The following is a 226,181-nucleotide window of genomic DNA, read 5'->3' as shown; positions in this document are numbered from 1 at the left end:
GGCCTGCACGCGGCGGAGAAGATCCGGTGAGCGGCGACCGCACCGGGCCCGAGCCCGGCGCCGCCGAGGCGGTGGGCCGGCGCATCCAGCAGCTGCGCACGGCCCGCGGGCTCACCCAGCGGGAGCTGGCCGCGCCGCGATACACCGGCGCGTACGTCTCGTCCGTCGAGGCCGGCCGGCGGATGCCGTCCACCGACGCGCTGGCCCACTTCGCCGAGCGGCTGGGCACCAGCCGGCAGGAGCTGCTCACCGGCCGGGCGCCGGCCCACGACCTGCGCATCGATCTGGAGCTGGCGCTGGCCGAGGCGGCGGCCGGCCCGGATCCCGCCGCGGCCGAGGCGGCGTACCGGCGCCTGTCCGCGGAGACCGGCCGCGCGGGCGACACCCTGCACGCCGCGCAGTGCCACCTCGGGCTCGGCCGGCTGGCCCTGGAACGCGGCGAGCCCGAGCGGGCCGTCCGGGAGTTCGACGAGGCGGCGCGGCTGTCGGCCGGCGCGCCGGCGCACCTGCGGGTGGGTCCGGTCATCGGGCACGCCGAATGCCGCCGGCACCAGGGCGATCCCCGGTACGGCGCGTACCTGTTGCGGCAGGCGCTGACCGAGCTGACCGAGGCCGGGCTGCCCGACCCCGACGCGCTGCTGGGGCTGCACGCGCACCTGGCCCTGTGCCACCACGACCTCGACGACGACGCGGAGGCGGCCGACGCGGCCGCGGCGGCCCTGGCCCTGGCCGGCCCGCGGGACGCCGCCACGGTCGCCGATCTGCACCTCAAGGTGTGCCGGACCCTGCTGGCCCGCGGCGACACCAGGGCCGCCGAGGTCGCGTTGCTGCAGGCCCGGCAGGCACGCCGGCAGGCCGCGCTGGCGGTGCCGCTGGCCGGCTGCCGGGTCATCCGCGGCCGGGCCCGGCGCACGAGCGGCGACCTCGCCGCCGCGCTGCGCGACCTGGCGGACGCCCACGCCAGCTTCGTCGCCGCCGGCCGGGCCGGCCTGGTGATCGACAGCGCGGTCGAGCTCGCCGAGGTGTACCGGGCGCTCGGTCGCCGGGCGGAGGCCCGCCAGCTGCTGGCCGACCTGGCCCCCGGCGGGCCGGCCGGCGCGCGGGTGCCCGCGGCCGACCGGGTGCTGGCCGCGCTGGCCACGGACGACGGCGACCTGCCCGCCGCCGAACGTCACCTGCGGGACGCGGCCGACGGCTACCGCCGTACCGGTCCACGACGGCACCTCGCCGCCGTCGTCCTGTCGCTCGCCGACAACCTCGAGGCTCAGGGCCGGGCGGCCGAGGCCGTCGCGCTGTTGCAGCAGGGGCTGGCCGATGTGGAGCGGCTCTCCGGGGAGCCCAGCCGGCCGGCCGTCGCGGCCGACTGAGCCGGGCCGGATCAGCAGGGGCCGGCGTCGCTCCAGACCGCCCAGGAACCGGGCGCCCCCGGTTCCGCGCCGGTGGAGTACCACGTCGAGTTCCACAACCGGCCCAGGTGCGCGGCCCGGTCACCGGGCGCGTACGCCTGCGTCGCGCTCCAGGCGCTCACACCCCCGCAGCCGCCCGGCGGAGTCCCGCCGGGAACAGTCACGGTGAACCGGGCGGTCTGCGTGGCGGAGGTGCCGGTGCCGGTGACGGTCAACGCGTACGTACCGGCCGTCGCGGAGGCCGACACCGCCACCGACAGCGTCGCCGAGCCGCCGGAGGTCACCGGCGACGGGCTGACCGTCGCACTGACCCCGGCCGGCGCACCGGACACCGACAGCCGTACGGGCTGCGCGCTGCCCGAGGTCGTCACGGTCGACACCGCGGCGGTGGCCGAGCCGCCCGGCTCGACGGTCGCCGACGACGGCGACACCGACAGCGAGAAGCCGTCCCCGGCGGGCGGCGGGCCGTCGCCGACCGCCTGGCTCCACACGGCGGTGGCCATGGCGTTCACCGCGCGACCGAGCGGCACGTCGGCGATGTTGGCGGTGGTGTCGCAGGCGCTGTGATAGCAGGAGTCGTACGACGCGTTGGCGGTCCCGCCCCACTTCTGCGCCTGCGCGGCCGTCTTGCGGGCGCTGGCGCCCGCGGCCACCCCGCTGCTGGCGATGCCGGCGTTGCGGAAGGACGCGTCGTCGGAGCGGTTGACCCCTTCGACGTTCTCCTCGGTGGGGACCCCGATCGCGTCGTAGTAGCTCTTCAGCGACGCGGCCAGCGGCGTGTTGATGTTGTTGACGAAGTAGCCGGCGTTGCGCGAGGCGATCATGTCGAAGTTCAGGTACCCCGTGATCCGCGCGCGCTCGGCGGCGGAGAGCCGGCCGACGTAGTAGTCGGAGCCGCGCAGGCCCTGCTCCTCGTCGGCCCACCAGGCGAAGCGCACCCGCCGGGTCATGGCCGGGTGCTGCCGCGCGAGGGTCAGCGCGACCTGCAGGACGCCGGCCGAGCCGGAGCCGTTGTCGTTGATGCCCGGTCCGGCCCGGACGCTGTCGAGGTGGGCGCCGAGCATGAGGACCTGGTCGGCGTCGCCGCCGGGCCACTCGGCGATCAGGTTGGGCGACTGGGCCGTGCAGCTCGGGCACGGCTGCCGGGTCACGGTGTAGCCGGCGGTGCGCAGCTTCTGCTCGACGTAGCTCACCGAGGCGGTGTAGCCGCCGGCGCCCGCGTACCGGTTGCCGCCGTTGCCGTTGGCGATCGCCTGCAGCTGCGCGAGGTGCGCCTTCACGTCGGTGACGCTGATCTCGGGAGCGGTGGTCAGGGTGGGGACGGTCGGGGTCGAGGTGGCGGACGCGGAGGTCGCCGCGATGACCGGTACGGCGAGAGCCAGGGTGGCCGCGACCGCGGTGAGGGTCCTGCGGTGTCGCACGGTTTCTCCTAGGGGGTAGGCGGAGCGGGCCCGGGGGCGCCGGGCCCGCTCCGTCGCGCCGGAGGGGGATCAGCAGGGTCCGGCGTCGCTCCAGACCGCCCACGACCCGGGCGCACCGGGCTCGGCACCGGTCGAGTACCAGGTGGAGTTCCACAGGTGACCGTTGTACGAGACCTTGTCACCGGGCAGGTAGCCCCGGCTGGCACTCCACGCCGCCACGCCACCGCAACCCTGCGGCGGCGTTCCGCCGGAGACGGTCAGGGTGTAGGTCGCCGTGTGCGTGCCGCGCGTGCCGCTCCCCGTCACCGTCAGCGGGTAGGTGCCCGCGGCGGCGTTGGAGGAGACCGAGACGGTGAGGGTGGCGGAGCCACCGGAGGTGACCGACGAAGGGCTGACCGAGGCGGTGACGCCGGTCGGTGCGCCGGTCACCGACAGGCTCACCGGCTGGGCGCTGCCGGAGGTGGTGGCCGTGGCGACCGAGGCGGTGCCCGAGCTGCCGGGTGCCACCGTGCCGGACGCCGGTGCCACCGACACCGAGAAGTCGTCGCCCGTGGGCGGCTCATCGGTGGTGACCGTGACCGTGTAGGTCGCGGTGTGGCTGCCGGAGGCGGCCGAGCCGGTCACCGTGACGGCCTTGCTGCCGACGGTCGCGGTCGCGGAGGCCCGCAGGGTCAGCGTGGCCGTCTGGCCGGCCGTGACGGTCGCCGGGCTGAAGGTCGCCGTGACGCCGGCGGGCAGGCCGGACGCGGCCAGCGTGACCTGCTGCGCGTTGCCGCTGCTGACCTGGGTCGCCACCGTGGTGGTCACCGCGGTGCCCTGCTGGAGGGTGCCGGACGACGGGCTGACGGACAGCGAGAAGTCGTTCGACGGGCCCGGGGTGCCGCACGCCGGCTCGCCGGACTGGGTGCCGATGCTGACCGCGCTCCACGCCGCCTTGGTGCTGGCGCACTCCTGCGAGTTGGCGCCGAACAGGTTGACCGCGGCCCGGACGGTGGCGCCGCGGTACCGCGGTGCGCTCCAGCCGGAGGTCTTCATGCTCATCGCGGCCATGAAGATCTGGCCGGCCTTCTGGATGCCGACGCCCGTCACGGTGCTGCCGTCACAGGTCGGGCTGGCCGGGTTGCCGTTGGCCGGCCGGCTGCCCTCGGCGAGCAGGTAGAACCAGTGGTTGGTGGGTCCCGCCGCCGCGTGCACCTCGGTGCTCGGGATGGACGACGAGTAGCAGCTCGGGTCGCCGTTGGTACCGGGGTTGTCCATGTACCGGATCGGGCCGTTGCCGACCAGGTTGATCTTCTCGCCGACGGTGTAGTCCGCCGGGTCGCTGGGGTTGTTGGCGTACGCCTCGGTCAGCGCGCCGAAGATGTCGCCGGTGGCCTCGCCGAGCCCGGCCTCGCTCGCGGTGCCCGCGCCGGTGAACTGGTCGATGGCGTGGCCCATCTCGTGGCCGACCACGTCCATGCTGACCGCCTGGGCGGAGTTGGCCCGGTTGTGGCCGAAGGTGCCCGACCGCCCGTCCCAGTAGGCGTTCACGTCGTTGAGGCCGACGTAGAGCGGGAAGCCGCGGCCGTTGCCGTCGATGCCGCGCCGGCCCAGCCACGACTGGAGCATGTTCCATTCCTGCTGGACGCTGTAGTACGCGTCGACGCAGGCCGTCTGCAGGTCGGTGCCGGTGCCGGTGCCGCCGTTGCGGTAGGTCTGCTTGGTGCTGTTGTTGGCACAGGACAGGCCCGCGCGCTGCGGGTCCTGGAGCAGGCCGCCGTTGGTGTCGATCTGGACGGAGCCGTTGAGGTAGCCGCGGGCGGCCTCGGAGACCACGTCGTCCCGGGTGGACAGCACCTTGCCGGTCAGCGCGTCGACCCACACGTGCAGGCTGCTCGGCGCGCCGTCGCGGGTGCCCAGGAGCTGGCTCTCGTAGGCCAGCCGGGGCCGGGCGGTCAGCGCGTACACCACGAGCTGCGGGTCGGTGGCGGTGGACACGGAGTCGAGTTGGGCCCGGGCGGTGGCGCCGGCTCGGGCCGCGGACAGCCGCGGCTGCAGCGAGGAAAGGTGGACCCGGCCGTGCGCGGCGGCGAGGGTGTCGCGCACGTGGCCGGACGAGTCGACCACGACGGTGGCGTCGCCGCCGACGACCGGCACGCCGCGGTAGGTGCGGTCGTAGGTGATGTACTGCAGGCCCCGCAGGCCGCTGACCGCGCTGCGCCGCAGGAACGCGTCGTTCGGGCCCTTGGCCAGGGCGTCGAAGCCGCTCGTGGCGGCCCGGTCGGCGGCGGCCAGGGCGGTGGGGGTGGGTACGCCGGCCGCGGTGGTCGCCGGGGTCGGCGTCCGCGGTTGCTCGGCGGCGCCGGCGCTCGTGTCGAGGCCCAGCGCTACCGTGGCGGCTCCGGTGGTGATGACCACCAGCGCAGCCAGTACGGATCTGCTTCTCACCGAATCTCCTTACAGGGGTTGGGATCGGGGGGTCAGACGCGCTGCCACAGCGCGGGGACGTTGGGCGGTTCCCAGCCGGTCATCGCGGTGTGCGCCTGCAGGCAGCGGTAGGTCACGCCGGCGTAGGAAACCTGCGCCCCGGCGGCGTAGCCGGTGCCCGCCTGCCAGGTGGTGCCGCCCGGTCCGGGCGGGGCCGTGGTGGTGGCGGTGGGCTGCGGGCCGGGGCCGCCGGAGGTCAGCAGCGTCAGGCCGTACGCGGCCAGGATGGGGTTGACCGGCTGGAAGTACATGACGCCGCCGGAGGTGCAGTTGCCGGAGCCGCCGGAGGTCACGCCCTGCGCCTGGCTGCCGGCCAGCCACGAGCCGCCCGAGTCGCCGGGCTCGGCGCAGGCGTCGGTGCGGGTCAGCCCGGAGACGGTGCCCTCGGCGTAGGTGACCGAGGCGTTCTTCTGCTGGACGGTGCCGCAGTGCCAGCCCGTCGTGGAGCCGGAGCGGCAGACCGCGGCGCCGACGGGGGCCTCGGTGGAGCCGGCCACCGCGACGGTGCCGCCGCTGTAGTTGTTCACCAGGGCGCGCGGCGTGTTGCCCGCGTCCACCCGCACCCAGGCGTAGTCGCGTCCCGGGAAGGTGGAGCCCTGGAAGGTTCCGGCGGGCTGGCTCGTCCGGGCTCCCGCCCGGCCGCAGTGCCCGGCGGTGACGAAGCCGCCGGTGACCGAGAAGCCGACCGAGCAGCGGGTGCCACTGCCGATGTAGTAGGCATTGCCGCCGATCACGTCCTGGTACGGGCGCGGGTCCTCGGTGCTGGCCCGCACCCGGACCGCGGCGGGGTCGGCGCCGGCGCGGGTGGCGAAGGTGCGGGCGGCGGCGAGGCCGTCGGGGCGGGCGAGGACCACGACGGAGTTGGTGACCACGTCGACGTACCAGCCCGCCACCTCGGCCGGGGCCGGCGCCCGGTTGAGGCGCTCGGCCGCGGCGGTCAGTTGCGCCTCGGTGCGCCGTACCCGGACGGGCTCCGCGCCCAGGGCCCGCACCGCCGCCACGGCGGCGTCGTCGTTGACGCCGACCGTGACGGCGGTCCCCCGGGTGGAGACCCACGTGCCCGCGTACCGGGTCCCCAGAGTCCTGCGCAGCACCTGCTCGATCCGGCCGGCCCGCTGGTCGGTGGCCAGGCGTTCGGTGGCCTGCGCCGGGGTGAGGCGCAGGTCGCGCTGCAGCGCGGCGAACATCGCGGGCGCGACGCCGGCCGGCGTGACGTCCGGCCCGGCGCCGGTGGTGCCCGCGTCGGCGGGCACGGTGACAGCGAGGGCCGCGGCCACGGCGGCGCTCAGCAGGGCCGTCAGAACGGCGGCCGGTCGTCGGTGCATGGGGATCTCCTTCGGTGGAGGCGTACCGAAATGAAACCTGGCAGTTAACTGCCGTTATCTGTGATGTGGCGAACCATAGGCGCGCCGGCGACGCTGGTCAATAGCAGATGGTCGATGGCCTGGCGGGCCGGCGGATCACCCGCGGCGCCACAGCGCCGGCACGGCCGGCGGCTCCCAGCCGGCCTGCGCGGTGTGCGCCTGCAGGCAGCGATAGGCCGAGCCGGCGTAGGTGACCTGGGTCCCGGCGGCGTAGGAGACCCCCGGCGCCCAGCTGCCGCCGGGCTGCGGCGGCGGGCTGGCCGGCCCGCTGGTGGGCGGCGTACCGGGCGCCGGCGCGACGTCGAGGACGAAGTCGAACGAGGCCTCCTGGGCCCCGCCGGCCGCGCGGACCGTCATCAGCAGGCGCGGGTCGAACAACGTGTCGGTGTTGTTGCGGGGCTCATTCGGAAAGTACAACTGCGTGGTCAGCACCGGACGGTTCGGCGCCTGCGCCTTGACGTGGATGTGCCGGGTACGCCCGGGATACAGACCGGGCACGATCGTGGTCAGCGTGAAGGCGCCCTGCGCGCCGGTGAACTGGTGTCCCCGCAGCCGGAACCCGGTGTTGTCGTACGCGCCGTCGGCATCGGCCTGCCAGAAGTCCAGCAGCACGTTCGCCAAGGGCTGGCAGGCGAGGCCGAAGACGTAGCCGGTGACCGTGAGGCGGACGCCGGCCAGGCCGGGTTCGAGCAACGACCGGCGCTCGGGCGAGGACGGCTTGAAGTAGGGACCCTCCATCTGCGAGGGCGTGGGGTCGTCGCCGTCGTCGCAGAACGGGGTCGGCGCGAGCGGCGGGCCCGAGGGCGTACCGCCGAACGCCCGGGCGGCCCCGCCCAGCAGCAACGGCGCCGGGACCGCGAGGGCCGCGGCCTTGAGCAGGTTCTTGCGGCTGATGCCGGACGGCTCGGTCCGGGCCTCGGCGGACGGGTCGTGGTTCTCGATCGGGGCGGCCATGTCGGCTCTCCTTCGCTCGGATCGCACCGACGTTACGAACGCCGCCGGGCGCCGACGATGGACTCCGCAACGCAAGCCTGGTGTCTTTCACGCCCCCGGGAATCCCCGGAAAACTTACTGTTGACAAAGTTAACTATTAACCATTCTCATGGATCGCAGTGGATGAGTCGAGCCACGAAAATCCGAAGGAGCACGATGGATCTCACGAAGAGAGCGGCCGCGCTCGGGGCCGCCGTCCTGGTGGCGCCGCTGGCGTCGGTGGTCATGGCGGCCACCCCGGCCAGCGCGCACGGTTGGGTCACGAACCCGCCCAGCCGGCAGGACCAGTGCGCCACCGGCGCGGTCGCCAACTGCGGCGGCGTGCAGTACGAGCCGCAGAGCGTCGAGGCGCCCAAGGGCGCCCGGACCTGCAGCGGCGGCAGCGGGTACACCGCCCTGGACGACGACAGCGCGGGCTGGCGGGTGACCAGCATCGGCAGCACGGCGTCGTTCACGTGGCGCAACACCGCCGCCCATCGCACCCTCAACTGGCAGTACTACGTCGACGGCCAGCTGCACCAGACGATCAGCGGCAACGCGTCGCAGCCGCCGTCCACCGTGTCGCACACCCTGACCAACCTGCCCGCCGGGCGGCACAAAGTCCTCAGCGTGTGGAACATCTACGACACGGCGAACGCCTTCTACGCCTGCATCGACGTGAACGTCGGCGGCGGCGCCACCACCCCGCCGACCACACCCACCACGCCACCGACCCAGCCCACGACGCCACCGCCCGCCGGCGCCTGCGCCGCCGCGTGGAGCGCGTCGGCGGTCTACACCAGCGGCGCCGCCGTGTCACACGGCGGGCACAACTGGAACGCTCGCTGGTGGACGCAGGGCGAGGAACCCGGCGCGGCCGGCCAGTGGGGTGTCTGGCAGGACAAGGGCGTCTGCTGACCGTGCGCCGGCGGATCGGCCTCATCGGCGCCGTGGCGGTCCTCGCCGCAGCCGGTTGTACCGCGGGTCCACCCGCCGGGGGCGGCGCACCGGTGTCGTCCCCGCAACCGGCGACGGCGTCCCCGGCCGCCGCGGCCCACCGGCACCAGCACGATGCCGGCCGGGCCGGGCCGGCCGACCCGGCCCGGTCCGCCGAGCCCGAGGGCGCGCTGGTCGTGCACGCCGACGAACAGGTACGCACGGCGTTCGGCATCCTCGTCGAGAAGTTCGAGGCCGCCTATCCCGGCACCGACGTGCTCGTCGAGTTCGGGCCGAGCGCCCGGCACGCCCAGCACATCGTGGCCGGCGCCGCGGTCGACGTCCTGATCTCCGGCGACGCAGCCGCGACCGCGCGGGTGGTCAGCGCCTCCGGGGGCAGGCCCTCGGTGATCGCCCGCAACCCGCTCGTCATCGCCGTGGCCCGCCGGGACGGGCCGGTGCACAGCGTCGCGGACCTGCGCCGTACCGGTGTCCGGGTCGCGGTCTGCGCCGCACGGACCCGGTGCGGAGACGCGGCCCGCTCCCTGGTGGACGTGCACCCGGCCGTGACCGCGGCGGACGGGCCCGCCGCGGTGGCCGCGGTACGGGCCGGCACGGCCGACGCGGCCCTGGTCCACCGCACCGACATCGTCGCCGCCCGGGCGGACCTGCCCGCCATCGACTTTCCCGCGGCCGTCCAGCACGCCGACCAGTACACCGTCGTACGGCTCGGCCAGGACGACAACCGCACCGCCGCGGACGCCTTCGTGGCCTTCACACACTCGGCGCTGGCCCAGCGTGTGTTGTCCGACGAGGGCTTCTCGCCGGCGGGATAGACCCAGCCGGAACAGATCGGAGTTGACATGAGAATTGGCATGCGTCGCGTCCTGTGGGCGGGCGCCGTGATGGTGGTCGGAGGGGCAGCCACGCTGCTGTCCGTCTCCACCGCCTCAGCGGCAGTGCCCTGTGCGTCGCCGTGGAGTGCGGCCACGGTGTACACGGGCGGGCAGACCGCCTCCTACCAGGGGCACAACTACTCCGCGAAATGGTGGACCCAGGGCGACGTGCCGACGGCCGCCGGGCAGTGGGGCGTCTGGGCCGACAAGGGGGAATGCGACGGCGGCACCGAGCCGTCCACCCCACCGTCCACCCCACCGTCCACCCCGCCGACGACACCCTCGACCCCGCCCGGCACTCCCCCGCCCACCGGCGACAAATGGGTGGTGGGCTACTTCGCCGAATGGGGCGTCTACGGCCGCAACTACCACGTCAAGAACATCGACACGTCCGGGTCGGCGGCCAAGATCTCGCACATCCTGTACGCGTTCGGCAACACCGCCAACGGCCGCTGCTCGATCGGCGACTCCTACGCCGACTACGAGAAGGCCTACACCGCCGACCAGTCCGTCGACGGCGTCGCCGACACCTGGGACCAGCCGCTGCGCGGATCGTTCAACCAGCTCCGCAAGCTGAAGAAGAAGTACCCGCACCTCAAGGTGATCTACTCGATGGGCGGCTGGACCTGGTCCGGCGGCTTCACCCAGGCCGCACAGAACCCCGCGGCGTTCGCCGAGTCCTGCTACAACCTGGTCGAGGACCCGCGCTGGGCCGACGTCTTCGACGGCATCGACATCGACTGGGAGTACCCCAACGCCTGCGGGCTGACCTGTGACACGAGCGGCCCGGACGCCTTCAACAAGGTGATCACCGCGCTGCGGGCCCGATTCGGTCCCAGCAACCTGATCACGGCGGCGATCACCGCGGACGGCAGCACCGGCGGCAAGATCGACGCCACCGACTACGCCACCGCCGCGCAGAAGCTGGACAAGGTCTTCCCGATGACCTACGACTTCTTCGGCGCCTGGGCCGCGCAGGGCCCGACCGCCCCGCACTCGCCGCTGACCTCGTACCCCGGCATCCCGCAGCAGGGCTTCTGGTCCGACGCGGCGATCCAGAAGCTGAAGAGCAAGGGCATCCCCGCCGCGAAGATCCTGCTCGGCATCGGCCTGTACGGCCGCGGCTGGACCGGCGTCACCCAGACCGCACCGGGCGGCACGGCGACCGGCGCGGCGCCGGGCACCTACGAGGCCGGCATCGAGGACTACAAGGTCCTCAAGAACAGCTGCCCCGTCACGGGCACCGTGGCCGGCACCGCCTACGCCAAGTGCGGCAGCAACTGGTGGAGCTACGACACCCCGAGCACCATCGCCGGCAAGATGACCTACGCCAAGCAGCAGGGTCTGGGCGGCGCGTTCTTCTGGGAGTTCTCCGGCGACACCAGCAACGGCGAACTGGTCACCGCCATCAACGGCAACCTGTAACCACCGTGAACGGGGCGGGGAGCCGGGCGTACCGGCTCCCCGCCCGTCCCGGGAGGCATGACATGACATCGGTGGACCATCCCGCACCGGCGGGCCTACCCCGGCACAACCTGGAGGTGCCCGAGCCGGCGACGTTGCCGTTCGCCATCGGCTCGTTCGATCGGATCGGCCCGCTGTCCCGCGCGCCGTTCCCGCACCGCCACACGTTCTACGAGTTCGTGCACGTCACCGGCGGCGCCGGCGCCCACGTGGTCGACCTGGACGAGCGGGAACTGCACCCGCCCCAGGTGTGCGTCATCGCGCCGGGACAGACCCACTACTGGCGACAGTCGGCGCGCCTGGAGGGCCACGTCGTGCTCTTCACCGACGACTTCCTGCTGACCCATCCGGGCGACCGCGACGCGCTGTACCGGCTCGGCGGGGCGCCGGGGCGGCAGCTGACCGCCGAGGAGTCCGGCCGGATCCAGGGCCTGGTCGCCAGCATGGAACGCGAACACCGGCGGCGCGCGCCCGGCTTCCGCGGCGTCCTGCAGGCGTACCTGCACATCCTGATCGTCGAGACGGGCCGGCTGCACCACCAGGCGCCGGCCGGCCGGCGCGCCGAACCGGCCGTCGCCCTGGCCAAGCGGTTCCAGAAGCTGATCGACGACCGGGAACTGCTCGGCTCCAGCGTGCCGGCCTACGCGACCCGGCTCGGGGTGTCCGCCGGCTACCTCAACGACATGGTGCGCCAGGCCCTGGGCGCCTCCCCCGGCCACGTCATCCGGCAGGCCCGCGCGCTGGAGGCCAAGCGGCTGCTGGCCGGCACCACGCTGTCGGTCACCCAGGTGGCCGGCCAGCTCGGCTTCGCCGACGCGGCGTACTTCTGCCGCTTCTTCCGCCGGGAGGTCGGCGACACCCCGGGCGGCTTCCGGCAACGGCTCCGGCGCACCCGCCACGACGGCGACGGCGACGGCTGATCGCGCGACAGTCGTCAGTCCCCGGCCGCGCGGGGTCAGGAGACGATCATCGCGGCGCGCCCCGCCGGAAGACCCGGCGGGCCGCGGCGGCCGCCACCCCGAGCATCACCACGAGCACCACCCACAGCAGTTTCTGGTCCATCGCCGGCTGGATGCCGAGGTTCGCCTGAGCCAGCGCGACCTGGGAGGTGTCCTGTGCGGGCGGCAGGGCGGCCGGCGCCAGCTCGCCGTAGCGCACCAGGCCGGTGCTCTCGAGCATCTGCATGTGCTGCATGACGAAGATGTTCGCGTCGTCGGCCAGCTTCCGGATGACCGGATTACGCGTCCCGGCGCGCACCGCGCCGATGACCGGGAAGATCTTGCCGTGTGCCGCCCGAAGCCGGGCCACGAAGATCTCGTCGAAGCGGGCCCCGCTGTTCTGCTGCATTTCTTGGACCCAGCCCGCCTGGTCGGCGGTGGGGGTGGAGGGAATGGTGGTGCCGAGTTTGTTCGCGGCGTCCACGACCAGCTGGTCCAGTTGCACGTGCTGCTCCGCGATCATCGTGCCGACCTTGCGGACGACCGCCCGGCTGCCGCGCTGGGCGGCCATCTGACCCGCGGGAATCTCCCACAGACCGGCCTGGCGCACGCCGTTGAGCAGGGTCACATCGGCGGCGTTGAGCTGAGTCGGCACGGCGGGAGCCGCGACGGCGGGCGACGGCGCCACGGCCCCCGCGGCGCAAACGGCGACCAGCAAAGAGGCTGCGCGTACGGCCAGCGACGGACGGTTCATCTCCACCTCCACAAGCGCACGCCCGGCGGCTGGACGTACGTTCGGCCAGGGGTACGGGCGCCACCGTGGAATGGTTCACTTGTGCACCTAATTTTGGGACGAGGGTGGCTCTTCCTCGTCCGGCACCGACGCCGACCACTGCCTCCACCACTGCGCATCCGGCACCTCACCGGCGGCCTCGACCAGGGCGTGCAGGACCGAGGCGAACGCCACGGGCCGGGTCAACGCCAGATCGCTGACCAGGGCGGCGATCTCCGTGCGGCGATGGCGCATCACGTCACCCACGAGGTCACGTCCGGCCGCGGTGAGGGTCACCCAGACGGCCCGGCGGTCGTCGGCGCGTTCGCGCCTCGCGACCAGCCCCTTGCGGACCAGGCGGTTGCACATCCGGGTCGCCGTCGACGACGTGACCGCGAGCTCCTGGGCCAGGTCGACGACCCGCTGCGGCCCGCGGGAGACGAGCACGACCAGCGTGCGGTACTGGGCCAGCGTGACATCCTCGCCGACGACGCCCAGGGAGCGCGCCGCCAGGCCGACGAACACGCGGCTGGTGGCCAGCAGCGCCCCGACGACCTCTTCCTCGGCGGCGGACCGGTGCTGGTGCTTCACGACGCCGTCCATCGGCCCACTGTGCCATGACGACGGCGGCGACTGTCACACGACTGTCATGCTTCCGCCCCCTGATGCCCCGCCCATAAAGGTGCACACATGCACGAAATTGGCCACGGGACACGAGGCAGATGACAGAGCTGTGACGTTTACCCGGCCACCGGTTTTGTGACCGGCGCCGCGGGCACGGTGAGACGACTCCCTCACGCGCCTCGAGCGACAGGACGACACAATGCAGCTGGGCATGGTCGGGCTCGGCCGCATGGGCGCCAATCTGGTCCGTCGGCTGATGGCAGCAGGTCGTCAATGCGTCGTGGACGACACCGATGCGCGGGCCGTCGCCGCGCTGGCCGCGGTCGCACGACGCCCGGTCATCGGGAGCCCCGGGGAAGGACAGTGGTGAATCGTCAGCGCTGGAGTGTGCTCGGCGACGCATGGCGCACGCAGCTGTGGCCCGTACCGTCGTTGTGCATCGCGGTCGCGGTCGCGCTCGGGGTGGCGCTGCCCCGCCTCGACGCCCGCCTCGACGACAACCTGCCCGACTCGGTCACGGCCTACCTGTTCAGCGGCGGCCCGGAGGCGGCCCGGACGGTGCTGTCGGCGGTGGCGGGCTCCCTGATCACGGTCACCTCGTTGACCTTCTCCCTCACCGTGGTCACCCTGCAGCTGGCCAGCAGCCAGTTCTCCCCGCGCCTGCTACGGACCTTCAACCGTGATCGCGTGGTCCACGTCAGCCTGGGACTCCTGCTCGCCACCTTCACCTATGCCCTGACGGTTCTGCGTACCGTGCGCGCCTCGCTGTCGGAGCAGACAGCGTTCGTGCCGCAGATCTCGGTCACCGTGGCCTTCTTCCTGGCCCTGGTCAGCGTGCTCACGCTCGTCGTGTTCCTCGCCCACCTGTCCCGGCAGATCCGGGTGGAGTGGATCATGCGCCAGGTCCATGCCGAGACCGACGCGACGATCCGCCGGGTCCTGGACGACGACACCAGGGCCGCGACGACCGCCACCGCGGCGCCTCCCACCGCGCCGGAGCACGCCGAACTGCTCTGCGCCGGCGGATCCGGCTTCCTGAACGCCGTCGACGAGCGGGCGCTGCTCGCGGCGGCCGTGGACAACCAGGCGGTCGTGCTGGTCGACCGGTTGCCCGGGGACTCCCTGGTGGCGGGTACGCCCATCGCCCGGGCCTGGCCCGTGGACGGAAGCAGCGTGCTGCCCGAATCGAGCCGGGCGGCCCTGGCCACCTGCGTCCACCGTGCCGTGCGGACCGGTTTTGAACGCACCGCCGCCCAGGACGTCGCGTTCGGGCTCCGCCAGCTCGTCGACGTCGTGGTCAAGGCGCTGTCCCCCGGCGTCAACGACCCCACCACCGCCGTACACGGCCTGGGCCACGTCGCGGTGCTGATGTGTGAGCTGGCCGGTCGTGACCTCGGCTCGCGTCTGCTGTGTGACGACGACGGTCACGTCCGGCTGATCCTGCGCAGGCCCGGCTTCGCCGAGCTGCTGGAGCTGGCGGTGGCTCAACCACGCCGCTACGGCACCACGGACCCGGTCGTGCTGTCCCGGCTGGCCACCCTGCTCCGCGAGGTCGCCTGGTCGGCCGCCGGCCCGGCGCAGCACGCGGCAGTCGCCGGCCAGCTCGAGCGGCTCGTCGACACCGCCGCCCACCAGGACTTCGACACCGACGACAACGAGCTCCTGCGCGCCGAGTTCCAGCGAGTGCGTCACGCTCTGACCGGGCGGTGGCCGCGGGACGGATCAGCCTCGTGACCTCTCGGGACGGCCGGACTCCCCTCCATCAGCTGGTACGTACGGCAACGGTCGCGGCTCCAGCCGTGAGGCACGTCCGTCCGTGACGATGACGCAACGAATCGGCGCCGCCGCGGTTGAACGGACCCGGACGCGGTAAGTCTGGAAGGGTGCTTTTCGGCGCATCTCGAGGTGGTGGTGACATGGATCGGCTCGCACACCGCGCCGCAATCGGCTCACTTCTGCTGGCGTGCTGCCTGCTGTCCGGTGGATGCAGCCCGTCCGACGGCGATGACCCCGAGCCCCGCCCCACGCAAGCCACCACCATCATGAACACCATCGAGGCGAGCGACGTGGGAGACCGGCTGACCCTCACCGCGGTCGTGGTCCGGGTTCTGACGGCCTCGTCCTTCGTCGTGCACGACGTCGATCTGCCCGACGACGGTCTGCTGGTGCTCGGCGGGAGCTTGACGGCGATGCACCCGCACGACCTGGTGACTGTCGCCGGAACGATCGACCTGTTCGCCTTCGACCGCTTCCGCGAGCGGTTCAGCCTGGGCCCGGCGTCGTCCTATGGCCTCTTCGAGGGTCGAAAGGTGCTGGTCGCGCACGATGTGCGCTCGTGGGCGGCCGCGGAACACGACAAGAAGCCGCTGCCCGCGCTGCCACGGTGACGGGGCTGGTGCGGTGTCACCGCCTCGGGAGGCGGCTTCTCGGACGCGCCGGCACGATCGGGTGCCCGGCCGGGTGACTCGCGAACAATCGCCAGGCCAGCCACAGCGGGCGCCGTGGAGTGCATATCCGCGCCGCCGGCCCACGCATCAGTGGACCGGCTCGCCCTGAACCCGCCCGCGGATCGGGAGCGCCGGCAAGGCGCGCGCCGCGGACATGGCCTGTGGGACGGTGTCGAAGGTGGGTATCGTCGCGGCCAGGCGCATGCTGTGCGAGACCACCTGCCGCATCGCGGACGACGCCACCAGCAGCAGGTCGGTGCCGAACCGGCGGGCCGACTGCCGCGCCCGCAGGACGGCGCCCGTCGCGATGGGGTCGATCGAGGCGGCCCGGGTCAGGTCCACGATCACGACGGCATGCTCCGTCAGAGCCGTGTCCAGCGCCGCCCGGAGATCCCCGACGATCTCGACGTCCAGGTCACCGACGGCCCGGACCAGGCACACCGCCCTGGTCAACTGCCATGACACCCGCCCCGTCGGGTTGGTTCGGCGCTGCCGGCGGCGGCGCCCGTGGCCGGGGCCGCGCGTCTCGCACCCGGGACACCGGTGCGGACCCCGGGCGAAGGCCGGACCGGTCCAGCCGATCTCACCGACGGCGACGTAGACCACGTGCGCGTCATGCAGCCCGCACCCGCTGGCGGCGGCGACGCGTCCACATCCGTCACAGATCAGATGCACGCCCGCGTCTGCCGCCACCGCATCGACTGTCATGTCTGGTCCTCACCACGCCGGCCCGGCCCGGCCCGAGACGTTCTCGGTCTCGGCGTCACGCCCGGCGCGCTTCGCCGAACTCAGGGTCGCGGACCGACATGGAGACGGTTCGGCGGGTCTGTGACGGTTGCGTGACAACACCGCTGCCGTCGTGGCGCGGCGACGACGGCCGCGGCTGTCATTCCGGCCGGCCGGGTCCGGCTCCGCGGACGAGTTCGAGACGCCCGGTTCGGCGTCGGTCAATCCGCGCAGCCGGTCCTGGGCCATGTTCCGCGTGGGGAAGCCGTTCGCCGTCAAGGCGTTGTCCGCCCGGCTGCGATCGCTGCGCCGCCCGGACGACGGTGACCGCTGCGGTCCCCGGTCCGGTCCTCGGTGACCTCACGATCCGTCCGGCGGCCGACGTGACAGCACAGCCCGCCGTCATGACCGTCATTCAACTGTCACGAAGCCGGGGAACTACTGCCGCATGCGCCCGGCAGTCTGTTCGACATAAACGCAATCTCTCGCCTGGAGGCGTGGTGAACGGCAGTGACATCCACACCGTCCGGCGTTCGTCGCTGAGCGACCGACACCGGCCGGATGCGGTCACGGCAGTCCGGGAGGTGTGGCGGTGACCGCGACGAGTCTGCTCTCCGCCGTCCTGATCGGCCTCGTTCTCGGCGCCTCGGCCGGTCGGTTCGTGCCCGCCTGCCGCAGCGTGCCGTTCTGGCTGCCCGTGGCCGTCGGCGTGGGCGCCGCCGTGCTCGGCACCGTCGTCGCCCGCCTCGCCGGCGTGGACGACTCCCGGGTGAGCCCCGTCGAACTGGCGCTCCAGGTGAGTCTCGCCGGCCTCAGCATGATCGTCGTTGCCCTCACCGCGGACCCGCGGCGCCCGAACAGGGGCCACAACGAAACAGGTAACCTCCGATGACCGTCGTACCCCGCACCGCCGGAACCGCGGTCCTGATCTGCGACCGATGCGGCGACCACGACAACACGCCGGCGGCCACCACCGACAGCGACGTGGTCTGGCCGCTGGTCGCCCACGCCGGATGGACGGGTTCGCCCTTCGCGGGCGGACCCCACAACTGCCCCCGGTGCGCCGATGAGGCCACGGAGCCGGTTCCTCCCGTCCGCGAGTCGCCCGCACCGGCCCACGGACCGGCCTACGCCGTCCTGGTTCACCGGGACCTGGACGCCGTGGTCGTCACCCCCCTGGTCGACATCGACGCCGGCTTCGCCGAGACCCTGCAGGACGCCCTCATGACCGCGGCCAGGACGAGCCGGCACATCGTCCTCGACCTGCACGCCGTGCATCTGATCGACTCAGCGGGTCTCGGTCTGCTGGTCCGCGCCCGTCAGGAGGTCAGACACCGGGGCGGATCACTCGGACTCGTCGCGCCGTCCCGGTTCATCCGCACCGTGCTGCACACGATGCGCCTCGACTCCGTCTTTCCCAGTCACCCCGATGAGGCGTCCGCGCTCAGCGCCCTGCGCCTGATCGGCGAGCAGGGGAAAGAGGTTTCGCCGGGAGGCCCCGCCGACCATGACCACGCCGCTTGAGGGGTAACGGTCCCCGCTGACGGTGGCCCCGGGGTTCGGCCTCCGAGCCGACTGGCCGGCAGGACGCCACGGCACGGCCGCTGTCCCCCGAGGAAGGAGCGAGATGCATGGTCGCCTACGCGCGGCGCCATCGGCGGCTGGACCGCCGGTTCGCCCGGCTCATGGGGTACGAGGTCGACGGGAGCGACCGCGACTTCGCCGCCCTCGGCCGGCGTTCCCCCACGGATCCGGTGGGAAATCCGGCGTCGGTGAGCGCGCGTACGGTCCGCGGGGCGGCGTCGTGGTCCGGGTGCACGGCGATCACCCGCTGCGCCACCCCCACCTGACCCGCCGACGACGGCCACCCGGTGGCTGTGCTCCGGAGTCGTCATGATCGTTTGGCTGCCATCGTCCACCATCCCCTGGGTCAGTGCCGGAACCCCGGACACCACGCCGTTCTGCACATCGAGGTCGATCCGGCCGCCCGTCACCGCGGCGTCACAGAAAAGGGCATCGGCCACCGCCGCCAGCAGTCGCTGGTCCCGGCTCAGCGGCCCGGCCGGATCAGCGATGTCCCGGGCTGTTGATCGGGGCTCCGACGGCCGGCTCTCCCGGATTGCGGCGGATATGCCACGCCGTTGTTCCAGTCCGTGTACCACCACAGGTACATGACCGCCTCCTCCCACCGTCACCGTTCGCGTCTCCTACACGCTGCCGGGCCACCATGGCGGAAGCCGCGCGGCGGGATGACAGTCCCCGTGACCGTTGGACCCTCCCGGGGCTGGGCCGCTTCACCGGCCCAGGACGTCACGGAAGTGCGCGGACTCCGTTCCATGATCGTCATAAAGCGGGGAAAGTGTCGAGGTCACGACGGCGCCGCAGGACAGCGGCCACCGAGCGGGAGGAACCTCAGCTGACCTACGTGATCAACACTCGACGACCGCGAGCATGGAGCTGGTCCACCCCGCGGCGCAGGTACGCGGGCAGCTCCGCCGCCACGGACTCACCGAGCCGATGGACGCCTCCGCCGCACGCCAGGAGCAGGCCCGGGAAGGATGAGGGAGGGGGCGTCCGCCATGATGAAGACGTCCGGCCGGAGCCCAGCACCAGATGCCACGACGGCGCTCCCGTCTCGCCGTCCGCCTCCTGACGATCGGCAATGACGGGCACGATTCAGTCCAGCCGGAGCACCACGAACGCCAGCGAGTCCAGCGACCGCACGACGCTGGTGAGGCACGCGAGGTCGACGGGCTTGCTGGCGTACCCCTGCACCGGCAGGCCCTCGCGGCGCAGGATGCGCTCGGCGACGGGCGAGTCGACGAGCAGAACCACCGGCGCCACGGCCGGCGCACTCCCCCCGAGATGGCGCAGCAGATGACGGCCGTCCCGGCCGGGCAGATTGAGGTCCAGCAGGATGACATCGGGCGCCGGGGCATGCGCGTACGGCGGATCCCGGCGCAGGAAAGCCAGGGCCTGCGGCACGGTGTGAACGGTGTGCACCCGGTTCAGGACCTTATGGGTCTCGAGCATCTCGCGGGTGTAGAGCTCCTCGGCGGGGTCGTCCTGGACCAGGAGGAACTCCACAGTGGCGGCCCCCGTCAACGGCTCTCCCCCGAACAGTCAGCGAGCATTCGGCCGACTCTAGGCTCGCTTCCGCACGATGTCCGCACGAGTTCATGACGATCGGATGACGGTAGCGCTCAGTCCCCCGCTTTGTCCTCCCCGCAGCTTCTTCGCGCACCGCGGCGAGCGGTGACCCGGCCGTGTCGTTCACCGAGGGCGCCGCCGCACTGACCCTGCTGGTCGTCCTGCAGTTCGCCGCCACCTGGCTGTCGGTGCGCTGGTCGACGCTGCGCGAGGCCCTGATATCGGTGCCGACGCTGTTGGTGCGCGACGGCGAACTGCTCGTCGACGCGATGCGCCGGCAGCGGGGCACCGACAACGAGATCTACCAGAGCGCCGGCGCAGCGTCTCCACCACGTCGAGGTCGATTTCGCCGTGCAGTTCGACCACCGTCACTGCGGCCTCGGAGATCGTCCGCGATTCGACGAGGCAGTGTTCCAGTCATATCGGCCAGATCGACCAGGATGTCGGACCCCTGGTCGATCTCCGTGCAACTCCACCACGGTGACGGCGGCCAGGGCGAGTCCCCGCGACCGTGTGACAGCTCGGTGACCACTCCGACGACCGGCACCGGCGCGGGTTCGTCGTGAGACCGACACAGAAACGCAGGAGCCTCGACATACCGCCTCGGCAGGCTGTACGCGGTGCCGCGGTTGGGTCCGGCGCCCCTCGTACCCCGCGAGCGGGTGACGGCCTCGGCCGCGGCATCTCGACTCCGGTCAGCGGACAGCCCGGCCGGGGTCCGGCGGTCTGCGCCGAGACCACGAAATCCACGGCGCCCGCGCCGGCGGCATCGACGACCTGGTCTCCCGCCTCGGGTGCCGGAGCGATGCTCAGCGTCACCGCTCCGGCCGGCGAGTCGGCGGCGATCCGCAGCCCGGCGCCGGATGATGACGGTTGGATGGCCGGGTCACGCCGGGGCGATCAGCGCGGTGTAGTCGCTGCCGTACAGCGGACCGCGCGACAACGACCCGTCGGCCCGGGGAACCTCGAGCCGGTCGCCGTCCCGCAACAGGAGCACCGACGCGACATCGGCCCGGGAGGTCAGCGTGCACACGATCTGCGCGTAGGCGAGGGTCTCGTCGCTGCGCGCACTGCCTTCATCCGCCTCGGTGATCTCGACCTGGGCCGTGGCGTCGCCGGCCATGCGGACCTCGAGCGACGAGCCGACCAGGGCGGTTGTCATGGCCCGGTCACGCTCGGGCTGCGTGGGACCCGCCACCAGGTGATCGATGTGCTCCTGGGGCGTCGGTGGCGCGTCGAGCCGGCGCACCGTCTCCACCAGCCGGTTGTCCCGGACCATGCACAGCACTTCGGCGACGCCACCGGCGCGACCTTCGGTGGCGGCGCTCGCCCGGGGCTCGGTCAGCGGCCGGCGCGGCAGTTCCACCGCGTGCGGTTCGCTCTGCGTGGACACCCCGCAGGAGCTCACCAGGATCCCGACGAGCAGCACACCGGCGAGTCGCCTCGGGCTCCTCATGGCAGGCAGCCCGCCAGCTCGATCCGGAAACGCGCGCCGCCGCCGGGCCGGTTGTGCCCGTCCACCGTGCCCTGATGGGCGGCGACATGCTGAGCGACGATGGAGAGTCCGAGGCCGGTGCCATCGGTTCCGCCCCGGGCGTTCGCCGCCCGGCCCCGCACGAACCTGTCGAAGATCACTTTTCGGTCCTCCTCCGTGATGCCGGGACCGCCGTCATCCACCTCCAGGAAGCAGCGTTCGCCGTCGGCCCGCCCGATCCGGATCGTCTCGACGCCACCGCCGTATCGCATCGCGTTGTCGACCAGGTTGCCCAGCGCCTGCTCGATCCGCCGGCCATCCACCTGCCAGACGACCGGGCTGTTCCCGTCGATCCGCAACAGCTCTCCGGTCAGGCCCCGCGCCCGGCACACCCGCGACACCAGCGCGGGCATGTCGGTCGCTTCGCGGACCGCCGGCCGATCGCCGCGGGCCAGTTCGAGCAGGTCCTCCACCAGCGCCTGAAAGCGGGTGACCTCGTCGGTGATCAGCCCGAACGCCGTGGCCGCCTTGGGGTCGAGGCCGTCGCGACGGCGATTGACGACGCTGATCGCCGCCGACAGGGTCTGGAGCGGGGATCGCAGCTCGTGACTGACATCGGCGGCGAACCGCCGGTCACGTTCCATCCTGCGGGTGAGCTGATCCGCCATGTGGTTGAAGGACGCGGAGAGCTGGGCCAGGTCGGGTTCGGTGTCGGGATCGAGCCGGGCCTCCAGATCGCCGTCGGCGATCGTGCGAGCGGCCTCGGCCACCGCGGTCAGCGGCCGCAGCGCGTGCCGGGTGACGTACCACCCCACCGCCGCCCCGCCCCCGGCGACCATGATCGCCACCGCGGTGAGCACGAGGGCGAGCAGCTGCAGGGTCCGATCGAGTTCCCGCAACGACACCACCTCGTAGAAGACCATGGAGGACGACAGCGGCACCGCGACGACGAGGGTCGGTTCGCCGGCCCGGCGGACCCGCTGGGCTCCGGCCGTACCCTGGCGGGCCATCGTCCGCAACGCCGGGGAGACCGCCGCGGTCGCCGCGGGGTCGGCGCTGCGGGAGAACCACCGGCCGTCACGCTCGAGCAGGACGTACCGGTCGGCCCCGGTGTCGAGCGAGCGCAGGACGGTCAGCACGTCGGGATCGTTACCCTGCAGACCGGCGTCCACCACGGCGGCGTCGAAGTACGTCGTCCTGACCGAGGTGCGCTCGCGCTCGCTGAACAAGGTGCGCCGGGTCAGTTCGTAGGACACCAGGGTGACGCAGGCGGACAGCAGCAGAGCGCCGATCGCGAATGCCGCGCTGACCCGGGTACGCAGCCCCAGCCGCCTCATTCCGGCGCCGCTCGGTCACCGTGCACCGCGGCCGCCCGGTGCGGTACGCGCGGAGCCCGGCGAGACTCGCCCGTCAGCCTGATCCTCATATCCGCATGATGCCCGCAAGCAGCGACGGTCGGCATGGTGTGGCCCGGCCCGGACGGCATCGTCACGCAACTGTCACAGGTCCGGCCGGGTAGGGCCCACGGGCGCCTGTCAACGCCGGAAACGGTCCGGACCCACCGCGAGCATGTTGCACACGTCGAAGACCCCGGGCGTGGCCCAGGCCCGCCGGACGGCAGCCTCGCGCGTTTCCGCGGTGTCCGCGCATCCCTCGAGGATGACCACACCGTTCTGCACCGTCACGACCATCTGGCCACTGCCCACCTGAGGGTCCTGGTTGATCTCGTCGGCGACCAGGTGGCTCAGGAAGTTCTCCGCTTCGAGCACCTCGTCGGCGATCCTGTCGCCGGGGCCCTGCCCCCGCGGAAGCCAACCGTCGTTGTCCGGCCAGATCGGCGCCATCGTCAGCTCCTCGCCGTCGGCACGGCCGGTGCGGCACCCGTCTGATCCTCGACGTCGAGCACCCGGTCCACCCGGGCGAGGCCGAGCATCCGACGGACCTGTGCCGATGCGCCGCGCAGCAGTAGCCGGCCGTCCGCACACACCATCGCCCGGTGGGTCTGCAGCAGCATGACGATGGCGGAGGCGTCGATCCGGGGGCTGCCGGACAGGTCGACCACCAGCAAGGGCGGTTCCAGGGCAGCGGCTGCGGCGATCATGTCGCCCCACCGTTCGACGGCGGATCCTTCCAATGGCTCGGTGACCACCACGGTGGTCTGGGGGATGGTGCGCTCCGGCATCCGGACCTCCTTGACGATGTCGTAGCCAGGCTGCCGAGGCGATGTCGCGGAGATCTCCCGTCCGCATGACAGTTGCGTGACAGTCCGTCGGCGCCGCCACCCCGGAGTCGCCGGGAGGGCCGGGACGAGCGATGATGCGACCATGGCCGCTGTACTGGTGATCGAGGATGACGACCGGATCCGACTCTCTCTCGTGATGGCGCTCGAGGACGAGGGCTACACCGTGACGGGCGCGGCCACCGCCGAGGAGGGCCTCGAGGCGCAGCGCAGTCGGCGCGCCGACACCGTCCTGGTCGACCTCATGCTTCCCGGCATCGACGGCTTCGAGTGCATCCGGCAGATCCGCCGGACCGACGACGCGCCGATCGTGGTGATCAGCGCCCGCAACGACACCCACGACATCGTGGCCGCGCTGGAGGCCGGCGCCGACGACTACCTGGTCAAACCCGTCGCGGTGAAGGAGCTGACCGCCCGGCTGCGGGCCTTGCGACGCCGGGCCCGGACCGGCCCCGAGACGTTGCGCCTGTTGCGCTTCGGCGATCTGGAAATCGAACCCGACGCCGGTGAGGTGCGGCTCCGCGACACGCCGGTGCAGCTCACCCGCACGGAGTTCCAACTGCTCTGCGAACTGGCCGAGCACGCCGGCAAGGTGCTGTCCCGCCAACAGCTGCTCCAGCGGGTGTGGCAGTACGACAGCGGCGACGAGCGGCTCGTCGACGTCCACGTCGGCCGGCTCCGGCAGAAGATCGAGGACGACGCCTCCGCACCGCAACACCTGCTGACCGTTCGCGGACTGGGCTACAAGTTGCACCGGTGAAGCCCGCCCGGCGCCGCTACGACGCCGCAGGCAACCGCTCGGCAGCGGCGCCGGGGCACGTGTCGACCACGGTGAACAGGTCATTGAGGCGCGCCGCGCGCAAGGCGGCCCGCACGGCCGGCGGCGGGGCGACAAGGCACAGAGCCGCGCCCAGGGCCGTGGCCCGGTCATGAGCGCGAGCGAGCGCTCCGAGGCCGAACCGGTCGACGGCGCCCACGGCGGACAGATCCACCACCACCATCCGGTGATGGTTGACCGCCCAGGTGAGGGCATCCCGCAGACTCCGCGTCAGCGCGTCGTCGACGTGTCCGCACAGCCGGACCAGCGCCGTATCGCCGTGCTCGGACAACTCGAGCGCGCCCCCGCCGTTGCCGGCCGCCACGTCGATCTGATCCTGGGACATCGGACCTCCCTTGTCGTCCGCCCACCCTCGCGCGCGGGTGTGGCAGCCGCTGCCCGACGCTGTGACACTTGAATGACATCTACGGTGGCCGGCACCGGGCAGCGCGCCCGTTCACGCCGGCGGCTGCGCCGGGCCCGGATCCTGGTCCGAGACGTCCCGCGACAGTTGCTCCACCCGGCGGAGCCGACCGTCCGGACTCAGCTCACCGAACATGTGGATCTCCGTCGCGATCACCTGGCCCCGGCGCATCAGCGCGGTCAACGTGTAACGAGCGGCGACCTTTCCGCCGGCCGCCAGCGCATCGTGCACCTGGACATCGATCCGCGTGGCGTTCCGGCGACCCGCCTTGGCATGGGCGAGCAGCCGCTCCCGGTCGAGGGGAACGCCGTCGTTGCACAACACGAAGTCGTCGGTGTGATAGCGGCCGAACACCGCCGCCGGGTCCTCGTGGCCGAACGTGAGCTCGTGCGGGTACCGCGTCAGGTATCCGATCAGATCATCGCCGGGCGCACCGGAGAACGGGGATCCCACAGCGACTCCTCTCACTTAAGTTAGACACGTACGTCCAAGATAAGGGAGGAGATTACGATGGGCAACCGTGGCCGAACCCGAGCGTCCGCGAAGCCGTAAGCGGCGACTGGACGGCGAGCGCAGCCGCGCCGCCGTCCTGGACGCGGCGATCGCCACCCTCGGCCGACAGGCCGACGCGAGCATCGAGGACATCGCCGCGGCGGCCGGAGTCGTCCGGCAGACCGTCTACGCCCACTACCCGTCGCGCACGGCCCTGCTGACCGCGGTGATCGATCACCTGACGACCGAGACCGCGAGCGCCTTGGACGCGATCGATGTGACCTCGCCCCCTCCGGAGCAGGCCCTACGCCGTTGGCTGGAGGCCAGCTGGGCCGTCGTGGAGCGTTACCCGATCCTGCTGAGCCCGGTCATCGCCACCGCCGCTCCGCCGGCCGACGAGCACGACCGGCACCGACCGGTCACCACGCGACTCGTCGACCTGGTCCGCCGCGGCCGGCGGACCGGTGTGTTCGAGGAGCGCCACTCCGAGGAATGGACGATCAGCGCCGTCATCGCCCTCGGCCACGCCGCCGGACAACAAGTCGCCGCCGGCCGGATGAGCTCGGCGGAGGCCGCGGCGGCGTACCGCGACAGCGTCTTGAGACTCGTGGTGAAGCTGCCGATGGCGGAGGACGACTGAGCGCCGATGCCGTCCGCCGTCAGCGGAGGAGCCCGAGGAATCAGGACGTGTCACGACGGTGGAAGGCAGTGAACCCGGCCATGATGAGCACGGCCGCAACAAGAGACAGCGCGGTCAGGCTGCCGGCCTGGGCCGTACCCACCGGGGGGCTGCCGACATGCGTGGTGGGGGCGAGGTCGAGCACCCACCGGGCGAGGTCGAGGCCGGGGCCGAGGAGGGCGATGAAGGTCGCCGCCGCGTAGGCCGCCCAGGTGAGCGCGAAGGCGCGCGGCCACCGGCCGAACAGGGCGAGCGCGAGGCCCGCGAGCACCAGTTCCGCCGGCAGGTAGGCCAGGCCGGCGGCCATGATGGCGCCGGTCTCGTCCGTGTTCCCGACCGACCAGGCGGTCGTCAGGGCGAGGACCAGCGACGAACCGACGACGATGAGCAGCAGCCCCGCCGCGATGACGGCGCCGTGAGCCGCCAGCCAGCGGTTGCGGGAGAGCGTTCCGGCGAGCCGGGTCGCCAGGCGGCCGTCGGCTTCCTCGGTGCGCAGGGCGCCGATCGCCTGGATGACGTACCCGGCGGCGATGACGGCCAGGTAGAGCTGGGTGGCGGCGACGAAGCCGTCCAGCGGCCGGCCGGCCGCGACGCCCATGGCCCGGCCCAGCGCGGGGTTGCCGGCCATCGCGTCGAGGAACGGGCGGGCCAGCGCGCCCATCATCGCGGTGAGCAGGATTCCGCCCGACAACCAGCCCGCGGTCGCCGGGCCGTGGATCCAGGCCGCGAAGCCGATCGGCCCTCGCCGCACCCGGGTCGCTCCGGCGGGGCCCGCGCCACCGCGCAGCAGGGCACTGCCGAGGTCGCGGCGAGCGGCCAGCCACACGGCCGCACCACCCATGACGAGGCCGGCGACGGCGGGAAGGGCGAGCACCCACCACCGCTGGTCGCCGAACGGTGCGGTCTTCTCGGCCCACCCCAGCGGTGACAGCCAGACCAGCCCCGTCCCGGTCGTGTCGCCGATCCCCCGCAGGACGTACGCCGCGGCGAGCCCGATCAGGCTCCAGGTGTAGACGCCGCGGGCGTGCAGCACGAGTTGAGCCAGCAGAGCCGCGAAACCGGCGAACACGAAGGCCAGCGCGCCCAGCGCCGCGCTGTACAGGATCGCCCCGGACACGGGCACCCCCTCCAGGACCAGGCCGGCGGCGAACAGGACGGCCGTGGCGAGGATCGCCGCGGTCGCCACGGTGAGGGCGGCCAGTGCCGGTTGGTGGCGAGCGATCCGGCCGCCCAGGATCGTCTCGAGCCGGCCGGACTCCTCCTCCCGTCGGGTCGAGCCGGCGATCAGGGTGATGCCCAGCAGCGGGAGCAGGAACGAGGCGAGAAATCCGAACTCGTCCTGGATCACCCCGCCCAGGCTGTCGATGCCTTCGACGGCACCGTTGATCGCCGCCAGCGCGCTGCCGGAGGTGACCGCCTCGGCATAGGTGTGGATCTCGGCCGGCGTGTCGTAGAGGCCGGCGACGGCGGCAGCTGTTCCGATCATGCCGGCGGCGAGGGCGGCCACCCAGACCAGGATCGTCCGGCGCTGGGTACGCCAGACGATCCCGGCCATGGTGTTCAGCCGGGGCCGGCGGGGATCCGCCGTTCCTGCCCCGGCGCTCATCGCGTGGCCTCGGCAAGCGTCTCGCCGGTCTCCCGGGCGTCGAGGGTCTCGCCGTAGGCGTGGAGAAAAAGCGCGTCGAGGCTCGGCGGGGTGACCGTCAACGTGTGGATGCGGGCGGCGTGCAGCCGGCCGATCGCCGCGTCGAGGTGCTCCGCGTCGATGGTGAACCTGGCGTCGACCCGCCCGTCGGCCCGTTCGCAGACGCAGTCGGCCACCCCCGGCGCGCCGGCCAGCCCCTCCGGTTCGGCGATGGTGACGGCATGCACCGAGGTCCGGGTGTGGCGGCGCAACTCGGCGAGACTGCCGGTGGTGACAGCGCGGCCACGGCGGATGATGCTCACCCGGTCGGCGAGCGCTTCGACCTCGCCGAGGATGTGACTGGAGAGCAGCACGGTGACACCGTCTTCCCGGCGTTCGCGTACGCATTGCTGGAAGGCCTGTTCCATCAGCGGGTCGAGTCCGGACGTGGGCTCGTCGAGGATGAGCAGCTCCGCCTCCGCGGCCAGGGCCGCGACGAGGGCGACTTTCTGGCGATTGCCTTTGGAGTAGTCCCGGATGCGCTTGGCCGGGTCGAGATCGAACCGGGCGATCAGGTCGTCCCGGCGCCGCCGGTCGACCCCGCCGTGCGTCGCACCGAGCACGTCGAGGCACTGGCCACCGGTCAGGCCGGGCCACAATGCGACGTCCCCGGCGACGTAGGCCAGGCGGCCGTGCAGCCCGGCGGCCTCCCGCCAGGGGTCGGCGCCGAACAGTTCGACGCGACCGGCGGTGGCCCGGATCAGTCCCAGCAGGATCCGGATGGTGGTGGACTTGCCCGACCCGTTGGGGCCGAGGAAACCATGAACCTCGCCCGGACGCACCGACAGGTCCAAGCCGTCGAGGGCACGGACCTTCCCGAACGTCTTGCGGAGGTCCCGGACGTGGATGACGGGAACGGAACGACTCACGAGGATTCCTGCCCGGGCGTGGCTACGAACGCGCCCTTGGTGTAGACAGCGGTGGCCTCCCCGGCCCACCGGGCGATGCCCTCCGGCGTGAGCGGGTCGACCCCGATAGCGGCAGCGACCTGGTTGCGCAGCAGGACCAGGGCGAGATCGTTGACCAGCAGGAACGCCGCACGAACGGCCGGATCCTCGGCCGGTCGGGCGACGCCGAGCTCGGTCATGGAGTCGAGCAGACGCCGGGTGAGGGCGTACCACCGGCCGAACAACGCCGCGCCCGCCGGATCGTTGACGAGCAGCAGGCGGCGCAGGTAGGCGGGCAGCGGCGAGCCGTGCGGGAAGGCGCGGGCGAACATCTCGGCCACCGATCCGAGGCTGCCCCCGGTCAGCGCCTCGGCCAGCTCGTGTTCGTCCATCGAGAACAGCGCGTCGAACGCCTGCCCGGCGTAGTCGTCCACCGCGGCCCGCAACCCGTCCTTACTGCCGAAGTGATGCACGACGAGCGCGGGCGACACCCCCGCCGCGGCGGCGATCTCCCGCACCGTGACGGCGTCGTGCCCGCGCTCGGCGAACAGGCGCAGCGCGGCGTTCCGGATGTTTGCCTTCGCCGTGAGGTCACCCTCGTCCACCGCTGAACTCATGTTCAATACGCTAAACGCTTGTTCAGTAGTCGTCAAGGTGGTCAGGTCGACAGTGGTCGTCTACGTGGCGTTCCTGATCATGCTGCGGGTCGTCAGCGTGCTCCGGCGGGGCGGGACCATCGCCTCCGCGCTGCTCAGCGACGTGGCCAGGGGCAAGGCGACCGTTCCGAAATCGCCTGACGGAGTGAGTACTCACTCCTCAGAATCCGGCCATGACTACGCCACCAAGCCGGCGCCGGGCGACGTCCCGCTGGCCTGCGTCACCCGAGCCCTCGACCCCACCCCGCATCGCCGGCCGCGGCCCGCGCCGGCCGGCGAGAATCACCAGGTGCTCGGTCAGCCGGCCGCGACGCCTCGCAGGCCGCCACCCGGCACGCCGTCGGCGAGCTGTTCGCGCCCGACGAGCAGCACCTGCGCCTGCCGGTCGAGACACTCGCGGACGCCTTCCTCGGCCTGCTCTTCGGTCGCGAACGAGCTCGCGGCAAGGAACTGCCGAGGGTGCCCACCGAGCAACTCATCGACCTGTTCCTGCACGGCGCGCTGACCACGAAGGTACCGGCCTGAAGCCCGCACCGACGGTTGCCGTGGGGCCCCGGCCGCCCCCCTCGGCGACCGGCCGAAACCCGCTGCCCACGGCCGAACGACCACCCCAGTACGGTTGCCGGAAGTGGGCCGGGACAGTGCGCCCGGTACCGGAAGCTGGAGGAGAGAGAGCGGATGCGTCTGCTGGGTCGAGTGCCGGCGTGGCAGCGTCGCACCGATCGTTTCCGCCACCCGGCGCAGGTCATCGCCAGCAGTTTCGCGCTTGCCGTGGCGACCGGCACGCTGATGCTGTCCCTGCCGGCCGCCACCGCTTCGGGCGAGCGCGCCGACACCGTCGACGCCCTGTTCACCGCCACCTCGGCGGTGTGCGTCACCGGTCTGGTCACCGTCGACACCGGCAGCTACTGGTCCGGATTCGGACAGGCTGTCATCCTGCTGCTCATCCAGGTCGGCGGGCTGGGCATCATGACCCTGGCCACTCTGCTCACGGTGCTGCTGTCACGCCGGCTGGGCCTGCGGGCGCGATTCCTCGCCCAGGCCGAGACCAAGAGCCTGGACCTGACCGACGTCCGCGGCGTCGTGCGCCGCATCGTGCTGTTCAGCCTCGGCTGCGAGGCCGTCGTCGCCGCCGCGCTGACCGCGCGCTTCCTGGTGGGCTATCGCGAGTCGGCCGGCTCAGCCGTCTACCACGGGGTGTTCCACGCCGTCTCGGCGTTCAACAACGCCGGCTTCTCCATCCACGCCGACAGCCTGACCCGCTACGTCGACGATCCGTGGGTGAACCTCCCGGTCGCCGCCGCGGTCATCGTCGGCGGCCTCGGCTTCCCGGTGGTCTTCGAGCTGGCCCGCCACTGGCGCCGGCCCACCCGCTGGTCGGTCATGACCCGCCTCACCGTCGCGCTGACCGTCGCCCTGCTGGTGGCCGGCACGCTGGCGCTCACCGCCGCGGAATGGTCCAACGACCGCACCCTCGGCCCGCTGGACGCACCGGGGAAGCTGCTCGCCGGCTTCTTCGCCTCCGTGATGGCCCGCACCGCGGGATTCAACAGCGTCGACATCGGCGCGCTGCGCCCGGAGAGCCTGCTCGCCACCGACATCCTCATGTTCATCGGCGGAGGCAGCGCCGGCACCGCCGGCGGCATCAAGGTCACAACCTTCGGCGTCCTCGGCTTCGCCCTATGGTCGGAGATGCGCGGCGAAACCCACGTCAACGTCGGCCACCGCCGCATCCCGCCCAGCAACCAGCGTCAAGCCCTCGCCATCGCCCTGCTCGGCATCGGCGCCGTGATGACGGCCACTCTCACCCTGCTGGCCATGACGACCCACACCCTCGACCAGGTGCTGTTCGAAGCCACTTCCGCGTTCGCCACGGTGGGCCTGTCCACCGGCATCACCGCCGACCTGCCGCAGCGCGCGGAACTGCTGCTGATCGTGCTCATGTTCGCCGGGCGCATCGGACCGCTCACCCTGGCCTCCGCACTGGCGCTCCGTGAACGCAACCGCCGCTTCGAACTTCCCGAGGAAAGGACCATCGTTGGCTGACAACCGCACCGAACCCGTCGTCGTCATCGGGCTCGGCCGCTTCGGCAGCGCCCTCGCGCTCGAACTGGTCAGCCGCGGCACCGAGGTCCTCGGCATCGACCACCACCCCAAGACCGTGCAGGCGCTCTCCGGCCGCATCCCGCACGTCATCACCGCCGACTCCACCGACGTCGAAGCGCTGCGCCAGCTCGGCGTGCCCGAGTTCCACCGGGCCGTCGTCGCCATCGGCACCGACATCCAGGCCAGCATCCTGACCACCAGCCTGCTCGCCGAGCTCGGCATCGCCGACATCTGGGCCAAAGCCATCAGTGACCAGCACGGCCACATCCTCGCCCGGGTCGGCGCCCACCACGTCGTCGCCCCCGAACACGACATGGGCGAACGCGTCGCCCACCTGCTCTCCGGACGCATGCTCGACTACGTCGAAGTCGACCAGGACTTCGCCATGATCAAGACCAGGCCGCCCCGCGACATCGTCGGCGTCACCCTGCGCGAAGCGCGCCTGCGCAGCAAGTACGGCGTCACCGTCGTGGCGGTCAAACCCGAGGCGCCGCCACCCGGCACACCGCGTGCCTTCACGCACGCCACCGCCGAGACCACCCTGATGTACGGCGACATCATCCTCGCCGTGGGCACCATCGACGCCCTGGAACGCTTCGCCGCCAGCGAGTAGCGCCGGGCCGGTGTCCGGGAGTTCTTACCGAGTGCTTACGCGGTCGTCCCGGACCCGTCCGGCGCCTCGTGCCCGCCGTACCTGCGAGTGCGACTCCGCACCGGAGCCGCGGCACCCCCAGGCTACGAGGAGTGAAGCGTGCGAACCACACCACGTCCGGCAGGGCGAATGCACACCCGCACGGCACGGATCGCCATGGCCGTGGCAGTCGTCGCGGCGTCCGGGGCTCTGACCGCCACGTTCGTCTCCGGCGGCGGCAAGGGCAGCGCGGACGCGGCCACCGAGCTGAACCAGTACGTCCGCATCCAGAATGTTCGACCCAACGTGAAGAACCCCGTGCCGGGCGCGCAGGCGTCCCGGGGCTCCTTCACCGTGGACTGCGGCACCAACGGCAACGGCAAGTTCAGCCCGGACAACCCCGTCGCGCAGCCGGGCATCAGGAACGGCGCCGAACACGTCCACGACTTCGTCGGCAACCTGGCCATCACCGCGAACTCGTCCAACGCCGATCTGGACGCCTCCGGGACGACGTGCCGGAACGGGGACAAGTCCTCGTACTTCTGGCCGGTCGTGCGCATCGACAAGAGCGTCCGTTCCGGCGCGGAGACCCGGCGCGCCCTCGCCGCCACGACCCCGAGGGTGACCTGCCCCAGCGTGCGGGACCGGCTGCCCGCCGTGCCGGCCCGGGCCAAGGCCGCCGTGGACACCCGGCTCGCCGCCCTCGACCGCGCCTACGACGCGGCCAACCGGCGGATGGCCGAACGGAGCGGCCGCATCGACGCCGGCCACAACGAGTCCGTGCTGACCTCGCTGCGCACCCAACGGGCCAAGCTGATCAAGGGCATCAGCGACAGCATCGCCGGCGCCGGCGGGGGCCGCACCGCGGGCCTGGTCTCGCTGGTGGAGTGCGACACCGACTACGACGGCATGCACGCCGCCATGCGGCACACCGCCGCCGGCGTGAAAGCCGGCCTGGTCGCCAACCCCCAGGTCCAGTGCCCGACCGTACGCGACAAGCTGCCCGGCGTGCCCGCACCGGCCCTCGACGAGGTCAACCGCAACCTCGCCGAGCTCGACCAGCAGGTCTCCCAGGCCGACGAACGCCTGGTCACCACCCGCGGCCAGGGCGGGAAGGACTTCGTCGACAACGCCGTCCTCGGGCCGCTGAAGGCCAAGCGGACCGCCGTCCTGGACCGCATCGGCATCGCCATCTCCCGCCACGCCGCCCGCCCCCAGGGACTCGAGGCGCTCGCCGGCTGCGTCGTGACCGGCCAGGCGCCGGCCCCGAACGGCCCGGGCAACCAGAACGGCGCGACGCCGGCCCCCAGCGCGCCGGCCGCCCTGCCCGATCCGCAGGGCCCGAACCTCGAGCTGCCGAACAACACCGGCGGCATCGTCCGGCCCGCATCCGTGCTGATCGAGTACCGCGGCAACGCCACCAGCCGGGTCGTCCCCATGCCGAAGTTCCTGCGGGCGCTCACCGGTGACGCCAAGCCCACCAGCCGCGGCCCCGCCAACGCCCGCGCCACCTGGACCTGCTCCGGGTTCGCCGACCGCCTGGCCGACCAGTACCCGGTCTGCCCGGCCGGCCGGCAGGTCCAGCGGGTCCAGGACTTCCCCGGCTGCTGGGACGGCAAGAACATCGACAGCACCAACCACCGCGACCACGTCGCCTTCGCCGACCCGGGCACCGGCGCCTGCAAGCCGGGCTTCGTGGCCATCCCGCAGCTGCGCATCACCATCTCCTACGACATCCCCCGCGACGCGCAGATCAAGGGCCAGTACGCCCTGGACTCCTTCCCCGAGGAGGACCACAACCCGTTCTCCGACCACAACGACTTCGTCAACGTCAACTCCGCCCGGCAGATGCAGAAGATCGCCACCTGCATCAACCAGGGCAGGACCTGCCGCTGACCGAAGGTCGCCCCGTTGGCGGCGACGAGGCGAGGCCGTCGACCCCGGTGGGAGTCGACGGTGTCGCCCAGCCGCCGCTCACGGGCCCCGGTCAGGCTGGGCGCTCGTTCCGACGCGACAACACGTGAACCCGCCACGCCACGGCTGCGCCCCACACCGCCGAGACCAGGGCCACCCCCCGTTGCAGCAGCCCATGAACCGGGCCGGTGACCGGTAGGGCCACACCGAGGAGCCCGAGGACGACGAGCAGACCGGTCCACCGGGTCGGAGCCGCCCAGCCGGCCCAGGCCGGCAGCCGCCGGTACGCGCGTGCGGTCAGGAACAGCGCACCGATCAGCAGGAGGAGGCAGACCAGCCCGAACGCCGCGTGCCACTGGCCGTGCCCCGAGGCCGTCGTCTGTGCCGCGGTGCAGCCGTCGGCCGCACGGCAGTCGAGGCGAAAGGCCGCGTCGCTGAGATCTTGAACAGCGGAACCGGCCGCCGACCAGGCGGCCACGATCCCGACCGTCCCGGCCGGGCGGAGCACGGGCCGGAGAGCGAACAGGGCGAAGCCGATCGTCAGCAGTCCGGCTACCGCCTGCGGTACGAGGAACAGCCACGCATGCGGTGCGGTCACCGCGCCCATCTCGCTGATGTCGTCCCGTGTCCACCGGTAGCCGGGGCCCTGCCACAGCCCGGCCGCCAGCCACGCGGCGGTGAAGAGCGCCGCGCCGGCCACACCGGACAGAGCGGCGATGGTGGTCCGCGCGGTCCTCGGCCGGTCAGCGCTCATGGGTCAGTTCTCGTAGCCGGGCCGCGTGCCGGGTGCGGCGGGCCGAGCCCTGCTCGAAGAACGTCACGAGCAACGCCACCTCGTTCGCGCTGTAGGCCGCCGTGTCCGCCGCGGCCTCGCCGGCATAACCGGACAGGGCTACGTCGAGCCTGCGCAGTACCTCCGTGGTCGGCTCGACCAGAATCCGGCGACGGTCCACGGCGCCGCGGGTGCGCTCCACATAGCCGAGGTGTTCCAACCGATCGATGGCCGTCGTTATCGCGGAGGGGGTCAGCCCCGTCGCGCGGGCCAGGTCGCGGGCCGATCGCGGCGCCTCCACCAGGAAGTCCAGGCAGCGAAGATCGGTGCGGTTCACCCCGAGGAAGCCGGCCAGCGCCTGATCGAACTGGTCGACTTCGCGCTGATACCGCCGGATGGCCACGCTCAACCGATCGGACATCATTCGATATTCGCACCGTTAGAATTTCGAATCAATAGGACCCGCCCTGTCTCCGGCGACTCGCAACCGCCCGGGCCTCGGCGGGCGCAGGGTCAGCGGGTGGTCGCGAACTGCGCCCCCGGCCTCCGGTGGCCCTCGCCGTACGCGGCCGTGACCGTCTGCGTCGACCAGCGCAGCGCATCCATCACGGCGCCGGTGAGATCGTTGCCGGGCCGGGTAACGCCCATGAGCGCCATGTCGCCGCGCTCGTAGGCGTCGACGACCCTCAGCATCCGGCCGAGCGGCCCGGTGCCCCGGGTCAGCGCCGCGCACAGGTCCACAGTGAGCGGCAGGTGGCGGACCAGTGAGGAGGTGTCGATGCCGAGCAGCTCCGCGACCGCGGTGATGAGCCCGGCGACGAACGCCGAGTCCGGGTCGGCGTCGAAACGCGGGGCCAGGTTGTGGCACAGCCGGGCCCGGGTCAGCGCGTCGACCAGCTGCGCCTCGGTCGTCTCGGCCACGTCGTCGACGACCATCAGCATCGCCCAGCGCTGGATGTGGCCCAGGCCCAGCAGCACCACGGCCTGCCGGATCGACGACACGCGCTGGATCGTGCCGACGGCGGCGCTGTTGCTGGCCCGCAGGACCCGCATGGTCAGCGCGGGGTCGCTGGAGATGATGTCGACGATCCGGTCGAGGTCGGCGTCGGCGGCGCTGAGCGCGCCGAGCAGCTCCAGCCGGCGCAGCTTGAACGGCGGGATGCAGGCGGCGGTCATCACCTGGGGCCGGCTCAGGACGTAGCCCTGGCGCAGCTCGATGCCGTAGCGGTCGCACAGGGCCAGGTGCTCCAGCGTCTCCAGGCCCTCGGCGACGATCTCGATCGGCGGGAACCCGCGGAAGAACGCGAGCTGCTCCTCGAGGCGCTCCGGGTCGCAGTTCGGCAGGTCCAGCTTCACGTACGAGGCCAGCGGCAGCAGCCGTTCGTGGCCCGACTGCCACACGAAGTCGTCCAGCGCGATGCGGTAGCCGGCGGCGACCAGGTTGGTGACCCCGGCGACCACCGCGTCGTCCACGTCGATGGTCTCGAGGACCTCCAGGACGACGTTCTCGGGGCCGAAGGGCAGGATCAGCTCGCCGGTGAGGAATTCGCGGGTCATGTTGATGAAGCACATCCGGTCGCCGACGACCTCGTCCAGGCCGAACTCGGTGAAGGCGTTGACCATCACGTGGCTGGTCGCGTACGCGTCGCGCCGGTCCGCCTCGACCGCCTGGGCGTTGCCGCGGAACAGCAGCTCGTAGCCCGCGATGTCGCCGCACGTGTCGAAAATGGGTTGCCGCCCGATGTGCACGAGGCTGGCACCCGGCTGAGTGAACTCCGACTGGCTTCCCACGGCGGGACGATCGGCCGCCTTGACCCGCGCTTGAGGATTCCCTGCGTCGGACTTGACGTCCGGCCGGGGTCAGCCGATGGCGAGCGTGGCGTCGGCGTCCGGGCCGGCGCCGAGGGGCCGCCCGGTGAAGGTGGCGATCCGCTCCGGGGCGTCGCGGTCCGTCAGGTCGCCCAGTCCCAGCTGGCCCGCGGCATTGGCGCCCCAGCACCAGACCGCGTCACCGGCGGACGTGGCGCAGGTGTGCCGGCGGCCGGCGGCGACCGAGGTCCAGTCCGCGTCCGCCCCGACCCGGGCCGGGGCGTCGCGGCCGGTGGTGTCGCCCAGGCCCAGCTGGCCCGTCGCGCCGGCGCCCCAGCACCACAACGTGCCGTCCGTCCGCACACCGCAGCTGTGCTGCCCGCCGGCCGTGACGGAACGCCACTCCGCAGCCCCGACCCGGGCCGGGGTGTCGCGGTCCACGGCGTCACCGAGCCCGAGCTGCCCGGCGTCGTTACCGCCCCAGCACCACAGCGACCCGTCGACTCGCGTCGCGCACGTGTGCGCCACCCCACCGGCAACCGAAGCCCAGGTGGACGCGGCGCCCACCCGCACCGGCACGTCCCGGCCGGTCAGGTCACCGAGCCCCAGCTGCCCGGCGTCGTTACCGCCCCAGCACCACAGGGTTCCGTCGGAGCGGACGGCGCAGGTGTGCCGGCTGCCGGCGGCGACCCCGGTCCAGCCGGCGCCGGCCAGCTGCACGGGCCCGGCGTTGCGGGCGGCGGTGTCGCCCAGTCCGAGCTGGCCGTCGCCGTTGACGCCCCAGCACCACAGGGAGCTGTCGGTGCGCGTGGCACAGCCGTACCCGTGGCCCGCGGTGGGCCGGGTCCACCCGGTGGCCGAGCCGATCCGGGCGGGCAGGCCGCCCCAGCCGTAGAGGTCGCCGGAGCGGAAGCCGGGCGCGGCCGCGAACGTCGACGTGGCGCCGGTGGTGGCGGTGAACGCGGCATCGACCCGGCCGAGGCCGAGGAAGGCCGCGAGGGCCGCCACGGTCAGGGCCGTCGCCATCAGCACGCGCCGCACGCCGCTCCTTCCGTCCAGGGTCGTCCTCGGTGACTCGTCGGTCACCACGGGCCGGATGTGAGGGTTCGCCGGTGACGCCGCCGGGCCGGCCGCCGCAGGAGGGCGAAGGCGCCGAGCACGGCGACGCTCTGGCCCACGAACGGCGCCGGGTGGCCGGCGCCCAGCTCCAAGGCCGCCCGGGCGACACCGGGGATCAGGAGCCGGCCGATGCCGCGGACCTCGGTGCGGGCCGTCCGGAAGGTGTCGTCGCTGCCGTTGGCGTCGCCGCGCGTGATCAACAGGCCGTTCTCGTCGACGCCGGCGATGCGGTGGATCCGGGTCTGCCCGGGGTGCACCTGGTCGGGGACGACCACCACCTGCCCGACCGCCGGCTGCCAGCCCCGCGGCGGGGCCGAGGTGACGGCGACGTCGCCGCGGTGCAGGGCCGGGCTCATGGAGCCGCTGGCCACCACCGCGGGCGTCCAGCCCCAGAGCGCCGGCAGGATGCTCCAGACCATGAGCGTGCCCACGCCGGCCAGCGCGGCGGCCGCGGCCAGCCGCAGCACGATCGCGGACAGGCGCACCCCCGCGGCGAACCTGCTGGTCACGATCAGCTCGCCGCTTCCCAGGTGAAGGCGGCCGCGGCCGAGGCGCCCTGCACGCTGTCCGGCGTCGCGGCGTTCACCGTGTACGAGATGTGGTAGGTGGTCGCCTCCGCGGGCCCGCTCGGCGCGAACGAGCCGGCGCCGGACGCGAAGTCGGTGGCGGTGCTGCCGAACGCGGCGAGCGTACCGGTGAACGCCGTTCCCGACGGGGTGAAGCCGGCGCAGCTGCCGGAACCGCCGCCCGTGCCCTCCTCGATCACCAGGTCCACGTAGGGGGCCAGGGCGCCGGAGACGGCGCTGCCGTACATCCGGACCGAGGCCGACAGGCTGCCGCTGTAGGTGACGGTGATGCACTTCTCGCCGGTGGAGCCCGGCCGCAGGTCGGTGGCGGCGAACATCGCCGTACCGCTGTCGTCGTCGCTCAGCGCGACGGTGCCGGCGTCCCAGCTGTTGGCGCTGTTACCGGTCTGCGCGGTGAACGCGGCGTTGGAGGCCTGCCACATGACACCGGAGCTGACCGCGATCCCACCGGCCACGGTGAGACCCGCGACCATCATCTTCATACCGCCGAGCTGCATGAACGTTCCTCTCACCGGCGCCGAGGACTCGGCGTTGCCTTCGCCGGGAGGAATCGGCGGTGTGGCTCAGGGCAGGCTCAAGCCGCCGTCAAGTCGGGGGCAAGGCTGGGGGGCCCGGCCGGGGGAAGAGCTCCAGGACCCAGTAGCCGGTGGAGCCGGCCACCCCGGCGTCGGCCCGGCCGGCGATGCCGCGGCATTCCAGTAGCCGGTCGATGTGCTCCTCGCCCGCTGTGCCGTCGAGGCGGCTGAGGAGCAGCAGCTCCACCTCGTCGTCGCAGAGTTCCCACGCGACGGCCAGGCCCGGCTGGTCGCCCGGTGGCGGGTCGCTCGCCTCCTCGCGGTACCAGACGAACACCGGTTCGGGTCGAGGATGCTGCTCGGCGACGGTGACGAGGGCGGGCACGACCGCGTCGAGCATCCGCGCGGCCAGCTGGTCCGCGCGTTGCTCGAGCGCGCTGCGCGGTACGCGGAGTTCCAGCTGGTCAGCTGCATCACCGGGGCGGACGGTCAAGGTGGGCGCAGGGTCCGGGTCGTCCGTGACGGTGACCGTGATCGCGACAGCGTGCGGCGTCGCCGCCGCGAGGAAGTCGTCCCACCGGGCGAGGCAGTGTCGAGCGGTGCTGACGGCGGAGCGCAGCGTCTGCGACCGCCTCGCCGGCAGGCCGGACATCTGCGGTGTCCAGGTCACCGGATGTGGATGGTCCATGCCTCCGCCTCCCCGTCAGGTGTGGCGACGGTGTGCCGCGCGACGACCGTGCCGAGGGCCTCGATGACGGCCCGGTGCTGCTCGGCGACGGCGGCGGACGGGGGTTCCTTCGCGACGAGCACCATCTGATCCGGCCGGGTGGAGTGGGCGAGGCGCTGCAGTTCGAGCGCGGCCGCGGCGTAGCGGGACGGCCCGGACGGTGGCGGTCGGAACGGATTCTCCAGCTCGGGCCGGCCCCGGTCGGCGGCGGGGCCGACGGCCGCGGGTACGCCGATGCCGTACTGGTCGCCGATCGCGTGCAGTGCGTGCTGGACGGCCTGGAACAGGCGGAGCCCGGTCAGCCCGTCCCCGATCGGCGGGTCGGCGAACCAGGCGGCGGGGAGCCGGAGTCCGCACCGGATCTCCTTCGGTCCCCCGTAATTCTTCTTCCTGACGTACTCCACGCCCACCACCGTGTCGTCGCGCGGCAGCAGTTGCACCTGGACGCAACTGCGGGCCGGGAACCGCTGCCGGAGCCAGGCCGCGCCGGCGAAGCTGCGGTTGACCCTGTCCTCGACGCTGTGGGCGACCACCATGGCCTGTCCGTAGGCCACCCGGCCGACCCCGGCCGGCGTCGTGAGCGAGGCCGACAGAAAGATCCACGAGTTCATGTCGCCGCTCCTGGCTGCCCGCCGTCCGGCGGGCGATCGGTACGGGGTATCGGCCGCGAGGCAAATCTGTCAGGATGATCTCCCTTCGCCGAAGGGCGCAACAATTCGAGTCCTGCCGACGTCTATCTTGCAGGGCCGCGGATGGCGTCGGTCGGCATCCCTCGAATGTGAGAGTCATGATTCAGCGACGTAAGGTGATCATCGGCGCGGTGGGCCTGGCGGTGGCCGGCACGGCCGCCGGATGTTCCTCGTCCGGCAAGGCGGACACCCGCAGCTGGGTCGAGCCCGCGGCCGACATCGAGCCGGCGGTGGCCGCGCCCGTGCGGCTGAGCGTCACGCCGGCGGACGGCGACACCGATGTGCTGCCGGTGAAGCCCATCGTGGTCAGCGCCGCGGACGGCAAGCTCCAGTCGGTCACCGTCACCGCCGGCAAGGCCAAGATCGACGGAGCGCTCCAGGACGACGGCACCTGGCGGTCGACCGGGGATCTCGCGTACGGCAAGAAGTACACGGTGACCGTCACGGCCACCGACAACGCGGGCACGGCGACCACCGAGAAGACCGCGTTCACCACGCTCAAGCCGGAGAACACCGCCCGGGTCACGTTCCAGGCCAACGGCATGCTCGCCCTCAAGGAGGGCCGGACGTACGGCGCCGGGCAGCCGGTGATCGTCGCGTTCAGCCGCGCCGTCAACAAGAAGGCGGCCGAGAAGGCCATCGAGATCACGACCTCGCCCGCGGTGCCGGGCAAGTTCTACTGGAAGGACGACCAGACCGTGCACTGGCGGCCGGCGAAGTACTGGGCCGCCGGCACGACGATCAAGGTGAACGTCACCATGTTCGGCGTCAAGCTGGGCAAGACGACGTACGGGGCGAAGAACGCGTCGACGCACTTCCGGATCGGCCGCCAGCTGATCGCGGTCAGCGACAACCGGACCCACCTGACCAAGGTCTACATCGACGGCAAGCTCGTCCGCACGATGAAGAGCAGCCTGGGCAAGGGCGGCGGCACGACCGGGGCCAACGGCGAGCAGATCAGCTACTGGACCGCCGGCGGGCCGCACGTCGTGCTGGGCAAGAAGCGCAAGCACACGATGAGCTCGGCGAGCTACGGCATCAGCGACCCCAAGGACCCGAACTACTACGTGTCGGAGAACATCGAGTTCTGCACCCGGATCAGCTACTCCGGCGAATACCTGCACGCCGCTCCGTGGAACGGCTCGCTGGGCCGGGCCAACCTGTCGCACGGCTGCATCAACCTGAGCACGGCCGACGCCAAGTGGGTCTACAACAACTTCCTGGTCGGCGACATCGTCGACGTCAAGAACACCCCGCGCGAGCTGCCCATCTGGAACGGCCTGGGCGACTGGACCGTGCCGTTCGACCGGTACGGTCGCTAGCTAGCGCCGCAACGGCCGAGAGGCCCCCGGTAGGCGGGTTCGTCCTCGACGAACCCGCCACCGGAGACCTCCTTCAGCGGCCGGCCACCGCGCGACCGGCCGGGGCGGGCCTCAGCGCTGCAGGGTCAGCAGGCCCGGACGCCACGGCAGGTTGTTGTAGTCGCCGCCGGCGTTGGGGTCCTTGCCCTGGTAGAGCAGTTGCAGGTTGCACGGGTCGACCGTCTTGGTCTGGTCGGGGTTGGTGCGGACCAGGTCACCGTGGCTGATGTCGTTGGTCCAGGTCGCACCGCTGTTGGCCTTGCCCGCGAACGGGTTGCTCTCGCTGGCCGCCTGCGGGGTCCAGGTGCCGCCCAGGCTGCTCGCGGTGAACGAGCGGAAGTACCGGCCGTTCGCGCCGATCGCCTCGACGATCATCAGGTACTGGTTCTGGCCCTGCACCTTGTAGACCTCGACCGCCTCGAACAGGTTGTTGGTCGTGTCGCTCATGATCGTGGTGTAGGACGAGCCGAAGCTGCCCGGGAAGTTCCCGATCGGCATGCTCTGCCGGTAGATCTTGCCGTTGTCACCGGCGAAGAACAGGTACATGTTCTGGTCGTCACCGATGACCGTCTGGTCGATCACGCCGTACGGGGCGTCGGGGAGGGAGGCGGTCGACAGGGTCTGCGCCGCGGACCAGCCGTTGGCGTTGGAGGGGTCGCTGGACGTCTTGTAGCTGAACGAGGTCGGGCCCCACTGGTAGGCCAGCACCCAGATGTTCTTCGGGGCGAAGTAGAACAGCGTCGGCGCCACCGTGCCCTGGCTCATGCCGTTCTGGCTGGCCGCGGCCATGTCCGACCAGTTGGTGAACAGGCCGAAGTTCATCGAGCCGTAGTTGCCGTTGGCCACGTTGGACGCGTAGACCAGGTGCTTGCCGTTGTAGACGACGTTGGTGAAGTCCTTCAACGAGGTCCAGCCGTTCTTCGGGCTGGCCAGCGCGCCGGACGACGACCAGCGGTAGCTCGACGGCAGGGTGCACGTGCCGGTCGGGGGCGGCGTGGTCGGCGGCGTGCTGCCGCCGCCGAGGGAGACGAGCTGGAACTGCTGGTTGGCCTGTCCGTTGCAGTCGTACAGCTGGACCTGCTGACCGTTGCCGGTGCCCCAGACGTCCAGGCACCGTCCGGACTGGACGCCGGTGATGGTGCCGTTGGAGTTGACGTTCCACTGCTGGTTGGTCTGGCCGTTGCAGCTGTAGATCTGGATGGCCGCGGAGTTGCCGGAGCCGGCGGCGTCCAGGCACATCGTGCCGTACACGGTCAGCTGCTTGCTGGAGGTGTACGTCCACTGCTGGTTGGCCTGGCGGTTGCAGTCCCACAGGTTCACCCGGGTGCCGTTGGCCTGTGAGGCGTTCGGCACGTCGATGCACCGGCCCGACTGCGTGCCCCTGATCTCGTTGGCGCCGCCCGCCGGCGGGTTGGGCGTCGAGCTCGAGGGCGGCGGGTCGCTGGGGCCGGGGGTGGCGGCGTTGAGCGCGTTGAGGACCGACGAGTAGGCGGCCTTCTTGTTGCCCGAGCCGTCGAACAGCAGCGGGTTCTCGCTGGAGCGCCACGAGTCGCTGTCACGCACGCCCCACACGGTGATGCCGATGCAGCGCGGGACGTTCATGCACGCCTGGGTCAGGCCGGCGTACTGGCTGGTCGAGGAGTTGGTGACGTCGACCTCGGTCAGCGCCACGTCCACGCCGGCGTTGGTGAAGTTGGTCAGCGTGGTCTGGAAGTTGCCGGGCAGCGAGCTGCCGCCGGTGAAGTGGGTCTGCAGGCCCACGCAGTCGATGGGTACGCCGCGCGCCTTGAAATCCTTGACCATGTTGAGCACGGCCACCGTCTTGGCGTAGGTCGCGTTCTCGATGTTGTAGTCGTTGTAGCAGAGCTTGACCGACGGGTCGGCGGCACGGGCGGTACGGAACGCCACCTCGATCCAGTCGTTGCCGGTGTTCTGCAGGTTGGAGCTGCGCCGGCTGCCGTTCTCGTTGTACGCCTCGTTGACCACGTCCCAGGCGGCCAGCTTGCCCTTGTAGTGGGCCATCACGCCGTTGATGTGATCGATCATCGCCTGGCGCAGGGTGCTGCCGCTGATGCCGCCCCACCAGCTGGGCTGCTGGGCGTGCCAGGCCAGGGTGTGGCCGCGGACCTTCAGGCCGCGCTGGGTGGCCCAGTTGTAGATCTGGTCGCCGGCGCTGAAGTTGAACTGTCCGCGCTGGGGCTCGGTCGCGTCCGGCTTCATCTCGTTCTCGGCCGTGATCATGTTGAACTCGCGCCCGGCGATCGTGCTGTACGTCGAGTCGCCCAGCCGCCCGGCCGCGATCGCGGTGCCGAAGTAGCGGCCCGACTGGGCGGCGGCGGCGCCCAGCGTGGAGGCCGCCGCGTCCGCGGACGGGATGAGGACCGCCGTGCCGGCCGCCGCCAGCAGACCCGTCGCGGCGGCCAGCACCGCCCGGTACCGGATGGATCTCTTCAAGCGATTCATGGACACTCCCTCTTGACCTCGTGCTCGCACGGACGACCCGCGCCGTCCGCGGCACGCGCGCCGGCCGCGCGGCCCGGGTGCGGTGGGCCCAGCCGGGACGCGGCGCGGCTGTTCGACTTGTGGCGTTCCAGTCGCCGAGGTCGGTGGCACTGCGGTGCGGCGCCGACCGCGGATACGTATCCGCAATGTTTCGAAACCTTCCGGCAACTTTCGGCGAACGCTACCCGGAACAACGCGACCGGTCAATGTCTCGTGAACGGCGGAAAGGAGGACCTCAAACCCGCTCCAGCTGGGAACCGACACTGAGCACGCCCGGTAAGCCATCGGCCTCGACCGATGGCTTGTCCCGTTATTCATCGACCGTCATTAAGACGCAAAAAGTGTTATGACAGAAACTCTCGGGGAGTCGCGAAAGTTTCAGGATTCCCGTTCCGCGGGAGCGGGGGTCAGCCGACCGCCGGCGGCCAGCGGTGTCCGCGCCACTGGTCCCAGGTCGCGAACCCGGCCGGCGGGTCGTCGAGGGGCTCGCTGCCGTCGAGCTCGCCCGGGGTCGGCACCTCGATGCTGGCCGCCCACCCGGCCAGCTCCTCGTCGGACATGGGCCACGTCGTGTGCGGCTCCTCGGCCTGGCGCTGATCACGTCGCCGGCGCTGCTCGGCCGGGGTGAGCTCGAAGTAGCGCAACTCCACCGCCGCGCCCACGTCCACCGCGGCCCGGCGGAGGGCGGAACGCTCGTCCCGGCTCCAGAGGCCGTAGTCGATCACGACGTTGGTGCCCAGCTCCAGGGCGCGCAGCCCGATCCGGATGAGCCGTCCCTCGATGACGTCACCGGCCGCCGGCGGATTCTCGGACCCGTACAGAGCCTTCACCCATTCGTCCTTGGTGAGCCGCAACGCCTGGTGCTCGCTCTCGATGCGCCGGGCGGCCGTGGTCTTGCCGGTGCACGGCAGCCCCACCATCAGGAACAGCGTCGGCTGCCTCATCACCACCCGCTTCCTGGCCGACCGGACGTCTCATCATCGCTCTTCGCGCATGGTTTCAGGCGTGACCGAAAGGTGTGGCGGCGCCGCCCGGGCCTTCGAAGACTGGCGTCACCCTATCCACGCACATCCTGGAGACAGTCATGCGACCTTCGATGACCTGGTTCGCCCGGGCGGCGACCGCGCTGCTGACGCTCGTGGCGACGGCCACGGTACTGACGCCGGGCGGCGCGACCGCGGCGGCGCCCGGCGGACGCACCTTCCTCAAGGCGACCACCATCCGCTCCGACGACGGCAAGGTGCTGCCGGCGACCATCTACCGCCTGCCCAACGGCTACACCGAGACCGTGGTCGAACCGGCGGCCTTCCAGAAGGCACTGGCCGCCGCGGCGGAGTCGTCCGACCCCTGTGGATACGTCTGTGACGGCAAGAACCCGGCGACGTATCCGGTGCTCGGCCGGGACGGCCACACCTACCTGTGCGGCAGCGACGCCTTCTCCCCCCGAACTCTGAACGGGGGGTACGCCGTCGTGGAGCTGCGCTACAGCCCGCGGTGCCGTACCGCATGGACCCGGGGCTGCTGCTACACGGTCTTCTCCGGCTTCAGCTACTACTCCAACGGGGTCCAGCGCGACTGGGTGTACGCCGAAGCCCGGAACTCCGGCAAAAGCGTCTACACGGTGATGCTCAACGACGCCTACCTGCAGTACAAGGCGTGCTACGACAGCCAGATCGGCGGTACGCCCGAATGGGCGTGCACCGGCAAGTACTGAGACAGCCGGGGCGCGACCTCGGCGAGGGGGACACCATGAGGACCCACCGGAAGACGTCTCTTGCCGCCGGTGTCCTGGCGGCGATGACCGCGGTCCAGGTCGCGGTCACCGTGCCGGCGACGGCAGCGGCTCCGGACGACCATCACTACGGCGCGGCCATCCCGGCGGAGCGCCGCGCGGCGGCACTCGGCGGCGGCTGGGCGCGGTCCACGGACCGCTCCTGGACCACCGCCGGCGACGAGAACGGCCTGCGCCTGCTCGTCGCCGACGCGGCCGACGGCTACCGCTGGCGGACGGCGGCGACCCTGGCCGAGCCCGGCTTCGACACCGACCGCTGGATCGGCAACGTCTGCGTGACCGGCTCGGGCCGCCGCGCTGTCGTGGTCTACGCGCCGCGCACGTTCACCAACGAGCAGATCCTGTTCGACCGGGGCGGCTTCACCGCTGTCGTGGACCTGACCAGCGGCGCCGTCCACAAGCTGGGGGTCCGGACCAGCCTGGCCTACTTCAACCCGGGCTGCGGGCCGGGCGAGGACGCCGTGCTCACCCAGGCCACCGAGGCGGGCGGCGCCCGGACCCGGTTGCTGCGGGTGGACGCGCGCACCGGCGCCGTGCGTACCCCCGTCGACGTGCCGGGCCAGCTCACCTCGCCGGTGCCGACCCCGGCGGGCATCGTCGCGGCCGACCGCGACGCGGTCGTGCGGGTGGACCCGAAGGGTACGAGGCGGGTGCTGGCGCGCGCCTCGTCCACACCGTTCCGGCTGGCCGCCGACGACGCGGGCGGCGTGGTGTTCATGGAGAAGTCCGGACCGGGCCGGGCCCGCGTCCGGCATGCGGGCGCCACCACCGTGACCGTCGCCGAGGGCGCGCTGTCCGGCCTGGACGTCACGAGTGGACGCGGGGGCCGGGTGTTCGTCACCGGGGCCGGACGCACCGCGCCGATCCGGCGCGGGGTCGCCCTCTCCGACGCGCCGGCCGGAAGCCGGCTCTCCACCGAGGGCGCGCTCGTCGTCGCACCGGCCCGGCGCCGGGGCGGCACCGTGACGATCGCCGCGCGGGCCGCCGCGACGGACACGACGATGTCCTTCTCGGTCGAGGCCGCCACCCCGGCCGTCGCGGGGCCGGCGGCCGCCGATCCGGGCAACCCGGCGGACTTCGACGACCGCTTCTGCTCGGTGCCCCGCAACGACCCCCGCAACCAGGCGATGCAGCCCAAGCCGCGCCAGGTGGAGTGGGCGGTGGACCAGGCGGTGCGCGGCGTGCTCACCGTGCCCCGCCCGGCCAACTGGAAGAGCCTGGCCATGCCCGCGTACACGCCGCAGGGCCTCTTCCCGCCCCTGGCCCTGGACGGCGGCGGCGCCGTGCCCGCGCAGATCATGCTGGCGATCGCCGCGCAGGAGTCCAACCTGTGGCAGGCGGCCCGCTACGCCGTGCCCGGCGTGACCGCCAACCCGCTGATCGGCAACTACTACGGCATCGACATCTACAACGGCACCCAGGACGACGACTGGACGATCCGCTGGGACCACGCCGACTGCGGGTACGGCGTCACGCAGGTCACCGACGGCATGCGGCTGGCCGGGCGCACCAAGCCGGGCGAGACCGCGCTGCCCTACCAGACCCAGCGGGCGGTAGCGCTGGACTTCGCCGCGAACGTGGCGGCCGGCCTGCGGATCCTGCAGGCGAAGTGGAACCAGACCCGCGCCGAGGGCCTGACCATCGGCACCGGCGACCCGGCGAAGATCGAGAGCTGGTTCTACGCGGCGTGGGCCTACAACAGCGGCTTCTATCCGCGGTCGCAGGCCGGCCAGCACAACGGCGCCTGGGGTGTCGGCTGGGCCAACAACCCCGCCAACCCCAACTACCCCGCCAACCGGGGCCCGTTCCTGGAGAAGAAGACCGACGAGGGCTACCGCGACGACTACACGGACGCGATCCACCCGCAGGACTGGCCCTACCCGGAGAAGATCATCGGCTGGGCGGCGCACCCGATCGACGCGCTCGAGGCGCCGGACACCATGGTCTCCGGCTACCGCAAGGCCTGGTGGTCCGACTCGGAGGCCCAGCACAACGCCACCCCGAAGCCGTGGCAGTTCTGCGACCCGAGCAACAACTGCACCTACGGCTCGGCGTACGTGCCGGACGCCCCCGAGGTGATCGGCGAACCGGCCGGGCCCTGCGCGCACCGCAACACCGCCGGGCAGATCGACCTGAAGTGCTGGTACCACGGGCCGGCCACCTGGCAGCCCTGTCCGAACCTCTGCGGCAACGAGGTCCTGCGGTTCGATCCGGGGTACGCCTACCAGGAGGACGGCCTGGCCTACCCGCCGGCCTGCGATCTCAGCGGGATACCCGTCACCGCCCGGGTGATCGACGACGTGCCCGATGGGGTGCCGTCGGTGCGTCCCGACTGCGGGCGGCCGTGGACCGACGCCGGCACGTTCGGCCTGCGGTACAAGCCCGACGCGACCGGCCGGTACCCCGGCAAGATCGACACGCACCAGCTCGGCATGGGGCTCGGCGGCCACTTCTGGATGGCCAACACGCGCAGCGCCGGCACCCTCGGCGGGCGGCTGGACGTGGACGGCACCTGGCGCTTCGATCAGGAGCACCACGGCCGGGGCCGGATCCTGGTGCACCTGCCGCCGCTGGTGAACGGCACCACCCGGGCCTACTACACGGTCAAGACCCGGTGGGGCGACCGGATCAGCGTGCTGAACCAGCGCGGCGCCGGCAACCGCTGGGCCTCGCTGGGCACCTTCGCCTTCGACGGCCGGCCGGAGGTCACGCTGAGCTCGGTCACGCCCGGCGGCGACGGCTCGCAGCGGGTGGCGTTCGACGCGGTGGCGTTCGTGCCGGCCGACGGCTATCAGCCGGTCAAGGTCATGCATTGGAACATCGCCGGGGCCGCGATCAACTGGGGCGAGGAGACGATCGTGGACCGCGTCGTCACCCGGGCCACCGAGCAGCGCGTCGACGTGCTGTCGGTCAACGAGATCTGCCAGCAGCAGTTCGACAAGCTCACCGACAAGCTCCGCGACGCCGGGTGGCAGATGACCGGCCAGTTCCAGACCACCAACCGCTACAACGTGCTCTGCCTGGACCCCAGCGGGCTGGGCGGCAACGAGGGCATCGCCGTCTTCACCCGCGGCTCGGTGATCAGCCAGCAGCGCTACCAGTTCGACGACCAGTACCGGCTGCAACCGGGCTCGACCGGCGTCGGCCGCGGCGTCGCCTGCATCACCACCTACCTGCCGGGCCGGTCCCAGAACCTCAAGGCGTGCACCACGCACCTGGACACCGGGTGGCCGGACGACACCGACCGGCGCGCGATCAAGGAGGTCGCCGAGCTGGGCCGGGTCTTCGGCCCGGAGGCCCAGCAGATGCCGCTCATCCTGGCCGGGGACACCAACATCTCCTCGCCACCGGTGACGCCCGACCTCGGGCCGCTGTATCCGGCGCCGCTGGGCGCCGGGGACTTCAACGAGGCGTTCCAGGAGGAGAACTGCACCAAGGTGCAGCCCTGCCTGATTCAGCAGGGCGGCCCGCCGACCTTCCACAGCGGCCGGAAGCTGGACTACGTCTTCGCCAGCCGGTGGCACCTGACCGTCCCGGTGGGCGGCGCCCGGGTCGACGAGAACGTCGGCACCTGCGACGGCGACCCGTGCTCCGACCACTTCCCCGTGTACGCGGAGATCCACATGCCCGACCTGTGAGACCCGTGGCAGGCCCGCGAGCCCGCCCGGATCGCGCCACCTTTCAGCCGTACCTGAAAGGTGTTGTCCCGGACCGCGCCCGTGCCGGAAGTTGGCCCTCGGCGCCGGCCGAGGGGGCCGGTGTCCACGGCGATGGGGGTGCGTGATGACGGGACAGGCAGGGCGTCCGGGTGGGACCGGGCGGCGGGCCGTGCTCGGCCTGCTGGGCGCCGGGGCGCTGACGGCGGTCATGGGCGGGAGCCCGCCCGCCGCCGCCGGCCCCCGGCTCCCCCGCGCGGAGGCGTCCGGCTCCCCGGTGCGGTACGTGGGCGTGCGGTGGCCGTCCGGGGCCGGATCGGGCCGGATCCGGTTCGCCGACCGGGCGGGCCGGTTCGGCCCGTGGCGGCGGATCCGCGCCGGCTGCGGGGCCGGCCGCGGGGACGGCGGGGGCGGGACCGGGGAGCAGACCGCATTGGTGCCGGTCGGCGGCACGGCGCGTTTCGAGGTGCAGCTGCCGCCGGGCGGGCACGCCGTGACGCTGACGTCGGGCGACGGCCCGCCGGTCGCCGCCGCCGGGGCGGCCACGCTGGCCAGCTGCCGGTATCTGGACCGGGCGGCCTGGGGCGCCGACGAGTCGCTGCGCTTCGACCCGGCGGGCGCCGAACGCTACCCGCAGACCTACTGGCCGGTGCAGACCCTCACCGTGCACCACACGGCCACCGCCAACGACGACCCGGACCCGGCCGCGCGCATGCGGTCGATCTACCGCTACCAGACCCTCGATCGCGGATACGGGGACTTCGGCTACCACTTCCTGGTCGACGAGGCCGGCTCGGTGTACGAGGGCCGGTACTCCGGGGAGGACGGGGTGCCCGGCTTCGACACGCAGCGGCGGATGGTCAACGCCTCGCACGTCGGCGGGTTCAACGCCGGCAACGTGGGGGTCGTCCTGCTCGGCACGTTCGTGGACCGGGCGCCGACGGCGGCGGCCCGGGACACGCTGGTCCGGCTGCTCGCCGCGATCGCCGGGTGGACCGGCCTGGATCCGCTGGCCACCACGAGCTACGTCAACCCGATCAGCGGCGCCACCCGGACCCTGCCGGTGATCCCCGGCCATCGCGACTGGACGGCCACCGAATGCCCGGGCGGTGTCCTGGCCGCCCAGCTCCCGGCGATCCGGCAGCAGGTCGCCGACCTGCTCGCGGCCGGCCCGGCGCCGTCGCTCCAACCGGTCGCCGCCGACCTGTCGGGGCGCCGGTGAGACACCGGACCGGGCGGACGAGCCCGCCGGCTCAGCCTTCGCCGGCGAACAGCGGGGTGCTCAGATAGCGTTCGCCGGTGTCGGGCAGCAGCACCACGACGGTGGCGCCGGCGTGCGCCGGCCGCTGGGCCACCGTCACGGCGGCGTGCAGGGCGGCCCCGCCGGAGACCCCGGCCAGCAACCCTTCGGTACGGGCCAGCCGGCGCGCGGCGGCGCGGGCCTGCGTGACATCGACGGTCAGCACCTCGTCGTACACGCTCGGGTCGAGCACCTCCGGCACGAAGCCGGCGCCGATGCCCTGGATGCCGTGCGGGCCGGCGGCGCCCCCGGAGAGCACCGGCGACTCGGCCGGCTCGACCGCGACGACCCGCAGCGCCGGGTTCTTCTCCCGGAGGACCTGGCCCACGCCGGTGATGGTGCCGCCCGTGCCCACGCCCGCGACGAACACGTCGACGTCGCCGCCGGTGTCGGCCCAGATCTCCCCGGCGGTGCCCCGGCGGTGCGCCTCGGGGTTGGCCGGGTTGTCGAACTGACGGGGCAGGAAGGCGCCCCGCTCGGCGGCGATCTCTTCGGCCCGGCGCACCGCACCGGTCATGCCCGCGGCGGCGGGCGTCAGGACCAGCTCGGCGCCGTACGCGGCGAGCATCGCGCGCCGCTCGACACTCATGCTCTCCGGCATGGTCAGCGTGAGGCGGTAGCCGCGGGCGGCGGCCACCAGGGCCAGGCCGATGCCGGTGTTGCCGCTGGTCGCCTCCACGATGGACGATCCCGGGGCGAGCTGCCCGCTGTCCTCGGCCGCCCGGACCATCGCCAGGGCGATGCGGTCCTTGACGCTGCCGCCCGGGTTCTGCGACTCCAGCTTGGCCAGCAGCCGGACGGGCAGGTCGGCGGCCAGGCGGCGCAGCCGCACCAGGGGCGTGCCGCCGATCAGCTCGGTCACGTTCTCGTAGATCATGTTCGCTCCTTGACGGGGCCGGTCGGCCGGGACGGACGGTGGAGGTCGAAGTCCTCGACGGCCGCGGCGGCGCGCAGCCGGGCGCCCGGGGCGACGTCGGACACGACGAGGCAGTGCGCGCCCACCCGGGCGTCGTCGCCCACCCGGATCGGCCCGAGCAGGGTGGCGCCCACACCGAGGACCACCCGGTCGCCCACCACGGGGTGGCGGCGGCCGGCCGCGCCGCCGGTCCACCAGCCCCGCGCGCCCAGGGTGACCTGGTGGTACATCGTGACGTCGTCACCGATGCGCGCGGTCTGCCCGATGACCACCCCGGCGCCGTGGTCGATGAACAGCCGGCGGCCGATCCGGGCCCCGGGATGGATCTCGATGCCGGTGCCCAGCCGGGTCAGCTGCGACAGGACGCGCGGCAGCAGGGGCAGGCGCCACCGGTACAGCCGGTGCGCGACCCGATGGGCCCACACCGCCCACACCCCGGGATAGAGCAGCACCTCGAGCACGGCGAGGCCGGACAGGGCGGGATCGCGGCGGCACGCCGCGCGCAGGTCGTCGAACACGGGTATTCCTCAGGAGAGTGGTGGCGGCGGGTACGGCGTCAGCGGACGCGACACCACTCGTCGAAGACGCGGCGCACGTGCCGGCCGCTCATCGGCACCGCGAACCGGCGGCCCGCCAGCAGGCGATCGACGCTCGGTTGCTCCATGGGGGCCACCGTAGGGCGGCACAGCGGGCCCGATCAGGGTCCAAGGTCCCGTTCCGGCCGAAGGCGTCGCGGGGGCACCCCACCGACGGGACCTATGCCTCTGTCGGCGGCATCCGGCCCGTCCCCAAGCTCCGCTCAGCCCAGCGCATGGTGACGGGCATCGTGGACCACGCGATGCCGCCCGGGCGGAGCACAGGAGACAAGCGATGGCAGACGAACCGGCGTACCCGGTCCACTCCCCGGCGATCATCCAGGGCGGGATGGGCGTCGGCGTCTCCGGCTGGCGGCTGGCCCGGGCGGTCGCCCGCACCGGTCAGCTCGGGGTGGTCTCCGGCGTCGCCCTCGACGCCGTGCTCGTGCGGCGGCTGCAGACCGGCGACGCCGGCGGGCACGTCCGGCACGCCCTGGCCCGGTTCCCGGTCCCGGCGCTGGCCGAGGAGATCCTGGACCGGTACTTCCGGCCTGACGGGCTGCCCGCCGGTCGGCCGATGCGGCCGGTCCCGAAACTGGCCCTGCGACCTCGGCGCCACGCCCAGCAACTGACCGTCGCCGGCAACTTCGTCGAGGTCTTCCTCGCCCGGCAGGGCCACGACGGCCCGGTCGGGGTCAACTACCTGGAGAAGATCCAGACCGCCACCCCGGCCGCGGTGTACGGGGCCATGCTCGCCGGCGTCGACTACGTCCTGATGGGCGCGGGACTGCCCACGGAGATCCCGCACCTGCTGGACACCCTGGCCGCCCATCAGCCCGCCCGGTTGTCCGTGACCGTGCACGGCGCCCGGCCGGGAGAGGACCACCACGTCACCCTCGATCCGCGTGAGGTGCTGGGCGCGACGCCCGGCCCGCTGCGCCGGCCCCGGCTGCTCGCCATCGTCTCCTCCGCCACCCTGGCCGTCTACCTCGCCCGCGACGCCGTGACCCGCCCGGACGGCTTCATCCTGGAGGCGCCGGCCGCCGGTGGCCACAGCGCCCGGCCCCGCGGCCGGCTCGCCCTCGACGACGACGGCGAGCCGGTGTACGGACCGCGCGACCACATCGACGTGCCGAGGGTCGCCGCCCTCGGCCTGCCGTTCTGGCTGGCCGGGGCCCAGAACAGCCCGGAGTGCCTGGTCGCGGCGCGGGCCGCCGGCGCGGCGGGCATCCAGGTCGGCACGGCGTTCGCGCTGGCCCGCGAGTCCGGCCTCGACGACGGCCTGAAGCGGCAGTTGCTCCGGGAGGCGGCCGAGGAGACGCTGGTGGTGCACAACGACGTCCGGGCGTCCCCGACCGGATTCCCCTTCAAGCTGGCCGCCCTGCCCGGCACCGTCGCCGACGAAGGTGTCTACGCCGACCGGCCACGGCTGTGCGACCTCGGCTACCTGCGCGCCCCGTACCGTCGGGCCGACGGCGCGGTCGGCTTCCGCTGCCCGGCGGAACCGGTCGACGAGTACGTCCGCAAGGGCGGATCGGCCGACGACACCGCCGGCAGCCGGTGCCTGTGCAACGGCCTGATCGCCACCGTCGGCCTCGGCCAACAGCGCGCCGGCGGCTACCGGGAGCCACCGCTGGTGACCCTCGGGCAGGACCTCGCCTTCCTGCCCCACCTCACCCGGCACGGCGACGACTACGCCGCCGCCGACGTCGTCCGGTACCTGCTCACCGCGCCGGGGACCCCCGCCGGATCGTGAGGCCGCCACCGGGCCCCCGCGAAACCCTTCAGCGGCAGGCCGTTGGGCCCGGTCCACGGAGGGCCCACGCCCCTGCCGCGACCACGCCGTGCCACCGTAGCTTCGGTGGCGGTCCTGAGCGCCAGCGCCAAGCCCCGGCTCGCTGGCCGGCAACCCTCCACCGCGGCGGGGTGCCTCCGGGGACGACCTGGCCCCGCCCGCACGGGCGGGGCAAGCGCGGACCGGGGTGCCGGTCCCGGACGATCGTGGAGTCGCCATGCCGCCGTTCGCCGTCCCCGTCGACCTCGCCCCGTCGCCCGTACCGCTGCCGGTGCTGGGAGCCGACATCACCGTGCCGGTGACCGGCAACCGGACCGTGCCGTACGTGAACCTCGATGTCGCGGCGACCGCGCCGTGCGCCGTCGCCGCGGCCGAGGCGGTCAACCAGCTGTTGCCCTCCTACGCCAGCGTCCACCGCGGCGCGGGCCAGCTCTCCGCCCGGTGCACCCGGGCCTACGAGCAGGCCCGGGAGACGATGCGCCGGTTTCTCGGCTGCCGCCCCGGGGACGAGGTCGTCTTCACCCGCAACACCACCGACGCGCTGAACCTGGTCGCGCACGTCCTGCCCGCCGACACCGTGGTCGTGACCTTCGTCGGCGAACACCACGCCAACCTGCTGCCCTGGCCGCGGGTGGTCCGCCTGCCGCTGCCGAGCAGCCCGGACGAGGCGGTCGCGGCGGTCGACCGGGCGCTGCGCCGGCTCGGCCCGGCGCTGGTCACGGTGACCGGAGCCGGCAACGTCACGGGCGAGCTGTGGCCGGTCGCGGACCTCGCCGGGGTCGCCCGCCGGCACGGCGCCCGCGTCGCCGTGGACGCCGCGCAGCTGGCCGCGCACGCGCCGATCAGCCTCGACGCCCTCGACGTCGACTACGTCGCCGTGTCCGGGCACAAGCTGTACGCCCCGTTCGGCGCCGGAGTCCTGGCCGGACGGGCCGACTGGCTCGACGCGGCGCAGCCGTACCTGCGGGGCGGCGGCGCCTCCGCCCACGTGGACTCCGCCGGCGTGGCGTCCTGGGCCACCGGCGCGGCCCGGCACGAGGGCGGCACGCCGAACCTGATCGGCGCGGTCGCCCTCGCCGCCGTCGGCGCCACCCTGACCCCGCCGCGCTGGGAGGCCCTGGCCGGCCGGGAGCAGGCCCTGCTGGCCGAGCTACGCGCCGGACTGGCCGCCGTGCCCGGCGTGCGGGAACTGCGGCTGTTCGCCCCCACGCACCCGCGCGTGGGAATCGTCAGCTTCGTCGTCGACGGGCTCGACTCCGCCCAGGTCGCCCGGCGGCTGGCCGAGGAGCACGGCATCGGCGTCCGGGACGGGCTGTTCTGCGCCCATCCCCTGACCCGCCACCTGCTCGGCACCCACGGCGGCGCGCCGCGGACGGCGGTACGCGCGAGCCTGGGCGCGGGCACCACCGGTGACCACGTGGCCCGGCTGGTGACCGCGGTACGCGCGATCGGCGCGAGGTAGCGGCTGAATGTGAATGACTTTGCAGCGATTGCTACGTTGCGCTCGTGCAGATTCGCTACGTACTCGACAACGCCTACGGCACCGGCGGCACCATCCGCAGCGTGGTCAATCAGGCCAACGCGCTCTGCGCCGAGCACGACGTCGAGATCGCCAGCGTCTACCGCCACACCGACGCCCCCGCCTTCGCCATCGACCCGCGCGTGCGCCTGGTCCCGCTGACCGACCTGCTCGCCGACGGCACCCGGCGCAGCGATCCACCCGGCGCGAAGACCCGGCTCGCCAACAAGACGCGGCGCTTCGGCAACCGCCTGCCCCACCGGCACGACGTCCGCTACCGCCGGTGGGACCCGGTGGTCGACGCCACCGTGATCCGGTACTTCTGGGCCGCCCGGGACGGCGTCCTGATCACCACGCGACCCGGCCTGAACCTGCTGTCGGCCTGGTACGGCCCCCGCCGCCTGGTCCGGGTGGGACAGGACCACATGAACCTCACCACCTACCCGCCGGGGCTGCGGGCGGCGATCGTGCGGGCGTACCCGAAGCTCGACGCCGTCAGCGTGCTGACCGAGCACGACCTCGCGACCTACCGGGAGGCGACGGCGGGCCGGGTCCGCCTGGAGCGCATCCCCAACGGCATCCCGCCGGCCCGGCTGCCCCCGGCCGCCCTGGAGAACAAGGTGCTCGTCGCCGCCGGCCGGCTGACCAAGCAGAAGGGCTTCGACCTGCTCGTCGAGGCGTGGAGCACGGTCGCCGAGCGGCACCCGGACTGGCAGTTGCAGATCTTCGGCTGGGGCGCCCACAAGGACAAGCTCGCCGCCCGGATCGGCGAGCTCGGGCTCGCCGACCAGGTGCGGCTCATGGGCACCACCCGCACGCTGGACGAGCACCTGGCGGGTGCCTCGGCCTACGTGCTCAGCTCCCGCTTCGAGGGCCTGCCGATGGTGCTGCTGGAGGCCCTGACCGTGGGACTGCCCGCGGTGGCCTTCGACTGCCCGACCGGCCCGGCCGAGATCATCGAGGACGGGCGCAACGGGTTGCTGATCCCGCCGGAGGACGTGCCGGCGCTGGCCGACGGCATCTGCCGGATGATCGAGAAGCCGGAGGAGCGCCGGGCCATGGGGCGGGCGGCCCTGGCCAGCAGCGAGCGCTACACGATCGGCACGGTGAAGCTGGCCTGGGAGAAGCTGTTCGCCGAGCTGGCCGACAGGCGCGGAGGGCGCAGCACGAACGGATGACGAGCTTCTGGTAGCAGCTGTTAAGCCTGCTCACGGAGTTCATGACGATGATCAGGACATCCCTGGGCTTCTCGCCGGGCACGGAGCCGCCGCGGCACGGCGGGGAAGAATCCGGGCCCGAACCTCCGGGTAACGGCGGAGAAGGCGGACCGAAGCAACCGGCGCCTCCCACGCCGCCGGGCGACGGCCTCGCTTCCCGCCCCGAGCGGCGGGACGACGCCGCGGAGCGAGAGCTCCGGAAGGCGTTGCGCGGGATCATGGGGGGAGAGCCCGCCCCGCGTGAGTTTCGCGCCGGGGATGGCGAGCGAGCCCTCGACGCCGCCGCTGTCGTGGCACGGGAGGTCCATCGTCAGGACGAGCGGAAGCTCACGCACTGACTCGGTGGTGGATCGGCGCCCTGACCGCCGGCGTCAGGGGCGGGGGCCGAGCAGCCTGCGGGTGGCCTCCGTCGCGCTGTCGACGATGGTCTCCACGTCCCGGCCGTCCTCGACGGTGGCGGCGATCAGCTCTCGCAGCCCGCCGAGCAGGATGGTCGCGGTCTGTTCCGAGGGTGGTCGCACGCCGGCCGCCCGGAGGTGCGGCGTGTCGGTCAGGTCCCGGATGAGATCGACGAACGCCCGCATCGTCTCCCGCTGGAACAGCCGGGCGTGGCCCTGGCCGAGGGCCGGCACGTCCCGGATCCAGCTGAGGCTGATCGGCGGGTCCGCCTGCACCGCGGCGATCCATCCCTCGATCGCCTGGCGGGCCTGGACGTCCCAGGCGGCGGCCCGGTCGACCGAGGCGGAGATCCGGGCGATGGTCCGCTGGCTGCTCTCGTGCAGCAGGGCGACCAGGCAGTCCTGCCGGTCGGCGAAGGTCGCGTAGAAGGTCCGCCGGGAGGTGCGGGCCGCGCGGACGATGTCGGCCACCGTGGTGTCCGCGTAGCCGCGTTCGCGGATGCACGCCGCCATGCCGTCGAGGAGCCGGCGCCGGTAACCGGCGTCCGTCGCGGCCGGCACGTCAGTGGTCGTCACCCCGCACACGGTAATACGCCGCCGGGCCGGGGCCCGGGTCCGCCTCTTGCGCGGCCTGGTACGCGGACGTACCGTGGCCTGGTACGAGCGCGTACCAATGGAGGTGAGCGATGCCCGCGGCGATGTCACCCCCGGCCGTCCTGCCGGACGGCCCCACCAGCCCGCGCCTGGCGCAGGCTCTGCGGTTCGTGATCTCGCGCCGCCGCACCATGGAGCGCCTGCGCGACCGGTACGGCTCGGCGTTCACCGTGGACTCGCTCTCCATGGGCCGGATGGTGATGCTCGCCGACCCGGCCGAGGTGCGGGAGTTGTTCCAGACCCCACCGGAGGACGCGGACACCCCCGACGCCAATCTCGGCGCCGTGCTCGGGCCGGGATCGCTGTTCGCGCTGCGCGGCGACGACCACCGGCGGCAGCGCAGGCTGCTCACCCCGCCCTTCCACGGGCGCCGGCTGCGGGCGTACGAATCGCTCATCGAACGGGAGACCGAGCGCGAGACGGCCTCGTGGCCGCTGGGCCGGCCGTTCCCGGTCATGCCGTCGACCATGCGCATCACGCTCAACGTGATCCTCGGCGCCGTCTTCGGCGCCGAGGGCGCCGAGCTCGACGAGTTGCGCACCCTGCTGCCGTCGATGGTCAAGCTCGGCTCGGTGCTCGCCGTGCTGCCCGCGGTGCGGCACGACCTGGGCGGCTACGGGCCCGGGGCGCGCTTCCGGCGCTACCGGCAACGGTACGACGCCGTCATCGACCGGCTCATCGACCGGGCCACCGGCGACCCCGGCATCGGCGACCGCGACGACGTGCTGGCCATGCTCGTGCAGGCCCGCTACGACGACGGCTCCGCCATGAGCCGCACCGAGATCGCCGACCAGCTGCTGACCCTGCTGGCCGCCGGGCACGAGACGACGGCCACCACGCTGGCCTGGGCCGTCGAGCGGCTCCGCCGCCACCCCGAGCTGCTGCGCCGGCTCGTCGACGAGGCCGACGCCGGCGGCGGGGAGCTGCGGGCGGCGACGCTCATCGAGGTGCAGCGGGTGCGGCCGGTCATCGAGATGACCTCGCGGCAGGTACGCGCCGACGTCCTGCGGATCGGCCGCTGGACACTGCCGCGCTCCACCGTCGTCACCGCGTGCATCGCGCTGCTGCACGACGACGAGACCCTGTTCCCCCAGCCGGCCGTGTTCGATCCGGACCGCTTCGTCGGCGCGCGTGCCGACACGTACGGCTGGATCCCGTTCGGCGGCGGCGTCCGCCGCTGCATCGGCGCCGCCTTCGCCACGCTGGAGATGGATGTCGTCCTGCGCACCCTGCTGCGCGATTTCACCCTCGAACCCACGACCGCCGCGCCGGAACGCTCGCACAGCCGGGGCGTCGCCGTGGCCCCGGCCAAGGGCGGTCTCGCGGTCGTGCACCGCCGAGGCGGCCGCTGAACGGCCCACCTGGGGAAATCCCCGAAGCGGGTCGCCGCCCACCCGGCCGAGCCTGGAGTTCCAGGCAACCGAGGGAGGGACGGTAGGCATGCTCAGCGCACAGAAGGCGGCCCCCGCGCCGCCGACCAACGATCAGCCCTTCGCCCAGCTGAAGATCGGCCGGGGGCTGTACGGCGTGACCAAGGTGCAGTGGCGCGACTGGCCGAGCCGCAGCTGGCTCAGCTGGTTGATCGCCGGCCTGTTCGTCGCGGCCGGCTTCGGCCTGGCCTGTCTGACCGCGAGAACCGGCATCGCCGAGCCCCGCTGGCACGCGGTCCTGCGTTATGTGCTCACCGTGGGGCTTGCGGTCGTCGTGGTCGGGCGGCTCATCATGGAGGGCACGGTGTCGCGGACGCCGCCGGGCCAGGTGCCCAAGTGGGACCGGCGCCTGCTGGACCCCTGGTGGACCCCGATCCACACGGGCACCGGCGTGGTGCTCGGGTGCTGGCTCGTGCCGTTGCTGGTCACCGTCGCGCTCACGACGCTGTGGGAGGTCCTCGAGATCACCGTTCCGGGCTACGGGGACGAGGAGATCAACGGCAACCGCCTGCTCGACATGGGCGTGGCCTGGCTCGGCTGGCTGCTGGCCGCGGCCGTGTCGGCGCTGGCCGCCGGCCAGCCGGTGCCGCTGTGGTGAGCGGAGGAGCGATGCGGAGATGGACGGCGGCCCTGGCCCTCACCGCGACGATCGGCGCCGGCGCCGCCGCGGCCGGCTGCAGCGACAAGCCGGCGAGCTGCCCGGACCCGCCGGCCCCGCCGCCCGTGACGGGCGTCCGGACGGTGCGGGCCGAACGCACCAACGTCAACCTCGAGCTGGGTTACCGGTACATGCGCGCGCTGATCCGCGAGCAGTTCGAGGGAGCACCCGATCCCGCGGCGACCAGCGGCGCGCGCGTGACCAGCGTCAGCCTGACCCAGGAGGGCGACGGCGCCGCCCCGCGCAACCTGGTCACCGTGGGGCTGACCCCGTGGCTCGGGTCGTCGCCGCGGGCCGACCTGCCGCGCCAGTTCCGGCTCGTGCTGGAGATCCGGCCGCATCTGGTGACCGCCGCCGTCCAGCCCGACGAGCAGCTCCGCCGCCAGTGGCTGGGCGGCGCCGACGAGGGGGTGGCGCTCACGTTCGCCTTCGTCCGCCTGCGCGACGTGTCCATGGACCGGGAGGTCGGCTGCCCGACCTCCGGCGCGGCGGACCCGGTCGCCGACCAGGTGCTGCGCGGCGTCTACGACGGCCTGCGGGGCCAGCAGCCCGTGGTCGTGCCGGTGGAGCTGGTCACCGGCCTGGCGACGGCGCTGACCGGCGGGACGGCCGCGGTGACGGGCGTCAACCTGGCCACCGCCGGCGACCTCAAGCTCGGTTTCACGCTGGACTCCGGCAGCCCGGCCGTCTTCTCGCCGGAGACCCTGCTCATCCACCACCCGGCCGACGACTGGGGGTTCGAGCTGGACCGGAGCCTGGTCTCCCGCCTGGTGGCGGCCAAAGCCGGCGCGGTGGTGCGCGGCCAGGACCCCTTCGCCACGATCGACGCGGTCGATGTCGACTTCTCGGCCCAGGGGCTGTTCGTCACGGTCAAGGCCACCCACAAGCAGAACGATCCGTGCCCGGACATCCACGTCACCGCCACCAGCCTGACCAAGGTCTCGGTCCGGCGCGACCCGGCCGGCCCCTCCGTCCTGGTCGGACGGCCGGGTGAGCCGACCCTCACCGACGACAGCAACCTCGCGGCGAAGATCTGCTTCGCGGTCGACAAGGCGCTCTTCGGCCAGGCCACCGCGGTCATCGGGCCGGCCCGGGCCGGCCCGTCGTGCCCGGACACGCTGGGCCCGCCGCTGTCGTTCGACTTCGGCACCGACACCTTCTCCGGCGCCTCGGTCGACACCGACGAGACGTTCTTCATCTCGGGCCGCAGCCGGCACGTCGACGAGGTCCTGGCCGGGGCGACGCCCGCGCAGACCCGCCCGCCGGTGCCCGTCTGCTGACGCCGCCGGCCGGCCGCGGATCCGGGCGGGACGGCGGTCCCGCCCGGAATTCCCGGCCGGACCGGGATCGCGCTCCCTGCCGCCCGGGCCGGCGCCGCGCCGATGCTGCAGGTCGGACGCCGGCACCCGGCCGGCGCCCGAGCCCGAAGGAGCGGCGACATGCTCATCGAGATCGGCATGCTGGCGGTCAGGTCCGCCGCCAGGGCCTACCGGATCTACCGGGGGCTGAGCACCGGCGACCACGCGCCCACCGAGCTGGATCAGATCCTCGGGGCCGCGGGACGCCACGGCCGGGTTCACGAGGTCGCCCAGCAGGACTACTCGCCGCCCGACACCGGCGGCGCGGACGACGGCGACGGCATCCTCGATGCCCTCGGTGACTTCTTCGAGGACCTCTTCGGCTAGCACGACGCCGGTCACCGGCCCGCCCGCGGGCGGGCCGGTGACCGCGCCTCGGCGCAGCATCGTCCCGTGCGCTCAGTTCGGCCCGTTCGGCCCGTCCGGCCCGAACCGGCACGGCGGCGCGGCCCAGGCCCCGATGCACCAACCCCACCGCTGGGTGTACTCGGTGCCGTCGTTGCAGCAGAACTTCAGCACCTGAATGAACCCGTAGCAGGTCGTGCCGGCGAACCAGCACCCGGACCTGGGCGCCGGCATGTCGCTGCGGGCGCGGAACGTGACCATGCGGTCCAGTGCCCGCGCGCGCCGTTCGCAGCCGCCGCAGGGGCGGAAGCCCCACCGGGCGAACACCTTCTCGAGTACCTCGCCGAGGCCGGTCCCGTGCGGCCGGGGCTGTTGCTGGACGGTCATCTCTCCTCCTGGTCGGGCGCATCCGATGTGGTGTTCACGGTGCCGTGCCCGCGACCGGACCGGACCGGGGATTTCCCTGGGACCCCGGTCCCGCCGGGCCGGGCCGGGCCCGTCTGGGGCCTGGATTCCTGGCGTCCGGGACAGCGGACCGGCGAGGCTTCGGACCAGCTTCACCACGGAGGGACGAGCCGATGCACTCACCAACCGGCACCATCCACGGTGCGGAGGACCTCGCACGCGCCCTGGAGGACATGGCGGTCGGGGCGCGCGGACGGTCCGGCTACGCCGCCGCGACCACCGCGCTGGAATGGGCCGCGTCGCTGAGCACGTGCGACACCGAGCGGGCGCGCCGGCTGTGCGCGGCGGCGGGCGACGCGGCGGTCGCCGGCGAGCACGCCCGCGCGCAGGCGCTGCTGACGGCGGCGGACCGGCTGCCCACCGTCCCGCCCCCAGCGGTGCCGGCCGCCGAGACGGCGATCGCCGCCGCCCTCGCCGGTCTCCCCCGCGCCGCCCTGACGCCGGCGGGCCGGACGGACGGGCCAGCCGGCCTGGCCCGCGGGCTCGCCCTGATGCAGATCGGCGACGGACGGGCCGGCGCCGTGCTCATCCGCACCAGCCGGCCGGCGACGCCCCCGTCGAGCCTGCGTGTCCGCATAGCCACCGGCGTCGGCGCCACGCTCATCGGTGAGCACCGGGCGGCGCTGCACACCCTGTCGTCGGCCGCGGAGGACGCCCGGCGTACCGGTGCGATCCGGCTGTTGCCCGCGGCGCTGGGCGGCAGGGCGCACGCCGCCGCGGCCGTGGAGCCGATCGGGCTCGCGCTGTCGGCCGCCCGGGAGGCCACGGCGGTCGCCCGGCTGACCGGCGACGTCTTCTGGCAGCGGCGGGCCGCCGCGATCACCGCGGTGCTGTACGCCCTGCGCGGCGACGCCGAGCCGTCCTACGCGGCGATCGAGCAGGCCGGGGCGCCGGACGACGCGGTGACCCGGTACGCCGTGACGGACGCGCTCCACCTGCTCGAACTGGGGCTCGGCGGCAGCGACCGGGGCCCCCGGCCGCCCGGCCCGGATCCGGCGGACCTGCGGCTCGACGCGGTGGAGGTGCAGCTGCGCAGCGGCCGGCGCCCCTCCGCCCGCGTGCTGGACGCCGTCGAGCGGCTCAGCCGGGACGCCGACTTCCCGCTGCGGGCGGCCCGAGCCTGGCGGATCCGCGGACTGCTGGCCGCCCCGGCGGAGTACCCCTGCTGTTTCGCCGCCGCGCTCACCCTGCACCGGAGGGTCGAGCATCCGTTCCAGACGGGCCGGACGCTGCTCGCGTACGGCGAACGGCTGCGGCGGGCCGGACGCCGCACCGAGGCCCGCCGGTGGCTGCGGGAGGCGCTGGACGGCTTCGAGCGGCTGGGCGCGCGACCGTGGGCCGGACGCGCCGCGGCCGAGCTGGCAGCGGCCGGCGAGGGCCGGCCCCGCCCCCGCGTCGCGGCCGGGGACACGCCGCCGCTGACCGCGCAGGAGCTGCAGGTGGCCCGGGCCGTCGCGACCGGCCTGACCAACCGGGAGGTGGCGCAGACGCTCTTCCTCAGCCACAAGACGATCGAGTTCCACCTGGGCAACATCTTCCGCAAGCTGGGCCTGCGCCGGCGCGCCCAGCTGGTGCAGCTGTTCCTCTGAGATACGGTCGCGTAAAGGACGTGACACGGCCTGGCCCCGGGCGCACGCTGAGGTCGTCGAGGAAACGACCACCGGACCCGAGCGAGAGCACTTTGATGGCTCAGCGTCTCACCGCGGCGACCAGCGTGATGCTCATCCTGCTGCTGGGATGGGTGGCCGGCACGCGGCTGTCCTCGGTGTCGGACGGCACCGTCGTGCAGGTCTCCAATGCGGTCTGGCAGCAGCGGCGGATACCGGTCGGTTTCGAGCTGTGCTCCTGCAACGACCTGCGCGCGGGCGACGAGGTGCTGGCGGTGGCCGGCCCGGACGGCGGTCCCTCCGTGTACTCCGTCGTCCGCGACGGGGTGCGCCGGGACGTCACCGTGCGGCAGGGGACGCTCTCCTGGGCCACGCTCGCCGGCACCCTGTGGAGCCCGCTGCTGACGGTCGTGCTCATGCTCGTGGTCGGCTGGTTCGTCTTCGCGCATCGCCCCGCCGATCCGGCCGCCCGTACCCTGCTGCTCGCCGCCTCGCTGTTCGGCCTGGGCACCACCTCGTGGCTGCTGGGCGACACGGTCCTGCGGCTCGCCACCCGCGGACCGCGGCCCGGCACGGTGCTCGGCGAGGCGGCCCTGGCCCTGGCCTGGGCGGCCGCCGCGCACTTCGCCGTCGTGCTGCCGGGCTCGGCCCTGCGGGTGCGTACCGGGGTGGTCGCCGCCCTGTACGCCCTGCCGTTCGTGCTGCACGGCCTGTACCTGGCGGTCGTGCTGCCGCCGGCCGAGGGGCGGCTGGAGGTGGCGGGCCGGCTCGCGCAGATCTCGCTGGTGCCGAGCGTGGTCATGCCCGTGGTCGCCGCCGGCCTGATGCTGGTCGGCTACCTGATGACCGGCGACCCGGAGGCGCGACGCCGGCTGCGCTGGGTGCTGGTCAGCTTCCTGGTCTCCGCCGTCCTGCTGCTGTCGCTGTGGGCCGTGCCGATGCTGTCCGGCGATCCGGTCCTGCACGTCACCCTCCTGCCGACGGCCATGCTGCCGCCGGTCGTGGCGCTGGCCGCGGCGATCCTGCGCTACCGCCTGTTCGACATCGAGATCATCCTGCGGCGCTCGCTGCTCTACGGCGGCCTCACCGCCTGCGTGCTGGCGATCTACCTGTCCGCCGGGGTGGTCTTCGGGAACCTGGTCGGCGCCGGGCCGGGGCTCGCCGCGGTCCTGGCCACCTGCCTGGTCGCCTTCGCCGTCCAGCCGATCCGGGACCGGCTGCAGACCCGGATCGGCCGGCTGATCTACGGCGAGCGCGACAATCCGTACAGCCTGGTGGCCCGGCTCGGCCGGGTCGACGTCGCGGTGGAGCCGCGGGAGGCGCTGACCGAGGTCGCCCGGGACCTGGCCGGAGCGTTGCGGCTGGCCCACGTGGAGATCGCGCTGAGCACCGGCCCGGGCCGGGCCACCGTCCGGGCGGGCTGGGGCACCCCGGGCGGCCCGACCCGCGTCATCCCCCTGCGCCGGGGCCCGGCGCCGGTGGGCCGCCTGCTGCTGGGCGTCGGCCGGGCCCAGGAACCGTTCGGCCCGGCCGACCGCCGGCTGCTCGACGCGCTGACCCGGCACATCGGGGGCATCGCCGCCGTCGTGCTGCTGAACGCCGACCTGCGCGAGGCGCGCCACGCCCTGGTCCTGGCGCGCGAGGAGGAACGCCGGCGCATCGCCCACGCCCTGCACGGGGGCCTCGAGGCGGCCCTGGCGGCCCAGATCGGCGACCTGGAGCGGGCCCGGGCGGTGATCGCGACGGATCCGGCGCGCGCGGTCGCCCAGCTCGACGCCACGACGGTGAGCACCCGGCAGCTGATCGGCGACATCCGCGCGCTGGTGGCCGGCCTGCGGCCCCCGGCGCTGGACCAGCTGGGCCTGGTCGAGGCCATCCGGGAACGGGTGCAGCGCCTGCGCGAGGGCGCCGGGACGGCGACGCCGGGCTTCGACGTCGTGACCGAGAACAAACTCGGCGCGCTGCCGGCCGCCGTCGAGGTGGCCGCATTCTGGATCACCGTCGAGGCGGCCCGGCACGCCCGGCACGAGCACCCGCCGTCGCGGTCCCGGGCGGTGCTGGCCCGGCGGGGTGACCTGTACGTGGAGGTCAGCAACCGCGACGGATTCCGCGCCGGACCGGGGCTGACCGACGCCACGCACCGAGCCGAGGAACTGGGTGGCACGGCGCACACCACGGCGACCGCGATACGGGCGCGGCTGCCCATCCGCGAGGGAAGGAACGGCGAAAAGTGACTGAACCAATCCGGGTGCTCGTCGCGGACGACCATCCCACCGTCCGCGCCGGCGTCCGGGCGCTGCTGGAGCTGAGCGACGACCGCGTCAAGGTGATCGGCGAGGTCGCCACCAGCGACGACGCCATCCGGGTGGCGGAGGAGGAACAACCGGACGTCGTCATCATGGACCTGCGGATGCCCGGTGTCGGCGGCGTCGAGGCCACCCGTGAGGTGGTGGGGCGCAGCCCGCACATCGCGGTGCTCGTGCTGACCATGGACGAGAGCACCGACGCGGTGTTCGCCGCCATCCGGGCCGGCGCGCGGGGGTACCTGGTGAAGGAGTCCGGCTCCGCCGAGCTGGCCCGCGCCGTGCAGGCGGTGGCCCGGGGCGAGTTCATCACGAGTCCGGCCATCGCGAAGCGGATCTCCGCCTTCTTCGCCGGATCGGACCGGTCCAGCCGCGCGCCGGAGGCCTTTCCGGTGCTGACCGCCCGGGAACGCGAGATCCTCGACCTCATCGCCCAGGGCCGCAACAACGCTTTCCTGGCCCATCACCTGCGGTTGAGTCCGAAGACCGTGCGCAACCACATCTCCAACATCTTCGCCAAGCTGCACGTCGCGGACCGGGCCGAGGCGATCGTCCGGGCGCGGGAGGCGGGACTGGGCGGCGCCACCGGGACCGCCGGAGGCCGGTGGTGAACGCCGGCCGCGGCTTCGCCGACCTGCACAACCATCAGTTCGCTCAGCTGGCCTTCGGTGGCCGGGTGCTGTGGGGCTCCGCGGCCGCCGCCGACTCCGAGCTGGGCTCCTGCCGCCCCGAGCACGGCCCGCACGGCCTGTTCGACCTGCCCGGCAATCTCGCCCAGGTGTTGCTGGGGACCGGATCCGTCGCCGCCCTGCTGGGACACCGGACCGACGGCGCGCCCGACTTCCCGGCCTGGCCGGGCTGGCACGACCTCACCCACCAGGCCGTGCCGCGGTCGGCCCTGAAGCGGGCCGTCGACGGCGGCCTGCGGCTGATGGTCATGCCGGCCGTCAACAACGCGCTGCTGGGACGGCTGACCCGTGGCCACGACTACCACGACATGGCCGCGGTCGACCGGCAGCTACGGGCGGCCCGACAGTTCGAGGCGATGATCGACGCCGAGGCGGGCGGCCCGGGCCGCGGCTGGTACCGCATCGCCGAGACGCCGGCCCAGGCCCGGGAGGCCATCGGCCAGGGCCGGCTGGCCGTGGTCCTCGGCATCGAGGTCGACCACTTCCTGGGCGACACCGTCGGGCCGCGTTCGACGGTCCGGGACCTGGCCGCGCAGCTCGACCGCTACCACGCCCTGGGGGTGCGGCACCTGTTCCCGATCCACCTGCAGGACTGCGCCTACGGCGGGGCGGCCTTCGCCACGAGCCTGCACTGGTCGCGGAACAGCGGCCCGGTGTCGCGGGCGAACCCGCCGCTGTCGCTGCCGGTGTGGCGGATGACCACGGTCGCCCGCACCGCCGACGGCTACGCCTACCGCGGCGGTCACTGCAACGCCGGCGGCCTCACGCCGCTCGGCGTGACCCTCATCCGGCTGCTCATGGAGCGCGGCATGATGATCGACGTCGATCACGCGTCGGCGTCCGCCCGGGCGGACGTGCTGCGCCTGACCGGCGCGGCCGGCTACCCCGTCGTGGCCGGTCACGCCGAGCTGCGGAGCCTCGCGGCCCGCGGCGACCGCAGCGAGTTCCTGCTGACCGACGCGGAAGTCACCGGGATCGGCCGGCACGGCGGCATCGTGGCGCCCAAGCTGCGGCAGCCGGCGGTCGCGGCGCCGGACGATGTCAAGGGCACCGCGGAGGCGTTCCTGTACGCGTACCGCCGGGTGCGGGAGCTGCTGCCGGACGCGGTGATCCCGTTCGGCACCGACCTCAACGGCTTCGCCGGGATGCCGCGGCCCCGGCGCGCCGGCGTGCGGCTCGACTATCCGTTCACCGCGCCGGTGAGCGGCGCCCAGCTGGGCCGCGGCCGGCTCGGCGGCCGCGACTTCGACATCAACACCGACGGTGTCGCGCACGTGGGCATGCTGCCCGACCTGGTCGCGCTGCTGATCCGGCACGGCCTGCCCGAGCCGGAGGCCCGGCCGATGCTGGACTCGGCGCTCGGCTACGTCCGGGCCTGGGAACGGGCCGTCGAGGCCGGATGAGCGCCCGGATCGTCGCCGCTGTGGCCGGGCTGCTGATGCTGCTCACCGGCGCGGTGATCGCCGAGCGGGCGACCGCCCCGTCGGACGGCAGCGTGGTGCAGCTGTCGAACCAGCCGTGGCGGCAGAACGAGATGGTCATCCGGTACGTGCTCGACGACCGCTCGGGCCTGCGCGGCCGCGACGTGGTGACCAGGATGGACGGACGGCCACCGGCCGCGGCGTGGCACTCGGCGCCGGCTCGTCCCGGCGAGGTGCACGTCTACACCGTACGGCGCGGCCAGCGCCTGCTCGACGTACGGGCCGAGCAGCACGGCTTCCCCCTGCGCGCCGCCGTCACCCGCAACCTGGCCACCGTGCTGTTCCTGGTCGCGCTGCTGGCGATGGCCCTGTTCGTCTTCGCCCACCGCCCGGGCGACCCGGCCGCCCAGGTGCTGCTGATCGTCGCGGCCCTCACCGGCTGCGGGACGACCGCCTGGCTGCTCGGCGCCGACCCGGTGGCCCTGGCCACCACGGGGCCCACCCCGCTGCAGGTCCTCGGCGAGGTCGCGCTGGCCATGGTCTGGGGCGCGACCCTGCACTTCGCGCTGATCCTGCCCGGCGCCACGCTGCGCCCGGGCCGGCGGCTGGTCGCGACGGCGTACGCCGCGCCCCTGCTGCTGCACGCCGCCTACCTCACCGTGGCCCTGCCCACCGCGGCCGGCGCCGCCGAGGCGGTGGGCCGCCTCGCCCAGGTGTCGCTCGCCGGGAGCACGCTGCTGCCGGTCGTCGGTGCGGGCCTGACGGTTCTCGCCTACCGGTCCATGCCCCCGGCGTCGCGGCGGCGGACCCGCCGGGTGCTCATCCCGTTCTACGGCGCCGTCGCGGCCTTCGTCGCGGTGTGGACCATCCCCAACGCCCTCGGGCTGCCGGTCCCACCGGAGCGCCTGGTGCCCGTCCTGTTCCTGCCCTGGGCCCTGGCCATCGGCGCGGCCGTCCTGCGGTACCGCTGGTTCGACATCGAGTTGATCGTCCGCCGGTCGCTGCTCTACGGCGGTCTCACCGCCAGCGTCCTGGCCATCTTCCTGACCACGACCTGGGCGCTGAGCTCGCTCGTGGGCCCCCGGCCGGGCCTGGCCGCGCTGGTCGCCAGCGGGGTCGTCGCGCTCACCGCCCAGCCGCTGCGCCGGTTCATCCACCGCCAGGCCGGACGCCTGGTGTACGGCGACCGCGACGATCCCTACGAGGTGCTGGCCCGCCTGGGCACCATCGACGCCGCGGCCGCCCCGCACCGGGTGCTGCAGCAGGTGGTGGAGACGCTCGCGCGGACCCTGCGACTGCGGTACGCCGCCATCCACCTGGGCGAGGTCGAGGCCTCCTCCGGGCACCCGCTCGGCAACGCGACCACCCTCGAGCTGACCCACGGGCCCGAGGTGCTGGGCCGGCTCGTCCTGGAGCGGGAACCGGGCCGCGAGCCCGTCGGCCGCGCCGATCAGCAACTGCTCGACACCCTGATGCGGCAGGTCAGCAGCACCGCCTCGGCAGTGCTGCTGAGCGCCCGGCTGCAGGCGTCCCGGGAACAGCTGGTGCTGGCCCGCGAGGAGGAACGCCGCCGGCTGCACCACCGGCTGCACGACGGCCTCGGGCCGGCGCTGGCCGCCCACGCCATGCAGATGGAGATCGCCCGTGCGCAGGCCCGCGCCGACCCCACGGCCGCCGACGCGACCCTGCGCACGCTCATCAGCCGGCTGCGCGACCTGGGCGCCGAGGCCCGGGCCCTGGTCGACGACCAGCGGCCGACCGCGCTCGACGAGCTCGGCCTGGCCGAAGCCGTCCGGGCCCGCGCCCCGGGCCACCTCGACGTGACGACCACCGTGACCGGGGACCTGGCCGGCCTGCCCCCGGCGGTCGAGGTGGCCGCCTACTGGATCGCCGTGGAAGCCGTGCACAATGCGGCCCGCCACGGCGGCGCGCGGCACTGCCACGTACGCCTGACGCGCGACCGGCGGCTGACCGTCGAGGTCACCGACGACGGCAGCGGGCTGCCGGAGCGGCTCCGGCCCGGCGGCGGGTTCCTGTCCATGCGGGAACGCGCCGAGGAACTCGGCGGGCGGTGGACCGTCGGACGGCGACCCGGCGGCGGCGCCCGCGTGCTGGTCGTGTTGCCGACCGATCCGGGCCCGGACTCCCATCCGCGTCTGGGACCGGGCGCCGGGACCCAGGTCCCTTCCCCCGGCCCGGCGCCCGGGCCACCGTAGAGGCCCGGACGGGGACCGACTGAGGGAGACGACGGTCATGGTCAGATGGGACCGGCGACGGTGGAGCAACTGGGCCGGCGACGTGGTCGTCGAGCGACCGGAACGGCACTACTACCCCACCACCCGGCAGGATCTCCTCGAGATCGTCGGCGCGGCCGAGCGCCGGCAGCCGCCGCCGGAGGTCCGCGCCGGCGGCAGCCACTGGTCGTTCTCCGACATCGCGGTGTGCCGCCACTGGCTCGTCGAAACGCGGGGCCTGCGCGCCACCCTCTACGACGTGATCCCCGCCGCGCTCACCGACCGGGCCCGCCACGACCTGATGGGCCAGGACCCGGCCGGACCGTTGTACAGCTTCTACCACGTCGAGGCCGGCGCCCTGATCCACGAGGTCAACCTGCGCCTCGACCGCCGGCCGTTGCCGGAGGCGGACCGCGCGTGGGCGCGCCTGCCGGTCGACGCGATCGCCGGCCCGTGGCCGGGCGCGGGCCAGCGCTGGGCGCTGCCGACCATGGGCGGCGCCGCCGGTCAGACGCTCGCCGGTGCGATCTCCACCGGCACCCACGGCGGCGACCACGACCTCCCGCCGATGGCCGACATGGTGATGGCCGTCGAGCTCGTCGGGCCGGGCGGGCGGCACTGGTGGATCGAGCGGGACACCGCGATCACCGACCGGGACCGGATCCGCGCGCTGCGGCCCGGCGTCGAGTACCGCGCCTGCACGGAGCTGTTCGACGCGGTGCTGGTGTCCGCCGGGCGGATGGGCATCGTCTACGCGTACGTCCTGCGCGTGGTCGGGCAGTTCGGGTTGGAGCAGGTCACGCGGGCGTCGTCCTGGGAGGACGAGGCGGCCGGCCTGAGGGCGCCGTTCCGGGGCTTCGACCAGCCGCGCCCGGGGCGCGACGTCGCGGAGCGGACCCGGTTCGTGGAGGCCCTCATCGTGCCGTACGCGGACCGGCGTGGCCGCCACACCTGCCACCTGACGAGCCGCTGGACCGTCCCCGTACCGGAGGGCGACCCGGAGCCGAAGGGTCCGGACTTCTTCGGGCTGCTCTGCCGGCACTCCACCATCACCCCGATCGTCCTGGTGCTGATCGCGGTGACCGTGGTCGTCATGGCGGTGTCGTGGTTCGTCCCGGTCGTCGGTCCCGTCCTGGTCGGCCTCGCCGGCCTGATCCTGCTCGGGCTGCTCGGGCTGCTCGTCCTCGCGCGGGTGTCGCTGGGCGCCCTCGTCGCCCGGGCCTGCAACCTGGCCAACCGGCTGGGTCGCTCCGGGCTGGTCCGCCGGGCCGTCGAGGCCGTGCTCGGCCGGGCGCGCCCGTCGGTGACCCGGCGCGACGTCGGGTACGAGCTCATGGATCTCGCCGAGACCGGCGGCGAGTGCTACCGGGCCGACTCCCTGGAGGTGTTCTTCGACGCGAGCACCGACGCGCACGCCGACTTCCTCGAACAGGACGCGTTCCCCGCCTTCGTCCGGTCCGCCCGGGCGGGCCGCACCGTGGCCGGCTACATCTCGCTGCGTTTCACCCGGCGCACCTCGGCGATGCTCGGCATGCAGCAGGGCGACCCGGCCGCCTCGGTGGAGGTCGCGCTGTTGCAGGGCGTCGAGGGCAACGCGGAGATCCTGCACGCGCTGGAGACCGCGGCGCTGCGGCGCGGCGCGACCATCCACTGGGGACAGCGCAACACCACCGACGCCGCCGCGGTCGCCGCCGGCTACCCGCGGCTGCCCAACTGGCGTCAACAGCTCGCCGAGATCATCGGGGCCGGCCACGCCGGCACCTTCGACAACGCATTCTGCGCGGCCCGCCGCCTGGAGCCGTGAGCGGCCAGCGCCCTCCGGCGGGCACAGCGAGCGGCGCGGCCCCCCATCAGCTGCCCCACTACCTGTCGGTCGACGACCAGGGCGACTACCAGAAGATCAGCTTGATCTCGCCGGACAGCATCGTCGGCCTCACCCCGTAGCGGGCGGCCGAGCCGTTCTCAGTTCCGCCCGGCCGGGACGAGCCGGAGAGCGGGCTCGGTCGCGGGACCGCGCCCGCTCTCCGCCGCCGGGCCGCCGGTGGGGTCCGGCGGCGGCGTCAGGCACGGCGGCGTGGGGGTCGGGGTCGCCGGCGGCGGGCCCGGCGGGGCGGGGATCGTGGGGAGCGCGGAACCGGGGTTGCTCGGGGACGGCGTCGGGGCCGGCTGCGGCGTCGGCGTGGCCGGCGGCGGCGGGCCCGAGGTCGGTGGGGGCGGCATCGTCATCGTCGTCGGCGCGCACCGCGGCTCGTTGCACGAGGTCAGGACGTCACCCGGGTCCGCCCGGCAGGAGTCGATGAAGTCGCCGCCGTCGACGATGTCGCCCGGCGCGCCGTCCAGGGCGTCGAGGGTGTCCTCGCCGCCGAGTCCGCGCAGCACGTCGGGGCCGGCGCCGCCGGTCAGGGAGTTGCGCCAGTCGTCCCCGGTCAACGTGTCGGCCGCGGCCCCGCCGAGCACCGCTTCGATCTCGGAGTCCCCGGACCACCGGTCCCGGCCGACCGCGTCCCGCTCACCGGCGGCGCCGTCGTTGGCCTGCGCGTCGAGGCTGACGGTGACCGGAGTGGTCCGGGCGCGGTAGTCGGCGGTGTCGTACCCGCCGCCGCCGGACAGGACGTCGGCGCCGTCGGGGCCCGGTTGGGCCGGGAACTGGTCCTGGCCCAGCCCGCCGTACAGGGTGTCGTCCCCGGCGCCGCCGTCGAGGACGTCGGTGTCGTCCCCGCCGGCCAGGGTGTCGCGGCCCGGGCCGCCGTGCAGCACGTCGGCGCCGAGGCCCCCGATCAGCACGTCGTCGCCGCCGCCCCCGGTCAGCTCGTCAGCGCCGTCGCCGCCGCAGATCACGTCGGCGCCGGGCCCGCCGACCAGGCGGTCGGGACCGGGCGTGCCGCGCATGGTGCACCGGGGCAGCGACGGCGTGGTGTCGTAGCGCAGGTACTGCCAGTGCGACGTTCCGGTCAGGCTCTCCGCCAGCAACGCCGGGGTGCCCCCACCCGACCAGGGCAGGGTCTGGGCGATGACCACGCGACCGTCCACGGACAACCGCACCCGCTCCCGGCGGACGTCGAGTCGGTAGGTGTGGAAGGCGCTCTGGGTGTCCATCGCGTAGGGCACCTGGACGGGATAGGTGAGGCAGACCTGCCCGCGGGCGAAACCCACCGTGACGACCGTGAGGTGGTCGCCGGCCCAGAGCCGGGCCGGCTCGGCGGAGCCGCACTCCTCGGTCACCGACGCGTCGAGGCGCATCCTCGCCTCGACGGTCCAGCCCAGGCTGTTGTCGGCGTTGCCGGACCAGTCACTGGGCGAGCCGTCGAACAGGCCGACGTAGCCGTACGGGCCGAGGGTCAGGACGTTGCCGGCGACGGTGGCGGGCTCGTTGATCCGCCAGGGGCCCGGTGGCAGCTGGGCGAACGTCTGCACCACGGGGGTGCGGGCCTGCGCCGTGCCGGACGGGACGAGCGCGAGGACCGCCACCATCGTTGCCGCCAGCGTTCGGAGGATGCGGAATCGGGTCACTGAGCGCTCCTGACGGCGGGTGGCCACGGTGGACGATCGTCAGATCGATGAAAGTCACTGTAGGGCAGAGCACCGGTCCGTGGTGGCTCCGAGCGCGAGGTGAGCGCGTTCAGGCCGCCTGCGCCCGGGCGGCCGTCCGGCGCAGGACCAGCGCCAGCACCACCTCGGCGAAGCCGACGAGCAGGCTGCAGAGGCCCGTCATGATCACCAGTGTCGCCAGGGACGCGTCGGGCGCCAGCAGCAGGACGACCCCGGCCGCCAGGGAGAGCAGGCCGACGACGATCAGGCCGATGCGGGCCGGGCCGGTGCGCTGCAGCCCGAGGACGATCTCGGTCAGGCCGCTGAGGATCCAGGTCATCGCGAACAGCAGCGCGAGCACGGCGAGGCGGCTCACCAGGTCGCGCAGGCAGACCAGGCCCGCGATCAGGACCACCACGCCGACGATCCCGGACAGGATGTGCCGCGCGATGCTGCCGCTGCCGGGCAGGAAGGCGCCGATGATCCGGGCGATGCCGGCCAGGAGCAGCCAGACCCCGGTGAGGGCGGCCATGATCCGCAGCGAGACGTCCGGCCAGATGAGCACGGCGGCGCCGAAGGCGATCCCGAGGATGCCGGTGGCCAGCACGGTCGCCCAGGGGACCGGAAGCGACCGTAGCTCCTCGGCGGCGCTCGGCCAGCCCTCCGCCGTGCCGTTGCCGGCTTCCATGGCTGTCCCGGTCATCCTGGCCTCCTCGGCGTTCGTCCCTGTGGTCCGGCGCGACCTTCCCGCTGAGCAAACCCGGGCCCGTGGGTGCGGGGCATCATCCGCTGGGAGCGAGACCGCCTCACGGCAGCCACGACTCGATGCGTTGCCCCGGGAACCGCTCCTGCTCGCGGGCCAGCAGCGCCAGGGCGTGCGCGTCGGCGGCGGTGGGCCGGGCGCGGTCCACGGCGCGGGGCCACAGCCGCGCCCCGCGCACCGCGGCGATCTCGGCCGCGACCACCAGCGCGAGGCTCAGCAGGTACAGCAGCGCGAACATGCCCGCGACGGTCGCGAAGGCGCCGTAGACCGGGCCGGCCCGCCGTACCAACCCCGGCAGGATCTCCGCTCCCAGCTCCAGCGTGACCGTCACCGCCACCGCGCCCGGGGCGGCGGCCGGCCAGAGCATCCGCACCGGCGCCGGGCACTGCACCAGCAGGCGGGCCACGAGCAGCAGGACGACGAAGGCGACCGCGAACTCCCCGGCCACCGCCAGCAGCCGGGACAGCCGGGGCAGGCCGGGGTGCGCCGCGGCGGCCACGACCAGGCAGCCGATGACCGCCGCGCCCGCCAGCACGAGGACCAGGGCGGCCAGCACCCGTCCCGGGCGCCACGGGGCCCGCAGCCGGTGCGGGACCGCGGCGAGATGGTTCATCGTACGGGCCGCCGCGCGGACCACCCCGGTTCCGGACAGCACCAGGCCGGCCAGGCCCACGGCGAGGGCCGTGCGCGCGGTGGGCAGGGCGCTCAGCGCGCTCTCGACGGTGGCCTGCAGCGACGGCGGCACCATCGCCGCGACCACCCGCTGCCGCAGCTCCGGATGGTGCGGCAGGGCCCGGGTGACGATCGTCTGGGCCAGCAACAGCATGGGGAAGACGCTGAGGAACCCGTAGTAGGTGATGAGGGCCGCTTCCCGGCCGCCGTCGTCGTCGGCGTACTTGCGGATGACGGCGTACGCGAAACCCAGCGCGGGCCGCCGCCGCTGCAGGCGGTCCAGCCGCTGGATGATCGCCACGGGGTCACGTCGGCCGGGGATGCGCGTCGCCCTCCACCGGGGACTCCTCCCCCGGCGCGGCCCAGCCGGCGCCGGTCCGGGCCCGGTACGCGCCGACCGCCTCGTCCAGGGTCGCGAAGAAGTGCTCCGGACCGATGGCCGGGGTCAGGCCGTAACGGTCGAGCTTGCGCCGCACCGGGTCCTTGAGCTCGGCCCAGACCAGCGCGGTGCCGTGGGCGGCGAGCTGGTCGATCAGCGGTCCGAGCATGTCCCCCGCGGTGGTGTCGACGTCGGTGACGGGTTCCGCCGCGAGCACGATCCAGACCGGCCGCTCCCGGCTGCGGGCCAGGCGGCGGACCTGGTCGCGGAAGACCCGGGCGTTGGCGAAGATCAGCGGGGCGTCGAAGCGGAAGATCACCAGGCCGGGCAGGTGCTCGGCCGCCGGGTACGAGCGCACGTCGTGGTAGCCCGGCAGCCCGGGAGTGCGGCGCAACTCCGTCTGGTACGGCCACCACACCCGGCGGAACACGTTGAGCACCGAGATCCCGACCGCGACCCCGATGCCGGGCAGGACCCCCAGCAGCGCCACGCCGAGGAACGCCGTGAGGCAGACGACGAACTCCAGCCGCCGGTGCCGCCAGAGCCGGGCGGTGCCGGGGAGGTCGGCCAGCGACAGCGACGCGGCGATCACCACCGCGGCGAGGGCCGGCTGGGGCAGGTTCCGCAGCAGGTTGGGGGCCAGCACGAGCATCACCAGGATGACGGCGGCGCCGACCACGCCGGTCAGCTGGCTACGGGCGCCGGACTGCTCGGCCACCGCGGTCCGGGAACCGCTGGTGCTGACCGGGAAGCCCTGGAAGAAAGAGGCCGCGACGTTGGCCGCGCCGACACCGATCATCTCCTGATCGGCGCGGACCTCCTGGCCCGTCCGGGCGGCGAACGACGACGCGGTGGAGATCGTGTCGGTCAGCGACACGACCGTGATGCCGACCGCGCCGCCGAGCAGCAGGACCAGCTGGGACCAGGACGCGTGCGGCATGGTGAGGGGCGGCAGGCCCGCCGGCAGCGGGCCGACCACGTCCACGCCGCGGTCGCCCAGCCCGAGCACCGAGGTCGTGGCGATCGCGGCGCCCACGGCGAGCAGGACGGCCGGCACCTTGGGCAGCCAGCGCTGCAACGCCACGATGATGGCCAGCGTGACCAGGCCGACCACGCAGGCGGCCGGCACGGCGTCGCCGTTGGCCAGCCCCCGCACGAAACCGCTCGCCTCGCCGATCAACCCGTCGGCGTCGACGGAGAACCCGCACAGCTTGGGCAGCTGGCTGACGAAGATGGTGACCGCCAGGCCGTTCATGTAGCCGATCTGGGTCGGCTTGGACAGCAGGTCGGCGATGAACCCGAGTTTCGCGACGCCCGCGACGGCCATGGTCAGGCCGACCAGCAGCCCGAGCATCGAAGCCAGCCCGACGGCCACGGCCGGGTCCCCGCCGGAGCCGATGGTGGCGACCAGCACCGCGGCGATCATCGGCCCGAGCGAGGAGTCGGGTCCGACCACCAGGATCCGGGAGGCGCCGAAGACGGCGTAGCCCAACAGGCCGAACACCGTCGTGTACAGGCCGGTGATGGGGGGCAGGCCGGCGAGTTCGGCGTAGGCCATGCCCTGCGGCACCAGCAGGCTGGACAGCACCAGGCCGGCGACGACGTCCTTGCCCAGCCACCGCCGGCGGTAGGTCGTCACGGCGGCCACCCCGGGCACCCAGCGGCCGACGGCTCCCCGGGCGGTCGCCCGTTCCCTCCGCTCGCTCACCGTCGGCTCCACCGCGGTCCGATGATCTGCCATTCGGCCTCCCAGGACCGCAGCCGGCGACGGTCGAGGCGCCAGATGACGAGCCGCCGCGCCCCGCCCAGGAACGCGAGCATCGCGGTCAGCGCGAACGTTCCGGCCACCGTGGCGTCCAGGACGGCGTTGCGCCGGCGCGGCGGCGAGGCCAGGGCCCCGAGCTCGTCGATCCAGACGGTCACCGTGCTGCCGGCCCGGGCGCCCGCCTCGACCGGGACGGCGCCGGCCCGGACCGTGCCGTCGGGCGCCGTCCAGCGCGCCGCCACCGGCACGTACTCCGGGCCCGGCAGCGCCTCGCTGTCGACGGTCGAGCTGACCCCGGCGGCGTTCTGCTCCAGGACGGCGGACACCGCGCGGCGGTGGCGGGCCTCCCACTCGCTCGCTCGGGCCTCCGCACCGTACGTGGAGCGCGCCGTCCACCAGGCGGCCCCCGGCGCGGCCAGCAGCGCCGTCACGATCACCGCCAGAGTGAGCCACGCCTGGATCCGGTCCGAGCGACGGCGCAACGGAACTCTGCGCCACGGCATCCGGCGGCCGATCCGCCTGAAGCACATGTGGTCCCCCTGTCAGGTGTCGCCGTACGCGCCGGCGACCTCGGCTCCGTGCGCCGACACCGCGTAGCTGACGACGGCGATCATGACGAGCGCGGTGACCGACCACACGGGGTGGACCGCGATGAAGGCGAAATTGACCATGGCCGCCGCGCCCGCCAGGAGCAGCGCGCTGAGCCGCGCCCAGCGGTACCCGCGGACCAGGCCCACGCCCACGACCACGGCCGTGGCCCCGAGCACCAGGTGGAACCCGGCGAGGGCGTCCAGGCTCAGCGGCACCAGCAGATCGGCGCGCCCCCCGGCCAGCACCTCGGGACGGACCAGGGCGACCAGGCCCGTGCCGAGGTGCACGGCGCCGAGCAGCACCAGCATGATCGCGCCGAGCAGCACCCAGCCGACCCAGGCCGTCGCCGTGCTGCGCTCGATGCCGGCGTACGGCTCGCCCCGCCCCGGAACGCTCTCGGTCATGGCCTGCCTCCCGGCCTCAACAGGTGCCCGACATGGCGTCGCCGAGACCGTTGAGGCTGGACCGCAGGGCTCCGAGCGTGATCCGGACCTCGTTCAGGTGGGCCGCGTCGGGATTCTGCTGAGCCGTGGCGACGCTGGTCGAGACCTGGTCGGCCGCGGCCCGCACGCCGGCCACCTCGGGCGCGAACTGCGCCGCGGCGTCGGTCAGCAGGACGGTGACATCGGCCTTGAGCTGCTGCAGATGGGTCTTCAGCGGGGCCAGGCCGTTCTCGGCCACGTTGGCGTTGAGGATCTGGTGCATCGTCGTCTGCACCGCGGCGAGACTGTCGCACACCGGCGGCTGATCGGTGCCGCATCCGCCGAGGCCGAGCGTCACCACCGCCACGGCGGCGATCGGGAAAGAAATCCGTTTCATCGGGCGAGCCTCACTTCCGCAGTCGGGTGGCGCGTCATCTCGCCGGAGTGAACACCGCGGCAAGGGGGATGCCGGCCCACGTACGTCCACGCGGACCGGCATCCCGGGGAGTCCGGCCGTCCACCCTGGACCCTCGCCTGGACCGGGTGGACGCCGGACCGCTCATCAGGGCGCGGAGGTGACCGGCGCGGCCGAGTCGGCCTGCGCGTCGGCGGCCTCACCGTGCAGAGCGGCCTGCAGCTCCGCCTCGGTCTCCTTGGGCAGCGACGACTTGAGTACGGTGCCCCCGAACTGGGCCAGGCCCTCGATGGCCTTGTCCGGAGTGACGTGCTCGACGACCAGGAACAGCGCCGAGGTCCCGGGCTGCACCAGGTCGCGGACCTGCGCCTGGAACTCCTTGTTGATCGCGCCCTTGGTCATCTTGCCCATGAGGGCGCCGAGGCCGGCGCCCACGGCCATGCCCAGGAACGGGATGAAGAAGAGGACGCCGAACAGCAGCCCCCAGAACATTCCCCAGGAGGCGCCGCCGGCCACCGCGTGGTGGTTGGTCGTGACGTGGAACTTGCCCTCACGGTCGCGGCTGATGGCCGCGATCGCGTCGGGCTGGATGATGAGGTCCTTGGCGAGCCTCTGAGCCTCCAACGACGCGGCTGTCGCGGTCGTCTCGTCGGGGTAACCGATGGCGACAAGTGTTGCCATGATCCGAACACATCCCTTCGCTGATCTACCCGGCCGGGTCGCGTCTCCGGCGTCGGACCCCAGTCAGCCACGCCGGTCGGGCCCGGGCCTCATTCCGGGGGAATGAACCGGGGCCCGGGCCGGGCCGGCGCCCGCGGCGGCGGCCGGCCGCCGTCACCCGCGCCGGATGAGGCGGTGGCCCGGCCGCCGGCACCAGGATCGGTACGGGCGGGTCCCGGGGGCACATCGTTCGCCGTGGTCCCGCCCTTCGTCCGGTCGCAGGAGAGGAGTGGCAGCAGATGGCCATCGGTCCGGTCCAATTGATCGTGTTGGGCTTCACCCATCCGGATTTCCACGGCGAGGTGATCGCGGAGCTGGAGAAGCTCCGCAGGAGCGACACCGTTCGCGTCATCGACGCACTCGCTGTCTACAAGGACGCCCGCGGCGAGATCGAGGTGGAGCATCTGAGCAACCTGTCCATCAACGAGGCCGTCGAGCTGGGCAGCAAGGTCGGTGCGCTGATCGGGCTCGGCATCGACGGTGAGGCCGGCATGGAGGCCGGCGCCGCCGCCGGAGCCGAGGCCGCCGTGGCGGGCCGGACGGCGTTCGGCGACGACGACGCCTGGGACATCCTGGCCGACATCCCCGACGACTCCGCCGCGGCGCTCCTGCTCATCGAGCACCACTGGGCCGTGCCGCTGCGCGACGCCATCGCGCGGGCCGGCGGGTTCCGGATCAGCGACGGTTTCATCAGCCCGTTCGACCTGGTGGCCATCGGCCTGGCCACCGCCTCGGAGGCCAAGGAACTGCACGACCTCGAGACCGCGGCGGCCCGGTAGCCGGCCGTCGGATGACCTTCCAGGGAGGTGAGCAGATGTTCGGATCCCGCCGGGTGGCCCGGCGCACGGCACGCCGCACGGCACGGCGCGTGTCGAGGCGCCGCCGCCACTGACCAGCCACCCCAGCGATGCAGCCGGAGCACCGTCGTCCGGCTGCATCGCCGTTCGTGGGGCCCGCGGGCCCCGCGTTCATCCGTTCCGGGTGGCGCGCACCGCGGGCGTGACGCCGCATCGTGACGACATGACCAGCATGGATCCGCAATCCGCGCCCCCGCCCGCCGCAGCGAACCCGGCCGGTGGGCCGGCGGACACGGCCCGGCCGGCGGCGCGGCGAACGCTGCTGCGGTGGGGCGACACGGTGGTGGGCGCCGCCTTCGCCGTCGAGGGCGCCACCACCGATGTGGTCGCCGGCCTGCGCCGGGGCATCGAGCGGCTGGCCGAACGGGGCGCCACGGAACGGACGCACTGGCGGCAGCAGGCCGGGCTGACGGCGCAGGCCGCGGTGTCCACGGTCGCGACCTCGCCGCTGGTCGACCTCGTGGTGGACAGCCAGCTGCAGCGGGTGCTCCGCCCGGTCGTGCTCGCCGTGCTCGACGACGTGCTGTTGCTGCTGGAGAAGGAGCCCGAGCGGATCCAGACGCTCATCCGGGGCCAGCGCGAGAGCATGGTCGACGAGCTGGTCGGGCGCCTGCGCGCCGGGGCCCGGGCCGGCGACACGGCGGTCGACCGGATGAGCTCCCGGGTGTTCGGTCGTACCGTCCGCCCGGAGCCCGGGCCGCCGCTCGAGCTATGACCACCACGGCCGCGCGCGAGTACGCCGGGCCGGTCAGCCGCGCCGTCGCGTACCTGATGGACGCCTTCCTGGTCGCCGCGCTCGGCACCGCCGCCGCCGCGGCCGCCGCCGTCATCACCGCCGTCATGGGCGCGCGCCTGCACGACGCCACCCGCGTGGTCGTCGCGGGCCTTCTCATGCTGCTGCCCGCGCTGCTGGCGACCTACTGCGCCGTGTTCTGGGCGTTGGCCGGCCGGACCCCGGGCATGGCGGTGCTGGGCCTGCGGGTCGTCGCCACGGGTCGCCGCCGGCTCTCCTGGCCCGCGGCGCTGGTGCGGGCCCTCGTCCTGGCCTACTTCCCGATCGGCGCGGTGTGGGCCCTGGTCGACCGCCGCCACCAGGCCGTGCACGACAAGGTGGCGCGCACCGCGGTGGTACGGGTCCCCCCGGCGGCGCGCTGACTCGCGAAGGGCTACCGCGGTGCGGCCCGGCGATCCGGCCAGGCGATGTCGTCGACGGCCAGCCAGGGTTCGCCGGCCACGGTCGCCGGGGTGGCTCTGGTGAACGCCACGACGTCGCGATGCAGGTGGGACTGGTCGGCATAGCCGCCGTCGGCCGCCACCCGGGCCGCGTCCTCGCCGGCGGCCAGGCGATGGGCCGCGTGGTCGAAGCGGACCAGCTTCGCGGCGCGTTTGGGTGGCAGGCCGATCTGTGCGTGGAACCGGGACCACAGCCGTTTGCGGCTCCAGCCGACCTCCGCCGCGAGCACGTCGATCCGGACCCGGCCGCGGCCGGCCAGGATCCGTTTCCAGGCCCAGGCGACCTCGCGATCCACCGGCCACCCGGCCCGGCTCCGACGGGCGAGCATCGCGTCGGTCACCGCGAACCGCTCCTCCCACGAGGAGGCGTCGGCGAGCTGCTCACGGATATGTGACGCCCGCCGGCCCCACAGGTCGTCGAGGGCCACGACGGCGCCGTCCAGGTCGGCCGGGGACACGCCCAGGACCGCGCCGGCGATGACCGGCGACAGGCGTACCTGCACGGCCTGGAAGCTCTCGCCCCGCACCCGGACCGCGCCGGGTCCGAAGCCGAGCCCGGCGACGAGGCTCCCCCGCCGCTGCCGGCCGGCGGCATCGTCCACGATGAGCGGGTCGGCGCCGAAATCCAGAGCCATGGTCACGGCCGGGTGCGGGATCGCCCGGTGGCCGGCCGTGCTCAGGCCACGGTCACGGAACCCCGCCAGGCTGACGCCGGCCACCCGGCTGGGCCGTGCCGGGCGTGCGACATCCCACACAGCCGCGTCGGCGCACTGGTCCACGGCCGGTCGCATCAGCTCATGCTACGCACACCGACACGGCGGAACATTCGTTCAATCCACCGGCGCCCGTGGCCCGCGACAGTGCCCTCATGACCACTCCGCAACGCGCGCGCCGCCGCAGGCGCCGCATCATCGCCGCAACGATCCTTCTCACGGTCGCCGGACTGCTGACGGGAAACGCGGTCATGGTGTCCCGGCAGGACGCCGACGCCACCGGCGACTCGATCCTGCGCCTCGACGGCAGAGACATCCACGTGAGCCAGGACGGCCCCCGCGACGCACCGGCACTGGTGCTGATCCACGGGCTCGGCGCCTCGACCCGCTGGTGGGACCGGGTCGTTCCGCTGTTGGCCGGCTCCTGGCGCGTCATCCGCATCGACCTGCTCGGGCACGGCCGGTCGGCCAAACCCGCCGGCGACGGCTACGCGATCGCGCAGCAGGGACGCCGGATCGGCCGGGCCCTGGACCACCTCGGCGTCGAGCACGCCGTCCTCGTCGGCCATTCCACCGGCGGCTACGTCGCCACCTCCCTCGCCGAGCAACGAGGCGACCTGGTGGCCGCGCTCGCGCTCATCGACACCGGACCCCGCCTGGACGGCTTCGTCTCCGACGGACCCGTCGGTCGGCTCGTCGAGGTCCCGATGGTCGGGCAACTGCTGTGGCGCCTCCGCACCGACGGCATCCTCCGCCGCGGCCTGAGCAGCGCGTTCGCACCGGGATTCCCGATCCCTCAGCAGCTCGTCGACGACACGCGTCGCCTGACCTACCACTCCCTCACGACGGCGTCCCGTGCGTCCGACGACTACCTGCGCCGGCGTCCGATGCCGGACCGGCTCACGGACCTCGGCAAACCGCTGCTCGTGGTCTTCGGCCGGCGGGACCAGCGGTGGCGGTCCTCGTCCGCCGCCCTGTACCGCGAGGTCCCGGGCGCGAGGGTCGAGGTGCTGCCCGACGTCGGACACTCACCCATGGTCGAGGATCCGGCCCGGACCGCCGAGCTTCTCCTCACCTTCGCCAGTTCGTTGCCCAGCGGTCGATAGCGACCCGGGCGGGGCTGCCGAACACTCCGTCAGCCGGGCCGGGGGAAATGCCGTACGGCGCCGGTGCGCCAGCCGGTGGCGTCCTGCACGCGCTCCTCGACGACCACGGCCGTCCGGTCGACCCGGATCGTCGTCCACGACCGGCCGGCGCCGCGGGTCCGCCGGCTGACGGCGGTGCCGGCCACCACCTCGACCGGCCGGTGGGCCGTCCCGTCCAGCCCCATCAGGGCCGACCCGGGCACGTGGGTGTGCCCGGCCAGCACCAGGTCCGCCCGGGTGAGCGCGACCGCCCGCAGCAGCCGGGCGCGTCCGATGATCCGGGCGAGGCCGCCCGCGCGCGGCGGGTGGTGCATCGCCAGCACCCGGACGGCGCCGGCGGGGGCGGATCCGAGCGCCGTGACGACCGCTTCGCTCTGCCGCCGGGACACCCGTCCGCTCTTCCACCGCCACGCCGGCGAGGTGTGCAACCCGATCACGGTCACCCCGGGCAGCCGCAACACCGGATCGAGATCCGCCTGGACCAGACGCCGGTAGCGCCGGTACGGCCCCACCAGCCGGTCGACGCCGACCAGCGGCACGTCGTGGTTGCCGGGCACCACCAGCAGCGGCCCCGGGAGCCGATCGAGCAGCTCGCGGGCCAGGCGGAACTGCCCGGTCCGGGCGCGCATCGTCAGATCGCCCGTGACCACGGTCAGCGCGGGGACCACGGCGGCGACGTCGGCCGCCACGGTGGCCACCGCCGACGGCTCGTGCGCGCCCAGGTGCAGGTCGGACAGGTGTGCGATGACGAGCATGGCGGCCTCCGTCGCAGCTGCAGGACCTTCCGGCATTGTCGTGCCGGCCGGTGGCGCCGACCTCACCTCGGCGGGGTGAGGCACGGTCCGGCCCGGCGGCGCAGGCTCGGCGTCAGCACGGCTCCACCGTGCGCCAGCGCCAGCGGCAGGAACGATCACAGGAGGATCGCTGTGTCGACGTCAAAGCAGCAACCCGCCCCCGCCGGCCGGCTCCGGCACCCCGCCGAGCTGCCGTTCTTCATCTTCATGGTGGTGCTGAACCTGCTCATCATCGGCTTCATCGTGCAGGCCGCCGTGTCGCTGCCGTTGCTGCCGGAACGCCTGCAGGACACCGGCTGGGCCACCGCCGTGCGCAGTGCGCTCATCGGCCTGCTGCTGCTGATCCCCACCCTGATCGTGATCCGCGAGACCCAGCGGGCGTCCATCCGAGGAACCGCTGTCGAACTGTCGCCCCGCCAGTACCCCGAGCTCTTCCAGACGGCGGATGCCTTCGCCCGCCGGCTCGGCCTGCGCCGGCGCCCGCAGATCTACCTCGGCAACGGCAACGGCGCGCTGAACGCTTTCGCGGCGCAGGCCACCGGACACGACTACGTCGTGCTGTCCAACGAACTGTTCGTGAACCTCTACCACGACAACCGGGACGGCCTGCGGTTCATCCTGGGCCACGAGCTCGGTCACATCCGGCTGCACCACGTTTCGCTGTGGTACCAGCTCGCGGTGGCGTACTCGGAGCGGATCCCGCTGCTGGGCCCGGCGCTGTCCCGGCTGCGGGAGTACTCGTGCGACCGCCACGGTGCCCACCTGGCGCCGCTGGGCATGACCGGACTGGTGCTGCTGGCCTCGGGCCGGCACACCGAGCAGGTCGTCGACGTCGACGAGCTGGTCCGGCAGGGCCGCTCGCTGCGGGGCTTCTGGGTCGCCGTCTCGCAGCTGCCGCGGTCCCATCCGTTCACGGTGCGCCGGCTGGAGCGCCTCTACCGCCTCGGGCTGTTCCACGCCCGGCTGCGGGAAGCCGAGACCGAGACGCCCGCCTGAGCCCGGGCCGCGTCCTCACACCCCGCGGTGCACGGGGATGCGGCCGGCCCGGGCCGCCTCCTCCAGGAGGTCGTAATCCCGCTCGTTGCGGTCCGCGTAGTGCTCGGCGAACTCCACCAGCGCCCGGTCGAAGGCGACGCTGTCGCCCAGGTACCCGGCGATCGCGATGCGGTCACCGGTGCGGGCGTGGGCCCGGGCCAGGGTCCAGCCGCACAGCGCGCCGTACACCCGCATCGCCTCGGGGTCCATCGTCTCGACGACCGCCGAGCCCTTCCAGTCGCGCAGCTGCCGCACGTAGAAGTCCCGCGTGCGGCCGTCGATGCCGGTGACGGTCTGCCAGCCCAGGAAGATGTCGCCGGTGGCCTGCATCAGCCGCTGTCCGGTCACGACGCGCTCGCCCTCGCTGCGCCACCCGGTGACGGTCACGTCCGGGACCTGCCCGGCCAGCACCGAGGGCGGCGCCTCCTTGACCTGCAACAGCAGCGGATCGTTCTCGTCGCGCCCGCTGAGCAGGACCACCCAGCACCGGGTCCCGACGCTGCCCACCCCGACGACCTTGCGGGCGAGATCGACGAACCGGAAGGCGGAGAACAGCAGGCGCCGATCGGGGGGGCAGGGTGGCGGCGTAGCCGGCGAGCAGGTCGCGGATCTGCTCCTCCAGCTCCCGCCGGCCGGTGTCCGGCAGGAGATCGTCCACCGGGACCAGCAGCGGCGGATCGGCCAGGATGCGACGGCGCCCGTCGACCAGGCCGGTCATCTTGCGGAACGCCTGCATGCTGTCGTGCGTACGGGCCTTGGCCTGGGCGGCGGCGAAACGCTTGCGGTGGGCCCCGCTGAGCTCGTTGCGCAGCAGCCCGTTGATCTCCTCCAGGTCGGCGTGGGCGTACCAGACCTCGACGTGCCCGCGGCCGGCGAAGCGGAGCATCGCCTGGCGGTACCGGCCCACCGCGGCGAGCACGACCCCGGCGCGCGCCTTGCGGCGGAAGCCGTTCTCGCGTCCGGCGACGACCAGGCTCGCCGCCAGGCGCTTGAGGTCCCACTCCCACGGCCCCGGATAGGTCTCGTCGAAATCGTTGACGTCGAACACCAGCCGGCGCTCCGGCGAGGCGAACACCCCGAAGTTGCTCAGGTGCGCGTCCCCGCAGAGCTGGCTGAGCAGTCCCGACGTCGGCGTGCGGGCGAGATCCCCGGCCATCACCGCGGCGGCGCCCCGGAAGAAGGCGAACGGCGAGACGAGCATCCGCCCGTAGCGGATCGGCACCAGCTCGGGCAGCCGCGTCGCGGACTGGGTCACGAGGACCTCGACCGGGTCCGGCCGCTCGTCGTCTGTGGGCATACTCACGTGCGAGTCCAGGGGCGCCCGCGCCCGCGCCGCAACCCCGGCCGCGGCCCTCGCCGCGGGGGTCGCGCCCGGTTCGCCGAACGCCGTCCTGGTGCTCTCCGCTACCGTCTGACCTGCCATGGAGCATCCTTCCACGCGGCGCACCGGCCGGATCCGGCCCTCCTGCCACCAGACCTCGCCACCGGCGGCGACGCACCATCCGCCGGAGACGATTCCACCGGTGACTAATCCGTTTCGAACGATGTGGACGGCTGCCGGGTCCGGAAGGCTGAAGATCCGGTTCCGCGTTCGACTTTCTTACCGGAGGTCCCGTGCGTGCTGATCTCGCCCTCGTCGCACCCGTCATCAGTCCGAGGCCGGCTGATGATCCCGTGCTCCCGTCGCGGTTCGCGGTTCCGGAGCAGCCGCTCTTCCTGGTGCCACGGCCGCGGCTGCTCGATGCGCTGCCCGATCGCGACGACCGGCCGGTCACGCTGGTCGTGGGCCCGGCCGGCAGCGGCAAGACCCAGCTGGTGGCCTCGTGGGTCCACGGCCTCGCCCCGGGCGTCGCCGTCGCCTGGATCACGCTGGACGACGACGACGACGACGACGACCGATCGAGCGACTTCTGGGCCCAGGTGGTGACGGCCCTGCGCCGGGCGGGGATGGCCCTCCCGGCGGACCCGGGCAGCGTTCCGGGGGCGGCGGACCGCAGGTTCCTGATCCGGCTGGCCGCCGCGCTCGCCCTGCGACCCGAGCCGCTGGTGCTGGTGCTCGACGGCGCCTCGCCGGCCGGCGAGGCGCCCTGGGCCGCGGAGCTGGAATTCGTCCTGCGGCACGCCGGCCCGATGCTGCGGCTGGTCCTGATCGGACGCTGGGACCCGCCGGTGCCGCTGCACCGGCACCGGCTGGCCGGCCGGCTCGCCGAGATCCGCACCGGCGACCTGGCCTTCACCGCCGCGGAGGCCGGGGAACTGCTGGCCCTGCACGGTGTCGAGCTGAGCCGGACCGGGCTGGCCGCGCTGCTGGAGCACACCGAGGGCTGGGCGGCCGGCCTCCGGTTGTTCGCCCTGGCGTTGCAGGGCCAGCCGGACGCCGACCGCCTGCTGGCCACCATGACCGGCCAGGACACCGGCGTCGCGGGGTACCTGACCGACGAGGTGCTGCGGGTGCAACCGCCGGACGTGCAGAACTTCCTGCTGGAGACGAGCGTCCTGGACACGTTCACCCCGGAGCTGGCCGAGGCCGTGACCGGACGGGCGGACGCCCGGCGGCTGCTCGAGCACCTGCAGCGGCGCAACGCCTTCGTCCAGCCCGCCACGGAGCACTCCACGACGTACCGGTTCCACCGGCTCTTCGCCGAACTCCTCCGGGCCCGGCTGCGGTACGAGAACCCGCTGCGGGCGTCCGCCCTGCACAGCCACGCCGCGCGCTGGCTGGCGGCCCGCGGCCGGACGGTCGAGGCGGTCGGCCACGCCGTCCAGGCGCGGGACTGGGCGGCGGCCGCCACCATCGTCGTCGATCACTACGCGGTCGGCCGGCTGGTGATCGAGGGACGACACGGCCGGCTGGGCGCCCTGCTGGCGCACCTCCCGGAGGATTGCGACAGCGCCGAGGCCGCCATCGTGTCGGCGGCCCTGGCGCTGGCCGACGCCGCGGTCGATCGGTGCGCGCTCCAGCTCGCCCGGGCCCAGGACCTGGTCATCCGGCGCGACTGGGAGTACAGCCAGGCGCTGGCGCTGGCCGACTCGATCCTCAACGTGCTGCTCGCGGCCGCGCGGGCCGACCATCAGCAGGTGCTGCAACTGACCCCGGCCACCGAGCAGGCCCTGGCCCGGACCCCGGCCGAGGTGACGGCGGCCCACCAGGAGCTGCGCGCGCTGACCGTGGCGGCCCGCGGGCTCGCGCACAGCCAGGCCGGCGACCTCGACGCGGCCGCGTCCTGCCTCGCGGAGGTCACCGTCGCGCCGGCCGGCGGCTGCGCGAGGTTGGCGATCAGCTCCCGGCAGCACCTCGCGCTCATCGAGGCCCACCGCGGGCGGCTGCGGCAGGCCGAGAAGCTGGCCACCGACGCGACCGGCGAGGCCGACCGGTACGGCCTGACCCCGGCGCACACCCGCCTGGCCCGCGTGGTGCTGGCCTGGGTGGCAGTGGAGCGCGACGACGCCGAGGCCGCGGCGCACCACCTGCGGGCCGCCGAATCGGAACACCTCGGCCCGCCGGACCCGGTCGCCGCGGCCGCCGTGGCGCTCGTCCAGTCGCGCCGGCTGCGGCTGCGCGGCGACTCCCCGGGCGCGCTGCGCGTGCTCGAACGGGCCGGGACGGGGGCCCAGCCCGCCCCGCCGGAGTGGCTCGTCCGCGACCTGTGCGTCTCCCGGGCCCGGCTGCTGATCGGCGCCGGACGGCCCGCCGAGGCGCTGGCGGCCGTGGCCGGCTATGCCCGGCCGTACCCGCCGGACGTCGCCGTGCTGCACGCCGAAGCCCTCGCCGCCGAGGGCGACCCCGAGCGGGCCGCCGAGCTCCTCACGCCGGTGCTGGACACCGCCGGGCTGGACCCGGCGATCGGCGTCGACGCGTGGCTCGCCCGGGCCCGGATCGCCGGCCAGCTCGGCGAGGCGGGCCAGGCCCGCACCGCACTGCAACACGCCCTGCGCGCCGCCTCGGCGCCGGGCCGGCGCCGCGACGTGGCCCAGGTGTGGGCCCGGCTGAGCGGACTCGTCGGCGCCGACTTCGCCGAGCAGACGCGCGCGCTGACCGGCGCCGCGACGGGCGCCGGTCGAGCGCCCGGCGCCGGCGATCTGGTCATCGTGGAAGCGCTGAGTCCCCGCGAGATGGAGGTGTTGCAGGGCATGGCGGCGATGCTGCCGACCGAGGAGATCGCCGCGACGCTCTACGTGTCGGTCAACACGGTCAAGACCCATGTCCGCAGCATCCTCCGCAAGCTTTCCGCGGCCCGGCGCAACGAGGCGGTACGCCGGGCCCGGTCGCTGGGGCTCATCCCCGACGTCACTCACCCGGGATGAGCCCCCGGTCCCGGCCGTGGTCCACGCTGAGAGCCAGCCGGCAGAAGGAGGAACCCGATGGCCCCGTCACCGCCCTCGGCGGACATCGCAGCGGCGTACGAGGAGGCGATGCGGGAACTGATGGCGTTGCGGCGGGAGCGGGCGGCGCTGGACCGCAAACTGCGTTCCGACCGCCGGCTGCGGCCGTGGCAGGTCGAACTGCTCAAGTTGCAGCGCTACCTCGAGGACGAGGGTCTGCGGATGATCGTGCTCTTCGAGGGCCGCGACGCGGCCGGCAAGGGCGGGGCGATCCGCCGGGTCACCCGGTACATGAACGAGAAGCACTACCGGGTCGTCGCGCTCGGCCGGCCCAGCGAGGAGCAGCGCTCGCAGTGGTACTTCCAGCGCTACGTGGCCCAGTTCCCGGCCGGCGGGGAGATCGTGCTGTTCGATCGCAGCTGGTACAACCGGGCGATGGTGGAGCGGGTCTTCGGATTCTGCAGCCGCAAGGAGTACCAGGACTTCCTGCAGGGCGTGCCCGGCTTCGAGAAGGACCTGGTGCGGCAGGGCACGGTGCTGGTGAAGCTGTACTTCAGCGTCACCAAGCAGACCCAGGCCCGCCGCTTCGAACGCCGCCTGACCGACCCGCTGCGCCAGTGGAAACTCAGTGAGATCGACATGCAGGCGCAGAGCCGCTGGGACGACTTCACCGACCGCAAGTACGAGATGCTGCTGCGCACCAGCACCCGGTCGGCCCCGTGGGTGATCATCCGCTCGAACGACAAGCAGCAGGCCCGGCTGAACACCATGAAGGTCATCCTCAACGCGGTCGACTACAAGGAACGCAGCACCGAGCTCGACTTCACCCCTGATCCGCAGATCGTCGTGCCGGGCCAGGAGGAGATCGCCATGATGCAGGCCGAGTTCCGGCGCAACGGCAGGTTCACGGGATGACGCGGACACGGCGAGGAGGCAACGCTCATGCTTGAGGCGTCATACCAGGTCAGGGTGGCCGGGGTGATCCCGGCGGAACTGCTGGCCGAGCTGCAGGACCTGACCGTCAGCGTGGAGCCACCCGAGACGGTGTTGCACGGGTCGCTGCCGGACCAGTCCGCGGTCGTGGGGCTGATCTCCCGCATCCACGGCCTCGGACTCCGCCTCATCGAGGTGCGGCGGCTGCCCAACGACGAGGATCCACCGTCGCCGCCGCACCCGGCGCGCTGAGCCGGGCCGGCCGGTATGCGGCAGCGGGCCCTTCTGCGGCCGGCGCGGCACGGCTACGCCGTCGTCCTGATGCTCATCGTCGCGACGTACGTGCTGGCGCTGCTGCCCGGTGGACGATCACTGCCGACCGTGCTGCTGGTCCTGCAGACCGGCACGGTGTGGCAGGCGTTACGGGTGTCGCACGCCCGTCCGGTAGTGCGGCTCGCCTCCGCCGCCGTGGTCGCGCTGGCCGTGGTGGCGGCAGTGTGCGCCCTGTTCGCCCCGGGCGGGGCGCTCACCGGGCTGACCTTCCTGGCGGCCGCCGGTCTGTACCTGGTCGCGCCGCTGGCCATCGTCCGGGACCTCGGCGGTCGCCGCCGGGTCGACCGGGAGACGATGCTCGGGGCGCTGGCCGCGTACCTGCTCATCGGCATGGCGTTCGGGTTCTCGTACGCCTGCGTCGCGGCCCTGCAGCCCGGCCCGCTGTTCGGTGACGCCGGGGATCCGGCGCTGCCGCAGGCGCTGTTCTTCAGCTTCGTCACCATGACCACGACCGGCTACGGCGACCTGGTGCCCGCGACCAACCCGGCCCAGAGCATCGCGGTGCTGGAGGCCCTGATCGGTCAGCTGTTCCTGGTGACCGCGGTGGCCAAGGTGGTGGAGAACTGGCGGCCGCGCGGCTGGCAGCGCAACCGCGAGGAGTCCCGCGACGCCGACGCGGGAGGCTGAGCATGCTCACGGCTGCGGCCCGGACCGCTCACCGAAGCGCTCCAGCCACCGCACCAGCTGGGCGTGCACGGCGTCGGCGCCGTTCAGCTCGCCGTCGACCGGCCAGGCCCGGGGATGGATCAGCAGCGGACGGTCCTGCCAGCCGCCGAGGCCGCCGTGGCAGCCGATCAGGTCCTCGAACGCGGCGACCTCCTGCGTCACCGGGTCGTAGGCGCTGTTGACGACGATGTCGCCGGTGTGCCGGAGCTGGTCGTGGCGGCGCAGGTCGGCGGCGGCGGCCGGGCCGAAGCCGGCCAGCGGGTCCTCGCCCTCGACCCGGTCGTCGCGCAGCAGCCGGCGGCCAGCCCGGCCCAGCACCACCGGTCCGAGGCGGTCGGAGCGGACCATGACCCAGCCGATGCCCGGATGCGCCACGAGACCGGCCAGCAGCCGCGGGTGGCGCTCCTCGATCTCCTCCATGCCGGCCCGGCCGGGGTGGTCGGCCAGGTAGACCAGTCCGAGGTTGCCGGACGCGGTCACCACGATCGCCGGCCGGGGCGGGACCGGGGCGGGCGCGGGCCGGGCCGGGCCGGGGACCAGCTCGTCCTTGAGCACCCGGACCCGTCCGGCGTGCTCGTCGTCCCGGCCGGCCGCGACGGTCGGGACCACGCCCGAGCTGAGCCCGCGGACCAGTTCCTCCAGGGTGGTGCCGTGGCGCTGGGCGAAGGTCGCGCCCTGGCTCTGGCCGTGGTCGGAGACGATGACGAACCGGTACGGGCGCGGCGCGGCCGACGCCACCGCCTCGAGCGTGGCCAGCACGTCGTCGATCCCCTCGAGGGCGGCCAGCGCCTCCGGACGGGTCGGCCCCGCGTGATGGGCGATCTCGTCGTAGTCGACGAAGTCGCAGTAGACGGCGGGCGCGCCGCGCATGACGTGCTCGGCGATGATCGACAGGTTGAGGTGGCGCAGCAGGGCGTTGGTCAGCCCGCGCAGCAGCACGTAGGAGGCGGTCCGCGCGGTGCGCGGCCGGACCCGCCGGAGCCGCTGCCGGCGGGCCTGCCGGAGTTCCTGGACGATCTCCGCGGCGGTCAGGAACAGCGACCGGGTGAGGCCGAACGGGTCGAGCAGGTACACGGCGAGGTAGCGCGCGGGTCGCCCGGCCGCCCCGCGCTGCCCGATCGTGCTCATGGTCAGCACGCTGGTGGGCGCGTCGCCGGAGAAGACGTTGCTGACGCTGACGCCGCCGTCGGCCAGCAGGCCGCGGCCGTCGGAGAGCCGGGACTCGACCAGGGCGCTGTCGCGGGGACGGTTGGTGACGACCAGCCGGCCCGATTCCTTCTCGTACCACCGGAAGGCCGGCACCTCGGCGCTCGCGCCGTGCAGCAGCCCGGCCTGGCTGGCCGGCGTGGTCGCGGGCAGCCGGGCATGCCATTCCACCAGGGTGTGGCTGCCCGAGCGCAGCCACCTGGTCACGGTCGGCAGGGCGCCGGAGGCCAGCGCCCACCGGGCCAGCGGCGCGGACAGGCCGTCGATCTGCACGAACACCACGCCCGGCACGTCGCTGGTGGTCGCGGCCCGGCGGGCCCGGCGGTTGACCCGCAGCAGATGGCGCACGACCATGGCCGGCTGGCCGGCGGTGACCGCCCAGAGCCCGGCGCTGACCAGGCCGGCGTACACCCAGGAGGCCCAGAAGGCGGTCCAGAAGCCGGTTACCTGCAGGCCCGGGGTCACCGAGAGCGCCAGATAGACGAGCAGGGCCTGGCCCAGCAGCCAGCCGCCGACCACGCCGGCCCAGCCGAGGTGGGTGAGCAGCACGGCGGCCGCCGGACGCACGACCGCGCCGAGCAGGCCCAGCACCACGGCCGCGAGCAGGACGGCCCCGCCGCTGCCGGCCGAGATGCCGGGCACGACGGCGATGGTGACGGCGAGCGCGGCCCAGCAGATCAGCACCACGAGCACGACCGTCGACGCCCGCGAGGTGCGCCGGGGCAGCGCCGCGCCGGCGCTCACGGCGTTCCGCCGGTCGGCCCGCCCGCGCCCGGTCCGCCCCGGGCGGGTGACCGCCGGAGCCGGGCGGCGGCCGCCGGTTCACCGCCGGCCGCACCGGCGGCGGCTCGGCCGGCCGCGCCGAAGCGGGTGGCCAACGGACCCGCGCTGACGCCGTGCGCCACCACGCTGAGCAGCACCGTCAGCACGATGGCGGCGACGGCCGGGCCGGCGCGCTCGCCCAGCTCCTCCACCGCCAGCAGCGCGAAGACCACGGAGGCGAGCCCGCGCGGGCCGAACCAGCCGACGAACGCCACGGTACGACCGCCGAGCCGGGCGCCGATCAGGCCCAGCGCGACCGGGGCCATCCGGACGACGGTCAGACTCAGCACGGCGTACAGCAGCAGGGCGACGTCGACCCGGCCGTACAGCAGGGGCACCGCGAACGCGCCGAACAGCAGCCAGACCAGCAGGGACGCCAGGCCGGCGGTCTCCTCGACGTAGAAGACCTCGCGCGGACCGCCCCGGCCGGCGACGTGGCCGAACGCGATACCACCGGCGAAGGCGGCGACGAAGCCGTTGCCGTGCCCGGCCACGGCCGCCGCGTACGCGAGCAGGGCCAGGGCCAGCACGGCGGGCCCGGCGAAACTGTCGTCCGTCCAGCCGCGCCGGCCGGCGATGCGCAGCAGCCGTCCGCCGACCGCCCCGACGGTCAGGCCGATCAGCGCGCCGCCCGCCAGCTGCAGCACGGCCGTGATCGCGTTCGGGCCGGCGTGTCCGGGGGCCGACGCCGCACCGGCCAGCGCGACCAGCACGACCGGGGTGACGATGCCGTCGTTCAGCCCGCTCTCCACGTTGAGGAGGCGGCGGATCCGGGCCGGCACCGCCGGATGGGTGATCACGACCGCGCCCAGGGCGGCGTCGGTGGGCGCCAGGGCGGCTCCGATGAGCAACGCGTACCACGGCGCCGGGGCGTCCAGCAGCAGCCAGGCGCCGGCGGCGCCGGCCACGACGGTCAGCGGCAGGGCGATGCCGAGCAGCCGGCCGTACACCCCGGCGTCACCGCGCAGCTCGCGCAGCCCGACCCGGGACGCGTCGGAGAACAGCACCCAGGCGAGCGTGGCCTCGGTGAGCACCGTGACCCCGGTGGCGCCCGCGTCGGCGGGAAGGCTGCCGGCCAGCAGGACGCCGATGCCGACGAAGGCCATCGGCGCGGTCAGGTCGGCACGCTCCAGCTTCGCCGAGAACGCCCCCCAGGCGAACACGACGGCCGCTATCAATGCCAGGGCGCCCGAGGTCACGCCCCCATCCCAGCGCGGGAGGGCGGCCGGGGGGATCGTCCGCCGCGAATGACCGCGGCCCGCGGGCCGGCGCGGAGGACGCGTTCACCCGTGCTGGATGAGGCACCGCGGCCCCCGCGGCGACGACGCTCGACCCCGAGCGGTCACCGTGCCGCAGGACGAGGAGGGAACCCATGACGGCGAACTACCAGTCCGCGACTCCCCGGTCGAGACCCACGGTCAACGCGGGCAAGCTGTGGGCGGGCGGCGCGGCGACCGGGGTCGTGGCGGCGCTCATCGCCGTCGTCGGGATCCTCATCGGCCGGGGCCTGTTCGGCGTCGACGTGCTCGCGCCGAAGGGCGCCGGGGTGTGGGGCGACGCCAGCACCGGGTGGTACGCCCTGGGCGCGGCGGTGCTCAGCCTGGTGGCGACGGGGCTGATGCACGTGCTGCTGCTGTTCACCCCGCGCCCCATGCTGTTCTTCGGGTGGGTCATGACGCTGGCGACGGTGACGGCGATGCTGGCCCCGTTCGTCACGGAGCACGACTTCGGCTCGCGGTTCTTCACCGCCGGCCTGAACTTCTTCCTCGGTGTGGCCATCGGGTCGCTGGTCGCGGGGTCCGCCCACGCGGCCATGCGCCCCGCCCCGGTTCCGCCGGCGCCGCGGCCCTATCGCTGAGACCCGCGGGTCCCGGGACGAGCACAGAACGGATTGCGCCATGACTGCCAGCGAACAGGTCTCCGCGCACACGTCCGGGGAGCCGGAGACGCCCCCGCCGCCCGCCGACGGCGCCGATGATCCGGTGCGCCTCGAGGAGCTGGAGCGGCTGCGCGCGGAGGTGTCCGTCCTGCACGCCCGGCTCGACAACCGTGACCGGCGGGCCGCCGCTGTGTGCTCGCTGCGCCGGGTCACGGCCGCCTTCCTCGTCGTCCTCACCGCGTTCGCGCTCGTCGCGAGCGTCGTCGGGGTCTGGGCGGCCACCACCGTGCTCAACACCGACCGGTGGGTCGCGACCGTGGCGCCGTTGCCGCGGGACCCGGCGATCACCGCGGCGGTCGCGGAGTACGCCACGACGCAGGTGTTCGAGGCCGTCGACGTCGAACAGCGGCTGCGGACGGTGCTGCCGGAGCAGGCGGCCTTCATCGCCGGTCCGGTCACCGGCCAGCTGCGGGGCGTGGTCCGCAGCACGGTCTCGAACGTCCTGCGCAGCGAGCGTTTCGCGCGCATCTGGGAGGAGCTCAACCGCCGCGCCCACCAGCGCGCCCTGGCCATCATCAACGGCACCAGCACCGTCGTGACCGGACGGGCGGACCGGGTCGACATCGACCTGCTTCCGTTGATCAACCAGGTGCTCCGCGAGCTGAGCACCGAGCTGCCGACGCTGTTCGGCCGGCAGATCTCGCTGCCGGATCTCAGCAGCGGCGCCATTCCCGACAACCTGCGAGCCCGGGTCCAGGACGCGCTCGGGGTCACGCTGCCGCAGAACTTCGCCCGGTTCACCGTCTACGACTCCGGGCAGCTGTGGGCCGCACAGCAGGCGGTGGCGGCGGCCAAGCGGGACCTCGTCCTGGGAGTGGTCGGCACCGTCGTCCTGCTGGTGCTCGCGCTGGTGGTGTCGCCGCAGCGGCGGCGCACGCTGCTGCAGCTGGGTCTGTGGCTGGTGGTCGCCGCGGTGACCGTCACGGCCCTGCTGCGCGTCGTACGCAACCACCTGCTGCTGGAGGTGCCGGCCGGGGTCTACCGCGACGGCGTGGCGGCCACCCTGACCAGCGTCTTCGGGCTCCTGCGGACCCGGGGGACGCAGCTGCTGGTGATCGGCGCGGTCCTGGCCCTGGCGATGTACTTGATCGGGCCGGGCCGGGGGCCGACGTGGCTGCGCCGGATGCTCGGCTCCGGGCTGCGCACGACGGGCCGCGGGGCCGGTACGGCCGGCCGGACCGTGGTGACACGGGGACCCGGGTGGGTTGCCGATCATCGCGATCCGTTGCGGGTGGGCGGGATCGTGGTGGCCGCCGGGGCCGCGCTGGTGCTGTCGTCGTGGACGTCGCTGCTGGTGATCGCGCTGGGCCTGGCCGCCTACGAGCTCGTGGTCACCGTCGCCGCGCGGTCGGGCGGGGCCCGCCCACGCCCGGCGGTCCCGGAGGCGGACAGTGCCGTGGCCGGCGTGAGCTGACGGGCGGCGTCGTGCAGGTATCGCCCACCGATCCGGCAGCGCGGTCCCGGCGGGCCCGGTCGGCGCACGAGGTACGCGAGGCCACGGCGGCCGGCATCTACGGGATCATCGTGAGCGCGGCCGTCCTGGCCAGCTCGCACGCACCGACGGCGATGACCACCGCCGTCGCCGTGCTCGTCACGCTCGGCGTCTACTGGGCGGGCGAACGCTACGCCCGGATCCTGGCCGAACGCATCCACGAGGGCCATCGTCCCCGGTGGCAGACCGTCCGGACGCAGCTGACCAGCGGCTGGGAGATGATCACCGCTTCCCTGCTGCCCCTGGGTGTGCTGCTCGTAACCCGGCTGCTGGGCACGACTCTGCGCACGGCGGTCCTGGCCGCGCTGGGTTGCAGCACCGTGCTGCTCTGCCTGGCCGGCTGGCGGATCGGCCGGTACGGCCGGCTGTCCGCGCTCGAGAAGGTCCTGTCCTCGGCGATCGCGGGGCTGTTCGGCATCACGATGATCGCGCTGAAGGCGTGGCTGCACTGAGCGGTCCGCCGCGTCACCCATCGGGGATGAGGCGTCCGGCGGGACACCGCACCACAGTGGTGCCACGGAGGATCCGCATGGAGAACCGGCTCAGCATCCGAGGCAACGCCGTCCAGCCCGTCCTGGTGATGTTCCCGCTCGGTCTGCTGGCCGTGGCGGTCCTGCTCGACGTCTTCCGCCTGCTCGGCGGGCCCGGGATCATCGGCACGCTGGCCTACTGCACCGTGATCGCCGGCCTGCTGGGCGGCCTGACGACGGCGCTGACCGTGCACCTCGGCGAGATCACCGGCGGGAACCGGGCCCGGGCGCGGACGGCGGCCCGCCGCTTCCTGCTGGACGGGGCGGTGCTGCTGATCTTCGCCGTGGTGCTGCTGCTGCGCATGCGCACGCCGGAACGCACCGCCGGGCCCGGGCTGCTGGTCGTCGAGGTCCTCGGCCTGGGCCTCGCGGTGATCGCCGGCGTGACCGGCGCCCTACCACGCGGCCCGGGACGCCCGGGACCGGGAGCCGGGACCGTGCGCCTGGCGCAGATCCTCGACGATCCCGCGGACCACCGACGCCACGAAGACCACGAGCCGAAGAGGTGACCCGATGACCGCCAGAATGACCACACCCCGGGAGCGGATCGGGGGCGCCGTCGCCGTGCTCCGCGGCCGCCGGCCCCCGGTCGACTACGGCCTGCTGCTGGTCATGCCCTTCCTCGCCGCGGCGGGCGGGGTCCTCGTCTCCATGCTCATCGAGGACGCGGTCGAGCGGCGCCGGGATCGGGGCCGCGAAGATCGGGGATTCACCCGGGGCGGACGAGGCGCCCGGCCGCCCGCCGGAGCAGTCTGAGACCGCTGGCCCGGTTCTCCGCAGCGGGTGCGGATCGGGTCGTCGGCAGGATCGACGCGACCCAGCGTCCCGGAATCCGCCCGTTCCGCCGGGGGCGCCGGGCCGCCGCCACCGGCGATCCCGGCCCGCGGCGCGGCGGGGCCGGGCCAGCACCGCCGCACCGGCCGTCCCCGGCCGGGCGGCGCCCAGCTCTGACGGATGCCGGCCCACGATCGGGAGCAGACGATGACGACGTTCACGGTGTGGAAGTTCGAGGACCCGGACGGCGCGGACCGCGCGGCGGCCGTCCTGAAGGACGCGGCGGCGGAGCGCTTCGTGAAGATCGACGACCATGCCGTGGTCCGCTGGCCGGCCGACGCCGACCATCCCACGGTCGAGCACGGGCACGACGAGACCAAGCACGGCGCCGGCTGGGGCGCCCTCTGGGGGTTGCTGGTCGGCTCGCTGTTCCTCGTCCCGGTCGTCGGCGGCGTCGCGGGGGCGGCGCTGGGCGCGATCAGCAAGGCGACGGAGGATTCCGGCATCACCAGGGACCAGCTCGAGAGGATCCGCACCGAGGTCACGCCGGGCACCTCGGCGTTGTTCCTGGTGACCGAGCAGGGCGACCTGGACCGGCTCGGCGAGCGGTTCCACGGCCGCAACAGCACCCTGATCGCGACGAACCTCACCGAGGCGGAGCAGGACGTCCTGTACGAGACCTTCGGCGGCCGGTGAGCCGGACCCCGCGTCACATCCCGGCCCGGGAGGCCGAGCGCAGGTTCGCGACCGCGCCGGCCACCCGGGCCGCTCCCGTGCCGAGCAGCACCACACCGCCCAGCGCGACCAGCGCTGCCGGTTCGAGCCTGGCCAGGATCAGGACGGTGACGACGGTCCCGATCAGCGTCGCGCCCCCGACGGGCCGGGCGCCGGCGCCGTCGGCGGGGTCTCCCCCGGTCGGAAAGCTCTCCGGCAGCGAGCGCAGCATCCCTCCGAGGAGGAGTGTCACGCTCAACAGCACGACCGATACGGCGACGTGACGCAGGCACAGGACGCCGGCGACGGCCGTCAGGACGCCGCAGCAGGCGCCGACGATCCGGTACCACTCCGGGTAGCCGGGCACGACCAGCAGGAGAACGGCCCGGATCGTGCCGATCACCACGAGGTCGAGGCCGAACAGCAGACCGGCCACCCGGACCGTGGCCGACGGCCAGACGAAGGCGGCCGCGCCGGCGCCGATGGCCAGGACCCCGGCGGCCAGGCGTGGCCAGGGCCGGCTGGCGGGCGCGTCGTCAGGCACGTGCCCGGCCCGCGGTTCCGCGGATCAGGCGGCCGGCGGCGCTGTCGTCGCGGGTGACCACCTGGCCCAGCACCGCGGTCAGCAACAGGCAGAACGCCATGACGTACAGCCAGCTGATGTAGGTGAACGCCAGGCCGATGGTGCCGTAGCGGTCGTAGCTGGTCTGCAGCGCGCGGGGCAGATAGATCCCGCCGGCCGGGCGCACCACCACCATGACGAGGGCGAAGGCCAGTCCACCGGGGATCAGCCGGCGGGTCGGCACCGCCCGGTTCAGCAACAGGGCCGGCAGCAGCACCGCGACGGCGCAGTCGGCCGCCAGCAGCAGGGCGCCCGACCACAGCCGGGGCCGCGGCAGCTCGGCGGTGAGCGCGCCGGACAACCGCGAACCGACCAGCAGCGCGGCCACCACCAGCACGGCGAGCAGCCACCGCCAGGTGGCCCGCGGACCGCTCGGCAGCCGCGGCACCTCCCACACGCTGCCGTAGGACCGGGCCAGGGCCCGGGCCAGCCCGGTGGACGACAGCAGCACCACGACGATGCCCACCACGCCGAACGTGCTCAGCCCCCCGTCCGCCAGCGCCTCGTCGATCAGGTGCAGCGATGACGCCGGCAACCGGGCCAGCACGGCGAACCGGGCGACCCGATCGGCGCCGAACACCACGCCCACCATGATCAGGATCGGGAACAGCGAGGTGAAGGCCTGGGCGGCGAGCGTCATCGCGCGGTCGAAGATCTGGACGCGGACCAGCCCGGACGCGGTCCCGAGGAGGATCCGCCCGAGCGGGCGGTGCGCTACCCAGGCGACCGGCGGGCGCAACCGTTCGGGCAGGGCCACCAGGAGTCGCGCGGCGGTCTGCGCCTCCGGTCGTCCGGCGTCGGGCGGGACGGCCACCGGATCACCGCGGTTCCGCGGCCGGCGCGCGCCCGGACCGCCGCCGGTCGCCGGCGGGTCCGGCGGCCGGTCCGGCGGCCGAGATGAGCGAGTCGATCCAGCGCGTCCGCGGGTCGATGTCGACCAGCAGGCCCTTGGTCAGCAGGCTCAGCGGGATGGCCAGCAGGGCGCCCAGCGGTCCGAGCACCCAGGTCCAGAACACCAGCGACAGGAACGAGGTCGTGGCGGACAGCCCGACGGCGTCACCGACCACCTTCGGCTGGATCACCGACTGGATGACGAAGTTCACCAGGCAGTACAGCCCGATGACCGTGGTCATCAGCGGTACGCCGCCCTCGAGCAGGCCCAGCAGAGCCGGGGGCACCAGCCCCACCACGAAGCCGATGTTCGGTATGTAGTTCGTGATGAACGACAGCAGCCCCCACAGCAGCGGCAGCGGGATGTCCAGCGCCCACAGCACGAGGGTGTCGATGACCGCCACCACCAGCCCGAAGATGGTCGAGACCAGCAGGTAGCGCCGGGTGCCGCCGGCGAACGAGCGCAGGGCGCCCACCAGCTCCGGACGCTGCGTGGCGGCCCGGTTCAGCCGGGCCGGGAAACTCACCGCGTCCAGGCCCAGGAACAGCAGGACGGCGAGCAGGAACAGGGTGTTGGAGGCGGTGGCCAGCAGGCCGCCGAGGAGTCCCTGGACCAGATCCGTCAGGGTGCCGGACTGGAGGGAGCCGGTGAGGTCGCCGGCCCGCTGCGGGTCGAAGCCGAGGTCGGTGAGCGCGCCCGCCGCGCCGGCCCGCAGGTCGGCGAGCTGGGTCCGGTACTGCGGCAACAGGTCGACGAGCCGGGCGACCGACACCGTGAGAGCGGTGCCGAGGGCGATCAGGACCACGTAGACGGTGACGACGAGGGCGCCGGCGGCCAGCCAGGCCGGCGTGCCGCGGCGGATCAGCCAGGTGCTGAGCGGGCTGGCCGTGACGGTGAGCATCAGCGCCAGCAGCACCGGGGCCAGGATCTCCGCGAAGACCCGCAGCCCCGCCACCGCCACCACCGCGGCGGCCAGCCCGAGCAGGACGATCAGCCCACGGGGCAGGCCGATCGTCTCGGCGCCGGTGACCGGGCGACCCGCGCCGTTGGCGTGCCCCCGCACGCGCGGCGCCGATCGGTCGTACCTGGATGAGACCCGGCCCACCGGTCCTCCCTCGTCCGCACCCGGCGTCTCCGCGAGGTGATCAGGCTTGCGCGGTCTCGCGGCCGTGCACGGCGAGGGCGTAGATCACCAGTACGTCCGTCGCGATGATGATCGTGCTCCAGATCGGGTACGCGGACAGGAACGCGATGTTGACCATGGCGCTGACCACCGCGATCACGATGCCGACGACCCGGGCCCACATCTGCCCGGCCATGACGCCGATGCCGGTCGCGATCGCCACCAGGCCGATCAGCAGATGGGTCCAGCCCCACACCGTGTAGTCCACCTCGAGCACCAGCCCGTTGGGGCTGACCAGGTAGTAGTCGTCCTTGAAGAGCGCGACGAGGCCCTGGATGAGCTGGAAGCCACCGACCATCTCCAGCATGATGCCGCCGAAGAGCACCACGCCGATCCAGCCGGTCGGCCGGGAGCGGCTGGACACCTCGTAGGGTTCGTCCGCGGTGAAGGACGCCGCCCGCTGGGCGCCCGGGGTGCTCTGCTGTGTGTCCGACATGGGTATGCCACCTTTCGTCTGTCAGCTGGGGCGCCGGGGTGCCGGCGCCCGCGGGAGGTCACTGATCGCCGCGGCCAGGTAGGGACCGACCACCTGCAGGCGGTCGTCCGTGGCGGCGGCGACCTCGATCCAGGACCCGTCCCAGACTTTCAGCACCACCCCGATCGGCCGCGGCCCACACCACCGTGGAGCCTCGTGGAGCAGGTGGTGCACGCCGTCCACCGGCAGCTGGGCCCGCAGCGGGATGGTCCGGGCCGGCCCCGGACCGCGGCGGACGACCAGGACGTCGTCGTCCCACAGCGCCCACAACGGCCGGGACCAGCGCCGGCCCAGCGCCGGCCAGATCGCGGAGCGGTGACCCCGGATCCGCAGGCGGCACCGGAACGCGGCGCCGGAGTCCCGGAACCGCTGCCGGCTGCGCCGTGCGGCGATCGCGATGGCCGGCGCCCCGAAGAGGATGCCGAGAGCGAGCAGTGTCCACACGACCGAGCTCCTTCCACTGGGTGCCCGGGTCCTATGCTTCGCGTCGTGGGATCACCGCACGCCATCCGCCACGAGTGAGTCCGCGCCGTGGCCCGGGCCGCCGGGCTCAGAGCAGACCCAGGGAACGGGCGCGGCGTACCGCCTCGTTGCGCCGGGAGGCGCAGAGTTTGCGCAGGATGCTGCGCACGTGGGTCTTGACGGTGTTGATCGACACGTACAGCCGGGCGGCGATCTCCTCGGTCGGCAGCATGGCCGCGATGCCCTGCAGCACCTCCATCTCCCGCCGGCTCAGCGGCTCGACCAGCAGCGGGCCGGTGTCCGGGGTCCGCGGCCGGCCGTCGCCCCGGGCGGCGCCCTGCAGGACCCGGTGCTGCTCGGCGAGGTCGTCGTCGTCGCGCAGCAGCCGGCGCAGTTGCGCCCAGACCTGGTGCACGGAGCGCCGTTGCGCCTCCGGGATGGCATGGCGCAGCGCCTGCCCCAGCGCCGTGCGCGCCTGCTCGACGTCGCCGTCGTGGGCCGCCACCGTGGCCATGACGAGCCAGCTCTCGACCACCACGGGCGACGGCAGGCCCACGGCGGCCAGGACCGGTCGGAGCACCTCGCGAGCGCGCTCGGCATCGCCGACGGCGACCAGCGCCGCGGCCTGCGTCACCCGGACGCCGGGCAGATCCGGCGCGGACAGGGCGTCGATCAGGCCGAGCGCCTCGCCGGGACGGCCCACGGTGATCAACAGCCGGGCGCGGGCCAGCACGATCTCCCGGGTCAGCCAGAACGGCGCCGTCCCGGCGTCGGCGTCCTCCAGGAGTTTCGCGGCCCCCCGCAACTCGCCCCGGGCCTGCAGCCGCCGCGACTTCACCAGCGCCATGGCCGCGGTGGTCAACGGGGCGGTGCCGGGCCCGTGCCGCTGGTCGGCGATGCGCAGGTGATGGCCGGCGCCGTCGACGTCGTACCGTTCCATCGCCACCCAGGCCAGCGCGATGTGAGCGGTCACCGGCCGGCGGCCGGCGGGCACGCCGCATCGCTCCGCGAGGTCGATGGCCTCGTCGGCGAGCCGCTCGGCGTGCCCGAGGCGTCCCCGGTGGGCCTCGATCAGAGACAGATGTTCAAGACACGCCATCCTGGGTATATGGGCATCCGGAGTTTCTTGCGCGATGGCGCGGGTGAAGGTCACGGCTGCCGCGTCGATGGCGCCTCGATGACTTTGTGCGCGGCCCTTGGCCGCCAGCAACAGCACCGACAGCTCCGGATGTCGGCCCAGGTGGTCGGCCGGGACCTGGGCCAGCGCCTCGTCGGCCGCCGAACCGCAGGTCAGTACCTGCTCCTCGGCGCCACGGGCGTCAGCCAGCAGGACCCGCAGCACGAGCTCCGACACCACCACGGCAAGCTCGCCGACGGGTGCGCCCGGGCCCGGGCGGACCCTCAGCAGGTGCCGGGCGCAATCGTCGGCGGCGCCGTCGGCCAACGCGAGCGCGCCGGCCACCAGCGCCGCCTGCGGCGAGTCCCGGACGGCGGGCAGCTGCCGCAGCACCGAGCCCAGCCGGCCGGCACTGCCCTCGATCAGCAGGCGGCCGATCGCGTAATGATCGATGACGACCTCGGCCGCGGTGTCCCAGTCGGCCGCCTTGGCCGCATGGCTGACCGCCTCCACGGTCTGTCCGCGCTCGGCGAACCAGGCGGCCGCCCGGCGGTGCAGAGGACGCAACCGTTCCGGCGCGGCGCAGAGCAGCTGCGCGAACAGCAGCTCGGCGAAGAGCCGGTGGAAGCGGTACACCGCCGAGAACTCGGCGCTCGGCTGCACGAACGCGTTGCGCCGTTCCAGGTCGGCCAGGATCCCCCGGGCGTCGGCCCGGCCGCTGACCGCCTCGGCCAGCTCGGCGGAGAAGGTGTCCAGGATGCTGATGTCCAGCAGGAACGACCGTACGTGGGCGGGTTGCGTGCGCAGCACCTCGTCGAAGAAGTACTCCGCGATGGTCGCCTCGTTGCCGGTGATGGTGTCGACCACGTCATCCGCGTCCTGCCGGCCCTGCAACGCCATCGCGAACAGGCGCAGTCCGGCCGCCCAGCCCTCGGTGTGTTCCAGCAGTGAGGACAGTTTGGGCGCGCTGAGGTGCACGCCGTGCAGGCCGAGGAGCTTGTCGGCCTCCTTGGCGGTGAAGGCCAGGTCGGCGCTGCGGATCTCGAGCAACCGGCCGGCGAGGCGGTACCGGTGGGTCGGCAGGGGCGGATCCCACCGGCCGATCAGCACCAGCCGCAGCAGCGGAGCGGTGTGGCGCAGCACGAACTCCAGCTCGGTGGCCCACCGGGTGCCGGCCAGGTCGCAGACGCCGTCGAGCACGAGCACCGCGGGCCGGTCCAGCCGGGTCAGCTCGGCGGCCAGCCGGACCAGGAAGGACCGGTCCACCGGAGTGGTGACCGAGGACGACGCGAGCGACCGGGAGATCTCCAGGCCGGCGCCGCGCAGCGCCTCGACGACCATGGTCCAGAAGGGACAGGTCTGGTCGCCGTCCTCGAGGGTGATCCAGGCCACCGGGTCGGTCGTCGTCAGCTCGCTGACCCAGGAGGCCACCAGCTGCGTCTTTCCGCTGCCCGGCGGTCCCACGACCATGGTCACCGGGGCATCGCTGCGGCGCAGCCGGTCCACCAGCCGGGGCCGGGTGACCACAAAGGGCGGACGGTCGGGAACGGTGAATCGGGACCTCAGCAACGGATCCGCGGTCGTCGCTCGGTCGGTCTCCGAAATCATGGCGAACGGCACAGCACGCACGGGACCCCCTTCCGTGGGCGCAAATCAGAACCCCAGCTTCTCCGGGCGGGCGAATGAGCACATCCTCCGAATCGGATAATCCGGCCGTCCCCCGCTTCGGGCACCGGAGCCGTCGGACCGCAGCGCAGGGCGCCCGTGGCGTGCGCGAACGCCGGAGTGACACCGGTGACGCCGGCGCCGGCGCGGGGGTCACCCGGTTCATCCGGCATGCATGAGGCAGCCGTCCGTCACGGGCGGCGACACTGCCACCAGACCCCGCACCGACGGAGGCGACATGACCAGTGATGCCCGATACGCCGCTCCGGCCGGAGTGCCGGCGGCGACCGCACCGTCCCGGCCGGCCGAGCGCTGGCTCGCCCGGCTCGCCTTCCTGTTCGCCGCCGCCGCCACCGTCCTGGTGCTGCTCGTGGGCATCCTGGCAGGGGTGCTGCTCCTGGCCGTGGCCGCCATCGGCATGGCGGCCGGGCTGGCCGGGGCCTGGTGGTTCCTGACCCACCGCGGACTGTGGCGCTGGTGCGCCGGAGCCCTCGTGGTGCTGGCCCCGCTGGCGGTGGCGGTCCTGTTCGCCGTCCACCATCAGATCAGGGTGGTCGTGGCCCTGGCGCTGCTGTGGTCCGGCGCCCTCGCGGCGGGCCGGCGCGCACTGGCCGGATCGAGCCCGGCGGCGGGACCGGTGGAGGTCGAAGCGCCCCCGCCGCGCCGCCCCTTCCTGATCATGAACCCCCGGGCCGGTGGCGGCAAGGTGGAACGGTTCGGCCTGGCCGGACGCGCCCGGTCGCTGGGCGCCGAGGTGGTGTTGCTGGGCGGACCGCACGAGACGGACGTGGCCGACCTGGCGCGGCAGGCGGTGCGCGACGGGGCCGATCTCCTCGGCGTCGCCGGCGGGGACGGCACCCAGGCGCGGGTGGCCGCCGTCGCGGCGGAGCTGGGCGTGCCGTTCCTGGTGATCTCCGCGGGCACCCGCAACCACTTCGCGCTGGACCTGGGGCTGGACCGGGAGGACCCGGCGACCTGCCTGGACGCGCTGACCGACGGCGTCGAGATCCGCGTCGACCTGGGGCGGGTGGGCGACCGCACGTTCGTCAACAACGCCTCGTTCGGGGCGTACGCGGCGGTCGTGCAGAGCGCCGCGTACCGCGACGACAAGATCGGCACCGCCCTGGACCTGCTGCCCGACCTGCTCGCCGCGCACCGTGGACCGCGGCTGAGCCTGCGGGCGGCCGACACCGTCCGGACCGCGCCCCAGGCCGTGCTCGTCAGCAACAACCCGTACGGCTCGGACGACATCGCCGGGCTGGGCCGCCGGCCCCGGCTGGACGGTGGCGTGCTGGGCATCCTGGCGATCACCGTGCGGGACGCCGCCGACGCGGCCGGGCTGATACGGGGGCGCCGGTGGGCCCCGGAGTCCCTCTCCGTGCTCACCGCGACCGAGGCCGTGGTGGACGCGGATGTGCCGTCGCTGCCGGTGGGCATCGACGGTGAGGCGGTCACGCTGCCGACGCCGGTACGGTGCACGATCCATCCGGCGGCACTGCGGGTGCGGGTGCCGCGCGACCGGCCCGGGGTGCCACCGGCGCGGCCGGAGCTGGACTGGGCGCGTCTGCGCCGGCTCGCGCTGTCCACGGGCGGCCGCTGATGCCCTGGCCCACGGTGCCGGAGCCGGACGCCGGCGCTGGTGCACCAGGAGCCGCCGATTCGGGGGCGACCCGTACCGGCGGGGATCAGTGTCGGGCCGCCAGGCTCGCCGGCCCGTCGGGGTCCGCCCGCCGACCGTCGGGGACGGACCGTCCATCGTCTCCGGCCGGCTGCGACCACACCCGTTCGAGGCGCACACCGCGCCGATCGAGCGCGTGCAGGAGGTCCTGCAGTTCATCGGCGGACAGCCGCGCGCGAATGGTCGTGAACCGGTTCACCGCCACGCACTGCAGGTCGGCGAAGGCCGTCCGCAGCACCGGTCCGAACAGGCCCTGCACGTGGATCTCGTAGCGAACGTTCATGACATCGGATCTCCAGATCTGGTGAGTTCGGCGTACGTCCGTGCTCCCGATGGTCCGCCCCGCACCGCCGGCGCAGGTCATCCATGACGGGTGGACGAGTAATCCAAGATCAAATATGGGTATTGCCACGGCGGCTCATTCGTGGTGCCCTTCCTGAGCAAACCGCAAGGTCCACAGGAATGTGCTGGTCGCGGAGGCCGAAGCAGTCCGCCCGCCGCGTCGCGCACCACTGCAGCAGGACCCCGCCGCGGCTCGGCGCGGGGTGTCGCATCTGAGCCCGGCACGGCGCCGGGCCTACCGCGCGAAGGGCTGTGGAACGTGTTCGAGGGGGGAACATGGCAATGCAGAACGGTGAGGCGCATCATCAGGAGACGGTCCCGCCAGTCCGAACGGACGCGGCACTGTCCTCACCCAGGCTGTCCCGCCCGCGCGTCGAGCGGTCCCGGCTGTACCGCCCGCGGCTGACCGACCTGCTGGACTCGGGGGTGCGCCGGCTGGTGACCCTGGTCAGCGCGGGTCCGGGCTGGGGCAAGACCACGATGGTGGCGGCGTGGGCCGCGACCCGGCCGCTTCCCGTCGCCTGGCTGACGCTCGACCCGTACGACAACGATCCGCAGATCTTCGCCACGCACGTCCTCGCGGCCCTGCGGTCGACGGCGGCCGCGGCGCCCGGACGGGTGCCCGGCGACATCGACGCCCTGCTCGGCGACCACATCGGCCGGATCCGGGCGCTGGGCCGCGTGATCGGGCGACTCCGGATGCCGGTGGTGCTGGTCCTCGACGACTTCGACGTGATCCACGACCGCGGCCTGGTGCGCGACCTCGGTCAACTGCTCCGCCCGCCCCAGGAGGACCTCCGGCTCGTCCTGATCAGCCGTTCCGAGCCGGCCGTCCCCCTGCACCGGCTGCGTGCGGCCGGCGAGCTGAGCGAGATCCGCACGGCCGATCTCGCCTTCACCGTGGCGGAGGCGACCGAGCTGCTGAGCGGTCAGGGGGTGCTCCTGCCGCCGGACGAGGTCGCCTTGCTGGTGCGGCGGACCGAGGGGTGGGCGGTGGGACTGCAGCTCGCGGCGGCGTTCGTCGCCGGGCCGGGCGGTGGGTCCGTCGCCGACTTCACCGGTGACCTGCGCCCCGTCGACGAGTACCTGTCCGGGGAGGTGCTGGCCCGCCAAACCCCCCAGTTGCGGGACTTCCTGCTGTACACCAGCGTCTGCGAACACCTCTGCGGCGAACTGGCCGACGCGATCACCCTCGGCACCGCGGGGCAGCGCATGCTCGAGGAGCTCGAGCAGGTCAACCAGTTCGTCGTCCGGCTGGACTCCCGGCCGTCCTGGTTCCGCTACCACCACCTCATCCGGGACGTGCTGCAACACCGTCTGACGGTCGAGGCCCCGGAGATGGTCGCCGAGCTCCACCGCCGTGCCGCGGGCTGGTACGCCCGGCACGACCTCGTCGTCGACGCCCTCGGGCACGCGGTCACCGCCAAGGACTGGACGTACGTCGGCCGGCTCCTCGTGGACGCCGCACCGATGATCCTCTCGCGCGACCGCGGGCGCCTGGTGAAGGTCCTCGAACAGATCCCGCCGGCGGAATTCGCCGGCACCGCCGAGCTGGTGCTGTGCGCGGCCGTCCTGCTGTTCAACGCCGGTGACTACGCCGGCATCCGGGAGCGCCTCGGGGAGGCACAGGACATGCTGGCCGGCCGGTCAGCCGACGAGCGCCAGGCGATCGAGGTCTCGATCCGGGCGCTGCGCGGGGCGGTCGACCGGGCCGAGGGTGACATGGCGGCGTTGAACGACGAAACCGTCAGCCAGCTCACCGCGCTCGCCCACGTGCCGCCCGCGCGGCTGCCCGCGACGATGCAGTACCGGGCCATCGCGTTGAACAACCGGGGTGTCGGCCTGCTGTGGACCGGACGGCCCGAGGCCGCCGAGCGGTATCTGTCGATGGGGTCGACGGCGGCGTACACCGCCGGCGTGGACCTGGTCGAGATCAACGCTCTCGGCCACCTCGCCCTGCTGGAGGTGATGTTCGGATCGGTCCGCGAGGCCGAGCGCCTGGTCCGGGTGGCCCAGGAGAAAGCCCTGCGCGGCGGCTGGACGAACTCGCTGCAGGTGGTGGCCACGCACCACGCCGCGGCGCTGGTCGAGCTCGAGCGGTGCCGGCCGGGGCGCGCGGAACGCGCGTTTCAGCACGGTCTGCGCGCTCACCGCAGCGACCCGGAAGCAGCACAGTGGAAGATGTCGCTGGGCCTCGCGGCCCGGCTGGCGATGGACCAGGGCCGGCTGCCCAGCGCACGGGCCTTTCTCCAGGAAGCGGCCGTGCCGCGCTATCCCCGGGCCCGGATGCCGGTGATGGATCGGTGGTTGCTCGCGATCGAGTCCGAGCTGGACCTGCTGTCCGGCCGGCCGGACCTGGTGCGGCAGCGGTACGCCGGCCCGGCCCGGCCGGGCACGCTGACCCTGTCCGAACGCAACCTGCTGGTGCGGGCCGCCCTCGCCGACCGCGACCTCGCCTTCGCCCAGGCCATGCTGGCCGAGCGGGGGTCGCTGATGTCGGAGACCGTGGCGACGGTCGAGGCACGCATCCTGAGCGCGCTGGTGTCCGAGGCGACCGGCAGCGGGCTGCGGTCCGGCGACATGCTGGCCCGGGCGATCACGATGGCCGCGCCCCAGGGCATCCGGCGCCCCTTCCTCATCCTGGCCGGGGGCCGGCTCGGCGCGCTCCTCGCCCGGCAGGGCCTGGTGACCGGGGAGCACGCCGCGTTCATCGCCGATCTGCTGCGGATGGTCGGCGCGACCGGGCCGGCCGAGGCCGCCCCGGTCGGCGTCACGGCGCTCAGCGACCGGGAGACCGAGGTGCTGCGGTACCTGCCGACCATGTTGACGGCCGCGGAGATCGGCGAGGAGCTCGGCGTGTCCGTCAACACGATCAAGGCGCACATGCGGGCGATCTACCGCAAGCTCGGCACGCCGCGGCGGCGGCAAGCCGTGGCCCGGGCGCGCGAGCTCGGACTCATCTAGGCGCCCGGCCCGCGCGCAACGCCTTGGCCTCCGGTCCGTGCACGACCAGCGCGTAGATGGCGATGACGTCGAAGGCCACCACCAGCACGGTCCAGTACGGGTAGGCCGCCACGAACCCCAGGTTCACCAGCGCGTTCAGCCCGGCGGCCAGCACGCCGATGGTCCGGCCCCACCGGTACCCGGTCAGCACCCCGTACGCGCCGGCGACGAGGGCCAGCCCCAGCCCGATCAGGGCGATGCCCCAGGCCGGGTAGCTCACATCGACGGCCAGGCCGGTGGTGGACGCCCCGTAGAAGTCGTCGTCGAGCAGCGCGACCAGGCCTTGGGCGATGGTGATCAGCCCGGCGGAGAGCATGATGATGCTGATGAACAGGACCCAGCCCAACCACGCGGTCGCCCGGGCGGTCAGCGGCGCCGGCGGCGCGAGGTGTGCGGGGGCCCCGTCCCGGCGTTCCTGCTCGGTGCCCGCCGGCGGGTGTCCATCGGTCATCACGTCCTCCTGGGATCGGTGCGGCTGCCGGGTCGCGCCGAGCCTGCTGGATGCGGCGGCCCCCTGCCTCATCCGGCCGGGATGACCGCCGTCCGGATCTCCGGCGTCGGCGGCGCCGGACGCGGCCAATCACCCGTCCGGGATGAGGGTCCGCTCGCCGGCGTCTGGCTGACTGGAGGAACGCCGGCGACCGCGATCCGCGGCGCAAGCGCCGGGCACACCGTGGGGGGACTGCCCGGCGTCATCCAAGCGCGACCGTCCCGTAGTCAGCGGCGCGCTCCCCGGGTCCAGGTGCGTGTGGGCGCACCGTCGACCGGCCGGGTGCCGGCCCGCCGCTGAGCGGGCCGGCACCATCCCCGCCGCCCCGCGCTACGGGAGACACTTGCCGGTCGCCATCTTGGCGCGGTACCAGTACGGTGTCCACGTGTTCTCGCCCGGTGATCGGTGTCCTGCGCGAATCGAGCTCAGCGACTTCCAGCTTCTTTGGCTCAGGCGGCGTCCCTACGCCACCCAATCGGTGCGGCCCGACTACGAGTGTCAGCTGGAGTTTCGCCACAACGGTCCGCACGGCGCCCTCGGCCAGCAGTGCGACGAGATCGAGTGGTGGGTCCGCTGGACGCTGCGGGCGTCGACGGTCGATCAGGTCACGGCGTGTCCCGGGGTCCGCGATCAGCCCGACGATCCCCAGGACGACGAGACCTGCCTGCTGTTCGAGGGTCATCCCGGGCGTCACTCGTTCGATCTGGGTCAGTGGTGAGGGCGCCGGCGGGTCCCGCCGGCCCGGAGCCGGTCGATCGAGCGGGTCAGGGACCGGAAGAGCGGCCGGCCGCAGAGCACGCCGAGGGCGACCGCCACCATTGAGCCCACCGCGCCGACCAGGTCCTCCGCTCCCCGCACGACGTCGCGGCTGAGGTACTCGGTCATCCCGATCAGGCTCAGCGCACCGGGCACGAGCAGCCAGAAGCCCGGCAGGAAGGACACCAGCGCGGGCGGGCCGGACGGCGCCCGCTCCACCGCGTACGCCACGACGGTCAGGACGATCGCACCGACGAACCCGCTGAGGTATCCGCCCAGGACGAGGCCGCCGAGGTACTGGCCGATCCAGCCGGCGTAGAGCACCAGGCACAGCCAGCCCAGCGACCCGGGTGGGCCGGAATGCAGCAGATAGCTGCCGACGCCGACGACCAGCGCGCCGATCCAGGGGGCCCAGCTGCCGAGCGCGGCCGGCGCCGCCTCCCCCGCCGGAGCGGCCACCGGCGGGCTGACCGTCTGCGCCGCGCCGATGATCCCGAAGGCGAGCAGGAGCAGCTGCAGGGTGCCGGTCACCAGCCGGCTGGAACCGGTGATCATCTCGGCGGCGGCGATCTCCACCACCGCCATGGTGAGCATGGCGCCGGGCAGGAAGGTGACCAGCGGGGCCACCATGGCCCGCAGATCAGCGTGGGCCCAGCCGGTGTCCGCCAGCAGGAAGGTGAGCGCGGCGACCGCGAACGCCGCGCCGACCGGCATGATCATCTGTATGCCCGGGAAGCGCGCCCCGGTCAGCTTCAGGGCCCCGACCAGCACGCCGAACACCGCGGCGAGGGCCAGGTCGCCCCAGGTCGGCTGGAGCACCAGGCAGATGCCCACGGTCAGGACGGCATGCCCGAGAACCCGCACGGCGCGCCCGAAACGGGGAGCCATGTCGACCAGGGCCCGTACCTGCCGGCTGCCCCGGTCCGGCGGCAGCAGGCCGCGCTCGGCCGACCGCAACACCTCGAACAGGGCCGCGGTCTGGTCGAGCCGCAAGCCGCCGCGGAGCTGACCGGTCGGCTCCAGCGTCGCCGGCCGGCCCGGTTCGAGCGCCACCACCAGGTAGGTGGGTGTCACGCTGACCCGCGCGTGCGGGGCGCCGTAGGCCGCCGCGACCCGGCGCAGGTGCTCCTCGATCTGGTTGACGGCTTCGCCGGCAGCGGTCAGCGCGCTGCCGAGGAAGAGCAGGAACTGCTGCAGATCCTCGGTCTGCGCGTCCGTCCGGTCCGTCGCCACGGACAGGACGCTAGGCGTCCGCCGGCCCGTTCCGCCTCACCGCGCCGGGATGATCCGTACGCGCCCGAGCTGTCGTCCCGCGCGACCATCCGCGCCGAGTGAGGCCCGCGCGGCAGCCGGTCGCCAAGCTGGAACGCGGGCGTGACCGTGATCCGCGGAGGGGGAAGCCATGTCGAGAACGGGTGACAGCTGATGGCCGGGCTCGGTACGACCCGGGACGAGGACCGCGCCGCCGGGCGGGGCGTCCTGCTCGCGGCCTGCGTCTCGGCGCTGGTGGTCAACGCGAACACCTCCGCGGTGACGATCCTGCTGCCGGCGATCAGTGCGGACCTGGACACCACGGTGAGCCTGCTGCAGTGGGCGGTCACCGGATACATGCTGGTCGGGGCCGCGGTCATCGTGACCGCGGGCGCGATGGGTGACGTCTTCGGCCGCCGGCGTATCTTCGTCGGGGGCCTGATCCTGTTCGCCGCGTCGTGCGTCCTCATCGCCCTGTCCGGCGGCGCCGCCGGGGTGATCGCCGGCCGGATGCTGCAGGGCGCGGCCGGTTCGACCCTGCTCGCCTGCGGCATGAGCCTGCTCTCGGTGGCTTCCTCGGGGGCGGGCCAGCTGCGCGCCATCACCTTGTGGGGGGCGGCCTCCGCGGTCGGTGCGGCCGCCGGCCCGCTCATCGGCGGACTGCTGGCCGACACGGTCGGCTGGCAGGGCCTCTTCTGGATCGACGCCACCATCGCCCTCGCCTGCATCCCGCTCACCCTGCGGACGGTGACGGAATCGCGGGATCCGGACCGGCCCCGCTCGATCGACCTGCGGGGCACCATGCTCATCGCGGTGGCGCTGGTGCCGCTGGTGCTCGCGCTCAGCGAAGGCGCCGACTGGGGCTGGTTCTCCCTGCCGACCATCGGCTGCCTGGCGATCTCGCTGCTCGGCGCGGCCGGGTTCGTGGCCGCCGAGCGCCGGGCCGCCGCGCCCCTGGTCGACCTGAAGCTGTTGCGCAACCGGGTGGTGGTGGGCTCGACGCTGGCCATCCTGCTCGTCGCCGGCGCGATCAACGCCCTGATGTACACCCTCAGCCTGTACTTCCAGGACCCGTCCGGGTTCGGCATGAGCGCGCTGGAGGCGGGCTTCGCCACCCTGCCGGCCGCCGCGGCGATGATCGCCGTCACCCCGCTCATCACCCCGCTGGCGGTGCGGATCGGCACCCGGCAGGCTGTCGCGCTCGGCTTCGGGCTCGCCGCGCTCGGCTGCGCGGCGCTCGGTTTCGTCACCGCCTCCTGGAGCTACGCCGCGTTCGTGCTGCCGCTCGCGGTCACCGCGATCGGTCTGGGCCTGGCCAACGGGCCCGCCTCGGCGGCGTCCACCGCCGCTGTCGCCCCGGCCGAGGTGGGGCAGGCCTCCGGCATCTCCAACATGGCCCGCTACGTCGGCGGATCGCTGGCCGTCGCCGCCGCGGCCACCGTGTCGACCGCGGTGTCGGCGTCCCGTGCCGCCGAGGGCGCCCCGGCCGCCGACGCGCTGGCGGCCGGGCTGTCCCGGTCGTCGCTGCTGCTCGCCGGCACGGCGCTCGCCGGCATCGCGCTGGCCGTGCTGATGGGCCGGCACCGCGGCGAGCCCGACTCCGCTCTCAGCCGTTCCGCCGCCGCGGCGGCGGCCAGTCACACCATTCCGACACAGCCGGCGCGGCACCGCTGAGGCGGGCACCACGCCGGCGAGAGGAGGCCCGTCCGATGACGACCAGCCCGTTCCACCCGAAGGACTACGTACGCCGCATGGAACGTGCGGTCGCCCAGGCGGGCGACGCCGGGCTCACCGGGCTCCTGGTGAGCCCGGGGCCCGATCTGGCGTACTTCACCGGCTATCAGCCGACCGCCATCACCGAGCGGATCACGCTGCTGATCCTGGACGTGGACCGCGATCCGGTCATGCTGGTGCCGAAGCTCGAACGCCCGGACGTCGAACCCGCCCCCGGCGCGACCGGTGTCTCGCTGGTCGACTGGGCCGACGGCGACGACCCGTATGCGGTCGTGGCGAGGTTGCTGGACCCCGCCGGCCGCTACGCGGTGTCCGACTCCGCCTGGGCGATGCACCTGCTCGGACTGCAGGAACGGCTGCCCGACTGCCGCTACAGCGCGATGACCGGCGTGCTGCCGATGCTGCGGGCGGTCAAGGATCCCGACGAGGTGCACCGCCTGGCCGTCGCCGGGGCGGCGGCGGACGCGGCCTACGAGCAGATCGTCGGTGTCCGCTTCGCCGGCCGCACCGAGCGCGAGATCGGCGCCGACCTGGCCGGATTCCTGCGCGAGCAGGGACATTCGCAGGTGGACTTCACCATCGTCGGGTCGGGGCCCAACGGCGCCAAGCCGCACCACGAGATGGGTCAGCGGACGGTCCGGGACGGCGACATGGTGATCCTGGACTTCGGCGGTCTGTGCGAGGGCTACGGATCCGACACCACCCGCACGGTGCACGTCGGCCCGGCGACGGACGAGGAGATCGAGGTCTTCGACCTCGTGCGCCGAGCCCAGCAGGCGGCCTTCGAGGCGGTCCGCCCGGGCGTCGCCTGCCAGGAGATCGACCGGGTGGCGCGCCGGGTCATCGACGACGCGGGCTACGGCCGGTACTTCATCCACCGCACCGGGCACGGCATCGGGCTGACCACGCACGAGCCGCCGTACCTGGTGGAGGGTGAGTGGCGCCCGCTGGTGCCCGGGATGTGCTTCTCGATCGAGCCCGGCGTCTATCTGCCCGGCCGCTTCGGCGTCCGGATCGAGGACATCGTGACGGTGACCGAGGACGGCGGCCGGCGGCTGAACAACACCCGGCACGAGATGCACATCGTCTCGTGAGCGGCCGGGGGCGGCGGCAGCACCGGTGCTGCCGCCGCCCCCGGGGATTCAGCGGGACCCGTACCGTTGCAGGAACAGGGCCTCGGCGAGCGCCATCCCGGCGATCTCATCGGGATGGACGCTCTCGTTCGGCGCGTGCATGCGGCACACCGGATCCTCGACGCCCATCAGGATGATCTCGGCGTGCGGGTAGGTGTCGGCGAAGACGTTGCAGAGCGGGATGGACCCGCCCTGGCCCAGCTCGGTCATCGGCCGGCCGAACGCCTCGCCCATCGCGGCGGCGAGCGCGACATAGGCCGGTCCCCCGGTACGGGCCCGGAACGGATGCCCCACCGCTTCCCGTTCGACCGTCACGTGCACGCCCCACGGCGCCACGGCGTGCAGCTGGCCGGCGAGCGCGTCGTAGGCCTTGCCGGGATCCAGCCCCGGCGGGACGCGCAGGTTGAGCCGGGCCCGGGCGTGCGGCTGGATCGCCGCGGCCGAGCCGACCACCGGCGGGCAGTCGATGCCCAGTACGGTCACCGCCGGACGGGCCCAGATCATGTCCGTCACGGAGCCGTCGCCGAGCAGGTAGACCCCGTCGAGCAGTCCGGCGTCGGCCCGGAACCGATCGGACGGATAGTCCTCGCCGGACCAGATCTGCGTGTTGTCCAGCCCACTGATCGTGGTGTTGCCGGCGCTGTCGCGCAGGGTCGCCAGCATCTGCACGAGAGCGGCCAGCGCATCCGGTGCGGCGCCGCCGAACATGCCGGAGTGCACCTCCGAGGCGAGCGCCTCGACGCCGACCACCACGTTGACCATGCCGCGCAGGCTGACCGTCGCGGCCGGCACGCCGACCGCCGCGTTGCCTGTGTCGCACACCAGGATCGCGTCGGCGCGCAGCAGCTCGGCGTTGCGGCCGACGAAGTCCTCCAGCCCTCCGGTGCCCTGCTCCTCGGAGCCCTCCACGATGAGCTTGAGGTTGACCGGGCACTGGTCGGCCAGCGCCCGCAGCGCCGTCAGATGCATGACGATGTTGCCCTTGCAGTCGGCGGCGCCGCGGCCGTACCACCGGCCGGCCACCTCCGTCAGCGTGAACGGCGGCGTGTGCCAGGCGTCGTCGTCCAGCGGCGGCTGGACGTCGTAGTGCGCGTAGAGCAGGACCGTGGGCGCGGCCGGATCGGCGGCCGGCCGCGCGCCGTAGACCGCCCGGCTTCCGTCGGCGGTCTCCGCCAGGCGCAGGTCGGTGAACCCGACCTGCGCGAACTGGTCCAGCACCCACTGGGCCGCCCGGGCGCACTCCTGCGCCGGGAACTGGCGCGGGTCGGCCACCGAGGGGATCGAGACCAGCTCGGCCAGGTCGGTGCGGGCCCGGGCCATCAGCCCGGCGATGCGGTCACGCAGTTCCATCCGGCTCACCCCTGGGCCACGTCGGCGTATGTGAGGCCGTCGACGACCTCGGTGAAGTTCTCGAGCTCCTCCGGGCAGTACACCTTGATGGCCAGCAACTGGCCCCGCAGCACCTTGTGGTCGGCGATCACCGGCCGGGCGCCGGGACCGCCGGCCCCGTTGGTCAGCGCGCCGTACAGCGCCGCGCGGTTGAGGGCGGAAGCCGGATCGGCGCAGAGCGCTCCCCCGTCGTCGCCCAGCACCTGGACGATCCGGTCCCTGGACGGTGTGCCCAGGCCGTTCGCGGACAGTTCGGCGATGTACTGGTCGGCCTTCTCCTCCGCCCGGGCGTCCGAGCGCGCCGAGCCGAACATCAGCAGGGCCACGCCGGTGAGCAGCAGGAGCGCCACGGCGAGCACGATGTACGTGGTCCGGCGGGTCCGGTCCGTATCGTTGACGGTCGCTCTCATGCCGTCGCCACCTCCTCGTCGGTCGTGGTCTTCCAGGACGGCTTGCGCAGCCGGTAGAACAGGTAGGGCACGAGCAGGCCGAGGCCGAGCGCGCCGCCACCGACGATGAGCAGGTAGACCCAGATGTTGCCGGAGCCGAACTGCGACGGCGGGACGAAGCCGATCAGCAGGGCGGCCAGCGAGGCGGCGAAGCCGACGCCGCACAGCCCGGTCAGCATCGGGGCGCGGTACCCGCGGGGATGGTCGGGCTGCTGCCGGCGGAGCCGGACGGCGGCGATGAACATCAACAGGTACATGATCAGGTACACCTGCGTGGTGATCACCGAGAAGATCCAGTACGCGCTGGAGACGTCCGGGATCAGCGCGTACCCCAGCGCGATCACCGTGGTGATGATGCCCTGGGTGACCAGGATGTTCTGCTGCACGCCGTGCTTGTTGAGCTTCTGCAGGAACGGCGGCAGGTAGCCCTCCTGCCGGGAGATGAGCAACAGTCCCCGCGACGGGCCGGCCAGCCAGGTCAGCATGCCGGCCAGCGAGGCGGTGACCAGCATGATGCCGAGGATCGGGGTGAGCCACTGGATGCCGAACTCGGCGAGCACCGCGTCGAACGCCTGCATGATGCCGGCGGTCAGGGAGAGCTCCTCGGCCGGCACGATCCAGCTGATCGCCAGCGCGGGCGGGATGAAGATGAGCAGCACCAGGCCCATGGCCAGGAACATCGACCGGGGGAACTGCTTGGCCGGGTCCCGCAGTGAGCCGACGTGGACGGCGTTCATCTCCATGCCGGAGTACGACAGGAAGTTGTTGACGATGAGCACCAGGCTGGCCAGGCCGGCCCAGGCGGGCAACAGGTGGTCGGCGGTCATCGGCGCGGCGGACTCGTTGCCCTGCCCCAGGAAGACGAGGCCCAGCGTGACCAGCAGCACGCCGGGGACCAGGGTGCCGATGATCAGGCCGCTGCTGGCCAGCCCGGCGACGCCCTTGGTGCCGCGCGAGGAGACCCACACCCCGGTCCAGTAGCACACCACGATGACGATCGCGGTCCACACGCCGCTGGAGGCCAGGTCGGGGTTGATGACGTAGGCCAGCGTGGCCGCCACGAAACCCAGCAGGCTCGGGTAGTAGAAGACCGTCATGGCGAACTGGCACCAGACGGCGAGGAAGCCCATCGGCTTGGAGATGCCCTCGCTGACCCACCGGTAGACGCCCCCGGACCAGCCCGAGGCCAGCTCGGCCGAGACCAGGGAGGTGGGGAGCAGGAACACCAGGGCGGGGATCAGGTAGAGGAAGACGGCGGCCAGGCCGTACACGGCCATGGTGGGTGACGGCCGCAGGCTGGCCACCGAGCTGGTCGTCATGAGGGCCAGGGCGACCCAGGAGATGTAGGCGGCCTTCGGCGCCCGGGTGGTGCCCGCGCCGGACTCCGCGCCGGGTGGCCGGGCCGATCGGCTGGCGGGGACGTCTTTCGTGCTCACGATGACTCCTCCGATTCGACTGATGCAGCCATGCTGAGGGGCGTCCCCGGCGGCGCGGTTCATCCGCCCGGGGCGAGAACGACGCAACGACAGGCGTCAGTACGGCGCCGGGATGTACCGCAGCGGCATGGCCGGCTTGCGGTACCCGTCCGCCTTCTGCCGCTTGGGCAGGCTCACCTCGCGGTGCGGCAACGGCTCGTACGGGACGTTGGCCAGCAGATGGGTGATGATGTTGAGCCGGCCGCGCTTCTTGTCATCGGTGCGGGCCACGTACCAGGGCGCCCAGGCGGTGTCCGTGGCCCGGAACATCTCGTCGCGGCACCGCGAGTACTCGTGCCACCGGCTGTAGGACTTGAGGTCCAGATCGGACAGCTTCCACACCTTGCGCGGATCGTCGATGCGGCTCTGCAGGCGCCGCGTCTGCTCCTCGGCGCTGACCTCCAGCCAGTACTTGAGCAGGATCACGCCGGAGCCGACGATGGCGCGTTCCACGTCCGGCGCCGCCTGCAGGAACTCGTCCGCCTGGGCCCGGGTGCAGAAGCCCATCACCGGCTCGACCCCGGCGCGGTTGTACCAGCTGCGGTCGAAGATGACCACGTCGCCGGCGCCGGGCAGATGCGGCACGTAGCGCTGCAGGTACATCTGCGAGCGCTCGCGCGGGGTGGGGGCCGGCAGCGCGACCACCCGGAACACCCGCGGGCTGACGCGTTCGGTGATCGCCTTGATGGTGCCGCCCTTGCCGGCGGTGTCCCGGCCCTCGAACACGACACAGATCTTCGCGCCGGTCGCCTTCACCCACTCCTGCAACGCGACCAGTTCGCCGTGCAACCGGCGCAGTTCGCGGCGGTACTCCTTGTTCTTCATCCGCGGGCGCGCCGGATCGCCGTCGCCGGGCGGCGCGTCGGTCCCGGCGGGTCCATCATGGACGGTCCTTTTGTGCTTGGCCATGGCGCTCTCCTCAGCGTTCAGCGCAGTACGGGCGGGGTGGGACCGACAACCGGCGGACGACCGCGTTCCGGGGCGACGGCCCGCAGCGGGTCGGTGACCTTCCCCGGCAGGCGCCGCCGGCGGACCAGCTTCGCCGTCTCGACCGTCACCGGCAGGGCCAGCGCGAGCGCCAGGCAGGCCAGCCACTGCGGGCCGGTCAGCGGCTGGGTCTGCAGGCTCTGCTGCAGGAAGTCGACGCGGGTGGCCAGGATCAGCAGGGCCACGGTGACCAGGCCGATGGCGGCCGCTCGGCCGATCGGCGGCAGCAACCCGGAGGCCGGCTCGCGGCGGTTGGTGACGGCATTGCCGACCGTGCCCAGCCCGAGCACCACGAACGCCATCGTCATGGCGGCGCTGGGCGCGTCGGCCCGCGGCTGGTCCGGACCGGCGACCAGCGGCACCAGCGCGGCGCCGAACAGGACCGCCGCGTAGCCGAGCCAGAACAGCACGGCCCGCCGGTTGGTGATCGGCACCGCCGGGTCGCGCGGTGGCCGGTCCATGACCTGCGGGTCGCCCGGATCCACGGCGATGATGACCACGCCCACGGCGGTGGCGAACAGGAACAGGTAGAGCACCATCGACGGGGTCAGCGCCACGCCCTGGTTGATGTTGAACGCGGTGGCGGCCACGAAGAGCATCACCAGCGCGAGCAGCTGGGTCATCTGGTAGCGCACGTACGCGACGATCTTCTCGTACACGCGCCGGCCGATCCCGACCGCGCGCACCAGCGTCCCGAAGTTGTCGTCGGTGAGGATCATGCGGGCGGCCTGCTTGGTGACCTCGCTGCCGCTGCCCATGGCGACGCCGATGTCCGCCTGTTTCAACGCCGCCGCGTCGTTGACCGCGTCACCGGTCATGGCCACGACCCGGCCGTCCTGCTGCATCACGCGGGCCAGCCGCAGCTTGTCCTGCGGGGACACCCGGCCGAAGACGTGCAGCTCGGGCAGCCGCCGGGTGAGCTCCTGGTCGGACAGTTGCCGCAGCTCGGTTCCGCTGATCGCGCCCGGGCCGAGGCCCAGCATGCCGGCGATCGCCTGCGCCGTCACCGCGTGATCGCCGGTGATGACCCGGACGTCGATCCCGGCCCGCAGGGCGATGCGGACCGCGTCGTGGGCCTCGGGCCGCAGCGGATCGATCATGCCGACCATGCCGACGAAGCTGAGCGTGGTGGTCAGCGACATCGGGTCGCGCTCCAGCGCCGGCAGCTCACCGGGTTCGACGAGCCGGGCCGCGAAGGCGATCACCCGCAGGCCCTGCGCGCCCATCCGCCGGTTGGCCGCCTCGATCGCCTCCCGGACGTCGCCGATCGGCTGTTGCCGCTCGTGCAGCGGCCCGCCGGCGCTGTCGCAGCGGGCCAGCACCACATCCGGCGCGCCCTTGACCAGCTCGATGATCCGCTCCCCGCCGTCGACCGGGTACCGGTGGAACGTGGCCATGAACTTGTAGTCGGAGTCGAACGGCACCTCGGCCAGGCGCGGGTAAGCCCGCCGCGTCTCCCCGGCGTCCACCCCCAGCTTCGCCGCCAGTACGACCAGCGCCGCCTCGGTGGGGTCGCCGACCACGGTCCCGTCGTCCGACACCGTGGCGTCGCTGTCGAGCACCAGGCCCAGCCCGATCCGCGTGAAGTCGGGCACGGGCGTGCCGGCCACCGAGGTGACCGCCCCGACCTTGCGATAGCCCTCGCCGGCCACGGAGAACCAGGAGCCCTCGGTGTAGAGCACCGAGACCATCATCTGGTTCATGGTCAGCGTGCCGGTCTTGTCGGTGTTGATGGCGCTCGTGGCGCCGAGGGTCTCGACATCGGTGAGGTTCTTGACGATGGCGCGCGCCGCGGCGAGGTTCTTGGCGCCGTAGGACAGCAGCCCGGCGACGAACGCCGGCAGGCCGGTCGGAATGGCGGAGATCGCCATCGCGGTGCCCAGCAGCAGCAGCTGGTCCAGGCCCAGGCCGCGCAGCCACCCCACGATGACGATGAACGCGACGGCGGCCCAGGCGACGATCCCGAGCACTTTAGTCAGCGTGTCGAGCTCCCGCTGCAGCGGCGACCGCGTCCGCCGGACCTCGGTGAGCATGGTCGCGATCCGGCCCATCTCGGTCTGCATGCCGGTGGCCGTGACCACCATCGTCGCCGTACCCCGGGTCACCGACGTGTTCTGGAACAGCATGTTGGCGCGGTCGCCCACCGCGACCTCGCCGGCCGGCAGCACGCCGGCGTCCTTGGCCACGGGCGCGCTCTCGCCGGTCAGCGCCGCCTCCTGGGTCTCCAGGGTGGCCGAGCGCAGCACCCGGCCGTCGGCCGGGACGAGGTCGCCGGCCTCGAGCCGGACGATGTCACCGGGCACCAGGTCCACCGCCGGCAACTCGGCGACCTCACCGTCCCGCAGCACCCGGGCCGCCGGCACCTGCATCTTGGCCAGCGCGTCCACGCTGGCCCGGGCGGCGAGTTCCTGCCGGGCGCCGAGCACCACGTTGAGCGCCACGAGCAGCGCCACGATGAGCGCCGTCGAGAGCTCGCCGATCACGATGGCCGCGACCACGACGATCACCAGCATGACGTTCATCGGATCGCGCAGTTGCTGCAGCGCCACCGCCCAGGTGGACGGCGGCTTCTCCTCGGCGATGCGGTTGGGTCCGAAGTGGCGCAGCCGGTCGGCCGCCGCCGCGCGGTCCAGCCCGCGCCCGGCGTCCGTGCCCAGCTCCGCCACCACCTCGGCCGCCGCGCGGGCGTACCAGGGTGGCCGGTCGACGACGGCGCCGGACCGCTGCTGATCGATCGTGCTGCTGGTGGCTTCGGTCATCGTGCGCCTCCGGGGTACGGGCGGGTGGGTCCCGCCCGGCGTACTGGTTCACCGTCACGTCCGGCGGGCGCGGACCCCTCACCCCGCGGTGATGGTTTTCGCCGCCGCGGCGCACGCCGGGCCGTTCCCGCGGACCGGCCCCGGCACGCGGCCGACCGCCGTTCACCCCCGGCAGATGACGTGCCGGGGCCCGCGCGCCCGGCATCCTCACGCCATGGGAGGCCGGGCACCGCGGGTACCTCGCGCACCTGATGACCGAGCACCGGACGACGGGGAGGCCGATGGGCGGATCGCCCGGCGACACCGCGGACCGCGGCGTCGTCCGGGCCGGGCCGCGGCCCCGCTGGCCGTCCTGGTCGTGGTGGCCGCCCTGCTGACGGCGTCGTGGGGCGCTCTGCGGGGATACCGCGCCGAGGACCTGGCCGCGGCCAGGGAGCAGCAGCGGCCCTCGTCGGTGGTCGTCCATCTGCGGGACGACCCGTCCGGACAGCACGGTGCTCCCGGCTGCGAAACGGCACAGCCGGGAGCACCGGTCGGAGCACCCCACTCGGAGCCGGACGGGGCGGCAGCCGCCGGACCATCGGTGTTCCCCACCGAGCGCTGGTCCGGCAACTGCATCCTGGTCTGGGCGCCCTGACCCGGCTCGGCCGGGCCGGGCCGGGGGGATCAGTGCCGCGATTTCTCCTTCTCCCGGCGCACGCCGTCGACCCGCGAGCCGACCGGCAGGTCGCGCCAGGCGACCAGGCCGGCGGAGGTCGCGGCCCGGGCCCGGGCCCAGTGCCGCCGCGCCAGCTCGGACGGCGGGATCTCCATCCGGGCGAGGCGTTGCTGCGTCCGGGACGTGGCCGCGACCGTCCACGTGACCAGCCCGGCGATCCCGAGGGCCAGGGCTGTCACCTCCAGCACCGCGCCGGTCACCACCAGCCGGCGAGTTGATCGTTCGGGTAGTGCCTCTGTCCTGGTCATCGTCGAGCCTCCGCTTCGCACCGGTACGGGCTTGCCTGGGGTCACCCTGGCAGCCGGCGCGCGGGTGGACGTCACCCCGGTGGAGCGATATCCGTGGCGGCTCGACGGCCGCACGGGCGCGGTCAGGCGGGCTCCGGGGGATCGGCGTCCGGGGGCACGTCCAGCGGGTGACGCTCGGCGTCGCGGCTGGCGATGCTGGCCATGGCGTGCCGGTACTGCGGACCCGTGATCATCCCGGTCACGAGCTGGCGGCTCAGGACGCCCTCCAGCGTCTGCGGGCCGCGGTCCGGCCCGGCGTCATGCGGCGCCACCAGGCCGGCCGGCCGGCCGACCGCGTCGCGCACGGCTCGGCGAAGCTCCGGTCGCGCCGCGAGGGCCACCGCCGCGATCAGGCACGCCACCAGGAACAGGGCACACAGCACGACGACCACCTTCCCTTCCGAGGGCCGCGCCGCGGCGGTCACCTCCGCGAGTCCAGTGAACAGTCGGCGGCCGGGGCGGTTCTCATCCCGTACGGGTGGCAATAGGCCGGCGGCGCGCCACCCTCATCCCGCGCGGATGGGCCGTCCCGGCTCCGAGCCGATCGTGCACGTGCACGGCTTCGCGGTGTCCGGCAGCTGTCTCCTGCCCACCGCGCGGGCGCTCGCGCATCGCGCGACGACCCTGGTGCCCGACCTGCCCGGCTACGGGCGCAGTCCCTCCTGGGGCCGCACCCTGGGCATCCCGGAGCTGGCCGGCGCGCTGCTGGACCCGCTCATGCCCCCGCTGTCGGGGGTCCGGCAGGTCGGCCGCCAGGCTCCGCCGCACGTGACGGTCGCGCTGATCGAGGGCGCGGCGCATGCCATGAACCTCAGCCATCCGGGCGAACTGGCCGGGGTGATCGCGGCCTGGCTCGACGGCCGGACGGTCCCCGATCCATCACCTTCGAATGATCCGGCGCGCCGGCGCCGGACCTAGCGTCACGATCACCGCTGCGGAAGGAGTCATCCATGCGATCCTGGCGCACCCGCCATCGACCGCGCGCCACCGTCCCGGCCGGGCTGCTGCTCGGCCTCGTCGTCGGCCTGACCGCCTGCGGCGCCGGTGGCGAGGCGCCCTCGGACCTGCCGTCGACGCGTGCCTCGCAACGCGCCGGGGACCGCACGCCCGCGCCCACGCGGACCGCCGAGGCGGAGGAGCCCGCGCCCACCCGGACCACCGACGCGGAGGAGCCCGCGCCCACCCGGACCACCGACGTGGAGGAGCCCACGCGGGCCCCGACGACCACCGCCGCGACACCGGACCGGACGCGCACCACCCGGCCCACCCCGCCGGCCGCAGCCACGACTCGTCCGCCTGCCGCCACGGAACCCACGCCCGACCGTACGACCCAGACCACCGTGCCGGCCCCGACCACCACCGCGGCCGAGCCGGCGCCGACGCCGGCGTCGTCCGCGTCCGCCGTGGCCGCCGTGGACACCACGGGAGGGCTCGGCCTTTTCGGCTGGCTGCTGCTGTTCGCCCTCTTCGCCGGGCTCATCGTCGCCTGGGTGCTGGTCGCCCGGTCGCAGCGGCGATCGGGGTGGGACACCGAGGCCCGCGCGCTGGAATCGGAGACGCGGGCCATCACCGTCACCCGGCTGCCCCCGGCGTTGCGCACGACGACCATCGGCCGGCGGAGCCTGGTCTGGCCGCAGGTGCGCGCCGACCTGGTCGACGTGCGGAGCCGGTGGAGCGCGCTCGCCGACCGGGCGTCGGGCGAGGCGCGGCAGAACTGGTCGCTGCGGGTGGCCGCGATGCTGCACGAGCTGATCACCGCCATCGACACCGAGAGCGAGGCACTGGCCACCGAGCAGGACTGGACGACGCTGCGGGTCCGGGTCCAGCAGGCGTACCGCGCGCTCGACGCGGTTCTCACCGGGCAACCCCGGCCCGAGCCACCGCCGGCCGCGGAACCGGGCCCGAGCGCCTCCCCAGCCTGATTGAGGACCCTCATGACCCTCAGCGCCCACCGGCTCGACGCCGGGCACCATCCATCCGTGCCGCTCCCCCGGCGCGGCGGGCCGCTCGTCGGCGGATACCGGCTGCTGTCCCGCATCGGCAAGGGCGGCACGGCAACGGTCTTCCTGGCCACGCCGGTCGCCGGCGGCCCTCCGGTCGCGGTGAAGATGATCCGCCACGACGCGGGCGTCGACTCCGGCGAGCGCGAGTTCACCCTCGCGTCCACCGTGGACGTCGCCCGCACGGCCGCCCCGATCACCCACGGCGTCACGGCGACCGGCTCCTACCTGGTCACGGCATATCTGCGGGACTACCGGTGCGCGGCGGGGATGAGGGGCGGGACCATGTCGCTCGCCTCGCTGTTGACCTTCGGTGGCGAGCTGGCCGTCACGCTGGCGTCCCTGCACGACAGCGGGGTCGTCCACTGTGACGTCAAGCCGTCCAACCTGCTGGTCGGCGACGACGACGTCCGCGTCATCGACTTCGGCATCTCCCAGTACCTCGGGGAACGCCCGGTGGACGACGGGTTCGTGCGGTGCAGCCGCGGCTGGGCCGCGCCGGAGCAGCTGCGCGGCGACCCGCTGGCCCCGAGCGCGGACGTGTTCGCCTGGGGCAGTCTGCTGGCCTACCTGTCCACCGGATTCCATCCCTTCGCCGGCCGGCACGAGGCGGACTGGATCCGGCGCGTCGGCTCTGGGCAGCCGGATCTCTTCGGGCTGCATCCAGGCGTCGAGGCGGTCGTCCGCGCGGCGCTGGCCCACGATCCCCGCGACCGTCCGAGCGCGCACGAGCTGACCGCGATCTGCCGCGACGGGCTACGACGGGCGTCCACGCCGGAGCCGGCGACCCGGCCCCGCCCGGCGGCCGGCCGCGCCGACTGGGTGGAGGAGGCCACCGCGGCATGCGCCGTGGTGGACATCGCGGAGGTGGAGTGACCGATGAGATCCGTCGAGAACGACGACGCCCCGTACGTGTCCACCGGCCACCTGCCGTCACCGGAGCAGGTGCGACGCTCACTCGACGAGGCGTACGAGCGGTATCGGGCCACCGCGGACGGCGAACTGTCGCGGGTCTATCCCGCCTTGACCCGGGTGCCGCCCGACCTGTTCGGGATCTGCGCGGTCGGCGCCCGCGGCGGAACGTACGCGGTCGGGGACGCCGAGGCCGGGTTCACCATCATGAGCGTGGCCAAGCCGTTCGTGTTCGCCCTGGTCTGCGCGGTCGTGGGCCCGCAGGAGCTGCGCCACCGGCTCGGGGTCAACGCCACCGGCCGGCCCTTCAACTCGCTGGCCGCGGTGGAGAACGGCAGGGACGGGCGCACGAACCCGATGGTCAATCCGGGCGCGATCGCCACCGCCAGCCAGGTGCCCGGGGCGAGCACCGAGGCGAGGTGGGCCACCCTGCACGCCGGCCTGTCCCGCTTCGCCGGTCGCCGGCTGCCGCTGGACGAGGAGGTGTACGCCTCCGCCTCGGCCACCAACCACCGCAACCGGGCCCTGGCCGACCTGTTGCAGGTCTACGGGCTCCTCGGCTGCGACCCGGTGGCGGCGGTCGACCTGTACACCCGGCAGAGCTGCCTGCGGGTCACCGCCGTCGACCTCGCGGTCATGGGCGCCACCCTGGCCAACGGCGGGGTCAACCCGCACACCGGCGTGCGGGTGGTCGACGCCTCGGTCTGCCACTACACCCTCGCGGTGATGGCCACCGCGGGCCTGTACGAGACCTCCGGCGACTGGCTGTACGACGTGGGCGTGCCCGGCAAGAGCGGCATCGGCGGCGGCCTCGTCGTGATCTCACCGGGTAAGGGCGCCCTGTCGGCCTTCGCCCCGCGGGTCGACAGCTTCGGCAACAGCGTCAAGGGTCAGCTGGCGGCCCGATTCCTGTCCCGCCGGCTCGGCTTGACGCTGTTCGCCTCCGAGCCCGCCCGGAGGCCCGAGCCGGAGCCCGGGCCGACCGGGCGCCCGGACGCGGGTGAGTGAGCTATCCGGCGCGAGCCGGTGACCCGGTCCCGTCCGGTGCGGCGGTGGGCGGTTCCGCGGTCACCCGGTCGGCCGAGCGCGGGATCAGGCCGGCCAGCACCACCATCACGACGGAGACCACCAGCATGGCGACGAAGATGCGGTGGACCGCCTCGGTGAGCCGGGCCGGGTCGACCGCGCCGCGGCCGACCACCGCGTTGGCCATCGCGCCGAAGACCGCGACGCCCAGGGCGCTGCCCAGCGAGCGGAGGAAGACGTTGTTCGCGGTCACCACACCACGCTCGGTCCAGCCGACGCTGGACTGCGCGGCGATCATCGTGGGGGCCGCGGTCAGACCCATGCCCAGGCCGATGACCAGGCAGTACGCGCCCACCTCGGCGACCGACGAGCGCTGGTCCAGGCGCAGCAGCAACGCGACCCCGCCCACCACGAGCGCCGAGCCGATGAGGGCGCAGCCGCGGAAGCCGACGCGCAGGTACACCCGGCCGGCCTGGCTGGCGGAGATCGGCCAGCCGAGGGTGAGCGCGCCCAGGGCGAGACCGGCCACCAACGGACCGGCGCCCAGGGCCTCCTGGGCGTACACCGGAATGTAGGAGCTGAGGCCGAGCAGGATCGCCCCCACGCCCACCGCCAGGAACCCGCTGCTGACCAGGAGCCGGCGCCGGAAGATCCACAGCGGCAGCACCGGGTCGGGCGCGGAGCGCTCGACCAAGCCGAACGCGACCAGCAGGGCCCCGCCGGCCCCGAGGACCACGAGGCTGACCGGTGACTCCCACGCCCACGCCTGGCCACCCTCCAGCACGCCCAGCATCAGCAGGGTGAGGCCCGCGGCGAGCAGGGCGGCGCCGCGGTAGTCGACGGCCGGGCGCCGCCGCTCGACGCGCTCGTGGAAGCGGCGCACGATCATGGCCCCGGCCAGCAGGCAGATCGGGATGTTGACGAAGAAGATCCAGCGCCACGACACCCACTCGGAGAACACCCCGCCCAGCGTCGGCCCGACCACCGACGCGATGCCCCACACGCTGGCCACGTACCCCTGGACCCGGGCCCGCTCGCGGACCGAGTAGAGGTCGCCGATGATCGTGACGGTGGTCGGCATGATGGCCCCGGCGCCGAGGCCCTGCAGCACCCGGAAGACGATCAGCGGCACGATGCTCCAGGCCACCCCGCACAGGATCGAGCTGACCAGGAACAACCCGATGCCCCAGAGGATCACCGGCTTGCGGCCGTACAGGTCGTTGAGCTTGCCGTAGATCGGCACCGACACGGCCTGGGCCAGCAGGTAGACGGAGAACAGCCAGGGGAACTCGGTGAAGCCCCCGATGTCGGCGACGATCGACGGCACCGCCGTGGCGATGATCGTCGAGTCGATGGCGATGAGGCCGGTGGACAGCATCACCGCGAGCAGGACCGGGCCGCGGGCGGACCGCAGCCCCACATCATTCTCCGACACCATGGGGGTCTACCCCCCGCGGCCCGTCACTACGCACGAACGGCCGGGACGGGGCCGGTCAGGCGTCGGGCAGCTCGCGCATGCGGGGAACCGGGGAGAACACGACGAACAGCACGCCGGTCACCGCACCGACCGCGCCGATCCACAGGGCCGCGTGCACCCCGATCAGCTCGCCGAGCACCCCGCCGAGCAGGGCCCCGATCGGCCGTGCCCCGTAGTTGACCGTGCGCTGCGCGCCCTTGACCAGGGCGAGCCGGGACACCGGGGTGGCCGCCGTCTGCAGCGAGCCGACCCCGATGTCGAGGATCATCACGCCGAGCGCGGAGAGGAACTCGGCGGCCAGCAGCATGCCGATCACCACCGGGCGGGGGCCGTCGGCCAGCGGGATCAGCACCAGCGGGAGCGGGAACGCGACGTAGCCCGCGACCACGACCGGGCCGATGCCGAACCGGCGGGTGAGCGGGCCGGTGACCGCGGCGCCGAGCAGCCCGCCGATCGAGGCGATGCCGATCAGGGCGCCGAGCATCCCGGGTGAGATGCCCAGCTCGGCGGTCACGTAGAGGATCACCAGCGCGTGGAAGACGTAGTTGAACAGGTTGATCACGGTGACCCCGAGCAGGAGCTGTCGCAGCACCGCGGACCGGGCGATGAACCGCAGACCGGAGCCGATCCGCAGGCCGCCCTCCGCCGGCGCGGCGCCGGCGTGCTCCGGCGGGGCGATCCGGGTCAGCAGCAGGGCTGATCCCAGGTACGACAGCACGTCGGCCACCAGCGCGAACGGCGCGGTGAGCACCTGCACCAGGACACCACCGAGGCTGGGACCGGCCACGAACGACAGGGCCCGGGCGCCGTTGGTCAGCGAGTTCGCGACGATGTAGTCGGGCCGCCGGACCACCGCGGCGAACAGGCTGCCGTCGGCGACCTCGTAGCAGACGGTCAGCGTGCCGATGGCGAAGGACAGCACGCAGAGGTGCCACAGTTGCAGCACCCCGGCCAGGGCCAGGACCGGCACCACGGCCAGGAGGGCGGCCCGGCCGAGGTCGGCCCCGATCATGATCTTCCGCTGGCCGGCCCGCCGGTCCACCCAGGCCCCGGCGAGCAGCGGGAAGAACAGGTTGGGCAGCAGCGCGGCGGCGGTCAGGTAACCCATCTCGGCCGCCCCGGCGCCGATCGTCAGCACGGCCAGCAGCGGGAGCGCGATCAGCGAGACCTGGTCGCCGACCAACGAGACGACGTGCGCCGACCAGTAGTGGCGGAACACCCGTCGCCGCAGCAGCGCCCGGGCGGGCACCGGCCGGGCGTCGGTGGTCAGGGCGCACCGTCCTCGGGCGTCGGTATCGCCAGCTGCACGACGGTGACCGGCCTGGACCCCTCGGCCCGGGCCGTCCTGTCCCGGTACGGGGCCAGCAGGGCCTCGATCCGCTCGGTGAGCCCGGCCAGCTGCTCGGCGGTCACGTAGATCATGTCGTCGCTGAAGCCGGCCGCGGCGCGCCACTCGGCGGTCTCCTCGCCGCGGACCGCGAGATAGGCCTGCGCCCGCCGGATGTACTGCCGCAGGATCGCCGCGTTCAGCTGGTCGGCCGCGACCCGCGCTTCCGGGTCGTCGGAGTCGTCGGTCCACGACGTGCTGGCGGCGGTCGCCTGCCAGGGCCGTTCCCGCCCGTCGGCCGCCGGGGCCCGCTCGGCCAGGCCGTACTTCTCGAGCTGCCGCAGATGGAACGAGCAGTTCGGCACGTTCTCGTCCAGGACGGCGGCGCACTGGGTCGCGGTCATCGGTCCGTTGCGCCGCAGCATCCCGATCAGGCTGAGCCGCAGGGGGTGCGCGTACGCGCGCAGGGCCCGCGGGTCGTCCAACCGGATCGTCTTGCGCTGCGGGGAGGCCATTCCTCAAGAATGCTTTATAAAGACTCCTTTAGCAACCCGGCAGGTAGCTCGGTCAGACCTGTTCGACGCTGCACCACCAGCTCGTACGCCCGCCGACCGTGCTCTTCGCCATCGGCGCGCCGTCGCGCGGACAGCGACCCTCCGGGCGGCGGAACGGGATGAGTCCCAGCGTGTGCACCCCGCCGTCCCGGATCGCCGAGCGGACCGCGCGCCGCAGGGCCCGCAGCAGGCGATCGACGTCGGCGGCGGTGAGCCGGTCGACCCGGCGCCCCGGGTTGATGCGCGCCGACCACAGGATCTGGTCGGCCAGCAGGTTGCCGATCCCGGCGATCGCCTCCTGGTCGAGCAGGCGCGCCTTGACCGGCGCCGTGCCGGACGCGAGCGCGGCCCGGAACTGGGCCGGGGTCATCGTGGCCGCGTCCGGGCCCAGCGCGGCGACCGGCGGGTCCAGGCGTACGCGGCCGAGCCGGCGGGGGTCGACCAGCAGCAGGCGGCCGCCGTCGGCGAACGTCAGCGAGAAGCGTGACCACCGGTAATCGCCGGACCCGCGACGGCCCTCCCAGTAGTCGCCGCCGTCGATCTCCGTGCCGTCCGGGTCGGCGATCACGATCTTGCCGGACATGCCCAGGTGGATGCCGAGTTCGGGGCCGTCGTCGCCGGCGTCGCACCACATGCTCTTGCCCCGGCGGTGCGCCGCGGTCAGGGCCCGCCCGAGCAGCGCGTCGCGGATCTGGCCCGGCCGGTGCGGGCGGCAGACGTAGGTGTCGGAGTCGTCCACGCCGACGATCTCGCGGCGCAGACCGGCCCGCTCGATGACCGCCCGCGCCGACTCGACTTCCGGCAACTCCGGCATGATGTCTCCCCGATCGGCTGACGCGCGAGCCGCCCGGGCTGATCGCCCGGGCGGCTCCCTTTGTCCGGCAGTACCCTCAGGCCGCCGCGACCATGCCGGTGGACACCGGCTCCAGCGCCGAGCCGAGGATCTCCCGGACGTCGGAGACGATGTGTACGGCCAGCGCCTCGAGCACCTCGGCGGGCACCTCGTCGAGGTCGGGTTCGTTGCGCTGGGGCAGGTACACCTCGGTGAGGCCGGCCCGCTGGGCGGCGAGCAGCTTCTGCTTTACCCCGCCGATGGGCAGCACCCGGCCGGTCAGCGAGACCTCGCCGGTCATGCCCACCTCGGCGCGCACGTTGCGGCCGAGCAGCAGCGAGATCAGCGCGGTGGTCATCGTGACACCGGCCGACGGGCCGTCCTTGGGCACGGCGCCGGCGGGCACGTGCAGGTGGATCGGGTGGTCGAGCTGCTCCGGCGAGATGCCGAACTCCTCGGCGTGGGCCCGCACGTAGGAGAGCGCGATCTGGGCCGACTCCTTCATCACGTCGCCGAGCTGGCCGGTGACCGACAGCCCACCCTGGTTGCCGGGCAGCAGCGATGCCTCGATGTAGAGCACGTCGCCGCCCATGCCGGTCACGGCCAGGCCGGTGGCCACGCCCGGGACGGCGGTGCGCTCGGCGGACTCCGGCAGGAACCGGGGGCGCCCGATCAGGTCCTTGAGGTCGGCGGGCCCGATGGTGACGGGCAGGTCCCTCAGGGCGGCCTTGCGGAACGTCTTGGCCAGCAGGCGCTCGAACGACCGCACCCCGGCCTCGCGGGTGTAGTTCGCCGCGATCTCCCGCAGGGCGTCCTCGGTGACCGTCACCTCGCCGGCCGACAGGGCGGCGCGGTCCCGTTGCCGGGGAACCAGGAAGTCGCGCGCGATGGCGACCTTGTCGCTCTCGGTGTAGCCGTCGATCGCGATGAGCTCCATCCGGTCGAACAGCGCCTGCGGGATCGTCTCGAGCACGTTCGCGGTCGCGATGAACAGCACGTCGGACAGGTCCAGGTCGAGGTCGAGGTAGTGGTCGCGGAACGTGTGGTTCTGCGCCGGGTCCAGCACCTCCAGCAGCGCCGCGGCGGGGTCGCCCCGGTAGTCGCTGCCGACCTTGTCGACCTCGTCGAGCAGCACGACCGGGTTCATCGAGCCGGCCTCCCGGATGGCCCGCACGATGCGCCCGGGCAGCGCCCCGACGTACGTGCGGCGGTGACCGCGGATCTCCGCCTCGTCGCGGACGCCGCCGAGGGCGACCCGGACGAACTTGCGGCCGAGCGTCCGCGCGACCGACTCGCCCAGCGACGTCTTGCCGACCCCGGGCGGCCCGGCCAGCAGGATCACCGCGCCGGACCCGCGGCCGCCGACGACCGACAGGCCACGGGACTCGCGGCGGGCGCGGACGCCGAGGTACTCCACGATGCGCTCCTTGACCTCGTCCAGCCCGTGGTGATCGGCGTCGAGGACCGCCCGCGCCGCCGCCAGGTCCACGACGTCCTCGGTACGCACGTTCCAGGGCAGCTCCAGGACCGTGTCGAGCCAGGTGCGGATCCACCCCGCCTCCGGGTTCTGCTCGCCGCCGCGCTCCAGCTTGCCGACCTCGCGCAGCGCCGCCTCCCGGACGGTGGCCGGCAGGTCGGCCGACTCGACCCGGGCGCGGTAGTCGTCGCTGCCGTCGGCCTCGCCCTCGCCGAGCTCCTTGCGGATGGCCTTGAGCTGCTCCCGCAGCAGGTACTCCCGGTTACGCCGCTCGACCGACTCGCGGACGTCGCTGTCGATCTTGTCGCTGACCTCCGACTCGGCCAGGAAGTCCCGGGTCCAGCCGATCAGCAGCCGGAGCCGGGCCTCCACGTCGGGAGTCTCCAGCAGCTCGCGCTTGCGGTCGTCGGACAGGTACGGCGCCCAGCCCGCGGTGTCGGCCAGGGCGCCGGGGTCGTCGATCGCGCTCACCGACTCGATGACCTGCCACGCCTCCCGGCGTTGCAGCACCGAGACGACCAGCTGCTTGTACTCGGCGGCGAGCTCGCGGGCCGCCTCGGTCGTCGCGCCGGCCGCGACCGGTTCGACCTCGACCCACAGGGCCGCGCCGGGCCCGGTCACCCCGCCGCCGATGCTGGCCCGCACGCCCGTGCGCAGCACGGCGGCGGGAGATCCGCCGCGGGACTTGCCGACCTGCTGGACGCTCGCGATGACGCCGTGGGTCGCGTAGCGGTCCTCGAGCCGCGGAGCGATGAGCAGTTCGGAACCGGCCGAGGTGCGGGCCGCGTCGACGGCGGCCTGCGCCGCCTCGTCCAGCTCGATCGGAACGACCATGCCGGGGAGCAGGACGATGCCGTCAAGGAACAACACGGGAAGTTGCTTGCTGGTCACCCGGTACCTCCGAGAAGTTGAGTATGTCGCGCTCAACCTCGGGGAGGGTTCCGGTCTTCCGGTGTTCACTGCAGGCGAACATCAGCCGCGATGGCTCCAGTACAGCCTCTCCCGCCGGTCCGGGTCGTGGACGATCCTGCACTCGGCGTCGATCCACATCGTGGCCCGGTCCCGCGGCGTGTAGGCGGGCCAGCGCGGCACCCCGTTCGCGCCGGGCCGGCCGGTGCGGGCGAAACCGGCCCACAGCGCGCTCATGTGCCGCGCGGTCGCCCGCTTGCCCGCCAACTCGCCGGCGCCGACGTTGGCGAACTTGATCGGGATGTCCGAGGCGTGCGGCGAGCCGAGCGGGAAGTCGGTGCCGGGTACCACGGTCGGGTCCGGGTAGGCGAGCTGGTACATGAACGCGGGCGCGGCGTGCTGCGCCGCCTTGGCCTCCGCGATCTTGATCGCGTCGCGCCAGATGGGTGAGGTGGTGATGGCGAAGTAGAGCTGGGCCGGCGTCGCGCCCGGCCGGGACCGGCGGAAGGTGGCGATGATGCGGTCGAGCTCGGCGCCCTGGTACGTGCCGCTGAGCCGGCTGCGCAGGCCGGCCTCGTCGATCCGGAAGATGTCGGGCGGGCCGAAGAGGCTGAAGAACACCGTCTCGTCGCGGCAGGTGCCGACCATCAGCGGCTTGCCGGCCGAGAAGGGTGCGGCGCCGTCGGCGAACGGGTGCCGCGGGATGACGTGGCCATCGACGAAGGCCCCGAAGCCGGGCAGCGGGTCCGGGTCGCCCCAGGGAGCCACGCCGTTGGCGGCCTCGGACTGCTGGACCTCCAGCAGCCGGGCCGCCGGGATGTCGTGCAGCCTCGGGATCTCGGCCCGGCTCAGGCCGAGCAGCCGCAGGGTGCGCTCGGCGCGGGCGGTGGCGCCGTCGCGCGTCGGGAAGCGCAGCGGCGCGGCGCTCTCGATGGAGGCCTTGTGGAACAGCCGGGCGGCGGCCGGCATGGTGTAGACCGCCGCGGTCTTGGCGCCGCCGCCGCTCTCGCCCCAGACCATGATGTTGTCCGGGTCGCCGCCGAAGTTGTCGATGTTGTCGCTGGTCCAGCGCAGCGCGGCGAGGATGTCGAGCATCCCCTGGTTGGCCGCGTAGTCACCGCCGGCGAGATCGCCGAGCCACAGGTAGCCCAGCAGGCCGAGGCGGTGGTTGGATTCGACGACCACGACGTCGTAGCGCTGCGCCAGGTGGGTGCCGTCCTGCCCGGTGGCGGAGCCGGAGCCGATCATGTAGCCGCCGCCGTGGTTGTAGAACATCACCGGGCGCCGCCTGCGGTCGGCGGCGGGGGTCCAGATGTTGAGGTAGAGGCAGTCCTCGGCCGGCGCCGGCATCCGGCCGTTGCCGGTGGGGCCCATCTCGCCGCCGGCGGCCTGGAAGGCGGGGTTGGGGAAGGCCACGGCATCCCGTACGCCGGACCACCGTTGCGGCGGCCGGGGCGCCTTGAACCGGAGCCGGCCGAGCGGCGGCGTCGCGTACGGCACGCCCAGGAACTTGACGATGCCGTCCTCCCGTCGCCCCCGCACCCTGCCGTAGCGGGTGGCGGCTACGTCGCTTCGCCGGCCGCCGTGGGCCTGTGCCGCCGGGGGCACGGCAATCCCGGCGACCGTGGCCAGTGATCCGCCGAGCAGCGTTCGGCGGGTCATCCGCGAGCTTTCCATGGGAACTCCTTCGGTCGAGCGTGGCGTCAACGGCGCCGGACGGTGATGGTGTGGGTGCCACCGGACAGGCTCAGCCGCGCGTAGCCGTCGGTGATCCCGGTGCGGACGGGGCGGCCGTCGACGAGCACCACGCTGTGGTCACCGGCGGGCACCGCGACCGCTCCCCGGGTGGTCCTCGGGGTCGAGACGTGCAGGTCGAAGCGGTGGTGGTGCGAGGTCCACCGGGCGCTGATGTCGCCGTACCGGGTGGGCACGACGCCCTGCGCCCAGGCCAGGCGGCCCGGGCGTGGCTGGATGGCCCAGGTCGCGTACCCGGCGGCGACCGGCTGGACGCCGAGGATCTGCTGGGTCAGCTGGACGGTGGGCGCCGCCGCCCAACCGTGGGCCAGGCTGGCCGAGGCCCGGTTGACGCCGCCCGCGCTGTTCTTGAACTCCCACAGCGCGCCGGTGTAGAGCGGGTTGGCCCGGTCCACCATCGGTCCCCAGGTGCGGCGCATGAGGGCCAGGGCGCCGTCGACGTCGTCGACAGCGAACCGGCCGGCGGTCTCCATGCCGTTGCCGAACGGTTCGATGGTGTGCCCGGTCGGGTCCTGCAGGCCGGGCCCGAGGATCGCCCCGTACGGCGTCCACAGCTTCCGCAGCGCCGACAGCACGCTCGCGCGGCGGTCGGCCGGGACGAAGTCGTACTGCAGGGCGAGGGCGTTGGCGTCCTCGACGAGCACGTCGGGGTGGTCGGTGCTCTGCCCGTACGCGCCGAGGGCCGGGTTCCACAGTTCGGCGTTGACCGCGGACTTGATGGCGTCGGCCGTGGCGTCGTAGCGGGCCGCCTCGGTGGCCGAGCCGACGGTGCGTTCGAGCCAGGCCATCTCGCGCAGCAGGATGTGATAGTCGATGCTGTACTTGGTGACCGCGCCGGTCTGGGTGGCCTGCCAGAAGTCCCGGTCGTTGGAGGCCACCAGGTTGTCGGCGGTCAGGAAGCTCTGGTTGTAGGCGAGCTCGCGGCGCAGGGCGGGCAGCAGCGAGGTGATGTACGCGGTGTCGCCGGTGTAGCGGAAGTAGTCGATGGCGGCCCGGGCGCCGTATCCGGAGTAGTTGTTCGAGTAGAACAGCGGGAACCCGGCCGGCGAGCGGCCCTTGGCGAAGTCGGGCGAGCCGGGCAGGGCTCCGTCGGCGCGCTGGGTGGCGAAGAGCGCGTCCAGCGACGACTTGAGGTAGCCGGCGCCGACGTCGCCGAGCGTGTTGATGATGGTCGGTCCCTGCACGAGCAGGTCGCCGGTCCAGATGCTGCGGTCGCGTTTGGCGCCGTCGTAGATGCGGGCGTCCGGCAGGCCGTTGAGCCCGGCCGGTTTCATGTTGAGCTGCACGGTGTAGGCGCCGGCGTACCACATGCGGTTGAGCTGGTCGTCGCTGGAGAGGAACCAGCCGCGGTAGTCGCGCGGCGTGGCCCGGTACGCCTGGAAGTCGACCCGGGCGGCCGACAGTGCGACGGTGCCCGGGGTGGTGAGGGTGAGCAGGACGAACCGGAAGCCGCCGTGGAAGCCGCCGGTCACCGGGCCGGGCCCGGTGACCGGCAGGTTGTCCGGTCCGCCGACGCCGGCCAGTCCGGGCGCCTCGTCGGAGGCGGGCGCGCCGGGCGAGGTCGTGACGGCGGTCCCGGCCGGTGCGCCCTGCTCGAGCGGCCGGTCGAGGCTGATGGTGGCGGCTGCGGTGTCGAAGGCGGTGATGGTGCGCGTCTGCGCGCCGACGGTGATCGTGTTGCCGACCTCGAGGCTCGCGGCGGAGGCGACGGTGATCTGCCGGGCGCCCGGGTCGGCCGCGGCGGTCAGCGTGGTGGCGGCCGGCCGGCGCAGATACTGTCGTGCCTCGCCGGTGACCAGCTGGAGGGTGACCGGCCCGCTGACCCCGACGACGTCCAGGTACGGCGTCCCGGCGACGTCCCGGCCGAAGTCGAGCAGGACCGAGGCCGGGGTCCGGCCGGCCGTCGTGGTCAGCGTCGCCGGGCGGCCGTGCGGGCGCACCAGGGCCTCGGGCCGGCTGACCGCGCCGCGGGCCTCGGCCCGGACCGGCTCGACCTGAGCGGAGCGGGGGCCGAGGACGTAGGACGGCCAGGAGCGCGCCGGGGAGGCGCCGGCCGCGGCGGGGGCCGCGGCGAGCCCGGTGGCCAGGACCACCGCGACGGTCAATGTTCGCCGCCCGAGGGAGGCGCGTGACGAGAAGGACACTCGACGTTCCTTTCCGGTGGGAGCGGTGGCCGATGCCGGTTCCGCTGCTATCGATGACGGACGGAGGGTCGCCGGGGCGCGTCGGCGTGCGGAGTCGGCTGGTCGAGCAGCGCATCCAGCCGCCCCGTGCGGGCGACCCGGGCCAAGGCGTGAGCGCTCGGCTTGGGCGTGCGGGCGAAATCGTGGTCCCGGTCGACCGCGACGAGCCCGAACCGGGGCCGGCCGCCCTCGCTCCACTCGAAGTTGTCGAAGGCCGACCAGTGCAGGTAGCCGCGCACGTCGACGCCTTCGGCGCGGGCCCGGGCGAGCGCGGCGAGGTGGGTTCTCAGATAGTCGACGCGCTCGGTGTCGTCGGTGGTGGCGATGCCGTTCTCGGTGACGACCAGCGGCAGTCCGGTGCGGGCGGCGCGGTGCAGCATCTGGCGCAGCCCGTCGGGATGGACGGCCCAGCCCATCTGGGTGGTCGGGGTGCCCGGCGGCGGCGGGGCGAACAGGGCGGGGGCGGCCGGGTCGACCCATTGTCGGCGGTAGTACTGCACACCGAGCCAGTCCCCGGCGTCCGGACCGGTGAGGTTGTCGAGGTACCGGTCGACGATCTCGTGGCGCATGACCTCGTACAGCGTCCGGCAGGCCGCGTCGTCGCGGGCCGGCGCGAGCAGCGGCAGTTGCACGGCCAGGCCGACGCGGCTGCCGGCCTCGGCGCGGACGGCCCGCACCCCGGCGACATGGGCCGCGAGCAGGGCCTCGCCGGCCCGCCGCCACAGCACCGGGTTGGTCAGGCCCGGCGGGTGGTAGCCCTCGAGGTAGCCGTGCAGGGCGACCATCTGCGGTTCGTTGATGGTGCAGACGTACGGCATGAGGTCGCCCAGCGTGGCCGCGACCCGGGCGCTGAAGCGGCCGAAGACCGCCGCGGCGTCCGGCGCGAGCCAGCCGCCCCGGGCGGCGAACCAGCGCGGCAGGGTGAAGTGGTGCAGCGTGACGAAGGCGGTCAGGCCCTGGTCGCGGAGCGCGCTCAGCACCCGCCGGTAGTGGCCGAGCGCGGCGTGGCTGAACTCCCCCGGCGCCGGCTCGATGCGCGACCACTCCACCGAGAGCCGGTGCGCGTTGTGTCCCAGGGCGGCCAGCAAGGCGAAATCCTCGCCGTAGCGGTGATAGTGGTCGATGCCGTCGCCGGACGACTCGCGCGCCGCGGTGGCCGGGTCGTGTTCGAAGTCCCACCAGTCGTTGTTGGTGTTGCCGCCCTCGACCTGGTGGGCCGACGTCGCGCTGCCCCACAGGAAGTCGTCGGGGAAATCGGTCACGGCTGTCCTCTCGGCCGGACCCGCGGAGCCCCAGCAGCTGGGGCCCCGCGGTGACTCAGGCGCCCTTCTTGTATTCGGCGTCCATGTCCTGCAGAACCTTGTTTGGGGTGCTCTGGTTGCTGAAGACCTCCTGCAGGCCGCTGAGCATGCTCTGCTGCACCTTGGCGTTGGGCCACAGCTGGTCCATGAACGGCACCGTGCGGTTGTCCTTGACGAAGGTGGTCAGTTCCGCCAGGCCCGGGTCGACGGTGGTGCCGGCGTCCGCGAGGGTCGGGAGGCTGCCCTGCTTCTCGTTGAACAGCTTCATGCCGGCCGGCGACATGATGAAGGTGATGAACTTGAGCGCCAGCTCCTTGTTCTCGGCCTTGGCGTTGACGCCGTAGCCGGCCCCCGCGGCGGCCGGCATCAGGAACGACGCCGGGGTGTCGGTGGCCGGCAGGGCCTTCATGGTGAACTTTCCGTTCGGGTTCTTCTGCTTGAGCAGGCCGATGATCCAGTTGCCCTGCACGATGCCGAGGGTCCTGCCGGTGGCGGCCAGCGTCTGGCTGGCCTCGTAGCTGGTGCCCAGCGGGTTCTTCTGGAAGCAGCCGGCCTTGTTCATCTCCTGGTACTTGGCCATCGCGGTGGTCCACTGCGAGTTCGCGAAGGTGGCCTGGCCGCTCTGCAGCTTGGCGTCGAAGTCCTTGTCGGCGCCGAACACCGTGGTCGCGGCGAGGGCGTAGAGGACCAGCTGGGTGACCCAGTTGTCCTGGATGCCGAGGGCGAAGGCGGGGGTGCCCTTGCCGGCCGCGTCACCGCAGAACTTGAGCAGCTCGGTCCAGGTCGCCGGCGCGGTCAGCCCGGACTTCGACAGGGCCTGGTCGTTGTAGACCGCGCCGATGCCGTTGAGGCCGAACAGCGCGTTGTACGTCTTGCCCTCGTACTGGGCGACGGTCTTGAAGGATTCGGGCAGCTGCCCGGCCCACGGCTGATCCGACAGGTCGAGCAGGTAGCCGGGCTTGGCCAGCACGTACGTGGCGCCCGGGTTGCCGTTGCCGGGCCAGACGGTCATCACGTCCGGGGCCGTGCCGGAGGAGAGCTGGGTGCGGATCTGGGCCTGGTACTGGTCGGCGCCGCTGGTGGTGAAATTGACTTTCACTCCGGGGTTGGCGGCCTCGAACGCCTTGACGACGTCCTCGATGGAGCCCTGGTCGACCGAGGCGAGCGTCAGGGTCTTGTTGTCGCCTCCGCCCGAGCCGGCCTTGGTGCCGCTGCTGCAGGCCGCGGCCAGGGTGACAGCGGTCAGGGCGGAGACAAGTGCGGTGAATCTGCGTGCCTTCATCATCTCTCCCGCGTTGGAGATCAATAGGTGGCGGTGAAGGTGTAACGGCCGGAGACCAGGCGGAGGGTGGCTCCGCCGGCCGACGGCCGGGCGGTCACGGGCGCCTCGTTCTCGCGCACGCTGCCCGGATCACAGGTGGGGATTTCCAGTACGGCGGTGCAGCCCGGTGGCACGGTGGCGGTGACGGTGAGCCGGTCGCCGTCGAGCGACCAGCCGCACGCGACCGGCCCCCGGGCGGTCTCCTGCTCGGCGCGGGCCCAGGTGAGCTGTCCGCCGGGTGTCGGGCGCAACCGCAGTTCGCGGTACGCGACCGAGTCCGGGGCCTGGTCGATGCCGGCGACCCGGCCGTAGAGCCAGTCGCCGATGCTGCCGAGGCTGTAGTGGTTGAAGGAGTTCATCGCGGCGGACTGGAAGCCGCCGTGCTCGGTCCAGCCGTCCCAGCGCTCCCAGATGGTGGTGGCGCCGTGGCGGATCGAGTAGTTCCACGAGGGGAACTCCTCCTGGTGCAGCAGGGCGTAGGCCAGATCGGCCCGGCGGTGCTCGGTGAGCACCGGGCCGAGCAGCGACACCCCGACGAAGCCGGTGGTGAGCCGGTTGCCGCGCTTCTCGATGTCGGCCGCCAGATGCTCCACCGCCGCCTCGACGAGCTCCGGTGGGAGCAGATCGAAGGCCAGGGCCAGGAGGTACGCGGTCTGGGTGCCGCCCTCGACCGTGCCGTCGGCGCCGACGTACGTCTCGATGAACCTCGCCCTGATGGCGGCGTGCAGGGCCCGGTGTTCGGCCGAGGGCAGCCCCAGCACGTCGGCGGCGTCCGCGACGATCCGGGTGCTGTGGGCGAAGTAGGCGGTGGCCAGCACGTCGCGCGGGGTGTCGGCCTCGACCTGGAGCCAGTCGCCGTACGAGTTGCCGGTGCGGTGCTGCCACAGCAGCTCCGGGTTGTGCCGGTGGATGTGCCCGACCCAGGCCGCCATCGCGGGGAAGCTGCGCTCGAGCACGCGCCGATCGCCGTACGTCCGCCAGAGCAGCCACGGGATGATGACCCCGGCGTCGCCCCACGCCGGGGCGCCTTCGCGGTCGAGCACGAGCACCGGCGCCACGTCCCGGAAGGCGCCGTCGTCGTCCTGGCCGTCCACGACGTCGCGCATCCAGCGGGCGAAGAACGCGGACACGTCGGCGTTGCGGGTCGCGGTCGGGGCGAACACCTGCGCGTCGGCGAGCCAGCCGAGCCGTTCGTCGCGCTGCGGGCAGTCGGTGGGCACGGCCAGGAAGTTGCCGCGCTGGCCCCACACGATGTTGGCGTCCAGCTGGTTGACCATCGGCTCGGAGCAGGCGAAGCGGCCGGTGAACGGCGTGTCGTTGTGCAGGACGCGGGCCACGGCGTCGTGCTGGGTGAGCTCGCCCGGGTAGCCGGTCACCTCGGCGTAGCGGAACCCGTGGAAGGTGAAGCGCGGCTCGAACACCTCGGTCGCCGCACCGGCGCTGACGTACGTGTCGGTGGCCTGCGCCCGGCGCAGGTTCGCCCGGTAGAGCCGGCCGTCGTCGTCGAGGACCTCGGCGTGGCGCACCACGATCCGGGCGCCGGCCGTGGCGGCGCGGACGGTGAGGGCGACCCGGCCGACGAGGTTCTGCCCGAAGTCGACCAGCCACCGGCCGGGCTCGGGTTGCCACACCCGGGTTGCCGGCAGGTCGCCGGTGATGCGGATCGGGTGGTCGGGCTCGGCGACCAGCGGGCCGGGCTCCCGGTCGAGCACCGCCACGGGCCGGAGGACCGGTGTCCGGCGGGCGTCGACGAACTCCCCCATCAGCAGGTCGGCCGCCCGGACGGCGCCGGCTCCCTCCAGCCAGCCGTCGCCGGTGGCGATCGTCCGGCGGGAGCCGTCGGCGAAGTCGAGGACGAGCTGCCCCAGCCACGCCGGTGCGAGGCCGTAGTGCCGGGCGGGCCGGCTCGGGTCGAACCCGACGTGCCCGCTCCACCAGCCGTCGGCGACCGTCGCGGCGAGCACGTTGGTGCCGGCCCGGACCCGGTCGGTCACGTCGTAGGTCTGGTACTGCAGCCGGCGGTGGTACTCGGTCCAGCCGGGCGCCAGCTCGAGGTCGCCGACGCGCTCGTCGTTGAGGCTCGGCTCGTAGACGCCCCGCGCCGTCGCGTACAGCCGGGCCCGCACCGGCCGCTCGGCCACCGCGAAGACGTGCCGCAGGTGCAGCGGCGCGGCGGCCGGGTCGGGGAACGACCGTTCCTCGTCGGTGGGCGGATCGACCGGGGGAAGCGAGACGGGGTCGCGGCCGATCCACACCGCCGTCCAGTCGTCGCGGTGCAGCAGGCCGGTCTCGAACCAGGACTGCGCGGTGCCGGCCGGCTCGCCGCGCTCGTCCCAGACCTCGACGCGCCAGTGGTAGCGGGTCGCCGACTGCAGGGCCGGGCCGTCCCAGGCGATCAGCAGCGTCTCGTCGCTCATCCGCCGCCCGCTGTCCCAGAGCACGTGGTCGCAGTCCTCGGCGGTGGCGGTGATGCGGTAGGCGGACTGGGCCGCTCCACGCCGGTCGCTGCGCAGCTTCCACGACAGCCGGGGGCGGGGTTCGCCGAGCCCGAGCGGCTCGGTGAGTTGCTCGGTGGTGAGGCCGTACGGTGTCATCCCTTGAGCCCTCCGGCGAAGCCGTTGATGATGGAGCGCTGCAGCGCGAGGTAGACCGCCAGGACCGGGACGATGCTGATCAGCAGGGCGGCGAAGATGAGGTTCCAGTCGGAGACGAACTGCCCGACGAAGCCGGCCACCGCCACCGGCACGGTCTGCTGGTCGCTGCCGCTGAGATAGAGCAGTGGGGTGAAGAAGTCGTTCCAGACGGCGACCGCGTTGAGCACCAGCGCGGTCACCGTGATCGGCTTGAGCATCGGCAGCACGACGTACCGGAACGTCGTGAACGGGCCGGCGCCGTCGATCGACGCCGCCTCCTCGAAGTCCCGTGGCAGCGCGCGCAGGAAGCCCACGTACAGGAAGGTCGTGAAGGGAACCTGCAGGCCCGAGTAGAACAGCACCAGCGACCACACCGAGCCGAGCAGGCCGAGGTCGCGGACCGTCTGGTAGAGCGGCAGCGAGGCCAGTTGGAACGGCAGGACCAGGCCCAGCATGATGAGCAGGAACGTGCCGCGGGACCAGCGGGCGGCGCTGCGGGCCAGCGGGTACGCGGCCAGCGCCGACACCGCCAGGACGATCAGGACGCTCGCCGTGGTGACCAGCACGCTGTTGATCAGCGCGCCGCCGAGGCCGGCCTCCCGCCAGGCCCCGGTGAAGTTGCCGAAGGTCGGTGCCGTGGTCGGGGCGATCGGCGAGGACGTGTCCGAGGGCTGCCGGATCGCCAGGTTGACCAGCACGTACACCGGGAAGGCGAAGACGATGCCGACGGCGATCATGACCATTTCGAGCGCGAGGGTGCGCCGGGTGTAGCGGTTCACGACGCCGCCCTCTCGTTGCGGTCGAGGACGGTGTACTGGCCGGCGGAGACGATCGCCACGATGACCGTCAGCACGACCGCGAGGGCGATGCTGTAGCCGAACTCGCCGAGCGTGAAGGCGTCCTTGTAGATCAGCGTGGAGATCGTGTCGGTCGCGTGGCCCGGCCCGCCGCCGGTGAGGGCGTACACCTGGTCGAAGAGTTTGATGCCGCCGATGATCGAGAGCATCAGGTTGATGGTGATGGCCGGGGCGAGCAGCGGCCGGACGATCGACCAGAAGCGGCGCACCGCGCCGGTGCCGTCGATCGCGGCCGCCTCGTAGATCTCCCGGGGAATCGACTGGAGCCCGGCCAGGAAGATGACCATCGAGTAGCCGGCGAACTGCCACACCACGACCAGCACGATCATCCAGAGCGCGAGATCCGGTCGGCCGAGCCAGTCCTGCCGCCAGGAGTCCAGCCCGACCGCGCCGAGCAGGCTGTTGACCGCGCCGTCGGGACCGAGCAGGTTGCGCCACAGGTAGGCGGTGACGATCGGCGTGACCACCGCGGGGGCGAACAGCAGGACCCGCAGGAAGTTCCTCGTCTTGATCATGGAGTTGACGCCGAGCGCGAGCAGCAGGCCGATCCCGTTCTGGATGACCGTGACCGCCACCGCGATCAGAACCGTGTGCCAGACCGCCCGCAGGGCGTCCTCGTCGCCGAGCATGTCGGTGAAGTTGCGCAGCCCGATGACGGCGAAGTCCGGGTCGAGGCCGTCCCAGTCGGTGAAGGCGTAGTAGATGCCCCGGGCGCTGGGCACCAGCACGACGAAGGCGAAGAGCAGCAGAGCCGGCAGCATGAACCACCACGGCGGCGTCACCCGCGGCCGGCGGCGGCGCGCGGCGATCGCGTCAGCCCGGTCCGGCGGGCGAACCTTGAGATCAACTGTCACGGGAGCCCACTTACTTGAATCGTTTCATTAAGCTGCAGAGCGAAACGGGCACAGCCGCAGGCCGCCGGGGCCTACCGGGGAGAAGAAGTGAGGTGGGTAACGTTACCCACGATGTTTCGCCGACCTTACGAGCAGATGCCGGGCACGTCAAGAGCCACACCGGGCATCGATTTCCACGCCGTCGGCGGGCTCGTCAGCGGGGGCCGCGGTGATCTAGGGTGGAGAACGTTTCCCGAGGTCGAGGAGGGCCGATGACCGCTGCGCGACGCGTCACGATCGTCGACGTGGCCCGCCACGCCGGGGTCTCCACCACCGCCGTGTCCAAGGTGATGCGCAACGCCTACGGGGCCAGTCCGCAGATGCAGGAGAAGGTACGCGCGGCCATCGACGAGCTCGGCTACCGGCCGTCGGCCGCCGCCCGCGGCCTGCGCGGCAAGACGTACACCATCGGCGTCATGCTGCCGGAGTTGCGCAACCTGTTCTTCGCCGAGATCCTCGACGGCGTCACGGAGCACCTGCAGGGCACCGGCTACCAGATGCTGATGGCCGCGGGCTCCAACAACCGGGCCACCGAGGAACAGGTCACCGACGCCCTCATCGACCGCAGCATGGACGGCGTCATCCTCATCGCCCCGGTCTCTTCCCGGCGCCGCCTGGAGACGATCGCGCGCACCGTGCCGACGGTCGTGGTCGGCCGCCACGGCCAGTCCGCCCACTACGACACCGTGGCCGACGACGACTTCACCGGCGCCGGCCTGGTCGTGGCCCACCTGGCCGGGCTCGGTCACCGCCGCATCGCCCACATCGAACACCACGAGACCGATCCCGTACGCCTGCGCGAGATGCCCAACGCCCTGCGCGCCGACGGCTACCGCCACGCCATGCGGGCCCACGGCCTGGAGGACCACATCGACATCGCCTCCACCACCTACACCCAGGACGGCGGTCACCTCGGCGCCCGCCAGCTGCTGGCCCGCCCGCACCGGCCGACCGCCATCTTCGCCGGCGCCGACATCGTCGCCATGGGCGTGCTCGACGCGCTGACCGAGGCCGGCCTGTCCGCACCGGCCGACATCTCCGTGGCCGGCTACGACGGCACCGCGTTCGCCGCCTTCGGCCCGATCTCGCTCACCACCGTCGACCAGGCCGGTCACCAGATGGGCGGCAACGCCGCCCGGCTCCTGCTCGACCGCATCGCCGACCGCACCCGCCCGACGGCCCAGGTGAAGCTGTCGCCCACCCTGGTCCCCCGCCGCACCACCGCCGCTCTCACCGACCGCACCGCGAGCCGATGACGCGCCCCGAGGAAGAGGTGACCGTCTCGACCCGGGAACGACGGATCCCCGGCCCGCACGGTGAGATCCCGCTGCGCATCTACGCGCCCGGATCCGCCGCGCCCCGGCGGGGTCTGGTGTGGGCGCACGGGGGCGCCTTCTCCGGAGGCGACCTCGACATGCCCGAGAACGACTGGGTGGCCCGGCAGCTCGCAAGCCGGGGAATCGTGGTGGTCACGGTGGACTACCGGCTCTCGCCGCTTCCGGAGGCCGAGGACACCGGCCGGCCGCGACTGCCCCTATCCGGTCGCTTCCGAGGAGGTGACCGCGGCCTTCGTCTGGGCCACGACGTCGGTCCCGGACATCCCGGCCGCCGACTGGGCCATCGGGGGCGCCAGCGCGGGCGGAAACCTGGTCGCCGGCGCCGCCCTGCGGCTGCGCGACACCGGCGGCCCGCTCCCCCGCACGATGGTGCTGGCCTATCCGGTGCTGCATGCCGCGCTGCCCCCGGTCCCCGCCGAGCTCGCCGCCAAGGTGCGGGCCCTGCCACCGGAGGCCGCCTTCGGCGCCGAGGAGATCGCGGCGATGAACCTCCGGTACGTCCAGCACCCGGACGCGTTGGCCGAGGCCTACGCCTTTCCCGGTGGTCACGACCTGTCCGGTCTGCCACCGACGTTCGTGCTGACCTGCGACGCCGACAGTCTCCGCGCGTCCGGACAGCACTTCGGCGCCGAACTGGCGACAGCCGGCGTCGATGTGGCGGTCATCCGCGAGGTGGGCACCACCCACGGCCACCTCAACGAGCCGGAGAACCCGGCCGCGCGGCGCAGCATCGTCCGCGTCGCGGACTGGCTGAACCGCACCTGAGGTCGGACACGCTGCCGGGGTGCGGATCGACCTGGTGGCGCTGATCGTGGACGAGTACGACCCGGCCATCGAGTTCTTCACCGGCATCCTCGGGTTCGACCTCGTCGAGGACTCGCCGTCGCCCACCAACGACGGCCGGGTCGCGGTCTTCCTCGACATCGCCGGCAACCGTTGGGATCTCCTCGGGCCCACGAACCCCTGATCGGCCGCGGACGACGACCCCGGTGAGGGGTGTACCAGCAGTGCATCCCACCGTGCCGCCGTGCGCCGTACCGTCGAAGTCGTGGACAACCGAGTCGAAGTGCGCGAGTTCCTCACCACCCGCCGCGCCAACATCACCCCCGAGCGGGCCGGGGTGATCACCACGGGCCGGCGCCGGGTCCCCGGGCTGCGGCGCAGCGAGGTCGCCACGCTGGCCGGCATGAGCGTCGAGTACTACGCCAAGCTCGAACGCGGCCAGCTCGCCGGCGTCTCCGCCGGCGTGCTCGAGGCGATCGCCCGCGCCCTGCACCTCGACGAGGCCGAGCGCACCCACCTGCTGCGTCTCGCGCAGGAGGCGAACGGCAGCAACGCTCTGCTGCGGCCCAGCCGGCGACCCCGGCAGTGGGTGCCCCGGGCCAGCCTGCAGTGGTCGCTGGATGCCGTGACGACCCCGGCGATCGTCGTCAACAACCGCCAGGACCTGCTCGCGGCCAACCACCTCGGCCGGGCCCTGTACAGCGACGTCCACACCGATCCGGCCCACCCGCCGAACTTCGGCCGGTTCACGTTCCTCGACAGCGCGGCCCGCCGCTTCTACCCCGACTGGAACCTCGCCGCCGACATGACCGTCGCCAACCTGCGCACCGCGGCCGGCAAGAACCCGCACGACAAGGGCCTGCAGGACCTGGTCGGTGAGCTGTCCACCCGCAGCGACGAGTTCCGCCGCCGCTGGGGCGCCCACAACGTCCGCACCCACGGCACCGGGACCAAGACGTTCCACCACCACGTCGTCGGCGACCTGGTTCTCGCGTACGAGAGCATGGACCTGCGGGCCGAGACCGACCTCACCATGACCATCTACGCCGCCGAGCCGGCCTCGCCGACGGCCCAGGCGCTGGTCCTGCTCGCCTCGTGGGCCGCCACCACGGGCGCTCCGCCGGCGACGATCCGATACTCGGCCTGATCTTCCGGGAAGCACCGCTTCTCAGGCGCATGCGAATCTCCGGTTACGGGCGCAGGAGGGCTCTGCCGGCGCGGCGCTCGTCCAGGGCCCGGCAGCCGGCGGCTCGGTCGAGGGGCAGGCCTAGGTCGGGCACCGTGCCGCGGTCGCCGGCCGCGTCCCGCCCCGGGCCAGCACGAGCAACCCGACCATGGACAGGACGGCCCCGCCGACCACGAGCAACGCCATCGGCACCGCGGTGTGCTCGCCGCCGAGCCCGGCGATCGGCGCGATGGTCCCGGCGGCGACCCACTGGACGAACCCGAGAACCGCCGAGCCCGTACCGGGGTGCTCCGGCACCTCGGCCGAGGCCAGTGCGCCACCGTTGGCGATCATCAGCCCCTGGGCGGTCATCAGCACGAAGAAACAGCCGACCGCGAGCGGCAGCGGCGTACCGAACCACCCCGCCCCGGCCAGCAGCACCACCCCGGCCGCGAGCGCGGCCACCTGCCCGACCAGGATGACCTTGCGGGTGGCGACCCGCCCGGCCAGCCGGGCGGCGACCAGCGCGGCCACGGTCATCCCGGCCGCGTTGGCCGCGAAGTCGACCGAGTACGCCATCGGCGACATCCCGTTCATCGACTGCAACACGAACGCCGACGTGGCGACGTACGCGAACAACGCCGCCATGGCCGAACCGGTGACCAGCAGATAGCCGACGTAACGGCGGTTGGCGAGGACCCGGCGGCCGGCGACGGCGAAGGCCCGCAGACCGCCGCTGTGCCGCTGCGGCGGCGGCAGCGACTCCGGTACGGCGACCAGGACCGCCACCAGCATCGCCACGCTCAGGGCCGCGACGGCCCAGAACGACACCCGCCAGTGCGACACCTGCAGAATGACCGCACCGAGCAGCGGCCCGACGATCGGCGCGACGCCACCGACCCCGGCGACCACGTTGAGCACGCGGACCAGCCGGGCGCCGGTCGCCAGGTCCACGATGATCGCCCGGCCGATCACCATCGCCCAGCCGCCGGTGAGACCCTGCACCAGCCGGGCCACCATCATCACGCCGATCGACGGGGTCAGGGCACACACGATCGAGGCGACAGTCATCAGCGCCAGCGCGGCCAGCAGCGGCCGGCGCCGGCCCCGCTGATCCGAGACCGGCCCGCCGATCAGCTGGCCCAGGGCCATGCCGACGAAGAACGTGGTCAGGGTGAGCTGAACCTGCGTCGCCGACGCCGACAGCTCACCGGCCACCCGGGGGAACGCCGGCACGTACATGTCGGTGGCCAGCGGCGCGATCGCGGTCAGGAAGATCACCGTGCCGACCAGCCCGGCGGTCAGGGCCGGCCGGCGACCGGTCACCGGCGGTACGGGTACGGACATCAGGGAAAGCACCCCGCCAGCACACCCCGGTCCGGCACGACGAGGAAGTCACCGACGAAGGACGTACCCGCAGTACACCTCGGTCGCGACAGTACGGCCGACCACCGGCGGTTGGGGTGCACTGACAGGGCGTTCCACCCCCGCGCTCCCGCTCGTACCGTGATCGGCGCACCGGGCTGACCGGCGATGTCCCGAAACGGCGAGAGGTAACCCCGTGGGAACAAGGATTCGGCTCACCGCCGCCGCGCTGGCCGTCGGGCTCGGGCTCGCGGCCTGCACCTCGCCGGCCGAACCGGCCGCGCCGGGGCCGGCGGCCCCGTCGGCATCGACCTCGGCCACCGCTTCCGGAGCCCCACGCCGGGTCGTCGGCTCGGTCATCCGCTTCACCGCGGGTGACTACGCGGTCGACGTCACCGTCGGCGCCGACAGCCCCGCCGTCCGGGACCTGCTGAGCATGCTGCCGATACGGCTGCCCTTCGAGGACCTCAGCAACCGGGAAAAGATCGCATATCTGCCTCGCAAGCTCCAGACCGACGGCTCCCCCGGCGGCGATCCGGAGGACGGCGATCTCATCTACTTCGTGCCCTGGGGCAACCTCGGTTTCTACTACGACGCCGAGGGAATCGGCTACTCCGACGCCACCATTCCCGTCGGCAGGTACAACGCCACGGCCGAGCAACTCGAGCACCTCGAATCGGGGCCGGTCACCGTGACCCTCGTCGGCTGAACCGGGGCAGCCATCACCGCCAGCAGTCGTCCGTGGGCGACAAGCCCGCCGGCACGACGACCAACCAGAACGCCCACCTGTCCGGCGACGGTCAGCGGTTCGCCTCACCCGTGGGTGGTAGACGACCTGCCGCAGGGCGGCCTTGTCGTCCCACCCCTGATGTATTTCGGCTCCGCCTCGTCGTCTCGCGATGCAGTGCGAAATCCATTTTCGACGGTATGGAGGTTGAGGTGGAGGCCGCCTAACGTCGCTCCCATCATTAGTCAGTGGATAGGGGGAATTCACATGTCCAGACGATTCATCAGCCTCGTGGCCATGGTCATCGGCGCCATTCTCGCGGCTGCGTTCCAGGCCGTGCCGGCCAACGCCGCGGCACCGAGCGTCCAGGCGCAGATCGACGCGATCACCGCCGAGCACGGCGGGCAGCAGACCAGCGCCACCCAGGTGACCTGGCGGGGCGGCGCGGTCGTGCTCGATCTCGTCGCGCCGGACCGGGCGCTGGCCTCCGTCGAGGGATGCCCGAGCAACGCGTACTGCTTCTACGAGCACCAGAACTTCAACCACAACAAGCCGAACGGCCGGATGTTGACCTTCCGCGACTGCACGACCGCCGGCCTGCGACAGAACCTCACCGACTACGGATTCCAGGACAAGACGACGTCGTGGGTGGTGAACAAGTCGCTGCGCCTGGTCGACGTGTTCACCGGCACCAACACCCGGCTGTGGCAGGAACGCGCCCACAGCAAGTCGTCCAACGTCGGCACCGCCGACAACGACAAGGCCGACTGGTTCAGGTGCTACCTGTAGCAGCATTCCCGTGGCGCCGGCCCTGGTGGGCCGGCGCCACCGCACGTCCGGCGCCGGTACGCGAAGACGCGGCGAGCACCGGCGGCTTTCACCTCGGAAAGGCGGAAGAATTCGACCGTGCCGGTTCGATGTCGCAGTTCGGCTATGTGCTGGGACCGGACGGCGAACAGTTGTGAGAGTCGTGTGAAGAAACCAGCGTAACGCCTCGGCCGCCGGCCCCGCGGTGATTGAATCTCGCAGATGTGGACGACGGTGAAGAACGCGGCCTACTCGCTCTACGCCCGTCGCCTGACCGCGCAACTGGCCGGCGCGAACCTCCCGCGGCACGTCGCGATCGTCATGGACGGCAACCGCCGGTGGGCGCGACAGGCCGGTTTCGCCGACGCCCGGATCGGCCATCGCTACGGGGCGGAGCACCTCGACGAGGTCCTTCGGTGGTGCGCCGACATCGGCGTCCGGCACGTGACCGCGTTCGTCGCCTCCGTCGACAACCTGCGGAAGCGGGACTCCGAGGAGGTCGGCAACCTGCTGCGCATGATCGAGGAGGTGGTCGCCGAACGCCTGACCCGGCCGTCCAGCGTCTGGCAGATCCATCCGGCCGGCCGGCTCGACGTCCTGCCCGACTCCACCCGGCACGCCCTCAAGCTGGCCGAAGAGGCCACCCGGGACAACGACACACCTTTTCATCTCACCATCGCCATCGGCTACGACGGCCGCGAGGAGATCCTCACCGCCATCCGGTCGCTGCTCGAGGAGCAGGGGCGAGCCGGTCATTCCGTCGCCGACGTCGCCCGGCGCCTGACCGCCGACCAGATCGCCACCCATCTCTACACCAGTGGACAGCCCGACCCGGACCTGGTCATCCGGACCAGCGGGGAACATCGCATGTCGGGGTTCCTCCTCTGGCAGGCCGCCTACTCCGAGCTGTACTTCACCGACGTCTACTGGCCCGGCTTCCGGAAGATCGACTTTCTCCGCGCCCTGCGGTCCTACGCCGCACGCCGGCGCCGGTTCGGCGCCTGACCAGCCCGGCGAGCAGCGGCGATCTGCAGGTGCTGCTGCGCCCGAGCTCGAACCGCGCCGACCTCCTTGGCGGGGATTTTCGGGTTTCGGCCGCCGAGGGACTCCGCCCGGCTACTCGCTGTGAGAGACTCCCGCGACCAGACCACAAGTGGATCATCGGTGGGAGAACAGTGTGCTGACCGTCGAGCGACACGGTACGACCCTGCACTTCGACGACGACGGCTTCACCGAACCGCCCTACGTGTACGGGCCACTGGCCAACGGCCGCGTGTACGAGGAGAAGTTCCTCCAGCACATCCGCGACCAGAAGCGTCGCGGCATCTACATCGACATCGGCGCGCACCTGGGCACCCACACCGTCTGGTTCGCCGCGCTGTGCCCGGCCACCCACGTGCACGCCTTCGAGCCCGTGGAACGCAACGCCGGGGTGCTGCGCCGCAACATCACCGCGAACGCCCTGCAGGACCGGGTGACCGTGCACCAGGTGGGCCTGTCCGACCGGGCCGGGCAGGCCACGAACACGCTGTCACCTGAGCACCAGGTCGGCTTCATGGCCGACGCCACGGCGCTCGACGAGACGTTCCGCATCGTCCGGCTCGACAAGGTTCTCGGACGCGAGCCGGTGGCCGTCATCAAGCTGGACGTCGAGGGCATGGAGGCCGCCGCGCTACGCGGCGCCCGGCGGATCCTGTCGCGGTGGCGTCCGCTGGTGTACGCCGAGGCGCACAACGCCGACGCTGTCGCCGAGATCGGGCAGGTCCTCGCACCGTACGGCTACCGCTTGACCGGCCAGGTGTTCAACGCCAGCCCGACCTACGAGTTCGCGGCGCCGCCCCGTCAGCGGTTCCAGGCGTTGCGGCCGTTGTGGCAGCGCCTTCCCCTTTCGGTACGGCGGCAGCTCAAGCGCATCCCGTACGTATCGCGCTGAGGTCGCGTGGCCTGCGGCCCTATCGGCGGTAGATCAGGATGGCGTGGCCGACGTCGTCGATGCGTTCGCTGCTGTCGAGGATCTCCGCCAGTCGGCGGCGCCCGGCGGCTGGGTCGGTGTTGGCCGGAATGCAGATGGACGAGTGCAGGCAGGCGGTCGACACCACGACCAACCCGTGTACCTCGCTGGCGGGCGCCTTGAGGGGGTGCCCGGCTTTGATGCCGTAGTAGGCCGGGGCGCCGCGGCCGCGGTACAGCAGCCACACCCGTTCACCGGGGTACTTCTCGGCCAGCCGGTCACCCAGGCGAGCCAGGTCCTGGCCCCAGTCGACATTCGCGTCGGAAAGGCGCAGATACGTCTGTGACGGGCCGCCGAAGGCCTCATTGGAATAGGGCAGGTAATACGGGAACGTCCGCAGCGAACTGACCGCCACCCATCCGACGAGGACAATAGTCGCGACCTGCGCCCACCGGGCTCGGTAAGCGACAACGCAGCCCGCCGCGACAGCGAGGAACACCGGTACGAAGATGGCGTACCGGACCCCGAAGTCGCGGGAGCCGCTCATGGCCACCAGCAGCAACACGGCAGTGGGAAGCAGCACATAGGGCACAGCTGATCGCAGCGGCCGCACGCTCGCCATGACCGCCCCGCCGGCGAGCCACAGAGCGAGCATGCCCAGCGGCTCCTTGATCAGCAGAGCCACCGGCAGGTAATACCACTTGGAGCCGGTGTACTCGCGGCCCAGCAGATATCCGGGAAACTCCATGCCCTCGAAGGACAGCTGCACGCGCATGCCGTCCCGGAACGGCCGGGGCATCGGCAACCAGTCCACCAGATGCCCGGTCAGGCCGTTGATCACCGGGAGGTCGGCCGGGCTGGTCCAGCGCAGGTGCGGATCAACGGCCAGATACGTCGCCCAGACCACCACCAGGGACAGCACCATGACGCCGGCGGCCGCACCGACGCCCACCGCCACCAGCCGCGCGACGTGCCCTCCGTCCAGGCGGGCGCCCAGCTGATGGGCACGACCGGCGTGCCAGACCGACACCACGACCAGGATCGCCATCAGCGGCAGAGCGGGCAGCGTGCTCATCTTGGTCGCCAAAGCGGCCCCGAGCGCGAGCCCGGCGAGCGGAAGATACCGGTACGGCCGGTTCCGGGCCCGCCACAACAACCACAACGTGGTGACCAGGAAACCCGTGGTGGGCAGGTCCAGAGTGGCCAACGACCCGTGCGCGATCACGTCGGGCGAGAAGGCGTACAGGCCGAGCGCCACCACACCGGCCCCCGTACCGGCGAGGTCACGGGCGAAGGCGAACACGACCAGGCCGAACATCAGGGCCAGAAAGATCAGCGGGAGCCGGGCCAGCAGGAGCAGCCGCTGGGCGTCGTTGCCCTGCCCATACAGAACGTCGGTGCCGAGCTGCCACTGGGTGCCTTCGAAGGCAGCATCGACGCGGGCGTCGGCGAAGGACAGTCCCGTCGCCATGATGAGCTTGGCCAGCGGCGGGTGCTCGAAGTTGTACTCCAGGCTGTGCTGCTGCAGGTAGACCAGGCTCGCACTCACGTACACGGGCTCGTCCACAATGGGTGACTGCTGACGCGCGGCGGTCACCATACCGACCGCCATCTGGCACAACAGGGCCAGGACGAGCAACGCGAAGATCCACGGACGGTACCGGCCCATGGCCTCTCGGCCACGTCCCGCCGGCCGCGAGTCGGCAGCCGAGCGCTGGGCCGGGACGGTGGCCGTACCAGTATCCAGCCGCAGGGTTATGGACGGATCCTGATCCATGCGTCTTCAAGTCCCGTCTGGTCCCGGACAGGGCCAACCCTCCGTCCAGCGCGCCAGGATAGTGCCACGAGACGCCTACACCCATCCACCCCCGTGAGGGTCCGGGCACCCACCAATGAGGAGCGGGGCCGACGGGGTGATCATGAATTTGCTCGGAGCGCCCGGCGTCACGGTCTCCAGAGCCCGCCTGAGCTGCGTCGTTGTGTCCGCTCCATGATGGGCGATCAGCAGGATCGCGGTCGCCGTCGCCGTCGACGTCGCCTCCTTCTGTGTGCGCCGTCTCGTGCAGCACGCTGAAGAACCAGGCGGAGTCGACGATCCCGTAGAACAGCGCCGTACGAGTGTCCCGGGCGATGTCGGCCCGCCGGGACACCGGTTCGGCGCCCCAGGTGGCTCCTTCCGGCCAGCACACGCCGGGATCAGGTTCCTGGCCAGCAGCGCCTCAGCGGGATTCATCCGCATCCTCCTCCGCGTCGGAGGAACGCAGAGACCGGCACATGACATTTGTTCTCGTTGTCGGTGCAGGCGAGTTCGCGCCATTCCGACTTGAACGCCTGCCACACGGCGGCCGGCGGGCCGGGCTCGCCCGGCTTCCGCCGGCCGAAGCCCAACAGCTCCGGGTCCTCGGCGTCGCCGTACCTGTCGTGCCACATCGACTGGGCGAGGGCGAGGGCGAGGTGCGGGATGCAGGTGGCGGGAGGTCGCGGCGGCCCGCCGCCGTATATTGCGGTCATGGCAGCCCAGCCCGACACCTCGGCTTTTCCGCCCCGCCGCCGCTCGGCCCGGCTGGGCGTGGCAGTGACCACGGAGCTCGTCGAGCTCATCGTCACCGGTGAGATCCCCGAGGGCGGCCTGTTGCCCCCCGAGGGGCCGCTCAGCGATCACTTCGGGGTCAGCCGCACCGTGATCCGGGAGTCGGTGAAGCGGCTCGAGGAGAAGGGGCTGGTGGTCGTCGCCCAGGGCCGGGGCACGCAGGTGGCCCGGTCCGGGTCGTGGAACATGCTGGATCCCATCGTGCTCTCGGTGCTGATCGACAGCGACGAGTCGCTGGGCATCCTCGACGAGCTCACGATCGTGCGGGGCAACCTGGAGTCGGCCATGGCCGGCGCGGTGGCCGCGCGCCACACCCAGGAAGAGCTGGCGCGCATCGAGCACGTGCTGGACGCGATGCGGGAGATGCGGCAGGAGAGCGACGCCTTCCGGCAGGAGGACGTCGTCTTCCACTTCACGGTCATGGAGATCTCCCGGAACCGGCTGGCCGAGAACATCGCCAAGCGCCTGTACCGGCGCGCGCTGGAGAGCAACCGGTACCAGGGGCTCGGCTACGAGGGCGCTTTCGCGTCGACCATCGAGGAGCACGGCAAGGTGGTCGAGGCGATCGCGCGGCACGACGTCGAGGGCGCCGAGCGGGCGATGCGCGACCACATCGTCAGCTCCTGGCAGCGGCGCCGCCCGGCGGCCCCTCCGGAGGGCGGCTCGTAGGTTCCGCCGGCACCGCGCCCGCCGGGACGAGGCCGGCCGAGACCAGGTCCCGCCAGAGACCGGCGGGGATGTCCGCGGCGAATCGCTCGACGTCCTCGTCGACCTCCTGGGGCGAGCGCATGCCGACGGCCACGGCGGCGACCGCGGGATGCAGCAGCGGGAAGGCCAGCGCCGCCGCGGGCAGCGGCACACCGTGGTCGGCGCAGATCGACCCGATCCGCCGGGCCCGCTGCACCACCGCGGCGTCGGCCGGGCGGTATTCGTACGTGGCGCCGGGCTCGGGCCGGACCGTCGAGAGCAGGCCGGTGGCCAGGACCCCGGCGGCGACGATCGCCACGCCGGCGTCCCGGGCCGGGGCGAGCACCGCGCCGAGGGCGCTGTGGTCGAGCAGCGAGTACCGGTTGGCGAGCATGATCACGTCGACCAGGCCCTCGCGGATGAGCGGTTCGAGGCCGGCGGTCGAGTTCGTCCCGATGCCGACGGCCGACACGACGCCCGCCGCCTTCAGCCGCGCCAGCGACGCCAGGGCCTCCCGGGCCGCGCCGTCCCAGGCCTGGTCGGGGTCGTGGGCGTAGAGGATGTCGATCCGGTCGAGCCCCAGCCGATCGAGGCTCTCGTGCAGGCAACGCTCCACTCCCCCGGCCGAGAAGTCCCAGCGTCTTTCCCGGTCGCCGGGCACCACGAACCCGTCGTCGTCCCGGTCCAGCGGGCGGGCCCGGGGCACGAGCAGCCGGCCGACCTTGGTGGAGATGACGAACTCGTCGCGCGGCCGGTGGCGCAGGTCGGCCCCGAGGCGCCGCTCGGACAGCCCGAGCCCGTAGTGCGGCGCGGTGTCGAAGTACCGGATACCCCGCTCCCAGGCCCGGCGCATCGTACGGGCGGCCTGCTCGTCGTCCATGGCCCGGGCGAAGTTGCCCAGCGGCGCGCCGCCCAGCCCGATCGTGCCCTGGCGCCGCAGCATCTCGACCGCGCTGGTCACGTGCCGAGCCCGTAGCACGCCGCGGCGGTACCCGACATGATCGCGGCGCGCTCCCCCGCACTCAGGCCGGCCAGGATCTCCTCCACTGCCGTACGCCAGGCGACCGGGCCGGCGCCCAGACACGCCACCGGCCAGTCGGAGCCGTACATGAGCCGTTGCGGGCCGAATGCCTCGACCGCCAGGCCGACCACCCGCCGCAGCCGTGGCGGGTCGGCCACGAGCCGGGCCAGCCCGGAGATCTTGGCGGACACGTTGGGCCGGGCGGCGAGCGCCCGCAGCCCACGTTCCCAGCCGTCGTCGTCGGTGGTGTCGGCGACGCCCCCGAGGTGGTCGACGACGAAGCGCAGGCCGGGATGCGCCCCGGCCACGGCCGCGGCCAGGGGTTGCTGCCAGGAGCGGACGACCAGGTCGAAGCACAGGCCGTGGGTCTGGAGCGCGTCGAGGGCCGCGCCGACGTCGGGCCGGCACAGCCAGGCCGGGTCGGGATCGAGGTGCACCAGGTGGCGGAGCCCGACCAGCGGGCGGCGCGGATCCGGGCCGAACGTGGCGAGCTGGGCGCCGACGTCGCCGGTGAGATCGATCCAGCCGACCACTCCGGCCGCCCGTGGCCCGGCGCCGGCCAGCAGCCGGCGGGTCTCGGCGATGCTGTTGCTCGCCTGGACGACCACCGCGGTGGCGCTGCCGGTCTCGTCGAGCATCCGTTCGAGGTCGCCGGCGGCGAAGTCGCGGTCGATGGCCGCCATCGTGGCCGGGTCGATCCAGGGCTGCGGGTCGGTGGCGCGGTTCCACAGGTGCACGTGCGCGTCGATCGCCCCGCTCATGACCGGTGCCGCCGCTCGCGCCGTGATTCCGGGACCAGCCGCAGGCCGGCGCGGCGGGGACGCACGTGCGGACCGGTGGTCCCGGCGACCGGGTTGGCCGCCCGTACCGCGTTGATCTGGTCCTCGTCGACCCGGATGCCGAGGCCCGGTTCCTCGCCGAGGACGATGCCGCCGTCCGCGATCTCCTGGTCGATCCGCAGGCCGATCGGCTGCTCGAGGTGCTGGACCTCGAAGGACAGGTGGTTGGGCACCGCGGCGGCGGCGTGGGCCACCGGGTTGGCGTGATACGACACCGGGCTGACCGGCAGGTCGTGGCTGTGCGCGACGGCGGCCACCCGCAGGAAGTGGGTGATTCCCCAGACGTTGCCCACCTGGACGATGTCGACGGCGCCGGCGTCCAGCAGCGGCCGGTACTGCTCCAGGCCGGTGAGGTTCTCGCCGGTCGCCACGGCTGTGCGCAGGTGCTGGCGCACCGAGGCGAGACCGGCCGCGTCCCACCGGCGCACCGGTTCCTCGATCCAGGCCAGGTCGACGGTGCGCTCCAGCTCGCTGACGAAGCGGACCGCCTGGGTACGGTTCCAGGCCTCGTTGGCGTCGAGCATGAGCGCCGGGTGCGTCGAGTTGCGGTGCAGCACGTCGCGGACCGCCAGCAGCCGGCGCAGGTCGTGGGTGACGTCGAGGCCGCCCTTGAGCTTGGCCGAGCTGAACCCGCGGTCGGCGTAGCGCTCGTACAGGCGCACGAGGGCCTCGTCGTCGAGCGCGATGTCGAGGCCGGAGGCGTACCCGGGCACGAACCGGTCCAGCGCCCCGAGGGTGCGCCAGAGCGGCTCGCCCGCCGCCTTCGCCTTGAGGTCCCACAGCGCCATGTCGATCGCGCCGACCGCCCCGAACGTCGCGCCGGCGTGACCGGTCTTGAACACCCAGCTCAGCATGCGGTCGTAGAGCGCGGTGACGGCCCGCGGGTCCTCGCCCTCGACGGCGCCGAAGACCCGGTCGATGTCGCCGTGCGGGCCGACGCCGACGCCCTCCAGCCCGTCGTCGGTCTCGAGGATCAGCACGTGGACGTCGGTGCGCGGCTCGGGCATCACGCCGTTGGCGTCCCCGGTCAGCCGCCCCCAGTCGTGCTTGGTCAGCAGGCTGCGGTAACCGGTGACTTTCATGGGGGCTCCTGGTCGGCAGAGATGCGGCTCACTCCTTGGTCCCGCCGGCGGTCATGCCGGCCACCAGGAAGCGTTGGGACACGAGGAAGACGATGAGCACCGGCAGCACCGAGACGACCGTCGCCAGCGCGAGCGTGGGCAGCTGGACGGACTGCCCGCCGGCCGAGCTGGGGTTGAACGCCGGGGTGGAGGCCAGCAGGGAGGTCAGCCCGACCTGCACCGGATAGCCGTCGCTGGACGGCAGCATCACGAAGGGCAGGAAGAAGTTGTTCCAGTTCTGCACGAAGCCGAAGAACGCGACCAGCGCGACGATCGGCGCGGCCAGCGGCAGGGCGATCCGGGTGAAGACCTGGATCTCCCGGCAGCCGTCGATCCGGGCCGCGGCCAGCAGGTCGCGCGGGATGCTGGTGGAGAAGTAGATGTAGGTCAGGTACACCCCGAACGGGAAGAACGACATCGGCAGGATCACCGACAGCGGGCTGCCGATCAGGCCCACCGCGTTGAGCTCCAGGAAGATCGGCAGCACCAGCGCGGTGTTGGGGATGAGCATGACGATCAGGGTCAGCACCAGCAGCAGCCGCCGGAGCCGGAACCGGGTCAGGGCCAGCGCGTAACCGGCCGGGATGCTCACGACGAGGGTGACGACCAGCGCGCCGACGGCGTACACGGCCGAGTTGGTCATCCAGGTGGTGACCGCGCCGTCCTGGAAGCCGAACAGCTGGCTCCAGTTGGTGGACAGTTCGCCGGCGCTGCCGGCGGCGAACGGGTGGCCGACGCTCAGGTCCCGCGCCGACTTGGTGGTGGCCAGCAACAGCCAGACGATGGGTACGGCGAAGAACAGCACGAACACCGCGACCAGGACCGTGACGACGGCCCGGCCGCTCCAGCCGCTGACGCCCGGCCGGTGCGCCGCCGCCGAGCCGGTGGGCACAGAGGTCATGGGTTCACTCCCGCTCGAACAGGCCGCCGCGCGTCACGAAGACGGCCGACAGCGCGAGGGCGACGACGAGCAGCAGCAGGGAGATCGCCGCCGCCGCGTTGAAGTCGTTCTGCTGGAACGCGTACTGGTAGGCGAGCTGGTTGAGCGAGTAGTCGTTGGGCACCACGGCGTTGCTGGCCTGCGAGAGCAGCTGCGGCTCGACGAAGAGCTGGGTGCCGGCGGCGAGCGACATGATCGCCATGTACGAGATCCACTTGCGCAGCATCGGCAGCTGGATGCGCCAGGCGATCTGGACGGCGTTCGCCCCGTCCACCCGGGCCGCCTCGATGACCTCGGCGCTGATGTTGTTCAGGGCGCCGTACATGATGACGATCCAGCCGCCCGCGCCGGTCCAGAAGGCGATGATCGCGAAGATCACCGGCAGGTTGCCCGGCACGATGACCTGGACGAAGCTCTCGAAGCCGAGCAGCCGCAGCAGGCCGCCGACCGGGCTGGCCGTCGGGTCGAGGACGAACAGCCACAGCAGCACGCTCGAGGCGCCGGCCAGCGCCCCCGGCAGGTAGAAGACCAGCCGCAGGGTCCGGCTGAGCCACCGGACCCTGATCGCGTGGACGACGATGGCCAGCACGGTCACCAGCGCCACCAGGGCGACCAGCCAGATGACCAGGTACAGCGCCACGTGCGAGACCGCCGGCCAGAACCGGAAGTCGCCGACCACCTTGGAGAAGTTGGCCAGCCCGGCGAAGCCGCCCGTGGCGTCGGTGAACGCGAGGTACACGGCGTACAGGGCCGGCAGCAGGCCGAAGGCCAGAGTGAGCACGGCGTAGCCGGAGATGAGTCCGTAGCTCATCAGGTTGTCCCGGGCGGCGGGCGGCCGGCCGGCCGCCCGCCCCGTCGCCACGGCCGCCGCCCGGGCGGTGCGGTCGACGACCGTCATTTGACCGTGTATCCGTTGACCTGCGCCTGGTTCTTGATCGCGGTCTGCCATTCCGGCAGCAACGTGACGATGCTCTTGCCACCGGCGATGGCCGGCGTCATCGTCTTGGCCCAGACGGCCTCCTGGCTGAAGATGCCCGAGCCCCAGCCGGGCCAGATCGACGTGCCGGCGGTGACGATGGCCTTCAGGTCGGTGGCGTAGTAGCCGCTCGACTCCTGCTTCTTCACCCACTTCTCGGCCGCGGGCGCGTACGCGGGATAGCCGGGAGCGACCTCCACCTGGTAGTCGTCGGCCGTGGTGACGAACTCGGCGAAGGCCTCGGCGGCCTTGAGGTTCTTCGAGTGGCTGCTGACGAACCAGGTGCCGCCGCCGACGTTGCCGGTCACCGCGTCCTCGCCCTGCCAGGCCGGCGGCGGGGCGATCCCGAGCTGACCGGCCGGGACTTTGAGGGACTGCGGGTTGTTGAAGATGGCGCCGGCGTACCAGGCCGGTCCGGGCATCATGAGGACCTTGCCGGAGTACTTCTTGACGAACTCGGGCGTGAAGACGCTGACGTTCGGCGTGGTGCCGTTGCTGATCAGCGTGTCGAGCATCGCGGCCGCGCGCCGGCACTGCGGGGTCGTGGTGTTCACCGTGACGGACTTGGGCCCGGTGATCTCGTTCGCCTGGCACTTGCTGCCCCAGAAGAAGACCTCCGGGGTCCAGGCGTCGCCCACGGTGCCGACGATGTGGCCGGGGTGCTCCCGGGCCACCTTCTCACCGAGCGCCTGGTATTCCTGCCAGGTGGCCGGGACCTGGTATCCGAACTGGTCGAACAGCGCCTTGTTGTACCAGAGCACGACCTGGGCGAGGTCGTTGCGCAGGCAGTGGACCTTGCCGTCGACGGTGCACGGGTTCAGCGCGCCCGGGGTGAACTTGTCGAGGACGTCCTGGGCGACGAGTCCCCCGTTCAGCACGGCGGCGAACGCCTGCTTGCCCTGGCCGGGCTGGCTGGCCCAGGCCGCGTCGTTGTTCTGCGTCGAGAACACGACGTCGGGCCAGCCGCTCTGGGTGCGGTCGAAAAGCTGGATCTTGGTACGGAAGGAGTTGGAGCCGTTGGCCGATCCGTCATAGGTCACGACCCGGACCGGCACCTCCGGGTGGGCCTTGGCGAAGGCGTCGGCGGCCTTGGTGCGGTCGGCGTCCACCCAGACCGTGATGGGGGCCTTGTCGTCCTGGGTGACCTGAGGAAATCCGTAGGAGCCGGCGGTGGAACCGCTGTCGTCGTCGCCGCAGCCGGCCAGGGCGAGGGTGAGGATCGCGACGCCGCCGAGGGCGGTCAGGAGGGAACGGATGGAGCGGGCACGCCTGGAACGGACCATATCGATGTCCTTTTCTGATCTTCCGTATTGACGCCGCGTTCATCGGCCCGAAATATAAGGGCATACGTATGATGTTTGCAAGGGAGGATCGTCGATGGTCGGCACGACGTACGAGGGACCGGGCCGGCTGCGCACGGCGCCCGTGGACCTGGCTCCGCCGGGCCCCGGGGAGCTCCAGATCGCCGTCGCCTACTGCGGTCTCTGCGGCACCGACCTGCACCTCGTGCACGGCGACCTGGACGCCCGGGTGCGGACGCCGCTGGTGTTCGGCCACGAGGCCTCGGGAACCGTGGCCGCGGTCGGCGCCGGCGTGACGGGCTGGGCCGTGGGTGATCCGCTGACCGTGATGCCGCTGCTCTGGGACGGCACCTGTGCCGCCTGCCTGGCCGGTCACCAGCACATCTGCCGGAACCTGGTCTTCGTGGGCATCGACTCCCCCGGCGCGCTGCAACAGCGCTGGAACGTGCCGGCGTCGATCGCGGTGCCGCTGCCCGCGGACCTGGACCTGCGTACCGCGGCGCTGGTCGAGCCCGCCGCCGTGGCCGTGCACGACGTCCGCCGCTCGGAGCTGCAGGTCGGCGATCGGGTCGTCGTCCTCGGCGGCGGCCCGATCGGCGTGCTCATCGCCTGCGTGGCGCGCGAGGCCGGGGCGCGCGTGCTGGTCGCCGAGATCGACGCGTCCCGCCGCGGCCGCGTCTCGGCGCTCGGCTTCGAGGTGCTGGACCCGGCCGGCGCCGACCTCACCGCCGAGGTCGAGCGCTGGACCGGTGGCGTCGGCGCCGATGTCGTGTTCGAGGTGTCGGGCGCCGCCGCGGCGGCGCGCGCCACCACCGCGCTGGCCCGGGTCCGGGGCACGATCGTCGTCGTGGCCATCCACACCGCCGCTCGCGAGATCGACCTGCAGCGCGTCTTCTGGCGCGAGCTGCGCCTGCTGGGCGCGCGGGTATACCAGCGATCCGACTTCGAGCGGGCGATCGAGCTGCTGCGCCGGGGCGTCGTCCCGGCCGCGGCGCTGATCTCCGGCGTCGTGCCGCTGGAGGAGACGGCCGCCGCCGTCGAGGACCTGTCGGCCGGCCGGGCGATGAAGATCCTCGTTCATGTCGCCGGGACGGCCGGGGCATGAGCGGGCTGTTCGACCTGACCGGACGGCTCGCCGTGGTCACCGGCGCCCGCCGCGGCATCGGCCGCGCGATGGCCGAGGCCCTGGCCGCCGCGGGTGCGGACATCATCGGGGTCAGCGCCCGGATGGACGCCGGCGACGAGGTCGCCGGGACGGTCCGCGGCCTCGGCCGCGCCTTCGAGGCCCGCGCCGTCGACTTCGCCGACCGCGACGCCGTGATCGCGCTGGGCACCGAGCTGGCCGCACGGGCGCCGGACATCCTCATCAACAACGCCGGCACGATCGAACGGGCCCCCGCGGCCCGGCACCCGCTGTCCTGGTGGGACCGGGTCATCGAGGTCGACCTGTCGAGCCAGTTCGCCCTCACCCAACTGGTCGCCGCGCCCATGCTGGCCCGCGGCAGCGGCAAGATCGTCTTCACCGCCAGCCTGCTGAGCTTCCAGGGCGGCATCAACGTGCCCGGCTACACCGCGGCCAAGTCGGGGATCGCCGGACTCACCCGGGCGCTGGCCAACGAGTGGGCCGGCCGGGGCGTCACCGTCAACGCCATCGCGCCGGGCTACATCGCCACCGACAACACCGCGGCGTTGCGCGCGGACGCCGACCGCTCCCGGTCGATCCTGGAGCGGATCCCGGCCGGGCGCTGGGGCGACAGCGCCGACCTCGCGGGCGCGGCGGTCTTCCTCAGCTCGGCGGCCTCCGACTACGTCTCCGGCACGATCCTCCCGGTGGACGGGGGCTGGCTGGGCCGATGACCGGAGCCCGGCCGGCCGGGCGGTCAGGGCCGGGTCCACTGCTGGTTGGCGCCGCCGTGGCAGGACCAGAGGGCGATCTTGGTGCCGCTGGCGGTGCCGGCGCCGGTGGCGTCCAGGCACAGCCCGGAGGGCACGCCGGTGATGGTGCCGCCGGCGTTGAGGTTCCACTGCTGGTTGGGCTGGCCGTTGCAGTCCCAGATGATGACGGCGGTGCCGTTGCTGGTGCCCTGGCCGCTGGCGTCCAGGCACTTGGTGCCGTAGACCATGAGCTGCTTGGACGCGGTGTAGGTCCAGATCTGGTGGCTGGCCCCGGTGCAGTCGCCCAGCTGGGTCTGGGCGCCGTTGGCGGTGCTGGCGCCCGGCACCTCGATGCACCGACCGGACTGCACCCCGACGATTCTGGTGCCCTGCGGGCTGCTGCCGCCCTGCGGTCCGGCGGCGGCCATCACGGCCTGCGCGCCCGCCGGCCAGCTGCCGTTGGTGACCGTGACGTTGTTGTTCACCACGTTGCCGCGGTCGCCGTTGGTGATGTTGGTGCTGCTGCTGCTCGTCCAGTTGCCGGTGACGGTGAAGTTGCCCATGTTCTCGCCACCCCAGTAGTTGGCGGTGGCCCAGGTGCCGACGTTGTTGAAGACGTTGCCGGTGGCGGTGAAGTACTTGGAGCCCTCGTCGAAGTACAGCCCGAACCAGCCGTTGATCCGCTGGCAGTGGTTGCCGTCGATGCGCGCGCCCGGGTTCCAGGACAGGGTGTAGATGCATCCGCCGTCGGTCATCTGCTGCATCACGTCGTGGATGTAGTTGCCGGTGAGCCGGTTGTTCGAGGCGGTCGTGGCCGTGGTGTAGCGCGGCTGGTAGTTGTACAGGCCCCGGTTGGCGTACTGGTTGCTGCCGCCCGGCTCGTTGGCGCCCCAGCCGAAGCCGATCGACATGCCGGAGTACGGCAGGTTGTAGACCTCGTTGTGCGACAGCGTGGCGTTGGTGACGTAGGTCGTCAGGGCCGACACGTTGCCGCGGTACTCCACCCCGAGGTCGTGGATGCGGTTGTTGCTGATCGTGATGTCGCGGTTGACCATCCGCTGGTCGCTCGGGTGGTGGGCGTCGGCGCGGACACCGCCCACGACGATGCCGCCGGCCGAGCTGCGGGCGATCTCCGAACCGGTGACGGTGATGTTGCTGGCGCCCAGGCCGACCCCGCTGGCGTGGGCGTTGGCGTCGTTGCCGATGCCGATGGCCAGCTGACCGAGGTTGACGAACTGTGAGCCGCTGAACGTGATGGTGTTGGCCGCGGAGACCTGCACGGCGGCCGGCATCTGGCTCCAGTGCGGCCGGGCGGCCTCGAACTGGGTGCACCCCTCCTGGCAGGCGCTCAGCGCCGGCCAGTTCCAGGTGCCGGACAGGTACGCGCCGGTCTGCTGGTCGGCGTAGCCCTGGTTGCTGCTGGGGCCGAGCCAGCTGGTGCCGGTGAAGGTGATCCCGGTGAACGTGACGTGGTGGGCCGGGGCGTCGTAGGTGCCGCCGATGTCCACCAGCGACTGCAAGGTCGGCAGCTCCACGCTGAGGTTGGTCATGCTCTGACCGGCCGGCGGGGCGTAGTAGAGCGTGCCGGTCCCGGAGTTGAGATACCACTCGCCCGGCGAGTCCAGGAACTCGTACGCGTTGGTGAGGTACAGCGGGCCGGCGCGGTGCGGGGTGGTGAAGGTGTCGTAGCCGAAGGTGTTGTTGTTCCAGCCGGGCTGCTGCATGGTCAGGAGGTTGCCGCTGATGCTCTGCACCGACACGTACCGGTCGGTGAACGAGCCGACGCTCTCCAGCTGGATCCGGTTCTGGTTGGCCAGGTTGTTGAGGTAGCCCAGCGCGCCGTTGCTGAACCGCAGCCCGGTGCTGGTGGCGGTGAAGTCCGACCGGTTCACCTGGGTGCGCGCCCGGGTGGCGATGGCCCCATTGACGTAAAGCTGCCGGCTGTCGGTCCCGGCACCCACATTGGCCTGCCAGATGTTGCGGCCGGCGTCGGCGAGGGTCCAACCGGTGACCGCCCGCGCTCCGCTGATCGCCGGCCGGGCCGACGGCGCCGCCTGCCAGATCACGGTGTGGCCGTTGGTGCCGGAGTCCTCGGCGGTCAGCCGCAGCGGCGCCGACAGGCGGTACACGCCGTCGGCCAGCTGCACCACGATGTCGTCGGCCATCGCGTCGTTCAGCGACCGCACGGCGGCCTGCGCGCCGGTCAGCGAGCACGGCTGGGTGCTGGAACACGCGGTGCCGGAGCCGGCGGGCGAGGCGTAGAGAGTGGTGGGCGCGGCCAGGGCGGGGGTCGCCCAGGCCACGGTCACCACCGCGGCGGCCACACCGGCCGCGGCGAAGCCGGCCAGCACCTTCCTGCGCAGCGTGGACGACACGGGCATCTCCTCGGGTCGGTGATCATCGCGGCGCGAACGGCACCAGCGGCGCTGCGTATGACGTATGACGTTTGCTCCGCCGACGGTAAGGCGGCGTTTCGGCGGTGTCAAGCGACCGTTGTCAATGTGTAAAAGCAGGCCCGAGTCGGAGGATCCCGGCGCGAAATGTGTAATGAAATAGGGTCCGAAGAAGTCGTATTGACATTCGCCGATTTGTGTCTCCATGCTGGCGAACCCATACCACGGGAGGCCCTTCATGGTCGTTTCCAGACGGCGCCGACGCCTCGGACCACTGTTCGCGGCGGGCGTCACCCTCGCCTTCGCCCTCGTCGCCGGCACCGCGGCCGCCGCGACCATCCAGCCCGGACAGAGCGCCCCGATCGTGGGCGCCCAGTCCGGGCGCTGCCTGAGCGTGACCGGATCCGGCAACGGCACGCAGGCACAATTGCGCGACTGCGCCGGCACCGCCGGCCAGACCTGGACGTACACCGCTTCGAAGCAGCTCACGGTCTACGGCAACAAGTGCCTGGACGCCTCCGGACAGGGCACCGCCAACGCCACCCCGGTCATCATCTGGGACTGCAACGGCCAAGCCAACCAGCAGTGGACCGTCACCGCGAGCGGCGCCATCAGCGGCGTGCCCTCCGGCCGCTGCCTGGACGCCAACGGGCAGGGCACGGCCAACGGCACCACCATCATCCTGTGGGACTGCCACGGCCAGCCCAACCAGCAGTGGGACTCGCCCACGACCCCGCCGCCACCGACCGGCGCCGGCCCGTGCGACATCTACGCCTCCGGTGGCACGCCCTGCGTCGCCGCCCACAGCACGGCGCGCGCGCTCTACGGCTCGTACAGCGGCAACCTCTACCAGGTCCGGCGCTCATCGGACAACACGACGCGGAACATCGGCCTGCGCGGCACGGGAGGCACGGCCGACGCCACCGCCCAGGACGCGTTCTGCAGCGGGACGAGCTGCGTCATCACTGTCGTCTACGACCAGTCCGGCCGCGGCAACGACCTCTGGTACCAGGGTTCGAGCGTCGTGCCCGGCTCGACCCAGAGCCGCCCGGCCACCGCGACCTCCGAGTCGCTGACGGTCGGCGGCGCCAAGGCGTACTCGCTGTTCATCAACCCCGGCAACAGCTACTGGCGCGACGGCCACCTGACCGGGGTGCCCACCGGCAGCGCCCCCGAAGGCATGTACGCGGTGCTCAGCGGCACCCACGTCAACAACGGCTGCTGCTTCGACTACGGCAACAGCGAGACCACGCGGGCGGCCGACGCCGCCGGGGCCATGGACGCCATCAACTTCGGCACCCAGTGCTGGTTCGGCGGCTGCGCCGGCACCGGCCCCTGGGTTCAGGCGGACCTCGAGTGGGGCCTCTACCCCGGCGGCAGCCAGTCCTGGAACCCGAACCAGCGGGCCTTCACCAGCAAGTTCGTCACGGCGACGCTGAAGAACAACGGCACGTCCCGGTTCGCCATCAAGGGCAGCAACGCGCAGTCCGGCAGCCTCTCCACCCTCTGGGACGGGGCCCTGCCGCCCGGATACAGCCCGATGAAGAAGCAGGGCGCGATCATCCTCGGCAGCGGCGGCGACTGCTGCAAGCCCGGGGGCGGCGCCAACCTCAGCGCCGGCACCTTCTACGAGGGAGCCATGGTCACCGGCTACCCGTCCGACGCGACCGAGAACGCGGTCCAGGCCAACGTCATCGCCGCCGGATACCGCTGAACCGCCCACCCCACGAGGAAAGGAGCACCCGTGCGACAAGGCACCCATCGGCGCCGGTGGCGGGCCCTGCTGGCCACCACCGCGACCCTGGTCTGCACCGCGGCCGGCGTCACCGGCATCGGGCCGGCGCCCGCGCAGGCGGACGTAGCCGCGCTGGCGGCGAGCAGCGGATGCGGCAAGGCGCCGACGCTGACCAGCGGCCCACGCACGATCCAGACCAGCGGCAGGACCCGGAGCTTCATCCTCCGGATCCCCGACAACTACGACAGCAACCACCCGTACCGCCTGATCTTCGGGTTCCACTGGAACGGCGGCACCGCCAATGACGTCGACTCGGGCGGGACCAGCGGCTACCCGTGGTCGTACTACGGACTCAGGGCCCTGTCGAACAACAGCACGATCTTCGTCGCCCCGCAGGGCCTCAACAACGGCTGGGCCAACTCCGGCGGCGAGGACCTGGTCTTCGTCGACGACATGATCCGGCAGATCGAGGCCGGCGTGTGCGTCGACACGACGCAGCGCTTCGCCGGCGGCTTCAGCTACGGCGGCGGCATGAGCTACGCGCTGGCGTGCGCCCGTCCCACGGTGTTCAAGGCGGTCGCCGTCTACTCCGGCGGGCAGCTCAGCGGGTGCAACGGCGGCACCCAGCCCGTCGCGTACATCGGTCTGCACGGCCTGCGGGACCCGGTTCTGCCCATCTCCCAGGGCCGCTCCCTGCGGGACCGGTTCGTCCGGAACAACGGCTGCACCCCGCAGAACCCGCCCGAACCCGCGCAGGGCAGCCTCACGCACATCGTCACCACGTACGCCGGCTGCCGCGCCGGATATCCGGTGGCCTGGGCCGCGTTCGACGCGGGTCACACCCCCGGCCCCGTGGACGGCTCGGCCGGCGACTTCGAACCCGGCGAACGGTCCTGGACCAGGGCGGTGGTGTGGAACTTCTTCACCCAGTCGCAGACCCCGGACCCGGACCCGCAACCGACCGGCTTCCGGCTGCGCAGCGAATCGGCCGGCCGGTGCCTCGACGTCAGCGGCGGCAGCTCGGCCAACGGCACGCCGACGCAGATCTGGGACTGCCAGAGCACCGCCAACCAGCAGCTCAGCCAGAACGGCCGGGAGCTGCGGGTGCTGGGCAAGTGCCTGGACGTGGCGCCGAACGCCGCGGCCGGCGCCCGGGTGCAGATCTGGGACTGCAACGGGGGCGCCAACCAGCAGTGGACCATCAACGGCAACGGCACGGTCAGCAGCGCGCAGACCGGGCTGTGCCTGGACGTCACCGGCGCCGGCACCGCGAACGGCACCGCCGTGGTCGTGTGGGGCTGCCATGGCGGCGCCAACCAGCGCTGGACCCGCGCGTAGTGGCCTGCGGCGGCGGGACGGATCCGTCCCGCCGCCGCAGATTGCGGCGCCCGGCGGTGCGCAGCCCGGCCGGTTGGATCTGAGTGAGCAGGCCGCCGATCCGGTCACTGAGCCGGGTGGCCTCCTGCCCGCAGGCGCGGGCGACCGCGACAGGCAGGACGATCAAAAGGCAGCGGGGGGTGCAACTGCCACTGGACTCCTGCTGCTTGCCACTGCGCGCCTCGAACGGCCACTGCAGTGGTGAAGTCGTCAAGGTCCAGAGTCATCATGCCGGTGGTGATAGGGCTGCGACAGGCCGGGCGTGGTAGGGGGCGAGGCAGATGAGGGCGGCATTGTGGCGTTTGCCTTGGGCTCTCCTGCGGTCGTAGGCGCGGCTGAACGAATCGGCCGGAGCGGCAAATACGGCGCGGAAGAACGTGCGTTTGAGCTGCTTGTTGCCTCCCCCGGGTCGGGTGTTCGCCGCGGATGCACCTGCGTGAGCAGGCCGCGGATGCGGTTGGTCAACCGGGTGGCCTCGCCGGCCAGATCGTCATCGAAGCCGACCAGCACCTCAAGTTCGGCGAGGGCTTCGTCGCCGACATCCACGCGGCGCAGCGTGTGCGGCATGGTCCGGGCCGCGTCGGCGATCACTCAGGCGTCACGGGCGTCGGTCTTCGCGGCACCGGGATGCAGATCGGCGATCCAGCGCATCGCCAGGCCGGGCAGGTAGGCGACCTGCTGGCCGCAGGCCCGGACGACCGCGCCGGGCAGTGCACCGGTCGAGGCGGGCTGGTCGACCACGACGAGGACCTTGCCGGCGGCGTGGCGGTTCGCATCGACGGACACGAAGTCGGCGAAGTGCAAGTAGTCATGGCTGGGGAGCAAGGTGACGTTCGAGCCGGGACCTCGACGGGTGAAGCATCCCGTCGAGGTCCCGGCGTCGGTCAGGCTCTGATCCAGCGCTGATTGCTCCCGCCGTTGCAGGTCCACAGGCCGACGGTCGTGCCGTTGGCCGTTCCCGCGCCGGTCACGTCCAGGCACAGCCCGGACTGCACGCCGGTGATGGTGCCGTCGGCGTTGATCCGCCACTGCTGGTTGGCCCCGCCGGTGCACGACCAGATCCGCACCTGGGCGCCGGCGGAGGCGCTCGCGGCGTCGAGGCACTTGGTGCCGTACACGGTCAGCTGGTTGGACGAGGTTGCCGTCCAGCGCTGGTTGGCGCCGCCGTTGCAGTCCCAGATCTGTACGGTCGCCCCGTCGGACTGGCTCTGGGCGTTGACGTCCAGGCAGCGGTTGGAGCCCGCGCCGCGGATCTCCCCGGTGGGCGTCGTGCTGCCGCCGAGCGGGGTGACCGACAGGTTGTCGAACTGGGCCGTCACGCCCTGTCCGGTGGCGTAGCCGATCTGGCCGGCGACCCACGCCGAGTCCGAGACGCTGCCCACGGTGACGCCGTCGACGGCGGCGGTCAGCGTGCTGCCGTTCAGCGTCAGGGCCAGCTTGTGCCAGCGGCCGGTGCCCAGCGCCGCCGTGGTTCCGCTGGCCAGCGTGCGCTGGTTGCCGGCGGTGGTGTTGCTGCGGATCGACCACGAGCCGTTGTCGGCCACCCGCAGGTAGTAGGCGTTGAGGTTCTGCGGGCCGTCGTGGTTGTAGTTGCCGGCGCGCCCGACGAGCTGGGCGTAGCCGCTCTTCTCCAGCATGACGTCGGTGGAGACCGTGTAGTTGCGCCAGTTGACGTCGCCCAGCAGCGTGAACGCCTCGGCGTGGCCCGACGTCCAGAAGATGGGCGCCTGTTCCGACATCTGGCGGACGCACTGACCGGTACGGCCACCGCCGCACGGGACCACCTCGAACGAGCCCTGGTGGTCCGACAGGTACTTCGCCGGCCGGCCGGTCTGGTAGCTGTCGAAGCCGTCGGCGTACGGCAGCGCGAGCCCGCCCTGCGCGGGGCTGGTCGCCGTGCCCTTGCCCGCCCCGGTGGTGGTCGTGATGCTGTAGACGTAGCCGGGCTGGACGGTCAGCGTGTACGAGCCGTTCGACGGGGTGATGTCGGCGCGCCGGACGAAACGGTCGGCCGGGTTGCTCGACCGGACGTTGGTCGACCACACGCGCACGGTCCCGGTCGACAGTCCGCCGGTGACGCTGAACTGGAGGTCCTGGGCCGAGCCGGCGTCCATCGTCTCGATGACGGTGCTGTAGTCGCCGGTGGTGGGCGACCTCAGCGAGACGTAGCTGCCGTTGTTGCGGTTACCGCCGAGGTAGCCGGAGGCGCCGTCCAGATACCGCCATCCGGGCGCGGTGAACTGGGTCGTGTGGGCCATGACCCACGCGCTCATGCCGATCGCGTAGTAGCCCGACCACGGCTGCGGGGCCACGGCCACCCCCGTGGTGGCCCAGGGGATGTTCGGGGTGATCGCGGCGAGGACCGGCCAGTTGAGGTACGCGGTCATCTTCCCGTCGATGTAGTCGCGGTTGATGCCGCGGGCCAGGGCCGGCGCCCCGGCGTTGTAGTCGTCGGAGCCGTTCTCGCTGGCCCACAGCGTCTTGCCGGAGTTCACCGCGTTGGCCGAGCTCGGGCAGGAGGTCTGGGCGCTGCGGTACCCGCAGACGTAGTGGCTGCCGACCACCGAGATGGCCGCGCCGAACGCCGGGTCGCGCAGCGCGTCGTCCGCCGAGCCCCAGCCGAAGTCGTCCGAGGCCACGATCTTCACGCCCGCGTACCCACGGGCGTTCAGCGCCGAGCGCAGGTTCTTGTACCAGGTCAGGTCGCGGCCGCGTTCGTTCCAGCCGCCGAGGTAGTCGATGGTCAGGCCGTGGGAGGTGGCGCAGCCCAGCCACGCGATCAGGTAGTCGATCGAGTCGTTGGACCAGAAGTTGCCGTTGCCGATCCACCCCGGCGCGCCCCACGACAACCCGACGAGCTTGATGTTCGGGTTGCGGGCCTTGGCCTGGGCCATCATCCACCACTCGTACCCGCGGTCGCAGTTCACGGCGCCCCGGGTGTGCTCGTGGCTGGGTTCCGCGCCGGAGGTCGAGTTGGTGTCTCCCCCGATCTCCACCTTCATGATCTGCATCGCCGCGCCGTAGCCCGGCTTGAACAGGTAGTCGAGGATGTCGCTGCGTTGCGGTTCGGGGTAGTCGTACAGCAGGCGGCTGTTGCCGCCGCCGCCGCTGATGGCGCCGACGCCGTCGAACGTCCGCCCGCCCGACGAGCCGTTGATGGTGATCGCCGTGGCGGCCTGCGCCGGCGCGGGGTACGCGATCAGCGCGCCGGCCAGGGCGAGCAGCAGGCTCGCGACCGCCGCCCAACCGCGCCGTCGCCGACCGTTCGACCGGTCGTCCTCACGTGTGGTCATCAGAATATCGTTCCCTTCTGCCGTGGGCGTGGGGTCGCCGGTCAGGGGCTGGTGCACGAGAGGGCTCCCGGCGCCGCGTCGCTGCTGCCGTTGACCAGGAAGCCGAAGCTGGTCGAGGCGTTGGCGCCGACGGAGCCGTTGTACGCGGCGTTGCGCACGCTGACCGTGCCGCTGGTGCCGGTGTTGACGCCGTTCCAGACGTTGGCCAGGGTCTGCCCGCCGGCCAGGGTCAGCTGGACGGTCCAGCCGTTGAGGACGGCCGAGCCGTTGTTGGCCACCGTCACCTCACCCTGGTAGCCGCCGTCCCAGTGGCCGGCCGAGCGGAACGTCGCGGTGCAGGCGCCCGGCTGCCCGGTGACGGGCGGGGTGCTCGGTGGCGTGCTCGGGGGCGTGCTGGTCGGGGTGCTCGGCGGGGTGCTCGTCCCGGGGACCGTGGTGGAGGCGGCGTTGAGGGCGTTGAGGACCGAGGTATACGCGGGCTTGGGGTTGCTGTTGCGGTCGAACAGCAGCGGGCTCTCGTTGCCCCGCCAGGAGTCGCTGTCCCGGATCCCCCACGTCGTGATGCCGACGCAGCGGGGAACGTTCATGCACGCCTGGGTCAGACCCTGGTACTGGCCGGCCGCCGCGTTGGTCACGTCGGCCTCGGTCAACGCCACGTCCACGCCGAGCGCGGCGAAGCTCGACAGCGTCTGCTGGAAGGTGCCCGGCAGCGAGCTGCCCCCGGTGAAGTGGGTCTGCAGGCCGACGCAGTCCACCGGTACGCCGCGCGCCTTGAAGTCGCGGATCATGGCATAGACGCCCTGCGTCTTGGCGTACGTCCAGTTCTCGATGTTGTAGTCGTTGTAGCAGAGCTTCACGCCGGGGTCGGCGGCCCGCGCGGCCCGGAACGCCACCTCGATCCAGTCGTTGCCGGTGGACTGCAGGTTCGACGAGCGCCGGCTGCCGTTCTCGGCGAAGGCTTCGTTGACCACGTCCCAGTAGGCGAGCTTGCCCCGGTAGTGGGTCATGACGCCGTTGATGTGGTCGATCATCGCGGTCCGCAGGGCGCTGCCGCTGAGGCCGGCCCAGAAGCGGGGTTGCTGCGCGTGCCAGGCCAGCGTGTGGCCGCGGACCCTCATGCCGTGCTGGGTGGCCCAGGTGTAGATGGCGTCACCGGCCCGGAAGTCGAACTGGCCCCGGTTGGGCTCGGTCGCGTCGGGCTTCATCTCGTTGACGGCCGTCATCATGTCGAACTCGCGGTTGGCGATCGCGAGGAAGCCGGCGTCGTTGAGGCGGTCGCCGCCCATGGCGGCGCCGAAGTACCGGCCGCTGCGCTCCGCGGCCGCCTTCAAGGTGGCGCCGGGCGGGCCGGGGAGGTCGGCCCGGGCCGAGGTGGCCACGGCGACCGAGGACACGGCGATCGCGACGGCGCAGACACCGCCCAGCAGCAGCCGGCCGGGACCGCCGGTACGGCGTCGCGAGCGAGTGGAAATGGTGGTCATGAGCACGCTTCTCCCTGAGCTACCAACCGATAGTGAACGTTCACATCTCGGTGAAGACGGATGCCGGGCGACCGAATTCAAAGGGGGGCGCAGACGCCGGACATTCAAGGAGGCCAATGTTGCCAGAGTGTTTCCCCGCGCTCAAGAGCAGCGGGACCGTCGTCGACCCGCGCCGCGAGTGGGCCCGTCGTAACGGTTTTTGCGTGCCATTCTTGGCGGAATGCGCGTCCGCCATTTCCTGACGGCCCGGGCGGACGGCAGCACCGCCGGCGACGTCAGCTGTGGTCGTCCCGGAACTCCGGCGGCCCCGCTCGATAGGCGGCGAGCAGGCGATGCAGTTCCGCGGGCGCCTCCGTCGGGCCGGCGAGCCGGTCGATCAGACCGGCGACGGCGCGGGCGGCGCGGCCGGAGCGCTCCCCGACGACACGGTCACCGGCGAACCATTCCGCCCACAGCGGCAGGTCGGCGAAGACCAGCGGGCCGTGCTGTTCGAGCTGCTCGACCACGCTGACGAGCAGACCCGCGGCGCGTTGGTCGTCGCGGCCTTCGGCGGTCGCGAACGCGATGGTGGCCAGGCACTGGTCCCACATCATCGGCGGCATCCGGGCGACGGCCGGCATCAGCGTCTCGATGCAGCCCGCCCAGTCACCCTCACGCAGCCGCGCCAGCGCCCAGTTCCCGGCGACCTGAGGATCATCCGGATAGCTCGCGTACGCCTCCCGCAGATCGGCCGTGGCCGCGTCCGGCGTCCCGGTGAAGAACGCCTTGCCGGCCCGGGCCAGGTGCTCCTGGGCACGGCGCCAATTCCGGACGGCCGGCTCGGCGCGGGCGCGCAGGGCCGTGTCGCGCTGCATCAGCGGCAGAGCCATCGCGTCGGCCGGGCGTCCCAGGGCCAGCAGCACGTCGAACGCGAGCGGATTGAGGCGGTTGTCCGTCGGCCACTTGCGCCGTAGGTCCTCGAACAGGTCCATGAACGCGTGCAGGACGCCCAGTGCGGCGAGCGCCTGCAGCATGCTCCAGCGGAAGATCCGCGAGTTGGGCTCGATGTCGATCGCCCGCTGGGCGGCGTCCAGCGCTTCGCTCGCCCGGTTCTGGCCCAGCCGGGCCTGGGCGAGCAGATGCCAGACGTACGAGTGATCGTCACGCCGGCGGATGACCCGCTCGCAGGCAGCCGCGCACCGGTCCAGGTCACCAGCCCGCAGCGCCTGCTCCGCCTCCTGGGCCTCGTCGTCGGCGCGCCCGCGGCCGGGCGCCATCGCCTCCTGGACCTCGAACACGCCGCCGTGCCCGCGCACGATCCGCGCCTCGTTCACCACCGGCACGCCCCGGTCCCGCAGCTCGCCGAGGCTGCGCGCGGTCCGCGCGGCGGCCTCGGCGCCGTGCACCTGATCCTTCAGGATGTTGATCAGATGCAGTTGCAGGCCGGTGCGGCGGCTGGTCAGCGCGTGCACGAAGCGCTCACCGCCCTCGCCGACCAGCTCTCCGATCACGTACTCGACCCCGTCGACCACCACCAGCCGGCCGGGGTACTCGTCCGGGTCGTCGTTGACGATGTCCAGCGGGGCGGCCATCAGAGCGCGGTGAGGGTGTCGGCGCCGGGCAGCGAGAGCTTCAGGAACAGGGGTGTGCCGACGACCCGGTCGGCGGTCGCCTCCAGGAGCAGGAACACCGTCGTCATCGTGAACCGCATCGACTCGGTGAAGAACCGGTGGTTGGCCGAGTTCACGTGCGGCTGGCCGTCCGGTCCGACGGCCTCGCTGAAGTTGCGCAGCGAGCAGTCGAGCAGCAGCGGCCGTCCGGTCAGGTCGCCGGCCAGGGTGACCACGGTGTCGGACCGGTCGGCGAGCGGGCGCTCGAGGCCCAGCTCACCCTCGTGGTGGAAGAAGCGGGAACCGCGGGCACTGGGGTGCCCGATGCGGCCCGCGTCCGGGATCGGCTCGGCCTCCGCGATCGCGACGAGCACCCGTTCCAGCTTCCCCAGGTACGTACGCTTGATCTTGGCTTCACGCTGGATCCGCCCGGTGCGGCCGTAGCTGGCGCCGGTCTTGAACAGCTTGAGCACGTGCGGGATGCCCCAGTCGGCGACCGCCTCGCCCTTGACCGCCGACTCGCGGCTCCGCGTCTCGGTGATCTCGTGGGCCGCCTCGGGATCGACCTGCTCGTAGAGCTGATCGATCTTCGCCCGAGAGATGTAGCAGAAGTACTCGACGCGGAGCGTCCCGTCGCTCATCAGCACGGCGTCAGTATCTGGGAGCCCGGCCGGGACACACGGACACGCGGTCCGTGCGCCCCGCGGGTGGCGGCGCGCTCCGCACAGCCGATGAACCGGCTCTGCACGAAATCTAAACGAACTCTGAACGGGCTGGTCGACGATGTCCGGCACTGCCCAGGCGGCACAGGAGCCGCCGGTACGTCGGAAAGGATCGGGCCTCGATGAGCGATCTCGATGCGGTTCTTCGGCTCTGCGCCACGGCCTTCGGTGCGCCGCCCGCCACCGGCCTGCTGGAGGTGATCGCCGGGGCGGGCGGCGATCAGCGGTGGACCCGGGCCCTGGTCGACGGCCTGGTGGAGGAGGGCCGGGTCCGCGTCGACGACGGGCTGGCCGTGCTGCACGGCGACGACCCCGATCGCCTGCCGGAGCGCGTGGTGGACCTGGCCCGCGAGATCCTCGCCGCCCGCGAACCCGGCTGCCGCCAGCTGCTGTGCGTCGCGGCGGTGCTGGGGCCGTCCCTCGATCTGGACCGGATCGCGGAGATGGTCGAGCGGCCGGCCGCCGTCCTCCTGCCGGCCTGGCAGGAGGCGTTCGACGCCGGCCTGCTGCGCTCCTCCGACGGCGGCGACCTGGTGTTCGCGCACGAGGTGCTGCGCCGGGCGATCGCCGGCTCCATGCCGGCGGCGATCCGCTGTGCCCTGCTCCGCCAGCACGAGCAGGGCGGTCCGGCGGCCACCCCGGCGGAGCCGGCCGGCAGCCACCTGGCCGGCCGGCTCACCGCCCGCGAGCAGACCGTCATGGCGCTGGTCGCGCGCGGCCGCAGCAATCAGCAGATCGCCCGCAGCCTGGGCATCTCGAGCCATGCCGTCAAGCGGCACGTGTCGAACCTGCTGATCAAGTTCGACTGCTCGAACCGTACGGAGGTCGCGCTGCTGGCGGTGACACCGCAGCGGTCCTAGACGTGCTGCAGCCGGGCGATTCCCGCCCGGAGCGGGTCGGCGAGCCGCGCCGGACGCAGTTCGATCTCCCCGACCGCCACGTCCGCGGGCTGGTCCTGGATCAGGGCGCCGACCCAGTGCGCGACCGACTCGGTGGCCATCTTCAGGGGGGTGCCCTGGCCGTACCGGTTGGCGATCGCGCCGGGGTTGAGCAGCGTGCTGCGCACCCCGTTCGGCCGCTCCTCCAGCAACAACGTCTCGACCAGCGCCTTGAGCGCTGCCTTGGTGGCGCTGTACGCGGCCCCGCCCTCGAAGTAGTGGGTGCCGGCGTGGCTGCCGATCACCACGTAGCTGCCACCGCTCGCGCGTATCGCCGGCAGCGTCGCCCGGACCAGCCGGAAGACCGCCGTGAGGTTGACCGCCACGGACTCGTCCCAGTCCGCCGGTTCCAGCCGGCTCACCGGCGCGAGCCGGCGGACGGCCGCGTTGGCCACGCAGGCGTCGAGACGGCCGAAGCGGTCCAGGGCGGCCGCCACCGCCTGGTCGATCGAATCGGGCGCCGTGAGGTCGCACGGGAACTCGTGCAGCCAGCTGGTTCCCGTGAGCGTCCGGTGCAGCGCACCGACCCGGTAGCCGCGCCGGTGCAGTTCCGCCGCGATCGCCAGGCCGGTGCCGCGGTTGGCCCCCGTCACCAGCGCCACGGGCGCGTCGTCGGTGCCCGTCGTGTCGACGTCCATGGCAGTCGTGCCTCCGGTCCCGGGTCGTGGTTGCGCCGGCGTGACCGACCGCACCGCCATGCCTACCGGCCCGGCGGTGGCCGGAACAAGTACCCGTTGGTGCGGCTCAGCCGGGGCGCACTTTCGGCCTCTCCGCGGTTCCTGGCCCGCGCCCGGGCGCGCCGGGAGCATGGCCGGCGTGACACGTGCCGTTCGCGCGCGATGAGCGGCCGACCCACCCCATTACGACTGGAGACCGATGGAGTTCACCGTATCCAGCCCCGTCCGCCCGGTGGCGCCGGTGCGGCCGGGCGCACACATCAGGCTGGTCAGCCCGGCGATGCCCACCATCTCGTACATCCCCGAGCGAGCCCGCCGGGCGGAGCAGGTGCTCCGCGACCACGGCTACACCGTCAGCTACGGCGCGAACGCGTTCCAGGTGTCCCCCGACGGGATGACCGCCGGAACACCCGAGCAGCGGGCGGCGGACTTCATGGCCGCGTTCGCCGACCCGTCGGTCGACGTGGTGTTCGCCTCCGACGCCGGGCAGGGCAGCCAGGAGCTGATCGAGTTCCTCGACGCCGACGCGATCGCCGCCACCCCCAAGCCGTTCGTCGGCTACTGCGACAACGTGTATCTCAACGCGTTCCTCGCCCGCCGCGCCGGGATCAGTTCGCTGTACGGCATCTCCCACATGGTGCACATCGGCGAGGCGGGCGGGGCGTACCCGGAGACGCTCCGCTACCTCGCGCAGGCGCTGGCCAGCGACGAGCCGCTGGTCTGCGAGGCGATGTCCGACCGGACCGGAGCGCTGATCGACTGGTACGTCCCCGAGCGGGAACGCGAGCCCCGCGGCCGGAACATCGCCGGCGGGTGGACCTGGCTGCGCCCGGGCACCGCCCGCGGACCGCTCTGGGGCGGCGAGGTCTCCGTCCTGCCCGACCTGGTGACGGACTTCGGCCTGGATCTCCACGGGGCGGTGCTGTTCTGGGACATCTCCTACCACGGGATGCCCGTGGGGCCGCTCTTCGAGGCGCTGTGCGAGCGCGTCGACCTCACCGGCCTCGCCGGCATGCTGATCGGCGCCCACCCGCTCATGCCCCTGCCGCAGTGGGCCGGGATCGTCGGCGGGCTCGTCGACCGGTTCCTGCCCGACGTCGGCTACCCGATCGTCGTCAACACCGACCTCGGCCACACCTGTCCGTCGTGGATCGTCCCGTACGGCGAGGAGGTCGAGGTGGCCGCCGACCGGATCGTCTTCCCTCGCCGCGGGGCGCGCACCCGGGCGGCGGTTCACCCTCTCTCGGAAGGAACGAAGGAATGACGGAGACCACCGTGCCCGAGGCGACCGCGGTACGCCCCAGCTGGACGACGGCGCTGCCGCCGGGTCTGCTCGCCACCCTCGAGTCCCGCCTCGGCGCGCCCACCGTGGCCGCCGTCGACCAGACCGGCGGGTTCACCCACGGGCTGGCGGCGCGGCTGACGCTCGGTGACGGCGGACGCGTGTTCGCCAAGGCGATGCCCGCCGACGACGGGCTCGCCGCCGCCTACCGGGCCGAGGCCTGGTGCGCGGCTCGCCTGCCGGCCGCCGTACCGGCCTCCCGGCTGCAGTTCAGCCTGGAGCAGGAGGGCTGGGTGGTGCTCGTGTTCGCCGACGTCGAGGGACGCAATCCGGACCTGTCCGAGCCGGGCGAGCTGGCCGCGGTGCTGGCCGCCTTCGAGCGGCTCGCCGAGGTGCTGACCCCGAACCCCCTGCCGGAGGCGCCCACCTGCGAGGCGGAGCTGCGCCCGCTGGTGGACGTGTGGCGTCAGTACGCCACCGACGGCCCACCCGCCGACCTCGACCCGTGGGCCCGGCGCAACCTCGACCGCCTGGTGGAGCTGGAGAGCCACTGGGTGAGCGCGACGGCGGGCGACACCCTGCTGCACTTCGACCTCCGGCCGGACAACATGCTGCTGACCACCACCGGCGAGGTGCTCACCGTGGACTGGGCCTGCGCCTGCGTCGGCGCCGCCTGGGTCGACCTGCTGGTGCTGCTGGGCTCGGTGGACGGCCTCGACGGCGAGGCCATCGTGCGCTCCCACCCGGTCACCCGCGACGTGCCCGCCGCGGCGATCGACGCGTTCCTGTGCGCCCTTGCCGGCCTGTGGGCGCGGGAGAGCCGCAAGCCCCAGCTGCCGCGCTCGCCGTACCTGCGACGGTTCCAGGCCCGCAACGGCGAACTCACCCTGAGCTGGCTCGCGCGCCGGACGGGCTGGCGATGAGGGCCGCGCTGCGGTCGCTGGACCTGGTGCCCGCGGCCGGTCCGGGCCGGCGCATGGTGCTGGTGACCGTGGTCCAGTCCGGCGGCAGCGGCCTGTTCCTGACCTCCAGCGCCGTCTTCTTCGTCCGGGTCGTCGGGCTCGAGCCCGGGCAGCTCGGGCTCGGCCTGTCCCTGGCCGGGCTGGCCGGTTTCCTGGTGACCGTGCCGATCGGCCGCCTGGCCGACCGGCACGGCGCCCGCCGGCTGCTGGCGGTGAACCATCTGGTGCTGGCCCTGCTGTTCGCGCTCTACCCGCTCGCCGGCGGCTTCCCGTCCTTCGTGGTGCTCGCGAGCCTCATCGCCATGGCGGAGATCTCGGCCAGTCCGCTGCGGTCGGCGACCCTGCACTCGCTGCTGCCGGCGGCCGAGGCCGTCAGGACGCGGGCCCAGATGCGCAGCGGCTTCAACATCGGCTTCCTCCTGGGCGCCGGACTGGCGGCGGTGGTCCTCGCCGCACCGAGCCATGCCACGTTCTGGGCGGTGTGTTTGACCAACGCCCTGGCGCAGGCGGCTTGCGGTGTCGCCGTGTGGCGCCTGCGGCCCTCGACGGTGCCGCAGGACCACAACGGACCCCGGAGCGGCGGGGCGCCGCTCGGCCACGCCCTGCGGGACACCCGCTTCGTCCTGCTCACGATGGCCAACGGGGTGCTGGAGCTGCATTCGACGGTGCTCACCCTGGGGCTCCCCCTGTGGATCATCAGCCGCCACGCGGCGCCGGCCAGCCTGGTGTCCCTCTTCATCGTCGTCAACACGGTGATCGTCGTGTTGCTGCAGGTCCGGCTGACCCGCGGCGCCGGGTCGGTGGCCGGGGCCGCCGCGCTGGAGCGCCGGGCCGGGCTCGTCCTCGCCGCCGGCTGTGTCGTCTGCGCGATCAGCAGCGGGCTGGGCACCGCGGCGGGGACGACCGCTCTGGTCGCCGGCACGGTGATCCTCTCGGTGGGCGAGATCTGGCAGGCCGGCGGGGGGTGGGGCCTGGCCTTCGAGCTGCCCCCACCCGGCCGGCAGGGCGAGTACCAGGCCGTCTTCGGGCTGGGGCGGGGCATCGCCCAGTTCCTCGGTCCGGCCCTGGTCACGACGCTGGTGGTCGGCGCCGGGGCGATCGGCTGGCTGGTGCTGGCCGGGCTCTTCCTGCTGACCGGCTTCGCCTGCTGGTGGCTCGCCGTGGGTGGCCGCGAGCCGCAGACCACCGTCCCCTTGACCGCCGAGCTCGGTTGACCTGGCGACGACACGGCCCCGGCGCGATCACCGCGCCGGGGCCGTGTGCCGTCAACCGCCCACGCTGACCGCGTCGGCACCGGTGGCCGCGCGCCCGACGAGGCTGTCGCAGAATTGCAGCACCGCGTCGGCTGCGCACAACTTCTCGAGGTGCGCCACCGCGGCGGGCACGTCGGCGCCGCCTTCGTCGACCGCCATCGCGCGGCGGACCGTGGCCGACAGTTCCGGCGCCAGCCGTTGCCGCCGGGCCGCCCGTTCGAACAGCGGGACCAGCGTCCCCGGGGAGGGGTTGCAGTATCCCCAGGCCCCGAGCAGCGCCCGGAGCAGCACGGGCAGCCGCGCGGCCGGGCGTCCGGCCAGGTCGGCGTCATGGCGCAGGCGGCGCGTCTCCCCGGCGGCGACGTACAGCGGCAGCACCTCGGCGTGCGCCTGTTCCAGTTCGGCGTCGAGGTAGCGGTCGCCGGGTAGGAGGTTGCGGTGGCTGTACAGCGCGTGGAAGCCGACGGCCACCGGACGCGGCATCTCCGGCGGCAGGACCACCGGGCCGGTGAGCAGCCGTACCAGCGGCACCGACCAGGACCGGACGGTGTCCAGCGGTAGGACGGTGACCGCCGCGGTGACCGGGCACCCCGTGATGCTGCCCAGCTCGAACGAATGCTGAGCCACCTCCCCGGGGCGCTCGGTCACGGCGACGATCTCCAGTGGTCCCGAGCTGCCGCCCAGATCGTCGGCGAGCATCCCGGCCAGGAACAACCGGGCGGCGCCGGTCCACGGCCGCAGCGCCGCGGCGAGTTGGGCCGCGTCGATCCCCCACGAGCAGATCAGCAGGTCGGTGGGCACCGGCCCGGCGGCCTGGCCCGTCACTGCCGTACCCCCCGCTCGGTCAGCGCGGGTAGCTGCCCGGCGACCTTCTCGAACGCCTCGCAGTAGCGGTCGACCAGGCCCGCCTCGTCGGCGAACGTGAAGGTCGGCAGGCTCAGCGAGGTCCGCCACACCTCCTCGGCCACCGGGAAGTCGCCTTCCTTGTAGGCCGGGTACTGCTGCGGCGAGGCGTTACGGCGCACCGGGACCGCCCCGTCGGCGAAGAAGGGCAGCAGGTGCAGCGGGCGCGAGCCCGGCGGGTGGACGTCGAGACCCTCCGCACCCAGTGCCCGGGCGACCAGGTCCGCGCCGGCCGCCAGCCACGGCCCGGTCAGCCGGAGCTTGAAGCCGTAGTACGCGCCGCGGTCGCAGCCCTCCCGGGTGACCGGCGGGACGAGCCCGGGGATGGTGGCCAGCCCGTCGGCGAGCCGGCCCAGCAGCTCGGCGCGAGCGGCGATCCGCTGGTCCATCACGCGGGAACTCTGCAGCGCCAGCCCGGCCGCGAACGGGTGCATCCGGTAGTTCAGCCCGAAGCCGGTGCTGGCGTACCGCTTCAGCGGGCCGGCGACATCCTGCTCGGAGCGGACCCGGAAGTGACCGAGCAGGCAGGCGCGCTCGTGGACCTCCGTCTCCCGGGACGCCAGCAGGCCGCCCTGGCCGGCATAGACGATCTTCGCGGCCTGGAAGCTGAACGCGGCGGCGTCGCCGAGCGTGCCGACCTCGCGGCCGTGGTACGACGCGCCGTGGGCGTGGGAGCAGTCCTCCACGACCCACAGGCCGTGCCGGCGGGCGATCTGCAGGATCGCGTCCATCTCGCAGGGGTGACCCCACAGGTGGGTGACGGTGATGCCGACGGTCCGCGGGGTGATCGCCGCGGCGATGGCGGCGGGGTCGATGTTGCCGGTGTCCGCCTCGGCGTCGCACAACACCGGAACGGCGCCCAGCTGCACCAGCGGCATCACGGTGGCGAGGAAGGTGTTGGTCGGGCACAGCACCTCGTCGCCCGGCCCGGCGCCCAGGGCGAAGTACGCCGAGTGCAGCGCCGCCGTACCGGAGCTGAGCCCGAGCGTGCGCCGGCCGGACAGCCGCCCCGACCAGAACTCCTCCAGCTCCGTGAGCACCCCCTCCCGGCCGTAGTAGGAGAGCTCGCCCCGCTCCAGCAGGGCCGTCACCGCGGCCCGCTCGTCGTCGGAGATCCTGGGCCATTGGAACCGGTGCGCCGGCTCGATGACCGGCGTCCCGCCGTCGAGGGCGAGCGCGCCGCCCGTGGTGGTCCCGCTTGCTGTCATGGAGTTACCTCTTCTCTCATCGTGGTGCGCTGGGGCGGCTGGCGCCGCCGCGAGGCCTCGGCCCGCCAGCGTTCGGCGGTACGGGCCAGGGAACGCCGCGGCCGGTAGCCGACGGCCGTCTGGAGCTTGCTGGAATCCACGGACCGCCCGACCTGGGCCGGCAGCTGCCAGTCCCGCAGCGCCGCCGCGGCGACGAAGCCCGGCAGGTGGCTCTCGAGGATCGCGTGACAGTTCTCGCCCAGGGCGTACCGGTCGGCGCGGCTCAGCGGCAGGTCGCTGGCGACGCAGTAGACGCCGCTCGCCACCTGCTCCGCCACGCAGACGGCCTCCATCGCGTCGATGGCGTCCTCCAGGTCCAGGCCGGTGGAGAGCTTGCGGATCTGGTAGGACTGCTCGTCCTCGCGGAAGAACCGCCCCAGGCGCAGGGAGACGACCTCGATGCCCGCCCCGGCGGCGGTCGCCATCACCGACTCGGCGGCGAGCTTGGCGGTGGCGTACGGGTTGTCGGGCTGCGGCGCGCGCGCCTCGTCGAGGATCGCCGCCGGCTCACCGGGCGCGCTTCCGGGGCCGTACACCGCCGTGGTGCTGGCCAGCACCATGCGGCGTACGTCCGCCTCGACCGCCGCCGCGGTGACCCGGCGCGCGCTCTCCACATTGGACCGCCAGAGGTCCGCGACGCTGGCGCCCTGTCGCAGGTGCAGGCCGTGCAGGCCGGCCAGGTGCACGACGACGCCGCAGTCCGCGATCGCGCGGTGCAGCTCGTACCCGCCGCCGGCCGAGAGCACGTCCGCCTGGACGCAGCGCACCGGCAGCGCGGGGTCGTCGAGCCAGCTCGGGAAGCTCAGGTCCACCGCCGTCACGGCGTGGCCGGCGGCGGCGAGCCGGCGCGCCAGCGCACTGCCGAGGCGGCCTCCGCCGCCGGTGATCAGGACTGCGTCTCGGGTCATCGTCCGGCCTCGCTGCTCGTCGGTTCGGTCGGTGCGGCGGCGTCCGGGTCGGGCAGCGCCACCAGGTGGGCCGCACCGCCCACCCGGAACGCGAGTTGATGGCGGTAGCCGGCCGCGCGGGCGTAGCGCACCAGCTCCATGTGCTGGTCCGCGGCCTGGTCGGGGTAGTGGGCATCGCTCGCCAGCGTGATCGGGATGCCGGCCTGGTGGCTCATCCGCAGCAGGGCGGGCGACGGGTACGGCTCCCCCACCGGGTAGCGCAGGCCGGCGCTGGACACCTCCATGGCGACGCCGCCGCGCCGCGCCGCGTCCACCACCTTGCGGTACAGGTCGACCGGCTCCTCGGGGCACCGGTGCCCGAACTTCTTCACCACGTCGGGGTGGGCCAGCACCTGGACCAGTCCGGACTCCGCCAGATCGGCGACGAGGCCGAAGTAGTCCTCGTAGGCGCGGCGCACACCGCGGCGCTCGAACTCGTAGGCCACCGCGGGGTGGTCCACCGACCAGGCGTCGATCCAGTGCACCGAGCCGATCAGGTAGTCGAACGGGTACTGCCGCAGGACCGCGGTCATCTTCTCCAGGTGCGCCGGGAAGAAGTCGACCTCCATCCCGAGCCGCACGGGCAGGCCCCGGTCGCGGGCCCCGAGCACCGCCGCCACGTACCGGTCCAGGCGCAGGTTCAGGTCGTCGTAGTAGTACGTACGGGAGTGTTCGGTCAGGTCCGCGCGCGGTCCGACGTTCCAGAACCCCGCGACGGCCGGCTCGAAGTCGACGAAGCGGTGCAGGTGCTCGGTGAAGCCGACCTCGGTGGCGCCGCGCGACAGGGCGGTCTCGACGAAGGCGTCGACGTAGTCCTCCGGGTACACGCCCGGCGGTGGACTGTCCGGCCGCGGCACGTGCGGGTGCAGGTGGACGTGATAGTCACCCATGCCGTTCACCGCCGCGGGCGGTGGGGCCGAACCTGGTCTCGTAGCGCTCCAGCGTCGCGGCCAGCTGCTGGCGGGCGCTCAGCCCGGCGGCGTCGGCGAAGCTCAGCACGGCGAACAGGACGTCGCCGAACTCGGCCCGGACCCGCTCGGTGGCCACCCCCGCCGCTCCCGGGCGGTCCGCGTATGCAGTGTCCTTGAGGTACGCGCCGGCCAGCTCGCCGAGCTCGGCGCAGGCGTCGAGCAGCGCGACGCCGGCGGTCACCTCGAGGCCGTGCCGGTGGCGCACCGACCGTACCGCGGCCTGCATCTCGTCCAGTCCGGGGCCGGGGGCCGGCCGGGCCGGTCGGTTCTCGGTCACTTCCACGATCGGTCTCCCGTGCTCTGATTCTGCGTACGGTGGGGGCGCGCCGAACTTCGGCCAGCGCGCGAGGCGACGGCCGGCGAACGGCGACGAATAGCGGTCAGCGAAGCTCATCGAGGAGCCTGCGCCACGCCGCGGTGATCTCGTCCGGACTGCCGCCGTCGCGGAACAGGTCCTTGTCGAGCTTGGTGCCGTCCGGGTGGCGCAGCCGCATGCAGTCCGGCGACACCTCGGAGATGACGATCGGCGCGCCGTCGGTGTCCACCGCCAGGATCAGGCAGAAGTCCCACAGGTCGAGCGGGTCCAACCACGCCCGCAGTTCGGCGTTGACGGCGAACGCCGTGTCCCGGAAGGCGTCCACCGGGACGCCCAGCGCCCGCAGGTAGTCCTCGCCGATGGGCTGGTCCTCCGGGTCCACCCGGTAGTCGAACTTCACCACCGGCCGCGGCAGCCGGCAGCCGGCCTCGAACAACCCGGGGTACTTGATGGTGGTGGAGCCGACAGCGCGGTTCTTCACGATCACCTCGAACGGCGGGGCCGGCCGGTACCGGGCGCGGTAGCGGATCGGCCCGATCCGCTCCAGGAACGCGGTGCGCAGGCCGGCGGCGGCGAGCCGGGCCGCGGCCCGCTCGTAGAAGTCCAGCCGCAGCGGGCCGGTGCTCTCGATCAGCTCGTCCCGGCCGTAGGTGAAGCTGCGCAGGCTGGGGATCAGCTCGACGACGCAGGTGTCGTCGCTGTCGCGCCAGACCCGCTTGCTGCGCCCCTCGATGTCCGGTGCGGTCGTGGTGTCCATGGATTCCTCCCGTGTCCCGCCACGGTCGGCAGCGGCTCCGCCGGCCCGTCCCGGGTCTGCGAGCCGAGTGTCGACGCGCCCGCGAAGGGCTGACAAGGCCACTTCGGTGCGCCCGGTCGGGCGCAAATTCGGCCCTACCTTCGGGCCTTACCGCCGCCCGCGTACGCCGGCAGGCTCGCCACCGTGGACCGAATCGACACGCTGACCGTGGCCGCCGAAGTACTCGACCGCGAGCTCACCGCCGCCGACGCCGGGCGTCTCTCGTTCACCGGCCTGGGCGGCACCTCACTGCGGGCCATCGAGTGCGCCGCCCGGATCGGGCTCCGGTACGGCGTGTCCGTGTCCGTGCCCGCACTGCTCGGCCCGGAGCCGCTCGCCCAGGTGCTCGGCGCCGCGGTACCGGCCGCCGCCGCACCGGCCGTCGCCACCGCCGGGGGCCTGCAGCCGCCGTCCCGGGTCCAGCAGGCGATGCTGGTCGGCGAGCAACTGCACGGCGGCACCCCGTTCCACCTGCTGTTCAGCCTGGATCTGCGCGGGCGCGTCGACCGGGGCCGGCTCGACGCCGTGCTCGCCGCGCTGACCGGCCGGCACGCCGCGCTGCGGACCGTCTTCGTGCAGGAAGCGAACGGTCCCGCCCGGCGCGTGCTGGCGCGGTGGACGCCGACGGTCCTCGACCTGCCCGTGCCGCCGGCGGACGGCGCCGACGCGGTGACGGCGGTCCAGGCCGTCCTGGCCGGCGCCGCGGGCCGGCTGCTCGACCCCTTCCGCCGCCCACCCGTGGTCTTCGCGGTCGGTCCCGCCGGCCCGTCGCGGACGGTGGTGTCGCTGCTCGTGCATCACGCCGTCGTCGACGGGTGGAGCGTCGGCCTGCTGCTGCGGGAACTCGTCGCCGGCCTCGGTGGCGCCGACCTGACCGCCGAGGCGCCGACGATGGACGCCGTGGTGGCCGCCGAGCGTGGCGACACGGTCTCCGAACGCGCGCGGCTGCGAGCCGACACGCTGACCGGCGTACCGACCAGGGTCGAGCTGCCGACCGACGCGCCGCGGCCGGCGCACGCGAGCCGGAGCGGCACCCGGCTGCTGTTCGGGCTCTCCGACGCGGCCCGCGACGCCTGCACGGCGCTGGCCCGCCGCTCCGGGACCACCCGTAACACCGTGCTGCTGGCGGCGTGGTCGCTCGTCGTCGCCCGGCGCACGGCCCTGCCGGAGTTCGTGCTCGGCGTGGTGGCCGCCGCCCGGACCGCCGCGACCCTGGACGTCGTCGGCCCCTGCCTGACGATGGTGCCGGTGGTGTGCCGGATCGACGACACCGGCACGGTGGCCGATCACGTCGGCCGCACGGCGGCGGGACTGCGGACGGCTCTCGAGGCGACCGACGTCCCGCTCGAGGACATCGTGGCCGCCCTCGAACTCGGTGGCGACGACACGCGGCACCCGCTGGTGCAGGTGGCGTTCGCCGCGCACGACGAGCTGATCCCGGAGAATCTGCGTACCGGCGGCCTGACCGCCACCGTGCACGAGGGATACTGCGGCGGCACCGTCTACGACGCCGTCCTGTACGTGCAGCGGTGGGCGGACCGGCCCCGGCTGGCGCTGGAGTACGCCACCGACGCCCTGCGGCCGGACGAGGCGGCGGAACTGGGCTGCGCGCTGAACGCCACGCTCGAGGAGATGGCCGCCGACGGCCCGCTCGCGGAGATCCGGACCATGACGCCGGCCCAGCGCGAGCGGCTGGCCCGGCTCGGCGCCGGCCCGGGCGGCTCACCGTACGGGGGCATCTGGGAGCTGTTCGAGGCGGCGGTGGCCGCCGGGCCGGAACGGATCGCCATCCGCGACGGCGACCCGGCGCGCACCCTGACCTACGCCCAGCTGCGGGACGCCGCGCAGGTGCAGTCCGCCGAGCTCGCGGCGGCGGGCGTACGGGCCGGGGACTGCGTGGCGCTCGCCGTCCGCCGCTCGGCGCGGGAGATCGTCGCGGTGCTCGGGGTGCTCCGGCTGGGCGCCGCTTACGTCGGGATCGAGGCGGACGTGCCGGCGTCCGCGGTCACCGGCATGCTCGAGGCGGCCGGGGTGCGGATCGTGCTCGGCGACGACGACCGTGCGGACCTGCGCATCGTCGACCCGTGGCAGGACGCCGTACGCTGCGGCGAGATACCGGCAGCGGCCGCGCCGGACCCCGAGCGGGTCGCCTACGTCGCCTTCACGTCCGGCTCGACCGGGGTCCCCAAGGGCACCCGGATCCCGCACCGGGGTGTCGTACGGCTGACCCGGGACGCGGACTTCCTCGTACCCGGCGCCACCGACCGGTTCGTGCGGCTGGCCCCCCTGGCCTTCGACGCGTCCACCCTGGAGATCTTCGCCCCGCTGCTGGGCGGCGGCCTGGTCGACGTCTTCCCCGACGCCTACCCGACGCCGGCCGCGCTCGCCGGATTCCTCGCCGAGCGGGCCACCACCGGCCTGTGGCTGACCGCGGGACTCTTCCGGCTGGTCGCCGACTACCAGCCGTACGCGTTCGCGGGACTTCGTCAGGTGCTCACCGGCGGCGACGTGGTGCCGCCGGCCCAGGTGGCCCACGTGCTGGCGGCCTGTCCGGGGCTGCGCGTCACCAACGGGTACGGCCCCACGGAGAACACGACGTTCACCACCACCCACGCGGTGGACGACCCGGCCGAGGTGAGCGATCCGCTCCCCATCGGCCGGCCGGTCGCCGGCACCGGCGTGGTCGTGCTCGACCAGCACGGCCGCCCGGTGCCGCCCGGCGGGATCGGCGAGCTCCACACCGGCGGCGCCGGGCTGGCTCTGGGCTACGCCGGCCGCCCCGACGAGACCACGGCCGCCTTCGGGGCGTTCGCCGCGGACGGCGACGAGCGGCTGTACCGGACCGGGGACCTGGTGCGGTGGGACGGCGCCGGGCGGCTGCGCTTCCTGGGCCGCCGCGACCGGCAGGTGAAGATCCGCGGGTTCCGCATCGAGCTGGAGGCGGTGGCCCGGGTCCTGCGCGAGCACCCGGCGGTCCGGGACGTCGCCGTGGTGGCCACCCCGGGCGAAGCGGACCGGCGGCTGCTCGCCGGGCTGGTCACCGAGGACCGCCCCGGGCTCGCCGCCGAGGTGCGGCGGTTCGCGGCCGACCGGCTGCCGGGCTACGCCGTCCCGTCGCTGTGGGCCGTGGTCCGCGACCTGCCGGTGACCCGCAACGGCAAGCTCGACACCGCCCGGCTGCGGGAGCTGGCCCGGGGTGCCGGGCCCACCGGCACCCAGCCGCCTGCCGTGCTGCCGGCCGGTGACGAGGTCACCGCGACGATCGCGGGCACGTGGGCGGACGTGCTCGGCACCGTCCGGTTCGGCCTCGACGACCGCTTCTTCGAGGTCGGCGGCGACTCCCTGCAACTGCTGCGGGTGGCGGCCACCCTGCGCCGCAAGCTACCGGGACACGAGGTCACCGTGCAGGACCTGTTCGCCTGCCAGACGATCCGCGCGCTGAGCGGTCGGCTCCACGCCCGGTCGGCGCCATGACCCGCCGGATGGTCGTCTGTGACCTGGACGGCACCCTGCTCACCTCGGCCGGACGGCTCAGCCCGCGCTCCCGGGCCGTATTGCGCGCGGTCCGCCGGGCCGGGTGGCCGCTGCTGCTCTGCACCGCCCGCCCGGTCCGCGACACCCGGGCCGTCGCCGTCGCGATCGACGCGATGATGGTCGCCGTGTGCGGCAACGGCTCGATCACGTACGACTTCGGGCGGCACCGGATCGTCGACGAGCAGCCCATCCCGGCGGCCGGCCTGGCGGCGACGCTGCGGGCGCTGCGGACGGCCCACCCGCGGGTCCGGTTCGGCGCCGAACGCGGGCTCGACCTGCTGCTGGAGCACGACTTCGAGCTGGCGGCGACCCGGTGCCGAGGGGCGCAGCGGGTGACCCGCCTCGACCGGGTCGTGGACGGGCGCGGCTTCGGCAAGGTCATCGCCCAGCTCGACGGCGCCGCCCCGGAATACTGGCCGGCGATCGCAGCGGTCCTGCCGGCCTCGCTGACGGCCACCGTGTCCACCACGGCGTTCTGCGAGATCGGCCGTGCCGGCGTGACCAAGGCCGCCGCCGTACGCCGGATCGCCGGGCGTTCGGGTGTCGCCGCCGCCGACGTCGTGGCGTTCGGGGACATGCCCAACGACCTGCCCCTGCTCACCTGGGCGGGCACGGCGGTCGCCGTCGCCAACGCCCATCCCTCGGTCCTGGCCGCCGCGGACATCGTCACCGCGACCAACGACGACGACGGGGTGGCTCTGGTGCTGGAGCACCTCCTCGATGAGGGCACGGGACCGCGATGATCGCCACGGCGTGGCGGCCGGCCTGGGCGCAGCTGCCGGTCGAGGTACGGGAGCTGGTCGACACCTGCCTCGGCGCGCCGGTGCGCACCGCCACCGCGCAGGCCGGCGGCTTCACCCCCGGCATCGCCGCCCGGGTGGTGCTCGCCGACGGGTCGCGGGCGTTCCTCAAAGGGATCCAGGCCGATGACGAGTCGGTGACGGCGTACCGGGACGAGGCGCGGTACGCCGCCCTCCTCGACGCCGAGGTGCCCACGCCCCGGCTGCGGTTCACCGCGCAGGCCCGCGGCTGGGTGGTTCTGGCCTTCGACGACGTCGACGGGCGTCATCCGGACCTGCGGGTGCCGGCCGAGCGGGACGCCGTGCTCGCCACGGTGCACCGGCTGGCGACGGCGCTCACCCCGGCAGCCGGCGCCGGCCTGCCCGCGGTGGAGGACACCCTGGCCCCGCTGGCCACCGGCTGGCGGCAGTACGCGTCGGACGGCCCGCCGGCCGATCTGGACCCCTGGTCGAGCCGGCACCTCGAGCGGCTCGCCGGTCTCGAGGCGGGCTGGGCCGCCGGGATCACCGGCGACACCCTGCTGCACGCCGATCTGCGCCCGGACAACATCCTGCTCACCCCGGCGGGCGAGGTGGTCGTGGTGGACTGGGCCCGCGCCTGCGTCGGTGCGCCCTGGGTGGACCTGGTGCTGCTGCTCGCGTCGGCCGACGGGGTGGACGCCGACCGGGTCGTGCGAACCCACCCGCTCGGCCGCGACGTCCCGGATCCGGCCGTCGACGCGTTCCTGTGCGCGCTCGCCGGCTGCTTCGCCCGCGAGTGCCGCGGCCCCGACCTGCACCGGTCGCCGCGGCTGCGCGGATTCCAGGCCGCGACGGCGCGCCGGACCCTGGCCTGGCTGGCCCGCCGCACCGGGTGGCGCTGACCGGTTCGTGAATCGGGTATCGGATCGACCATCCGTCGGAGTCGATCCGTGGCGTTACCATTCCGCCCGTGACGGACCTGCGGTTACGGCTGCTCGGGGCGGTGGAGGCGCATGCCGGTGCGACGCCGCTGGCGCTCGGCCCCCGCAAGCAGCGGCTGGTGCTCGGGGTCCTCGCCCTCGAGGTCAACAAGGCCGTGCCGATCGACCGGCTGGTCGACCTCGCCTGGCCGGTCGGGCCGCCGCGCACCGCCGGCCACGCGATCAAGGTGTGCGTGTCCGGGCTGCGCGGGGTGCTGGCCGGCCACGACGGCGTGGAGATCCGTACCCAGGGCACCGGCTACCTGCTCGCCGCCGATCCGATGCGGATCGACGTGCACCGCTTCCGGGTGCTGCTCACCCAGGCCGGCGAGGCCGCCGACGACGGCGCCCGGATCGCGCTGCTCGACCGCGCCCTGGAGCTCTGGGCCGGCGAGCCGTTGCAGGGTGTGGCGGCACCGGAGGTCTGCGAGCGCCTCGGGGTGGGCCTTGCGGAGGCCCGGCTCACCGCGGTCGAGGACCGGATCGACGCCCGCCTGCGCCTGGGCCACCATCGGGAGGTGATCGACGAGCTGACCGGTCTGGTCGCCGCCGCGCCGCGCCGCGAGCGGCCGGCCGCTCAGCTCATGCTCGCGCTGTACCGCAGCGGGCGGGCCGCAGACGCGCTCGCGGTCGCGCGCGGCACCCGGCACGTGCTCGCCGACCAGCTGGGCATCGACCCCGGCCTGCCGCTGCAGCGCCTGGAACGGGCCATCATGCGGCAGGATCCGGCCCTGCTGCTGCCGGAGCCGCCCCGGATCGCCGACGCGCCCGCCCAACTGCCCGCGCAGGTCGCCGGTTTCGCCGGCCGCGACGATCAGCTCGCCGAGCTGGACGCGCTGCTGGCCGACGGCGCCGGCGCCGCCGTCGTCACCATCGGCGGCACGGCCGGCGCCGGCAAGACGGCGCTCGCCGTCCAGTGGGGCCAGCGCCGGCGGGACCGCTTCCCCGGCGGCCAGCTCTACCTCAACCTCGGCGGGTACAGCAACGGCAGCCCGGTCCACCCGGCCCAGGCTCTCGCCACCTTCCTGCGCGCTCTGGGCGTACCGGCCGAGCAGGTGCCGGTCGACCTCGTCGAGGCCGGCGCCCTCTACCGCACCCTCGTCTCGGACCGGCGGCTGCTGGTGGTCCTCGACAACGCCGCCGGCGTGGACACGATCCGCCCGCTGCTGCCCGGCGGCGCCCACTGCGTCACGCTGGTCACCAGCCGCGACCGGCTCGCCGGCCTGATCGCGCGGGACGGCGCCCGCCCGCTGACGCTCGGCGAGCTCACCCCGGAGGGCGCCCAGGCGCTGCTCAACGGGCTGGTGGGCGCCCGCGCGACGGATGACCCGGCGGCGACCGCCGAACTGGCGCGACTGTGCGGCCGGCTGCCGTTGCCGCTGCGGATCGCCGCCGCGCACCTGGTGTGCCGGCCCCGGCGCCCGGTCGCCGACCTGGTCGAGGAACTCAGCGCCGGGAACCGGCTCACCATGCTGGCCGTGCCGGGCGACGAGCAGTCCGCGGTGCGCGCGGCCTTCGACCTCTCGTACGCCGCGCTGAAGCCGAAGGCGTCCCGGCTGTTCCGGCTGGCCGGCCTGGTGCCGATGGCCGAGCTGACGCTGCCGGCGGCCGCCGCGCTCGCCGACCTCGACCCGGCCCCGACGCGGACGCTGCTGTCCGAGCTGGCCGACGCGCACCTGATCGAGGAACTCACCCCCGGCCGCTACGCCTGGCACGACCTGCTGCACCTGTACGCCGCCGAGCTCGCCGAACTCGAGGACACCGCCGCCGAGCGGGAGTCCGCGCTGCTGCGCCTGTACGAGTGCCACCTGCGTACCGCCGGCGCCGCCGCGACCCTGCTCTATCCGCAGATGCAGCGCCTGCCCCCACTCGCGCGGGGGCGGGCGGGCCTGACGTTCAGCGGCGCGGCCGCGGCCCTGGCCTGGCTGGATGCCGAGCGGTCGACCATGGTCGCGCTGGTCCGCCACGGGGCCGGGATCGACGCGCTGCGCCGCTGCAGCTGGCTGCTGGCCGACACGCTGCGCGGCTACTTCTGGACCCGCCGGTACGCCGAGGACTGGCTGACGACCGCCGCGGGCGGGCTGGCCGCCGCGGAGGCGGCCGGTGACCCGCACGGCCGGGCCGCGGCGCACCTGTCGCTCGCCCAGGCGTACCGGTCGTTGTCCCGGCACGACGCCGCCGTTGAGCACTTCGCCCGGGCCCGGGTCGACGCGGGACGGGCCGGTTGGCGTCAGGGGGAGGCGGCTGCGCTCGGCAGCATCGCGAACCTGTACCGCGACCAGGGCCGGCTCGCCGACGCCGCCGAGCACCACCGGCAGGCGCTGGCGATCTACCGGGACACCGGCGGGCGCGGCGGAGAGGCCGTCAGCCTCGGCAACCTCGGCAACGTGCTGATCGAGTCGGGAGAGCTGGCCGAGGGGATCGCCCGGCTCGCCGAGGGCATGGCCATCTACCGCGAGCTCGGCTCCGTCAACGGCCGGGCGATGATGCACAACAGCCTCGGGTACGCCCACCTCGGCGCCGGCCGGATCGCCGCGGCCCGGGCGGAGTTCGACCGCGCCCTGGACCTGCACCGGGAAGCCGGCAGCCGCGAGGGCGAGGCGGACACAATGGTCAACATGGGTGAGGCGAGCCGCGACGCCCACGACCACGCCCTCGCGGCGCGGCTGGCCCGGTCGGGACTCGAGGTGGCCGTCGACGTCGGCGATCAGCGGATCCAGGCCGACGCGCACAACCTGCTCGGCAGCATCGCGCTGAGCCTCGGCGACCGGGAAGGCGCCGGGGCACAGCACCGCGACGCGCTGCGCCTCGCCGGCGAGGTGGGACATGGCAAGGGCGTCGCGGCCGCGCTGATCGGGCTGGCCGAGGCCGACCTCGCGGCCGGCCGGCACACCGACGCCTACGAGCAGGCGGTGGAGGCGCTCGAGGTCACCCGGCGTACGGGATTCGGCCTGCTCGAGGCCGACGCCCTGACGGTGGTGGCCGCGGCGGCGCTCACCGGCGCCGCCACGCCGGCCGAGGCGGCCCGGCACGCCGAGCAGGCGCTGGCCACGTACCGCCGGATCGGCCGCCCGGCGGGCGAACGCCTGGCCCAGCAGTTGCTGGACCAGGCGTTCGCGTCGGCCTGATGCGCTCTCCGGTCCGCCTTCCGCGGTCAGACCGCGTCGCAGTCCTTCGGAGCCTGGGAGTACTCGGCGGAGGTGACGCCACAGGCGGTGGTGCCGCCCGTATCCCCGCTGCTCTGCACCGACGGCGAGCCCCCCACCGCGTTCGCCACACCGAGCACTGCGGCCAACAGCGCAGCCAGACCACACAGGACAGCGGACCTACGGCGTCCCATCTTCACGGCATCCCCCTTTTGTCATGACATCGACAACGGCCGTCCCCCAACGGCCGTCAGGCCTCGTGGCCCGTCGCGAGACAGTATGGATGGTCGGCGGCCGCGGTTCTGTCGTGCTTCCGGCCGATGGGGAGGTATCCGGCGACTCATTTGCAGCCCTCAGGGGGCGGGGAGCCCTCCAGCTTCTCGGCCACCCAGGAACACAGGTACGTGCCGTCGGTCCGGTTCACTCCCCGCACCATCCAGGCCAGACCGGCTCCCAGGAGCGCGATCGCCGCGCCGACGCCGACGATCACCGGCCCGATCAACGCCTCCCGGAACGATCCGAGCACCAGCGGCGCGACCGTGTCGTAGACACCGAGCAGCGCGATCAGCGAGCCGACGATGACCCCGGCCCAGAACAGCCCCCGACCCGGCCGGCCGCCGACCAGCGTGCACCGGATCTCACAACCGGCCGGGACCGCCACGATCTCTCCCCGTAGTGACGGCAGCCGCAGGTGGCGCGAGAACCGGACCCGCAGCAGCCTCAGCCGGAATCCGTCGTCGCTGACGTGGCCGTACACCAGCCGGTCGTCGGGGACCATCATTGCCGCTCGTCGGAACGCCTGCGCCCCGCTCACGAGCGCCGCTTCCAGCCGCCGCCGGGCTTCCTGCGCCGGCACCGCCGAGACGAGCACGAACTCCTGATCCTGCCATCCGCGCACCACACCGCCGACCCACCGCCTGAGCCCCATCTCTCGAGTGTCAACCCGCCGCACAAGAGCGCGTTCCGGCACGCCGGCCGGGCGGGCTGTGGGCGTACGCGAAAGGGCCGGCGCCTTGCGGCACCGGCCCGTTCGGGGAGGGTCCGACCTCAGAGGGTCAGGCTCCAGCTGCTGATGTATCCGGTGTCGCCGGAGTACACATCCTGCGCCCTGAGCTTCCAGGTGCCGTTCGCGGTCTCGCTCGAGAGGTCGCCGCTGTCGGTGAGGATGATGTTGTCCGCGCTGTCCGAGGCCGACGAGGACTTGATGTTGTAGACGGTGCCGTCCGGCGCCACCAGGTCGACCCTGACGTCACCGCGGTAGGTGTGAATGATGTTCACCGACACCGAGGAGTTGGTCGACGGGGCCCGGTTGCAGCCGCTGATGGTGATGCTGCTGGTGACGGCGGCGCCGGCGTCGGGGATGGTGACGCGAGTGGCGTTGCTGCCCGTGCAACCGCCCGGGGTGCCGGTCGGGCTGGTGGTCGGGGTCGGCGAGGTCGTCGGCGGCGTGGTGCCGCCGCTGCAGGTCGGGTCGGCCGACTGGGCCGGCACGCTGACCGCGTTCCAGGCCGCCTTGACCGTGTTGAAGTTGGTGCAGTTGCCCGGGGTGAGGTTCTTGGCCGCGGTCAACGTCCAGGTGCGGTACTTCAGGTACGACGAGCTGGAGGTCTTCAGCAGCATCGCGTTGTACATGATCTTCATAGCGGTCTGGATGCCCACACCGGTGATCGTGGTGTTGTTGCACGTGCTGCTAGCGGGCTGGCCGTTGCCGCCGGTGCCCTGCGCGAGCAGGTAGAACCAGTGGTTGCCGGGACCGGCCGCCGCGTGCACCTCGCTGCCCGGGGTGCTGCTCGAGTAGCAGTTCGCGTCGCCCACGGCGGAGGGGTTGTACATGTTGCGGATCGGGCCGCTGCCGACCAGGTTGATCTCTTCGCCGACCAGGTAGTCCGGGGGGTCGTTCGGGTTGTTGGCGAACGCCTCGGTGGCCGCGCCGAAGGTGTCGGCGACGAACTCCTGGGTGCCGTTGCCGGAGATGCCGCCCGGGGTGGTGTCGTCGATGCCGTGGCCGAGTTCGTGGCCGAGCACGTCCGCGGAGGAGATCCACTGGCCGGCGGTGTTCTTGCCGATCTGGACCTGGCTGCCGTCGTAGTAGGCGTTCTGTTGGTTCAGGCCGACCCGGATCGGCCACGCGCCGCCGCTGCCGTTCGCGCCGTTGCGGCCGAGCCACGAGGACAGCATCGCGGTCTGCTTCTGCGCGACGTAGAGCCCGTCGACGCAGCCGGTCTCCTTGCTGGTGCCGGAGCCGTTGCCCCAAACGTTGTCGGGGCCGCTGAAGGTGGTGTTGGTGGCGGCGTCCTGGCAGCTCAGGCTCGTGATCGTCGGGTCCTTCAGGCTGTACGTGGACCCGGACTGGGTGGTGTTCAGCGAGACCGAGCCGTTGATCCAGCCCGTGCCGGTGCCGGCCACGTCGGTGACGTGCTCGTAGGTGCGCAACACCTTGCCGGTGAGGGCATCGACGTCGACGGTGAGCCGGCTCGGGCCCTCGGCGCTGGTGCCGCGGATCGTCGACTGCCAAGCCAGCGCGGCCGGCTGGCCGTCCACGGCGGACACGATCAGGTTGGTGGCCTCCACGCCCGACACCGTCTTGAGCTCGCCCTTGGCGATCTTCAGCGCGGCGGCGTCGGTCAGCTTCGGGGTGGTCGCGATGTCACCGATGGGCCGGCTCTGCGCCACCGAGGTCGCCACGGTGTTGCCGGCCGAGTCCGTCGCGATGACGAAGTCACCGCCCTGCACCGGAAGGCCCTTGTAGATCCGGTTGTACGGGACGTAGTTGAGGCCGCTGGAGGAGATGACCGCGCCCTTGCGGAAGGTCTCGTTCGCGGTGGCCTGCAGAACGGCGGGTCGACTGGCGACCAGCGCGTCAGCCTTGTCGGCGGCGAGCCGGGCGACCGCAGCCGGGTCGGTCGGCTGGGCACTGGCCTGTCCGGCCACGGCGACCATGGCTGACGCGGCGAAGGTTCCGGCCGCCAGCGCCACGATCAAGGGGTTTCGACGATTCACTCTGGTGCTCCTCTCCTGCCCGGGGGTCGAGGCAGGCTCAAGGTCCGGTGAACGAGTGGTCACATCCGGACTACTTGATCGGGAACGATAAACATGGATGGCCCTTGCAGATATAGGGAAAACCCTCGATGCCCGCCTGGGAGCGCTTCCAGGGTCATACCGCTTTAGTCGTAGCACCGACGTCGATTTGGCTGAATCCCCTGGTGGAGCGGTGGTTGGGGCGGTGACGCCGGTGACGAAGGGACAGAGCACCCGGGCGTCGCAGGTTTCGCTGGCAGCATGCGGGGATGACCTTGCGACCGGCGGTGGCTGCGGACGTGGAATCCATCCGGCAGCTCGTCCAGCGCGCGTTCCTGCCCTACGTGGCCCGGATCGGCCGGGAGCCCGCACCGATGACAGTGGACTACCACCTGGTCGTCGCTCAGCGACGATGCTGGGTCGTCGAGGACGACGGGCGGATCTCGGGCATGGTCCAGATCGCCCGGCGGGCCGGCCATCTGGAGGTGGAGACGATCGCGGTGGCCCCCGACGCGCAGGGGCGGGGCATCGGTGCGCGGCTGCTCGGCTTCGCCGAGGAACAGGCCCGCGCCGCGGGACTGCCTCAGATCCGGCTGTACACCAATGAAGCGATGACCGAGAACCTGGCATATTATCCGCGCCGCGGATTCCAGGAGGTCGGCCGGGCCGAGCAGGACGGATATCGTCGGGTCTTCTTCGCACGAGCGGTCCCGCCGGGCTGAACCCGTGGGTCCTGGCTGCGAGATGGACGTGTGGGGCGCTCGCCTGGGTGGCGGGCAAGCTCGGCGACGGGTTCAAGCCCACGTCGGTGCCCGGCCGCTGGGACTGGTGCCTGACCATGTGCGCGACGCAAGATCCTCACCGTCGGCCTCCCCGGCGACACCACGCTGGGCGCGTCGAAGGCCGCCCTCGGGAAGGTCGACGGGCGACGCCGGGTAGCGACGCTGGAACAGCCGGACCCCGGGTGGCCGAGGCACGGAGCGGTATCGCCGCCCGGACCGCGGGGTGTGGTGAACTGGACGGCGTGCAGATGCGTCCCGCAGAACTGGCGGCGATCCGTGCCGGCGATGTCGACCTGGCGTTCCGCCGGTGGGAACGGCCTCGGCTCAGGGTCGGTACCCGGATGCGTACCCCGGTCGGACTGGTCGAGGTCACCTCCGTCGACCGCGTGCCCGTGAGCTAGCTGACCGCCGCGGATGCCCACCGGGCCGGCGCGGCGTCGCTGGCCGCGCTCCGCCACGGGTTGGACCGCCTCCACGCCGACCGGCCGGTGTACCGGATCGGGCTCCGGTACGCGGGCGTCGACCCGCGGCACGCGCTCCGGGAGGCGGTCCCCGACACCGCGGAGATCGACGCGATCGTCGCGTGGCTGGACCGGCTCGACCGCGCCTCGCCGACCGGGCCGTGGACGCGGGCGACGCTCCTGCTGATCGACGAGCTGCCGGCCACCCGGGCACCCGACCTGGCCGACCGGATGGGGCGGGACACCCCGTCGTTCAAACAGAACGTGCGCAAGCTGAAGGAGCGCGGCCTGACCGAATCGCTCGACATCGGGTACCGGCTCTCGGCCCGCGGCGCCGCCGTCCTGGACCACGAGGGTCACCCCCGGCCGGCCCGGGGCCGCTCGGCACCGGAGCCGGGCACCCCGCTGCCCCACCTCGGCGCTGCCGCGACAAGGGCGCTTGCCGCGCACGGCGTGCTCCGGCTCGAACAGGTCTCCGGACTCAGCGAGGCCGAGGTGCGGGCGCTGCACGGAGTCGGGCCCTACGCCCTTCGCCACCTGCGAACGGCCCTGGACGCGGCCGGGCTGGCCTTCCGCGACGATCCCGGCGCCGTCAGCGGTCCGGGATGACCAGCCGGGTCTCGTACGCCAGCACCACCGCCGCCGGTCACGCCCGGACCCCGAGCCCGCGACCGTCGCGAACGAAGCCGCGCCGGCCGGATGCTCCAGCGAGCGAGCCGCCACCTCGACGCCGTGCAGCGGGCCACCGCGGCTGGGCGCACGACTTCGCCGATGAGCGGACCGCCCGGCCGGACTCACTCCTGGGGGCCGTCTCCCGTTCGGGCCAAGCGCTCGCGACTCAGGTACCGGACCGGCTTGCCGAGCGACTCCGCGTAGGCAATCTCCCGTCGGGTTGACTCACCTACATAGCCGCCCGGATCCACGATGTACACCTCATCTGCCATGCGAATCTTCCGGAAGTGCACGGCGCCGAGCCGCGCCTTCAGGTTCGAGCTGTCGGCGGTCCAGTCGTAACCCGGCAGATCGGGGAGGCTGAACATCCCGAGGCTGATCACGACGCAACCTGCCAGGGTGAGCCGCTGGTTGACCTCCGCGAACTCACCCTCGAACCGGGTCGAGCCGCACAGCGTGATGACCTTCGCCTCGACCTCGGCCGACTGCGTCGCCTGCTGCTCCTCCATGAGGTTCATGATCGCTGAACGGCAGGCCGCGAGTCGGACCCGCGCGGATGTTCGTGAGCGGCGGCAGCCCTCGGGCCGGGTCGTCACCGGCCCGGTTGGGAGGTCACGACGGGTCGGGACGCAGGGGGATGTTGCGGACCACGATCGAGCCCCGGGTGGACAGAGAACCGAAGATCGTCGAGAAGGCCAGCGACGCCTTGGTCGCATCGCCGGGGATGACGAAACGAAAGACGACCACGCCGGAGATCGTCGACTCGGGTGGCACGTTCTGGGGCCATTGGCTGGCGATCGTCGAGGCGCTCGTGGTCGTACGGTCGACGGTCATCTGGCAGTTGCTGTAGATCGGCAGAGTCAGCGCATCGCCGCCACCGTTGCTGGCCGACATCGACACGCGGGTGAAATGGGCGGTCACCTCGACCCGGTCAACGGTCAGCGTGAGCGCGTGGTTGGTGGCCGACACCGGTTCGACCAGTCGGTCGACGCCCGTCTCCCGGCCCGTGATCAGGCCGAAGGCGAAACGGACGGCGAAGATGCTCACGATCAGAACTGTCACCACCACGACCGCGATCACGGCCCGCCCGGAGCCGGAGGACCGGGGTCGCGGCGGCGGCGCGTGGGGGCGGTAGTAGCCGGCCGGGAGAGGCGGCGGCGTGCGATCGGGCTGCGGGGCGGCGGTCGCGGCCGCGATGGCCGCCGAGGCGATGACCAGAACGGCGACGATCAGCCACGGCAGCAACGAGCGCCACGAGTCGGTGGCGAAGTTGACGACCACCGCCAGGGCGGTGGAGACGACGTACGTGGGCAGGGCGGCACCGATTGCCCGTACGCTTTTGCTAGCCATTGTTCGCCTCCGACCGCGCGCCGGAGGGCAGTCTCCCACTCCGCGACGTGACCGGCGGGCACTTGTCGTCTCTGCGACGCAGGCTCCCTCGAAAGGATGACCGTGGCCGCCCGGCCCCGCCGAATCCCTGTGCGGTGACGGCCGTCTCCTCGGCGAAGGCGCGGGTGAGGCGGTGCAGAGCGTAGTTGCCCCGGGTGGCGTCGCTCCAGCGGGAGGGGCCACGGCGCCGGGGTCCCGCGGCGCGGCGCCGGGGTCCGGGGCGGCCGCGGCGCGCCGACCGACGCGGCCGTCGTCGAGGGATGGGCCAACGCCGGGTCGTTGCGCAGAAGCTCGACCACATCTCGCCCTCCTGTTCGCTGAAGTCGGCTGAGCGGCGGCCTTCACTCATCCCGCGGGACGGCGGCTACTGCTGTCGCGGATCGAGGTTGACCCGGCGCAGCAGCTGCGCGTTGAGCGCCACCACGATCGTCGACGCGGACATGAGCACGGCTCCGACCGCCGGGCTCAGCGTGATGCCGGCCCAGGCCAGCACGCCGGCGGCGAGCGGGATGGCGATCACGTTGTAGCCGGCCGCCCAGGCCAGGTTCTGGATCATCTTGCGGTACGACGCCTTCGACAGCCGGATCACACTGGTCACCCCGCGCGGGTCCGAGGACGCCAACACCACGCCCGCGGACTCGATCGCCACGTCCGTCCCGGCCCCGATGGCCAGCCCGACGTCGGCGCGCGCCAGCGCCGGAGCGTCGTTGACGCCGTCGCCGACCATGGCGACGGTCAGCCCGCGCGCCTGCAGGTCGGCCACCGCCCGGTCCTTGTCGGCCGGCAGCACTTCGGCGAAGACCTCGTCCACGCCGGGCCGGAATCCCAGATCGGCGGCCACGGCCTGGGCGACCGCGTGCGCATCACCGGTGATCATCACCAGCTTCTTGACGCCCTGACGGCGCAACTGCTCGATCGCCTGGCGTGCCTCCGGCCGGACCTCGTCCTCGAGCGCGAAGGCGCCGATCACCTCTGAGCCGCCCGGGCCGGACAGCCGCACCAGGTGCAGCACGGCGGCACCACGAGCCGACCACTGCTCGGCGGTCTGCGCGAGTCCGTGGGGCACTCCGGCGTCCAGCTCGCGCAGCAGCGCCGGGCCGCCCACCGCGTACGTCGTGCCGTCGACGATCGCCTGCACTCCGCGACCGGTGAGCGAGCGGAAGTCGGTGGCCGTCGCCCGCAACCCGCGCTCGTGGGCGACCGCGACCAGCGCCCGGGCCAGCGGGTGTTCGCTGTCGGCCTCGACCGCGCCGGCGATGCGCAACACGTCGTCCTGACTGCTGCCGTCCGCGGCCGCCACAGCCGCCACCGTGTGGCTGCCCTTGGTCAGGGTGCCGGTCTTGTCGAACAGCACCGCATCGACGGTGCGCATCCGCTCCAGCGCGAGGCGGTCCTTGACCAGGATGCCGGACTTGGCCGACAGGGCCGTGGACAACGCGATCACCAGCGGAATGGCGAGGCCCAGCGCGTGGGGGCAGGCGATCACCAGGACCGTCACGGTACGCACCACCGACTGGTCGACGTCGCCCAGCAGCCACCACACGGCGAAGGTGACCACGGCGGCCCCCGTCGCGATGAAGAACAGCATCGCCGCGAACCTGTCCGCGATCACCTGCGCCCGCCCGCTGGAGGCCTGGGCCTGGGCGACGAGCCGGCCGATCCCCGCCAGCGCGGTGTCCTCCCCCACCGCGTCGACCTGGACCCGCAGGGCGGAGTCCGTGGCCACCGTGCCCGCGACGACGCGATCACCCACGGCCCGCGCAACCGGTCGCGACTCCCCCGTGATCATCGACTCGTCGATCTCGGCCGAGCCGTCGACGATGTGACCGTCGGCGGGAACACGGCCGCCGGAGCGCACCAGCACCACGTCACCGAGCCGCAGATCGGCGATCGGCACGAGCTCGGTCCCGCCACTCGCGCCGACCCGCTCGGCCTCGTCGGGCAACAACGCCGCCAGCGCGGCCAGCGCGCCCTGCGCCTGACCGATCGCCTTCATCTCCTGCCAGTGGCCCAGCAGCATGATGGTGACCAGCGCGGCCAGCTCCCACCAGAAGTCGAGGTCGAAAACCCCGACGCTGGTGGCCAGCGACGCCGCGTAGGCAACAGTGATCGCCATCGAGATCAGCAGCATCATGCCCGGAGCACGGTCGCTGACCTCGCGCACACCACCGACCAGGAAGGGCCAGCCACCGTAGAAGAAGACGACCGTGCCGAGCGCCGGGCCGACCAGGCTCATGCCGGGGAAGTCGATCGCATAGCCGAACCAGTCCATCACCATGGGACTGGTCAGCACGATCGGCACGGTCAGCACCAGGCTCAGCCAGAACTTGCGCCGGAAGATCTCGGGATCGTGACCGGCGTGCTTGTCGTGACCGGCATGCCCGTCATGACTGCCGTGCCCGTGGTGGTTCACCGGCCCCTGCACCGGCGCAGCGTGACCGCCGGGGTCCTGGTCGGAAATGGCCGCGACACCGTGGTGCCCATGCCCGCTCGCCTGTGGATGGAACATGTCGTCGCCGTGGTCGGTGCTCATGCTCATCGCCTCCTCCATGCCGTACGGTATACCCCCTGGGGGTATCCGGCAATGAGGATGGCGGTCGCCTCGGTCACAGATCCTTTTCTTCCGGAACGCCGGGCGCAGGTCGACGGCGAACGGGGTTGATCCCGGTACCGGCGATGACCGTGGCGCTCGTCGCCGCGGCTGGGATGAACCGGTTCAGGCGGCTTCGTTCCGCCAGGCGCGCTTGACCGAAGAATGCCGACCGGGATGGCCCACAAACAGGGCGCAATCCTCGTCGGCCTCGCTTTGCGTGGCAAGCTCCCCACGCGCCGGGCACCAGGTGTACGGGTTGATCTCGGACGCGCTCAGCGTCCACTGCACCCACCACATCGTCGTGTCGACCTGCTGGCCGAGGGCGGCGTGGGAGCCACCATGGCCCTGTTCGAGTTCGCAGCCGAGCTCGGACTGCACGCTCGGCGCCGCCACCGGGAGCCCGCCGAAGAACGCCAATTGTGCCGCGTCGAGCGTGATACGGGCGGGGCAGATCACCAGATCTTCGCTGACCATCGACATACGTCCATTCTTCCCCTTCCGGGGCCCACCCACACCTGTCTTCTGAACCGGTTCGGTGGATCGGTGGAGATCGGCACGAAGATGCCCGGGTCCATCAGCTCCTCCGGCTCAGGCAGGGCCGCGACCTCGACGGCGCCGGGAAGCGCCGGCCCCTCCCCGCACCGCGGAACATGCCCGGCCGGAGCCGGATCGGTGGTCATGGTGCTGAGCTGCGGCCGTCCTGGCGACGACGCGCGAGCGAACAGCAGTCCTGTCACGGCCGGCCGGCGGGCCGTGCTGGGCGGTCCAGGTCGCTCGCCGGAGGACCGGCCGATGATCCGGTACGCCTCCGCTCAGCGGGATCGCCGCTCCACGTCCCGGGCCATCGCCCGCAGGGTCGCGCCGAAGCCGACCCGGCCGGCCAGGGACAGCAACGGCCCGGCCAGTCCGGTGAGGCGGTGTGGAGTCACGGTCACGTCCTCGTCCCAGTCGACGCGGCTGCGGCCGGAGGGCAGCGGCACGACCGAGAACCCGGCCCGGCCGAGCACCACCCGGCCCCGCTTGACCACCTCGCACCGGCCCGGCGCATCCCCCGGGGCGTTGCCGCCCGGCGGCTGCCACAGCTCCACGGTCATCGGGTCGTCGAACGCCAGCCGACCGATCCCGGTCCGGGCCACGAACTCCGCGCCGACGCCGTCGGGCCGGGCCGTCGTCACCCGTACGGCGGTCAGCGGCGCCCAGTCGCCGTGCCGGCGCCAGTCCACCATCGCGGCCCAGACCGAGTCGGCGGGCGCACCCACCTGCTGCGTGACGGTGAACCGGGCCATGCGGCGCCTCCTGTGCTCGAATCTTGACAGTAGCCGGAGCCGCCTGGCCGACCGTACGGGATGTACCTATTGGGGCAATCTCCCGTTCATCTGGTGTCAGCGTCAGGTCATTACGGTGAGGCCATGCCCCGCCTCGGCCCCGCTCCCGGCGTGCACCGCGCGCGCGATGTCGCGCAGCGCCTGCTGACGGACCTGCCCGAGCGGTGGCGGCACACCATCGCGGTGGCGCGGCAGGCCGAACGGGTGCAGGGCACCGTCGGATCCCGCGGCGAGGGCGAGGTGCTGCTCGCCGCGGCCTGGTTGCACGACATCGGGTACGCCGCACCGCTGCACGACACCGGGTTCCACCCGATCGACGGGGCCCGCCACCTCGAGGACACCGGATGGCCGCCGCGGATCGCCGGCCTGGTGGCCCACCATTCCGCGGCGCTGTGCGTGGCCGAGGTCCGCGGGCTGGCCGGCGAACTCGGCCACTTCGCCCGCGAGGAGTCCCCGGTCGCCGACGCGCTGACCTACGCCGACCAGACGGCCGGCCCGGACGGCCGGGTGACGAGTGTGGAGCAGCGCATGGCCGACATGCTGCGCCGGCACGGCCCCGGCTCACCCAACGTCGCCGCGCACGCACGGCGGGCGCCGGCCCTGCGCGCGGCGGTCCAGCGGGTCGAGCATCGGCTCGCGGCGCTGGGCCACTCCTCCTCGGCTGCCTGAGGCGATCATGTGCGACGACGGAACGGTCGTTGAACAATGGATGAATCTCGCATCCAGGGCGGCACGCCGCCCCGGTCGTTCCTTACCGTCAGTGTCATGAGGCTCGGCGTGTTGGATGTCGGCTCGAACACCGTGCACCTTCTCGTTGTCGATGCGCACCCCGGCGCCCACCCCGAGCCGATGCGCTCGGAGAAGACCCACCTGCGCCTCACCGAGCACCTCGAGGGCAGCCGGCTGACCGAGGCCGGGATCGGCCAGCTGGTGTGTGCCGTGACCCGGGCGAAGGCGGCCGCGACCAGCGCCGGCTGCGAGGAGCTGCTCGCCTTCGCGACCTCGGCGCTGCGCGATGCGGACAACTCGGCCACGGTGCTGTCCCGGGTACGGGCCGAGACCGGCGTCGCCCTGCAGGTGATGTCCGGCGAGGACGAGGCGCGCTACACCTTCCTCGCGGTCCGACGCTGGTACGGCTGGTCGGCCGGTCGGCTGCTGGTGCTCGACATCGGCGGCGGATCACTGGAGGTGGCCGCCGGCCGCGACGAGGACCCCGACATCGCGCTGTCGCTGCCGCTGGGCGCCGGACGGCTCACCCGCCAGCGGCTGACCGAGAACCCGCCCTCGCGCGGCGAGCTGAAGGCCCTGGCCGACGACCTCGACGCGGCCCTCACGCCGATCGCCCGGCGGATATCCGAGGCCGGGCCCTACGACCTCGCGGTGGGCACGTCGAAGACCTTCCGCTCACTGGCTCGGCTCGCCGGGGCCGCGCCCTCCAGCGCCGGCCTGCGAGCTCGCCGGACCCTCACCGATGTCGGGCTGCGTCAGGTGTTCGGCTTCATCAGCCGGATGGCATCGGCCGATCTGGCCACGCTCAGCGGAGTCAGCGCGGCCCGCGCCCATCAGCTCGTCGCCGGGGCGCTGGTGGCCGGGGCCGCGATGCGCGCCCTCGACATCCAGGAGCTGACCATCTGCCCGTGGGCGCTGCGGGAGGGGGTGATCCTGCGCCGGCTGGACTCTCTCGGCGGGCCGACCGCAGTACGACGACCTTGGCCCCTGACCGACCGGCAACGACGACGCGCCGTCACCATCGCCCGGTAACGGCGCCGCGATCAGGCCAGCCGTCACCATCAACGGCATCCACGCCGGAACAGCCGTGCCACAATCCCGCCCATGCACGAGATCGTCAACGCGGCGCTGGTGCGCGAGGGTCGAGTCCTCCTGGTCCACCGAAGTCCGAACCGCCGGGTCTACCCGGACGTGTGGGATCTGCCCGGCGGACACATCGACCCGGGCGAGACGGAACTGGCGGCGCTGGCCCGGGAGATGCACGAGGAACTCGGCGTGCAGATAGCAACCGGCTCGGCGATCCATCTGTGTCGCCTGGAGGTGGGCCACGGAGAGGATTCCGTGAGCTTCAGCGCCTGGTTGGTCGGCGAGTGGGACGGGACACCGACGAACGCCGCTCCCGAGGAACATGACGAGATCCGTTGGTTCCGGCCTGAGGAGTTGCCTCCGCTCCCCCACGAACGCGTGGGCACGGCGGTGGTGGAAGGGATGCGGGGCCGCTTGTGACGTTCCTCAGCGTCGCTCAGGCCGGTCACAGGTTCGCTGTTGTTGACTTCGACGGTGACGAATGAGGCTGCTCAGCGCCAACGCCTGGCACCTGCGCGGCCGGGACCGCGACCTGCTCATCGACCGCGGGCTCGGCATCACCGCGCTGACCCCGGCGCTGCGCGAGCGTTTCGAACGCGAACCCGTGCTCGTCCTGACGCACGCGCACCTGGACCACATGGGATCGGCGCACGAGTTCACCGAGGTCTAGGCCCACCCGCTGGAGCGGGCCGGCGATCCGGCGCCGGGCTCGCTGCACGGCACGGCCCTGGCCGACGGCACGCTGTTCAGCGGAGACGTCATCTACGACGGCGGCCTGCTGGACTCGTTGCCCGGCAGCGACCCCGAGGCATACGCCCGGTCCTTGCGTCGGCTGCGGGAGCTGCCGGTACGCCTGACGCATGCCGGACACGGACCCAGCTTCGGCCGGGGCCGCCTGCACCGGCTCATCGACGACTACCTCCGGGTCTGACCGGCGCCGTGTGCTGCGCGTCGGGTGGTGCGCTGGTGCGGGTGCTGGTGCCGGACAGCTGCCGGGCGGTGTTGACCAGTCCGACCAGGCTGAAGGCCTGCGGGGTGTTGCCCAGGTGGCGCCGGTGGGCCGGGTCGTACTCCTCGGCGAGCAGGCCGACGTCGTTGCGCAGGTCGAGCAGCCGTGCGAACAGCTGCCGGGCATCGCCGGCGCGGCCGATGCCGTGCAGGGCGTCGGCCAGCCAGAAGGTGCAGGCCAGGAAGGCCCCCTCGGTGCCCGGCAGCCCGTCGACGTTGTCGTCGTGCTGGGGCTGGTAGCGCAGCAGGAAGCCGTCGGCGGACAAGTGTCTCTGCACCGCTTCGACGGTGCCGACAACGCGGGGGTCGTTGTAGGGCAGGAAGCCGACGCGGGGAATGAGCAGCAGAGCCGCGTCCAGGCCGTGCGAGCCGTAGAACTGGGTGAAGGTGTTGCGGTCGGGGTCGTAGCCGTGGGCGCAGACGTCGGCGTGGATCTGCTCGCGGGTGGCGCGCCAGCGGTCGACCGGTCCGTCGAGGCCGTGGCGTTCGACGGCGGTGACGGCGCGGTCGAGGCCGGCCCAGGCCATGACCTTGGAATGCACGAAGTGCCGGCGGGGCCCGCGGACCTCCCACAGGCCGTTGTCGGGTTCGCGCCAGTGGCCTTCGAGGTAGTCGAGCAGGGCGTGTTGCAGGTCCCAGCCGGCGTCGGTGGCGGCGATGCCGGCTTCGCGGGCCAGGTGCAGGCCGTCGAGGACCTCGCCCCACACGTCGAGTTGGAACTGCTGGGCCGCGGCGTTGCCGACCCGTACGGGGCCGGAGTTCTCGTAGCCGGGCAGCCAGTCGAGAGTGGATTCGGTGAGCCGCCGGGTGCCGTCGAGGGCGTACATGATCTGCAGGTCGGCGGGGTCGCCGGCGGCCGCCCGCAGCAGCCACTCGCGCCAGGCCTTGGCCTCGGCGACGTAGCCGGTGCCGAGCAGGGCCTGCAGGGTGAAGGTGGCGTCGCGGAGCCAGCAGTAGCGGTAGTCCCAGTTGCGGGTTCCGCCGATCTGTTCGGGAAGGCTGGTGGTGGCGGCGGCGAGGATGCCGCCGGTGGGCGCGTAGGTGAGCGCCTTGAGCAGAATCAGCGACCGGCGTACCGGCTCGGCGTACGGCCCGGCGTACGAGCAGCGGCCAATCCAGTCCTGCCAGAACTGTTCGGTGGCGGCCAGGGCCTGCTCCGGTCGCACCGGCTTGGGACGGGGCAGGTGCGACAACTGGTGGGTGAGCACGAACGTGATCCGCTCACCGGCGGAGACGGTGAACTCGCCGGTGAGGGTGCGGTCGTGGTGCTCCAGGGCGATGTCGGTGTGCAGCCAGGCGGCGTCCGGTCCGGCGATGGCGGCGTGTTCGCGCTCCCCGTGGCGGACCCAGGGGGTGATGCTGCCGTAGTCGAAGCGCAGCCGCAGCCGGGTGCCCATGGTGACGGTCCCGGTGACACCTTCGACGATGCGTACGACGTCGGCGGCCTCGCCGCGCAGCGGCATGAAGTCGAGCACGCGGACCGTCCCGTCGGCGGCGTCCCACTCGGTCTCCAGGATGAGGGTGTCGCCGCGGTAGCGCCGCCGGGTGGCCGTCCCCCCGCCCGCGGGGGCGAGGCGCCAGTGCCCGGCATCGTGGTCGGCGAGCAGGGCCGCGAAGCAGGCCGGTGAGTCGAACCGGGGCAGGCACAGCCAGTCGACGGAGCCGTCGCGGCCGACCAGGGCGGCGGTGTGCAGGTCTCCGATGAGGGCGTAGTCCTCGATGGGCGATGCCATGATCGCGTCGCCGTCAGGACAGGGTGAGGACGACTTTGATGTCGTCCGGGTGGGCGGTCAGCGCCTCGGTGAACTGCTCCAGCGGCACCCGCCGGGTGATCAGCCGCCGCAGCCAGTCCACGTCGGCCCGGCCGAGGGCTTCGGCGGCGGCCCGGTAGTGGCCCAGGTTGGCGTTGACGCTGCCCACGACCACGTCGTTCTCGAGCACGATCTCCCGGTTCTGCGCGCCGGCGTCGATCGAGAGGCGACGGCCCGGCGTCGACACGCCGGTGAGGCAGGTGATGCCGTACGGGGCAGTGTTGGCGATGGCGTCGAACACCACCGACCCCGCGCCGGTGGCCTCGATGACGACGTCCGGTTGCAGCTTGCCGGCGACCTCGTCGACCGGGCCGTGGTGATAGGTCGCGCCCAGCGCGGCCACGGCGTCGACCTTCGGCCCGGTGGCGACCCGGTCGAGGACGTGCACGTCCAGGCCGCGCTGGATGCCCAGCAGGGCGGCGAGCAGGCCGATCGGTCCGGCGCCGGTGACCAGCACCCGCTGGGGGTCGTACCAGGAGCGGGCGCCGATGGTGTCGGCCTGTTCCCAGGCCTTGGCCACCACGGTGGTCGGTTCCATCAGCACGCCGACCTCGGCCAGCCGCGGATCGAGGCGGACCGCGTAGTCCGGCTCGACGGTCCACAGCTGGGCGGCGTAGCCGTCGAGTTCCTTGATGCCGCGTTCGGTATAGCGGCCGTTGCGGCACATGTCGAACGCGCCGTGGGCGCAAGCCCCGCAGGGCACCGGGTCGGGTCGGCGGACCACGCCGACGACCAGGTCGCCGTCGTGGAAGTCGCTGCCGGGCGGGGCGTGGCGGACCCGGCCCAGCGATTCGTGGCCGAGCACGAGCCGGTCGCGGCCGGGCGGCGCCGTCCCGTAGTCCCCGGCGATGATCTCGCGGTCGGTGCCGCACACCCCGATGGCCAGCCCTTCCACGAGCAGCTGCCCGTCCGAGGGCGCCGGGTCGGGCCGGTCCTCGAGCTGGGCGGTGCCGGCGGTACCCGGCCGGACGGTCAACGCACGCATGGATGTCTCCTGTCGAAGGGTGGCGGTGCAGGTCACGAGGGGACGTGCGCCACCTCGGGCGACGCGGTGTCCAGCGGCACCGCCGCGGCGGGGACCAGACCCAGCTGGGTGTCCGGGCGGTTGCCGGCCGCGGCGAACAGCCAGGCCGCGGCGACCCGGGCCCGGTTGGCCGGCAGGGCGGCGAGGTGGTAGCCGCGGGTCACGGCGACCGCGGGCAGCCCGCGCAGCGGCAGTCCGAGCGGTTTGGCAGCGGCCTGGGCGCCACCGAGGTCGACGGCGAACCCGAGGCTGGCGTGTCGGTACGGCCGGTGGTGTCCGCGGCCGTAGTCGGCGGCGATGTTGCCGGCCGCCCGGATCCCTTGGCGCTGCGCGTGCTGGGCGGTCGTCGCGGTCAACTTCCCGGGCCGGGTCAGGTCCGGCACCGCGGCAGCGTCGCCGCAGGCGTAGATCCGCGGGTGCCCCGGCACCCTCAGGTAGGCGTCCACGGCGATGCGTCCCTGCTCCAGGCGCAGGCCGGTGTCGGTCACCAGCGGATCGGGCCGCACGCCGACGGACCACACCAGGGTGCGACCGGCGACGAACTCGCCGCCGAGGCGCACCCCGTCGGCGGTCACCTCGTCGACGGAGGTACCGGTGCGCACGTCGATGCCGCGCCTAGTCAGCACGTCCGTGGCCGCTTCGGACAGGCGGTGGTCGAGGTGGGCCAGGATGCGGTCGCCGTGCTCGATGAGCATCCAGCGCGGCTTCTCCGCGAGATGCGGGTAGCGGGCGGCGAGCTGGGCGGTGAGCAGATGGCCCTGGGCGGCGACCTCGGTGCCGGTGTAGCCGGCGCCCACCACCACGAAGGTCAGCCGGGCCGCGCGTTCGGCGGGATCGCCGCCCGCCGCGGCGAGCTCGACCTGGCGGATCAGGTGGTCGCGCAGGTACAGCGCTTCCGGCAGACCACGGAAGCCGTGGGCGTTGTCGGCCACGCCCGGGATGGGCAGCAGCTTGTTGACGCTGCCGACGGTCAGCAGCAGCCGGTCGTAGCTCAGCGCGGCCCGACGGCCTTCGGGGTCTTGGTAGTGCACCCGCCGCTGCGCGGGCTCGACCTCGGTGACCTCGCCCAGGACGGGCCGGACGCCGGGCAGGGTGTCGGCCAGGGAGACGGTGACCTGCCGGGGATCCAGGATGCCGCCGGCCACCTCGGGGAGCAACGGCAGGTAGAGGAAGTAGTCGGTCGGGTTGATGACGGTGATGTCGGCGGTTCCGCGGGCCAGCCGGCTCAGGCGGCGGGCGGCGTGGTAGCCGGCGAAACCGGCGCCGGCGATCACGATGTGGGGCCGTGTCATGGGAGTCCTCCGCGAGGTCGCGCCGGCCGGCCCGGTCGGGTCAGCGGGCCAGCCGCAGCCGGGCCGGCTGGTACGTGACGATCCCGGCGTCATCCAGCTCGTAGCCGGACGCCGGCTCGTCGCCGCTGATGCGCAGCCGGTGGGGGCCGACGAGTTGGTAGGTCGACATGCCGGTGAGCACGACGAGCGACGGGGTCAGGATCCGGATCGTCGGCGCGGCGACCGGCTGTCCGCCGGCGGCGAGCCGTAGCCGCCGTAGCGCCCAGGTGAGGAAGATCGGTGAGTCCTGCAGCCGGAGGATCGCCCCCGGGAGCAGCCGGCCGGTGTCGTCGATGCCGGGCAGCGGGGCGACCGCATGGCCGGCGCCGGTCAGCGCGCCGTCGAGGTCGCCGGTCTCCTCGGTACGGCAGGTCCAGCCGAGCCGGGGATCGCCGGTCAACCGCAGCGTCCGGCTCCAGCCGACGCCCTCGCAGGTCACGTCCAGGGCCCGCACCGTGGCGTCGGGGTCGAGGTCGGCGTGCCACCGGCTGGTGTGCGGCACCGGCCCGGCGACGACCGCGGAACCGCGCGCGGCGCACGGGTCCTCGCCGGGCGGAAAGACCAGTTCGGTGCCGATCCTGTCCGTGCGCTGCCAGATCAACGGCCCGCGCTGCCCGCCGGCTGTTCGCCCGCGGTGCGCGGCCGTGTCCTGCGACGAGGCCACAACCATGGTCATCTCCTGATCACATCGGGGCGGCTGGCCGAACCGGTGCCCCGCGGCCGGCCACGGGGAACGTCACGGGTTCCTCCGTTGCGCGTCGGCGGCTGCCCCGGTGTCGCCTTCCCGCCTTCGAGCTCGCCGGGAACGGCCGGTGAGGCCGTTCACGACGGCCTCGATGGTCTGTTCGAGGTAGTTGAAGTCCGGCACGGCCACCGCTTCGGCCCGTTCGTGCAGGTTGGCCGCGGTGACAGTGTCGTCGATACGGGCGACGTGATGCTCGCCGTTGGCATCCATGAGCCGCTCCTCCCGATCCTTCAAGATGCGTACCCGGCAGGGTTGCACATAACCATCTTTGCACTATGCAAATGCTTGTGCCAGCCCCACGACGGTCGTCACGTGGGCCGACCCCCGGGCGGCGCCGGGACCTCGTGCGGCCCGTCCGGTTCGTCGTCGGCGTCCGTGGCGTGCGCGGACCAGCCCAGCCACCAGTCGTGTTCGTCCGGCTCGCCGGCGGCCGCGGCGAACGCGCACAGCGCCTGCGTGACGACGGGCTGCCAGAGGTCGGCGGTCGCGGCCACCAGCCGTTCGAGCTCGGCGCGGCGGCGATCCATCACCTGCTCGACGATGTCGTGCCCCGCCCGGGTCAGCCGCAGGCGCACCACCCGCCGGTCGGTGGCCGACCGGGTCCGCCGGACCAGGCCCTTGCGGACCAGCCGGTCGCACATGCGCGTGCCGGTGGACGGGTTGACCCGCAGCTCCTCGGCGATGTCGATGCTGCGTTGCGCGCCGCGTACGGCCAGCACCACCAGGGCCCGGAACTGCGGCAGCGTGACGTCGCCGTCGATGCCGGCCAGGGACCGGGCCGTCAGGCCGACGAAGGCCCGGCTGGCCAGCATCAGCGCCTGGACGGCGTCCTCGTTCACCGCGGGGGCAGGTGTTTGCATAGGGACATCATTGCACTGCGGCGAGAGAATCTCGTCGGTCGGTGGTCGGCCCGCATGCCCCTCGGGAGCCTCAGCGGCGACCGGGCCAGACCGCCGTGTAGCCGCCGGCCGCCGGCCTGGCCGCCTGGATCGGCGCCGTGGTGTAGAACGGCGTCTTGTCCGCGCGGGCGGCCAGCGCCGCCACGCCGCCGCTGACCGCCAGGCCGCGCACCTCGCCGGTGCCGCCGTCGGTCCACGCGGTCCAGAGCAGGCGCTTCTTCAGATCAGGTGAGGTGACCAGGACCCAGGCGTCGCCGCCCGCATAGGCCTTGAGGCGCTTGCCGTTCATCGTCACCTTGTCACGGTCGGCGATCTGGTAGGCGGAGACACCACCCACGTAGATGCGCCCCTGGGCATCTGCGGTGATCGCCCGCGGCTTGATCGTGTTGCCCAGATCGCCCTTGACGTCGATGCGGGCCAGCAGCGACTGACCGGCCCTGACCTTGCCGGCGCCGGGGTCGAGCCGCGCGAAGTAGGTCAGGTGAGCCGACCTGGTGTTGAACGCCTGGGTGAACTTGTCATAGCCGACGTTGGGGGCGTCGACCTTCGTGGACCTGCCGTTCTTGGTGAAGACCGTGTTACCGCCCGCCATTTCCCCGGCGAAATACAGCATTCCGTCCCGCCCCATGGCCACGCGGTCACCGCGGCTGTCGGCGCACAAGTCACCGATGGCGTTCGGCGCGAAGTCGTACAATTTCCACTTCTGCGCGCCGCGCCGGTCGTAGGCGCGCACGAACGGGATCTGCACCTGCTTGCACGGCCCGCCGTACTGAGTGAAGCCGGTGACGAAGACCCGACCGGTCTTGTCGTCCACGGCAACGTCGTTGACTGTTTTACCCGACAGCTTCACGGAGCCGGTGGCCTTGCCGGTCGCGCTGTAGATGCGCACCGTCGTGCCACTCAGGGCCGCCACCGTGCCGGTATCGCCGATCGCGACCCGCGTCACGGCACCATCGGCCTTCCATCGCACGTGCGCGGCGGTCGCGTCGAGCAGCCGCACGCCCTTGTCCGTGGCGACCGCGATGTCACCGGTGGTGCGGCGGACCTCCAGATCGTCGACGGCGCCGGCGACCCGGCTCGCGGAGAGAACCTTTCGGCCGGTGGCGTCCAGGCGCAGCACCGCCCCGGCACCGCCACCGGGCAGCTTCGCGGCCTTGGCCAGCAGTGTGGTGGCATTGAAGCGACCACCGACCACGATCGTGCAGCCGGCGCCGATGTCCACGGCGTTCGCCGCGTCGTCCTTGCCGGTCCCCAGATAGCTGGCAGCGCTCGGACTCGCCGCCGTGCCGGCTCCGCCGGGCCGGACGTCCTTGGGACAGTCGGCGGCGCTGCCCCTCGGCGTCACCGCCGCCTTCGGAGCCGGAGCCGCTGCCAACGGTGCCGCCAGCGCCGGCGTGGACTTCGCCGGTGTGGGCTTCGCCGTTGGCGCGGGGCGAGGGCGCTCGTCGGTTTTGGCGAGGGCGGGCAGAGTCAGCGCCAGCGCCGTTCCTGCCGCGACTGCCATGACCGTCGCGCCGACGATCTGTCGTGCTCGCAATTTCGTACCCTTCTTGAATTGCCGGCACGAGGCCGACCGTTTGCGAACACTCTGGGGCGACCTGGCGGCAGCGTCCAGTCCACATAAGAGAACTTAAAAGTGTTCAGGGATTCATGCGCGGATACATATGGACGGCGGTTGGTCCCCTGCACGGTTCATCGCGCCGACCAGCGCGGCCTCCAGCCGGTGACCAGCGTGGCATCGACGTACGCCACGGTGCTGCGGCACAATCTGGCGCGACCTTGCGACGGGGAAGGGCCTCGACATGGCTTATGACGCTTTCATCTCCTACAGCCATGCGGCCGACGGTGCCCTCGCACCGACGTTGCAGCGCGGTCTGCAACGGCTGGCCCGCCCGTGGCACCGGCGGCGGGCGCTGGAGGTGTTCCGCGACCAGACCGGCCTCGGGGTCAGCCCGGCGCTGTGGTCGTCGATCCAGCACGCCCTGGCCGGATCGCAGCACTTCGTCCTGCTGGCCTGCCCGGAGGCGGCGGAGTCCACCTGGGTCAACCAGGAGATCGAGGCCTGGCTGGCCCAGCACCCGGTGGACCGGCTGCTCCCCGTCGTGACGTCCGGGGAATGGGTGTGGGACACCGCCCGAGGCGACTTCGACTGGGAGCGGTCGACGGCCGTACCGCCCGCCCTGCGCGGCGTGTTCCGCGAGGAGCCGCGTCATCTCGACCTGCGCTGGGCCCGCTCGGAGAGCGAGCTCGGCCTGGACCACGGCCGGTTCCGCGAGGCCGTCGCCGAGCTGGCCGCCTCCATGCACGGCATGAGCAAGGAGGACCTGGACAGCGAGGACGTGGCCCGGCACCGCCGGGTGATCCGGCTGCGCCGCGGGGTGCTCGCGGTCATCGGCGTGCTCCTCATGCTGGCCGCGGGCACCGGCGCCGTCGCGGTACGCAACGCGCGTACGGCGGCCGCCGCCGCGGTCGAGGCGTCGCGGCAGCAGCAGCTGGCCGACCGGCATCGCGACTCCGCTTCGGCCTACGCGGCCGAAGCGCGACGCCAGCAGCAGATCGCCGGGGACGAGCAGCGCCGGGCCCAGGAGGCCACCCAGGACGCCGACCGGCAGCTGAGCGAGGCCGAGAAGGCCGCCGCCGAGGCGGACCGGCAGCAGACCCGGGCCGACCGCGCCGCGGTGGAGGCCGGACGCCAGCGGTCCCTCGCCGCCGAGCAGGAGCGCAAGGCGGTGGACGCCGCCGCCGAGGCCGAGCAGCAACGCGAGGCCGCCGATCGGCAGCAGACCCGGGCCGACCGCGCCGCGGTGGAGGCCGGACGCCAGCGGTCGCTCGCCGCCGAGCAGCGGCGCCGGGCGGCCGAGGCCGCCGCCGAGGCGCGGCGGCAGGGGCAGGCGGCCCGCACCCAACAGCGGATCGGCGTCAGCCAGCGTCTGATCAGCCAGGCCGACTCGGTCCGGCAACAGGATCCGCGTACGGCGACCCTGCTCGGTCTCGCGGCGGCGCAGCTGCACCCGGGCGACCGGGCCGAGGCCGGGCTGGCCACCACGCTGGCCGCAACGCGCTACGCGGGGACCTTCGCCGGCCACACGGGATCGCTGACGGCGACGGCGTTCAGCGCCGACCGGCGCCTGCTGGTGACCGGGAGCGCCGACCGCACCGTACGGCTGTGGGGTCTGCCGGACCGCGACACCCCGCAGGGCCTGGCCCGGCTCACCGGCTTCACCGGCACGGTGGAGGGCGTCGCGCTCAGCGCGGACGCCACGATCCTGGCCGCGGGCAGCGCGGACGGGACCGTCCTGCTGTGGGACCTCGGCGACCGCCGGCACCCCCGCCGCTTGGCCCGGCTCACCGAGCACACCGACGCCGTGAACACGGTGGCGCTCAGCGCCGACGGGCGCACGCTGGTCAGCGGCAGCGCCGACGGCTCCGCGCTGGTGTACGACCTGGCCGATCCCGCTCACCCGCTGCGCCGCAGCCGCCTGGCCGAGGACGACGCGCAGATGTCCGACCTGGCCCTGAGCGCCGACGCGCGCACCCTGGTGACCAGCTCGTGGAACGGCACCGTGGTGTGGGACCTGGGCGACCGCGGCAACCCGCGCCGCCTGGGCCTGCTGGCCGAGCTCACGCACGCGACGGCCGACCTGGCGCTCAGCGCGGACGGACGGACGCTCGCGGTCAGCCGGCAGAGCCTTCCCGTCTCGGTCTGGGACCTCAGTGACCGCGGCCAGGCCCGCCGCGTCGCCCAGCTCACCGACGGCACCGGCTGGGTGAACGCGATCGCGCTCAGCGCCGACGGGCACACCCTCGTGTCCAGCTACGTCAACCACGCCGTACTGGGGTGGGACCTGACCCGCCCCGACCGGCCCGAACGGATCGCCCAGCTCACCGACTACTCCGGGCCGGTGAACGCGGTCGCCCTCAGCGCCGACGGACAGACGCTGGCCATGGAGGGCCGCAACCACACCGGGCAGTTGTGGGACCTGTCCGACCGCACCGGCCCGCGGCGCGTCGCCGAGGTCGCCGGCCACGACGACGAGGTGAGCGGAGTCGCCCTCAGCGCCGACGGGCGGACCTTCGTCACGGGAGCGTACGACGGCACCGCGCAGGTGTGGGACCTCTCCCGGCCCGCCGGGCCGCGCCTGCTGGGCCGGCTGGAGGGCCACCTCGACTCGTTGGACGCGGTCGCGCTCAGCGCCGACGGGCGCACCGTCATCACCAGCAGCACCGACGTCGTGCGGCTGTGGGACACCGCCGACCTCTCCGTCGGCCGGCCCGTCGTCTCGATGACCGAGGGCACGAACTCGGTGGCCGCGTCGGCGCTCAGCCGGGACGGCCGGCTGCTCGGGGTGGGCCTCGACGACGGAACGGTGGAGCTCTGGAACGTCGCCGACCACCGCGCACCGCGCCGGCTGGCCCGCTTCGCCGGGGTGGACAGCGGGATGCAGTCGATGGTCCTCAGCGCCGACGGCCGGACACTGGCCGCCGGCAACGGCCTCAATGTCCAGCTGTGGGACCTGAGCAGGCCCGCCGCGCCCCGGAAGGCGGCCCTGCTCAGCGACTCCACCGGCGCCCTCGACGAGCTGGCGCTGAACGCGGACGGGCGGACGTTGGCCACCGCCGGCTCGTACGGGGTCGTGCTGCTGTGGGACACGACCGACCGCCACCGTCCCCGCCAGGTCGCCCAGATCGTCGGCGACTCCGGGTCGTCGGGCGCGGTGACGCTCAGCCCGGACGGTCGTACGCTGATCAACAGCGGTCCGGACGGCGCCATCCTGCTGTGGGACCTGACCGACCGCAGCAACCCCCGCCGCCTGGTCCAGCTCGACGGCAAGGTCGGCTCGACGTCGACGATGGCCTTCGGCGCCGACGGGAACAGCCTGGCCGCCGGTTCGCGCCGCTCCGCCAACGTGTGGGACCTGACGCACCTCAACGATCTCCGCGGGCACGTGATCGAGCGCGCCTGTGCCGTCACCGGGGGCCTGACCCCGGCCGAATGGGCGCGCCACGTGCCCGACGTGCCGTACGAGGAGACCTGTCAGGGCAGGTGAGCGAGGTCCGGCCTCACCGTCGGGGCAGGACCAGCAGGGTGATGGAGTTCGCCGGGTAGGTCGCCTCGATGACGCCCTGCGTGGCGGCCACGTCGTCGCCGCGGACGATCGAGGTCAGGTCGGCCGCGCTGTAGGTGTAGCGCTGCGCCACGTTGCCGCGGTTGAAGCCGGTGATCGACAGCGTCGGGCTCAGGGCTTCGGCGGTCTTGTTGACCACCATCAGGGTCAGCGCCTTGTCCGACGAGCGCTGGGCGGCGTACACCGACAGCTGCCCCTGGTCGCTGCTGGTCGCCGAGACGCTGACGTCGCCGAACCGGCCGCCCGCCCCGTCGTAGTTGCGGTACATCCGGAACGCGAAGGCGCCCGGCTGCGTCGGCTGCGGCTCGCCCCACATGGTGGCCAGATCCAGGCCCTCACGCCCGAAGATGCCCAGGACCTCGGCCTGCGTCAGCGCGCCGTTGATGTGGTCCAGCGCGCCGAAGTTGTACTCGGTGATGGCGGTCCTGGTGCCCGGGTAGTACGCGGCGACCCAGGACTTCATCGTCCGGATGAACTGCAGCGGCGGCGCGTTCACGCCGCTGGGGCCGATCCAGGACTCCTCGACGTAGGTCGGGTCCCACAGCGACCGGGTGGACCGCAGCCGCAGGGCGTTGGCCTCAGCGTCGGTGCCGCCGCCGATCTGCGGGTAGAAGTGCTGGTCGAAGTAGTGCAGGAAGCGCCGGCCGCCGTGGGCGTCGCTGTAGTCCTTCATGTTCTTGAGGTACCACTGCGAGAGGTTGAGCCCGCCGTGCGCGGCGGCGTCGGCGCCGGGCCCGCACCCGTCCACCCCGGAGGAGATCCATTCGCAGTAGCCCCAGCCCGACGGGCCGAGGACGGCCGCGGTCGGGTCGGCCTTCTTGATGGCGGCGGCGGTCGCCGTTCCCTTGGTGCCCAGCTCGTCGTAGGACACCAGCTCGGGGTGCACGTCCCGGTGGGTCGAGGCCCACAGCACCGGCTCGTTGTCGAGCTCGTAGATCTTCACGCCGCCCTGCGCCGCCGGGCCGTACCGGCTCACCAGGTGGGTCACCATCTCGCCGTCGAACGAGGCGTCCACGGGAACGGAGGTGTCGGTGGGGTCGGCCCCGGTGAGGTTCGTGTCGTTGAGCCGCCCGTTGCCGCAGTTGGGATCCCACTGATCGAAGCTGTCCTGCTGCGGGAATCGCGTCGCCGGGAACCCGCAGGCGAACGGGTGCTGCGACGGCGAGTCCTTGGCCACCCAGCCGACCATCGGCACGGCGACGATCTGCTTGGCGCCCCGGGCCCGGTTCGTCTCGACGAACGCCTCCACGGTGTTCTCCGGCCCGGCGACGATGTTCTCGAAGTACCAGTCGCTGCCGGTGTTGTAGGTGTGGTTCTTGAAGTTGTAGCGGCTGCTGGCGTTGCCACCCCAGCGGGCCACCGGCAGGCCGATCTCGGTGGCGAAGGCCGACTCGGCCCCGTTCAGCCCGTAGATGTCCGGGCTGATCCTGTGCCGTGCGGCGGACGCGTCGACCGTCAGCGAGAGCGCGGCGGCGGCCGCCTCGGCCGAGGCCGGGACTCCCTGGATGGCCAGCGCCGTGGCCACCAGCGACAGAGTCATCCCGGCGGCCGTGGCCCGTCGTGGTCCCCGCTGTCGTCGAGAATGCATCACAGGCCCCTCACCGTCGATTACACATTGACGTTCATCGAACAAAGCGTTACCGAATGCGGCGCGGTAGTCAAGCGAAGAACACCCCGATGCCCCCCTTGGTCATCACCGACTTGCAGGGAATGCGGCATCGGCTCGCGTAACACTTTCTCGAGAAGTTTCTCGGCCGGTCGGCGGTTTCAGTAGGCCGGGCGTTGCGCGGCCCTCCCTTCGTCGTCGACCGCCGGCAGGACAGCTACCTCGAGGCGCAGGTCTCGACCGCCTTGCGGCCGGCGCGGTGTCGGAACGGGTGCGGTCCGGTAGCCATCCGCTCCAAGATCATCTTGCGGTGGCCTGGCGTCCTACGGTGATCACTCCTGGTGATGCCGTCGGATGCGGGTTCGCTTCCGGGTAGGCCGCGAGAAGAGGACGCCCCCACATGAACCGCCACCGGAACTTGCGCATTGTCGCCGCCGCGGCCGCTGCCACCCTGACCACTCTGTCCATGTCGGGCGCCGCCATGGCCGCCAGGGGACACAAGCCCAAGCCCGCCGCGCCGGCGGTGCGTGACAGCGACCATGACGGCATGCTCGACTCCTGGGAAAGGGCCAACGGGCTGAACCCCCGCCGGAACGACGCCAAGGCCGACCGTGACCGCGACGGACTGAGCAACCTGCGCGAGTACCGGGTGCGGACCAACCCGCGTCGGGCCGACACCGATCGGGACGGCATGCCCGACGGTTGGGAGGTCACCCAGCGGATCAACCCGTTGCGCGACGACGCCGACACGGATCTCGACGCCGACGAGCTGAGCAACGTGCAGGAGTACGACCTCGGCTACCTCCCCCGCAGCGCTGACAGCGACGGTGACGGCGTCTCCGACGGCGACGAGGACTTCGACGGCGACGGCGTCGACGACCGCGACGAGTTCGACGACGGCGACGACCCGCGAGAGTCCGACAGCGACGGCAACGGCATCCCCGACGGCCGGGACCATGCCGGCACCGTCACCGATTTCGACCCCACCACCGGGGAGTTGACCGTGGCCAGCGCATCCGGTACGACCGTCACGGTCACCGTCACCGACGACACCGAGATCCGCTGGTACCAGCGCTCCGCCGCCTGCACCGACCCCGCCTCGATCACGGACCTCATCACCGGGCAGCAGGTCCACAAACTCGAAGCCGACGAAGACGGCGACGATGAGAATCACGGTGAGGATGAGGATGAGGCTGAGGACGACGCCGTCGATGGTGCTACGGATGTCCTGACTGCCAAGAAGATCAGTCTCGTCTGCGCATGACCACCGGCTTCGCCCGTCGGCGGGCGGCTGGACGAGTTCCCTTGCGAGCCGGCTGAGACCGGCTGTTCACGATGAGACGGACGCCGAACGACAGCTGCCGGCGGCGGCGCCACCGGCTCAGCGGCTCGCGAGGCGGTTCAGCAGCCTGCCGCGGAGTTTGTGCAGCCGCGGCATCAGCCCGTAGATGACGATCGGCACCGCGATGGTGACCAGAACGAAGGTGCGCAGCACGGGGGCGAGCGTGCTGAGCCAGTCGTCGAGGGCGAGGTTCAGCACGATGAGGGTGGGGAAAACGGCCAGCCAGATCATGAGGGCCAGCTGGTGCTTGGTCGGTGGTGGGACTACGGCGGGCCGGGATTGCGACGTCGGGTGGGCCATGGTGACTCCTTGGCGTAGAGGTTCGTGGCTGGGTCAGGGCTGGTGGCGCTGGACGGCTGTGCGGACGTCCTCGTCGACGAGGTCGGCGTTCAGAGCGATGGCAGCCGCGGAGCCGGCGCCGGCGGCGGTGATGACTTGGGCGCGTGGGTCGACGACGTTGCCGGCAGCCCAGACTCCGGCGACGCTGGTGCCGCCCGTGGCGTCCACGGTGACCCAGCCACCGCCATCGACGTCGCAGCCGAGCCCGGTCAGCAGGCGGTTGTTCGGAACGAAGCGAGGCGGTACGAACAACGCGTCGCGGGCCACGACACAACCGTCGTGCAACTGGACGCCGCGCAGCTGGTCGTCGGCGATGACCAGCCGGTCGATGGCGCCCTCGACGATGCCGATGCCGCGGGCGGTCAGCTCGGTCCGCTCGACGGGGGTGAGGGTTCCGGGGCCGGTGAAATAGATAAGATCGTCGGTCCACTGCCGGACGATCTGCGCGTACCGTACCGAGCCCGCCGTGCCACCGATGACGCCGAGCCGGCGATCGCGGACCTCGTGCCCGTGACAGTAGGGGCAGTGGAGCACGTCGCGGGCCCACCGCTCGTTCAGCCCCGGCAGGTCCGGCAACTCGTCCCGCAGGCCGGACGTGATCAGCAGCCGGCGCGCCGAGATCGGCTGTCCGTCGGCGAGGCTGACCGCGAACCCGCCGCGCCCGTCCGACGCCAGGCCGGTCACCGTCCCGTCGAGGATCTCTCCGCCGTAGCGCCGAACCTCTTCCCGACCCTGCCTGAGGAGTTCGCGGGGTGGGAGGCCGTCGCGGGACAGATAGCCGTACATGTGAGTGGCGGGGGCGTTGCGGGGCTTGCCGGCGTCGATCACGGCGATCCGGCGGCGGGCCCGCGACAGGACCAGGGCTGCGGACAACCCGGCGGCCCCGCCCCCGATGATGGCTACGTCGTACTGACTCATGACCATCACGGTGGACCCCGACGGATCGCGCGCCAACGAATGTTGCCGTTTCCGGGAAATCAGAGTGGGATGAGGGCGTGGATGACACGTCAGCGGCCATCACCGGCGTGCTCGATCAGGTCGGGGCCCGGCTCAAGCGGGTCCGTACCCAACGCCGGATCACCCTGGCCGACCTGGCCGACACCACGGGCATCTCGAAGAGCACGCTGTCGCGGCTGGAGAACGGGCAGCGACGGCCCACCCTGGAACTGCTCCTGGCCCTGTCGCAGGCCTACCGGGTGCCGTTGGACGATCTCGTCGGGGCGCCCGAAGTGGGCGACCCGCGGGTCCGGCTCAAGCCCGGCCGGGTCAAGGGCAGGGCGGTCATCCCCCTGACCCGACAGCCGGACGGCCTGCAGGTATGGAAGATCGTCATCCCGACCGGCAAAGTCGAGCCGGAGCCGCGCGGCCATGACGGCCACGAGTGGATCTACGTGCTGTCCGGGCACATGCGCCTTGTCCTGGGAGACCAGGATTGGGTGCTCGGACCGGGAGAGGTCGCCGAGTTCGACACCCGGGTGCCGCACTGGTTCGGCAGCCCGGGCGCCGAACCAGCCGAGATCCTGAGCATCTTCGCGCGGCCAGGTGAACGCATGAACGTCCGAACGCCCGCGCCCCATCACGAGGTGCCGAGCCGGCCGTAGCGACGCCGCAGCCCGGGAGATCCGAGCGCCCTTGGATACCGCGGGCATGAGGCGGCTCTGCCGTCCTTCGCCGACCCCGCGAACGAGCATCTGCAGCATCGGTGGCCGTTCTCTTCGCGATCTTCTACTTCGCGACCCACGGCTCGAGGTCCTGAGGCCGGGGCGGCGGTGATCGCTTCTCAGCCCGTCCGGGTGGCGAAATGCCGCCGTCGATGAAGAGCGTGATGCCGTGAGCCCGTCAGCAGTCTGTCCCCGCGCAGGCCCCAGGTCGGCGCGGAGCCGGTCGCTAGGCCGATCACGCGGCCCGGGACGCGCCCACGTGCCGGAGCCGGTGGTGAGCGACGCCGGCGGCGGTGAGCCGGCCGGCGACCGCCACGGAGGAGTTGTCGACGAAGACGGCCACCTGGTGATCGTCGCCGAGGTGACAGGCCGCGGCGAGCGTGCCGACGTTGATGGCGTCGAGGTCGTCGACGTTCCGCATGTCCAGAACCAGGCGCAGCGGGCGCAGGTGCCGCACCGCGTGGACCAGCGCGTGGCGCAGCTCGACGGCATGGCCGGAGTCGAGCACGCCGTAGGGCCGGATGACCAGAGTGCCGTCGGGAGTGGTGACCATCTCGACCGCCGTGCCGGCCATGATGCTGCCTTTCGTCACCTGTTGTTTCCTGGGCGGTCAGACTAGAACCCGGAAGATCGCAGGTCGAGCGCGCGGCGAAGAATTCATTCACCGGGGCGGCAACCCGTCCGCCGGCGCCCGCAGCTCCGCCACCAGTTCCCGCTCCACCAACAGCGGCACGAAGTCACGGACCTTCGCCCGCGCGTACCTCCGGTAGCCGCTCCGAATCCGTTCGGAGATCGCTTCCGCGGGCACATCGGGGTACCGGGCCTGCATCGATTGCGCCAGATGGGCCTGCGCCATGGCGTCCCGCGCGGTGGCCGTGCTGTCATCGCTCATACCGCCAGCTTGGCCCGTGATCACGCGGCACGCATGGCGCAAATGTCCTCATCACCGCAGGTCCAACGGCCTGCCCGGCCAGGGTCAGCGCGGACGCGGGACGGCGTGGTAGATCGCGTCGTCCCAGGGCATCGGGCGCCCGTTGACGTGCAGACACAGGGCGGTGGACTCATCGCCCTGCAGGCGAGCCGGCGCCACACCGGGCATGAGCACCGCGATGCGGAAACCGTCGACGCGCAGCAGCCATCCGTAGCGACCGCCGCCGTCCAGGCTGCGGTCGCGGACCGGCTCGCCGAGGTCGGCGCCGTAACCGTGCACGCGGGCCTCGAGAGCGAGCTGTTCCCGCAGCGTCGCGACGAACTCACCCATGTTGGCTTCGGCGAGATCCTCGACGCCACCCTCGACCGGGCGGCCCGGGTAGTCGATCACGGGGTGTCCGCGGCGGCATGGTCGGCGACGCCGCCGAGA

The 226,181-nt window shown here is 73.0% G+C and carries 204 protein-coding genes, 3 pseudogenes and 1 riboswitch (1 of these 208 cut by a window edge); of the genes and pseudogenes, 92 read left to right on the top strand and 115 right to left on the bottom strand.

Annotated features, from left to right (window positions below; all coding sequences use genetic code 11):
• Together Ani05nite_RS03815 and Ani05nite_RS03810 are read left to right on the top strand one after the other, a co-directional pair.
• Positions 1–30: the final stretch of a helix-turn-helix domain-containing protein gene (locus Ani05nite_RS03815; protein WP_203764794.1), read on the top strand. 1,287 nt of this gene lie to the left of the window's left edge; only the last 30 of its 1,317 coding nucleotides appear in the window; its start codon lies off the left edge, out of view; it ends in the stop codon at positions 28–30.
• Positions 27–1,367 (top strand): helix-turn-helix transcriptional regulator, encoded by a 1,341-nt coding sequence (locus Ani05nite_RS03810; protein WP_203764791.1) that lies wholly within the window; start codon positions 27–29, stop codon positions 1,365–1,367. The genes Ani05nite_RS03815 and Ani05nite_RS03810 overlap by 4 nt, the downstream gene beginning before the upstream one ends.
• 11 nt (positions 1,368–1,378) lie before the next feature.
• On the opposite strand, the gene Ani05nite_RS03805 is transcribed toward Ani05nite_RS03810, so the two are convergent.
• The 4 genes from Ani05nite_RS03805 to Ani05nite_RS03790 all read right to left on the bottom strand — a co-directional run bounded on the left by Ani05nite_RS03805 (position 1,379) and on the right by Ani05nite_RS03790 (position 7,611).
• Complete coding sequence (locus Ani05nite_RS03805; protein ID WP_203764787.1) at positions 1,379–2,827, bottom strand: M28 family peptidase; 1,449 nt, start codon at positions 2,825–2,827, stop codon at positions 1,379–1,381.
• Positions 2,828–2,896: 69 nt separating this feature from the next.
• Positions 2,897–5,254 carry a M4 family metallopeptidase gene (locus Ani05nite_RS03800; protein ID WP_203764785.1) on the bottom strand — a complete coding sequence of 786 codons (2,358 nt, stop codon included), beginning with the start codon at positions 5,252–5,254 and terminating at the stop codon, positions 2,897–2,899.
• A gap of 32 nt (positions 5,255–5,286) precedes the next feature.
• Complete coding sequence (locus Ani05nite_RS03795) at positions 5,287–6,618, bottom strand: carbohydrate-binding protein (protein WP_203764768.1); 1,332 nt, start codon at positions 6,616–6,618, stop codon at positions 5,287–5,289.
• Between the two features lie 135 nt (positions 6,619–6,753).
• Entirely contained in the window at positions 6,754–7,611 is an 858-nt protein-coding gene (locus Ani05nite_RS03790; RefSeq protein ID WP_203764765.1) for a carbohydrate-binding protein, read from the bottom strand.
• Positions 7,612–7,806: 195 nt separating this feature from the next.
• On the opposite strand from Ani05nite_RS03790, the gene Ani05nite_RS03785 reads away from it, so the two are divergent.
• From Ani05nite_RS03785 to Ani05nite_RS03770, 4 genes are all read left to right on the top strand, one after another.
• The gene (locus Ani05nite_RS03785; protein WP_239129225.1) at positions 7,807–8,547 is read left to right on the top strand and encodes a lytic polysaccharide monooxygenase; all 741 of its coding nucleotides are present in this window, start codon (positions 7,807–7,809) and stop codon (positions 8,545–8,547) included.
• 92 nt (positions 8,548–8,639) lie between these two features.
• Positions 8,640–9,401 (top strand): molybdate ABC transporter substrate-binding protein, encoded by a 762-nt coding sequence (locus Ani05nite_RS03780; protein ID WP_203764744.1) that lies wholly within the window; start codon positions 8,640–8,642, stop codon positions 9,399–9,401.
• A gap of 27 nt (positions 9,402–9,428) precedes the next feature.
• Entirely contained in the window at positions 9,429–10,886 is a 1,458-nt protein-coding gene (locus tag Ani05nite_RS03775; RefSeq protein WP_203764739.1) for a glycosyl hydrolase family 18 protein, read from the top strand.
• A gap of 62 nt (positions 10,887–10,948) precedes the next feature.
• Entirely contained in the window at positions 10,949–11,845 is an 897-nt protein-coding gene (locus Ani05nite_RS03770; protein ID WP_203764737.1) for a helix-turn-helix domain-containing protein, read from the top strand.
• Between the two features lie 46 nt (positions 11,846–11,891).
• Here Ani05nite_RS03770 and Ani05nite_RS03765 read toward each other — a convergent pair whose 3' ends face one another.
• On the bottom strand, positions 11,892–12,617 hold the full coding sequence (locus Ani05nite_RS03765; protein WP_203764734.1) for a DUF4142 domain-containing protein: 726 nt from the start codon (positions 12,615–12,617) through the stop codon (positions 11,892–11,894).
• A gap of 87 nt (positions 12,618–12,704) precedes the next feature.
• The gene (locus Ani05nite_RS03760) at positions 12,705–13,238 is read right to left on the bottom strand and encodes a MarR family winged helix-turn-helix transcriptional regulator (protein ID WP_203764731.1); all 534 of its coding nucleotides are present in this window, start codon (positions 13,236–13,238) and stop codon (positions 12,705–12,707) included.
• Between the two features lie 220 nt (positions 13,239–13,458).
• Here Ani05nite_RS03760 and Ani05nite_RS03755 point away from each other — a divergent pair, with 220 nt between their 5' ends.
• From Ani05nite_RS03755 to Ani05nite_RS03745, 3 genes are all read left to right on the top strand, one after another.
• On the top strand, positions 13,459–13,629 hold the full coding sequence (locus Ani05nite_RS03755; protein ID WP_203764722.1) for an NAD(P)-binding domain-containing protein: 171 nt from the start codon (positions 13,459–13,461) through the stop codon (positions 13,627–13,629).
• A complete protein-coding gene (locus Ani05nite_RS03750) occupies positions 13,626–14,993 on the top strand; it encodes a DUF2254 domain-containing protein (protein ID WP_203764721.1) in 1,368 nt (455 codons plus the stop codon). The genes Ani05nite_RS03755 and Ani05nite_RS03750 overlap by 4 nt, the downstream gene beginning before the upstream one ends.
• Positions 14,994–15,175: 182 nt before the next feature.
• Positions 15,176–15,646, top strand: a complete 471-nt coding sequence (locus Ani05nite_RS03745) for a hypothetical protein (RefSeq protein ID WP_203764719.1) — start codon at positions 15,176–15,178, stop codon at positions 15,644–15,646.
• Positions 15,647–15,793: 147 nt separating this feature from the next.
• Here Ani05nite_RS03745 and Ani05nite_RS03740 read toward each other — a convergent pair whose 3' ends face one another.
• The gene (locus tag Ani05nite_RS03740) at positions 15,794–16,414 is read right to left on the bottom strand and encodes an STAS domain-containing protein (protein ID WP_203764717.1); all 621 of its coding nucleotides are present in this window, start codon (positions 16,412–16,414) and stop codon (positions 15,794–15,796) included.
• A 610-nt stretch (positions 16,415–17,024) separates the two neighbouring features.
• Here Ani05nite_RS03740 and Ani05nite_RS03735 point away from each other — a divergent pair.
• The 3 genes from Ani05nite_RS03735 to Ani05nite_RS03725 all read left to right on the top strand — a co-directional run bounded on the left by Ani05nite_RS03735 (position 17,025) and on the right by Ani05nite_RS03725 (position 18,282).
• Positions 17,025–17,324: a GlsB/YeaQ/YmgE family stress response membrane protein gene (locus Ani05nite_RS03735; protein ID WP_203764715.1), complete on the top strand. Its 300-nt coding sequence runs from the start codon at positions 17,025–17,027 to the stop codon at positions 17,322–17,324.
• The gene (locus tag Ani05nite_RS03730) at positions 17,321–17,956 is read left to right on the top strand and encodes an STAS domain-containing protein (protein ID WP_203764712.1); all 636 of its coding nucleotides are present in this window, start codon (positions 17,321–17,323) and stop codon (positions 17,954–17,956) included. The genes Ani05nite_RS03735 and Ani05nite_RS03730 overlap by 4 nt, the downstream gene beginning before the upstream one ends.
• 107 nt (positions 17,957–18,063) lie before the next feature.
• Positions 18,064–18,282 (top strand): hypothetical protein, encoded by a 219-nt coding sequence (locus Ani05nite_RS03725; protein WP_203764709.1) that lies wholly within the window; start codon positions 18,064–18,066, stop codon positions 18,280–18,282.
• 826 nt (positions 18,283–19,108) lie between these two features.
• On the opposite strand, the gene Ani05nite_RS03720 is transcribed toward Ani05nite_RS03725, so the two are convergent.
• On the bottom strand, positions 19,109–19,537 hold the full coding sequence (locus Ani05nite_RS03720) for a response regulator (RefSeq protein ID WP_203764706.1): 429 nt from the start codon (positions 19,535–19,537) through the stop codon (positions 19,109–19,111).
• Positions 19,538–19,698: 161 nt separating this feature from the next.
• On the opposite strand from Ani05nite_RS03720, the gene Ani05nite_RS03715 reads away from it, so the two are divergent.
• Positions 19,699–20,148, top strand: coding sequence for a DUF421 domain-containing protein (locus Ani05nite_RS03715; protein WP_203764703.1), 450 nt, complete (start codon positions 19,699–19,701; stop codon positions 20,146–20,148).
• 320 nt (positions 20,149–20,468) lie between these two features.
• Here the strand turns inward: Ani05nite_RS03715 and Ani05nite_RS03710 are convergent, their stop codons facing one another.
• The 4 genes from Ani05nite_RS03710 to Ani05nite_RS03695 form a co-directional block, all read right to left on the bottom strand.
• Entirely contained in the window at positions 20,469–21,038 is a 570-nt protein-coding gene (locus tag Ani05nite_RS03710; protein WP_203764701.1) for a GerMN domain-containing protein, read from the bottom strand.
• Positions 21,035–22,393 carry a sensor histidine kinase gene (locus Ani05nite_RS03705; RefSeq protein WP_203764699.1) on the bottom strand — a complete coding sequence of 453 codons (1,359 nt, stop codon included), beginning with the start codon at positions 22,391–22,393 and terminating at the stop codon, positions 21,035–21,037. Before Ani05nite_RS03705 ends, Ani05nite_RS03710 begins: the two co-directional genes overlap by 4 nt.
• Positions 22,394–22,591: 198 nt before the next feature.
• Positions 22,592–22,900 carry a BON domain-containing protein gene (locus Ani05nite_RS03700; protein ID WP_203764697.1) on the bottom strand — a complete coding sequence of 103 codons (309 nt, stop codon included), beginning with the start codon at positions 22,898–22,900 and terminating at the stop codon, positions 22,592–22,594.
• A 2-nt stretch (positions 22,901–22,902) separates the two neighbouring features.
• Positions 22,903–23,238, bottom strand: a complete 336-nt coding sequence (locus Ani05nite_RS03695; protein WP_203764695.1) for an STAS domain-containing protein — start codon at positions 23,236–23,238, stop codon at positions 22,903–22,905.
• A gap of 142 nt (positions 23,239–23,380) precedes the next feature.
• Here Ani05nite_RS03695 and Ani05nite_RS03690 point away from each other — a divergent pair, with 142 nt between their 5' ends.
• A complete protein-coding gene (locus Ani05nite_RS03690; protein WP_203764693.1) occupies positions 23,381–24,055 on the top strand; it encodes a response regulator transcription factor in 675 nt (224 codons plus the stop codon).
• A 16-nt stretch (positions 24,056–24,071) separates the two neighbouring features.
• On the opposite strand, the gene Ani05nite_RS03685 is transcribed toward Ani05nite_RS03690, so the two are convergent.
• Together Ani05nite_RS03685 and Ani05nite_RS03680 are read right to left on the bottom strand one after the other, a co-directional pair.
• Positions 24,072–24,458 (bottom strand): STAS domain-containing protein, encoded by a 387-nt coding sequence (locus Ani05nite_RS03685; protein ID WP_203764691.1) that lies wholly within the window; start codon positions 24,456–24,458, stop codon positions 24,072–24,074.
• A gap of 111 nt (positions 24,459–24,569) precedes the next feature.
• Positions 24,570–24,989, bottom strand: a complete 420-nt coding sequence (locus tag Ani05nite_RS03680) for a nuclear transport factor 2 family protein (protein ID WP_203764689.1) — start codon at positions 24,987–24,989, stop codon at positions 24,570–24,572.
• A gap of 67 nt (positions 24,990–25,056) precedes the next feature.
• On the opposite strand from Ani05nite_RS03680, the gene Ani05nite_RS03675 reads away from it, so the two are divergent.
• On the top strand, positions 25,057–25,668 hold the full coding sequence (locus Ani05nite_RS03675) for a TetR/AcrR family transcriptional regulator (protein WP_203764686.1): 612 nt from the start codon (positions 25,057–25,059) through the stop codon (positions 25,666–25,668).
• 40 nt (positions 25,669–25,708) lie between these two features.
• On the opposite strand, the gene Ani05nite_RS03670 is transcribed toward Ani05nite_RS03675, so the two are convergent.
• The 4 genes from Ani05nite_RS03670 to Ani05nite_RS03655 all read right to left on the bottom strand — a co-directional run bounded on the left by Ani05nite_RS03670 (position 25,709) and on the right by Ani05nite_RS03655 (position 29,429).
• A complete protein-coding gene (locus tag Ani05nite_RS03670; protein ID WP_203764683.1) occupies positions 25,709–27,262 on the bottom strand; it encodes an ABC transporter permease in 1,554 nt (517 codons plus the stop codon).
• Between the two features lie 47 nt (positions 27,263–27,309).
• Positions 27,310–28,260: an ABC transporter ATP-binding protein gene (locus tag Ani05nite_RS03665; protein WP_275410494.1), complete on the bottom strand. Its 951-nt coding sequence runs from the start codon at positions 28,258–28,260 to the stop codon at positions 27,310–27,312.
• On the bottom strand, positions 28,257–28,895 hold the full coding sequence (locus tag Ani05nite_RS03660; RefSeq protein ID WP_203764680.1) for a TetR/AcrR family transcriptional regulator: 639 nt from the start codon (positions 28,893–28,895) through the stop codon (positions 28,257–28,259). Before Ani05nite_RS03660 ends, Ani05nite_RS03665 begins: the two co-directional genes overlap by 4 nt.
• Before the next feature lie 336 nt (positions 28,896–29,231).
• Positions 29,232–29,429: a hypothetical protein gene (locus Ani05nite_RS03655; RefSeq protein ID WP_203764677.1), complete on the bottom strand. Its 198-nt coding sequence runs from the start codon at positions 29,427–29,429 to the stop codon at positions 29,232–29,234.
• 183 nt (positions 29,430–29,612) lie between these two features.
• Here Ani05nite_RS03655 and Ani05nite_RS03650 point away from each other — a divergent pair, with 183 nt between their 5' ends.
• The 3 genes from Ani05nite_RS03650 (at position 29,613) to Ani05nite_RS03640 (ending at position 33,567) form a co-directional block, all read left to right on the top strand.
• Positions 29,613–30,980, top strand: a complete 1,368-nt coding sequence (locus tag Ani05nite_RS03650; protein WP_203764674.1) for a TrkH family potassium uptake protein — start codon at positions 29,613–29,615, stop codon at positions 30,978–30,980.
• A complete protein-coding gene (locus tag Ani05nite_RS03645) occupies positions 30,973–31,653 on the top strand; it encodes a potassium channel family protein (RefSeq protein ID WP_203764662.1) in 681 nt (226 codons plus the stop codon). The genes Ani05nite_RS03650 and Ani05nite_RS03645 overlap by 8 nt, the downstream gene beginning before the upstream one ends.
• A gap of 195 nt (positions 31,654–31,848) precedes the next feature.
• Positions 31,849–33,567, top strand: a complete 1,719-nt coding sequence (locus tag Ani05nite_RS03640; protein WP_239129208.1) for a DUF1996 domain-containing protein — start codon at positions 31,849–31,851, stop codon at positions 33,565–33,567.
• Positions 33,568–33,658: 91 nt separating this feature from the next.
• Here Ani05nite_RS03640 and Ani05nite_RS03635 read toward each other — a convergent pair whose 3' ends face one another.
• From Ani05nite_RS03635 to Ani05nite_RS03600, 8 genes are all read right to left on the bottom strand, one after another.
• Positions 33,659–34,339, bottom strand: coding sequence for a DUF998 domain-containing protein (locus Ani05nite_RS03635; RefSeq protein ID WP_203764658.1), 681 nt, complete (start codon positions 34,337–34,339; stop codon positions 33,659–33,661).
• The gene (locus Ani05nite_RS03630; RefSeq protein WP_203764656.1) at positions 34,329–34,781 is read right to left on the bottom strand and encodes a MarR family transcriptional regulator; all 453 of its coding nucleotides are present in this window, start codon (positions 34,779–34,781) and stop codon (positions 34,329–34,331) included. The genes Ani05nite_RS03635 and Ani05nite_RS03630 overlap by 11 nt, the downstream gene beginning before the upstream one ends.
• An 89-nt stretch (positions 34,782–34,870) precedes the next feature.
• The gene (locus Ani05nite_RS03625) at positions 34,871–36,148 is read right to left on the bottom strand and encodes an EAL and HDOD domain-containing protein (protein WP_239129206.1); all 1,278 of its coding nucleotides are present in this window, start codon (positions 36,146–36,148) and stop codon (positions 34,871–34,873) included.
• A gap of 69 nt (positions 36,149–36,217) precedes the next feature.
• Positions 36,218–37,207, bottom strand: coding sequence for an RCC1 domain-containing protein (locus tag Ani05nite_RS03620; protein WP_203764651.1), 990 nt, complete (start codon positions 37,205–37,207; stop codon positions 36,218–36,220).
• Between the two features lie 41 nt (positions 37,208–37,248).
• Positions 37,249–37,794 (bottom strand): S26 family signal peptidase, encoded by a 546-nt coding sequence (locus tag Ani05nite_RS03615; RefSeq protein WP_203764650.1) that lies wholly within the window; start codon positions 37,792–37,794, stop codon positions 37,249–37,251.
• A gap of 2 nt (positions 37,795–37,796) precedes the next feature.
• Positions 37,797–38,369 (bottom strand): hypothetical protein, encoded by a 573-nt coding sequence (locus Ani05nite_RS03610; RefSeq protein WP_203764649.1) that lies wholly within the window; start codon positions 38,367–38,369, stop codon positions 37,797–37,799.
• A gap of 88 nt (positions 38,370–38,457) precedes the next feature.
• Complete coding sequence (locus Ani05nite_RS03605) at positions 38,458–39,075, bottom strand: hypothetical protein (RefSeq protein WP_203764647.1); 618 nt, start codon at positions 39,073–39,075, stop codon at positions 38,458–38,460.
• Positions 39,054–39,725: a hypothetical protein gene (locus tag Ani05nite_RS03600; RefSeq protein WP_203764645.1), complete on the bottom strand. Its 672-nt coding sequence runs from the start codon at positions 39,723–39,725 to the stop codon at positions 39,054–39,056. The genes Ani05nite_RS03605 and Ani05nite_RS03600 overlap by 22 nt, the downstream gene beginning before the upstream one ends.
• 176 nt (positions 39,726–39,901) lie before the next feature.
• Here Ani05nite_RS03600 and Ani05nite_RS03595 point away from each other — a divergent pair, with 176 nt between their 5' ends.
• Positions 39,902–41,125, top strand: a complete 1,224-nt coding sequence (locus tag Ani05nite_RS03595) for a L,D-transpeptidase (RefSeq protein ID WP_203764643.1) — start codon at positions 39,902–39,904, stop codon at positions 41,123–41,125.
• A gap of 111 nt (positions 41,126–41,236) precedes the next feature.
• Here the strand turns inward: Ani05nite_RS03595 and Ani05nite_RS03590 are convergent, their stop codons facing one another.
• Both Ani05nite_RS03590 and Ani05nite_RS03585 read right to left on the bottom strand, forming a co-directional pair.
• Positions 41,237–43,627 carry a non-reducing end alpha-L-arabinofuranosidase family hydrolase gene (locus tag Ani05nite_RS03590; RefSeq protein ID WP_203764641.1) on the bottom strand — a complete coding sequence of 797 codons (2,391 nt, stop codon included), beginning with the start codon at positions 43,625–43,627 and terminating at the stop codon, positions 41,237–41,239.
• A 446-nt stretch (positions 43,628–44,073) separates the two neighbouring features.
• Positions 44,074–44,610, bottom strand: a complete 537-nt coding sequence (locus Ani05nite_RS03585; protein WP_239129203.1) for a P-loop nucleotide/nucleoside kinase family protein — start codon at positions 44,608–44,610, stop codon at positions 44,074–44,076.
• Positions 44,611–44,750: 140 nt separating this feature from the next.
• Between Ani05nite_RS03585 and Ani05nite_RS03580 the strand changes: the two genes are divergently transcribed.
• From Ani05nite_RS03580 to Ani05nite_RS03570, 3 genes are all read left to right on the top strand, one after another.
• A complete protein-coding gene (locus Ani05nite_RS03580) occupies positions 44,751–45,380 on the top strand; it encodes a DUF2690 domain-containing protein (RefSeq protein ID WP_203764637.1) in 630 nt (209 codons plus the stop codon).
• Between the two features lie 35 nt (positions 45,381–45,415).
• On the top strand, positions 45,416–49,096 hold the full coding sequence (locus Ani05nite_RS03575; RefSeq protein ID WP_203764634.1) for a golvesin C-terminal-like domain-containing protein: 3,681 nt from the start codon (positions 45,416–45,418) through the stop codon (positions 49,094–49,096).
• Positions 49,097–49,241: 145 nt separating this feature from the next.
• Entirely contained in the window at positions 49,242–50,336 is a 1,095-nt protein-coding gene (locus Ani05nite_RS03570) for an N-acetylmuramoyl-L-alanine amidase (RefSeq protein ID WP_203764622.1), read from the top strand.
• Positions 50,337–50,367: 31 nt separating this feature from the next.
• Here Ani05nite_RS03570 and cysK read toward each other — a convergent pair whose 3' ends face one another.
• Complete coding sequence (gene cysK / locus Ani05nite_RS03565) at positions 50,368–51,291, bottom strand: cysteine synthase A (protein WP_203764611.1); 924 nt, start codon at positions 51,289–51,291, stop codon at positions 50,368–50,370.
• Positions 51,288–51,848: a serine O-acetyltransferase EpsC gene (gene epsC, locus Ani05nite_RS03560; RefSeq protein ID WP_203764609.1), complete on the bottom strand. Its 561-nt coding sequence runs from the start codon at positions 51,846–51,848 to the stop codon at positions 51,288–51,290. The genes cysK and epsC overlap by 4 nt, the downstream gene beginning before the upstream one ends.
• A 352-nt stretch (positions 51,849–52,200) precedes the next feature.
• Between epsC and Ani05nite_RS03555 the strand changes: the two genes are divergently transcribed.
• From Ani05nite_RS03555 to Ani05nite_RS03545, 3 genes are all read left to right on the top strand, one after another.
• The gene (locus Ani05nite_RS03555; protein ID WP_203764607.1) at positions 52,201–53,661 is read left to right on the top strand and encodes a nitronate monooxygenase; all 1,461 of its coding nucleotides are present in this window, start codon (positions 52,201–52,203) and stop codon (positions 53,659–53,661) included.
• Between the two features lie 110 nt (positions 53,662–53,771).
• Positions 53,772–53,884, top strand: a riboswitch (SAM riboswitch).
• Positions 53,885–53,917: 33 nt separating this feature from the next.
• Positions 53,918–55,162: an aminotransferase class V-fold PLP-dependent enzyme gene (locus Ani05nite_RS03550; RefSeq protein WP_203764595.1), complete on the top strand. Its 1,245-nt coding sequence runs from the start codon at positions 53,918–53,920 to the stop codon at positions 55,160–55,162.
• A gap of 44 nt (positions 55,163–55,206) precedes the next feature.
• Positions 55,207–56,397 (top strand): glycosyltransferase family 4 protein, encoded by a 1,191-nt coding sequence (locus tag Ani05nite_RS03545; protein ID WP_203764592.1) that lies wholly within the window; start codon positions 55,207–55,209, stop codon positions 56,395–56,397.
• A 410-nt stretch (positions 56,398–56,807) separates the two neighbouring features.
• On the opposite strand, the gene Ani05nite_RS03540 is transcribed toward Ani05nite_RS03545, so the two are convergent.
• Positions 56,808–57,410 (bottom strand): TetR/AcrR family transcriptional regulator, encoded by a 603-nt coding sequence (locus Ani05nite_RS03540; RefSeq protein ID WP_203764590.1) that lies wholly within the window; start codon positions 57,408–57,410, stop codon positions 56,808–56,810.
• A gap of 110 nt (positions 57,411–57,520) precedes the next feature.
• Here Ani05nite_RS03540 and Ani05nite_RS03535 point away from each other — a divergent pair, with 110 nt between their 5' ends.
• The 4 genes from Ani05nite_RS03535 to Ani05nite_RS03520 all read left to right on the top strand — a co-directional run bounded on the left by Ani05nite_RS03535 (position 57,521) and on the right by Ani05nite_RS03520 (position 61,261).
• A complete protein-coding gene (locus Ani05nite_RS03535) occupies positions 57,521–58,840 on the top strand; it encodes a cytochrome P450 (protein ID WP_203764581.1) in 1,320 nt (439 codons plus the stop codon).
• 88 nt (positions 58,841–58,928) lie between these two features.
• A complete protein-coding gene (locus Ani05nite_RS03530) occupies positions 58,929–59,516 on the top strand; it encodes a hypothetical protein (protein WP_203764578.1) in 588 nt (195 codons plus the stop codon).
• Between the two features lie 11 nt (positions 59,517–59,527).
• Complete coding sequence (locus Ani05nite_RS03525; protein WP_203764575.1) at positions 59,528–60,856, top strand: hypothetical protein; 1,329 nt, start codon at positions 59,528–59,530, stop codon at positions 60,854–60,856.
• Between the two features lie 159 nt (positions 60,857–61,015).
• On the top strand, positions 61,016–61,261 hold the full coding sequence (locus tag Ani05nite_RS03520) for a hypothetical protein (RefSeq protein ID WP_203764572.1): 246 nt from the start codon (positions 61,016–61,018) through the stop codon (positions 61,259–61,261).
• A 72-nt stretch (positions 61,262–61,333) separates the two neighbouring features.
• Here the strand turns inward: Ani05nite_RS03520 and Ani05nite_RS03515 are convergent, their stop codons facing one another.
• On the bottom strand, positions 61,334–61,666 hold the full coding sequence (locus Ani05nite_RS03515; protein WP_203764569.1) for a hypothetical protein: 333 nt from the start codon (positions 61,664–61,666) through the stop codon (positions 61,334–61,336).
• A gap of 191 nt (positions 61,667–61,857) precedes the next feature.
• Between Ani05nite_RS03515 and Ani05nite_RS03510 the strand changes: the two genes are divergently transcribed.
• The 7 genes from Ani05nite_RS03510 to Ani05nite_RS03480 all read left to right on the top strand — a co-directional run bounded on the left by Ani05nite_RS03510 (position 61,858) and on the right by Ani05nite_RS03480 (position 71,942).
• Positions 61,858–63,333 (top strand): helix-turn-helix domain-containing protein, encoded by a 1,476-nt coding sequence (locus Ani05nite_RS03510; protein ID WP_203764566.1) that lies wholly within the window; start codon positions 61,858–61,860, stop codon positions 63,331–63,333.
• Between the two features lie 95 nt (positions 63,334–63,428).
• A complete protein-coding gene (locus tag Ani05nite_RS03505; RefSeq protein WP_203764564.1) occupies positions 63,429–65,585 on the top strand; it encodes a histidine kinase in 2,157 nt (718 codons plus the stop codon).
• The gene (locus Ani05nite_RS03500; RefSeq protein WP_203764562.1) at positions 65,582–66,265 is read left to right on the top strand and encodes a response regulator; all 684 of its coding nucleotides are present in this window, start codon (positions 65,582–65,584) and stop codon (positions 66,263–66,265) included. Before Ani05nite_RS03505 ends, Ani05nite_RS03500 begins: the two co-directional genes overlap by 4 nt.
• Positions 66,262–67,746, top strand: coding sequence for a membrane dipeptidase (locus Ani05nite_RS03495; RefSeq protein ID WP_203764559.1), 1,485 nt, complete (start codon positions 66,262–66,264; stop codon positions 67,744–67,746). The genes Ani05nite_RS03500 and Ani05nite_RS03495 overlap by 4 nt, the downstream gene beginning before the upstream one ends.
• On the top strand, positions 67,743–69,980 hold the full coding sequence (locus Ani05nite_RS03490) for a sensor histidine kinase (protein WP_203764556.1): 2,238 nt from the start codon (positions 67,743–67,745) through the stop codon (positions 69,978–69,980). Before Ani05nite_RS03495 ends, Ani05nite_RS03490 begins: the two co-directional genes overlap by 4 nt.
• Positions 69,981–70,017: 37 nt before the next feature.
• Entirely contained in the window at positions 70,018–71,802 is a 1,785-nt protein-coding gene (locus Ani05nite_RS03485; RefSeq protein WP_203764553.1) for a hypothetical protein, read from the top strand.
• Positions 71,799–71,942 (top strand): hypothetical protein, encoded by a 144-nt coding sequence (locus Ani05nite_RS03480; protein WP_203764550.1) that lies wholly within the window; start codon positions 71,799–71,801, stop codon positions 71,940–71,942. The genes Ani05nite_RS03485 and Ani05nite_RS03480 overlap by 4 nt, the downstream gene beginning before the upstream one ends.
• A gap of 18 nt (positions 71,943–71,960) precedes the next feature.
• On the opposite strand, the gene Ani05nite_RS03475 is transcribed toward Ani05nite_RS03480, so the two are convergent.
• From Ani05nite_RS03475 to Ani05nite_RS03440, 8 genes are all read right to left on the bottom strand, one after another.
• Positions 71,961–73,508, bottom strand: coding sequence for a hypothetical protein (locus Ani05nite_RS03475; protein WP_203764547.1), 1,548 nt, complete (start codon positions 73,506–73,508; stop codon positions 71,961–71,963).
• 109 nt (positions 73,509–73,617) lie between these two features.
• Complete coding sequence (locus Ani05nite_RS03470) at positions 73,618–74,229, bottom strand: HdeD family acid-resistance protein (protein WP_203764544.1); 612 nt, start codon at positions 74,227–74,229, stop codon at positions 73,618–73,620.
• Between the two features lie 103 nt (positions 74,230–74,332).
• Positions 74,333–75,262 carry a YhjD/YihY/BrkB family envelope integrity protein gene (locus Ani05nite_RS03465; RefSeq protein WP_239129200.1) on the bottom strand — a complete coding sequence of 310 codons (930 nt, stop codon included), beginning with the start codon at positions 75,260–75,262 and terminating at the stop codon, positions 74,333–74,335.
• A 4-nt stretch (positions 75,263–75,266) separates the two neighbouring features.
• Positions 75,267–77,081 carry a SulP family inorganic anion transporter gene (locus Ani05nite_RS03460; protein WP_203764541.1) on the bottom strand — a complete coding sequence of 605 codons (1,815 nt, stop codon included), beginning with the start codon at positions 77,079–77,081 and terminating at the stop codon, positions 75,267–75,269.
• Positions 77,045–77,587 carry an Rv1733c family protein gene (locus Ani05nite_RS03455; protein WP_203764539.1) on the bottom strand — a complete coding sequence of 181 codons (543 nt, stop codon included), beginning with the start codon at positions 77,585–77,587 and terminating at the stop codon, positions 77,045–77,047. The genes Ani05nite_RS03460 and Ani05nite_RS03455 overlap by 37 nt, the downstream gene beginning before the upstream one ends.
• Positions 77,588–77,647: 60 nt before the next feature.
• Complete coding sequence (locus tag Ani05nite_RS03450; protein WP_203764537.1) at positions 77,648–78,100, bottom strand: DUF7144 family membrane protein; 453 nt, start codon at positions 78,098–78,100, stop codon at positions 77,648–77,650.
• 16 nt (positions 78,101–78,116) lie between these two features.
• Positions 78,117–78,515: a hypothetical protein gene (locus tag Ani05nite_RS03445; RefSeq protein WP_203764535.1), complete on the bottom strand. Its 399-nt coding sequence runs from the start codon at positions 78,513–78,515 to the stop codon at positions 78,117–78,119.
• A gap of 165 nt (positions 78,516–78,680) precedes the next feature.
• Entirely contained in the window at positions 78,681–79,214 is a 534-nt protein-coding gene (locus Ani05nite_RS03440) for a DUF1269 domain-containing protein (RefSeq protein WP_203764533.1), read from the bottom strand.
• A 278-nt stretch (positions 79,215–79,492) separates the two neighbouring features.
• On the opposite strand from Ani05nite_RS03440, the gene Ani05nite_RS03435 reads away from it, so the two are divergent.
• From Ani05nite_RS03435 to Ani05nite_RS03425, 3 genes are all read left to right on the top strand, one after another.
• Positions 79,493–80,032, top strand: coding sequence for a hypothetical protein (locus Ani05nite_RS03435; protein ID WP_203764531.1), 540 nt, complete (start codon positions 79,493–79,495; stop codon positions 80,030–80,032).
• A gap of 241 nt (positions 80,033–80,273) precedes the next feature.
• Positions 80,274–80,825, top strand: a complete 552-nt coding sequence (locus Ani05nite_RS03430) for a hypothetical protein (protein WP_203764529.1) — start codon at positions 80,274–80,276, stop codon at positions 80,823–80,825.
• Entirely contained in the window at positions 80,822–81,265 is a 444-nt protein-coding gene (locus tag Ani05nite_RS03425; protein ID WP_203764525.1) for an RDD family protein, read from the top strand. Before Ani05nite_RS03430 ends, Ani05nite_RS03425 begins: the two co-directional genes overlap by 4 nt.
• Before the next feature lie 11 nt (positions 81,266–81,276).
• Here the strand turns inward: Ani05nite_RS03425 and Ani05nite_RS03420 are convergent, their stop codons facing one another.
• On the bottom strand, positions 81,277–82,134 hold the full coding sequence (locus Ani05nite_RS03420) for an AraC family transcriptional regulator (protein ID WP_203764522.1): 858 nt from the start codon (positions 82,132–82,134) through the stop codon (positions 81,277–81,279).
• Positions 82,135–82,211: 77 nt separating this feature from the next.
• On the opposite strand from Ani05nite_RS03420, the gene Ani05nite_RS03415 reads away from it, so the two are divergent.
• Complete coding sequence (locus tag Ani05nite_RS03415) at positions 82,212–83,162, top strand: alpha/beta fold hydrolase (protein WP_203764519.1); 951 nt, start codon at positions 82,212–82,214, stop codon at positions 83,160–83,162.
• Between the two features lie 29 nt (positions 83,163–83,191).
• Here Ani05nite_RS03415 and Ani05nite_RS03410 read toward each other — a convergent pair whose 3' ends face one another.
• Entirely contained in the window at positions 83,192–83,956 is a 765-nt protein-coding gene (locus tag Ani05nite_RS03410; RefSeq protein WP_203764517.1) for a metallophosphoesterase family protein, read from the bottom strand.
• Positions 83,957–84,127: 171 nt separating this feature from the next.
• Here Ani05nite_RS03410 and Ani05nite_RS03405 point away from each other — a divergent pair, with 171 nt between their 5' ends.
• Positions 84,128–84,991, top strand: coding sequence for a M48 family metallopeptidase (locus tag Ani05nite_RS03405; protein WP_239129192.1), 864 nt, complete (start codon positions 84,128–84,130; stop codon positions 84,989–84,991).
• A 15-nt stretch (positions 84,992–85,006) separates the two neighbouring features.
• On the opposite strand, the gene Ani05nite_RS41755 is transcribed toward Ani05nite_RS03405, so the two are convergent.
• On the bottom strand, positions 85,007–85,585 hold the full coding sequence (locus tag Ani05nite_RS41755; RefSeq protein WP_275410495.1) for a DUF2252 family protein: 579 nt from the start codon (positions 85,583–85,585) through the stop codon (positions 85,007–85,009).
• Between the two features lie 82 nt (positions 85,586–85,667).
• Positions 85,668–86,231 (bottom strand): annotated as a pseudogene (locus Ani05nite_RS41750) (DUF2252 family protein); the annotation flags it as partial.
• A 473-nt stretch (positions 86,232–86,704) separates the two neighbouring features.
• Here Ani05nite_RS41750 and Ani05nite_RS03395 point away from each other — a divergent pair.
• Genes Ani05nite_RS03395 through Ani05nite_RS03380 form a run of 4 tightly spaced genes read left to right on the top strand, consistent with a single transcriptional unit; the run spans position 86,705 to position 91,246 of the window.
• Positions 86,705–89,335, top strand: coding sequence for a winged helix-turn-helix domain-containing protein (locus Ani05nite_RS03395; RefSeq protein WP_239129191.1), 2,631 nt, complete (start codon positions 86,705–86,707; stop codon positions 89,333–89,335).
• Between the two features lie 57 nt (positions 89,336–89,392).
• Positions 89,393–90,268 carry a polyphosphate kinase 2 gene (gene ppk2, locus Ani05nite_RS03390; protein WP_203764511.1) on the top strand — a complete coding sequence of 292 codons (876 nt, stop codon included), beginning with the start codon at positions 89,393–89,395 and terminating at the stop codon, positions 90,266–90,268.
• A 27-nt stretch (positions 90,269–90,295) separates the two neighbouring features.
• On the top strand, positions 90,296–90,538 hold the full coding sequence (locus tag Ani05nite_RS03385; protein WP_203764506.1) for a DUF8691 family protein: 243 nt from the start codon (positions 90,296–90,298) through the stop codon (positions 90,536–90,538).
• 15 nt (positions 90,539–90,553) lie between these two features.
• Positions 90,554–91,246 carry a potassium channel family protein gene (locus Ani05nite_RS03380; protein ID WP_239129190.1) on the top strand — a complete coding sequence of 231 codons (693 nt, stop codon included), beginning with the start codon at positions 90,554–90,556 and terminating at the stop codon, positions 91,244–91,246.
• 6 nt (positions 91,247–91,252) lie between these two features.
• Here the strand turns inward: Ani05nite_RS03380 and Ani05nite_RS03375 are convergent, their stop codons facing one another.
• Positions 91,253–93,235 carry a phage holin family protein gene (locus Ani05nite_RS03375; protein ID WP_239129189.1) on the bottom strand — a complete coding sequence of 661 codons (1,983 nt, stop codon included), beginning with the start codon at positions 93,233–93,235 and terminating at the stop codon, positions 91,253–91,255.
• Entirely contained in the window at positions 93,232–94,512 is a 1,281-nt protein-coding gene (locus Ani05nite_RS03370; protein ID WP_203764504.1) for a cation:proton antiporter domain-containing protein, read from the bottom strand. The genes Ani05nite_RS03375 and Ani05nite_RS03370 overlap by 4 nt, the downstream gene beginning before the upstream one ends.
• 173 nt (positions 94,513–94,685) lie before the next feature.
• Here Ani05nite_RS03370 and Ani05nite_RS03365 point away from each other — a divergent pair, with 173 nt between their 5' ends.
• The 6 genes from Ani05nite_RS03365 (at position 94,686) to Ani05nite_RS03340 (ending at position 98,744) form a co-directional block, all read left to right on the top strand.
• Positions 94,686–95,171 carry a DUF6069 family protein gene (locus tag Ani05nite_RS03365; RefSeq protein WP_203764495.1) on the top strand — a complete coding sequence of 162 codons (486 nt, stop codon included), beginning with the start codon at positions 94,686–94,688 and terminating at the stop codon, positions 95,169–95,171.
• A gap of 40 nt (positions 95,172–95,211) precedes the next feature.
• On the top strand, positions 95,212–96,666 hold the full coding sequence (locus Ani05nite_RS03360) for a hypothetical protein (protein WP_239129188.1): 1,455 nt from the start codon (positions 95,212–95,214) through the stop codon (positions 96,664–96,666).
• 11 nt (positions 96,667–96,677) lie between these two features.
• On the top strand, positions 96,678–97,196 hold the full coding sequence (locus tag Ani05nite_RS03355) for a hypothetical protein (protein WP_203764491.1): 519 nt from the start codon (positions 96,678–96,680) through the stop codon (positions 97,194–97,196).
• 77 nt (positions 97,197–97,273) lie between these two features.
• Positions 97,274–97,783: a DUF2231 domain-containing protein gene (locus tag Ani05nite_RS03350; RefSeq protein WP_203764487.1), complete on the top strand. Its 510-nt coding sequence runs from the start codon at positions 97,274–97,276 to the stop codon at positions 97,781–97,783.
• Positions 97,784–97,787: 4 nt separating this feature from the next.
• Positions 97,788–98,030, top strand: coding sequence for a hypothetical protein (locus Ani05nite_RS03345; RefSeq protein ID WP_203764485.1), 243 nt, complete (start codon positions 97,788–97,790; stop codon positions 98,028–98,030).
• 225 nt (positions 98,031–98,255) lie between these two features.
• Positions 98,256–98,744 (top strand): DUF1269 domain-containing protein, encoded by a 489-nt coding sequence (locus tag Ani05nite_RS03340; protein WP_203764483.1) that lies wholly within the window; start codon positions 98,256–98,258, stop codon positions 98,742–98,744.
• 13 nt (positions 98,745–98,757) lie between these two features.
• On the opposite strand, the gene Ani05nite_RS03335 is transcribed toward Ani05nite_RS03340, so the two are convergent.
• The 6 genes from Ani05nite_RS03335 to Ani05nite_RS03310 form a co-directional block, all read right to left on the bottom strand.
• On the bottom strand, positions 98,758–99,306 hold the full coding sequence (locus Ani05nite_RS03335; RefSeq protein WP_203764480.1) for a DUF308 domain-containing protein: 549 nt from the start codon (positions 99,304–99,306) through the stop codon (positions 98,758–98,760).
• Complete coding sequence (locus Ani05nite_RS03330; RefSeq protein WP_203764477.1) at positions 99,299–100,198, bottom strand: YhjD/YihY/BrkB family envelope integrity protein; 900 nt, start codon at positions 100,196–100,198, stop codon at positions 99,299–99,301. Before Ani05nite_RS03330 ends, Ani05nite_RS03335 begins: the two co-directional genes overlap by 8 nt.
• A 4-nt stretch (positions 100,199–100,202) precedes the next feature.
• Entirely contained in the window at positions 100,203–101,381 is a 1,179-nt protein-coding gene (locus Ani05nite_RS03325) for an AI-2E family transporter (protein WP_239129187.1), read from the bottom strand.
• 40 nt (positions 101,382–101,421) lie between these two features.
• Positions 101,422–101,895 carry a DUF7144 family membrane protein gene (locus Ani05nite_RS03320; protein ID WP_203764473.1) on the bottom strand — a complete coding sequence of 158 codons (474 nt, stop codon included), beginning with the start codon at positions 101,893–101,895 and terminating at the stop codon, positions 101,422–101,424.
• A gap of 21 nt (positions 101,896–101,916) precedes the next feature.
• Complete coding sequence (locus Ani05nite_RS03315) at positions 101,917–102,378, bottom strand: hypothetical protein (RefSeq protein WP_239129185.1); 462 nt, start codon at positions 102,376–102,378, stop codon at positions 101,917–101,919.
• A 106-nt stretch (positions 102,379–102,484) separates the two neighbouring features.
• Positions 102,485–105,040, bottom strand: a complete 2,556-nt coding sequence (locus Ani05nite_RS03310; protein WP_239129182.1) for a winged helix-turn-helix domain-containing protein — start codon at positions 105,038–105,040, stop codon at positions 102,485–102,487.
• A gap of 376 nt (positions 105,041–105,416) precedes the next feature.
• Between Ani05nite_RS03310 and Ani05nite_RS03305 the strand changes: the two genes are divergently transcribed.
• Entirely contained in the window at positions 105,417–106,778 is a 1,362-nt protein-coding gene (locus Ani05nite_RS03305; protein WP_203764472.1) for a diacylglycerol/lipid kinase family protein, read from the top strand.
• 85 nt (positions 106,779–106,863) lie between these two features.
• On the opposite strand, the gene Ani05nite_RS03300 is transcribed toward Ani05nite_RS03305, so the two are convergent.
• Complete coding sequence (locus Ani05nite_RS03300) at positions 106,864–107,115, bottom strand: hypothetical protein (RefSeq protein WP_203764471.1); 252 nt, start codon at positions 107,113–107,115, stop codon at positions 106,864–106,866.
• A 359-nt stretch (positions 107,116–107,474) separates the two neighbouring features.
• Here Ani05nite_RS03300 and Ani05nite_RS41745 point away from each other — a divergent pair, with 359 nt between their 5' ends.
• A complete protein-coding gene (locus Ani05nite_RS41745) occupies positions 107,475–110,162 on the top strand; it encodes a winged helix-turn-helix domain-containing protein (protein ID WP_203764469.1) in 2,688 nt (895 codons plus the stop codon).
• Here the strand turns inward: Ani05nite_RS41745 and Ani05nite_RS03290 are convergent.
• On the bottom strand, positions 110,155–110,652 hold the full coding sequence (locus Ani05nite_RS03290) for a DUF7144 family membrane protein (protein ID WP_203764466.1): 498 nt from the start codon (positions 110,650–110,652) through the stop codon (positions 110,155–110,157). The two genes, Ani05nite_RS41745 and Ani05nite_RS03290, sit on opposite strands and share 8 nt — an antisense overlap.
• Positions 110,653–111,076: 424 nt before the next feature.
• On the opposite strand from Ani05nite_RS03290, the gene Ani05nite_RS03285 reads away from it, so the two are divergent.
• A complete protein-coding gene (locus Ani05nite_RS03285) occupies positions 111,077–111,409 on the top strand; it encodes a hypothetical protein (protein ID WP_203764463.1) in 333 nt (110 codons plus the stop codon).
• Here the strand turns inward: Ani05nite_RS03285 and Ani05nite_RS03280 are convergent.
• Positions 111,400–112,680, bottom strand: coding sequence for a threonine/serine exporter family protein (locus Ani05nite_RS03280; protein ID WP_239129180.1), 1,281 nt, complete (start codon positions 112,678–112,680; stop codon positions 111,400–111,402). The two genes, Ani05nite_RS03285 and Ani05nite_RS03280, sit on opposite strands and share 10 nt — an antisense overlap.
• 192 nt (positions 112,681–112,872) lie before the next feature.
• Here Ani05nite_RS03280 and Ani05nite_RS03275 point away from each other — a divergent pair, with 192 nt between their 5' ends.
• Positions 112,873–114,372 (top strand): MFS transporter, encoded by a 1,500-nt coding sequence (locus Ani05nite_RS03275; protein WP_203764460.1) that lies wholly within the window; start codon positions 112,873–112,875, stop codon positions 114,370–114,372.
• 35 nt (positions 114,373–114,407) lie between these two features.
• Positions 114,408–115,526 (top strand): aminopeptidase P family protein, encoded by a 1,119-nt coding sequence (locus Ani05nite_RS03270; RefSeq protein WP_203764457.1) that lies wholly within the window; start codon positions 114,408–114,410, stop codon positions 115,524–115,526.
• 48 nt (positions 115,527–115,574) lie between these two features.
• Here Ani05nite_RS03270 and Ani05nite_RS03265 read toward each other — a convergent pair whose 3' ends face one another.
• The 7 genes from Ani05nite_RS03265 to Ani05nite_RS03235 all read right to left on the bottom strand — a co-directional run bounded on the left by Ani05nite_RS03265 (position 115,575) and on the right by Ani05nite_RS03235 (position 124,012).
• Positions 115,575–116,915, bottom strand: a complete 1,341-nt coding sequence (locus Ani05nite_RS03265; protein WP_203764455.1) for a dipeptidase — start codon at positions 116,913–116,915, stop codon at positions 115,575–115,577.
• Positions 116,916–116,920: 5 nt separating this feature from the next.
• Positions 116,921–117,364 (bottom strand): hypothetical protein, encoded by a 444-nt coding sequence (locus Ani05nite_RS03260; protein WP_203764451.1) that lies wholly within the window; start codon positions 117,362–117,364, stop codon positions 116,921–116,923.
• Positions 117,361–118,839, bottom strand: coding sequence for a glutamate/gamma-aminobutyrate antiporter GadC (gadC, locus tag Ani05nite_RS03255; RefSeq protein ID WP_239129177.1), 1,479 nt, complete (start codon positions 118,837–118,839; stop codon positions 117,361–117,363). Before gadC ends, Ani05nite_RS03260 begins: the two co-directional genes overlap by 4 nt.
• 96 nt (positions 118,840–118,935) lie before the next feature.
• Positions 118,936–119,787: a polyphosphate kinase 2 gene (gene ppk2 / locus Ani05nite_RS03250; protein ID WP_203764447.1), complete on the bottom strand. Its 852-nt coding sequence runs from the start codon at positions 119,785–119,787 to the stop codon at positions 118,936–118,938.
• Between the two features lie 17 nt (positions 119,788–119,804).
• On the bottom strand, positions 119,805–122,624 hold the full coding sequence (locus Ani05nite_RS03245; RefSeq protein WP_203764445.1) for a cation-translocating P-type ATPase: 2,820 nt from the start codon (positions 122,622–122,624) through the stop codon (positions 119,805–119,807).
• Between the two features lie 666 nt (positions 122,625–123,290).
• Complete coding sequence (locus Ani05nite_RS03240) at positions 123,291–123,590, bottom strand: hypothetical protein (RefSeq protein ID WP_203764443.1); 300 nt, start codon at positions 123,588–123,590, stop codon at positions 123,291–123,293.
• Between the two features lie 122 nt (positions 123,591–123,712).
• Positions 123,713–124,012 carry a hypothetical protein gene (locus tag Ani05nite_RS03235; protein WP_203764429.1) on the bottom strand — a complete coding sequence of 100 codons (300 nt, stop codon included), beginning with the start codon at positions 124,010–124,012 and terminating at the stop codon, positions 123,713–123,715.
• Positions 124,013–124,148: 136 nt separating this feature from the next.
• On the opposite strand from Ani05nite_RS03235, the gene Ani05nite_RS03230 reads away from it, so the two are divergent.
• Genes Ani05nite_RS03230 through glsA form a run of 4 tightly spaced genes read left to right on the top strand, consistent with a single transcriptional unit; the run spans position 124,149 to position 127,549 of the window.
• Entirely contained in the window at positions 124,149–124,547 is a 399-nt protein-coding gene (locus Ani05nite_RS03230; protein ID WP_239129174.1) for an alpha/beta fold hydrolase, read from the top strand.
• A gap of 32 nt (positions 124,548–124,579) precedes the next feature.
• Positions 124,580–125,551: a hypothetical protein gene (locus Ani05nite_RS03225; RefSeq protein WP_203764427.1), complete on the top strand. Its 972-nt coding sequence runs from the start codon at positions 124,580–124,582 to the stop codon at positions 125,549–125,551.
• 12 nt (positions 125,552–125,563) lie between these two features.
• Positions 125,564–126,505 (top strand): serine/threonine-protein kinase, encoded by a 942-nt coding sequence (locus Ani05nite_RS03220; RefSeq protein WP_203764425.1) that lies wholly within the window; start codon positions 125,564–125,566, stop codon positions 126,503–126,505.
• A 3-nt stretch (positions 126,506–126,508) separates the two neighbouring features.
• A complete protein-coding gene (glsA, locus tag Ani05nite_RS03215; protein ID WP_203764423.1) occupies positions 126,509–127,549 on the top strand; it encodes a glutaminase A in 1,041 nt (346 codons plus the stop codon).
• Position 127,550: 1 nt separating this feature from the next.
• On the opposite strand, the gene Ani05nite_RS03210 is transcribed toward glsA, so the two are convergent.
• The 12 genes from Ani05nite_RS03210 to Ani05nite_RS03155 all read right to left on the bottom strand — a co-directional run bounded on the left by Ani05nite_RS03210 (position 127,551) and on the right by Ani05nite_RS03155 (position 145,047).
• The gene (locus Ani05nite_RS03210; protein WP_203764421.1) at positions 127,551–129,005 is read right to left on the bottom strand and encodes an MDR family MFS transporter; all 1,455 of its coding nucleotides are present in this window, start codon (positions 129,003–129,005) and stop codon (positions 127,551–127,553) included.
• A 55-nt stretch (positions 129,006–129,060) separates the two neighbouring features.
• Complete coding sequence (locus tag Ani05nite_RS03205) at positions 129,061–130,293, bottom strand: MFS transporter (RefSeq protein ID WP_275410492.1); 1,233 nt, start codon at positions 130,291–130,293, stop codon at positions 129,061–129,063.
• A gap of 17 nt (positions 130,294–130,310) precedes the next feature.
• Positions 130,311–130,886: a helix-turn-helix domain-containing protein gene (locus Ani05nite_RS03200; RefSeq protein ID WP_203764419.1), complete on the bottom strand. Its 576-nt coding sequence runs from the start codon at positions 130,884–130,886 to the stop codon at positions 130,311–130,313.
• A gap of 52 nt (positions 130,887–130,938) precedes the next feature.
• Positions 130,939–131,739, bottom strand: coding sequence for a DNA-formamidopyrimidine glycosylase family protein (locus tag Ani05nite_RS03195; RefSeq protein ID WP_239129171.1), 801 nt, complete (start codon positions 131,737–131,739; stop codon positions 130,939–130,941).
• 76 nt (positions 131,740–131,815) lie between these two features.
• A complete protein-coding gene (lon, locus tag Ani05nite_RS03190; protein ID WP_239129248.1) occupies positions 131,816–134,068 on the bottom strand; it encodes an endopeptidase La in 2,253 nt (750 codons plus the stop codon).
• 138 nt (positions 134,069–134,206) lie between these two features.
• On the bottom strand, positions 134,207–135,820 hold the full coding sequence (locus tag Ani05nite_RS03185) for a carboxylesterase/lipase family protein (RefSeq protein ID WP_203764414.1): 1,614 nt from the start codon (positions 135,818–135,820) through the stop codon (positions 134,207–134,209).
• 26 nt (positions 135,821–135,846) lie between these two features.
• Positions 135,847–138,042: an alpha-L-rhamnosidase-related protein gene (locus Ani05nite_RS03180; protein ID WP_203764412.1), complete on the bottom strand. Its 2,196-nt coding sequence runs from the start codon at positions 138,040–138,042 to the stop codon at positions 135,847–135,849.
• A 47-nt stretch (positions 138,043–138,089) separates the two neighbouring features.
• Positions 138,090–139,343: a glycoside hydrolase family 1 protein gene (locus tag Ani05nite_RS03175; protein ID WP_203764410.1), complete on the bottom strand. Its 1,254-nt coding sequence runs from the start codon at positions 139,341–139,343 to the stop codon at positions 138,090–138,092.
• A 55-nt stretch (positions 139,344–139,398) separates the two neighbouring features.
• On the bottom strand, positions 139,399–140,664 hold the full coding sequence (locus Ani05nite_RS03170) for an ABC transporter substrate-binding protein (RefSeq protein WP_203764408.1): 1,266 nt from the start codon (positions 140,662–140,664) through the stop codon (positions 139,399–139,401).
• 20 nt (positions 140,665–140,684) lie between these two features.
• Entirely contained in the window at positions 140,685–143,297 is a 2,613-nt protein-coding gene (locus Ani05nite_RS03165; RefSeq protein WP_203764406.1) for an alpha-L-rhamnosidase, read from the bottom strand.
• A complete protein-coding gene (locus Ani05nite_RS03160; protein WP_203764395.1) occupies positions 143,294–144,115 on the bottom strand; it encodes a carbohydrate ABC transporter permease in 822 nt (273 codons plus the stop codon). The genes Ani05nite_RS03165 and Ani05nite_RS03160 overlap by 4 nt, the downstream gene beginning before the upstream one ends.
• Positions 144,112–145,047 (bottom strand): carbohydrate ABC transporter permease, encoded by a 936-nt coding sequence (locus Ani05nite_RS03155; protein ID WP_239129168.1) that lies wholly within the window; start codon positions 145,045–145,047, stop codon positions 144,112–144,114. Before Ani05nite_RS03155 ends, Ani05nite_RS03160 begins: the two co-directional genes overlap by 4 nt.
• Before the next feature lie 251 nt (positions 145,048–145,298).
• On the opposite strand from Ani05nite_RS03155, the gene Ani05nite_RS03150 reads away from it, so the two are divergent.
• The 5 genes and pseudogenes from Ani05nite_RS03150 to Ani05nite_RS03135 all read left to right on the top strand — a co-directional run bounded on the left by Ani05nite_RS03150 (position 145,299) and on the right by Ani05nite_RS03135 (position 148,353).
• Positions 145,299–146,342: a LacI family DNA-binding transcriptional regulator gene (locus tag Ani05nite_RS03150; RefSeq protein ID WP_203764393.1), complete on the top strand. Its 1,044-nt coding sequence runs from the start codon at positions 145,299–145,301 to the stop codon at positions 146,340–146,342.
• Positions 146,339–146,524: pseudogene (locus Ani05nite_RS42210) on the top strand (hypothetical protein); the annotation flags it as partial. The gene Ani05nite_RS03150 and the pseudogene Ani05nite_RS42210, both read left to right, overlap by 4 nt.
• Before the next feature lie 118 nt (positions 146,525–146,642).
• Complete coding sequence (locus Ani05nite_RS03145) at positions 146,643–147,188, top strand: alpha/beta hydrolase (protein WP_275410491.1); 546 nt, start codon at positions 146,643–146,645, stop codon at positions 147,186–147,188.
• Between the two features lie 19 nt (positions 147,189–147,207).
• Positions 147,208–147,390 carry a VOC family protein gene (locus Ani05nite_RS03140; RefSeq protein ID WP_203764391.1) on the top strand — a complete coding sequence of 61 codons (183 nt, stop codon included), beginning with the start codon at positions 147,208–147,210 and terminating at the stop codon, positions 147,388–147,390.
• Between the two features lie 81 nt (positions 147,391–147,471).
• Positions 147,472–148,353, top strand: coding sequence for a helix-turn-helix transcriptional regulator (locus Ani05nite_RS03135; RefSeq protein WP_203764388.1), 882 nt, complete (start codon positions 147,472–147,474; stop codon positions 148,351–148,353).
• Positions 148,354–148,473: 120 nt separating this feature from the next.
• On the opposite strand, the gene Ani05nite_RS03130 is transcribed toward Ani05nite_RS03135, so the two are convergent.
• The gene (locus Ani05nite_RS03130) at positions 148,474–149,718 is read right to left on the bottom strand and encodes a multidrug effflux MFS transporter (RefSeq protein ID WP_203764385.1); all 1,245 of its coding nucleotides are present in this window, start codon (positions 149,716–149,718) and stop codon (positions 148,474–148,476) included.
• 214 nt (positions 149,719–149,932) lie between these two features.
• Between Ani05nite_RS03130 and Ani05nite_RS03125 the strand changes: the two genes are divergently transcribed.
• The 4 genes from Ani05nite_RS03125 to Ani05nite_RS03110 all read left to right on the top strand — a co-directional run bounded on the left by Ani05nite_RS03125 (position 149,933) and on the right by Ani05nite_RS03110 (position 153,203).
• A complete protein-coding gene (locus Ani05nite_RS03125; protein WP_203764383.1) occupies positions 149,933–150,445 on the top strand; it encodes a cyclophilin-like fold protein in 513 nt (170 codons plus the stop codon).
• A 285-nt stretch (positions 150,446–150,730) separates the two neighbouring features.
• Complete coding sequence (locus Ani05nite_RS03120) at positions 150,731–151,252, top strand: peptidase inhibitor family I36 protein (protein ID WP_203764381.1); 522 nt, start codon at positions 150,731–150,733, stop codon at positions 151,250–151,252.
• Positions 151,253–151,492: 240 nt separating this feature from the next.
• On the top strand, positions 151,493–152,275 hold the full coding sequence (gene uppS / locus Ani05nite_RS03115; protein ID WP_203764376.1) for a polyprenyl diphosphate synthase: 783 nt from the start codon (positions 151,493–151,495) through the stop codon (positions 152,273–152,275).
• Between the two features lie 172 nt (positions 152,276–152,447).
• Positions 152,448–153,203 carry an FkbM family methyltransferase gene (locus Ani05nite_RS03110; RefSeq protein ID WP_203764369.1) on the top strand — a complete coding sequence of 252 codons (756 nt, stop codon included), beginning with the start codon at positions 152,448–152,450 and terminating at the stop codon, positions 153,201–153,203.
• A gap of 19 nt (positions 153,204–153,222) precedes the next feature.
• Here Ani05nite_RS03110 and Ani05nite_RS03105 read toward each other — a convergent pair whose 3' ends face one another.
• Positions 153,223–154,890, bottom strand: a complete 1,668-nt coding sequence (locus Ani05nite_RS03105) for a glycosyltransferase family 39 protein (RefSeq protein WP_203764366.1) — start codon at positions 154,888–154,890, stop codon at positions 153,223–153,225.
• Positions 154,891–155,730: 840 nt separating this feature from the next.
• On the opposite strand from Ani05nite_RS03105, the gene Ani05nite_RS03100 reads away from it, so the two are divergent.
• Complete coding sequence (locus Ani05nite_RS03100; RefSeq protein WP_203764363.1) at positions 155,731–156,480, top strand: FadR/GntR family transcriptional regulator; 750 nt, start codon at positions 155,731–155,733, stop codon at positions 156,478–156,480.
• On the opposite strand, the gene Ani05nite_RS03095 is transcribed toward Ani05nite_RS03100, so the two are convergent.
• Genes Ani05nite_RS03095 through Ani05nite_RS03070 form a run of 6 tightly spaced genes read right to left on the bottom strand, consistent with a single transcriptional unit; the run spans position 156,428 to position 162,678 of the window.
• Positions 156,428–157,459 carry an aldo/keto reductase gene (locus Ani05nite_RS03095; protein WP_239129166.1) on the bottom strand — a complete coding sequence of 344 codons (1,032 nt, stop codon included), beginning with the start codon at positions 157,457–157,459 and terminating at the stop codon, positions 156,428–156,430. The genes Ani05nite_RS03100 and Ani05nite_RS03095 overlap by 53 nt on opposite strands.
• Entirely contained in the window at positions 157,456–158,280 is an 825-nt protein-coding gene (locus Ani05nite_RS03090; RefSeq protein ID WP_203764360.1) for an amidohydrolase family protein, read from the bottom strand. Before Ani05nite_RS03090 ends, Ani05nite_RS03095 begins: the two co-directional genes overlap by 4 nt.
• Positions 158,277–159,440, bottom strand: coding sequence for a mandelate racemase/muconate lactonizing enzyme family protein (locus tag Ani05nite_RS03085; protein ID WP_203764357.1), 1,164 nt, complete (start codon positions 159,438–159,440; stop codon positions 158,277–158,279). Before Ani05nite_RS03085 ends, Ani05nite_RS03090 begins: the two co-directional genes overlap by 4 nt.
• Before the next feature lie 28 nt (positions 159,441–159,468).
• Complete coding sequence (locus tag Ani05nite_RS03080) at positions 159,469–160,380, bottom strand: carbohydrate ABC transporter permease (protein WP_203764354.1); 912 nt, start codon at positions 160,378–160,380, stop codon at positions 159,469–159,471.
• Between the two features lie 4 nt (positions 160,381–160,384).
• Entirely contained in the window at positions 160,385–161,317 is a 933-nt protein-coding gene (locus Ani05nite_RS03075) for a carbohydrate ABC transporter permease (protein WP_203764351.1), read from the bottom strand.
• The gene (locus Ani05nite_RS03070) at positions 161,314–162,678 is read right to left on the bottom strand and encodes an ABC transporter substrate-binding protein (RefSeq protein ID WP_203764349.1); all 1,365 of its coding nucleotides are present in this window, start codon (positions 162,676–162,678) and stop codon (positions 161,314–161,316) included. Before Ani05nite_RS03070 ends, Ani05nite_RS03075 begins: the two co-directional genes overlap by 4 nt.
• 94 nt (positions 162,679–162,772) lie before the next feature.
• Between Ani05nite_RS03070 and Ani05nite_RS03065 the strand changes: the two genes are divergently transcribed.
• Both Ani05nite_RS03065 and Ani05nite_RS03060 read left to right on the top strand, forming a co-directional pair.
• Positions 162,773–163,801, top strand: a complete 1,029-nt coding sequence (locus Ani05nite_RS03065) for a zinc-dependent alcohol dehydrogenase (protein ID WP_239129163.1) — start codon at positions 162,773–162,775, stop codon at positions 163,799–163,801.
• Complete coding sequence (locus Ani05nite_RS03060) at positions 163,798–164,553, top strand: SDR family oxidoreductase (protein WP_203764337.1); 756 nt, start codon at positions 163,798–163,800, stop codon at positions 164,551–164,553. The genes Ani05nite_RS03065 and Ani05nite_RS03060 overlap by 4 nt, the downstream gene beginning before the upstream one ends.
• A gap of 23 nt (positions 164,554–164,576) precedes the next feature.
• Here the strand turns inward: Ani05nite_RS03060 and Ani05nite_RS03055 are convergent, their stop codons facing one another.
• Positions 164,577–166,946: a ricin-type beta-trefoil lectin domain protein gene (locus Ani05nite_RS03055; RefSeq protein ID WP_377880036.1), complete on the bottom strand. Its 2,370-nt coding sequence runs from the start codon at positions 166,944–166,946 to the stop codon at positions 164,577–164,579.
• A 256-nt stretch (positions 166,947–167,202) separates the two neighbouring features.
• Here Ani05nite_RS03055 and Ani05nite_RS03050 point away from each other — a divergent pair, with 256 nt between their 5' ends.
• Entirely contained in the window at positions 167,203–168,678 is a 1,476-nt protein-coding gene (locus Ani05nite_RS03050; protein ID WP_203764333.1) for an arabinofuranosidase catalytic domain-containing protein, read from the top strand.
• A 30-nt stretch (positions 168,679–168,708) separates the two neighbouring features.
• Entirely contained in the window at positions 168,709–170,037 is a 1,329-nt protein-coding gene (locus Ani05nite_RS03045) for a ricin-type beta-trefoil lectin domain protein (protein ID WP_377880037.1), read from the top strand.
• Between the two features lie 462 nt (positions 170,038–170,499).
• On the opposite strand, the pseudogene Ani05nite_RS40800 reads toward Ani05nite_RS03045, so the two are convergent.
• From Ani05nite_RS40800 to Ani05nite_RS03020, 5 genes and pseudogenes are all read right to left on the bottom strand, one after another.
• Positions 170,500–170,964: pseudogene (locus tag Ani05nite_RS40800) on the bottom strand (IS110 family transposase); the annotation flags it as partial.
• A complete protein-coding gene (locus tag Ani05nite_RS03035) occupies positions 170,961–173,369 on the bottom strand; it encodes a ricin-type beta-trefoil lectin domain protein (RefSeq protein WP_203764331.1) in 2,409 nt (802 codons plus the stop codon). The gene Ani05nite_RS03035 and the pseudogene Ani05nite_RS40800, both read right to left, overlap by 4 nt.
• A gap of 41 nt (positions 173,370–173,410) precedes the next feature.
• Complete coding sequence (locus tag Ani05nite_RS03030) at positions 173,411–174,850, bottom strand: endo-1,4-beta-xylanase (RefSeq protein ID WP_203764329.1); 1,440 nt, start codon at positions 174,848–174,850, stop codon at positions 173,411–173,413.
• Between the two features lie 275 nt (positions 174,851–175,125).
• A complete protein-coding gene (locus Ani05nite_RS03025) occupies positions 175,126–176,421 on the bottom strand; it encodes a tetratricopeptide repeat protein (RefSeq protein WP_203764327.1) in 1,296 nt (431 codons plus the stop codon).
• Positions 176,421–177,086 (bottom strand): hypothetical protein, encoded by a 666-nt coding sequence (locus Ani05nite_RS03020; RefSeq protein WP_203764313.1) that lies wholly within the window; start codon positions 177,084–177,086, stop codon positions 176,421–176,423. The genes Ani05nite_RS03025 and Ani05nite_RS03020 overlap by 1 nt, the downstream gene beginning before the upstream one ends.
• Positions 177,087–177,283: 197 nt before the next feature.
• Here Ani05nite_RS03020 and Ani05nite_RS03015 point away from each other — a divergent pair, with 197 nt between their 5' ends.
• Positions 177,284–178,021 carry a response regulator transcription factor gene (locus Ani05nite_RS03015; RefSeq protein WP_203764310.1) on the top strand — a complete coding sequence of 246 codons (738 nt, stop codon included), beginning with the start codon at positions 177,284–177,286 and terminating at the stop codon, positions 178,019–178,021.
• Here the strand turns inward: Ani05nite_RS03015 and Ani05nite_RS03010 are convergent.
• On the bottom strand, positions 178,018–178,737 hold the full coding sequence (locus Ani05nite_RS03010; RefSeq protein WP_203764307.1) for an SDR family oxidoreductase: 720 nt from the start codon (positions 178,735–178,737) through the stop codon (positions 178,018–178,020). The two genes, Ani05nite_RS03015 and Ani05nite_RS03010, sit on opposite strands and share 4 nt — an antisense overlap.
• A gap of 238 nt (positions 178,738–178,975) precedes the next feature.
• On the opposite strand from Ani05nite_RS03010, the gene Ani05nite_RS03005 reads away from it, so the two are divergent.
• From Ani05nite_RS03005 to Ani05nite_RS02995, 3 genes are read left to right on the top strand one after another with little or no spacing between them, the layout of a single operon-like run.
• Complete coding sequence (locus Ani05nite_RS03005; protein ID WP_203764296.1) at positions 178,976–180,040, top strand: LD-carboxypeptidase; 1,065 nt, start codon at positions 178,976–178,978, stop codon at positions 180,038–180,040.
• The gene (locus tag Ani05nite_RS03000) at positions 180,037–180,981 is read left to right on the top strand and encodes a phosphotransferase family protein (RefSeq protein WP_203764291.1); all 945 of its coding nucleotides are present in this window, start codon (positions 180,037–180,039) and stop codon (positions 180,979–180,981) included. The genes Ani05nite_RS03005 and Ani05nite_RS03000 overlap by 4 nt, the downstream gene beginning before the upstream one ends.
• On the top strand, positions 180,978–182,234 hold the full coding sequence (locus Ani05nite_RS02995; protein ID WP_203764288.1) for an MFS transporter: 1,257 nt from the start codon (positions 180,978–180,980) through the stop codon (positions 182,232–182,234). Before Ani05nite_RS03000 ends, Ani05nite_RS02995 begins: the two co-directional genes overlap by 4 nt.
• Before the next feature lie 51 nt (positions 182,235–182,285).
• On the opposite strand, the gene Ani05nite_RS02990 is transcribed toward Ani05nite_RS02995, so the two are convergent.
• From Ani05nite_RS02990 to Ani05nite_RS02965, 6 genes are all read right to left on the bottom strand, one after another.
• Complete coding sequence (locus Ani05nite_RS02990) at positions 182,286–183,098, bottom strand: hypothetical protein (protein WP_203764286.1); 813 nt, start codon at positions 183,096–183,098, stop codon at positions 182,286–182,288.
• Positions 183,095–184,384: a DegT/DnrJ/EryC1/StrS family aminotransferase gene (locus tag Ani05nite_RS02985; RefSeq protein WP_203764284.1), complete on the bottom strand. Its 1,290-nt coding sequence runs from the start codon at positions 184,382–184,384 to the stop codon at positions 183,095–183,097. The genes Ani05nite_RS02990 and Ani05nite_RS02985 overlap by 4 nt, the downstream gene beginning before the upstream one ends.
• Complete coding sequence (locus Ani05nite_RS02980; protein ID WP_203764282.1) at positions 184,381–185,331, bottom strand: NAD-dependent epimerase/dehydratase family protein; 951 nt, start codon at positions 185,329–185,331, stop codon at positions 184,381–184,383. The genes Ani05nite_RS02985 and Ani05nite_RS02980 overlap by 4 nt, the downstream gene beginning before the upstream one ends.
• The gene (locus Ani05nite_RS02975; RefSeq protein WP_203764280.1) at positions 185,328–186,260 is read right to left on the bottom strand and encodes a histidinol-phosphatase; all 933 of its coding nucleotides are present in this window, start codon (positions 186,258–186,260) and stop codon (positions 185,328–185,330) included. Before Ani05nite_RS02975 ends, Ani05nite_RS02980 begins: the two co-directional genes overlap by 4 nt.
• A complete protein-coding gene (locus Ani05nite_RS02970) occupies positions 186,253–186,624 on the bottom strand; it encodes a nucleoside triphosphate pyrophosphohydrolase family protein (RefSeq protein WP_203764272.1) in 372 nt (123 codons plus the stop codon). Before Ani05nite_RS02970 ends, Ani05nite_RS02975 begins: the two co-directional genes overlap by 8 nt.
• A 97-nt stretch (positions 186,625–186,721) precedes the next feature.
• Complete coding sequence (locus Ani05nite_RS02965) at positions 186,722–187,414, bottom strand: phosphoribosylaminoimidazolesuccinocarboxamide synthase (protein ID WP_203764270.1); 693 nt, start codon at positions 187,412–187,414, stop codon at positions 186,722–186,724.
• Between the two features lie 183 nt (positions 187,415–187,597).
• Here Ani05nite_RS02965 and Ani05nite_RS02960 point away from each other — a divergent pair, with 183 nt between their 5' ends.
• From Ani05nite_RS02960 to Ani05nite_RS02945, 4 genes are all read left to right on the top strand, one after another.
• Positions 187,598–190,927 (top strand): non-ribosomal peptide synthetase, encoded by a 3,330-nt coding sequence (locus Ani05nite_RS02960; RefSeq protein WP_203764268.1) that lies wholly within the window; start codon positions 187,598–187,600, stop codon positions 190,925–190,927.
• Entirely contained in the window at positions 190,924–191,730 is an 807-nt protein-coding gene (locus Ani05nite_RS02955; RefSeq protein ID WP_203764266.1) for an HAD family hydrolase, read from the top strand. The genes Ani05nite_RS02960 and Ani05nite_RS02955 overlap by 4 nt, the downstream gene beginning before the upstream one ends.
• Positions 191,727–192,650: an aminoglycoside phosphotransferase family protein gene (locus tag Ani05nite_RS02950; protein ID WP_203764264.1), complete on the top strand. Its 924-nt coding sequence runs from the start codon at positions 191,727–191,729 to the stop codon at positions 192,648–192,650. The genes Ani05nite_RS02955 and Ani05nite_RS02950 overlap by 4 nt, the downstream gene beginning before the upstream one ends.
• Positions 192,651–192,718: 68 nt before the next feature.
• Positions 192,719–195,856, top strand: coding sequence for an AfsR/SARP family transcriptional regulator (locus tag Ani05nite_RS02945; RefSeq protein WP_203764261.1), 3,138 nt, complete (start codon positions 192,719–192,721; stop codon positions 195,854–195,856).
• A 358-nt stretch (positions 195,857–196,214) separates the two neighbouring features.
• On the opposite strand, the gene Ani05nite_RS02940 is transcribed toward Ani05nite_RS02945, so the two are convergent.
• A complete protein-coding gene (locus Ani05nite_RS02940; RefSeq protein WP_203764253.1) occupies positions 196,215–196,802 on the bottom strand; it encodes a hypothetical protein in 588 nt (195 codons plus the stop codon).
• A gap of 119 nt (positions 196,803–196,921) precedes the next feature.
• Positions 196,922–198,814, bottom strand: a complete 1,893-nt coding sequence (locus tag Ani05nite_RS02935; RefSeq protein ID WP_203764993.1) for a M4 family metallopeptidase — start codon at positions 198,812–198,814, stop codon at positions 196,922–196,924.
• A gap of 347 nt (positions 198,815–199,161) precedes the next feature.
• Between Ani05nite_RS02935 and Ani05nite_RS02930 the strand changes: the two genes are divergently transcribed.
• Positions 199,162–199,614: a GNAT family N-acetyltransferase gene (locus Ani05nite_RS02930; RefSeq protein ID WP_203764250.1), complete on the top strand. Its 453-nt coding sequence runs from the start codon at positions 199,162–199,164 to the stop codon at positions 199,612–199,614.
• A 521-nt stretch (positions 199,615–200,135) separates the two neighbouring features.
• On the top strand, positions 200,136–200,744 hold the full coding sequence (locus Ani05nite_RS40795) for a helix-hairpin-helix domain-containing protein (protein WP_239129155.1): 609 nt from the start codon (positions 200,136–200,138) through the stop codon (positions 200,742–200,744).
• 185 nt (positions 200,745–200,929) lie between these two features.
• Here the strand turns inward: Ani05nite_RS40795 and Ani05nite_RS02920 are convergent, their stop codons facing one another.
• The 5 genes from Ani05nite_RS02920 to Ani05nite_RS02900 all read right to left on the bottom strand — a co-directional run bounded on the left by Ani05nite_RS02920 (position 200,930) and on the right by Ani05nite_RS02900 (position 206,075).
• A complete protein-coding gene (locus Ani05nite_RS02920) occupies positions 200,930–201,316 on the bottom strand; it encodes a hypothetical protein (protein ID WP_203764247.1) in 387 nt (128 codons plus the stop codon).
• 103 nt (positions 201,317–201,419) lie between these two features.
• Positions 201,420–202,052, bottom strand: a complete 633-nt coding sequence (locus Ani05nite_RS02915) for a hypothetical protein (protein ID WP_203764234.1) — start codon at positions 202,050–202,052, stop codon at positions 201,420–201,422.
• A 508-nt stretch (positions 202,053–202,560) separates the two neighbouring features.
• Entirely contained in the window at positions 202,561–204,735 is a 2,175-nt protein-coding gene (locus Ani05nite_RS02910) for a heavy metal translocating P-type ATPase (protein ID WP_239129154.1), read from the bottom strand.
• 177 nt (positions 204,736–204,912) lie between these two features.
• Positions 204,913–205,269: a hypothetical protein gene (locus Ani05nite_RS02905; protein WP_203764232.1), complete on the bottom strand. Its 357-nt coding sequence runs from the start codon at positions 205,267–205,269 to the stop codon at positions 204,913–204,915.
• A 332-nt stretch (positions 205,270–205,601) separates the two neighbouring features.
• Complete coding sequence (locus tag Ani05nite_RS02900; RefSeq protein ID WP_203764230.1) at positions 205,602–206,075, bottom strand: SRPBCC family protein; 474 nt, start codon at positions 206,073–206,075, stop codon at positions 205,602–205,604.
• 123 nt (positions 206,076–206,198) lie between these two features.
• Here Ani05nite_RS02900 and Ani05nite_RS02895 point away from each other — a divergent pair, with 123 nt between their 5' ends.
• The 5 genes from Ani05nite_RS02895 (at position 206,199) to Ani05nite_RS42205 (ending at position 208,860) form a co-directional block, all read left to right on the top strand.
• Positions 206,199–206,783: an HD domain-containing protein gene (locus tag Ani05nite_RS02895; protein WP_203764227.1), complete on the top strand. Its 585-nt coding sequence runs from the start codon at positions 206,199–206,201 to the stop codon at positions 206,781–206,783.
• A 96-nt stretch (positions 206,784–206,879) separates the two neighbouring features.
• The gene (locus tag Ani05nite_RS02890; protein WP_203764223.1) at positions 206,880–207,875 is read left to right on the top strand and encodes a Ppx/GppA family phosphatase; all 996 of its coding nucleotides are present in this window, start codon (positions 206,880–206,882) and stop codon (positions 207,873–207,875) included.
• Positions 207,876–207,947: 72 nt separating this feature from the next.
• Positions 207,948–208,349, top strand: coding sequence for an NUDIX domain-containing protein (locus tag Ani05nite_RS02885; RefSeq protein WP_203764220.1), 402 nt, complete (start codon positions 207,948–207,950; stop codon positions 208,347–208,349).
• Between the two features lie 61 nt (positions 208,350–208,410).
• Entirely contained in the window at positions 208,411–208,599 is a 189-nt protein-coding gene (locus Ani05nite_RS02880) for an MBL fold metallo-hydrolase (protein WP_203764217.1), read from the top strand.
• A 9-nt stretch (positions 208,600–208,608) separates the two neighbouring features.
• On the top strand, positions 208,609–208,860 hold the full coding sequence (locus Ani05nite_RS42205) for an MBL fold metallo-hydrolase (protein ID WP_369076841.1): 252 nt from the start codon (positions 208,609–208,611) through the stop codon (positions 208,858–208,860).
• Here the strand turns inward: Ani05nite_RS42205 and Ani05nite_RS02875 are convergent.
• From Ani05nite_RS02875 to Ani05nite_RS02845, 7 genes are all read right to left on the bottom strand, one after another.
• Positions 208,835–210,670 (bottom strand): glycoside hydrolase family 15 protein, encoded by a 1,836-nt coding sequence (locus Ani05nite_RS02875; protein WP_203764200.1) that lies wholly within the window; start codon positions 210,668–210,670, stop codon positions 208,835–208,837. The genes Ani05nite_RS42205 and Ani05nite_RS02875 overlap by 26 nt on opposite strands.
• A gap of 13 nt (positions 210,671–210,683) precedes the next feature.
• Positions 210,684–211,733 (bottom strand): glucose 1-dehydrogenase, encoded by a 1,050-nt coding sequence (locus tag Ani05nite_RS02870; protein ID WP_203764189.1) that lies wholly within the window; start codon positions 211,731–211,733, stop codon positions 210,684–210,686.
• A 32-nt stretch (positions 211,734–211,765) separates the two neighbouring features.
• Entirely contained in the window at positions 211,766–213,064 is a 1,299-nt protein-coding gene (locus Ani05nite_RS02865; RefSeq protein ID WP_203764187.1) for an NAD(P)/FAD-dependent oxidoreductase, read from the bottom strand.
• Between the two features lie 40 nt (positions 213,065–213,104).
• Positions 213,105–213,779: a putative glycolipid-binding domain-containing protein gene (locus Ani05nite_RS02860; protein WP_203764185.1), complete on the bottom strand. Its 675-nt coding sequence runs from the start codon at positions 213,777–213,779 to the stop codon at positions 213,105–213,107.
• Positions 213,780–213,839: 60 nt separating this feature from the next.
• The gene (locus Ani05nite_RS02855) at positions 213,840–214,058 is read right to left on the bottom strand and encodes a hypothetical protein (protein ID WP_203764169.1); all 219 of its coding nucleotides are present in this window, start codon (positions 214,056–214,058) and stop codon (positions 213,840–213,842) included.
• 98 nt (positions 214,059–214,156) lie between these two features.
• A complete protein-coding gene (locus tag Ani05nite_RS02850; protein WP_239129151.1) occupies positions 214,157–214,708 on the bottom strand; it encodes a MarR family winged helix-turn-helix transcriptional regulator in 552 nt (183 codons plus the stop codon).
• A 70-nt stretch (positions 214,709–214,778) separates the two neighbouring features.
• On the bottom strand, positions 214,779–216,284 hold the full coding sequence (locus Ani05nite_RS02845) for a hypothetical protein (protein WP_203764166.1): 1,506 nt from the start codon (positions 216,282–216,284) through the stop codon (positions 214,779–214,781).
• Between the two features lie 265 nt (positions 216,285–216,549).
• On the opposite strand from Ani05nite_RS02845, the gene Ani05nite_RS02840 reads away from it, so the two are divergent.
• Positions 216,550–219,795: a TIR domain-containing protein gene (locus Ani05nite_RS02840; protein WP_203764163.1), complete on the top strand. Its 3,246-nt coding sequence runs from the start codon at positions 216,550–216,552 to the stop codon at positions 219,793–219,795.
• A 13-nt stretch (positions 219,796–219,808) separates the two neighbouring features.
• Here Ani05nite_RS02840 and Ani05nite_RS02835 read toward each other — a convergent pair whose 3' ends face one another.
• On the bottom strand, positions 219,809–221,413 hold the full coding sequence (locus Ani05nite_RS02835; RefSeq protein WP_239129148.1) for a glycoside hydrolase family 44 protein: 1,605 nt from the start codon (positions 221,411–221,413) through the stop codon (positions 219,809–219,811).
• 613 nt (positions 221,414–222,026) lie between these two features.
• Between Ani05nite_RS02835 and Ani05nite_RS02830 the strand changes: the two genes are divergently transcribed.
• The gene (locus tag Ani05nite_RS02830; protein ID WP_239129146.1) at positions 222,027–222,743 is read left to right on the top strand and encodes a hypothetical protein; all 717 of its coding nucleotides are present in this window, start codon (positions 222,027–222,029) and stop codon (positions 222,741–222,743) included.
• A gap of 117 nt (positions 222,744–222,860) precedes the next feature.
• Here Ani05nite_RS02830 and Ani05nite_RS02825 read toward each other — a convergent pair whose 3' ends face one another.
• Together Ani05nite_RS02825 and Ani05nite_RS02820 are read right to left on the bottom strand one after the other, a co-directional pair.
• Positions 222,861–223,121, bottom strand: coding sequence for a putative antibiotic biosynthesis monooxygenase (locus tag Ani05nite_RS02825; RefSeq protein WP_203764154.1), 261 nt, complete (start codon positions 223,119–223,121; stop codon positions 222,861–222,863).
• 33 nt (positions 223,122–223,154) lie between these two features.
• On the bottom strand, positions 223,155–224,078 hold the full coding sequence (locus Ani05nite_RS02820) for an NAD(P)/FAD-dependent oxidoreductase (RefSeq protein WP_203764141.1): 924 nt from the start codon (positions 224,076–224,078) through the stop codon (positions 223,155–223,157).
• Between the two features lie 77 nt (positions 224,079–224,155).
• Between Ani05nite_RS02820 and Ani05nite_RS02815 the strand changes: the two genes are divergently transcribed.
• Positions 224,156–224,761, top strand: a complete 606-nt coding sequence (locus tag Ani05nite_RS02815) for a helix-turn-helix domain-containing protein (RefSeq protein WP_203764138.1) — start codon at positions 224,156–224,158, stop codon at positions 224,759–224,761.
• 295 nt (positions 224,762–225,056) lie between these two features.
• On the opposite strand, the gene Ani05nite_RS02810 is transcribed toward Ani05nite_RS02815, so the two are convergent.
• The 3 genes from Ani05nite_RS02810 to Ani05nite_RS02800 form a co-directional block, all read right to left on the bottom strand.
• Positions 225,057–225,413, bottom strand: a complete 357-nt coding sequence (locus Ani05nite_RS02810; RefSeq protein WP_239129145.1) for an STAS domain-containing protein — start codon at positions 225,411–225,413, stop codon at positions 225,057–225,059.
• Between the two features lie 69 nt (positions 225,414–225,482).
• Complete coding sequence (locus Ani05nite_RS02805) at positions 225,483–225,713, bottom strand: three-helix bundle dimerization domain-containing protein (protein WP_203764135.1); 231 nt, start codon at positions 225,711–225,713, stop codon at positions 225,483–225,485.
• Positions 225,714–225,797: 84 nt separating this feature from the next.
• A complete protein-coding gene (locus tag Ani05nite_RS02800; RefSeq protein ID WP_203764131.1) occupies positions 225,798–226,142 on the bottom strand; it encodes a hypothetical protein in 345 nt (114 codons plus the stop codon).
• Between the last annotated feature and the right edge of the window lie 39 nt (positions 226,143–226,181).

The sequence above is a fragment of the Actinoplanes nipponensis genome, assembly GCF_016862275.1.
In the GTDB taxonomy this organism is placed as follows: Bacteria; Actinomycetota; Actinomycetes; order Mycobacteriales; family Micromonosporaceae; genus Actinoplanes; species Actinoplanes nipponensis.
The sequence above is the reverse complement of the archived record's forward strand: the minus strand, read 5'-3'. Positions and strand labels throughout refer to the sequence as shown.

Excerpts from the sequence above, each read along its gene's own strand:
- Ani05nite_RS03795 (WP_203764768.1), bottom strand. The coding sequence starts at position 6,618 with ATGCACCGACGACCGGCCGCCGTTCTGACGGCCCTGCTGAGCGCCGCC.
- Ani05nite_RS03790 (WP_203764765.1), bottom strand. The coding sequence starts at position 7,611 with ATGGCCGCCCCGATCGAGAACCACGACCCGTCCGCCGAGGCCCGGACC.
- Ani05nite_RS03785 (WP_239129225.1), top strand. The coding sequence starts at position 7,807 with ATGGATCTCACGAAGAGAGCGGCCGCGCTCGGGGCCGCCGTCCTGGTG.
- Ani05nite_RS03775 (WP_203764739.1), top strand. The coding sequence starts at position 9,429 with ATGAGAATTGGCATGCGTCGCGTCCTGTGGGCGGGCGCCGTGATGGTG.
- Ani05nite_RS03770 (WP_203764737.1), top strand. The coding sequence starts at position 10,949 with ATGACATCGGTGGACCATCCCGCACCGGCGGGCCTACCCCGGCACAAC.
- Ani05nite_RS03765 (WP_203764734.1), bottom strand. The coding sequence starts at position 12,617 with ATGAACCGTCCGTCGCTGGCCGTACGCGCAGCCTCTTTGCTGGTCGCC.
- Ani05nite_RS03760 (WP_203764731.1), bottom strand. The coding sequence starts at position 13,238 with ATGGACGGCGTCGTGAAGCACCAGCACCGGTCCGCCGCCGAGGAAGAG.
- Ani05nite_RS03755 (WP_203764722.1), top strand. The coding sequence starts at position 13,459 with ATGCAGCTGGGCATGGTCGGGCTCGGCCGCATGGGCGCCAATCTGGTC.
- Ani05nite_RS03745 (WP_203764719.1), top strand. The coding sequence starts at position 15,176 with ATGGATCGGCTCGCACACCGCGCCGCAATCGGCTCACTTCTGCTGGCG.
- Ani05nite_RS03740 (WP_203764717.1), bottom strand. The coding sequence starts at position 16,414 with ATGACAGTCGATGCGGTGGCGGCAGACGCGGGCGTGCATCTGATCTGT.
- Ani05nite_RS03730 (WP_203764712.1), top strand. The coding sequence starts at position 17,321 with ATGACCGTCGTACCCCGCACCGCCGGAACCGCGGTCCTGATCTGCGAC.
- Ani05nite_RS03725 (WP_203764709.1), top strand. The coding sequence starts at position 18,064 with ATGGTCGCCTACGCGCGGCGCCATCGGCGGCTGGACCGCCGGTTCGCC.
- Ani05nite_RS03710 (WP_203764701.1), bottom strand. The coding sequence starts at position 21,038 with ATGAGGAGCCCGAGGCGACTCGCCGGTGTGCTGCTCGTCGGGATCCTG.
- Ani05nite_RS03705 (WP_203764699.1), bottom strand. The coding sequence starts at position 22,393 with ATGAGGCGGCTGGGGCTGCGTACCCGGGTCAGCGCGGCATTCGCGATC.
- Ani05nite_RS03700 (WP_203764697.1), bottom strand. The coding sequence starts at position 22,900 with ATGGCGCCGATCTGGCCGGACAACGACGGTTGGCTTCCGCGGGGGCAG.
- Ani05nite_RS03695 (WP_203764695.1), bottom strand. The coding sequence starts at position 23,238 with ATGCCGGAGCGCACCATCCCCCAGACCACCGTGGTGGTCACCGAGCCA.
- Ani05nite_RS03690 (WP_203764693.1), top strand. The coding sequence starts at position 23,381 with ATGGCCGCTGTACTGGTGATCGAGGATGACGACCGGATCCGACTCTCT.
- Ani05nite_RS03685 (WP_203764691.1), bottom strand. The coding sequence starts at position 24,458 with ATGTCCCAGGATCAGATCGACGTGGCGGCCGGCAACGGCGGGGGCGCG.
- Ani05nite_RS03670 (WP_203764683.1), bottom strand. The coding sequence starts at position 27,262 with ATGGCCGGGATCGTCTGGCGTACCCAGCGCCGGACGATCCTGGTCTGG.
- Ani05nite_RS03660 (WP_203764680.1), bottom strand. The coding sequence starts at position 28,895 with ATGAGTTCAGCGGTGGACGAGGGTGACCTCACGGCGAAGGCAAACATC.
- Ani05nite_RS03650 (WP_203764674.1), top strand. The coding sequence starts at position 29,613 with ATGCGTCTGCTGGGTCGAGTGCCGGCGTGGCAGCGTCGCACCGATCGT.
- Ani05nite_RS03640 (WP_239129208.1), top strand. The coding sequence starts at position 31,849 with ATGGCCGTGGCAGTCGTCGCGGCGTCCGGGGCTCTGACCGCCACGTTC.
- Ani05nite_RS03635 (WP_203764658.1), bottom strand. The coding sequence starts at position 34,339 with ATGAGCGCTGACCGGCCGAGGACCGCGCGGACCACCATCGCCGCTCTG.
- Ani05nite_RS03630 (WP_203764656.1), bottom strand. The coding sequence starts at position 34,781 with ATGATGTCCGATCGGTTGAGCGTGGCCATCCGGCGGTATCAGCGCGAA.
- Ani05nite_RS03610 (WP_203764649.1), bottom strand. The coding sequence starts at position 38,369 with ATGCAGCTCGGCGGTATGAAGATGATGGTCGCGGGTCTCACCGTGGCC.
- Ani05nite_RS03605 (WP_203764647.1), bottom strand. The coding sequence starts at position 39,075 with ATGGACCATCCACATCCGGTGACCTGGACACCGCAGATGTCCGGCCTG.
- Ani05nite_RS03600 (WP_203764645.1), bottom strand. The coding sequence starts at position 39,725 with ATGAACTCGTGGATCTTTCTGTCGGCCTCGCTCACGACGCCGGCCGGG.
- Ani05nite_RS03595 (WP_203764643.1), top strand. The coding sequence starts at position 39,902 with ATGATTCAGCGACGTAAGGTGATCATCGGCGCGGTGGGCCTGGCGGTG.
- Ani05nite_RS03590 (WP_203764641.1), bottom strand. The coding sequence starts at position 43,627 with ATGAATCGCTTGAAGAGATCCATCCGGTACCGGGCGGTGCTGGCCGCC.
- Ani05nite_RS03585 (WP_239129203.1), bottom strand. The coding sequence starts at position 44,610 with ATGAGGCAGCCGACGCTGTTCCTGATGGTGGGGCTGCCGTGCACCGGC.
- Ani05nite_RS03580 (WP_203764637.1), top strand. The coding sequence starts at position 44,751 with ATGCGACCTTCGATGACCTGGTTCGCCCGGGCGGCGACCGCGCTGCTG.
- Ani05nite_RS03575 (WP_203764634.1), top strand. The coding sequence starts at position 45,416 with ATGAGGACCCACCGGAAGACGTCTCTTGCCGCCGGTGTCCTGGCGGCG.
- Ani05nite_RS03570 (WP_203764622.1), top strand. The coding sequence starts at position 49,242 with ATGACGGGACAGGCAGGGCGTCCGGGTGGGACCGGGCGGCGGGCCGTG.
- cysK (WP_203764611.1), bottom strand. The coding sequence starts at position 51,291 with ATGATCTACGAGAACGTGACCGAGCTGATCGGCGGCACGCCCCTGGTG.
- Ani05nite_RS03555 (WP_203764607.1), top strand. The coding sequence starts at position 52,201 with ATGGCAGACGAACCGGCGTACCCGGTCCACTCCCCGGCGATCATCCAG.
- Ani05nite_RS03550 (WP_203764595.1), top strand. The coding sequence starts at position 53,918 with ATGCCGCCGTTCGCCGTCCCCGTCGACCTCGCCCCGTCGCCCGTACCG.
- Ani05nite_RS03535 (WP_203764581.1), top strand. The coding sequence starts at position 57,521 with ATGCCCGCGGCGATGTCACCCCCGGCCGTCCTGCCGGACGGCCCCACC.
- Ani05nite_RS03530 (WP_203764578.1), top strand. The coding sequence starts at position 58,929 with ATGCTCAGCGCACAGAAGGCGGCCCCCGCGCCGCCGACCAACGATCAG.
- Ani05nite_RS03525 (WP_203764575.1), top strand. The coding sequence starts at position 59,528 with ATGCGGAGATGGACGGCGGCCCTGGCCCTCACCGCGACGATCGGCGCC.
- Ani05nite_RS03520 (WP_203764572.1), top strand. The coding sequence starts at position 61,016 with ATGCTCATCGAGATCGGCATGCTGGCGGTCAGGTCCGCCGCCAGGGCC.
- Ani05nite_RS03515 (WP_203764569.1), bottom strand. The coding sequence starts at position 61,666 with ATGACCGTCCAGCAACAGCCCCGGCCGCACGGGACCGGCCTCGGCGAG.
- Ani05nite_RS03510 (WP_203764566.1), top strand. The coding sequence starts at position 61,858 with ATGCACTCACCAACCGGCACCATCCACGGTGCGGAGGACCTCGCACGC.
- Ani05nite_RS03505 (WP_203764564.1), top strand. The coding sequence starts at position 63,429 with ATGGCTCAGCGTCTCACCGCGGCGACCAGCGTGATGCTCATCCTGCTG.
- Ani05nite_RS03490 (WP_203764556.1), top strand. The coding sequence starts at position 67,743 with ATGAGCGCCCGGATCGTCGCCGCTGTGGCCGGGCTGCTGATGCTGCTC.
- Ani05nite_RS03485 (WP_203764553.1), top strand. The coding sequence starts at position 70,018 with ATGGTCAGATGGGACCGGCGACGGTGGAGCAACTGGGCCGGCGACGTG.
- Ani05nite_RS03470 (WP_203764544.1), bottom strand. The coding sequence starts at position 74,229 with ATGACCGGGACAGCCATGGAAGCCGGCAACGGCACGGCGGAGGGCTGG.
- Ani05nite_RS03460 (WP_203764541.1), bottom strand. The coding sequence starts at position 77,081 with ATGGCAGATCATCGGACCGCGGTGGAGCCGACGGTGAGCGAGCGGAGG.
- Ani05nite_RS03450 (WP_203764537.1), bottom strand. The coding sequence starts at position 78,100 with ATGACCGAGAGCGTTCCGGGGCGGGGCGAGCCGTACGCCGGCATCGAG.
- Ani05nite_RS03445 (WP_203764535.1), bottom strand. The coding sequence starts at position 78,515 with ATGAAACGGATTTCTTTCCCGATCGCCGCCGTGGCGGTGGTGACGCTC.
- Ani05nite_RS03440 (WP_203764533.1), bottom strand. The coding sequence starts at position 79,214 with ATGGCAACACTTGTCGCCATCGGTTACCCCGACGAGACGACCGCGACA.
- Ani05nite_RS03435 (WP_203764531.1), top strand. The coding sequence starts at position 79,493 with ATGGCCATCGGTCCGGTCCAATTGATCGTGTTGGGCTTCACCCATCCG.
- Ani05nite_RS03430 (WP_203764529.1), top strand. The coding sequence starts at position 80,274 with ATGACCAGCATGGATCCGCAATCCGCGCCCCCGCCCGCCGCAGCGAAC.
- Ani05nite_RS03425 (WP_203764525.1), top strand. The coding sequence starts at position 80,822 with ATGACCACCACGGCCGCGCGCGAGTACGCCGGGCCGGTCAGCCGCGCC.
- Ani05nite_RS03420 (WP_203764522.1), bottom strand. The coding sequence starts at position 82,134 with ATGCGACCGGCCGTGGACCAGTGCGCCGACGCGGCTGTGTGGGATGTC.
- Ani05nite_RS03415 (WP_203764519.1), top strand. The coding sequence starts at position 82,212 with ATGACCACTCCGCAACGCGCGCGCCGCCGCAGGCGCCGCATCATCGCC.
- Ani05nite_RS03410 (WP_203764517.1), bottom strand. The coding sequence starts at position 83,956 with ATGCTCGTCATCGCACACCTGTCCGACCTGCACCTGGGCGCGCACGAG.
- ppk2 (WP_203764511.1), top strand. The coding sequence starts at position 89,393 with ATGGCCCCGTCACCGCCCTCGGCGGACATCGCAGCGGCGTACGAGGAG.
- Ani05nite_RS03385 (WP_203764506.1), top strand. The coding sequence starts at position 90,296 with ATGCTTGAGGCGTCATACCAGGTCAGGGTGGCCGGGGTGATCCCGGCG.
- Ani05nite_RS03380 (WP_239129190.1), top strand. The coding sequence starts at position 90,554 with ATGCGGCAGCGGGCCCTTCTGCGGCCGGCGCGGCACGGCTACGCCGTC.
- Ani05nite_RS03365 (WP_203764495.1), top strand. The coding sequence starts at position 94,686 with ATGACGGCGAACTACCAGTCCGCGACTCCCCGGTCGAGACCCACGGTC.
- Ani05nite_RS03360 (WP_239129188.1), top strand. The coding sequence starts at position 95,212 with ATGACTGCCAGCGAACAGGTCTCCGCGCACACGTCCGGGGAGCCGGAG.
- Ani05nite_RS03350 (WP_203764487.1), top strand. The coding sequence starts at position 97,274 with ATGGAGAACCGGCTCAGCATCCGAGGCAACGCCGTCCAGCCCGTCCTG.
- Ani05nite_RS03345 (WP_203764485.1), top strand. The coding sequence starts at position 97,788 with ATGACCGCCAGAATGACCACACCCCGGGAGCGGATCGGGGGCGCCGTC.
- Ani05nite_RS03340 (WP_203764483.1), top strand. The coding sequence starts at position 98,256 with ATGACGACGTTCACGGTGTGGAAGTTCGAGGACCCGGACGGCGCGGAC.
- Ani05nite_RS03320 (WP_203764473.1), bottom strand. The coding sequence starts at position 101,895 with ATGTCGGACACACAGCAGAGCACCCCGGGCGCCCAGCGGGCGGCGTCC.
- Ani05nite_RS03305 (WP_203764472.1), top strand. The coding sequence starts at position 105,417 with ATGACCAGTGATGCCCGATACGCCGCTCCGGCCGGAGTGCCGGCGGCG.
- Ani05nite_RS41745 (WP_203764469.1), top strand. The coding sequence starts at position 107,475 with ATGGCAATGCAGAACGGTGAGGCGCATCATCAGGAGACGGTCCCGCCA.
- Ani05nite_RS03290 (WP_203764466.1), bottom strand. The coding sequence starts at position 110,652 with ATGACCGATGGACACCCGCCGGCGGGCACCGAGCAGGAACGCCGGGAC.
- Ani05nite_RS03275 (WP_203764460.1), top strand. The coding sequence starts at position 112,873 with ATGGCCGGGCTCGGTACGACCCGGGACGAGGACCGCGCCGCCGGGCGG.
- Ani05nite_RS03270 (WP_203764457.1), top strand. The coding sequence starts at position 114,408 with ATGACGACCAGCCCGTTCCACCCGAAGGACTACGTACGCCGCATGGAA.
- Ani05nite_RS03265 (WP_203764455.1), bottom strand. The coding sequence starts at position 116,915 with ATGGAACTGCGTGACCGCATCGCCGGGCTGATGGCCCGGGCCCGCACC.
- Ani05nite_RS03260 (WP_203764451.1), bottom strand. The coding sequence starts at position 117,364 with ATGAGAGCGACCGTCAACGATACGGACCGGACCCGCCGGACCACGTAC.
- ppk2 (WP_203764447.1), bottom strand. The coding sequence starts at position 119,787 with ATGGCCAAGCACAAAAGGACCGTCCATGATGGACCCGCCGGGACCGAC.
- Ani05nite_RS03245 (WP_203764445.1), bottom strand. The coding sequence starts at position 122,624 with ATGACCGAAGCCACCAGCAGCACGATCGATCAGCAGCGGTCCGGCGCC.
- Ani05nite_RS03240 (WP_203764443.1), bottom strand. The coding sequence starts at position 123,590 with ATGACCAGGACAGAGGCACTACCCGAACGATCAACTCGCCGGCTGGTG.
- Ani05nite_RS03230 (WP_239129174.1), top strand. The coding sequence starts at position 124,149 with ATGGGCCGTCCCGGCTCCGAGCCGATCGTGCACGTGCACGGCTTCGCG.
- Ani05nite_RS03225 (WP_203764427.1), top strand. The coding sequence starts at position 124,580 with ATGCGATCCTGGCGCACCCGCCATCGACCGCGCGCCACCGTCCCGGCC.
- Ani05nite_RS03220 (WP_203764425.1), top strand. The coding sequence starts at position 125,564 with ATGACCCTCAGCGCCCACCGGCTCGACGCCGGGCACCATCCATCCGTG.
- glsA (WP_203764423.1), top strand. The coding sequence starts at position 126,509 with ATGAGATCCGTCGAGAACGACGACGCCCCGTACGTGTCCACCGGCCAC.
- Ani05nite_RS03210 (WP_203764421.1), bottom strand. The coding sequence starts at position 129,005 with ATGGTGTCGGAGAATGATGTGGGGCTGCGGTCCGCCCGCGGCCCGGTC.
- Ani05nite_RS03200 (WP_203764419.1), bottom strand. The coding sequence starts at position 130,886 with ATGGCCTCCCCGCAGCGCAAGACGATCCGGTTGGACGACCCGCGGGCC.
- Ani05nite_RS03195 (WP_239129171.1), bottom strand. The coding sequence starts at position 131,739 with ATGCCGGAGTTGCCGGAAGTCGAGTCGGCGCGGGCGGTCATCGAGCGG.
- lon (WP_239129248.1), bottom strand. The coding sequence starts at position 134,068 with ATGGTCGTTCCGATCGAGCTGGACGAGGCGGCGCAGGCCGCCGTCGAC.
- Ani05nite_RS03185 (WP_203764414.1), bottom strand. The coding sequence starts at position 135,820 with ATGGAAAGCTCGCGGATGACCCGCCGAACGCTGCTCGGCGGATCACTG.
- Ani05nite_RS03170 (WP_203764408.1), bottom strand. The coding sequence starts at position 140,664 with ATGAAGGCACGCAGATTCACCGCACTTGTCTCCGCCCTGACCGCTGTC.
- Ani05nite_RS03165 (WP_203764406.1), bottom strand. The coding sequence starts at position 143,297 with ATGACACCGTACGGCCTCACCACCGAGCAACTCACCGAGCCGCTCGGG.
- Ani05nite_RS03150 (WP_203764393.1), top strand. The coding sequence starts at position 145,299 with ATGACCGCTGCGCGACGCGTCACGATCGTCGACGTGGCCCGCCACGCC.
- Ani05nite_RS03130 (WP_203764385.1), bottom strand. The coding sequence starts at position 149,718 with ATGTCCGTACCCGTACCGCCGGTGACCGGTCGCCGGCCGGCCCTGACC.
- Ani05nite_RS03120 (WP_203764381.1), top strand. The coding sequence starts at position 150,731 with ATGTCCAGACGATTCATCAGCCTCGTGGCCATGGTCATCGGCGCCATT.
- uppS (WP_203764376.1), top strand. The coding sequence starts at position 151,493 with ATGTGGACGACGGTGAAGAACGCGGCCTACTCGCTCTACGCCCGTCGC.
- Ani05nite_RS03105 (WP_203764366.1), bottom strand. The coding sequence starts at position 154,890 with ATGGGCCGGTACCGTCCGTGGATCTTCGCGTTGCTCGTCCTGGCCCTG.
- Ani05nite_RS03100 (WP_203764363.1), top strand. The coding sequence starts at position 155,731 with ATGGCAGCCCAGCCCGACACCTCGGCTTTTCCGCCCCGCCGCCGCTCG.
- Ani05nite_RS03090 (WP_203764360.1), bottom strand. The coding sequence starts at position 158,280 with ATGAGCGGGGCGATCGACGCGCACGTGCACCTGTGGAACCGCGCCACC.
- Ani05nite_RS03085 (WP_203764357.1), bottom strand. The coding sequence starts at position 159,440 with ATGAAAGTCACCGGTTACCGCAGCCTGCTGACCAAGCACGACTGGGGG.
- Ani05nite_RS03080 (WP_203764354.1), bottom strand. The coding sequence starts at position 160,380 with ATGACCTCTGTGCCCACCGGCTCGGCGGCGGCGCACCGGCCGGGCGTC.
- Ani05nite_RS03075 (WP_203764351.1), bottom strand. The coding sequence starts at position 161,317 with ATGACGGTCGTCGACCGCACCGCCCGGGCGGCGGCCGTGGCGACGGGG.
- Ani05nite_RS03070 (WP_203764349.1), bottom strand. The coding sequence starts at position 162,678 with ATGGTCCGTTCCAGGCGTGCCCGCTCCATCCGTTCCCTCCTGACCGCC.
- Ani05nite_RS03065 (WP_239129163.1), top strand. The coding sequence starts at position 162,773 with ATGGTCGGCACGACGTACGAGGGACCGGGCCGGCTGCGCACGGCGCCC.
- Ani05nite_RS03060 (WP_203764337.1), top strand. The coding sequence starts at position 163,798 with ATGAGCGGGCTGTTCGACCTGACCGGACGGCTCGCCGTGGTCACCGGC.
- Ani05nite_RS03050 (WP_203764333.1), top strand. The coding sequence starts at position 167,203 with ATGGTCGTTTCCAGACGGCGCCGACGCCTCGGACCACTGTTCGCGGCG.
- Ani05nite_RS03035 (WP_203764331.1), bottom strand. The coding sequence starts at position 173,369 with ATGACCACACGTGAGGACGACCGGTCGAACGGTCGGCGACGGCGCGGT.
- Ani05nite_RS03030 (WP_203764329.1), bottom strand. The coding sequence starts at position 174,850 with ATGACCACCATTTCCACTCGCTCGCGACGCCGTACCGGCGGTCCCGGC.
- Ani05nite_RS03025 (WP_203764327.1), bottom strand. The coding sequence starts at position 176,421 with ATGGCCGCCCCGCTGGACATCGTCAACGACGACCCGGACGAGTACCCC.
- Ani05nite_RS03015 (WP_203764310.1), top strand. The coding sequence starts at position 177,284 with ATGAGCGATCTCGATGCGGTTCTTCGGCTCTGCGCCACGGCCTTCGGT.
- Ani05nite_RS03010 (WP_203764307.1), bottom strand. The coding sequence starts at position 178,737 with ATGGACGTCGACACGACGGGCACCGACGACGCGCCCGTGGCGCTGGTG.
- Ani05nite_RS03005 (WP_203764296.1), top strand. The coding sequence starts at position 178,976 with ATGGAGTTCACCGTATCCAGCCCCGTCCGCCCGGTGGCGCCGGTGCGG.
- Ani05nite_RS03000 (WP_203764291.1), top strand. The coding sequence starts at position 180,037 with ATGACGGAGACCACCGTGCCCGAGGCGACCGCGGTACGCCCCAGCTGG.
- Ani05nite_RS02995 (WP_203764288.1), top strand. The coding sequence starts at position 180,978 with ATGAGGGCCGCGCTGCGGTCGCTGGACCTGGTGCCCGCGGCCGGTCCG.
- Ani05nite_RS02985 (WP_203764284.1), bottom strand. The coding sequence starts at position 184,384 with ATGACAGCAAGCGGGACCACCACGGGCGGCGCGCTCGCCCTCGACGGC.
- Ani05nite_RS02980 (WP_203764282.1), bottom strand. The coding sequence starts at position 185,331 with ATGACCCGAGACGCAGTCCTGATCACCGGCGGCGGAGGCCGCCTCGGC.
- Ani05nite_RS02975 (WP_203764280.1), bottom strand. The coding sequence starts at position 186,260 with ATGGGTGACTATCACGTCCACCTGCACCCGCACGTGCCGCGGCCGGAC.
- Ani05nite_RS02965 (WP_203764270.1), bottom strand. The coding sequence starts at position 187,414 with ATGGACACCACGACCGCACCGGACATCGAGGGGCGCAGCAAGCGGGTC.
- Ani05nite_RS02955 (WP_203764266.1), top strand. The coding sequence starts at position 190,924 with ATGACCCGCCGGATGGTCGTCTGTGACCTGGACGGCACCCTGCTCACC.
- Ani05nite_RS02950 (WP_203764264.1), top strand. The coding sequence starts at position 191,727 with ATGATCGCCACGGCGTGGCGGCCGGCCTGGGCGCAGCTGCCGGTCGAG.
- Ani05nite_RS02940 (WP_203764253.1), bottom strand. The coding sequence starts at position 196,802 with ATGGGGCTCAGGCGGTGGGTCGGCGGTGTGGTGCGCGGATGGCAGGAT.
- Ani05nite_RS02935 (WP_203764993.1), bottom strand. The coding sequence starts at position 198,814 with ATGGTCGCCGTGGCCGGACAGGCCAGTGCCCAGCCGACCGACCCGGCT.
- Ani05nite_RS02930 (WP_203764250.1), top strand. The coding sequence starts at position 199,162 with ATGACCTTGCGACCGGCGGTGGCTGCGGACGTGGAATCCATCCGGCAG.
- Ani05nite_RS02920 (WP_203764247.1), bottom strand. The coding sequence starts at position 201,316 with ATGGAGGAGCAGCAGGCGACGCAGTCGGCCGAGGTCGAGGCGAAGGTC.
- Ani05nite_RS02910 (WP_239129154.1), bottom strand. The coding sequence starts at position 204,735 with ATGAGCATGAGCACCGACCACGGCGACGACATGTTCCATCCACAGGCG.
- Ani05nite_RS02905 (WP_203764232.1), bottom strand. The coding sequence starts at position 205,269 with ATGTCGATGGTCAGCGAAGATCTGGTGATCTGCCCCGCCCGTATCACG.
- Ani05nite_RS02900 (WP_203764230.1), bottom strand. The coding sequence starts at position 206,075 with ATGGCCCGGTTCACCGTCACGCAGCAGGTGGGTGCGCCCGCCGACTCG.
- Ani05nite_RS02895 (WP_203764227.1), top strand. The coding sequence starts at position 206,199 with ATGCCCCGCCTCGGCCCCGCTCCCGGCGTGCACCGCGCGCGCGATGTC.
- Ani05nite_RS02890 (WP_203764223.1), top strand. The coding sequence starts at position 206,880 with ATGAGGCTCGGCGTGTTGGATGTCGGCTCGAACACCGTGCACCTTCTC.
- Ani05nite_RS02885 (WP_203764220.1), top strand. The coding sequence starts at position 207,948 with ATGCACGAGATCGTCAACGCGGCGCTGGTGCGCGAGGGTCGAGTCCTC.
- Ani05nite_RS02880 (WP_203764217.1), top strand. The coding sequence starts at position 208,411 with ATGAGGCTGCTCAGCGCCAACGCCTGGCACCTGCGCGGCCGGGACCGC.
- Ani05nite_RS02875 (WP_203764200.1), bottom strand. The coding sequence starts at position 210,670 with ATGGCATCGCCCATCGAGGACTACGCCCTCATCGGAGACCTGCACACC.
- Ani05nite_RS02870 (WP_203764189.1), bottom strand. The coding sequence starts at position 211,733 with ATGCGTGCGTTGACCGTCCGGCCGGGTACCGCCGGCACCGCCCAGCTC.
- Ani05nite_RS02865 (WP_203764187.1), bottom strand. The coding sequence starts at position 213,064 with ATGACACGGCCCCACATCGTGATCGCCGGCGCCGGTTTCGCCGGCTAC.
- Ani05nite_RS02860 (WP_203764185.1), bottom strand. The coding sequence starts at position 213,779 with ATGACCATGGTTGTGGCCTCGTCGCAGGACACGGCCGCGCACCGCGGG.
- Ani05nite_RS02855 (WP_203764169.1), bottom strand. The coding sequence starts at position 214,058 with ATGGATGCCAACGGCGAGCATCACGTCGCCCGTATCGACGACACTGTC.
- Ani05nite_RS02850 (WP_239129151.1), bottom strand. The coding sequence starts at position 214,708 with ATGCAAACACCTGCCCCCGCGGTGAACGAGGACGCCGTCCAGGCGCTG.
- Ani05nite_RS02840 (WP_203764163.1), top strand. The coding sequence starts at position 216,550 with ATGGCTTATGACGCTTTCATCTCCTACAGCCATGCGGCCGACGGTGCC.
- Ani05nite_RS02835 (WP_239129148.1), bottom strand. The coding sequence starts at position 221,413 with ATGACTCTGTCGCTGGTGGCCACGGCGCTGGCCATCCAGGGAGTCCCG.
- Ani05nite_RS02830 (WP_239129146.1), top strand. The coding sequence starts at position 222,027 with ATGCTCGACTCCTGGGAAAGGGCCAACGGGCTGAACCCCCGCCGGAAC.
- Ani05nite_RS02825 (WP_203764154.1), bottom strand. The coding sequence starts at position 223,121 with ATGGCCCACCCGACGTCGCAATCCCGGCCCGCCGTAGTCCCACCACCG.
- Ani05nite_RS02820 (WP_203764141.1), bottom strand. The coding sequence starts at position 224,078 with ATGAGTCAGTACGACGTAGCCATCATCGGGGGCGGGGCCGCCGGGTTG.
- Ani05nite_RS02805 (WP_203764135.1), bottom strand. The coding sequence starts at position 225,713 with ATGAGCGATGACAGCACGGCCACCGCGCGGGACGCCATGGCGCAGGCC.